The sequence below is a fragment of the Paenibacillus sp. FSL P4-0113 genome (genome assembly GCF_038009305.1).
GTDB lineage: Bacteria > Bacillota > Bacilli > Paenibacillales > Paenibacillaceae > Paenibacillus > Paenibacillus polymyxa_D.
This window is the reverse complement of record NZ_JBBPAZ010000001.1, coordinates 57,672-288,357: the sequence shown is the minus strand read 5'-3', so window position 1 is coordinate 288,357 and position 230,686 is coordinate 57,672. Positions and strand designations below refer to the sequence as shown.

General features: G+C 45.9%; 199 protein-coding genes, 3 rRNA genes, 7 pseudogenes and 3 CRISPR repeat arrays (2 of these 212 only partly in view). Of the genes and pseudogenes, 39 read left to right on the top strand and 170 right to left on the bottom strand.

Translation table 11 applies throughout. The annotated features are described in order from the left end of the window. The 13 genes from MKX46_RS01300 to MKX46_RS01240 all read right to left on the bottom strand — a co-directional run. Positions 1–505, bottom strand: the 5' portion of a protein-coding gene (locus MKX46_RS01300) for an ABC transporter ATP-binding protein (protein ID WP_341070788.1). 1,361 nt of this gene lie to the left of the window's left edge; the window shows 505 of its 1,866 coding nt (coding positions 1–505); its start codon is at positions 503–505; the stop codon falls past the left edge of the window. Beyond that, entirely contained in the window at positions 480–2,375 is a 1,896-nt protein-coding gene (locus tag MKX46_RS01295; RefSeq protein ID WP_081317618.1) for an ABC transporter ATP-binding protein, read from the bottom strand. Before MKX46_RS01295 ends, MKX46_RS01300 begins: the two co-directional genes overlap by 26 nt. 215 nt (positions 2,376–2,590) lie before the next feature. Beyond that, a complete protein-coding gene (locus MKX46_RS01290) occupies positions 2,591–3,415 on the bottom strand; it encodes a thioesterase II family protein (protein ID WP_341070786.1) in 825 nt (274 codons plus the stop codon). Positions 3,416–4,378: 963 nt separating this feature from the next. Then, a 5S ribosomal RNA gene (rrf, locus tag MKX46_RS01285) occupies positions 4,379–4,495 on the bottom strand. A gap of 149 nt (positions 4,496–4,644) precedes the next feature. Continuing rightward, positions 4,645–7,593: ribosomal RNA gene (locus tag MKX46_RS01280) — 23S ribosomal RNA — on the bottom strand. A 395-nt stretch (positions 7,594–7,988) separates the two neighbouring features. Next, positions 7,989–9,544 (bottom strand): 16S ribosomal RNA (locus MKX46_RS01275). The 16S, 23S and 5S rRNA genes sit together here, the layout of an rRNA operon. Before the next feature lie 923 nt (positions 9,545–10,467). Next, on the bottom strand, positions 10,468–11,445 hold the full coding sequence (gene glpX, locus MKX46_RS01270; RefSeq protein WP_029518434.1) for a class II fructose-bisphosphatase: 978 nt from the start codon (positions 11,443–11,445) through the stop codon (positions 10,468–10,470). Positions 11,446–11,592: 147 nt separating this feature from the next. Further along, complete coding sequence (locus MKX46_RS01265; RefSeq protein WP_029518435.1) at positions 11,593–12,396, bottom strand: pyruvate, water dikinase regulatory protein; 804 nt, start codon at positions 12,394–12,396, stop codon at positions 11,593–11,595. A 13-nt stretch (positions 12,397–12,409) separates the two neighbouring features. Next, positions 12,410–13,024 carry a helix-turn-helix transcriptional regulator gene (locus MKX46_RS01260; protein WP_223822107.1) on the bottom strand — a complete coding sequence of 205 codons (615 nt, stop codon included), beginning with the start codon at positions 13,022–13,024 and terminating at the stop codon, positions 12,410–12,412. 239 nt (positions 13,025–13,263) lie between these two features. Then, a complete protein-coding gene (locus MKX46_RS01255) occupies positions 13,264–14,475 on the bottom strand; it encodes an ABC transporter permease (RefSeq protein WP_029518436.1) in 1,212 nt (403 codons plus the stop codon). Continuing rightward, positions 14,472–15,191 carry an ABC transporter ATP-binding protein gene (locus MKX46_RS01250; RefSeq protein ID WP_029518437.1) on the bottom strand — a complete coding sequence of 240 codons (720 nt, stop codon included), beginning with the start codon at positions 15,189–15,191 and terminating at the stop codon, positions 14,472–14,474. The genes MKX46_RS01255 and MKX46_RS01250 overlap by 4 nt, the downstream gene beginning before the upstream one ends. Positions 15,192–15,197: 6 nt before the next feature. Next, on the bottom strand, positions 15,198–16,658 hold the full coding sequence (locus MKX46_RS01245; RefSeq protein WP_341070785.1) for an efflux RND transporter periplasmic adaptor subunit: 1,461 nt from the start codon (positions 16,656–16,658) through the stop codon (positions 15,198–15,200). Between the two features lie 13 nt (positions 16,659–16,671). Beyond that, a complete protein-coding gene (locus tag MKX46_RS01240) occupies positions 16,672–17,835 on the bottom strand; it encodes a TolC family protein (protein ID WP_341070784.1) in 1,164 nt (387 codons plus the stop codon). 318 nt (positions 17,836–18,153) lie between these two features. Here MKX46_RS01240 and MKX46_RS01235 point away from each other — a divergent pair, with 318 nt between their 5' ends. Next, positions 18,154–18,342, top strand: a complete 189-nt coding sequence (locus MKX46_RS01235) for a hypothetical protein (RefSeq protein WP_019687137.1) — start codon at positions 18,154–18,156, stop codon at positions 18,340–18,342. 155 nt (positions 18,343–18,497) lie between these two features. On the opposite strand, the gene MKX46_RS01230 is transcribed toward MKX46_RS01235, so the two are convergent. From MKX46_RS01230 to MKX46_RS01220, 3 genes are all read right to left on the bottom strand, one after another. Further along, entirely contained in the window at positions 18,498–18,821 is a 324-nt protein-coding gene (locus MKX46_RS01230; RefSeq protein ID WP_029518440.1) for an MGMT family protein, read from the bottom strand. 115 nt (positions 18,822–18,936) lie between these two features. Further along, entirely contained in the window at positions 18,937–20,097 is a 1,161-nt protein-coding gene (locus MKX46_RS01225; RefSeq protein ID WP_029518441.1) for a rhamnogalacturonan acetylesterase, read from the bottom strand. Positions 20,098–20,324: 227 nt separating this feature from the next. Further along, positions 20,325–20,747: a hypothetical protein gene (locus MKX46_RS01220; RefSeq protein ID WP_029518442.1), complete on the bottom strand. Its 423-nt coding sequence runs from the start codon at positions 20,745–20,747 to the stop codon at positions 20,325–20,327. Positions 20,748–20,915: 168 nt separating this feature from the next. Here MKX46_RS01220 and MKX46_RS01215 point away from each other — a divergent pair, with 168 nt between their 5' ends. The 4 genes from MKX46_RS01215 to MKX46_RS01200 all read left to right on the top strand — a co-directional run bounded on the left by MKX46_RS01215 (position 20,916) and on the right by MKX46_RS01200 (position 24,689). After that, positions 20,916–21,341, top strand: a complete 426-nt coding sequence (locus MKX46_RS01215; RefSeq protein ID WP_023988435.1) for a CHRD domain-containing protein — start codon at positions 20,916–20,918, stop codon at positions 21,339–21,341. Between the two features lie 223 nt (positions 21,342–21,564). After that, positions 21,565–22,755, top strand: coding sequence for an acyltransferase (locus MKX46_RS01210; protein ID WP_029518443.1), 1,191 nt, complete (start codon positions 21,565–21,567; stop codon positions 22,753–22,755). 110 nt (positions 22,756–22,865) lie between these two features. Beyond that, on the top strand, positions 22,866–23,567 hold the full coding sequence (locus MKX46_RS01205) for a response regulator transcription factor (protein ID WP_029518444.1): 702 nt from the start codon (positions 22,866–22,868) through the stop codon (positions 23,565–23,567). 15 nt (positions 23,568–23,582) lie between these two features. After that, positions 23,583–24,689, top strand: a complete 1,107-nt coding sequence (locus MKX46_RS01200) for a HAMP domain-containing sensor histidine kinase (RefSeq protein WP_029518445.1) — start codon at positions 23,583–23,585, stop codon at positions 24,687–24,689. Between the two features lie 12 nt (positions 24,690–24,701). Here the strand turns inward: MKX46_RS01200 and MKX46_RS01195 are convergent, their stop codons facing one another. The 10 genes from MKX46_RS01195 to MKX46_RS01150 all read right to left on the bottom strand — a co-directional run bounded on the left by MKX46_RS01195 (position 24,702) and on the right by MKX46_RS01150 (position 36,698). After that, positions 24,702–25,457 (bottom strand): LutC/YkgG family protein, encoded by a 756-nt coding sequence (locus MKX46_RS01195; protein ID WP_029518446.1) that lies wholly within the window; start codon positions 25,455–25,457, stop codon positions 24,702–24,704. Further along, positions 25,450–26,970 carry a LutB/LldF family L-lactate oxidation iron-sulfur protein gene (locus MKX46_RS01190; protein WP_029518447.1) on the bottom strand — a complete coding sequence of 507 codons (1,521 nt, stop codon included), beginning with the start codon at positions 26,968–26,970 and terminating at the stop codon, positions 25,450–25,452. The genes MKX46_RS01195 and MKX46_RS01190 overlap by 8 nt, the downstream gene beginning before the upstream one ends. Continuing rightward, positions 26,967–27,695 carry a (Fe-S)-binding protein gene (locus tag MKX46_RS01185; RefSeq protein WP_029518448.1) on the bottom strand — a complete coding sequence of 243 codons (729 nt, stop codon included), beginning with the start codon at positions 27,693–27,695 and terminating at the stop codon, positions 26,967–26,969. The genes MKX46_RS01190 and MKX46_RS01185 overlap by 4 nt, the downstream gene beginning before the upstream one ends. Before the next feature lie 252 nt (positions 27,696–27,947). Beyond that, positions 27,948–28,706 carry a DeoR/GlpR family DNA-binding transcription regulator gene (locus MKX46_RS01180; RefSeq protein WP_029518449.1) on the bottom strand — a complete coding sequence of 253 codons (759 nt, stop codon included), beginning with the start codon at positions 28,704–28,706 and terminating at the stop codon, positions 27,948–27,950. A gap of 20 nt (positions 28,707–28,726) precedes the next feature. After that, positions 28,727–30,202, bottom strand: a complete 1,476-nt coding sequence (gene rhaB / locus MKX46_RS01175) for a rhamnulokinase (RefSeq protein WP_029518450.1) — start codon at positions 30,200–30,202, stop codon at positions 28,727–28,729. After that, entirely contained in the window at positions 30,199–31,419 is a 1,221-nt protein-coding gene (gene rhaI / locus MKX46_RS01170; protein WP_069012377.1) for an L-rhamnose isomerase, read from the bottom strand. Before rhaI ends, rhaB begins: the two co-directional genes overlap by 4 nt. A gap of 242 nt (positions 31,420–31,661) precedes the next feature. Further along, a complete protein-coding gene (locus MKX46_RS01165; RefSeq protein WP_341070783.1) occupies positions 31,662–33,731 on the bottom strand; it encodes a bifunctional aldolase/short-chain dehydrogenase in 2,070 nt (689 codons plus the stop codon). Between the two features lie 288 nt (positions 33,732–34,019). After that, complete coding sequence (locus tag MKX46_RS01160) at positions 34,020–34,661, bottom strand: acetyltransferase (RefSeq protein ID WP_039275128.1); 642 nt, start codon at positions 34,659–34,661, stop codon at positions 34,020–34,022. Further along, entirely contained in the window at positions 34,658–35,797 is a 1,140-nt protein-coding gene (locus MKX46_RS01155) for a DegT/DnrJ/EryC1/StrS family aminotransferase (protein ID WP_029518454.1), read from the bottom strand. The genes MKX46_RS01160 and MKX46_RS01155 overlap by 4 nt, the downstream gene beginning before the upstream one ends. A gap of 34 nt (positions 35,798–35,831) precedes the next feature. Beyond that, a complete protein-coding gene (locus tag MKX46_RS01150; protein ID WP_029518455.1) occupies positions 35,832–36,698 on the bottom strand; it encodes a glycosyltransferase family 2 protein in 867 nt (288 codons plus the stop codon). A 236-nt stretch (positions 36,699–36,934) separates the two neighbouring features. On the opposite strand from MKX46_RS01150, the gene MKX46_RS01145 reads away from it, so the two are divergent. Next, positions 36,935–38,464, top strand: a complete 1,530-nt coding sequence (locus MKX46_RS01145) for a glycosyltransferase (RefSeq protein WP_069012380.1) — start codon at positions 36,935–36,937, stop codon at positions 38,462–38,464. A gap of 130 nt (positions 38,465–38,594) precedes the next feature. Here the strand turns inward: MKX46_RS01145 and MKX46_RS01140 are convergent, their stop codons facing one another. From MKX46_RS01140 to MKX46_RS01125, 4 genes are all read right to left on the bottom strand, one after another. Beyond that, positions 38,595–41,441: a hypothetical protein gene (locus MKX46_RS01140; RefSeq protein WP_341070782.1), complete on the bottom strand. Its 2,847-nt coding sequence runs from the start codon at positions 41,439–41,441 to the stop codon at positions 38,595–38,597. A 513-nt stretch (positions 41,442–41,954) separates the two neighbouring features. Then, complete coding sequence (locus MKX46_RS01135) at positions 41,955–42,308, bottom strand: hypothetical protein (protein ID WP_341070781.1); 354 nt, start codon at positions 42,306–42,308, stop codon at positions 41,955–41,957. Between the two features lie 517 nt (positions 42,309–42,825). Then, on the bottom strand, positions 42,826–43,902 hold the full coding sequence (locus MKX46_RS01130) for a glycosyltransferase (protein WP_080658678.1): 1,077 nt from the start codon (positions 43,900–43,902) through the stop codon (positions 42,826–42,828). A gap of 1,000 nt (positions 43,903–44,902) precedes the next feature. Beyond that, complete coding sequence (locus MKX46_RS01125) at positions 44,903–45,916, bottom strand: LLM class flavin-dependent oxidoreductase (protein WP_069010185.1); 1,014 nt, start codon at positions 45,914–45,916, stop codon at positions 44,903–44,905. A 244-nt stretch (positions 45,917–46,160) separates the two neighbouring features. Between MKX46_RS01125 and MKX46_RS01120 the strand changes: the two genes are divergently transcribed. The 5 genes from MKX46_RS01120 to MKX46_RS01100 all read left to right on the top strand — a co-directional run bounded on the left by MKX46_RS01120 (position 46,161) and on the right by MKX46_RS01100 (position 50,159). Further along, positions 46,161–46,637, top strand: a complete 477-nt coding sequence (locus MKX46_RS01120) for an Rrf2 family transcriptional regulator (RefSeq protein ID WP_080658677.1) — start codon at positions 46,161–46,163, stop codon at positions 46,635–46,637. Positions 46,638–46,668: 31 nt separating this feature from the next. Beyond that, a complete protein-coding gene (gene hslO, locus MKX46_RS01115; RefSeq protein ID WP_341070780.1) occupies positions 46,669–47,550 on the top strand; it encodes an Hsp33 family molecular chaperone HslO in 882 nt (293 codons plus the stop codon). 156 nt (positions 47,551–47,706) lie between these two features. Beyond that, the gene (locus MKX46_RS01110) at positions 47,707–48,540 is read left to right on the top strand and encodes a class I SAM-dependent methyltransferase (RefSeq protein ID WP_069010187.1); all 834 of its coding nucleotides are present in this window, start codon (positions 47,707–47,709) and stop codon (positions 48,538–48,540) included. A 37-nt stretch (positions 48,541–48,577) separates the two neighbouring features. Further along, entirely contained in the window at positions 48,578–49,027 is a 450-nt protein-coding gene (locus MKX46_RS01105; protein WP_069010188.1) for a DUF5301 domain-containing protein, read from the top strand. Between the two features lie 262 nt (positions 49,028–49,289). After that, complete coding sequence (locus MKX46_RS01100; RefSeq protein ID WP_069010189.1) at positions 49,290–50,159, top strand: aminoglycoside 6-adenylyltransferase; 870 nt, start codon at positions 49,290–49,292, stop codon at positions 50,157–50,159. Positions 50,160–50,220: 61 nt separating this feature from the next. Here the strand turns inward: MKX46_RS01100 and MKX46_RS01095 are convergent, their stop codons facing one another. The 12 genes from MKX46_RS01095 to MKX46_RS01040 form a co-directional block, all read right to left on the bottom strand. Further along, positions 50,221–50,562, bottom strand: a complete 342-nt coding sequence (locus tag MKX46_RS01095) for a cupin domain-containing protein (protein WP_069010190.1) — start codon at positions 50,560–50,562, stop codon at positions 50,221–50,223. Between the two features lie 121 nt (positions 50,563–50,683). Next, positions 50,684–51,019 carry a YolD-like family protein gene (locus tag MKX46_RS01090; RefSeq protein WP_029519167.1) on the bottom strand — a complete coding sequence of 112 codons (336 nt, stop codon included), beginning with the start codon at positions 51,017–51,019 and terminating at the stop codon, positions 50,684–50,686. Between the two features lie 12 nt (positions 51,020–51,031). Beyond that, positions 51,032–51,226 (bottom strand): hypothetical protein, encoded by a 195-nt coding sequence (locus MKX46_RS01085; RefSeq protein WP_318626562.1) that lies wholly within the window; start codon positions 51,224–51,226, stop codon positions 51,032–51,034. Between the two features lie 104 nt (positions 51,227–51,330). After that, positions 51,331–51,819 carry a hypothetical protein gene (locus MKX46_RS01080; RefSeq protein ID WP_029519166.1) on the bottom strand — a complete coding sequence of 163 codons (489 nt, stop codon included), beginning with the start codon at positions 51,817–51,819 and terminating at the stop codon, positions 51,331–51,333. 85 nt (positions 51,820–51,904) lie between these two features. Then, positions 51,905–52,267, bottom strand: coding sequence for a response regulator (locus tag MKX46_RS01075; RefSeq protein ID WP_029519165.1), 363 nt, complete (start codon positions 52,265–52,267; stop codon positions 51,905–51,907). 333 nt (positions 52,268–52,600) lie between these two features. Then, positions 52,601–53,590 (bottom strand): metal ABC transporter substrate-binding protein, encoded by a 990-nt coding sequence (locus tag MKX46_RS01070; RefSeq protein WP_029519164.1) that lies wholly within the window; start codon positions 53,588–53,590, stop codon positions 52,601–52,603. A gap of 54 nt (positions 53,591–53,644) precedes the next feature. After that, positions 53,645–54,493, bottom strand: coding sequence for a metal ABC transporter permease (locus MKX46_RS01065; protein WP_029519163.1), 849 nt, complete (start codon positions 54,491–54,493; stop codon positions 53,645–53,647). Next, complete coding sequence (locus MKX46_RS01060) at positions 54,439–55,146, bottom strand: metal ABC transporter ATP-binding protein (protein ID WP_039273487.1); 708 nt, start codon at positions 55,144–55,146, stop codon at positions 54,439–54,441. The genes MKX46_RS01065 and MKX46_RS01060 overlap by 55 nt, the downstream gene beginning before the upstream one ends. 217 nt (positions 55,147–55,363) lie before the next feature. After that, positions 55,364–56,386, bottom strand: a complete 1,023-nt coding sequence (locus tag MKX46_RS01055; protein WP_341070779.1) for an ABC transporter substrate-binding protein — start codon at positions 56,384–56,386, stop codon at positions 55,364–55,366. Positions 56,387–56,450: 64 nt separating this feature from the next. Further along, positions 56,451–57,239: an ABC transporter ATP-binding protein gene (locus MKX46_RS01050; protein ID WP_029519160.1), complete on the bottom strand. Its 789-nt coding sequence runs from the start codon at positions 57,237–57,239 to the stop codon at positions 56,451–56,453. Further along, positions 57,236–58,360, bottom strand: a complete 1,125-nt coding sequence (locus MKX46_RS01045; protein ID WP_341070778.1) for a FecCD family ABC transporter permease — start codon at positions 58,358–58,360, stop codon at positions 57,236–57,238. Before MKX46_RS01045 ends, MKX46_RS01050 begins: the two co-directional genes overlap by 4 nt. After that, positions 58,357–59,433, bottom strand: a complete 1,077-nt coding sequence (locus tag MKX46_RS01040) for a CobW family GTP-binding protein (RefSeq protein WP_341070777.1) — start codon at positions 59,431–59,433, stop codon at positions 58,357–58,359. The genes MKX46_RS01045 and MKX46_RS01040 overlap by 4 nt, the downstream gene beginning before the upstream one ends. A gap of 235 nt (positions 59,434–59,668) precedes the next feature. On the opposite strand from MKX46_RS01040, the gene MKX46_RS01035 reads away from it, so the two are divergent. Genes MKX46_RS01035 through MKX46_RS01025 form a run of 3 tightly spaced genes read left to right on the top strand, consistent with a single transcriptional unit; the run spans position 59,669 to position 62,784 of the window. Continuing rightward, positions 59,669–60,670 carry a permease gene (locus MKX46_RS01035; RefSeq protein WP_029519157.1) on the top strand — a complete coding sequence of 334 codons (1,002 nt, stop codon included), beginning with the start codon at positions 59,669–59,671 and terminating at the stop codon, positions 60,668–60,670. 8 nt (positions 60,671–60,678) lie between these two features. Further along, positions 60,679–61,656: a TIGR03943 family putative permease subunit gene (locus tag MKX46_RS01030; protein ID WP_029519156.1), complete on the top strand. Its 978-nt coding sequence runs from the start codon at positions 60,679–60,681 to the stop codon at positions 61,654–61,656. Between the two features lie 18 nt (positions 61,657–61,674). Continuing rightward, positions 61,675–62,784 carry a CobW family GTP-binding protein gene (locus MKX46_RS01025; RefSeq protein ID WP_049817075.1) on the top strand — a complete coding sequence of 370 codons (1,110 nt, stop codon included), beginning with the start codon at positions 61,675–61,677 and terminating at the stop codon, positions 62,782–62,784. A gap of 111 nt (positions 62,785–62,895) precedes the next feature. Here MKX46_RS01025 and MKX46_RS01020 read toward each other — a convergent pair whose 3' ends face one another. From MKX46_RS01020 to MKX46_RS00965, 12 genes are all read right to left on the bottom strand, one after another. After that, on the bottom strand, positions 62,896–63,141 hold the full coding sequence (locus tag MKX46_RS01020) for a type B 50S ribosomal protein L31 (protein WP_013310118.1): 246 nt from the start codon (positions 63,139–63,141) through the stop codon (positions 62,896–62,898). 510 nt (positions 63,142–63,651) lie between these two features. Further along, positions 63,652–63,801, bottom strand: a complete 150-nt coding sequence (gene rpmG / locus MKX46_RS01015; protein WP_013310116.1) for a 50S ribosomal protein L33 — start codon at positions 63,799–63,801, stop codon at positions 63,652–63,654. A gap of 68 nt (positions 63,802–63,869) precedes the next feature. Beyond that, entirely contained in the window at positions 63,870–64,439 is a 570-nt protein-coding gene (locus MKX46_RS01010; RefSeq protein WP_029519154.1) for a hypothetical protein, read from the bottom strand. Between the two features lie 80 nt (positions 64,440–64,519). Continuing rightward, on the bottom strand, positions 64,520–65,902 hold the full coding sequence (locus MKX46_RS01005) for an MFS transporter (RefSeq protein WP_069010194.1): 1,383 nt from the start codon (positions 65,900–65,902) through the stop codon (positions 64,520–64,522). A gap of 93 nt (positions 65,903–65,995) precedes the next feature. Further along, positions 65,996–66,463: a MarR family winged helix-turn-helix transcriptional regulator gene (locus MKX46_RS01000; RefSeq protein WP_341070776.1), complete on the bottom strand. Its 468-nt coding sequence runs from the start codon at positions 66,461–66,463 to the stop codon at positions 65,996–65,998. A 209-nt stretch (positions 66,464–66,672) separates the two neighbouring features. Continuing rightward, positions 66,673–69,711 (bottom strand): GAP1-N2 domain-containing protein, encoded by a 3,039-nt coding sequence (locus tag MKX46_RS00995; RefSeq protein ID WP_341070775.1) that lies wholly within the window; start codon positions 69,709–69,711, stop codon positions 66,673–66,675. Then, complete coding sequence (locus MKX46_RS00990) at positions 69,708–70,973, bottom strand: TRAFAC clade GTPase domain-containing protein (RefSeq protein WP_023988391.1); 1,266 nt, start codon at positions 70,971–70,973, stop codon at positions 69,708–69,710. The genes MKX46_RS00995 and MKX46_RS00990 overlap by 4 nt, the downstream gene beginning before the upstream one ends. Before the next feature lie 16 nt (positions 70,974–70,989). Then, a complete protein-coding gene (locus tag MKX46_RS00985; RefSeq protein WP_071558813.1) occupies positions 70,990–71,643 on the bottom strand; it encodes a beta-mannanase in 654 nt (217 codons plus the stop codon). Between the two features lie 18 nt (positions 71,644–71,661). Next, positions 71,662–72,951: a vWA domain-containing protein gene (locus MKX46_RS00980; RefSeq protein WP_328802537.1), complete on the bottom strand. Its 1,290-nt coding sequence runs from the start codon at positions 72,949–72,951 to the stop codon at positions 71,662–71,664. Between the two features lie 46 nt (positions 72,952–72,997). Then, on the bottom strand, positions 72,998–75,364 hold the full coding sequence (locus MKX46_RS00975; protein WP_341070774.1) for a transcription initiation factor TFIID: 2,367 nt from the start codon (positions 75,362–75,364) through the stop codon (positions 72,998–73,000). Between the two features lie 3 nt (positions 75,365–75,367). Further along, the gene (locus MKX46_RS00970; protein WP_341070773.1) at positions 75,368–78,757 is read right to left on the bottom strand and encodes a tubulin-like doman-containing protein; all 3,390 of its coding nucleotides are present in this window, start codon (positions 78,755–78,757) and stop codon (positions 75,368–75,370) included. A 24-nt stretch (positions 78,758–78,781) separates the two neighbouring features. Then, entirely contained in the window at positions 78,782–80,584 is a 1,803-nt protein-coding gene (locus MKX46_RS00965; RefSeq protein WP_341070772.1) for a vWA domain-containing protein, read from the bottom strand. A gap of 300 nt (positions 80,585–80,884) precedes the next feature. Between MKX46_RS00965 and MKX46_RS00960 the strand changes: the two genes are divergently transcribed. Beyond that, a complete protein-coding gene (locus MKX46_RS00960; RefSeq protein ID WP_023988385.1) occupies positions 80,885–81,037 on the top strand; it encodes a hypothetical protein in 153 nt (50 codons plus the stop codon). Beyond that, positions 81,030–81,947 (top strand): hypothetical protein, encoded by a 918-nt coding sequence (locus MKX46_RS00955; protein ID WP_341070771.1) that lies wholly within the window; start codon positions 81,030–81,032, stop codon positions 81,945–81,947. Before MKX46_RS00960 ends, MKX46_RS00955 begins: the two co-directional genes overlap by 8 nt. A 138-nt stretch (positions 81,948–82,085) precedes the next feature. On the opposite strand, the gene MKX46_RS00950 is transcribed toward MKX46_RS00955, so the two are convergent. From MKX46_RS00950 to MKX46_RS00940, 3 genes are all read right to left on the bottom strand, one after another. After that, a complete protein-coding gene (locus tag MKX46_RS00950) occupies positions 82,086–84,842 on the bottom strand; it encodes a PHB depolymerase family esterase (protein ID WP_341070770.1) in 2,757 nt (918 codons plus the stop codon). 195 nt (positions 84,843–85,037) lie between these two features. Next, positions 85,038–86,168, bottom strand: coding sequence for a bifunctional cystathionine gamma-lyase/homocysteine desulfhydrase (locus MKX46_RS00945; protein ID WP_029519142.1), 1,131 nt, complete (start codon positions 86,166–86,168; stop codon positions 85,038–85,040). 1 nt (position 86,169) lies between these two features. Further along, positions 86,170–87,093, bottom strand: coding sequence for a PLP-dependent cysteine synthase family protein (locus MKX46_RS00940; RefSeq protein WP_029519141.1), 924 nt, complete (start codon positions 87,091–87,093; stop codon positions 86,170–86,172). Positions 87,094–87,349: 256 nt separating this feature from the next. Here MKX46_RS00940 and MKX46_RS00935 point away from each other — a divergent pair, with 256 nt between their 5' ends. Further along, positions 87,350–87,712, top strand: coding sequence for a hypothetical protein (locus tag MKX46_RS00935; protein ID WP_029519140.1), 363 nt, complete (start codon positions 87,350–87,352; stop codon positions 87,710–87,712). Positions 87,713–87,830: 118 nt separating this feature from the next. Here MKX46_RS00935 and MKX46_RS00930 read toward each other — a convergent pair whose 3' ends face one another. The 27 genes and pseudogenes from MKX46_RS00930 to MKX46_RS00805 form a co-directional block, all read right to left on the bottom strand. Continuing rightward, on the bottom strand, positions 87,831–88,130 hold the full coding sequence (locus MKX46_RS00930) for a DUF6509 family protein (protein WP_029519139.1): 300 nt from the start codon (positions 88,128–88,130) through the stop codon (positions 87,831–87,833). Next, positions 88,124–90,091 carry an ATP-dependent DNA helicase gene (locus MKX46_RS00925; protein WP_029519138.1) on the bottom strand — a complete coding sequence of 656 codons (1,968 nt, stop codon included), beginning with the start codon at positions 90,089–90,091 and terminating at the stop codon, positions 88,124–88,126. Before MKX46_RS00925 ends, MKX46_RS00930 begins: the two co-directional genes overlap by 7 nt. Before the next feature lie 358 nt (positions 90,092–90,449). After that, entirely contained in the window at positions 90,450–91,169 is a 720-nt protein-coding gene (locus MKX46_RS00920) for a hypothetical protein (protein ID WP_029519137.1), read from the bottom strand. Positions 91,170–91,245: 76 nt separating this feature from the next. Beyond that, positions 91,246–91,740, bottom strand: a complete 495-nt coding sequence (locus MKX46_RS00915; protein WP_029519136.1) for an RDD family protein — start codon at positions 91,738–91,740, stop codon at positions 91,246–91,248. A 415-nt stretch (positions 91,741–92,155) separates the two neighbouring features. Further along, positions 92,156–93,292 (bottom strand): glycosyl hydrolase, encoded by a 1,137-nt coding sequence (locus MKX46_RS00910; protein WP_341070769.1) that lies wholly within the window; start codon positions 93,290–93,292, stop codon positions 92,156–92,158. 56 nt (positions 93,293–93,348) lie between these two features. Next, a complete protein-coding gene (locus tag MKX46_RS00905; protein ID WP_069010206.1) occupies positions 93,349–95,259 on the bottom strand; it encodes a glycosyl hydrolase in 1,911 nt (636 codons plus the stop codon). Between the two features lie 28 nt (positions 95,260–95,287). Then, positions 95,288–97,192: a heparinase II/III domain-containing protein gene (locus MKX46_RS00900; RefSeq protein WP_341070768.1), complete on the bottom strand. Its 1,905-nt coding sequence runs from the start codon at positions 97,190–97,192 to the stop codon at positions 95,288–95,290. A 208-nt stretch (positions 97,193–97,400) separates the two neighbouring features. Beyond that, positions 97,401–98,393 carry a cation diffusion facilitator family transporter gene (locus MKX46_RS00895; protein ID WP_029519132.1) on the bottom strand — a complete coding sequence of 331 codons (993 nt, stop codon included), beginning with the start codon at positions 98,391–98,393 and terminating at the stop codon, positions 97,401–97,403. Between the two features lie 249 nt (positions 98,394–98,642). Then, positions 98,643–98,912 carry a 30S ribosomal protein S14 gene (rpsN, locus tag MKX46_RS00890; protein WP_029519131.1) on the bottom strand — a complete coding sequence of 90 codons (270 nt, stop codon included), beginning with the start codon at positions 98,910–98,912 and terminating at the stop codon, positions 98,643–98,645. A 266-nt stretch (positions 98,913–99,178) separates the two neighbouring features. After that, positions 99,179–100,147, bottom strand: a complete 969-nt coding sequence (locus tag MKX46_RS00885; RefSeq protein ID WP_069010207.1) for an ABC transporter ATP-binding protein — start codon at positions 100,145–100,147, stop codon at positions 99,179–99,181. Next, positions 100,140–101,123 carry an ABC transporter ATP-binding protein gene (locus tag MKX46_RS00880; protein ID WP_340932056.1) on the bottom strand — a complete coding sequence of 328 codons (984 nt, stop codon included), beginning with the start codon at positions 101,121–101,123 and terminating at the stop codon, positions 100,140–100,142. The genes MKX46_RS00885 and MKX46_RS00880 overlap by 8 nt, the downstream gene beginning before the upstream one ends. A gap of 13 nt (positions 101,124–101,136) precedes the next feature. Further along, positions 101,137–102,063, bottom strand: a complete 927-nt coding sequence (gene opp4C / locus MKX46_RS00875; protein WP_029519128.1) for an oligopeptide ABC transporter permease — start codon at positions 102,061–102,063, stop codon at positions 101,137–101,139. A 15-nt stretch (positions 102,064–102,078) separates the two neighbouring features. Continuing rightward, complete coding sequence (locus tag MKX46_RS00870) at positions 102,079–103,032, bottom strand: ABC transporter permease (protein ID WP_165147273.1); 954 nt, start codon at positions 103,030–103,032, stop codon at positions 102,079–102,081. 107 nt (positions 103,033–103,139) lie between these two features. Next, on the bottom strand, positions 103,140–104,864 hold the full coding sequence (locus tag MKX46_RS00865; RefSeq protein WP_341070767.1) for an ABC transporter substrate-binding protein: 1,725 nt from the start codon (positions 104,862–104,864) through the stop codon (positions 103,140–103,142). A 198-nt stretch (positions 104,865–105,062) separates the two neighbouring features. Further along, complete coding sequence (locus MKX46_RS00860; RefSeq protein ID WP_029519125.1) at positions 105,063–105,998, bottom strand: ArsR family transcriptional regulator; 936 nt, start codon at positions 105,996–105,998, stop codon at positions 105,063–105,065. Between the two features lie 250 nt (positions 105,999–106,248). Then, a complete protein-coding gene (locus MKX46_RS00855) occupies positions 106,249–107,658 on the bottom strand; it encodes a discoidin domain-containing protein (protein WP_318626582.1) in 1,410 nt (469 codons plus the stop codon). 370 nt (positions 107,659–108,028) lie between these two features. After that, positions 108,029–108,163: pseudogene (locus MKX46_RS25535) on the bottom strand (dockerin); the annotation flags it as partial. Positions 108,164–108,172: 9 nt separating this feature from the next. Then, the gene (locus MKX46_RS00850; RefSeq protein ID WP_340885203.1) at positions 108,173–109,330 is read right to left on the bottom strand and encodes an amidohydrolase; all 1,158 of its coding nucleotides are present in this window, start codon (positions 109,328–109,330) and stop codon (positions 108,173–108,175) included. 56 nt (positions 109,331–109,386) lie between these two features. Then, the gene (locus MKX46_RS00845; RefSeq protein ID WP_165147282.1) at positions 109,387–110,403 is read right to left on the bottom strand and encodes an LLM class flavin-dependent oxidoreductase; all 1,017 of its coding nucleotides are present in this window, start codon (positions 110,401–110,403) and stop codon (positions 109,387–109,389) included. A 15-nt stretch (positions 110,404–110,418) separates the two neighbouring features. Beyond that, positions 110,419–111,171 (bottom strand): amino acid ABC transporter ATP-binding protein, encoded by a 753-nt coding sequence (locus MKX46_RS00840; protein WP_029519121.1) that lies wholly within the window; start codon positions 111,169–111,171, stop codon positions 110,419–110,421. After that, the gene (locus MKX46_RS00835) at positions 111,168–111,878 is read right to left on the bottom strand and encodes an amino acid ABC transporter permease (protein WP_029519120.1); all 711 of its coding nucleotides are present in this window, start codon (positions 111,876–111,878) and stop codon (positions 111,168–111,170) included. The genes MKX46_RS00840 and MKX46_RS00835 overlap by 4 nt, the downstream gene beginning before the upstream one ends. Next, complete coding sequence (locus MKX46_RS00830; protein WP_029519119.1) at positions 111,875–112,654, bottom strand: amino acid ABC transporter permease; 780 nt, start codon at positions 112,652–112,654, stop codon at positions 111,875–111,877. Before MKX46_RS00830 ends, MKX46_RS00835 begins: the two co-directional genes overlap by 4 nt. A gap of 76 nt (positions 112,655–112,730) precedes the next feature. Further along, on the bottom strand, positions 112,731–113,582 hold the full coding sequence (locus MKX46_RS00825) for a transporter substrate-binding domain-containing protein (RefSeq protein WP_029519118.1): 852 nt from the start codon (positions 113,580–113,582) through the stop codon (positions 112,731–112,733). A gap of 160 nt (positions 113,583–113,742) precedes the next feature. After that, positions 113,743–114,633: a LysR family transcriptional regulator gene (locus MKX46_RS00820; protein WP_029519117.1), complete on the bottom strand. Its 891-nt coding sequence runs from the start codon at positions 114,631–114,633 to the stop codon at positions 113,743–113,745. Positions 114,634–114,740: 107 nt separating this feature from the next. Beyond that, positions 114,741–115,271 (bottom strand): NADPH-dependent FMN reductase, encoded by a 531-nt coding sequence (ssuE, locus tag MKX46_RS00815; protein WP_029519116.1) that lies wholly within the window; start codon positions 115,269–115,271, stop codon positions 114,741–114,743. A gap of 17 nt (positions 115,272–115,288) precedes the next feature. Then, a complete protein-coding gene (locus MKX46_RS00810; RefSeq protein ID WP_029519115.1) occupies positions 115,289–116,629 on the bottom strand; it encodes an LLM class flavin-dependent oxidoreductase in 1,341 nt (446 codons plus the stop codon). Positions 116,630–116,658: 29 nt separating this feature from the next. Next, entirely contained in the window at positions 116,659–116,928 is a 270-nt protein-coding gene (locus MKX46_RS00805) for a glutaredoxin family protein (protein ID WP_029519113.1), read from the bottom strand. Positions 116,929–117,200: 272 nt separating this feature from the next. Here MKX46_RS00805 and MKX46_RS00800 point away from each other — a divergent pair, with 272 nt between their 5' ends. After that, on the top strand, positions 117,201–118,070 hold the full coding sequence (locus tag MKX46_RS00800) for a DUF421 domain-containing protein (protein WP_069010217.1): 870 nt from the start codon (positions 117,201–117,203) through the stop codon (positions 118,068–118,070). A gap of 87 nt (positions 118,071–118,157) precedes the next feature. Here the strand turns inward: MKX46_RS00800 and MKX46_RS00795 are convergent, their stop codons facing one another. The 5 genes from MKX46_RS00795 to MKX46_RS00775 all read right to left on the bottom strand — a co-directional run bounded on the left by MKX46_RS00795 (position 118,158) and on the right by MKX46_RS00775 (position 122,253). Further along, positions 118,158–119,282: a sensor histidine kinase gene (locus MKX46_RS00795; RefSeq protein ID WP_165147288.1), complete on the bottom strand. Its 1,125-nt coding sequence runs from the start codon at positions 119,280–119,282 to the stop codon at positions 118,158–118,160. Beyond that, positions 119,279–119,953 carry a response regulator transcription factor gene (locus MKX46_RS00790; RefSeq protein ID WP_165147291.1) on the bottom strand — a complete coding sequence of 225 codons (675 nt, stop codon included), beginning with the start codon at positions 119,951–119,953 and terminating at the stop codon, positions 119,279–119,281. Before MKX46_RS00790 ends, MKX46_RS00795 begins: the two co-directional genes overlap by 4 nt. A 60-nt stretch (positions 119,954–120,013) precedes the next feature. Further along, positions 120,014–120,829, bottom strand: coding sequence for an ABC transporter permease (locus MKX46_RS00785; protein ID WP_029519108.1), 816 nt, complete (start codon positions 120,827–120,829; stop codon positions 120,014–120,016). Beyond that, positions 120,826–121,845 (bottom strand): ATP-binding cassette domain-containing protein, encoded by a 1,020-nt coding sequence (locus tag MKX46_RS00780; protein WP_165147309.1) that lies wholly within the window; start codon positions 121,843–121,845, stop codon positions 120,826–120,828. The genes MKX46_RS00785 and MKX46_RS00780 overlap by 4 nt, the downstream gene beginning before the upstream one ends. A gap of 78 nt (positions 121,846–121,923) precedes the next feature. After that, positions 121,924–122,253 (bottom strand): antibiotic biosynthesis monooxygenase family protein, encoded by a 330-nt coding sequence (locus tag MKX46_RS00775; protein ID WP_013310063.1) that lies wholly within the window; start codon positions 122,251–122,253, stop codon positions 121,924–121,926. A gap of 134 nt (positions 122,254–122,387) precedes the next feature. Between MKX46_RS00775 and MKX46_RS00770 the strand changes: the two genes are divergently transcribed. Next, complete coding sequence (locus MKX46_RS00770) at positions 122,388–123,248, top strand: LysR family transcriptional regulator (protein WP_341070766.1); 861 nt, start codon at positions 122,388–122,390, stop codon at positions 123,246–123,248. A gap of 5 nt (positions 123,249–123,253) precedes the next feature. On the opposite strand, the gene MKX46_RS00765 is transcribed toward MKX46_RS00770, so the two are convergent. Beyond that, a complete protein-coding gene (locus tag MKX46_RS00765; protein WP_029519104.1) occupies positions 123,254–124,441 on the bottom strand; it encodes a GTP-binding protein in 1,188 nt (395 codons plus the stop codon). Positions 124,442–124,625: 184 nt separating this feature from the next. Between MKX46_RS00765 and MKX46_RS00760 the strand changes: the two are divergent. Continuing rightward, positions 124,626–124,742, top strand: a pseudogene (locus MKX46_RS00760) (multidrug resistance efflux transporter family protein); the annotation flags it as partial. A 150-nt stretch (positions 124,743–124,892) separates the two neighbouring features. Here the strand turns inward: MKX46_RS00760 and MKX46_RS00755 are convergent. From MKX46_RS00755 to MKX46_RS00730, 6 genes are all read right to left on the bottom strand, one after another. After that, a complete protein-coding gene (locus MKX46_RS00755; RefSeq protein WP_029519103.1) occupies positions 124,893–125,867 on the bottom strand; it encodes an aldo/keto reductase in 975 nt (324 codons plus the stop codon). Between the two features lie 403 nt (positions 125,868–126,270). Then, positions 126,271–128,946, bottom strand: a complete 2,676-nt coding sequence (locus MKX46_RS00750) for a YhgE/Pip domain-containing protein (RefSeq protein ID WP_341070765.1) — start codon at positions 128,944–128,946, stop codon at positions 126,271–126,273. A 210-nt stretch (positions 128,947–129,156) separates the two neighbouring features. Continuing rightward, positions 129,157–129,708, bottom strand: coding sequence for a DUF2062 domain-containing protein (locus tag MKX46_RS00745; protein ID WP_049817076.1), 552 nt, complete (start codon positions 129,706–129,708; stop codon positions 129,157–129,159). Positions 129,709–129,898: 190 nt separating this feature from the next. Then, on the bottom strand, positions 129,899–132,352 hold the full coding sequence (locus MKX46_RS00740) for a glycogen/starch/alpha-glucan phosphorylase (protein ID WP_341070764.1): 2,454 nt from the start codon (positions 132,350–132,352) through the stop codon (positions 129,899–129,901). 45 nt (positions 132,353–132,397) lie between these two features. Then, a complete protein-coding gene (gene glgD / locus MKX46_RS00735) occupies positions 132,398–133,501 on the bottom strand; it encodes a glucose-1-phosphate adenylyltransferase subunit GlgD (protein ID WP_029519097.1) in 1,104 nt (367 codons plus the stop codon). A 23-nt stretch (positions 133,502–133,524) separates the two neighbouring features. Continuing rightward, positions 133,525–134,670 carry a glucose-1-phosphate adenylyltransferase gene (locus tag MKX46_RS00730; protein WP_029519096.1) on the bottom strand — a complete coding sequence of 382 codons (1,146 nt, stop codon included), beginning with the start codon at positions 134,668–134,670 and terminating at the stop codon, positions 133,525–133,527. A 255-nt stretch (positions 134,671–134,925) separates the two neighbouring features. On the opposite strand from MKX46_RS00730, the gene MKX46_RS00725 reads away from it, so the two are divergent. Continuing rightward, positions 134,926–135,063: a hypothetical protein gene (locus MKX46_RS00725; protein ID WP_023988334.1), complete on the top strand. Its 138-nt coding sequence runs from the start codon at positions 134,926–134,928 to the stop codon at positions 135,061–135,063. A 104-nt stretch (positions 135,064–135,167) separates the two neighbouring features. On the opposite strand, the gene MKX46_RS00720 is transcribed toward MKX46_RS00725, so the two are convergent. From MKX46_RS00720 to MKX46_RS00695, 6 genes are all read right to left on the bottom strand, one after another. Beyond that, positions 135,168–135,980 carry a DUF3891 family protein gene (locus tag MKX46_RS00720; RefSeq protein WP_069010222.1) on the bottom strand — a complete coding sequence of 271 codons (813 nt, stop codon included), beginning with the start codon at positions 135,978–135,980 and terminating at the stop codon, positions 135,168–135,170. 131 nt (positions 135,981–136,111) lie between these two features. Then, positions 136,112–136,900, bottom strand: coding sequence for a response regulator transcription factor (locus tag MKX46_RS00715; RefSeq protein ID WP_341070763.1), 789 nt, complete (start codon positions 136,898–136,900; stop codon positions 136,112–136,114). Continuing rightward, positions 136,872–138,833, bottom strand: a complete 1,962-nt coding sequence (locus MKX46_RS00710) for a sensor histidine kinase (protein WP_341070762.1) — start codon at positions 138,831–138,833, stop codon at positions 136,872–136,874. The genes MKX46_RS00715 and MKX46_RS00710 overlap by 29 nt, the downstream gene beginning before the upstream one ends. Before the next feature lie 46 nt (positions 138,834–138,879). Continuing rightward, positions 138,880–140,526 (bottom strand): extracellular solute-binding protein, encoded by a 1,647-nt coding sequence (locus MKX46_RS00705; protein WP_029519090.1) that lies wholly within the window; start codon positions 140,524–140,526, stop codon positions 138,880–138,882. Positions 140,527–140,552: 26 nt separating this feature from the next. Then, positions 140,553–141,440 carry a carbohydrate ABC transporter permease gene (locus MKX46_RS00700; protein WP_029519089.1) on the bottom strand — a complete coding sequence of 296 codons (888 nt, stop codon included), beginning with the start codon at positions 141,438–141,440 and terminating at the stop codon, positions 140,553–140,555. Between the two features lie 14 nt (positions 141,441–141,454). Beyond that, the gene (locus tag MKX46_RS00695) at positions 141,455–142,417 is read right to left on the bottom strand and encodes an ABC transporter permease (protein ID WP_029519088.1); all 963 of its coding nucleotides are present in this window, start codon (positions 142,415–142,417) and stop codon (positions 141,455–141,457) included. A 253-nt stretch (positions 142,418–142,670) separates the two neighbouring features. Here MKX46_RS00695 and MKX46_RS00690 point away from each other — a divergent pair, with 253 nt between their 5' ends. Further along, positions 142,671–143,561, top strand: coding sequence for a hypothetical protein (locus MKX46_RS00690; RefSeq protein ID WP_029519087.1), 891 nt, complete (start codon positions 142,671–142,673; stop codon positions 143,559–143,561). A gap of 245 nt (positions 143,562–143,806) precedes the next feature. Here MKX46_RS00690 and MKX46_RS00685 read toward each other — a convergent pair whose 3' ends face one another. From MKX46_RS00685 to MKX46_RS00670, 4 genes are all read right to left on the bottom strand, one after another. After that, positions 143,807–144,664, bottom strand: coding sequence for a hypothetical protein (locus MKX46_RS00685; protein WP_029519086.1), 858 nt, complete (start codon positions 144,662–144,664; stop codon positions 143,807–143,809). 181 nt (positions 144,665–144,845) lie between these two features. Continuing rightward, positions 144,846–145,292 carry an acetyltransferase gene (locus MKX46_RS00680; RefSeq protein ID WP_029519084.1) on the bottom strand — a complete coding sequence of 149 codons (447 nt, stop codon included), beginning with the start codon at positions 145,290–145,292 and terminating at the stop codon, positions 144,846–144,848. Positions 145,293–145,417: 125 nt separating this feature from the next. After that, entirely contained in the window at positions 145,418–146,917 is a 1,500-nt protein-coding gene (locus MKX46_RS00675; protein WP_341070761.1) for a UxaA family hydrolase, read from the bottom strand. A gap of 17 nt (positions 146,918–146,934) precedes the next feature. After that, entirely contained in the window at positions 146,935–148,428 is a 1,494-nt protein-coding gene (locus MKX46_RS00670) for a tagaturonate reductase (protein ID WP_029519081.1), read from the bottom strand. A gap of 314 nt (positions 148,429–148,742) precedes the next feature. Here MKX46_RS00670 and poxB point away from each other — a divergent pair, with 314 nt between their 5' ends. Continuing rightward, entirely contained in the window at positions 148,743–150,467 is a 1,725-nt protein-coding gene (poxB, locus tag MKX46_RS00665; RefSeq protein ID WP_029519080.1) for a ubiquinone-dependent pyruvate dehydrogenase, read from the top strand. Between the two features lie 99 nt (positions 150,468–150,566). On the opposite strand, the gene MKX46_RS00660 is transcribed toward poxB, so the two are convergent. The 3 genes from MKX46_RS00660 to uxaC all read right to left on the bottom strand — a co-directional run bounded on the left by MKX46_RS00660 (position 150,567) and on the right by uxaC (position 154,659). Beyond that, positions 150,567–151,571 carry a LacI family DNA-binding transcriptional regulator gene (locus MKX46_RS00660; RefSeq protein WP_029519078.1) on the bottom strand — a complete coding sequence of 335 codons (1,005 nt, stop codon included), beginning with the start codon at positions 151,569–151,571 and terminating at the stop codon, positions 150,567–150,569. Between the two features lie 87 nt (positions 151,572–151,658). Next, positions 151,659–153,059, bottom strand: a complete 1,401-nt coding sequence (locus tag MKX46_RS00655) for an MFS transporter (protein WP_029519077.1) — start codon at positions 153,057–153,059, stop codon at positions 151,659–151,661. 175 nt (positions 153,060–153,234) lie between these two features. Continuing rightward, positions 153,235–154,659, bottom strand: a complete 1,425-nt coding sequence (uxaC, locus tag MKX46_RS00650) for a glucuronate isomerase (protein WP_029519075.1) — start codon at positions 154,657–154,659, stop codon at positions 153,235–153,237. A 518-nt stretch (positions 154,660–155,177) separates the two neighbouring features. Here uxaC and alsS point away from each other — a divergent pair. Both alsS and budA read left to right on the top strand, forming a co-directional pair. Beyond that, a complete protein-coding gene (alsS, locus tag MKX46_RS00645) occupies positions 155,178–156,887 on the top strand; it encodes an acetolactate synthase AlsS (RefSeq protein ID WP_029519073.1) in 1,710 nt (569 codons plus the stop codon). A gap of 163 nt (positions 156,888–157,050) precedes the next feature. Beyond that, on the top strand, positions 157,051–157,797 hold the full coding sequence (budA, locus tag MKX46_RS00640; protein ID WP_029519072.1) for an acetolactate decarboxylase: 747 nt from the start codon (positions 157,051–157,053) through the stop codon (positions 157,795–157,797). A gap of 156 nt (positions 157,798–157,953) precedes the next feature. On the opposite strand, the gene MKX46_RS00635 is transcribed toward budA, so the two are convergent. The 6 genes and pseudogenes from MKX46_RS00635 to MKX46_RS00610 all read right to left on the bottom strand — a co-directional run bounded on the left by MKX46_RS00635 (position 157,954) and on the right by MKX46_RS00610 (position 163,065). Further along, the gene (locus tag MKX46_RS00635) at positions 157,954–158,103 is read right to left on the bottom strand and encodes a hypothetical protein (protein WP_239645263.1); all 150 of its coding nucleotides are present in this window, start codon (positions 158,101–158,103) and stop codon (positions 157,954–157,956) included. Then, positions 158,100–158,282 carry a tetratricopeptide repeat protein gene (locus tag MKX46_RS00630; protein ID WP_029519070.1) on the bottom strand — a complete coding sequence of 61 codons (183 nt, stop codon included), beginning with the start codon at positions 158,280–158,282 and terminating at the stop codon, positions 158,100–158,102. Before MKX46_RS00630 ends, MKX46_RS00635 begins: the two co-directional genes overlap by 4 nt. Before the next feature lie 149 nt (positions 158,283–158,431). Further along, positions 158,432–159,412 carry a S8 family peptidase gene (locus tag MKX46_RS00625; protein ID WP_029519069.1) on the bottom strand — a complete coding sequence of 327 codons (981 nt, stop codon included), beginning with the start codon at positions 159,410–159,412 and terminating at the stop codon, positions 158,432–158,434. Between the two features lie 201 nt (positions 159,413–159,613). After that, entirely contained in the window at positions 159,614–161,008 is a 1,395-nt protein-coding gene (locus MKX46_RS00620; RefSeq protein ID WP_029519068.1) for an MATE family efflux transporter, read from the bottom strand. Positions 161,009–161,085: 77 nt separating this feature from the next. Next, a pseudogene (locus tag MKX46_RS00615) lies at positions 161,086–161,244 on the bottom strand (metallothiol transferase FosB); the annotation flags it as partial. A 432-nt stretch (positions 161,245–161,676) separates the two neighbouring features. After that, entirely contained in the window at positions 161,677–163,065 is a 1,389-nt protein-coding gene (locus tag MKX46_RS00610; protein WP_039273459.1) for an MFS transporter, read from the bottom strand. A 306-nt stretch (positions 163,066–163,371) separates the two neighbouring features. On the opposite strand from MKX46_RS00610, the gene MKX46_RS00605 reads away from it, so the two are divergent. Both MKX46_RS00605 and MKX46_RS00600 read left to right on the top strand, forming a co-directional pair. Further along, positions 163,372–164,385, top strand: a complete 1,014-nt coding sequence (locus MKX46_RS00605) for a LacI family DNA-binding transcriptional regulator (RefSeq protein WP_165147398.1) — start codon at positions 163,372–163,374, stop codon at positions 164,383–164,385. A 112-nt stretch (positions 164,386–164,497) separates the two neighbouring features. After that, positions 164,498–164,775, top strand: a pseudogene (locus tag MKX46_RS00600) (MFS transporter); the annotation flags it as partial. A 37-nt stretch (positions 164,776–164,812) separates the two neighbouring features. On the opposite strand, the gene MKX46_RS00595 reads toward MKX46_RS00600, so the two are convergent. Both MKX46_RS00595 and murI read right to left on the bottom strand, forming a co-directional pair. Then, positions 164,813–165,676: an aminoglycoside phosphotransferase family protein gene (locus MKX46_RS00595; RefSeq protein WP_341070759.1), complete on the bottom strand. Its 864-nt coding sequence runs from the start codon at positions 165,674–165,676 to the stop codon at positions 164,813–164,815. A 98-nt stretch (positions 165,677–165,774) separates the two neighbouring features. Beyond that, the gene (gene murI / locus MKX46_RS00590) at positions 165,775–166,578 is read right to left on the bottom strand and encodes a glutamate racemase (RefSeq protein WP_029519057.1); all 804 of its coding nucleotides are present in this window, start codon (positions 166,576–166,578) and stop codon (positions 165,775–165,777) included. Positions 166,579–166,869: 291 nt separating this feature from the next. On the opposite strand from murI, the gene MKX46_RS00585 reads away from it, so the two are divergent. Next, entirely contained in the window at positions 166,870–167,496 is a 627-nt protein-coding gene (locus MKX46_RS00585; RefSeq protein WP_029519056.1) for an FMN-dependent NADH-azoreductase, read from the top strand. 147 nt (positions 167,497–167,643) lie between these two features. Here MKX46_RS00585 and MKX46_RS00580 read toward each other — a convergent pair whose 3' ends face one another. The 8 genes from MKX46_RS00580 to zwf form a co-directional block, all read right to left on the bottom strand. Beyond that, complete coding sequence (locus MKX46_RS00580; RefSeq protein WP_029519055.1) at positions 167,644–168,153, bottom strand: hypothetical protein; 510 nt, start codon at positions 168,151–168,153, stop codon at positions 167,644–167,646. A 173-nt stretch (positions 168,154–168,326) separates the two neighbouring features. Further along, positions 168,327–168,482, bottom strand: a complete 156-nt coding sequence (locus tag MKX46_RS00575) for a hypothetical protein (RefSeq protein WP_023988309.1) — start codon at positions 168,480–168,482, stop codon at positions 168,327–168,329. 489 nt (positions 168,483–168,971) lie between these two features. Continuing rightward, on the bottom strand, positions 168,972–170,057 hold the full coding sequence (locus tag MKX46_RS00570) for a lactonase family protein (RefSeq protein WP_029519053.1): 1,086 nt from the start codon (positions 170,055–170,057) through the stop codon (positions 168,972–168,974). Positions 170,058–170,126: 69 nt separating this feature from the next. Further along, a complete protein-coding gene (locus tag MKX46_RS00565; RefSeq protein WP_028542408.1) occupies positions 170,127–170,573 on the bottom strand; it encodes an OsmC family protein in 447 nt (148 codons plus the stop codon). 55 nt (positions 170,574–170,628) lie between these two features. Continuing rightward, positions 170,629–171,837, bottom strand: coding sequence for an MFS transporter (locus MKX46_RS00560; protein WP_029519051.1), 1,209 nt, complete (start codon positions 171,835–171,837; stop codon positions 170,629–170,631). Between the two features lie 380 nt (positions 171,838–172,217). Next, positions 172,218–172,892, bottom strand: a complete 675-nt coding sequence (locus MKX46_RS00555) for an SOS response-associated peptidase (protein WP_029519050.1) — start codon at positions 172,890–172,892, stop codon at positions 172,218–172,220. Between the two features lie 156 nt (positions 172,893–173,048). Further along, the gene (gnd, locus tag MKX46_RS00550) at positions 173,049–173,942 is read right to left on the bottom strand and encodes a phosphogluconate dehydrogenase (NAD(+)-dependent, decarboxylating) (RefSeq protein ID WP_029519049.1); all 894 of its coding nucleotides are present in this window, start codon (positions 173,940–173,942) and stop codon (positions 173,049–173,051) included. Between the two features lie 54 nt (positions 173,943–173,996). Beyond that, complete coding sequence (zwf, locus tag MKX46_RS00545; RefSeq protein ID WP_341070758.1) at positions 173,997–175,499, bottom strand: glucose-6-phosphate dehydrogenase; 1,503 nt, start codon at positions 175,497–175,499, stop codon at positions 173,997–173,999. Positions 175,500–175,789: 290 nt separating this feature from the next. Here zwf and MKX46_RS00540 point away from each other — a divergent pair, with 290 nt between their 5' ends. Together MKX46_RS00540 and MKX46_RS00535 are read left to right on the top strand one after the other, a co-directional pair. Next, positions 175,790–176,110: a winged helix-turn-helix transcriptional regulator gene (locus tag MKX46_RS00540; RefSeq protein ID WP_007430161.1), complete on the top strand. Its 321-nt coding sequence runs from the start codon at positions 175,790–175,792 to the stop codon at positions 176,108–176,110. A 142-nt stretch (positions 176,111–176,252) separates the two neighbouring features. Next, the gene (locus MKX46_RS00535) at positions 176,253–176,582 is read left to right on the top strand and encodes a hypothetical protein (RefSeq protein WP_341070756.1); all 330 of its coding nucleotides are present in this window, start codon (positions 176,253–176,255) and stop codon (positions 176,580–176,582) included. A 10-nt stretch (positions 176,583–176,592) separates the two neighbouring features. Here the strand turns inward: MKX46_RS00535 and MKX46_RS00530 are convergent, their stop codons facing one another. From MKX46_RS00530 to MKX46_RS00500, 7 genes are all read right to left on the bottom strand, one after another. After that, positions 176,593–177,516: an NAD(P)/FAD-dependent oxidoreductase gene (locus tag MKX46_RS00530; RefSeq protein WP_341070755.1), complete on the bottom strand. Its 924-nt coding sequence runs from the start codon at positions 177,514–177,516 to the stop codon at positions 176,593–176,595. A gap of 235 nt (positions 177,517–177,751) precedes the next feature. Then, positions 177,752–178,354: a nitroreductase family protein gene (locus MKX46_RS00525; protein WP_104495394.1), complete on the bottom strand. Its 603-nt coding sequence runs from the start codon at positions 178,352–178,354 to the stop codon at positions 177,752–177,754. Positions 178,355–178,460: 106 nt separating this feature from the next. Then, positions 178,461–178,739 carry a hypothetical protein gene (locus MKX46_RS00520; RefSeq protein WP_165147420.1) on the bottom strand — a complete coding sequence of 93 codons (279 nt, stop codon included), beginning with the start codon at positions 178,737–178,739 and terminating at the stop codon, positions 178,461–178,463. A 130-nt stretch (positions 178,740–178,869) separates the two neighbouring features. Beyond that, positions 178,870–179,196, bottom strand: a complete 327-nt coding sequence (locus tag MKX46_RS00515; RefSeq protein ID WP_061830316.1) for a (2Fe-2S) ferredoxin domain-containing protein — start codon at positions 179,194–179,196, stop codon at positions 178,870–178,872. Between the two features lie 35 nt (positions 179,197–179,231). Continuing rightward, positions 179,232–179,732, bottom strand: a complete 501-nt coding sequence (locus MKX46_RS00510) for a metallophosphoesterase family protein (protein ID WP_103047811.1) — start codon at positions 179,730–179,732, stop codon at positions 179,232–179,234. A gap of 24 nt (positions 179,733–179,756) precedes the next feature. Further along, positions 179,757–180,191, bottom strand: a complete 435-nt coding sequence (locus MKX46_RS00505) for an Rrf2 family transcriptional regulator (RefSeq protein ID WP_029519039.1) — start codon at positions 180,189–180,191, stop codon at positions 179,757–179,759. A 97-nt stretch (positions 180,192–180,288) separates the two neighbouring features. Continuing rightward, positions 180,289–180,666 (bottom strand): DivIVA domain-containing protein, encoded by a 378-nt coding sequence (locus MKX46_RS00500; protein ID WP_023988297.1) that lies wholly within the window; start codon positions 180,664–180,666, stop codon positions 180,289–180,291. 144 nt (positions 180,667–180,810) lie between these two features. Here MKX46_RS00500 and MKX46_RS00495 point away from each other — a divergent pair, with 144 nt between their 5' ends. Next, entirely contained in the window at positions 180,811–181,380 is a 570-nt protein-coding gene (locus tag MKX46_RS00495; RefSeq protein WP_029519038.1) for a TraR/DksA C4-type zinc finger protein, read from the top strand. Positions 181,381–181,494: 114 nt separating this feature from the next. Here MKX46_RS00495 and MKX46_RS00490 read toward each other — a convergent pair whose 3' ends face one another. The 5 genes from MKX46_RS00490 to hrpB form a co-directional block, all read right to left on the bottom strand. Continuing rightward, on the bottom strand, positions 181,495–182,499 hold the full coding sequence (locus MKX46_RS00490) for a Gfo/Idh/MocA family protein (RefSeq protein WP_029519037.1): 1,005 nt from the start codon (positions 182,497–182,499) through the stop codon (positions 181,495–181,497). Between the two features lie 19 nt (positions 182,500–182,518). Next, on the bottom strand, positions 182,519–182,881 hold the full coding sequence (locus MKX46_RS00485; RefSeq protein WP_013310011.1) for a helix-turn-helix transcriptional regulator: 363 nt from the start codon (positions 182,879–182,881) through the stop codon (positions 182,519–182,521). Between the two features lie 315 nt (positions 182,882–183,196). Further along, the gene (locus MKX46_RS00480; protein WP_029519036.1) at positions 183,197–184,369 is read right to left on the bottom strand and encodes an acyltransferase; all 1,173 of its coding nucleotides are present in this window, start codon (positions 184,367–184,369) and stop codon (positions 183,197–183,199) included. A 270-nt stretch (positions 184,370–184,639) separates the two neighbouring features. Continuing rightward, positions 184,640–185,227, bottom strand: a complete 588-nt coding sequence (locus tag MKX46_RS00475; protein WP_341070754.1) for a general stress protein — start codon at positions 185,225–185,227, stop codon at positions 184,640–184,642. Between the two features lie 118 nt (positions 185,228–185,345). After that, positions 185,346–187,874, bottom strand: a complete 2,529-nt coding sequence (gene hrpB / locus MKX46_RS00470; protein ID WP_341070753.1) for an ATP-dependent helicase HrpB — start codon at positions 187,872–187,874, stop codon at positions 185,346–185,348. 314 nt (positions 187,875–188,188) lie between these two features. Between hrpB and gluQRS the strand changes: the two genes are divergently transcribed. After that, positions 188,189–189,184 carry a tRNA glutamyl-Q(34) synthetase GluQRS gene (gene gluQRS, locus MKX46_RS00465; RefSeq protein ID WP_029517083.1) on the top strand — a complete coding sequence of 332 codons (996 nt, stop codon included), beginning with the start codon at positions 188,189–188,191 and terminating at the stop codon, positions 189,182–189,184. 64 nt (positions 189,185–189,248) lie between these two features. Here the strand turns inward: gluQRS and MKX46_RS00460 are convergent, their stop codons facing one another. The 8 genes and pseudogenes from MKX46_RS00460 to MKX46_RS00425 all read right to left on the bottom strand — a co-directional run bounded on the left by MKX46_RS00460 (position 189,249) and on the right by MKX46_RS00425 (position 197,161). Beyond that, positions 189,249–189,623 (bottom strand): DnaJ family domain-containing protein, encoded by a 375-nt coding sequence (locus MKX46_RS00460; protein WP_029517082.1) that lies wholly within the window; start codon positions 189,621–189,623, stop codon positions 189,249–189,251. Between the two features lie 115 nt (positions 189,624–189,738). Next, entirely contained in the window at positions 189,739–189,933 is a 195-nt protein-coding gene (locus MKX46_RS00455) for an XRE family transcriptional regulator (RefSeq protein WP_322252094.1), read from the bottom strand. A gap of 103 nt (positions 189,934–190,036) precedes the next feature. After that, positions 190,037–190,204: an aspartyl-phosphate phosphatase Spo0E family protein gene (locus MKX46_RS00450; RefSeq protein ID WP_165147432.1), complete on the bottom strand. Its 168-nt coding sequence runs from the start codon at positions 190,202–190,204 to the stop codon at positions 190,037–190,039. A gap of 219 nt (positions 190,205–190,423) precedes the next feature. Further along, positions 190,424–191,814 (bottom strand): annotated as a pseudogene (locus MKX46_RS00445) (helix-turn-helix domain-containing protein). A gap of 707 nt (positions 191,815–192,521) precedes the next feature. Beyond that, positions 192,522–192,820, bottom strand: a pseudogene (cas1, locus tag MKX46_RS00440) (CRISPR-associated endonuclease Cas1); the annotation flags it as partial. Positions 192,821–193,451: 631 nt separating this feature from the next. Then, entirely contained in the window at positions 193,452–194,636 is a 1,185-nt protein-coding gene (locus MKX46_RS00435; RefSeq protein WP_340885133.1) for an aminotransferase class I/II-fold pyridoxal phosphate-dependent enzyme, read from the bottom strand. A gap of 1 nt (position 194,637) precedes the next feature. Then, positions 194,638–195,567 carry a D-alanine--D-alanine ligase gene (locus MKX46_RS00430; protein WP_340887084.1) on the bottom strand — a complete coding sequence of 310 codons (930 nt, stop codon included), beginning with the start codon at positions 195,565–195,567 and terminating at the stop codon, positions 194,638–194,640. A gap of 109 nt (positions 195,568–195,676) precedes the next feature. After that, a complete protein-coding gene (locus tag MKX46_RS00425) occupies positions 195,677–197,161 on the bottom strand; it encodes an aminotransferase-like domain-containing protein (protein WP_340885130.1) in 1,485 nt (494 codons plus the stop codon). Positions 197,162–197,373: 212 nt separating this feature from the next. Between MKX46_RS00425 and MKX46_RS00420 the strand changes: the two genes are divergently transcribed. Further along, positions 197,374–197,526, top strand: coding sequence for a hypothetical protein (locus MKX46_RS00420; protein ID WP_238437776.1), 153 nt, complete (start codon positions 197,374–197,376; stop codon positions 197,524–197,526). Between the two features lie 647 nt (positions 197,527–198,173). On the opposite strand, the gene MKX46_RS00415 is transcribed toward MKX46_RS00420, so the two are convergent. Next, complete coding sequence (locus tag MKX46_RS00415) at positions 198,174–199,025, bottom strand: hypothetical protein (protein ID WP_340885128.1); 852 nt, start codon at positions 199,023–199,025, stop codon at positions 198,174–198,176. Positions 199,026–199,056: 31 nt separating this feature from the next. Continuing rightward, a complete protein-coding gene (locus MKX46_RS00410; protein WP_165147449.1) occupies positions 199,057–199,665 on the bottom strand; it encodes a hypothetical protein in 609 nt (202 codons plus the stop codon). Between the two features lie 219 nt (positions 199,666–199,884). Here MKX46_RS00410 and MKX46_RS00405 point away from each other — a divergent pair, with 219 nt between their 5' ends. Continuing rightward, a complete protein-coding gene (locus MKX46_RS00405) occupies positions 199,885–200,136 on the top strand; it encodes a hypothetical protein (RefSeq protein ID WP_165147452.1) in 252 nt (83 codons plus the stop codon). Between the two features lie 239 nt (positions 200,137–200,375). Then, a CRISPR array of direct repeats spans positions 200,376–200,815; the repeat unit is 32 nt; unit sequence ATTTCAATCCACGCACTCACATGGAGTGCGAC. A gap of 180 nt (positions 200,816–200,995) precedes the next feature. Here MKX46_RS00405 and cas2 read toward each other — a convergent pair. From cas2 to MKX46_RS00315, 19 genes and pseudogenes are all read right to left on the bottom strand, one after another. Further along, positions 200,996–201,286 (bottom strand): CRISPR-associated endonuclease Cas2, encoded by a 291-nt coding sequence (gene cas2 / locus MKX46_RS00400; RefSeq protein ID WP_023988276.1) that lies wholly within the window; start codon positions 201,284–201,286, stop codon positions 200,996–200,998. A 10-nt stretch (positions 201,287–201,296) separates the two neighbouring features. Then, positions 201,297–202,328 carry a type I-C CRISPR-associated endonuclease Cas1c gene (cas1c, locus tag MKX46_RS00395; protein ID WP_076294870.1) on the bottom strand — a complete coding sequence of 344 codons (1,032 nt, stop codon included), beginning with the start codon at positions 202,326–202,328 and terminating at the stop codon, positions 201,297–201,299. After that, positions 202,325–202,984: a CRISPR-associated protein Cas4 gene (gene cas4 / locus MKX46_RS00390; protein ID WP_341070752.1), complete on the bottom strand. Its 660-nt coding sequence runs from the start codon at positions 202,982–202,984 to the stop codon at positions 202,325–202,327. Before cas4 ends, cas1c begins: the two co-directional genes overlap by 4 nt. Then, the gene (cas7c, locus tag MKX46_RS00385; RefSeq protein WP_340932008.1) at positions 202,971–203,846 is read right to left on the bottom strand and encodes a type I-C CRISPR-associated protein Cas7/Csd2; all 876 of its coding nucleotides are present in this window, start codon (positions 203,844–203,846) and stop codon (positions 202,971–202,973) included. Before cas7c ends, cas4 begins: the two co-directional genes overlap by 14 nt. A 43-nt stretch (positions 203,847–203,889) precedes the next feature. Continuing rightward, positions 203,890–205,836, bottom strand: coding sequence for a type I-C CRISPR-associated protein Cas8c/Csd1 (gene cas8c / locus MKX46_RS00380; RefSeq protein WP_341070751.1), 1,947 nt, complete (start codon positions 205,834–205,836; stop codon positions 203,890–203,892). Then, positions 205,837–206,553, bottom strand: a complete 717-nt coding sequence (gene cas5c / locus MKX46_RS00375) for a type I-C CRISPR-associated protein Cas5c (protein ID WP_165147464.1) — start codon at positions 206,551–206,553, stop codon at positions 205,837–205,839. A 113-nt stretch (positions 206,554–206,666) separates the two neighbouring features. After that, positions 206,667–209,150: a CRISPR-associated helicase Cas3' gene (cas3, locus tag MKX46_RS00370; RefSeq protein WP_340932005.1), complete on the bottom strand. Its 2,484-nt coding sequence runs from the start codon at positions 209,148–209,150 to the stop codon at positions 206,667–206,669. Between the two features lie 3 nt (positions 209,151–209,153). Continuing rightward, positions 209,154–209,468 carry a hypothetical protein gene (locus tag MKX46_RS00365; protein WP_165147470.1) on the bottom strand — a complete coding sequence of 105 codons (315 nt, stop codon included), beginning with the start codon at positions 209,466–209,468 and terminating at the stop codon, positions 209,154–209,156. A 532-nt stretch (positions 209,469–210,000) separates the two neighbouring features. Next, a CRISPR array of direct repeats spans positions 210,001–210,366; the repeat unit is 32 nt; unit sequence ATTTCAATCCACGCACTCACATGGAGTGCGAC. 215 nt (positions 210,367–210,581) lie between these two features. Next, a pseudogene (gene cas1, locus MKX46_RS25530) lies at positions 210,582–211,049 on the bottom strand (CRISPR-associated endonuclease Cas1); the annotation flags it as partial. Beyond that, positions 211,050–211,181, bottom strand: coding sequence for a hypothetical protein (locus MKX46_RS25525; RefSeq protein WP_425312600.1), 132 nt, complete (start codon positions 211,179–211,181; stop codon positions 211,050–211,052). Between the two features lie 18 nt (positions 211,182–211,199). Then, positions 211,200–211,914: direct repeats of the CRISPR family, unit length 32 nt. Between the two features lie 245 nt (positions 211,915–212,159). Further along, on the bottom strand, positions 212,160–212,969 hold the full coding sequence (locus MKX46_RS00355; RefSeq protein WP_023988269.1) for an SDR family oxidoreductase: 810 nt from the start codon (positions 212,967–212,969) through the stop codon (positions 212,160–212,162). Positions 212,970–213,234: 265 nt separating this feature from the next. Further along, on the bottom strand, positions 213,235–214,071 hold the full coding sequence (locus tag MKX46_RS00350; protein ID WP_165147473.1) for a hypothetical protein: 837 nt from the start codon (positions 214,069–214,071) through the stop codon (positions 213,235–213,237). 12 nt (positions 214,072–214,083) lie between these two features. Continuing rightward, positions 214,084–214,836, bottom strand: coding sequence for a vWA domain-containing protein (locus MKX46_RS00345; protein WP_013309992.1), 753 nt, complete (start codon positions 214,834–214,836; stop codon positions 214,084–214,086). 84 nt (positions 214,837–214,920) lie between these two features. After that, positions 214,921–216,966: a hypothetical protein gene (locus tag MKX46_RS00340; RefSeq protein WP_165147476.1), complete on the bottom strand. Its 2,046-nt coding sequence runs from the start codon at positions 216,964–216,966 to the stop codon at positions 214,921–214,923. 201 nt (positions 216,967–217,167) lie between these two features. After that, positions 217,168–217,443, bottom strand: a complete 276-nt coding sequence (locus MKX46_RS00335; RefSeq protein ID WP_013309990.1) for a WXG100 family type VII secretion target — start codon at positions 217,441–217,443, stop codon at positions 217,168–217,170. Positions 217,444–217,691: 248 nt separating this feature from the next. Then, complete coding sequence (locus MKX46_RS00330; RefSeq protein ID WP_029517064.1) at positions 217,692–218,228, bottom strand: WXG100 family type VII secretion target; 537 nt, start codon at positions 218,226–218,228, stop codon at positions 217,692–217,694. Between the two features lie 5 nt (positions 218,229–218,233). Further along, positions 218,234–219,076, bottom strand: a complete 843-nt coding sequence (locus MKX46_RS00325; protein ID WP_029517063.1) for a hypothetical protein — start codon at positions 219,074–219,076, stop codon at positions 218,234–218,236. 16 nt (positions 219,077–219,092) lie between these two features. After that, positions 219,093–223,088: a type VII secretion protein EssC gene (essC, locus tag MKX46_RS00320; RefSeq protein WP_341070749.1), complete on the bottom strand. Its 3,996-nt coding sequence runs from the start codon at positions 223,086–223,088 to the stop codon at positions 219,093–219,095. A gap of 67 nt (positions 223,089–223,155) precedes the next feature. Further along, positions 223,156–223,476 carry a hypothetical protein gene (locus tag MKX46_RS00315; protein ID WP_029517061.1) on the bottom strand — a complete coding sequence of 107 codons (321 nt, stop codon included), beginning with the start codon at positions 223,474–223,476 and terminating at the stop codon, positions 223,156–223,158. 389 nt (positions 223,477–223,865) lie between these two features. Between MKX46_RS00315 and MKX46_RS00310 the strand changes: the two genes are divergently transcribed. Beyond that, positions 223,866–224,105 (top strand): hypothetical protein, encoded by a 240-nt coding sequence (locus MKX46_RS00310; protein WP_013370782.1) that lies wholly within the window; start codon positions 223,866–223,868, stop codon positions 224,103–224,105. 129 nt (positions 224,106–224,234) lie between these two features. Here MKX46_RS00310 and MKX46_RS00305 read toward each other — a convergent pair whose 3' ends face one another. Continuing rightward, on the bottom strand, positions 224,235–224,384 hold the full coding sequence (locus tag MKX46_RS00305) for a hypothetical protein (RefSeq protein ID WP_023988262.1): 150 nt from the start codon (positions 224,382–224,384) through the stop codon (positions 224,235–224,237). 216 nt (positions 224,385–224,600) lie between these two features. On the opposite strand from MKX46_RS00305, the gene MKX46_RS00300 reads away from it, so the two are divergent. Then, positions 224,601–225,620, top strand: a complete 1,020-nt coding sequence (locus MKX46_RS00300) for a flagellar motor protein MotB (RefSeq protein WP_318626633.1) — start codon at positions 224,601–224,603, stop codon at positions 225,618–225,620. 118 nt (positions 225,621–225,738) lie between these two features. Here MKX46_RS00300 and MKX46_RS00295 read toward each other — a convergent pair whose 3' ends face one another. The 3 genes from MKX46_RS00295 to MKX46_RS00285 all read right to left on the bottom strand — a co-directional run bounded on the left by MKX46_RS00295 (position 225,739) and on the right by MKX46_RS00285 (position 228,331). After that, the gene (locus MKX46_RS00295) at positions 225,739–226,077 is read right to left on the bottom strand and encodes a L,D-transpeptidase (protein WP_318626635.1); all 339 of its coding nucleotides are present in this window, start codon (positions 226,075–226,077) and stop codon (positions 225,739–225,741) included. Positions 226,078–226,159: 82 nt separating this feature from the next. Further along, positions 226,160–227,257, bottom strand: coding sequence for a ribosome small subunit-dependent GTPase A (rsgA, locus tag MKX46_RS00290; protein ID WP_029517058.1), 1,098 nt, complete (start codon positions 227,255–227,257; stop codon positions 226,160–226,162). Between the two features lie 477 nt (positions 227,258–227,734). After that, a complete protein-coding gene (locus MKX46_RS00285) occupies positions 227,735–228,331 on the bottom strand; it encodes a DUF2087 domain-containing protein (protein ID WP_029517057.1) in 597 nt (198 codons plus the stop codon). Between the two features lie 294 nt (positions 228,332–228,625). Here MKX46_RS00285 and MKX46_RS00280 point away from each other — a divergent pair, with 294 nt between their 5' ends. From MKX46_RS00280 to MKX46_RS00270, 3 genes are all read left to right on the top strand, one after another. Further along, on the top strand, positions 228,626–229,597 hold the full coding sequence (locus MKX46_RS00280; protein WP_029517056.1) for a YpdA family putative bacillithiol disulfide reductase: 972 nt from the start codon (positions 228,626–228,628) through the stop codon (positions 229,595–229,597). A 22-nt stretch (positions 229,598–229,619) separates the two neighbouring features. Then, positions 229,620–230,063: a DUF441 domain-containing protein gene (locus MKX46_RS00275; protein ID WP_039273550.1), complete on the top strand. Its 444-nt coding sequence runs from the start codon at positions 229,620–229,622 to the stop codon at positions 230,061–230,063. 115 nt (positions 230,064–230,178) lie between these two features. Continuing rightward, positions 230,179–230,686 carry the 5' portion of a hypothetical protein gene (locus MKX46_RS00270; RefSeq protein ID WP_039273552.1) on the top strand. The gene runs 5 nt beyond the window's last position, so 508 of the gene's 513 nt are visible here — the first part of the coding sequence; its start codon is at positions 230,179–230,181; the stop codon falls past the right edge of the window.

Here is a 230,686-nt window from a genome sequence, read left to right as displayed (position 1 = left end):
CCGCCATAATCCCAAATCGCCAATCCAAAGCCATCAAAATGACCAACGAGCCCAAGAAAAGCGAAATTTCCAGTATAATCGAGCGAATATGAACGGTGTAAGCCTGCTCTAGCGCCTGTACATCGTTCGTCATACGGGATACAAGATCACCCGAATGGTGTTTTTCGGCTTTTTCGTACGATAGCTTGACAATGTGGCCAAATAGTTTCATTCGTACATCAGCAATCGCCAGCTTTACACACCGTTTATACATATAGCTGCACAGGGGGGAGATAAGACTTAATGCCAAAAATGTACCACTGACCAAATAGACCGCTCGGTATAGCTCCTGTACATTGCCATTAACCGCGAAATTCAGCAAATAATGCACCACAAAAGAAAGTAAAATCGTGATGCTGGCATTGGTCAGACTATTGCCAACCAGCCCGGTAAAATACCATTTTCGGTGCGGCTTCATCAGGGACATCAACTGCTTAAATTCATAAAACCCCTGCTTGAAGGTCACGACGCTCACCCCTTTCCTCAGGCAACGAATTACCGTTTTCCGCCGTATGCTGTTCTTCTTCAAAATTTTTCAAATACAGCTTTCGGTACACACCATCACGACCCAGTAATTCCTCATGAGAACCCGATTCCACAATGCTCCCCTGATCGAGTACAATAATGCGGTTCGCCTGACGTACGGTTGACAGTCGATGAGCAATGACCAGTACCGTCCGGTTTTGCATTACCGCATTCATCGCATTCTGCACCTGAGCCTCCGACTGACTATCGAGTGCTGAAGTCGGCTCGTCCAATAGAAGTAGCGGAGCATTTTTCAATAATGCTCTTGCTATGGAAATACGCTGTTTTTGACCGCCAGACAATCCGCCTCCCCGCTCGCTCAACAGGGTTTCATAGCCCTCGGGAAGTTGAACAATAAAATCATGCGCATGTGCCGCTTTCGCCGCCTCGACAATTTCTTCTCGAGTCGCCTCCAAACGTCCATATCCGATATTTTCTGCAATGGTGGCCGGAAAAAGCGACGGCTCCTGAGATACCATCGAAATATGACTGCGCAGGCTTGTTAAATTCCAATCTGTCAAACTCTTTCCAAATAGTTGAATGGTTCCAGCATGCTCTCCAGGTTCATTAAATCCGCAAAGCAGCTTGAAAATCGTGCTTTTACCCCCACCGCTGGCACCGACAATCGCGACCATATCCCCTTGCCCTGCCTGGAAGCTGATATCCTTCAGCACTGTGTTCCCTTCATCGTAGCCAAAGGTCAAATGCTCAAAGCTGACTACAGCAACACTATCAACGTCATCATCACTTTCTGCTCCGCCTTCACTCATTCGGTTGGCTTCCCCATCTGCATCGTCTTTCAAATGAGGCGCCCTATTCTCTCGCTTCTGATCTACCAAGGTCATTTCGCCGTCCTGACGTTCATTCTGCCAATCCAGCACCTCAAACAAATGCTTTGCGGCTCCACCCGCTTCCTTCATTTGCGAAATGATCGTCGGCAGCATGGCAATCGGCTGCAATATGAACGAAATCAGGTATAAAAAAAGTACAATGCCTCCAGCATTCAACTCTCCATGTTGTATCAGGTATCCTCCGTATACAATGACCAAAATAATCGGTGTTGCTAGCATCATCACACCTACCGGAGTAATGGCTGCATAGCGCTTTTCTAGCCGTAAGCCGCGCTTGACGACCTCCTCCATAATCACCATATACTTCTTCAACAGCACAGCTTGCATATTGAATGCCTTGACGATAGGGATTCCTCCGATTGCATCTTGCCCCACAGCGTTCAAATGAGCAATTTTCTCCTGAAGATCCGCGGAGTATTTTTCAATTGGCTTGCTCATTAGTGATGTTATGATCATTCCTATTGGCATGAGCGCAAGACTTGCCAATATCAGTTTCCAGCTTGTCAGTAAAAGCAATATGAGTGATGCCGTAAACACGAGCGGTAAATAGAACAGATTGGCAAACTGCTGGATAAAAAAGTTCTGTAATACTGCCGTATTATTGGTTAGACGGGATACCAAATCTCCGGTAAATTTCCTTTCCACGCTGGAAACCGGTAAATCGCAAAACTTATGTACGAGATCGCCTCTCAAGTCGCGCAGAGCACTAACACTAAATCGCGCTGAAGCGTACCTCATCACAAACTTACAGGGCATTCCAATTAGCGTCATACCAACAACCAGATAGATCATGTTCTGGGTAGAGGAGAATGTCCCCTGTGCCATTTGCTCAATGGCCTTACCCAAAATAATGTCAATAGCTGCCAAACACAAGGAGGTGATCACCGTTATGAAAACCCATAGATTATACGGCCTTACATAACGTGCGAGTCTCCGAAAAGCAGAATTTAATCGAAACAAGGGCATCCCTCTTTTCGCTGCCCACACTTTTTCAGTGCGAACTTTTTATATTGGCTGTGGACGTCGTTGAGATAAACTCTGGGTTTGGATGCATGAGTATCCGTACAGAATAAAATGCGATTTTGAACTATGCTGGAATTTGCATCTTGGTGTGGGTTGGTTGTTGATTGTTGCTGAGATGGTAATAACGAAGTGTATCGTGATGTGTGGGACATTTAACTCTGTCTGAATCGTGGTTGTAGGGTGCTTGTGTTGTAAGCTGTATGAGCTCCCGCCGCGTGGGCCATCGGCGAGGATGTAGAAAGAATGTTCTCGACTGTGCTCATAACCTCTTGTTCTTGTTCATGGATGAAAAAGTGATTACCTTCGAACATTCGAACATCCATAGGTGATGTCGTATGCTGTTGCCAGGCATGCAGTGAATCTGTGCTAACCTCAAAATCCTTCATTCCGCCTAAAACAGTCATCGGACATATCAATGGATTTCCCGGCTGATAAACATAAGTTTCACATACCTTAAAATCTGCACGCAGACGAGGCATAATAATTTGCATCAATTCTGCATTTTGCAGCACCTCTTCAGGTGTTCCCTGCATCAAACGAAGCTCTTCGGTGAAAGAATCGTCTGCTAAATCATGGAGTCGTTTTTTGGAATATGGAATATGTGGTGCGGATTTACCGGATATGATGATATGCTCAGGTAGCTTTCCAGTTTTGCTGTACAATTGCCGTGCTGTTTCAAATGCAATCAGTGCCCCCATACTGTGTCCAAAAAAAGCGAACGGCTTATGTATGTATGGAGCCATAGCTGGAACCAACGATTGAACGATGTCTTGAAGAGTATCCATTGGAGCTTCTGTTGAGCGGCTTTCACGTCCTGGAAGTTGTATAGGCAACACGGTAATGTCAGGCGCAAACCTGGACTTCCAAGAGTTAAATATATAAGCACCACCACCGGCGTAGGGAAAGCAAAATAGTTGGAGCTTCATAGTCGGTTGGACCTCTGTTTTCGCGAACCAAGATTGTGATCGAGTTGTCATAAGAATTCCTCCATCCTCTATGCAGTTCATAATTTTACAGTAAATCCTTATATCTCTTTTTTTCTTCCAACACTTTCTAACTGTTTTTAAATATACAAACTTTAAAACCACTTGGCATGGGACAAAAGGGCTAAATTGATAGAGCTCATAAAAATAAAACAAAATCCATATTATGTTATTTGTTTCCAAACTTCAAAAGCAACAATTTCACTTTTTGTATGAGTTATCTGTCAATCATGATCTGTTAATTTAGTTTAAAACAAGATTTCAGGTTTTCACGAATTTTGTAAAACTGAACTCATTTTGATTTACATTGAGGTCCCAACCCCTTATCCTACAACAATTTTATCTTTACTTGCCATTAACATAAATGTAACAAATTCAACCTGATATCATCCGACAAATTCCGACTTTTTCCGCAGCTCTCTTCAATCACCTAAATATTGGATTGGATTTGTATCAAGCTCACATAAGACAAAATTAATAACTCTTTATTTTTGTAATAAATATTGTTATTCCATAGTCATAAAGAACCATTTTTTTTATATTTTTTTCTGACTCTTCGTCTAAAAAATCCAGTTCGAATTGAATTTTTCTCTCCTAAATCTATGAATTTTCTTTTCAAACTCTAATAAAAACGTTTCTATCTCGCTTCAAAAGTACCTGTTCTCTAGAAATTTATAGCCTTACTTTTAATCTTTCACCCTCTCAAAAAACAGTAACGGCAAACAGCAAGGCTCCCCGTTGTTGGAGACTTGCTGCTTTATAAATTTCATTATGTTTGACTTCACTATCGGTCGATATGCAGAGTGTTGTAAGCTTTATTGTAGTTATCCCCCAATCTTATTAATTTAGTGGAATGGAGTATAAGTATGGGTTCATGTATATATAATTTCCAAAATGCGAAAGCCTTATGGTATACAAAAAGAGCACAGCCCATTAAGGCTGTGCTCTTTTTATCGTGCTTGGCGACGTCCTACTCTCCCAGGACCCTGCGGTCCAAGTACCATCGGCGCTGGAGGGCTTAACGGTCGTGTTCGGGATGGGTACGTGTGGAACCCCTCCGCTATCGCCACCAAACATGAATTTGCTATGCAAATTCTACCGTATTGAAACTCGGTTCATCACAGCTGTGTGAATGAATTTCAATGCGTATTTCGTATGTATTTCTACATACCTTCAAGGTTACACCCTGAAAACTGGATCCGAAACTCATTTGCGTCTTATCTTAGGATAAGCCCTCGACCGATTAGTATTGGTCAGCTCCATGCATTACTGCACTTCCACCCCCAACCTATCTACCTCGTCGTCTTCAAGGGGTCTTACTAATTGGGAAATCTCATCTTGAGGGGGGCTTCACGCTTAGATGCTTTCAGCGCTTATCCCTTCCGTACATAGCTACCCAGCGGTGCTCCTGGCGGAACAACTGGTACACCAGCGGTACGTCCATCCCGGTCCTCTCGTACTAAGGACAGCTCCTCTCAAATTTCCTACGCCCACGACAGATAGGGACCGAACTGTCTCACGACGTTCTGAACCCAGCTCGCGTACCGCTTTAATGGGCGAACAGCCCAACCCTTGGGACCTACTTCAGCCCCAGGATGCGATGAGCCGACATCGAGGTGCCAAACCTCCCCGTCGATGTGGACTCTTGGGGGAGATAAGCCTGTTATCCCCAGGGTAGCTTTTATCCGTTGAGCGATGGCCCTTCCATGCGGTACCACCGGATCACTAAGCCCGACTTTCGTCCCTGCTCGACTTGTAGGTCTCGCAGTCAAGCTCCCTTCTGCCTTTGCACTCTTCGAATGATTTCCAACCATTCTGAGGGAACCTTGGGGCGCCTCCGTTACTCTTTAGGAGGCGACCGCCCCAGTCAAACTGCCCACCTGACACTGTCCTCGCACCGGTTCACGGTACCAAGTTAGAACCTAGATACGATCAGGGTGGTATCCCAAGGATGCCTCCCTTCAAGCTGGCGCTCAAAGTTCGACGGCTCCCACCTATCCTGTACAGATCGTACCCAAATTCAATATCAAGCTGCAGTAAAGCTCCATGGGGTCTTTCCGTCTTGTCGCGGGTAACCTGCATCTTCACAGGTATTAAAATTTCACCGGATCTCTCGTTGAGACAGCGCCCAAGTCGTTACGCCATTCGTGCGGGTCAGAATTTACCTGACAAGGAATTTCGCTACCTTAGGACCGTTATAGTTACGGCCGCCGTTTACTGGGGCTTCGGTTCATAGCTTCGCCCCGAAGGGCTTACCACTCCCCTTAACCTTCCAGCACCGGGCAGGCGTCAGCCCGTATACTTCGCCTTGCGGCTTCGCACAGACCTGTGTTTTTGCTAAACAGTCGCTTGGGCCTTTTCACTGCGGCCCCCTCGGGCTATTCACCCTACCGAGGCACCCCTTCTCCCGAAGTTACGGGGTCATTTTGCCGAGTTCCTTAACGAGAGTTCTTCCGCGCGCCTTAGAATTCTCTTCTCGCCTACCTGTGTCGGTTTGCGGTACGGGCACCTTCTCCTGGCTAGAGGCTTTTCTTGGCAGTCTGAGATCATGACCTTCGCTACTACAATTTTCGCTCCCCATCACAGCCCAGCCTTAACGATGTGCGGATTTGCCTACACACCAGCCTCACTGCTTAGACGGACATCCATCCGTCCGCGTCACTACCCTACTGCGTCACCCCATCGCTCATAACGGATTACGGTGGTACAGGAATTTCGACCTGTTGTCCTTCGACTACGCCTATCGGCCTCGCCTTAGGTCCCGACTTACCCTGAGCGGACGAACCTTCCTCAGGAACCCTTAGGCTTTCGGCGGATCTGATTCTCACAGATCTTTTCGTTACTCATACCGGCATTCTCACTTGAATGCAGTCCAGCGCTCCTTACGGTACACCTTCAACCCGCATTCAACGCTCCCCTACCCCTGATGCAAGCATCAAGCCATAGCTTCGGTGGTGTGTTTAGCCCCGTTACATTTTCGGCGCAGAGTCACTCGACCAGTGAGCTATTACGCACTCTTTCAATGGTGGCTGCTTCTAAGCCAACATCCTGGTTGTCTGTGCAACTCCACATCCTTTCCCACTTAACACACACTTGGGGACCTTAGCTGATGGTCTGGGCTGTTTCCCTTTCGACAATGGATCTTAGCACTCACTGTCTGACTCCCGGAACTAAATCTATGGCATTCGGAGTTTGACTGAGCTTGGTAACCCTTGCGGGCCCCGCACCCAATCAGTGCTCTACCTCCACGATTCTTCTTTCCGAGGCTAGCCCTAAAGCTATTTCGGGGAGAACCAGCTATCTCCGGGTTCGATTGGAATTTCTCCGCTACCCCCACCTCATCCCCGCATTTTTCAACATGCGTGGGTTCGGGCCTCCAGTGCGTGTTACCGCACCTTCACCCTGGACAGGGGTAGATCACCCGGTTTCGGGTCTACGTCCACGTACTCAATTCGCCCTATTCAGACTCGCTTTCGCTGCGGCTTCAGCTCTTCACCTTAACCTTGCACGGGAACGTAACTCGCCGGTTCATTCTACAAAAGGCACGCCATCACCCGTGATTTTTCCAAAGGAAAATATCATAGGGCTCTGACTTCTTGTAAGCACACGGTTTCAGGATCTATTTCACTCCCCTTCCGGGGTGCTTTTCACCTTTCCCTCACGGTACTGCTTCACTATCGGTCGCCAGGGAGTATTTAGCCTTGGCAGATGGTCCTGCCGGATTCATACGGGGTTTCACGTGCCCCGCACTACTCGGGATCCGTCTCGGAGAGAACAAGTTTTGAACTACAGGGCTTTTACCTTCTCTGGCGGGCCTTTCCAGACCTCTTCATCTAACCGGTTCCTTTGTAACTCCATGTGAGACGTCCCACAACCCCAAGGAGCCAGCTCCATGGTTTGGGCTAATCCGCGTTCGCTCGCCGCTACTGACGGAATCACTATTGTTTTCTCTTCCTCAGGGTACTTAGATGTTTCAGTTCCCCTGGTCTGCCTCTATTCTGCCTATGTATTCAGCAGAAAGTGACTGTCGATGAAGACAGCCGGGTTTCCCCATTCGGACATCCCCGGATCAAAGCTTGCTTACAGCTCCCCGAGGCCTTATCGTTGTTCGCCACGTCCTTCGTCGGCTCCTGGCGCCTAGGCATCCTCCGTGTGCTCTTTGTAGCTTAACCTAGTATTTACATCGTAAATACGATTTGCTTTGAATTTCGGTTCAACACTTACGTGTGAATGAAATTCAAGGCAGCTACCTTTATTTCACTTGTTTACACAAGATCAGCTTAAAGGAATATTCTAAAACGCAATTTCGTTTCGGTATCCAGTTTTCAAGGTGCAATTCGCTTCATCGAAGCGAAACCCGATGAATATTTCGGTTCCACACGAACGTGTGAATGAAGTATTCGTCGAAGCTTGAGAGTTTGAGCTCTCAAAACTGAGCAACGAGTGAGTAAGTTCAGGATATTCATTTCATTCACATGAATGTGATGAACCGAATTGAATATCCGGTCGCAGGTACGTTATACCTGCTAATTTGAATGTTTCCATCGCAGGAAACGATTCTCCATAGAAAGGAGGTGATCCAGCCGCACCTTCCGATACGGCTACCTTGTTACGACTTCACCCCAATCATCTACCCCACCTTCGGCGGCTGGCTCCCTTGCGGGTTACCCCACCGACTTCGGGTGTTGTAAACTCTCGTGGTGTGACGGGCGGTGTGTACAAGACCCGGGAACGTATTCACCGCGGCATGCTGATCCGCGATTACTAGCAATTCCGACTTCATGTAGGCGAGTTGCAGCCTACAATCCGAACTGAGACCGGCTTTTCTAGGATTGGCTCCACCTCGCGGCTTCGCTTCCCGTTGTACCGGCCATTGTAGTACGTGTGTAGCCCAGGTCATAAGGGGCATGATGATTTGACGTCATCCCCACCTTCCTCCGGTTTGTCACCGGCAGTCTGCTTAGAGTGCCCAGCTTGACCTGCTGGCAACTAAGCATAAGGGTTGCGCTCGTTGCGGGACTTAACCCAACATCTCACGACACGAGCTGACGACAACCATGCACCACCTGTCTCCTCTGTCCCGAAGGAAAGATCTATCTCTAGACCGGTCAGAGGGATGTCAAGACCTGGTAAGGTTCTTCGCGTTGCTTCGAATTAAACCACATACTCCACTGCTTGTGCGGGTCCCCGTCAATTCCTTTGAGTTTCAGTCTTGCGACCGTACTCCCCAGGCGGAATGCTTAATGTGTTAACTTCGGCACCAAGGGTATCGAAACCCCTAACACCTAGCATTCATCGTTTACGGCGTGGACTACCAGGGTATCTAATCCTGTTTGCTCCCCACGCTTTCGCGCCTCAGCGTCAGTTACAGCCCAGAGAGTCGCCTTCGCCACTGGTGTTCCTCCACATCTCTACGCATTTCACCGCTACACGTGGAATTCCACTCTCCTCTTCTGCACTCAAGCTCCCCAGTTTCCAGTGCGACCCGAAGTTGAGCCTCGGGATTAAACACCAGACTTAAAGAGCCGCCTGCGCGCGCTTTACGCCCAATAATTCCGGACAACGCTTGCCCCCTACGTATTACCGCGGCTGCTGGCACGTAGTTAGCCGGGGCTTTCTTCTCAGGTACCGTCACTCTTGTAGCAGTTACTCTACAAGACGTTCTTCCCTGGCAACAGAGCTTTACGATCCGAAAACCTTCATCACTCACGCGGCGTTGCTCCGTCAGGCTTTCGCCCATTGCGGAAGATTCCCTACTGCTGCCTCCCGTAGGAGTCTGGGCCGTGTCTCAGTCCCAGTGTGGCCGATCACCCTCTCAGGTCGGCTACGCATCGTCGCCTTGGTAGGCCTTTACCCCACCAACTAGCTAATGCGCCGCAGGCCCATCCACAAGTGACAGATTGCTCCGTCTTTCCTCCCTCTCCCATGCAGGAAAAGGATGTATCGGGTATTAGCTACCGTTTCCGGTAGTTATCCCTGTCTTGTGGGCAGGTTGCCTACGTGTTACTCACCCGTCCGCCGCTAGGTTATTTAGAAGCAAGCTTCTAAATAACCCCGCTCGACTTGCATGTATTAGGCACGCCGCCAGCGTTCGTCCTGAGCCAGGATCAAACTCTCCATTAAAGACCAACCGAAGTTGGTTTATAGAAAGAGCGATAAGCTCATTTTGAAACTGACGAGATAAAAATATCTCTTGTTTGCTTCCATCTTATACAGCCTGGATGGCATGTACCAAAATTTCAGCGTTGGATTTTGCAAGCAAAATCCGTACTCACTCGTTGTTCAGTTTTCAAAGATCAAATTATCATTCGGCTTCGTTTGAGCCAGAACAAAAATATAACATTTTCAACTAATTCAATCAACCTGTAAATAATTCCAGGCGAGTCATCCACCCCATATTATTGAATAATCATTTTCGGGCTAGACTAACAATATATCAATTTAAAGCAATTAAGTCTATCTGTAAAAGTTCCCAGCTTGTTCAAACTTATTAAAAATCTTTGATCTTGTTTTATTGGCTGGACTAGTAATTTAACACGTATACCAAATTAATTCTACTTGCAATTAATTCCTTTTGATAGATAACTATAGATATTAGACCAAAGTAATTCATAATCCCAATAGACAGAAGTATTACTTAAATGTGTTATTCTAATTTTACATAAGGATTTGCTTTTCCAAATTAGTTCTCGGATGATTTCGAAGGTTGATCTATTCTAGCAGAGGAATTTATCAAACTTTTAGGGCCAAGGTACTTCATACCTTAAACAATAATCAGATAGACGTATATTGTTGGATATACATTTAGTAGATCATTTAGAGGGTTAAGAAATTACGAAGTAGACTAAAGAGAGATGCATGACAAAGATAATTATGTTTACGTCACTCAATAAAAGTGAGGTATACTCGATTCTTATTCCATGGAGTTGATAACTTCATCTGTTCTATGACAGTTAGATTGACCCTAAAATATGAAAAACAGCGGTATCCTTGGATAAGTCCTAGATACCGCTGTTTTATTGAACTATAAGCCATGACTTCAATGTTCAAGAAGATGCCGCTACCGCAAGCGTACCGGAAGAATCAGCTGTATGATGGATACTCCGCACGAAGCGAATCGTTTTTGTATCCGAGTGCATTACGACTGAATGAGTTTCCGCTCTGTGGCCGGGAAGAGAACGAACCCCCTGCAACCACTCTCCAGGTGTTACACCTGTAGCCACAAACATCACGCCTTGCCGTCCGACCATATCATCCATAGATAGCAACGCGCCAGGATCAGTAATGCCCATACGTTTGCAACGCTCAATCTCTTCTTCACCATGAGGCAACAAACGGCCCTGTATTTCTCCGCCCATGCATTTCAGCGCTGCAGCGGCCAATACACCCTCAGGAGCGCCACCAGAACCGATATGCAAGTCTACACCGCTATCCAGGCATGTTTCAATCGCGCCCATCACATCCCCATGGCCTAGCAATTTGATACGAACTCCGCTTTCCCGCAGAAGCTTGATAATCCCGGCGTGCCGTGTACGATCCAGAATGGACACGGTAAGATCAGGCAAGGATTTACCGAGTGCTCGTGCAGCTTTTGACAATGTGGTCGGGATTGGGTCCTCAAGTGACAGCTTTCCAGCCAGCGCCGGGCCAACGGCCATTTTTTGCATGTACATATCCGGAGCGTGGAGTAGACTACCACGAGGTGCAGCAGCAATGACCGACAGAGCGTTATTCAAACCATTTGCCACCGTTTCGGTTCCTTCCAGTGGATCGACAGCGATGTCCATAGCCGGTCCTCTGCGATTGCCTACTCTTTCCCCGATATACAGCATGGGAGCCTCATCCATTTCGCCTTCGCCAATGACGACCGTGCCGTCCATGGATACCGCATTAAAATGAGTGCGGATGGCTACCGTAGCCGCCTCGTCTGCGCTATTCTTATCTCCACGCCCTGTCCATTGTGCTGATTGCAGTGCCGCTGCCTCTGTTACCCGAACGAATTCCAATGCCATTTGACTCTCCATACCTATCCCTCCACCTCTCCTAAAATAATTATTACCCTTAAGCAAATGAATATATTTAGGGCAGCTTTGCTGCAATCTTTCTATTTATCTATTAAACTCCTGTATCCTACGTTTTTAATTTTTAGTTATATGAGCAGCTACTAGGCTCTATAACATTCTGATAATTAAACCTGCCGTCTCTTCAATCGCCTTATCTGTAACATCAATAACCGGACAATTCAGCTCTTTAAACAAAGACTGCGCATACGCTATTTCCTCTTCCACTCTCGTCGCTGTAGCATACTGCACATTATTAGGTAGCCCCATAACCTTTAGTCGCTCACTGCGTATTTTCAACAGTAACTCTGGCTCGATCGTTAATCCGAACACTCGACCACGCTGAACATCCTTCAACTGAACAGGCGGTGTCAGCTCCGGCACAACCGGTATGTTGACCGTTTTATAACCTTTATGCGCGAGAAACATGGATAAAGGAGTTTTGGAAATACGGGATACTCCAAGCAATACAATATCCGCTTTGAGAATGGCGCTCACATCTTTGCCATCATCGTATTGAACCGCAAAATCCAAGGCCTCTACACGCCGAAAATAGTTGTCGTCCAGTCGATGCAGCAGACCAGGCTTCTCTTTGGGATCGTTATGGAACGTATCGGCAAACGCCTGCATCATTGGTCCCATAATGTCGACAGCCCGCACATTCAGCCGGACAGCCTCTTCTTTCATCGCCTCTCTCAATTCCGGCTGTACCAGCGTATAAGCTACAAAGCCTCTACGCTCGGCAACTTCCTCCATCACCCGGCTCAGTTCGTCTTCATCCCTCACGTTCATAAATCTTTTGATCTCTGTGTCCGGTAACTCAAACTGGCGCATGGTCGCCTGTACGACAGCTTCTGCCGTCTCGCCAATCGAGTCTGAACAGATCGCTATAAAATGACTGCTCGCCTGAACCATTCGATTCCTCCCATTAATCCTCTGCTACCATATCGAGCAACATTTTAATAATATTTGTTTTTGTAATACGTCCCACGACTTTCCAGTGCTCTCCTGGCTTGTCGGAGTCGGAAGGGACGACGACAGGCAGACTGTCGATTTGACGGGCAATAATTTTGCGCGCTGCCTCTAATACCGTATCCTCTGGGGAAACGGTGACAACATTCGCCTGTCGGGTCATCACTAGGCTGACAGGAATGGTTGCTGCATTGGGATTCCCTAACGTTACCTTAAGTAAATCCTTGCGGGAAGCTACCCCTGCCAAATCTCCGTCTTCATCGGTAACGATCAAATTGCTCACATTTTCCAAAAAGAGAGCTACAACAGCTTCCTGAATCGTTGTTGTTTCACGTACGATGACTGGAACCCCGTGAAGATCGCCCACCTTCATTTGCAATAGCCGGAATTTTTCCTCCCGGTTCGGCGTGCCCCGCTTTCCAACAAAATATCCGACCTTGGGCTTTGCATCTATGTAATTCAGAATACCCAATTTGGATAGGTCGGTCCGAATGGTCGCCTTACTGAGATTAAGCATTTCCGCAATCTGATCCCCGGTAATTGGGGCATGCTTTTGTACGATGTTTAAAATTTCTACTTGTCTTGCCGTAAGGTCGATGATGAACGTCCCTCCTTTTTTTCTTGCGATCTAATATTGAATATAATACGTCATATATAACAATAAATCAACCTTAAAAAGCATATAAAACATCACATATATAAAATTAAAGTGGTTATTCATGTCTTTTTATCATTTAAAACACTTATTCAACACAAAAAAACGGGCACTTTACACCCTGCTCTTTCGAGTAAGGCGAAGTACCCGCTCTCTTATTCGTATCTTAAAGCATCAATTGGACGCAGCTTAGACGCCTTCCGCGCCGGATATACTCCGAACAACACTCCGACTGCCATACAGCACAGAAAAGAGTAAAGCACGGGCTCTATCGAATACACAATCGGCATTTGGACGAATTTCTCAAGCAGTTTTGCACCTCCGAGACCCACCATTACGCCAACTAGTCCACCCATCAGACTGAGAAAAACAGCCTCAGCCACAAACTGCAGCATAATATCACTACGTTGCGCACCAATCGCTTTACGAATCCCGATCTCCCTCGTACGTTCCGTGACGGACACCAGCATAATATTCATAATGCCGACACCTCCAACGCCAAGCGCAATTGCAGCTACACCGGCCAGCAGCATATTCATAATCCGATCAACCCCGGACACTGTTTTTAAGATTTCCGTCTGGGTCATGATCTGAAAGTCATCGCCCTCTGATGGCTTTAGCTCATGTCTGACACGAAGCACCTGCCGAATTTCTGCACTTGCCTGATCAATCTTCTCCTCTGATGTTGCAGAGGCGTTCACCTGCTGAATACTCATATTGCCTAGCCGTTCCATCCCCGTTGTAATCGGTACATATACCTGCTGACCGCTGTTACTCATATTGGAATTGGAATTTGCCAGCACACCGACCACCTTAAAAGGAAGCTGTTTGATCATGATCGTCTCACCGACCGCTCTGGAGGCATCCGGACCAAAAATATTACGGGCCGCATCACTCCCAAGCACGGCCACATTCATTTGTTTATCCACTTCATAGTGGGTAAACGACCTGCCTTGAGCTAGTGACAGCTTTCTCACATGAACGAATGCCAGTGAAGTCCCCTCAATTTGTCCGCTGACCTTATTGCGACTCCACGTAATATCTGCATTGGTCATAGCACTTGGTGCTACCTCTGCTACTGCTTTTTGCTGCTCTAGCGCATCGATATCTTTTAGAGATATTCCTTTCGTCTGATTGAACGACATGGAACTAGAGCCATCATATGGAGCATAAGGATAGATCATCAGCAGATTATTTCCCATACTGTTGATCTGAGATGTAATCGTAGCCGTTGATCCTTTACCGATGGCTACAATCATAATCACAGCGGCCACTCCGATAATAATGCCCACCATGGTCAGCAAAGATCGCAGCATATTGGTTCGCAAACTGTTGAGTGATACACGGATAATTTCCTTAAACTTCATGCCTTCACTTCCTCTGCCGCCATTCTTCGTTTCCCAACAGGCTGATCCTCTTCAATCCGCCCATCTCGAAAATGAATCAGACGCTTGGCGTATTCCGCAACCTCTTGATCATGAGTAACCAATACAACCGTTTTCCCCTGATCATTCAGACGCTGAAAAATCCCCATTATTTCAACACTTGTTTTGGAGTCCAATGCGCCTGTAGGTTCATCCGCCAAGAGAATGACCGGATTGTTCACAAGTGCGCGGGCAATGGATACCCGCTGCTGCTGACCGCCTGACAATTCGTTCGGCCTATTGTTCATCCGATCGCCTAGACCTACGCTAGTGAGGGCTTCCATTGCCCGCAAACGACGCTCCTTGACAGGAATACCTGCATAAATCATAGGCAGTTCCACATTCTCCAGAGCCGTTGATCGCGGGAGCAAATGAAATTTTTGAAATACAAATCCGATTTTCTGATTACGTATAATAGCCAGTTCATCCTCACGGGCATCTAAGATCGAATAGCCGTCCAAATAAAATTGTCCTGACGTAGGTAAATCCAGACAGCCGATAACATTCATCATCGTGGACTTGCCTGATCCAGACGGTCCCATAATCGCAACAAAATCACCGTCAGCAATATCAAGTTGAACCTCACGCAGAGCATGAATTTCCTGATCTCCGACATGGTACACTTTTTTCAAATCCTCAATCTGAATGACGTATCTCATACCCGTTTAAAAGCCTCCCTGCATGCCGCCCATAGCGGAAGGGTCCGGCGGAGGTTCAGGAGCAGGCACAATAAGCGTGTCACCCTCCTTTACACCTGACTTGAGTTCGACTCGATCTGGCGTATAAAATCCGAGTTCTACGGGCTTGAAAGTGCGCGCCCCTGGATTTGCAGCATTATTAGCGGAAACATACACGCCATCCTGTCCCCCTTCGGATCTCAGCGCAGTCGCAGGTACGAACAGTACATTTTTGTGTACTCCCAAAATAACGGCCACATTCATAATCATGCCCGTTTTGAGCTTGCCTTTCGGGTCATGAACAGACAGTTCCATCAGATACGTCGTCATCCCTTCATCCGTAGAGGCTTCCGGTGACACGAATTGCACCTTCCCTGGAAATGATTCACCCGGATAGGCATTGGTAGTCAACACGGCTGAAAGACCCTTCTTTACTTTGACAATGTCGGTCTGACTTACCTTCACAACCACCTTAAGGTCGTTGGAATCCGAGTTATTCATGACAATGAATGGAGCTGTCGGACTGGTCCCTACATCCCCGTTCACCTTCAAGATTACCCCGTCCCAAGGTGCTGTAACCTGAAGCTTGTTCAATTCATTTTTCTTCTGCTCCAGTTCCGTCGCCTGTCTTCGAACCTCTATCCGTGAGGCTTGAATATTGGATGCATCAGCCGGAACCTGAATTTTGCGAAGCTCTGCCATTGCCGTACGATATCCGATTTCAGCCTCTGAAATGGTGCGACGTTTTTGTGACATGATTTTGCGGAACTGCAGATCCAGACCATCATAGTCCGTCTGTGCTTTATCCAGTGCTTGCTCTGCCTGCTCTAATTCACTGTTGGACACCGCCCCGGCATCATGTAAAAACTTTTGGTCTTCAAATGCCTTTCGCGCCTGTTCCAACTGCTTTTGGGAAGTTTTCTTCTGACTTTCGGCTTCTTCCAGCTCAAATGATTCTTGCGCTGTATCGATAGCCATTTTGGCCCGAAGTACATTTGTTTTCTGAATTTCAATGTCCTCTGCCTTCGGACCTTTCTCCAATTCAGCCAGCTTGGCTTTGGATATTTCCAAAGTATCAGACGCACTCTGAATTTGCATTTTAATTTCAGAACTGTCCAGAAGAGCCAGGACTTGTCCTTTCTTTACTTTGTCTCCGGCCTTCACGTTCACCGCTGCCAGCTTATTTTCGCCTGCGCTTGTAAAATTCAACTTCACTTCCTTGGAAGCCTGTACGGTACCGGACGTATCCAGCTTCTCGCTCACATCGCCGCGTTCTACTTTAAGCTTCTCATCCTGAACCAACGGTGCCGCCTGTTCTTTGGGCAAATTTAGGTATACTGCTGCTCCGCCTCCACCGACAACCAGTAGAACAATTGCAGTCCAGATCCACTTTTTTCTCCGTTTTCTCCGTAACTTGATTAAAGCGTCATTTAAAACCGTTTCTGCCAATGCCGTTTCCTCCCTATGTGCTCCATGGCTTGTTCAACGTATACTCATTTTGATCCAACTCGATCGCAAGCTCTTCCATTTGCCGTTCAATCTGGTTCACTTTCAACTGATTATTTTTCAATTCCATCTCAATAATTAGACCTCTGGCCCACTTTTTGCGTGATAATTCCAAGGCCTCTTTTGCTGTACGCAAGCTTTCTTCCAGTTGTACGTATTTCTTTTGATTTTCCTTAACTGTGGCATACAAATTACGGAGAGATTCGGCAAAATCCTTTTGACCTTTGTCGAGTTCCTCCTTAGCCGTATCGACATCCATTTTAGCTAGATCATAAGTACCTGCACCATTGTTAAAATCGAAATATCTCACATTAAGCTCCGAAGTTTTGATGCTATCCTCCAGCTTCCATAAATTTGGATTCATGTCTGTCAGCTGTTGTATATGTAATTCGATATCCAGCTTCTTCGGTTCCTTGTACACGGGTCGATCGACCAATTCATAAGCTGTTCCATTAGGCTGTCCCATGAGGAAGTTCAGGGCATCCCTGGATTTTTGCAACGCAATTTTCCCCTGCTCTACGGTTTGCTGAGCTTGGCTTCTGGCCTGTGTACTCTCGTTTTTCGCATGCTCAGACAGCTTTCCGCGCGCAAATTTGGCAAGTGCAATCTTTTCCTCCGCTTGGGCGATTTCAAGCGCTTCTAGATCATTTTTCACCTGATTCTCTGCCACGAACACACTTTGATAGCTTTTCATCACATTAAAATAAATCTGGTCTTTGGCGAACTGCGCCTGCTTTTTGCTGGCTAAATAAGATAGCGTCGAGGAACTGTAATTTCTCCATGACGTTTCATCATCAACATACTCATTGTCTATAAAATCGACAGGTGAATTGCCCAGGTCCTTTTCTGCATTTTTCAGTTCCATTCTGCGGCGCTCTACGTCCCGTTCGGCGGTACGTGTATTGTAACTGTTCGTCTGTGCCCATTCCGCGGCCTGCTTGAGTGTCAATGTAGGTAAAGCCTGACCCGTTATGGATGATGTCTTCGATGGAGCCGCAGCAGAAGGTTTAACTGACGTACTTGATGCTACATTTCCTGATAAACTCTCAGCCTGTACAGTGGAGGCCAAGCCTGATGATAATGACAATACAAGCAGCACGGCAGCCGCTTTTTGCTTCATAGATGAATCTCTCCCCTTTCGGTGCATTCTTCGAATCTTTTCCGTTTTTTTCGACATAAATTTCCACAAACTCTTGCATTCTAATTGTACTTTCAGGTTTGTGTTGGTACAAGGTGTCAATACAATACATTTTTGTAACCTTTACTTCCAGATTACTCGCTTTATACTACTTTTCGTCCAATCAGATATGGATTCAACCTATTTTTACCTTAACTTTACCTAATTTTCAGCTAATTTTAAGGAAACCAACAGCATCTATTAAGGTTTGGAACATATACTAGAGAAAGAATAACAGCCGCTCACTGGGAGGGTTAATAGATGATAAAAGAATCTCGTATGACAACCACTAACGAACCGTCTGATTTGTGGATGACCCGCTTTTTACGTGAATCAGATCAAAAAAAGAAACAACTCATCCGGGAAGCCCGGAAAAATAACGATATACCACTGATGAACAGCATTTCTTTTCACCTTGCCCAACGGGATCAGCAGCATCTTATCGGATAAAATGACAAATGAATCTTATGCTATAAATAACAGATTACCTCTAGTTATCTGCTTCGTATGCTAGATGAAAAAGACCGGGACAAATCGTTAATTGAGTTGTCCCGGTTCTTTATGACGATCAAATTTAATATAAAACCGCATAGCTTGTTCCGCGCCTATTCTTCCATCTCTGCCTGCGGATCATAGAGATATTGATCCAGTGGAATGCGCCCGTTTTCATTAAACCGTATGCCTTCCTCCTCCAAATACAGACGCTGCAGGGATGCGGACTCATCCTCCTGCAAAGCAATCTCCCCCAAACGGTTGACTACTCTATGCCAAGGAAGCCGGTGTTTTTGGCTCAATGTATGCAAAATCCGCACCACCTGTCTGGCACCTCTTGGGCTTCCGGCCTCTGCCGCAATTTGACCGTAAGTCATTACTTTTCCCTCAGGGATCAACAGTATAATTTGAAGCACACGGGCAGTGAAAGGCTGCATGTTCTAATTCCTCCGTATTACTATTGCTTTTTCAATAATTATAGCACCCTGAACAGATGCTAAAAACCCCTGCTCCTACAAATGTAAGAAACAGGGGAAAACCCATCGTTAAAATTTAGAATCCGCTCAGACCCTGCCTTTTTAAATCCTGTGCTACCAATCGTGCCAGTTCCCTTGCACCTTCATAGTTTGGATGGAGTGTATCACCGTTCATGTACAAAGCCAGTGTAGCGACTTTACCAATAGAAGTAAAATAAGCGGAGCTAAGAACATTCAGGTCGACTAAAGGCGTTTGTTCCTCTTGAGCCAGCGCCAAAATAGCACTTCTATACCATCTATTTTCTGCGTTGTGTACATTGTTAGCATTAAAGTCAGTGGCTCGTCCTTGCGGAGTTGACAGGATTACCGTCGCCCCCTTAGCCTTCGCCTGCCGGATCATATCCCGCATCCAGTCCTTAAACTCTGCTTCGCTTTCGTTATGCTTTGGATTGGTGTCATTAATGCCCAATTGGAGAATAAAATAATCCCCCGGCTTAATATATTGGACGATGGCCTCCAACTGACCGTCCTGATGGAAGCCTCTAGCAATTTGGCCTCCTGACGCCATATTGCGAATTTGAAAAGTATTCGTGTTCACAAACTCTGGCAGCAGTTGACCCCATCCCGCCTGCACGCTGCTATCCAGCGGATAATAGTTACATACCGTAGAATCCCCACCGATATAAATTGTTCGATTCGTAACCGGATTGCTAGATAATTGCCTGATTTCCATTGCACTGAGTGTGAAGACCGCCCCCTCTTTGCCTTCAGTAACCAGCAGATTTAGTTGTCCGTCTGTTACTGGAATTTGAAAGCGATCCTTGGCCCCATTCCCTGTCATATTTATGACCTGATACACCCCTTCAGCTGCAATACTCGAACGAGAGGTATCTCCTAAAGTAACCGACACCTCATACAAACCAGGAGGAAGATCAACATCAAAAGTATTCTCGCTTTTCGTACCTGTAACCAGGAAACGTACCGCATCACTTGCCACTCCAGTCCCCGAAGCACTGACATTACGCATATTCTCAGGGGTACGAAAGCCATAGCCACGTGCTAAGTCATAAGACAGCGAAGCGCTCACTCCGGTATAACCCGTTTCGACCGTACCTCCGCCAAAATCAAACTTGTACTCGCCAGCGGATGCCTGGGCCGGGAGAGCTATGCCCACACCTGTTGCACCACATAAAAAAGCTGCTAAAAGCATATGAGTCAATCCTTTTTTCCACACCATTCTTCATTCCTCCTCCAGATTTTTAATTGTACGAAGCAATGGATATTTACTGTAAGCGCATACATAAAATTCTACCCATTGTTGCAGGGTTATGCCTGTGTAATTCTTATGCAAAAGAAAAGTAGTTTAATCGTTAAGCTTGAAACTTGTCTTGTACACAAAAAAGCTTCGCAGTTACATCTGCGAAGCCTCATGAAGCGATATTTCGTCATATCAAAATTACTACATTAATCCGCAACCAAAATTCCGTCAAAGCTCTCTGGACCTACACGTATTGTACCCAGCAGGTTAGCTGAAACAAAAGCAGTGTACACCAATTGTTCCGTAATCGGCGGGTTAAAGTCATCGGCTGAGAATGCAATAACCTGTGGAGCCAACAAACTCAAACTAAAAGTTGACGTGGCCGAATAAACAACAGGGTCAGTAACCAGGGTACCTCTTACAATAGTGATCGTTATTCCGACTAAAGCAAGCGGAAGTTGAAGCGATATAGTTCCTTTAAGCAAAACCCGTGGCGTACCTGTAGCTCCCAGTGTGTTTAACCCGATCTGCCCGAACAATTGAGGCGTATTTATAAGAGTGATCGGAATGGCAATAGAGTTGGCTGTCGAAGCATTTTGGGATGTTCTCCCATCAATAAATGTTCCCATGGTTTCTCCTCCTCTCTCTATCAGATACTCATAGACTATGAAAAAGTTTGTTTTGTGCTTGGACTGAATAACTTGTAAAACACACAACTTCTGATGAATAGGCTAATGTGCAGCCCCTTCTCTAGCCCTGTGAATACACTAAACCAACACTGAGAAAGGAGGGATGTCATGTCTAATAAGTTTAGAGCCACCTTAAGGGGGGCTAATGAAGTGCCTCCTGTCAGAACAAATGCGACAGGAACAGCCGAATTTCGTTACCGTCCAACGAGCCAACAATTAAGCTTTGAACTGACTGTACGCAATATCTCACGGGTAACCGAAGCGCATATTCATCTGGGACGAAGAGGTGAAAATGGCCCTGTTGTTGCTACACTGTTTGGTCCTTCGAAGTTTGGAATAACCGTTAGAAGAGGCGTCGTTAGCGGCGTGCTCCGTGCATGTGATCTTACCGGTCCACTCAGAGGCAGAACCATTTATGATTTGGTGTGCCAAATTAGAGAGGGTAATGCCTACGTCAATGTCCACACGATCCGTCATCCGAATGGTGCTATTCGTGGACAAATTAGACGCGCACCTATCAAACGTTGCAAATAACGAATAATCATGAGTATAAAAAAGAACTTCCATACCACTCATTTTGAGGCTATGGAAGTTCTTTTCTTAATTCAGGATTTTTGCAAAATCCTCAATTCTTAACAAAAGTTAAGAAGTTCATAAGCGTTTCTTAAGCCGTTCCCTTTAGGGTTGTTAAGAACTTTATCTTTTAATAGAAAGAGTTCAACAAGATACAGTTCACTCCTGAAAGGAAATGAAGCTTATGAAGCCTACGACCAAAGAAAAAATTCCCGAATTGCAGTTGGTCAGAGCCATGGCGATTTTAGCCGTCTTGATGGTACATGCCACTTCTTATGCAACGGTTCAGCTTACAAATTCCAGCCTATATGTTGTATACAATGCGCTCAATGTGTTGATGAAGTATGGAACCCCCGTATTTATCGCGCTTAGCAGCATGGTACTGTTCTACAACTACAAGGATCGTCCAATGGGACGACAGTTCTTAAGTCGCTTTTATAAGCAGAGATTGCTGTATATTCTCTTACCTTACGTCATGTTCTCCCTATTTTATTTCTTCCTGTCTCTTATGGCTAGCAGCTCCGAACCATGGAATATAGCCACACTTGCGAAAAGCTTTGCTCTGAAGCTGGCGACAGGCAAAGCGTATACCCATTTATATTATATTTTTATCATGATACAATTCTATCTTGCATTTCCATTCGTACTGTGGCTGTTCCAGCGATATCGGCAACTTCCACAATGGTCTATTGTCCTTGGGCTGTTGCTACAGTGGTCATTTGTAATTGGCAATAAATTTCTATTTCAGGTGCAAAATAAGGGCAGTTGGGCACTGTCTTATGTAGCCTGTTACATGCTGGGTGCTGCTCTAGGTTATTACTACCCACAGCTGAAAACGTGGTTTCTGATGCGTAAGGGGCAACGAAGTGTTGCCGGAGTGCTGACATGGATCACAATTTGGGCTTTATGGCTGATTTCAGCCACCATGCATGTCTATATGTGGTGCGAAAATAGAATGTACGGAATCTCGTATAATTCGCTAGTTTTCGAACTTATGTATAATATGTACAGCCTGTCTAGCACGCTGGTAATACTACAGATTTCCTTTTTAATGTATAGACGACAACATTCCTTTGTCACTCGCAAGCTGGAACGTCTGGGCACACTGTCTTTTGGTGTGTATCTGATTCATCCGTTTTTCCTGCTTCTGTATCGGCAGTTTTCACCACATATCGGTTCTCCGCAGCTTATTCATGTGTGGTACGCTGGAGGTTTTTTCTTTGCACTTCTTTGCTCTTGGCTCGTCGTGTCTACCATCTCCCGTTTCCTACCATTTGCTTGGATCCTGTTCGGTCAACTACCGGGAATAGAAAAAAGACAATTCAAGCAAGAAAACCGTATTTCTTCAACTGAAACAGCACTATCCAAAGGCTGACGTCCCCAAGCAAGCGAACTGAGAAGAGTGTCCATAGCCTCCATCTTTAAAAAAGTATATAATACGCCATATTGTATACTGCTGGAAAGAACAGAAAGGGTGCACGGGCCATGCATAACGGAACCATTTTATTAGTAGACGATGAGCCTGAAATTATTAAGCTGATGCAAATTTATTTGGAAAATGAAGGATATCGACTGCTTATGGCACGAGACGGACTGGAAGCTCTGGAGCAAATCAGTCGGGAATCGATAGATGTGATGGTGCTTGATGTGATGATGCCCAATATGGACGGGGTTGAAGCTTGCATGAAGATCAGGGAAACCGAGCATTTTCCGATTATTATGTTGTCTGCGAAGGGACAAGATATGGACAAAATCACAGGACTCAGCGTTGGGGCCGATGATTACGTCACTAAGCCGTTCAGCCCGTTGGAACTGGTGGCACGCATTAAATCCCAGCTGCGTAGAGTACGGAAATATACCCATTCCTCCCCTGTATCGGAGCATGAAATGATACTGGATGAACTCTCCATTAATTCTGCTACGCATGAGGTCACTCTCGCCGGAGAATCCATTAAGCTGACCCCACGAGAATTTGCCATTGTCGAGCTGTTGGCCCGTAATCGTGGTCAAGTGCTGAGCATGGAGCAGATCTATGAAAAAGTGTGGAAGGAGCAATATCTGGAATCCAACAACACGCTGATGGTTCATGTGCGTAAAATTCGCGAGAAAATTGAGGCTGATCCGAGAAAACCCAAATATCTAAAAACGGTGTGGGGCATCGGCTACAAAATGGAAAAATTCGATTAATGGAGGATTCACGTCTTGAAGGCAAAACGATATGATACGTTGGGATGGAAGCTGGCAGCCCTTAGCCTTGCCGCTTTCGCTCTAACCGGACTGATTTTGATGGTGTCTTATTATGGAGCATCTTTGCTACTATGGCTGAATCCTTCCCGTTCATTTTTTGGCACCCGTCTGGTTCGCTGGACCGTAAATCACATTGGGTCCCCACTGATCATGCTGGTAGGCGGGCTACCTACATATATTTATTTCTTTTTCCTTTTTACCAAAAATACGATTGGTTACCTTCGCGAAATTACGACGGGGATGCAAGAGTTTGCTGACGGAGAGCTGTCCTATACGATTCCTGTTTCTTCAGCGGACGAGCTGGGTACCTTGGCGAAAAATATGAACACCATGGCGGACAAGCTCCGTCTCTTGCTGGAAGAAGAACGGGCTTCTGCCAAGGCCAAAAACGACCTGATCACTGGCGTATCCCATGATCTTCGTACCCCGCTAACATCCGTGATCGGTTTTTTGGAATATATTGAAACCGACCGCTATCGGGATGAAATTGAGCTGCGCTATTATGTGAACATTGCTTATGAAAAGTCATTGACGCTTAAGAAGCTGATCGACGAGCTGTTTGAATACACGCGTGTGAGCGGTGGCAGCCTGCCACTGGAGCTGGAGCCTGTAGATCTCGGCAAATTGCTCACTCAGCTTGCTGAGGAATTTGTACCCTCTCTGGAACAGGCAGACATGTCCTACCGTGTCCGAATCGTCGAGCCTGTTCGGATTCTAGCCGATACCGACGAGATGGTACGCCTGTATGAAAATTTGTTTTCCAACGCTATTCGATACGGAAAAGACGGCAAACGCCTTGATATCACCATAGGACGCGAAGACGACGAGGCGGTGGTAATCTGCACCAACTACGGCACCCCAATTCCTGCGGAAGATGTCCCGTACTTGTTTGAACGGTTTTACCGGGTGGACAAATCACGTTCCAAGGAAACTGGAGGCACCGGGCTGGGCCTTGCGATTACAAAAAGTATTACCGAGCTGCACAATGGCCGCATTTCGGTTAGGAGTAATCGCAGACAAACAGATTTTGAAACCCGTTTTCCCCTCTATCATGCTCGTTAGGCGGTCTACACGCTAGCCCACTAACAACGTATAGACGATACCTGGCCCGTGTACACCGATCGTCAAATCATTTTCAATATCCGACGAGCGGCTTGGTCCAGTAATAAAATGAATGCCTGCAGGCAGTTGCTCACGCCCGACTTCGTCAAAGCGGCTTAGAATCTCGCCCAGTCGTGTTCGTAAGCGCTCTACTGGCAGAAGAATGATCAGTGCGGTTGGCAAAAGGCTGACCGCACGGCCTTTCTCCGGCGAGGATAGCACCGCTACCGAGCCGGTGTAAGCAGCCGCTTCGTCGGCGATGACGATGCCGATATCCGCCTCAGCGGCGCGGGCCTTCCAATCCTCGACTGGATCGGTGTTCCACACCGATAAACGGACTTGCGGCAGTGCCGATTCCAGCTGGAGCGCATCCAGGTCCGGCTCATTCTGCCGGACGATATAGGCCGCTCCCAGCTCTCGCGCTTTGCACGCGATCCAGTCTGCGGTCTGCTCCAAATTCGGCAGACGCACGACATGCCCGCCAACACTTGTAAAGTTAGCAGTGAACTCCTCGATGCGCCGCTCCGCGCTCCAATCGAATTCGTACCAAAATGCAGGTGCCCCGCGAAACGGCTGAACTGGCGGCTCCGTCTGTCGTGGACGCTTGAGCCGCGTCGCGATGCCGTCCATAAAGCGTACCTGCTTGGCACGGGATTCTTCTTCCATTTGATGAAGCCACGCTTCATGGGCCGCTTTTGCTTGCGCAGAAGGATTACTATGCTCACTCATGCTGCGTCCCTCCTTTACTTCTATCTGCCAAAATCTTCTCCATTCGGCTGAGAACATCCGGCTGCATCACGTTGCGTTCCTGCTCCAGCTTATGCTCCAGCGTGTTCCATTGCTGACGGAAGGATTTTTTCGCCAGAGAGGGAGCCACACGGTACGTATTCCAGCCTTTTAACGGGCCCAGCTTCAAGGTAATTTCACCTTTACGGACGATCGCTTTCTGGGCGATCTGCCCTAGCCGAATCGCCACTGCGAATCGCTTCGAGTTGGAAACTACGGTCGCAAAACCTTTCATCCCTGCCGTTTCCAGCTTATCTCCTTGTCCCGCCTCCACCTTGCGTCTGCGCAAATATACCAGCATATCATGCAGCGGTATTTTGACCGGACAGGCTTCATAGCACGCACCACACAGACTGGACGCACTCGCAATATCGTTCCACTCTTCGATGTTGCTATGAAGGGCAGGCGTAAGCACCGCACCGATAGGGCCACTATATGTCCCGCCATACGCGTGCCCGCCAATGTGTCGGTACACCGGACAGGCATTCAGGCAAGCACCACAGCGAATGCAATTCAGCAACTCTTGAAACTCGGGATTGCCCAGCTGTAGTGAACGTCCGTTATCTACGATGATGATGTGCATTTCGTCAGGCCCATCGGCATCTTGGCTGCGCCGAGGGCCTGAAATACCAGACATATACATGGTCAGCTTCTGCCCCGTAGCGGATCGTGGCAATAATGTAGCCATCACCTCCAAATCCGTCCAGGATGGAATAATCCGCTCCATGCCCATCAGCGTAATTTGGGTTTTGGGCAGAGTGGATACCATCCGTGCGTTCCCTTCATTTTCAAACAGGACCATGGAGCCTGTCTCGGCGATGGCGAAATTACAGCCCGTCATGCCAATATCCGCTTCTAGAAACTTCTCACGCAGCTTTTTGCGGACAAAGCCCGCCAAAATCGTCGTATCCGCGGACAGTTTCTCACCTGCTTCTTGGGATAACAGTTCGGCAATCTGAAAGCGGTTTTTGTGAATCGCCGGAATGACGATATGAGACGGGGGCTCTCCTGCCAGTTGAATAATATATTCACCGAGGTCACTTTCAATCGTCTCGATATCCGCACCCTCCAGCGCCTGATTCAAATGTAACTCCTCCGACACCATCGACTTGGATTTGACGACGGAACGGGCTTGGCTATGTGCAGCAATATCCAGGGTAATACGTACGGCATCGGCTGCTGTATCGGCAAAATGGATATGCACCCCGTTGGCACGGGCATTTTCTACAAATAGATTTAAGTAATAGTCCAGATGGGCAATGGTATGCAGACGAATTTGACGGCCCCGTTCACGCCATTCTTCCCAATTTCCGTGTTGCTCTGAAGCCACCTGCTTTCCGTTACGCAAACGCTCTGTAGTGAAACGAACTGCATTCCGCAGAAAATCATCATTTAGGGCCAGCTCTGCACGTTTTTTGACCTTTTGGTTCATGGAATGTGTGTGTACGACGGTCATGCGTGCTTCACCCCTTCGTACAGCAGCTCAGCCAGATGCATGACCCGAACTGGCTCCTCCCGATACCGAAGATTTCCGGCAATGTTCATCAAGCAGGCCATATCTAGTCCGACCAGTACCTCGGCTTCGGTCTCCCTGATATGGTCCACTTTTTCAGTCACCATCGCTCCCGAAATATCTGGCATTTTCACCGCGAAAGTCCCGCCAAAGCCACAGCAGTCCTCAGCAAAGGGAAGTGGTACTAATTGCAGCCCCTTTACACTGCCAAGCATCTTCATCGGTTCCTCCTTCACGCCGAGCAAACGTGTGCCATGGCAAGACGGATGATAGGTTACTGTATGCGGAAAAGACGCGCCCACATCGGTCACGCCAAGCACCTGTACCATAAATTGCGTAAACTCATACGTCTTTTGTTCCAGCCTCCGTGCTGAATCGAGCCATTCGGGCTCATCCTTAAACAACTCCGGGTAATGATGAATCATATATGTACAGGAACCGGAAGGAGATACGACAAAATCGCTGTCGTTAAACGCTTTCAGAATTGTTTTGGCAGCAACCCTCGTTTCATCCCAATAGCCGCTGTTATAGGACGGCTGTCCGCAGCATGTCTGTACCTTCGGAAAATCCAGCTGAACACCATATCTGGAAAGCAAGCATGCCATCGCTTCCCCCACCTTGGGATAAATCGCATCACTCAGGCAAGTAATAAATAAAGATACCTTCATACGGAACACCCCTTACGTCTATGGAATAGCTATTACTTTATAGAGGATACCAGCGGATCGGTTCATTTGAATCTGGAGAAGCGTCAGCGTTTGCCTAAAAGCTTTCCAAAGGAAAGCTCTCTACGTAAGCATAAGCTTGCAGTGGGATTCTCACCTAAACGTGTTTTACATCATCAAAGAATCCCACTGCAACAGCGAGCGTAAGAGCAAATGAAACGCGGAGCGACACTCTCCACCTCGACATTTTTAAATTCACACAACCGTAACTGGAATAGCCTGCTCCGCAAGTTGACTGCGAATCGGATCCGACAACCTCGAATCCGTAATAATCTCGGATACCTGCGACAGGTTCACGACATGCGTAAACGCCTGTTGCCCAAATTTGCTCGCATCGGCCAGTAAAATCACACGGTCTGCAATGCTGACCATTTTCTGCTTCAAACGAGCTTGCAGTTCATTCGATTCACTAATACCGCGATCCAGATGAACCCCCTGGCTGGAGAAAAACAATTTATCCACATAATAGGTTTCCAGGGAACGCTCTGCGAGCGGGCCTACAAATGACAGCGAGCGTTGAAGCAACTGCCCCCCCGTCGAAATGACCTCGATTTTTTCCTTACCCGCCAGCTCTGTAGCTACCCGAATCGAATTCGTTAATATCGTCAAAGGAATATCCGGTAAACTTGAGGCCATATACCAGGCGGTTGTGCTGGCATCCAGCAAAATACGATCATTCGGCTGAATCTGCTTAACCGCTTCTTCGGCAATTCTGCGCTTTTCCTCTGCGTTCATAATTTCCCGTACCGCATAGGGCGTTTCAGGCTGCTCGTTTTTGACACTTACCGCTCCCCCATGCGAACGGCGCAGTCGTCCCGCCTGCTCCAGACGGTCCAGATCACGACGAATCGTTTCCTCCGTTACTTTGCACAACTCACTCAATTCGGACACTCGTATGCTTCCTTTTTCATTCACGAGCTGCACAATCATCTCATATCTTTCTGCGACCAGCATGGCAATCTCACTCCACATCTTTAATGTACAAAAAGTCCCGCTACCCGCCGGAATTGCCCATAGGCATCCTCCCACGCTTCTGATTCGGCAGGCTCATATTCCTCCACGGAAATAGAATTCGCGATGACCCAGCGGGCTTCCCATATATCGGCGAACTTTCCCTGTGTCATCCATTGTACCGCAAGATTGCCGATTGCGCTCGCTTCTGCAGGTCCCGCCCACACTGGTTTTTGAATCGAATTGGCCGTCCATTGGCACAACAAGCGATTTTGAATCCCTCCTCCGACCATATGTAAACCATTAAACCGTTGTCCTGACACCTGTTCTGTAAGCTCCAAAATGTAACGGTACTTTAACGCCAGACTCTCCAAAATACAACGCGTGATTTCTCCCGGCGTCTCGGGCAATGGCTGTCGGGTATTGCGGCAATATTGGCGAATTCGTGTTCTCATATCCCCGGCGTGCAGAAATAGTTCATCGTCCGGATCAATCAAAGAAGTGAATGCTGGAGCCTGTTCTGCCATATGAACCAGTTCAGGGAAGGAATAGGAGTACCCCTGCCGTTCCCACTCCCTACGCGCCTCCTGTAAAATCCATAAGCCCATGATGTTTTTAAGCAGCCTGTAAGTTCGACTGACCCCACCTTCGTTCGTAAAATTAAAACGAAGCGTATCGTCATTGATTACAGGCTGTGCCGTTTCCGTTCCCATCAGGGACCATGTTCCACAGCTCAAGTACGCAAACGAGCGCTCCAGCGCAGGCACGGCAGCCACAGCAGATCCCGTATCGTGCTCTGCTACTGCAATCACAGGAATCGCTCCAATGCCCAAATCGTTCATAACCGACGAGCGGATCGTTCCTGCAACATTTCCTGGCTCCAGCACCTCACCAAACCAGGAATGAGGAATGTTGATTCCAGACAAAAGCTCATCATCCCATTTTTGCTGCAACGGATTATATAATTGCGTGCTGGTCACATTGGAAAACTCATTGTACATTTCACCTGTCAGAAAATACCGTAGCAGATCTGGAATCATCAAGAAATGCTTTGCCTGCTCCAGCAACGGTGAACTCGCATTTCGCATAGCAGCCAGCTGATAAATGGTATTAAACGTCAAAAACTGAATGCCTGTGCGCTGGAAAATAAACTCTTTTCCCAGCCGTTCCTGTACTTCTTCCATTACCCCATGGGTGTGCCAATCCCGATAATGATAAGGGTTGCCCAGCAATTCTCCAGTTTCTCCGATCAGTCCAAAATCGACCGCCCAGGAGTCAATCGCAAGACTGGATGGATTCACTCCCCTATGCTTGGCTTTGATCAATCCTTGCTGAACCTCGTGATACAGACGCAACAGATCCCAGTGCAGATGTTCCCCAACCTTGACCGGATCATTCGAAAAGCGATGGATTTCCTCCACCACTATACGTGAATCCGTCAATTCTCCGAGTAGAACCCTGCCACTGCTTGCCCCCAAATCATAAGCGAGGATACTCACCAGCTTGCACCACCCTTGCCTCTTTGCAAAATCTGCGTGCCATACTCAGACGCTAAGTAAGCTTTCATCGGGTCTGCTGGTAAGCCTTGCTCTTCACGGATCGCTCTGAGCAATGGTGCCACATCAAACTCAAACGCTTGTCGCACAGCATCCTCCGCACCCAGCACATTCTGGCGGCTCGATGCTTCCTCCACTTCTGCATGATTAATTAGGAGCGCTTTCGCATATTGAGTCTGCACATTCAGCACCGAACGAATCATCGCCGGAATTTTTTGCTCAATATTGTGCGACTGATCGATCAAATAAGCAATTTTGTCCACCGTATGCCGAATATCTTTATCCACATCCTGAGCCGCATTTAAAATTTGATAAAAAATCAAGAACAGTTCATACGGATTCGCGGAGCCCACGATCAGATCATCATCCGCATATTTGTAGCTATTAAAATGAAAACCACCTAATCGCTTCTCATCAATTAGAAACGCCACAATATGCTCCACGTTGGCTCCCGGCAGATGATGCCCAGTATCCACCAGCACCTGTGCCTGCGGCCCCAGCTTGGTTGCGTAATTATACGCCATGCCCCAATCGGCAATATCCGTATGATAAAAGGCTGGCTCGAACGCCTTGTATTCAATCAGCATGCGCATGTCAGATGTGAGTGCCTTATACATTTCACTGAGCGCTTCCAGCATCCAATTTTTCCGTTTGCGAATGTCCCCCTGACCGGGATAATTCGTTCCGTCTGCGAACCATAAGCTAAAATCGTTCGAGCCCGTTTCCTTCGCAATATCTACGCATTCTAGCAAATGGTTGATGGCCTTGCGGCGGATGGACGGGTCTACATTGGTGACACTGCCGAGCATGTAGTCCTCGTCTTGAAACAGATTAGGATTCACGGCCCCAATCCGCAGACCGAGGCTTTCCGCATGACTGCGAAGCTTGCCGTAGTTGTCTACTTTATCCCACGGAATGTGAATAGCAACGGATGGACATAAGCCCGTCACGGCATGAACCTGCGCGGCATCCTCCAACTTTTCGAACGGATCACGCGGCACGCCCGTTTTCTGAAAGACTTTAAATCGTGTACCTGAGTCGCCATATCCCCAGGATGGTGTTTCTATGCTAAGCGCTTTCAGCTTTGCCTTTACTCGCTCCAGGTCAATGCCTCGTTGTTGCTGTTGTTCCTCGAATAAGGCGTACGCTTTGTCACTCATCATGGTTCCTCCTTGGAAAAATGAAGTGAGTTATGGGAGATCGCTTCGCGTGCGGATTGTTCTTCCGATCGCTCCGCTGCTGACCACCCATAAAGTCACTTCTATTTTTAAAGTGTTAGTGTGTGTATAACATGTGGCTTGGATTAGTGAAATAGATTAGTACATTAAATTAGTTCGTTATAATCCTAAGTGTTGAGCCGTTGAAATGAGTCTATCGCTTACCCAGGTTCATTTTAATTCGGCTAGCGTGTAAAGGCAGCGGGGACGCCGCCGTCGATGGTCAGCATACAACCTGTCGTTTTCTCTGCCTTGGATGAGGCGAAAAAGGCAATGCCCTCGGCGATATCCTGCGGGTAAATGTTGACCAGCAGCGTCGTCCGTTTGCGGTAATGCTCCTCCAGCTGGTCTGGCTCAATGCCGTAGGCAGTGGCGCGTTCATTACGCCAGTTGGAGTTCCAGATTGCCGAGCCTTGCAGAATGGCATCCGGCAAAATGGTGTTCACACGGATACCATATTCACCACCTTCTGCGGCAATACATCGGGCTAAATGCGCTTCCAGCGCCTTGACCGAGCTGTAGGCCGTTACATTTTTACCTGCGTAGACCGAGTTTTTGGAGCCGACGAACACCATACTGCCGCCAAGTGTCTGCTCCTTCATGAGCTTGAACGCTTCTCGTGCAACCAGAAAATAACCCGTTCCCAGCACATTCACATTTAAATTCCATTCCTTTAACGATGTTTCATCGAACGGACTGGATGTAGCAAGGCCTGCATTGTTGACGATGATATCTACACCGCCATAGGTCAATGCCGTTTCTGCATAGGCAGCCTGAATTTGCTCCTCCTGCGTCACATCCATTTTTACGGCAATGGCACAGTTTTCTCCGTAGCTACTATTGATCTCTGCGGCTACCTTTTGCGCGCCTTCCAGATTCAGGTCTGCCAGTACGACATGTGCGCCTTCATCCACCAAACGACGTGCGGTTGCACTGCCAATTCCGCCTGCACCACCTGTAATGAACGCAATTTTACGGGAAAATTCAACTTCTGCTGGCGCGAGTGACAGCTTATAAAGCTCCAGCGGCCAATATTCCACGTTATATGACTCGTTCTCACTGAGTGAAACAAACTCTCCTAACGTCGTTGCCCCTTGCATGACAGCGATAGCCCGATGGTACAGAGCACCGCTTACCTGCGCATTGCTCCAGCTTTTACCTGTGTTGATCATACCAACACCCGGAACCAAAATTACACGTGGCGCAGCCTCAAACATAACATCCCCTTCAAGCCGATTGCGCTCGAAATAAGCTTGATACTGCTCCTTATAAGCTGCTATACCCTCGGCAAGCTTAACTTTCAAGCCCTCTACATCCTCCACATCCGGTGTCCAATCTACATAGAGTGGCTTCATCTTGGTATGGACCAGATGATCCGGGCACGCAGCCCCGACCTGGGATAAAGCAGCAGAATCCCGGCCGTTCACAAACTCCAACACATCTTCCGCATCATCAAAGGTTAAAATCATCTTTTTCTCATCACTGACCGCTCCCCGAATCGACGGCATAACTTGAGATGCAATGCTACGGCGTCCTTCATAAGTAAGCGCTTTATATTTTGTTCCTCCAAACGCCTGCTTTTCCTCTTGACGAGCTTTAATATAGCTTTCTGCTTCTTGGATGATATCGATCGTTTTGGCATAAGCCGCTTCGGATGTGTCTCCCCACGTAACCAGACCATGCTTTTCCATCAATACCAATTCAGCTTGTGGATGATCGAGTACACCTTGGGCAATCATTTTCGACAGCTTAAATCCAGGACGGATATAAGGCACCCATACAAAACGGTCACCGAAAATTTCCTTAGCGATTTCCTTACCGTTGTGCGCACAGCACAAGCTAATAATCGCGTCCGGGTGCGTATGATCGACATGTCTAAAAGGCAGAAAAGCATGTAATAGCGTCTCAATTGAAGCCCGTGGATGCTTGGCATCTATCATACAGTTCGCCAAATATGCGACCATATCCTCGTCAGACATATCTTCTCTTTCAAATAAAGGACGAATATCCTCCATACGAAGTCCTGTGAAGTTATGCGTTTTCATTGTTGCGAGATCGGAACCGCTGCCCTTGACGTACATCACTTCTACTTCACGCCCGCGAAAATCTGGTATCGTCGTTTTGGCCGAAGTATTACCGCCTCCCCAATTGCACACACTCCTCTCTGTACCAATCAGGTTAGAACGGTATACGAGCTGTTCCAGCATGCTTTTCTGCTCAGACGCTTGTGAAGAAATCCACAGACTTTGTACCATAGGAAAAAGACCTCCAAGTTTAGTTTTAGTTTTGAAAGGCTTTATTACAGTGGTTATTCTTTGTTTATGGAGACTATAACACCTTTGTTTTAATTTGAAAATAAGTAATACAAAAATAATCAAAAATAAATTTTAATTTTCATCCATCTGTAATCTGTGTACATTAATCAAAAGCCGCGCCGGGATCAGGTTATGAGAACCTTTTCCGGCACGGCCTTTTGGTAGGTAAATCACTTCATTCAAGCATATTACTACAAATCGAATACGCTCCGTCCAAAGAAAGACTACTCAGGGAATATCAAGTCGTTTTTTAACGACTGCTGGTACCCCTGCAGCCATGGTAAAGCTGGGTATATCATCTTTAACAAAGGCACCTCCACCTATCATAGACCAACAACCAATGTGACATCTCTCCCGTACCGAGACACCGACGCCGATATAGGCCCCCTCATCTATGGTTACGTTACCTGCCAGATTCACGCCAGGGGCTATGGTTATATAATCGCCAATAACCGCATCATGACTCACGTTAACACTCCGATTGATAATCACATGCTGTCCGATCTTAATATTGTCCGACAGGACAGCCCCTTCAAAGATCATACTTCCCTCTCCAATGGTGTTTCTTCGAGACAAACGAACACGCGGATGTATTAGCGGGGCTGCGATACGAAATCCCGATTGAATTGTATGATAAGCGAATCGTTTCTTTAATGCTGGGTCACCCACTCCCGCACATATCAGTTCCACCTCATATTTTAACGCTTTAATGTCGGTCAACGTCCCCAGTACAGGAACCCCATTTACGATCTGCCCTTTCGTCTCAGGCCGTTCGTCTAAGAATCCTATCACTCGAACTCCTAACTCTTCACATAACCAGTTAATTTCCCTGGCATGTCCGCCCGATCCCCAAATCACGAGTTTCCTCATCTGGCTGTCTCTCTTCCCAAGCTTCTTAGAACATTTACAATTCTTCGAACGATAATCTCATCCAGTTCCTCCCACAAGGGCAGGCTGACAATATGTTTGGTAATATGCTCGGTAACATGAAGAGTAGACCGGGGATAACTTTGGAACTGCTTCTGCTGATGGCACGCCGGAGAAAAATAGGTTCTGGCTTCTATTGAATTAGAGGCTAATAACTTAACGACCTCTTGATTCGTGTGTGAATCCGGACTAAGAATAGGGATAAATTGATGGACAACCGATCCTTGTGTTTTTTGTACAGACCATCCTCGTTCTAATAAGTCTGCTTGGAGCAGTTCTTGAAGATAATATTCGTAGATCGTCCTTCTATTCTCCCGTACAGTTTTGAAGTGATCGAGAGTAGCTAAAGCGATAGCAGCGGTATACTCGGATATCTTACTGTTAAGACCTTGGGTGACAGACTCCCTGCTGCTGGAGAAACCGAAATTCCCCGCCTGACGAATTCGCTTAATGAGATCCTGGTCCAAACTGTATACCAATCCACCCTCTCCGATACCAAAAGATTTGGTGGCATGAAAGCTGAATACTACGGCCCCTCCAAAGCCTTTACCAAAATGGGTGGCTTCCTCGGGAGATATAGTCCCAAAACTGGCAGCAGCATCAATGACTACCGGAATTCCTTGCTCCTGCAGCTTATTGTATACAGACAAATCAATGGCTGTACCGAAAGTGGCATAAGGAACGATTACCGCAATCTCATCTCCCAGCAGCTTGACTGCCTGCTCTAACTGCTCCCTATTCATTTGCCAATTCTCCGGTTCAATGTCAAGGAAATAGGGTTCTAACCCGCACCACTCAGCAGCAAGTGGGGTGGCAGCAAAAGTAAAACTTGGCATAACTGCATATTTGCCCTGTGGTCGCTTGCTGTGAGCGATAGCCAAAATCAAGCCGATGGTAGCGTTACTAACAGTCACAGCCGAACCGATTCCATTAAACACTTGCGCAATGACCCGCTCTTCAAACAGGTTATTTAAGGGGCCATAATTGGAGTAAATTCGCGTCTCTTCTATTTTCTCAAAATTAGCAATAAATCGTTCCTTTTTTACTAAACTAGGTCGTAAGAAGGGAATTTCAAACATAAGCCAAGCCTCCTTTGCACATGGGATGAGCAAGTTAGGATTCCAATGTTTTTAATATCATTTCAATTCGCTTGATATCTGCAACAAATTGTGGACGGCCTTTTATACGTTCATGATAAGAATGAAGTGCAGTTTTAAACAAATCGTTGGTATCAAGAAATCCATCATCTCTCGAGGCAATCATAATATCTAACCATTCCGTGAACGCATTTTGACCAAGCGTTTGATTATTTTGATTGGGATGTATTCGAAAATAGCTTAGCGCTTCAGGAATATAAACTGCTTTTCCTTTGGATAGTAAGTTCAACCAGGAAGCTAAATCATTAAGAAGAGAATACTGTTTCCCTTTATAAACTCCAAACCGTTCGATAAGATCTGTTTTTTTGAAAAACACTGTTGTAGGTTCACCAATCACATTTAAACAACGAGTTAATGCAACGTTTGCCAACATTCTTCCGTCCATTATCCTTGTTTCTTCGTATAACTTTTCCGTTGCATAGAGCGGTGGGAGAATAGCCCCTAATTCATTCATGGTTTGCCGATACGAGGTAACCAGTGTGATGTTTTCAAAATTTTCAAAAAAATAGAGCATCCTTGCTATTTTTTCTTTATGAAACATATCGTCATCCATCAAGTAATTGATATATTCACCTGATGCCAAATCAAAACATTTATGCCAATTTCCAAGAAAAAGATTTTTATCATTTTTATAATATTTAACTTGGGGAAAAGAATCTAAATAAGAATCAATCATTTCTTGTACTTCATTCGTTGTACTGTCATCACAGATAATAATTTCGATGTTCGGGTAAGTTTGTTCCAATACACTGTCGATGGCGATTTTTAGTGTATGCGGCCGGTTATATGCAGGTATAACTACACTTACTAATGGGCATTCCACACTTACTCCACCTTTCTTTAATGCTTCGGTGTTTACGACGGAGGTTTCAAACGGTTTATTCGCTATGTTCATATGGGCTGGCATTTTTCTCACATCCCCGAACACATACACATACATATATACTACTGGGAAATAAAATGATGCCAGGAAAATGGTTGTTTCAATAAAAACAATAGCTTACGTCTGAACGGCACCTCCCTCTCGTTGATGTTCGAAACTGGTAAAGGGGAATGATCATGTCATTGAATTTCACTCCGCTACTGACAACTCATTTATTTGTATCGAAGAAGGTTTTAAAGGATCATGTAAAAGAATTGATAGATAGATTGGAAGAAAATAACATTACAATAAACTTGTATGAGGCTGATCAGCCACTTATAGACAATAGCCTCCAAAAACCTCGGGTTTACGTCTCGATCGGAGAAGAGTGGGGAGAATTTTCAGCACTAAAAGCATTGCCTGGTCACGAAAAAAAACGCTGGTTACACTTCCAATCACCTGACGAAATTCAACCTATGCATTTATTTTTCTGCTGGCTTAAGGCAACAGATCCTCTTCCGGAGAATAGAACGATTCCTCCTACACATTTTTCTTCAAACACACCTTTAATATCCGTCTTTACTGCCAGCTACAGATCAAAGGAAAAAATTCAACGACCTTATCAATCTTTATTGAAGCAGACCTACAAGAACTGGGAATGGGTAATCGTGGATGATTCCGGTGATGAAGATGAAACGTACAAGGAGTATTTACTCCCTTTAGAGGATCACCGTGTGCGGAGATATCGCCAGGATTCCCGCAATGGTTATATAGGGGCTATCAAAAGGTTTGCAGCAGGTCTATGTACAGGGGAAATTTTGGTAGAAGTCGATCATGATGATGAGCTAACTCCTGACTGCCTGGAGAAAATCGTCAAAGCATTTCAACAAAACCCTGACTGTGGCTTTGTTTATGGGGATTGTGCTGAAGTGTATGCAGGGAGCAATCATGCACATTGGTATGGCTGGGATTGTGGCTTTGGCTACAGTGTTCATTATCGAGTCTGGCTGCATGAAATGAACAGATGGCAAAATGTACAAAAACATACGACCATTAATGGCAAAACCATTCGACATTTGGTCGGTTTACCCAATCATCCCCGTGCGTGGACAAGGGACTGTTATCATCTGATCGGGGGACATCGCAATGAACTACTGGTTGCAGATGATTACGATATGCTGGTCCGGACGTTTCTTTGCACTAAATTTGCAAACATCCCCGATTTGATATATATCCAATATCGTAACGAACATGGGAATAACACTACATTCCTAAGAAATAAGCAGATTCAGGTTCTTGTAGGGGAACTAAATAGATGCTATTTTCAAAGGATACAAATGAGACTGAAAGAACTCGATTTACCACAGCAATTGCCTTATCGTCGTATATGGGAGACTTCTACGGATGATCCTGCCCGGAAATCTGCTCACGTTATTCAAGAAGATACTTCTAAATTCTCGATATTGTTCCCTATCCCCCATTCCTGTCCTGAAATAGAGCACACCCAATTAATTAAAACGCTCCAAAAGGGCATTGAAAACAACTTTAGGGAGATCGAAATTGTGGTTGTAGGTCGAATTCCATCAGAAATCGAAACCTATGCCTCCAAAGCTCCCAGGGGAGCCATACGATGGTGGCCTATGGAGCCAAATGATTCATTAGAAACTTGTATTCAATATGGAAAATTTATTGCGTCCTGCAAAGAGAAAGTGGTTGTGTTGCCGTAAATTACAACAAGGCTGATTAGAATATTAGCCAACAATTATTTTCCAATACCTTTGTCGAAGTCTCTCTGAATCATTTCCATGAGACTTCGACAAAGGTTTTTTTTGTTACAGCAGGACTGCAAACATGAACTTAAGACAAAAAAAGAACCCAAAAGTTATAAATAACTTTTGAGTCCTCTAAATATACCTTGACCTTAAGCTGGTCCTTGGTCACCTTGCGGTCCTTGAACACCCTGAGGGCCTTGATCGCCTTGGACTCCTTGAGGTCCTTGGTCTCCTTGTACGCCTTGAACTCCCTGAGGGCCTTGATCGCCTTGGACTCCTTGAGGTCCCTGATCGCCTTGGACTCCTTGAGGGCCTTGGTCTCCTTGTACGCCCTGAACACCCTGAGGTCCTTGGTCTCCTTGAACTCCTTGAGGTCCTTGGTCACCTTGGACTCCTTGAGGTCCTTGATCACCTTGAACTCCCTGTGGTCCTTGGTCACCTTGAACTCCCTGAGGTCCTTGGTCGCCTTGCACGCCTTGAACTCCTTGAGGTCCTTGGTCGCCTTGTACGCCCTGAACACCCTGAGGTCCTTGGTCACCTTGAACGCCCTGAACACCCTGAGGTCCTTGGTCGCCTTGCACGCCTTGAACTCCTTGAGGTCCTTGGTCTCCTTGGGCTCCCTGAACACCCTGAGGTCCTTGGTCGCCCTGAACACCCTGAGGTCCTTGGTCGCCTTGTACGCCTTGAACTCCCTGAGGTCCTTGGTCACCTTGTACGCCCTGAACACCCTGAGGTCCTTGGTCGCCTTGTACGCCTTGAACTCCCTGAGGTCCTTGGTCACCTTGTACGCCCTGAACACCCTGAGGTCCTTGGTCACCTTGTACGCCCTGAGGTCCTTGGTCGCCTTGAACTCCTTGAACACCCTGTGGTCCTTGGTCGCCTTGAACACCTTGAACTCCTTGAGGTCCTTGATCGCCTTGGACTCCTTGAGGTCCTTGGTCGCCTTGCACGCCTTGAACTCCTTGAGGTCCTTGATCGCCTTGGACTCCTTGAGGTCCTTGGTCACCTTGGACGCCTTGAACTCCTTGAGGTCCTTGGTCGCCTTGTACGCCCTGAACACCCTGAGGTCCTTGGTCGCCTTGCACGCCTTGAACTCCTTGAGGTCCTTGGTCGCCTTGGGTTCCCTGAACACCCTGAGGTCCTTGGTCGCCTTGGGCTCCTTGAACACCCTGAGGTCCTTGGTCGCCTTGGACGCCCTGAACACCCTGAGGTCCTTGGTCACCTTGTACGCCTTGAACTCCTTGAGGTCCTTGGTCACCTTGCACGCCTTGAACTCCTTGAGGTCCTTGGTCACCTTGTGGTCCTTGAGGTCCTTGGTCGCCTTGCACGCCTTGAACACCCTGAGGTCCTTGGTCGCCTTGGGCTCCTTGAACACCCTGAGGTCCTTGGTCACCTTGGACGCCTTGAACACCTTGAGGTCCTTGGTCGCCTTGCACGCCTTGAACGCCTTGAGGTCCTTGGTCACCTTGCACGCCTTGAACTCCCTGAGGTCCTTGGTCGCCTTGTACGCCCTGAACACCCTGAGGTCCTTGATCGCCTTGGACTCCTTGAGGTCCTTGAACTCCTTGAGGTCCTTGTTCGCCTTGGACGCCTTGAACTCCCTGAGGTCCTTGGTCACCTTGTACGCCCTGAGGTCCTTGGTCGCCTTGAACTCCTTGAGGTCCTTGAACTCCTTGAGGTCCTTGTTCGCCTTGGACGCCTTGAACTCCCTGAGGTCCTTGGTCACCTTGTACGCCCTGAGGTCCTTGGTCGCCTTGAACTCCTTGAACACCCTGTGGTCCTTGGTCGCCTTGAACACCTTGAACTCCTTGAGGTCCTTGATCGCCTTGGACTCCTTGAGGTCCTTGGTCGCCTTGCACGCCTTGAACTCCTTGAGGTCCTTGTTCGCCTTGGACGCCTTGAACTCCCTGAGGTCCTTGGTCACCTTGTACGCCCTGAGGTCCTTGGTCGCCTTGAACTCCTTGAACACCCTGTGGTCCTTGGTCGCCTTGAACTCCTTGAACACCCTGAGGTCCTTGGTCGCCTTGAACGCCCTGTGGTCCTTGGTCGCCTTGGACGCCCTGAGGTCCTTGATCACCTTGTACGCCTTGAACTCCCTGTGGTCCTTGGTCACCTTGTACGCCCTGAGGTCCTTGGTCGCCTTGAACGCCCTGAGGTCCTTGATCGCCTTGGACTCCCTGAGGTCCTTGGTCACCTTGGTCGCCTTGAACACCCTGTGGTCCTTGGTCACCTTGGTCGCCTTGAACACCCTGTGGTCCTTGGTCGCCTTGGACGCCTTGAGGTCCTTGATCACCTTGGGCTCCTTGAACTCCTTGAGGTCCTTGATCGCCTTGGGCTCCTTGAACTCCTTGAGGTCCTTGGTCGCCTTGGACTCCTTGAACTCCCTGTGGTCCTTGGTCGCCTTGAACTCCTTGAGGTCCTTGGTCGCCTTGAACTCCTTGAGGTCCTTGATCGCCTTGGGCTCCTTGAGGTCCTTGGTCGCCTTGCACGCCTTGAACTCCTTGAGGTCCTTGGTCACCTTGCACGCCTTGAACTCCTTGAGGTCCTTGGTCGCCTTGCACGCCTTGAACACCCTGAGGTCCTTGGTCGCCTTGGACTCCTTGAGGTCCTTGATCACCTTGGGCTCCTTGAACTCCTTGAGGTCCTTGATCGCCTTGGGCTCCTTGAACTCCTTGAGGTCCTTGGTCGCCTTGGACTCCTTGAACTCCCTGTGGTCCTTGGTCGCCTTGAACGCCCTGAGGTCCTTGGTCGCCTTGGACGCCCTGAGGTCCTTGATCACCTTGTACGCCTTGAACTCCCTGTGGTCCTTGGTCACCTTGTACGCCCTGAGGTCCTTGGTCGCCTTGGGCTCCCTGAACACCCTGAGGTCCTTGGTCGCCTTGGGCTCCCTGAACACCCTGAGGTCCTTGGTCGCCTTGGGCTCCCTGAACACCCTGAGGTCCTTGGACGCCTTGATCGGTTCCTAAAAGTTCATCAGATACTAACCGATGCGCAGGTACTAATTGCCCCAATGCATCTTTACCCCAAACAGAAATTTGAGTTTCATTCACTGCTGGTCCGCTTGTGGTAAACACGAATTCAAATGCGTCTAAATTTGCAAAGAAATTCCTAGTTATAACCGCATTTGGTCCCACTACAACTAGTTGTTGTACATATACTGTTCTACTGCCGTTTAAAACAAAACCCTCGATCAAAACAGTAGAAGAATTTACAGAATCTCGGTTATCTATTTTTACTGTGACCAGTTGGGTGGGTCTGACTCCTAGAACAGGATCGTTTGCAATGGGTCCAGTAGATAATACTGCCATTTAGATATTCCCTCCTTTCTAGTAAAAGCAAGCTTTTCTTGTAAACAATGAGGTCTTTCTCAAGATCATGTTCCCTCTATTTTATTTCTAAAACATGTGATATGATTGTGGCTTTACCTCTGTACATTTGTTGAGTTTTAAGACTCTAACTGCTCATCCGCAACAATACGCCGAGCACCAATGATTGTACCACTCCCGTTTTTTCCCCAAACAGAAATATCAGTACTTTCTTCTGCCAAACCGCTTGTGGTAAAAACGAATTCATATGCGTCGAAGTTCGCTAGATAATTTCTCGTAACAACTGCATTGGGGGCTAAAGCTATTTGTTCTAGTACATGTAATGTTCGTAAACCATTTAAAATGAATTCCTGAATTAATATTGTTGAAGAATTGACTAAGTCACGGTTTACCATTTTAACAGTGACCTGTTGGATCGGCCTGACCCCACCAACAGGACTGTTCTCAATAGGACCAGTTGTTAATATTGCCATTAAGTTAACGCCTCCTTTACTGGTTATTAACAATAACTCCATGCAATCAAGTAAAATACTAGGACGAAAATAGAAAAGGAACCTGGAGTTCCCATGTATTATATTAATAATTTGTTAGATATGATTGTTTGTTTACCCATTAAAAAATAAGATATTATTTATTCTGTCATTCGGTCCGATCGAGCCTCAATCTACTCGTTGTTCTCAAGTTTTGGAAATCTCCTAATTCTCTCTCAAGGAAAGGAAATGAAAGATTTGCCCCTTCCTATATCATTCCAAACCATAAAAAAAGCACCCTAAGAGAAAGGGGTGCCCTCATCCTTGTTACAAATACCACTTGCGTCATGCTACAACACTCTTACAGATTTGTTTTTTAAATCCTCAAATTGTTCCTGCTTTTGTTTCTCATTCCATAAATAATGAAACCCCCATCGATTTGCGGTATCCCCTTCTCGCAGCTCTTGCTTCAAAGCTGAAAACCGTGAGTTAATATAGTCAAAACCCAAATATTTATAAATTACTTAAATATGTTAGCAAGCTTTGATTTCACTATTTGACTAGCATTAAATTTACTTTTTATCTTATTAGAACCATTTTTTCCAACAATCAACGCTTCTTCAAAGTGATCCTGGATCCAAAACAACCTCTCAGAAATTGCGTACCCGTTAGGTTCAACTTCAAAATAATCCTTTCCTTCCTCAAGAATAAATCTATCATTTCGGGGGTTTGTCGTAACAAGTACACATCCTGTCGATATCGCATCAACGGCAGCCGTAGTTGGAAAACCATCTAAAGCAAATCGATCCGGAACACTGCAATTTAGAAATATATGAGTTCTTTCGTACACTGACTTTAACTCTTCAGGGGAAAGTAGGCCATAGAATGTATAATTCTTATTTTTCAATAGAAGTAATTGATCTTCCCAATCACCAATTAGATTAAGATGAAAATCATCCGTAAGTCGATTAAATGCATCTGCCATAATGGGGAAACCTTTTCTAATGGCATTAAAAGCACAGAATGTTAACTGTATAGGCATTTCAACTTTCTTCTGTTTGAATGTATATAAGTCGGTATTAATCACAACGGGATAATAAATACTTCCAACAATCGATTCCATAACTTCATTGATGTTTGTAAATACGGTCGAACAATGCTGTCCTGCAATGGAAAGAAACTCTTTTTTTGTCCATGGATCCAGTCCGCCACCAGGGTACAAGGTAGCATGAAGATTAATATTTCGGTCATCTAAGAATGGCTTAATATTTAGATTAGGATTTGCTCCTGGCAAATAACTTCCATCCGGAAGAAAGCCATGCCCAAGCAAACTAAGTGTTAAATTTAAGAAAACACAATATACATCTGTAACCCCCTCAGACACTGCAACTTTCATAAAATCAGAAAAAGGATAAACTTTAGAAGGAAAATAATCATCATTAGGTTCAGTTGCAAAGAACAAAGTATCAGGCCTTTGCTCGAATATATTAAAGTTCTCCCAATATCGAAAACCACTTAGCTTCCATGGAAACTTCGTATCAATTACTGCAAGACGCCGGTTAGTATGCGATTGAATTTGCTGACTAAATATTTCCATACTTTCACCCTTTCTTAAGTTGCTGCTCCCTAAAGCTGTACACCACAGGCGTTTCCCGTATACATATGTGGCTACAATGGCCGATGTTCTAGTACAGGATAGCTGAATCATTCCTACGGTTAGAAAAGCTTCTTAAATTTGTAAGGCTTCCGCTGGTTCGCAAGCAGGTGATCCTGTGGCAGGAACGGCGGGTTCGTCAGGCTGGGAGTGTTTGGACTTCCGGCCGCCACTCTCACCATTCATCATATAATTCTTTAGCTCAATTCATCCCACCAATCTTTTGAACAATAATTTTTTGTGATGAACAACGGCTGCGAATACACGAATTCCAAGCACCGTCATATCCGCTGATTAGGTTGAGGTTTGATCGGACCGATTGACTGAATAAATGTCTAAATTTTGTGGGTAAACAAACAATCATATCTAACAAATTATTAACTCAACTTTCGCACCTAGAAAATCAGCCTAACCCCTTGAGTGAGTAAGGAAAAATCGAATAAATTTTTCCGTATTGACAAAAAACACCTTACTTGTTTGGTATCATGGAAGTGTCAAATCAACCATGCCAACAAGAAAGGTGCGTAACTTTATGTTACAACAACATTCCATGTCTGAATAGACTCGCTTTTCCAACATTTTCGCAACCCTCCAAATGGAGAAATTCTTACAAATTGTGGGGATTTCTAAGTCTTTTAGCTTACCTAGTCCCGCAGTTTTCCAAATCGTCTTCTCACTGGTTTTTGAAGGGTGGCTTTATAACATCCCTGCAGGTAAAGCAGTATGCCTCCCATCAGAATGGAGCGGACACGTTCTGAGAGTTGTACGATCCCCATAACAAAGCCTTTTCACCCTACGGCAGCTATCTAATCAACAGCTACTGTCACGCGTGGAGCTGGACCCCAACCTATTTGATTCGTAAATATAAGCTTTAAAATATAATAAGGCCATGCCAGATCAGGTTATGAGAACCTTTTTCAGCACGGCCTTATGGTTTGACCAACTAATCGTCTGTTCGCATTACTTTGGCTAGCAGCTCATACGAGCGCAGGCGCGCTTGATGGTCATATACCTGAGAGGTTGTAATCAGCTCATTGGCTCTAGTCTGGTCTATAATCCAATCTATCTTTTGCTTGACGGTGTCAGGACTGCCAATGGCTGAATACCCCAGCATATTACCACGAACCGCCTCCTTTTCCTGCTCACTCCAGAGTTTCTCCATGTCATCAACTGGTGGCTTCAGTCCTCCGCTGTGCCCGCGCAGCACATTTAGAAACTGTTGTTCTTGTGATGTAAAGAGCCTTTTCGCTTCCTCATCAGAATCTGCAACAAGCACATTAACACCGACCATCACATAGGGCTTATCCAGTGCTTTAGATGGTCGAAAATTGCGATGATACAACTCTAAAGCCTGTAGCAAATGAGCCGGGGCAAAGTGGCTGGCGAACGCGAACGGCAACCCAAGCTGACCTGCCAGCTGTGCGCTGAATCCGCTTGATCCCAGTAACCAGATGGGAATGTCCAGCCCTTCTCCAGGAACCGCTCTTACTCCCGGAACTGCTCCGCTTAGCGCTGGATTCAGGTAAGAACGCAGCTCATTCAATTGCTCGGGGAAATCTTCCCCAGTACTATGAAGCCTTCGCCGCAGTGCCCTCATCGCGGGTTGATCCGTGCCTGGAGCACGGCCAAGTCCCAGATCAATTCGTCCCGGATAGAGCGACTCTAATGTTCCAAACTGCTCCGCAATCATGAGGGGAGCATGGTTCGCCAGCATAATACCGCCTGAACCGACCCGAATCTTGTTTGTATGTGCAGCTACATGCCCGATGATCACGGACGTAGCTGCACTAGCAACTGCCTGCATGTTATGATGCTCCGTTAGCCAGTACCGATGGTACCCCCATTGTTCTGCATGCTGGGCAAGATCCACCGTGTCGCGGAAGGAATCGGCAGGAGTGCCGCCTTCAATGACAGGTGCAAGATCTAATATAGATAGTGCAACGTTCCGCGTAGTCATTATATATAAACCCCCTGTCAATATATTATTATACGTATTTCCCTCAACGCCTTAATTCTTTGACCTATCAATTGATACGTCAATTATAATAATGTGTCCCGTTATGAATTGCAAATGATTTAAATTTTTAGTTTTTATCAAAAATCAGTTTACTTTTATGATAAGCTCATCTATTATGCAAATATGTGGATAATGGTTATCCACATTAGCCTGGTTATAAATATTGAGGTGATTGCTAGTGCATATGAAAACAGGTGTCGAACAATCTGTCTACGCTCTTCTTCTACTCACGATGCTGCCGGACAAAGCTGTTTTACCTGGGGAGGCCATTAGCCAGCAGTTAGGTGCTTCACCTACTTATTTTCATAAACTGTTACGAAAATTGGTTAGCTCCGATTTGATTACTTCTGTACCTGGTGTCAAGGGCGGGTTCAAATTAAAGAAAAAACCTGAGGATATACGGGTATTTGATATTTACCTAGCGATTGAGGGACAACAAACCCTTTATTCTTCCAGTGGTATATACAACGAAATGCTTGAATTAAAGAAAGACGATCAGTGTTGTTTACTGACAAATTTGATGGAAGAAGCGGAAGCCTCCTGGAAGGCCGTTCTGAAAAGGGAAACCATCGCGTCACTATCCGCTGACTTTTTTAAAGAAGGATATGATGCCAAAATTACTTCTTTGGAAAACTGGATTCAGGAAAAAATGGTCTTGTAAAGAACACTAATTATCAGAGAGGAACATGAACATGAACGATTACTTAGTAAAAGCTCTTGCCTACAATAATCAGGTACGGGCTTATGCCGTGAGAACAACGGAAACGGTAAGTGAAGCCCAACGGCGTCATTATACCTGGCCCACAGCATCGGCTGCATTAGGACGTTCTATGACGGTCGGCGTCATGCTGGGAGCCATGCTTAAAGATGAGGATAAACTGACGATCAGAATCAACGGTGGCGGACCTATCGGCACTATTCTTGTCGATACCAACTCCAAAGGTGAAGTTAGGGGTTATGTAAAAAATCCACAAACCCATTTCGAGCTTAATCAGATAGGGAAATTAGATGTCGCCAGAGCTGTAGGAACAGATGGAGCGCTCATTGTATCCAAAGATATCGGCTTAAAACACCCGTTTGTTGGACAAATCCCTCTCATATCGGGTGAGTTGGGCGAGGATTTCACATCTTATCTCGTCCAATCCGAACAAATCCCCTCTTCTGTAGGAGCGGGAGTTATTGTTAACCCGGATAACTCTATTCAGGCGGCTGGAGGTTTCATTATTCAGCTGATGCCAGATACGCAGGAAGAGGTTATCAGTTTTATCGAGCGACGCATTAAGAGCATTCCAAGCATCTCCGCAATGGTTATGGAAGGTCTTACACCAGAGCAGATTCTGGGTCAGACTTTGGGAGAAGGCAACCTGAATATACTGGAAACCATGCCTGTACAATTTCATTGTCCCTGCTCAGAAGAGCGCGTTACCAATGCCATTATCAGCTTAGGAAATAAAGAAATAGAAGATATGATCCATACCGATGGACAGGCTGAAGCTCATTGCCACTTTTGTAACGCACACTACCATCTCACCAAAGAAGATCTCGAAGGCATGCTGGAAACAAACACCATTTAAATAAGAGCTGTTCCCAAAAAAGTAGGTTTAGCTACTGGGAGCAGCTTTTTTCTTTTCCAATACTTCCGAGGGTTTCTTTATCCTAAACACGGTAGACTTGTTCATGATGTAAGTGATAATGTTATATTATTCCAATCAGTTGAGATGAGGTGCACTATGCTCGAGAAAGATACACATGAAATTTGGGCTTATTATGATGGCGGTGCAGAAATAGGCAGGTTAGAGCGAGGTATCGGAAAAATAGAGCTAGAAAGATCAAAGGAAATCATTTCACGTTATCTCAGAGAGTCTACTCATGTTATTTACGATATCGGCGGCGGTGTAGGGGTCTACTCCTCGTGGCTGGCGGAGCTGGGATACGAAGTTCATCTATTTGATCTATCTTCCCAAGCCATTGAATTCGCTCGTCAGCAGCAACTGAATAAACCCATCATCAGCAAGCTGGAAACTACGGATGCCAGAAATCTCGATCGTAAAGATGAAAGCGCGGACATCGTGCTATTGATGGGACCTTTATATCATTTAACGGAACAGAAGGAACGAGTAAAAGCACTCCAAGAAGCGGCACGCGTCTTAAAAAAAGGGGGAACGCTAATTACTTCAGCTATTTCCAGGTTTGGCTCGCTACTGTGGGGACTATCCGTGTACGGTGAGTGCAACACCATTGTGGAGGAAGATGCGTTCATGGATATGGTCAGACAGGAGCTAACAGATGGTCAGCATGTGCGCCCTGTTGCTTACCCCTCTTTTATCGCGCGCTCCTACTTTCATACACCGGATACCTTGCGTGCAGATTGGCAGGCGGCTGGATTGCCGAAGCCTCGTGTACTGGGCGTGGAAGGTCCAGTCTGGATTGCACCCGGATTTGAGGAAAAGTGGGCGTTTCCTTCCCATCGCAGCCGTTTGCTGGATATAGCACGGCAGGTTGAAGAGCAGGAATCTGTGATCGGTATGAGCCCGCATATGCTTGCAGTCGGTACCAAGTCTTGAAGCTCATCACCTCTACAACTAAGGAGAGATGTAGCCTATGAGAAGACGTAAACGTTACATCGTTAAGTCTGCAATCATTCTGATTGCAGCTATAATCGGAATGATTTATATCGTAAATCTGGATACCTCTTTTAGAAAAGTCGTTTTGGATCGCATGGATACAGCCAAGATTAATACTATTCTCATTAGTAAATCGCCAGACTATACAGACCAATTGGTAAAAGACAAAAATGAAATTCAAAGTATTCTTAATGCTCTTGCTGAAATGAAATTAAGAAAATCCAGTGTATTAGATAAAGGTCTTAATTCTGCATACATGCTCAGTATTTTCGTAGATCACGAAAACGAAAGGGACTTATTTGGAATCACCCTGTATGACCAAAACTATATAGAAATATATGATGAAACCAAAACGAAAAATAAAGTCACTTCCTATAAAATTACGAGTGATTATGATATAGAGTCCATTCGTAAACTATTCAAATAGGCCACCAGATATGTAGGTCATAGAATTTCTTGAAGCAATATGTTGATTTCTTTAAAGAAGGCTTTATTATCCGGACTTCCTCTCATAAGCTTTTGAAATGGCTTCTGTGTATAGACTATTGTAAGGATAGGAGACTTTTCCCAGATAAAATAACTTACAGGAGGTTGTTTTTCTTGATGATCCTTGAACTGGTAGCCTTTATTTCTACTGCTGTCTTGTCTACGTTTTTTTCCTTTCGATACCGCTTGTGGAGACAGCTGTAATGAGAAGTGAACATGAAATGCTTCATACTATTCTTCAATTCGCTCAAGCGGACGAACGGGTGCGTGCCGTGATTCTGAATGGTTCACGCGCCAATCCACATGCTCCACGGGACATTTTTCAGGATTATGATATCGTCTTTCTCGTATCTTCCATGGACAGCTTTATTCAGGAACGTCACTGGATCAACCACTTTGGTGAATTGATCATTATGCAGACGCCCGATGAGCATATGGAACCTACTTCGACGCCCCATGATCGCTTTGTTTTTCTCATGTTATTTACGGACGGCAATCGCATAGATCTTACACTCTACCCTGCGAATAACATCGTCAATTGGACCCGAGACAGCTTAAGTGTACTGCTGCTGGATAAAGATGGACTGGTGGAGCCTTTCCCACCGCCAAGTCTTCAAGATTATAAGACGATACCTCCAACTGCCCAAGTCTATGCGAATTCCTGCAAAGAGTTCTGGTGGGTCAGTACTTATGTAGCTAAAGGATTATGGCGACAGGAGCTGCCCTATGCCAAATTTATGCTAGATCGGCCTGTAAGGGATGCGCTTCACTTGATGCTGGAATGGCATATTGGTATACGAACCGACTTCGCGGCAGATCCGGGAAAGCAGGGAAAATATTTCGAGAACCATCTTGAGCCTCGACTTTGGACGCTCTACATTCAAACGTTTGCGGATGCAGATTATGAACATATGTGGCAGTCTCTTTTGATCATGGGAAATTTATTTAGAGAAGTTGCCTTGGAAGTAGCGAACCATTATGGTTACGAATATCCGACTCTGGACGATCAACGTGTTACGAACTATCTCCATCGCGTAAAAGCTCTCCCAGCAGATGCTAAGGACATTTATTGATAAAAAACCAGTCGGCACTTGATTTATATGTGCTAGGCTGGTTTTATTTTTATACTCTAAGTTATTCGGTCAGAACCCGATCGCCTCTGCTCGCAGGCTGAGAGATAACCAAAAATTCAACATCCTCATTCGTTTCATTAAACATTTGATGAGGTACCATAGGAGGAACCTCACACCCTTCCTGAGATCCTAATTGGATTTGTTCACCATCCACTTCAAGTACCGCTGTACCTGATAAAATAAAGAAAAATTGGCGTGCATGATGATGATAATGTCTGACCTCATGAGTATTTCCGGGCATCCGCTCATGAATAATACTCAAATCCTTATTTTTCACTAAGCGCCAACCATCACATTGATCTCCCCATATATAATGTTCAGCATTATTTTTACTTATTTTCATATTGAACTCCTCCTTTTTGCAATTACAGTTTCATTTTAAATATGGATTCATAGAGCTACAATCTTATTTTAAAAAACGGCGGGACAAATGTAAAAAACACTCCGACTTAGTCAGACTGTTTTTATATATCCGCCTCGATAATTTCCTCCAACTTAATCCAGCTAAAATCCTCTTCCCCACGGGACAGCTTCACTTCTCGCCGACTTGTATTAATCACCGTGACCAGTCCACGCAGCTCCTCATCATCAAATGGATTGAACACTTTTAGCGTAATAGGCTTACGTTCGTTATAGGATACGATGATGGCCTGTTCAATCTGCTGCATTTCCTGATCGTCCAGTGTCGGCTTGCCGCGCCTTCCTTGCTCCTTCATCAGTCTTAAATATGCCTCCCGATGCTCAGGCAAAATCATGCGCGAGCTTTCCCATATGCCATTTCCTTCAAGCTTTTTCCCCATTGCAAGACCCTCCTAAGCTGTTCTAATTACCGGATGCCATGCTAATACATGATCTAATCGAAAAACACGTGGCTGGCCTGTCTGTAAACAGGTGGCTCGTATCAAGCCATTCTGCACACGATGCACCTCAATACGCCGATGAGACAGTTTGCCCTTCCGATCCAAATACACGATTTCCACGATCTGCCCCACGTATTTTTCCAACATGATCCTTCACTCCTTATCAGAACGTTTGTTTGTATTATATGCGAACATGTGTTTGATTATCAATGTAAAAAAATCCCCTGAGGGATTTGACTCTCTCAAGGGAATTAAAATTCATAAGTGGATAGCTTAATATCTTCTTTATTCAAATCTTTCAGAGGATGGACAGGGCCATTCCAATAAGTGAGAATATCAAGCGGCTCATTAGTACCATGTTCTTTTAAAGAAAGAGATAATTCAAGTAATAAATGGGGAAGTTGATAAGAGCTTGTTAAAAACTGATATTCCTCTGGGCTTTCACAGTCTTCTGCTCGATAGAACACAAAGTATCCCTCGGTATGATCCCCAATGAGTACAATATAGCGAGCAAGAAACATAATTTCGCCATTGGCAAAAGGAATGGAATATGTCGAAGCAGAGATCAAATCTGTCTCTAAGCCCTCAATTCGAAGGGTGAGTTCATTGTTAAGAGCATCCATTCTTTCTCTTTGTTCGCTGACGAGTTGTTCATAATTTACAGGGACAAGCCCTCCTTTTTTGATCGTAGCGATCAGTTCGTCTATAAATACTTTTTGAGACAACACTCGATTGCTCATCCTATTCATCTCCATATTCGTGAAAATAAGCATGGAATTCCTGCTTCTACATGTTCAATAATTATGTATTAAAAATCTTGATTCATTAACTATCAAGCAATTTTGTGACTGCATTCACGACCCTTTCCATCTCAAATGGCTTAACAATAAAGTCTTTTGCACCTGCCTGAAATGCTTTTATAATCGCTTCCTGCTGCCCCAAAGCAGAACACATCAAAATGTTGGCTTGGGGATCAAGTTCTATGATCTTTTTAACAGCCTCAAGCCCGTCCATCTTAGGCATATTAATATCCATGGTGATTAAATCGGGACGAAAGTGTGCGTATTTCAAAACAGCATCATACCCGTTTTCTGCTTCCGCAATAACAGCGTGACCTAAATCCAAAAGAATATCTTTAAGCACAGAACGCATAAACAAAGAATCATCCACTACTATAACTGCTGCCAAATTAATCTCTCCAATCCGTTGTCAAATGATATGCACGCCCAAACTTCAATATCGGTGAATAAACTGGTAATATTAATAGAAAGAATCTGTAAAAATAAAAACGCTACCAATGAATTATAAAAGAAATTTGAAACTAGCTACTACAGAATTAGTTTTCAAAAAAACGTTTCACAATGACGTAAATCATTTCTGAAAAGCAAATTACAAAGGACTATATATCTACTGTATCTTGAGCACTAGCCATAAAAGCACAATCTTCTTGGATAGTTATAAAAAAAACTGAGGTCGGTATCATTCCGACCTCAGTTTATAAACTTATTCGTTTAGCATTTCTTATTCATTCAGAGCTTTTTTCAAAGCCTCCAGATTGTTTTTCATCACACCAAGGTAATCCAGGTTCTTCTGTTTGTCTTCATCCGTCAATCCTTCGAGCGGATTCAGTACATCGGTTTTTGAACCGATTTCAGTAGCTACGGTCTCAGCGACCTTCGGATCAACAAGAGTTTCGAAGAAAATCGTTTTAACATTATTTTCTTTAGCGAATTTGATAATACCCGCCAGCTTGTCCGGTGTAGGCTCTTGCTCTGGAGATAATCCGGCAATGGGTACTTGGGTCAGACCATATTGCTTAGCTAAATAACCAAAAGCAGCATGCTGCGTAATAAAGTCTTTACGTTTTACATCTTTCAGACCTGTTTTGAACTCGGTATCCAGCTCTTTCAGCTTGGCGATATAAGCATCAGCGTTTTTCTCATAATCAGCTTTGTTTGCTGGATCGGCTGCTACAAGCCCTGCTTCAATGGACTCCACTTCTTTTTGGGCCAAGACTGGATTAAGCCATACATGAGGGTCCATCACATGATCGTGATCATGGCCTTCCTCTGCATGTGCTTCTTCTCCTTCTTCCTCCTCAGCGGTGCCTTCCATCAGGTTTAACCCTTTGCTCGCTTCAACTACAACACGCTTATCGTTGGACGCGCTACTCAAAGCCTGTTCTGCCCAGCCTTCGACGATACCGTTATAAACAAACACGTCAGCATCCTTTACCTGTGCCATATCTTTGGCGCTCGGTTCCCAGTCATGCGGCTCGGCACCAGCTGGAATCAACGCGGTTACGTTAGCATGGTCTCCAGCAACTTGCTTGGTAAATTCATACATTGGATAAAAAGTGGTGACCACATTCAGCTTGTCTGCTGTTTGTGCCGCATTCGGCTCGGTTTGGGAAGCGTTTGTAGCTGTATTATCAGATTTGGCTCCGCAGCCAGACAAAATAAGTGCTAGTCCCGCAGACAATACAAATGATTTTTTGAACCATGTATTCATATTCATTACTCCTTTATCCATTAGATTTTTTAGTTATTCTCACTGTAATTACACTCACTGACCTGCCGCATTCTGCCGTCGCGAAGCCTGTTGCTTGCCCAGCTTGCGGACCAGCTTTTGTATACCAGCTCCTACAATCAGGAATAATAACAGCACCATGGCAATTGTCCCCCCTGGGGGTGTACTAAGTTCATACGATGCCGTTAAACCCATAAATACGCCGATCAATGCAGTGACCATAGATATCCAGATGGCTGCCGCGAAGCTCGGTGCAATTCGAATCGCCAGCGCTGCAGGGAGCACGATGAGTGAGGAGACAAGCAGCACACCGACAATCGGCATTGCAGCAGCTACAATCATCCCTGTTAAAATACTAAATGCAAATGAGATGGACTTGACAGGAAGACCGTTGGTCTTCGCCGTTTCTTCATCAAAAGTAATCTGATACAAAGGGCGCCGAAACACGAAAAAGAAAATACCTCCGATGACAGCCACAACGATCATCAACATCAGCTCTGTCTGATTGACAGCTACTACCGAACCAAATAAATAAGCGGAAAATCCTTTGTTGATGCTCTGATTCAGATTCATTAAAATAACGGCCGTCGAGAGGCCACCTACCATAATAATAGCCACAGATATCTCACTATATGTTTTATAAGACCTGCGGACGTACTCAACGATAATCGCGCCGATTACGGCAACAATAAATCCGGTTATCGTCGGGTTAATACCTAAATAGGCACCTGCTGCCACCCCTGCCAGCGATACATGCGATAGCATGTCCGCCATGAGAGCCTGACGCCGTAGCATCAGGTATACTCCAAGCACCGAGGCCAGCAGTGCAATTACCCCACCGGCACAAAATGCCCGCTGCATGAAGTCGTAGTGCAGCATTTCCATCCGCCATCTTCCTTCCTCTCAAGCTCAATAATTCGATCCAGATAATGTTGCACTTCCGATAGTCCATGGGTCACCATGACCACGGTTCTTCCATATTCCTTAACCTGTTGATTCATCAGATCGTAGAAGTGGTAGCGGCTTTCCTGATCCATTCCGGTCGTAGGCTCATCCAAAATGAGCAAATCCGATTCCTGAGCGAGCGCTCTTGCCACACAAATACGCTGCTTCTGTCCACCGGACAATTCGCCGATTTTACGGTGACGCAAATCCCACATGCCTACCTGACGCAGCGCCTGCTCCGTCAGATCATGATCCTCAGACCGCATACGGCGTAACCAAGAGCCATGAGTATATCTTCCTGAACGGACAAATTCCAAAATCGTACTTGGAAATCCGCCATTGAAGGCGGCAATTTGTTGGGATACAAATCCAACAACGAGCTTTTTGCCTTCACCTGTACGATTAGACATGAACACCTTGCCCTTCCAAGGCTGAAGCAAGCCGAGCAACAGTTTGAGCATGGTTGACTTGGAAGCACCATTCGGTCCGGTAATGGCTACAAATTCTCCCGAAAAAATTTCAACATTGGCATCCACCAAGTTAGGAACATCTCCGTAGCCAAATGTGACCTGTTCCAATGAGGCCAATAACATGACGCAAATCTCCTTTTCCTTTAAAAAGCCTGGAGCCATCTGAGCAATCATCCTTTGCGCAGATTCTCCAGGTCGTTTATGATCATTAAACCATCTATCGTAATTATTACGATTTGGTAATAAAAAAATAGGCGTTTGATAAACGTAACCTTTACGCATTAGCAAGTTTAACAGTTTAGGCAAGGTTCGTCAATGTTTTGGCAACTCTTTTGTTTGTTTACTTCACTTTGTCCGGGTACAAGCCTGCAGCCAAGGTTTTCAACGCGATCGGAGCGCGCACGCCTTCAGCCGCTGCGGATAATGGCAGGACTATAAACCGTTTGTTTTTGATCGCTTCCACACCAGCCAGCGCAGGCTTGTTCAGAAGCAGTTTCTCTTTATCCGCCAGTGAAGTATCTCCATAGTCGAGAATGACAATGACGTCAGGATTACGGTTCACAACCTCTTCCCAGCTTACCTCAGTAAAACTTTTGTCGATATCATCAAAAATATTTTTCGCCTTCACACTTTCAATCAAAGACGTTAGATAATTGTTGGCAGCCGTAAAGGGCTTGTCTTCTCCGCTGTCATAAACAAACACCTTGGGTGCCTGTTCAACAACACCAATTTGAGTCTGAATGGACTGCACTTGTTCACGCATTTCATTTACCAGCTTTTCTGCACGCTCCTCAACCCTAAAAATACGCCCAATATTTAGTATATCCTGATATACACCTTCTAATGTGGGGCCCGGCTTATTTGAGGACTCCTGTACATAGGTCAGCACCCCTTGTTTGGCTAGCTCCTCACGGGAACCCAGATTTTTATCATTAAAAGCACTCTTCCAGCCCGCATAGGCAAAATCCGGTGCAGCGGCCATAAACACCTCTTTGGACGGATATTGTTCGGCCAGTACCGGGATTTTGTCATATTGAGCCTTATATTTTGGCAAAATCTGATCATCCAAATACGCAGTTCCTACCATAGAGGATTCCAGTCCAAGAGCCAGCATAACCTCAGTCGCGTGCTGGTTCAGTGTAACCGCGCGTTTAGGCGCCTCGGGAAATGCCATTTTAACGCCCATGTTTTCAAGCTCTACCGACGTCTCCTTGGTTGCTGATTGGGATGCGGCAGGTTGCTGCCCGTTTGCGGATGGATCGCTTGTTTGGGCCGTGTTTCCTGCTGCACAGGCTGATAACAACAGCATCATCGCCAAAGCGAGCATAACCAGCGGTAACGCGGGCCTGCTATATTTTTTCATATGTACCGTCTCCTCTTTTATTTGTAGTTATTCTTACCTCATCGTATCGCCTTTTCTGTTAACATCATGGATGGCCTCCTCTCCTGAGAGAATCCGGTAAGAAGGTAATATTCGGCTTTCCGGTTTTTGGATGAATGCAGATTTCTGTCTCGACCCCGAATACACTCCACAGCAGGTCTGGCTGAAGCACATCCTCTGTTATGCCGGAGGCTACCACTTTGCCTTCTTTTAATACATACATTCGATCACAATAAAATGCCGCTAAATTCAAATCATGCAGTGCAGCTAGCGTAGTTATCCGAAGTGTTTTGACCAAATCCAGAATTTGCAGCTGATACCGGATGTCCAGATGATTCGTCGGCTCATCCAAAACAAGAAATTTCGCCTGCCCGGCCAAAGCTCTGGCGATCAATACCCGTTGCTTTTCGCCGCCAGACAAGGTGGCAAAGCCCTGATCTGCCTGAGCATTCATGCCTACCCGCTCCAGCGCCTGCTCGACCAGTTCATGATCGACGACAGTATCTGCTTCCAACAGTTTCTTATGCGGATGGCGACCCATCAGGACGATGTCCCGTACTGAGAAATCAAACGTTTGCGGCGCATCCTGACTCACCACTGCCATTTGTCGGGCTGTCTCTTTATACTTCATCCGTAGCATATCCTGGCCATCCAACGTAACCACACCACTGTCAGGCTTTAGCACACGATACATATTTTTGAGCAACGTCGACTTCCCGCTGCCATTCGGACCGATCAATCCGACTAGCTCCCCTGCTTTTACCTGGAGACAGATGCCGTCGATCAGCCGTTTGTCGTGAATACTGAAGGTCACGCATTCGACTTCTATATTCATTTTTCGCCTCCAAACGAGTAGGAACTACGACGCAGCAGCCACACAAAAAAAGGTCCTCCGCACACAGCCGTCACAATACCAATCGGTAGCTCCTGTGGAGCCAGCACAAGCCGGGCACATACATCAGCCCACACGACAAAAATAGCTCCCGCCAACAGGCTGACGGGCAGTACACCCCGATGATCTGATCCCACTACCAGCCTAACGATGTGCGGAATCATTAGTCCGACAAAGCCAATCGAGCCACTAACGGATACGACTGCCCCGGTTAAAAGAGACGCCACCACAACCAGTAATACGCGGAACGCCTGTACGTTCACACCAAGCGTTACTGCGGTCTCTTCACCCGTTAGCAAAGCATTCAGCGACCGGTATCGGGTCAGAAGCACAGCCGTTCCAACGACTACAATAAGGCTTGGAATGAAAAGCGTGTCCCATTGAGCACCTGCCAGACTTCCCATTATCCAATACATCGCGTCACGAATGCCTTTTTCATTCGGGGCCGTCGTCACGATAAAGCTAGTCACAGCCGACAGCATCATAGACACCGCCACCCCTGCCAGCAATAAGCGGGTCGTCGATATGCTCCCAGCTACACGGGCTAACGCGAACACCATAAGCATTGCAGCTAACGATCCTATAAAAGCAGATAAAGGCAGCGCAAGTCGTCCTAAAAACCCGAAAGCTCCGAACACAATTACCAATGTGGCTGTCACCGAAGCCCCAGACGAGACACCTAAAATATAGGGATCCGCTAACGAATTACGAATTAATGCCTGTATAGTCGCCCCTGTAACAGCTAGTCCTGCTCCTACGATGACACCTAACAACACGCGTGGAAAGCGGATTTCCCAAACGATATATTGCTCAGGCTTGGTCCATGTCACGGGTATCCACTGGTCCAGCCAGGGAAGATGGGACAGTGCAATTCGCCATATCGTCCCCGGTGCGACAGCTACAGGGCCCAGCATGACCGCGAGTGTGACCGAAAGCAACAGCCCAGCAGTCAGCAGCAGAATTGTTGTAAATCCCCAAGTAGGCTTGCCCGCTAGGTGTGCACGAGAATGATGTTGTGATGGATTAGGTCTTGATGGATTAAGGTGACTCGTTCTCGAAGTCATGAATTACTCAATGGCTTTTCGGCCGCTTCCAGCTTTCTCAATTGTTCCTCGATCTCGGAAGCAGAGAAATTCTCACCCATGACAACCGCTACATCGTTCACTGGCTTTTGCGGGCGGATCGGAATGATTTCCAGCTCCCGATAGGCAAATTGAAACATCATCTGACCCTCTGATTCCAGAAACCGCACAATTCCTTTGGCCCGATAAATTTCAGCTGGCAAACTGCGGAACAACTGTTCAAACTCGTAGCGTGGCACAGGTTGTCCAAAAAAATGCGTGTGAACAACTACATGGTCGTAGGAATGATAATGCTCCCCATGTTCGTGTTCGTGGTCATGGTCATGGTCATGAGACTGATGATCTGTATGGTCATCATGGTCATACGTGTGCAGATGATTTTCCAAATGAGGATGTTCACTCTCAATATCAACTGCGGATTCCTTATGTCGCGAAACATCCATACGCTCCTCTCCTTGAGTGGAGAAAAAAATTCCAGCGTCCACGTCACTTCGTTGCGTGCTCACAGTCAAAACATATGGATTTAACTCTTTTACGAGGGCCTGTACTTTCTGTAACTCGCCCGCAGCCAATAAATCGGTCTTGTTAATAATCAGTTTGGAAGCGCATCGAAGCTGATCCTGCATCAAACGAAGCGATTTGCTTCTCTCGTTCCCCGAGGCAAAATCCAAAAATTGACGCGCGTCTATGACCGTGATAACGGATTGTAATATCATAGTAGAATAAATTGAGGCGTCTGTCACTGCATCTACAATCTCCATCGGGTTAGCCACTCCGGTACATTCTACAATAATCACGTCCGGCTTATATTCCTCAGCAAGATTCATGAGCTCGACGCCCAAGTCCCCGCGAATGGTACAGCATATACAGCCACTGAGCATTTCCTTCATGGGTGCTTGTCCATTCACCAAACTACCGTCCAGATTAACATCACCCAACTCATTCATCAAAATGGCTGGCTTGAGACCCTTTTCCTTGTAGTAAGCCAGCGCATGCTGAAGAAGAGTGGTTTTACCGCTACCCAAAAAACCGGATAAAACAACAATCGGTATCATATAACCCCTCCTTGTCTTTGCAACATTTAATATGGATCGTACCTTAAAAATTTCCTTCTTGCAATCATTTATCGGATTTTAATCGTAATAATTACTATTAATGAGTATAAATATATATGAGCATGCTCAGATTTGTCAATATAGGGAGGTGATTCACACACAATCCGGCGGGCATGATTGTCCCCTTACAGGCATAGGCTGTAGATAAGAACCCTTATTCCCAAGGAGACGTGGAATGAAAAACAGTACGCTGTTGAAGATGCTGCCTTTTATGATTCCGTTTGCCTTTCTCATCCCTGTGCTTGTCACGCTATCTCCCCAGTGGCTTCGTTTGTTAGATGTGGGGCAGCTGCAGCCATTAAAAACGGTATTTATGGGTATTTTTCTGGAAGCTGTTCCGTTTCTCCTTATCGGTGTGCTCGTCTCATCCCTTTTGCAGTGGCTTGTACCGGAGACATGGATTCGCAAAATAGCGCCTGCACATCCTGTACCGGGTGTCCTGCTGGCCTCCTTACTAGGTATACTGTTTCCCATCTGTGAATGCGGCATGATCCCTGTCGTTCGCCAATTAATGCTCAAGGGAATGCCTGCCTATATGGGTATCACTTTTATTTTAAGCGGGCCCATTATCAATCCCGTGGTACTGGCTGCGACGATGATGGCTTTCCCTTCCCATCCCGAGGTCACTGCCGTTCGAACGGGTTTGGCTTTTACCGTTTCCGCGATCATCGGACTGATCGTGTATGCCTTTGTGCGAGTACATCCGCTCAAACGGTCGTTACTCTCTTTTAACCAGCAAAAGCAGAACAATCAGACTCATCGGCATAATCGCACATGGCGGGGATTTTTTGTACATGCTGGGGACGAGTTTTTGGACATGAGTAAATATCTCATTATCGGCGCATTATTGACAGCCTGCATCCAAACCTTCATCCCACGTAATGAGATGCTTTCGTTAAGTGAAGGAACGGTCGGATCGTACGCCTTTATGATGGGTTTTGCCTACATACTGTCGCTGTGTTCCACCTCTGATGCCTTTGTAGCCACTGCTTTTTCACATACCTTTACACTGGGTCCACTGGCGGCCTTTCTTGTACTTGGTCCGATGCTAGATTTCAAAGGCACGCTCATGCTACTAAGCACCTTCCGCACCAAATTTGTCGCCATCCTGGCCTTGCTCATTGTTTCACTTGTTCTAGTGGGTTCTATAGCTGCTGAATGGTTATTGGGGAGGTGAATACAAACGTGAATTCAACCTTTAGCATCCGCTGGCAATATGGCATTCGCTCCTTGCTTATGATCGGATTGGCTGTATACATCATCTCATTAAGCCGCACGAATGCACTTCATTACTACCTAGCTCCCCATATGCAAAAGCTACTCCTACTCTGTCCTGTACCCCTCTTGTTCATCGCATTGGCGATGGCATGGCACGGAATCGTTGGGGGGCGGGACGGTGAGGATGTATGTGATTGTGAGCACCCGTTGCCGCAAAGCTGGTTCAAAAAAACACTCGTATATGGAATGCTGCTCATTCCGCTCCTATTCGGTTCTTTGCTGCCCAATCAGGCACTTGGTAGTGATATGGCCGCCAAAAAAGGCATGTCCTTCACGTATCCCAACCCGGACATCCGACGGAAAACAGATACACAGACCACGAAAGCATCCACCTCCTCCCTTTTATCAACTGCATCTTCTGTCCCCACTTCGCCCCCTCCAGAGGGGAAATGGAGTCAGGAAACGCTGGATAAGCTGTTCGTTCCGCCTGATAAGTACAATGTGGAATTCGCCGAACTGGCGAAACGCCTGTATCAGCAACCTATCATACAGATCAAGCCAGAGATTTTTTCCGAAACTATTGGAGCCATTGAATTATATAAACAAGCTTTTGAAGGAAAAAAAGTACAGGTGACTGGCTTTGTGTATAAAGACGACAATCTGCCGGGTAAAGGGCTTTTTGCAGTAGGAAGATTCCTCGTCATGTGCTGTACTGCCGATGCCATGCCCTTCGGGATCATCGTCCAATCCCAGAAAGCCCCGTCCTTTGACAAGGATACCTGGGTGACCATTGAAGGAACACTGCATACCGCACAAAAGGGAAACGCTCCCGTACTTGAAATTCGATCCGAAAAAATAACCGCTGTCGAGCAGCCAGAATCCCCTTATGTCTATACCCAAGCAGACTCGGTAGCTACCTTTGATCGCTTGAACACAACACACTAACCCCGCCAAGGAGGAAAAATGATGAACAAAGTTCCTGTTATTTTAATCAGTGGTTTTCTTGGAAGCGGCAAAACAACACTGCTTTTGCGCCTGTTAGCCCATACCCGCCAAATTCCCCTTCGTGCTGTTGTTTTAATGAACGAAATGGGTGAATATAATGTAGACAGCGCTATAATTTCAGAGGAAATGCCTGACGTAACAGTAGAAGGATTGCTAGAAGGCTGCATTTGTTGCAGCAAAAGAAATGAACTGGCAGGGGCTTTGCATACCCTGCTCAGCCAGGAGCCAGATCTGATCTTCATGGAGACCACCGGGGTAGCCAACCCCGAACAAGTACTGGAGGAGCTTCGCTCCCCTCTACTGGCAGATCAGCTTTATCTGGTTCACAGCATCAGTGTTGTGGATGCTGAGCTGTTCCATGAATACAATAGCCGTTTTACGGCTGATAAAGAACTGGTTCGCACCCTGCACGGACAACTGCGCACCGCAGACTTCATTGTGGTGAACAAGACGGATGCAGCAAGCAGCCGTGAAGTGACGAAGGTCGTCAAAAGCATCCGCAAGCTCAACGATACGGCCAAGCTGCAAACTACTGAATATAGCCGGGTTGACCTTGAACCACTGCTAGAGCCTGTTCTGGCCTCCACATCCGTTGCCGCGAAACCTGTACAGACACCTCAACCAGCACCTGCACAGGTCCAGCCCACTGATGCAGATGCACTGTCTGTCCCCATTCCCGTCAAAAGTTCCGGACGACCCAGTATTACCTCTATAAGTACGCCGTTCAAAGTTATTTCTGCACACAGTCATAGCCACAGCCACGATCCCAACCAGACCCACTCGTTTTCCCATTTGGAGAGCTTAACGCTGCATCAATATTCTCCTCAGCCACTCGAAAAACAACGATTGGAGCGCTTTCTGACAGGGCTAGGCTCCTCTCTGCTTCGAGCGAAAGGTTATTGCGTGCTTCCTCAGGAAGGGACAATGCTTTTGCAATTTTCAGGAAATCACTTGGAGTGGCAGCCTACTGCACTTCCCGTGAGTCAGGGATATGTCACGCTCATTGGGGAGCAGCTCGACAAAGCATCCATTACCGACCAATGGGAACAGTGCTTCATTTCGCTATAAATAACAGGTCTAAATTAAGACAAAAAAACCTCCTGCAGATGCAGGAGGTTTTTTAAAAAGCGATGTTCACAGATTATAAGCATAATCCATGAACACAACGCTCGACTGTTCTTACTTAAGGTTATATTTTTTGTTAAAGCGATCCACACGGCCACCGATATCCACGTTTCTTTGTTTACCAGTGAAGAACGGGTGGGAAGCGGAGCTAGTATCTACACGGATAACTGGGTATGTGTTACCATCTTCCCATTCCATCGTTTCTTGCGAATATTTAGTGGAAGCACTCAGGAAAGTAAATCCACAGCTAGGGTCCAAAAAGATAACTTTGTTCAATGTTGGATGAATATCTTTTTTCATTAGTTTCACCTAATCTTTCATGTAGTTTTAGTTTCAACCTCAAACGTACTGGCGCAATACTCCATCAGTTGGCAAAAGGAACGGTTATGTCCCAGAAAAAAAGACGACAGACCTTAACGGTTGGCGCTCAAGCTCGTAAACGACAAGCAAACGATGCCGCATATATCGCATCGCCCATTGCACGAACGCTCCGGATCTTTCGTCAGCCTTCATCGTTATATAAGCATATAGTGAATGGTCCTCCGGCTCGTCCCAAATGCTGACACCAGCACAGGAGAAGTCGGTAGCCACGTGCTTTCGATTCAAAAGGCAAAGCGTGCCATGTAGCTCAGCATCTATCATACAGCCGTGAAAAAAAGCCGTTCTCTTAGATGCAAGCTTTAACTTTAGACGCTCTGTCCACTGGACTAATTCAAGTTTTCGCCGGTTCCATAACGCAGGCTTTTGCAAACTTAACAGGCTTCGCTCAGGAAGCAGGATAATTCAGGTTGCTATACAGCAGGCCTCAAATTATCTAGTTTCACGATGGATCGTGTACTTTTTCAGACGCGGAGAGTATTTTTTCATTTCAAGACGGTCCGGATGATTTCTTTTGTTCTTAGTTGTTGTATAGTTGCGGTCACCGGATTCGGTGCATGCCAAGGTAACAATTACGCGCATTTCTCTTCCTCCTTAATTGGAATACATGGTATACAATTACAATAGTAATTTTTACGATTAGTTTTATTCTATAATTCATGCTCCGCTTTGTCAACCTTAGAGTCACGGTTTATCGCTTCTTCTACCGTGTTCCAGCGATTACGGTACTGTGCAAGCTTCGGATGAAGTTGTAGTGGTTCGCTCGAAAGCACCAATCTGACATTTCTAATCCATTCTCCAAACGATGCATAGGAAGCGCACAAATTTGCCATTTCAGGACTCATGTACAAAAAAAGTGGGGTCGTATACTTTTCCGCCAAAAAACGAATAGCTGCTTCAATCGGCGTATACTTTTTACGCTTACCTTCCCAGCTCTCAATGACAACAGCACTCAAAGCCTGCTCCCGCTGCCACTCTCCCAGCTCGTCCACCCGCTTGTAATACGAACGTACCGGCTGCTTCCACATTCTTCTGACGGTTTCTTCATGCAGCGGATACAGCACCAGCTTTGTAAAAGATAATGCAGCCCCCGTTTCGGCAAAAAGCTCCAGCTCTCTGGCTGTAATCTGCTCGAACGTATCATAGTAGACCATGGTCCCTTTATGCGTCTCGATCGGAGGCTCATAACCATAGGGTACATATTGAAGGTTTCTTGTCATGCCGGACACTCCGTCCTTCCATAGATGAACTTTTCCTTCTATATTATACCCTTGTTTTGGCATGAGGTTACATCAAATGTTTATCCTTGTTCAACAGCAGGCGTATTACCGCGTGGACCCCTTCGGAATTGCAACGCATAAAGTCCCATCGTCACAAGCGCAATCAGTGCAAGCACCGTAAAAATATTGCTAAAGTTGAACACCTGCACATTAGATACGACAGGATTCAGATGAAAGGACGACGAACTATCTAGCGTTTTGCCCAAGATACTTGTCGTAATCGCTCCGGCAATGAAATTCAGCAGAGATAGCAGCCCCATTCCAACACCAATCTGGTCTTTCGACAAGGTACGAGAAATCGTGTTGGACATGGCAATTTGCATGAAGGTCTGACCTACGTTTCCGAAAATAAGCAAAAACAAAATCAGATACGGAGACGCACCCACAAACGTAGACAAGCTGATAAAACAAATAAACAAAAGCGATACAGCTGTATAGACGAGAAACGAATTTCCTTTGCTATCCGCCAAACGCCCCCCTCTTTTACCCAATAGAGCCGAAGCAATAGCAGCCGGAAACATAACCAGTCCAATTATTGCGGGCGTAAGCTGATTGAGACTGTTCAGAAACTGCGGTGCCAAGTACGGCAATCCAAAGCTAATCCCCGTCCCTAAAAAAGCGATAAGGAGCCCGTATGAATATTGTTTGTTACGGAACAGCTTCGGCTGGATGAATGGGTCATGTGCAGTGTTAATGCGCCATATAAACAGTGCAAACAGCACCATACCGACCAGAAAAAACATCATATTGGTTTGCGAAATCGAAAGTAATAAGAAGGCTACTGTTCCACCCAGCAATAATCCACCAAGAAAATCGAACTTCTGATCCTCTCCACGCTGATCGTCCAAATATTTACGAAAGAACGGCAATGCGATCAGTGGCAGCATGGAAATGACGAACAAAAAACGCCAGCTTGCAAAGCCTGTGATCAAACCGGAAATAATCGGAGCCAGTGCAGTACCTAACGCCAAGCCGATTGCTGTGACGCCCAAAGCACGTCCTCTTTTTTCAGCCGAGAAATAACGGACTGGGACGATCATAGCAGTGGCCGGAATAACAGCAGCCCCTGCAGCCTGAAGCAAACGAGCTACAATGAGCATCCAAAATTGATTGGCCAACAGTCCAATAAGCGAACCCAGTGCAAAAAAGATAATCCCAAACGTCAGCAAATCCTTAAGACGATATTTATCTGCCAATTTGCCGTAGGTCACCGAGCCAACCGCATACACGATCATATAGCCAGTCAGCAACCAACTTACATCGGAAGCACTAATATGAAACTCCTCTCGAATCACAGGCATAACGACATTAAACATAAAAGCGTTCATCACTGAAAAAACAAGTGTGAAAGCTAGCACACGCATAAGCTTATCCGCATTCGGATAAGTTTGTTCATTTATCATTTGGTTGTCTCCCTCTCCTGTAAACCTCTTATCTAAGATCGTAATTCACTGCTTTTGAATACCCCTATCCGGGTAAAATCTCTATATATTCGCTCATGCACGGGCGTCCGCAGGGTGGTAGTCGCGGAGAATTTTTTTAAGCAGGCCGCGCAGCGTCTCCGATTCTCCGACAGATAACGTTTCCCCTACCGAGCTTTTAATTGCCTCAATAGTACGTTCAGCTACCTTGTGAATCTTCAAGCCTTCCTCAGTCAAATAGATTTGCTTCATGCGTGCATCTTCCGGGTGACTTTTGCGTACTGCCCAGTTTTTCTTAACGATCCCGTTAACCAGGCTAGTAACGCTTGATTTATCAATAAGCAATAGCTTTTCCAAATCCGTATTGGTGACTCCAGGCGACATCGCCAGTATATAGAGCGTCTGCGATTGTGGGGAGGTGAGCCCCAAAGGGCGCAGTGCTATTTCAATTTCGCGCCGGGCGGTAGTGAAAATCCATTTAATTAAATACATCGTGCTCTCTTCCTCCCAAGGAAGACAAACGGGATACACCTCGCTTCCCATCTCACTACGAACCTCCATATCTATCTAATTTTAATAGTTTGAATTCCAACTAATTTTAATCAGCTGTCTACTTAGTGTCAATACTTTCGTAACATGATGCTTTATTAGATAGGGTTAATTTTGAATTACAAATTCATCCTTTATGGAAATATAGGCACAATAAAAGACGAGTCCTTTGAAGGAAACCCGTCTTTTACTTCATTCATCATTCATTTCTGTTTTATAGTTGCTTGGTCCGCAGTTTTCACTTGAACTAGCGGATATTCTTCTCCATCAACGGTAACCGTGCTAGCATCATTCAGTTCCAACCGCTGCCAAAGGGTCAATAGCGTACGATAAGGATACTTCTTCAGATCATACTCCGATGGTGTGTCAGTGTCTGTGTCTGTATTTGCTCCATTGCCACTACCCTCAGTAGTAATCTCCGAAGTCAAGCCTCCGTCCGTGTTGCCAGTCACTGCTCCAGATTGATCACCACTTTTTCCACTGGATGTACCCCCACGAGCTGTGGAACCATTGTCCGTGGATTGTCCATCTGCTGTCGTGCTTTTTGTAGTGGCGCTCCCAGTGTTTACATCACCGGATGGATCATTGTTCGCCTTACTGGCTGCTTCCTTGTCGTTCTGTTCAGCAAGTGTAAAATTTTCGTATAAGTGCTCCTGCTGATCCGCACCGACAATGACGAGCTTCTTCGGCTTAAATTCTGCCTGCTCTGTCGATGTCTGAAACGCAAACAACAGCTTGACCATTTTCGTAGTGGACTTGGTATTAGGCACATGTGTCACTATCGCCGTAGGCTCCTTTTTTACGGGCACTGTAGGCTCTACAGGCTGTTGTTGTACAGGCTTCGGAGTGGCAACAGGCGCAGGTGTGTCAGCAGATCCGATCACCCCGGTTGCTTTCAGGCCGCCTAGCGTACCTGCAATGACAATCAGCACGATCCCGGAAATCACCCCACCTTTACGGAAACGACGAAGTGTTTTGACCAAAGGCGTGTCCGTCTCCCGCTTTGCTGCCAAATAGAAATTTTTAAAGGCAGGCTTCGCAGGTTCAAAATATTGACGCCACAGCGTTTTTTTATGCAGTCCCTCTCGTCCTTCCTTTTGGAAGAATAGAAGTAGCGCACGTCGATATGCCGGTTCGAAACCGCCACGTGGAGTAGCAAACTCGGGATGTTCTTCCGACCATCGGATAAAGCGGTACATCGTGTCATTATCCTTCGCCCATTTGCGGATCGAACTGACCAGGCGAGCGAAGTCCAATATTCCTTCTCCCGGCCCGTCAGAACGATAGAATGCAGGCAACAGACGGGCAAAATGGCCTTCCGCAAGCTGCTGGGGCAGCCAGCCATAAGCCCAATCCTGTACCTTTTCTACTTCGCCGGGCTCCAGGCCATCCAGCACCGACGGTTCCGGTTCCTCCGTATTAAACCAATCGTAAGCCGCAATCAATCGCACTGCTTGTCCCTTGAGAGGAGCAGGCAGCTTTCCAACCCACTGCACCAAATCGGGCCGTGTAAAAAATGGAATCTGTACGACCTGATCGGGTGATATTTCTTTTAGCTCTACTTCGGTAAGTAAATACCGATCCGATGCTTCCTGCAAGCGTTCTGTCAATCCAGATTGCTCCAGCGGGGACAGTTTGCCTACGGCAGAGCTGCTGTCCCATTGACGCAAGCGTTGGTGAATGGCCGCCACAGCCTCTACTGGTTTTCTTTCGGCACGCAGTCTGCCCATTAGTGCAGATTCTGCTAAAAGCTGAAAATCGGCATTCGCCGACACTTCGATATACCTACTGCCCCATTCGTGCACAACAGCCAGCAGCCCCTTGGCATCCGGTGTTCTTTTCATCTGACTGTCCATGTAGGGAATGAACAGCATTTTTGTCAGTGCCGGATTACCCAACACTTTCGTAAAATATGCCTTGCCTAAGGATGGATTTTCTTCAATTGTATGATAAATATACGTGACTGCTTCCGTATTTCTGGCAGTATAAGCATTGTTTAGCGAACGGATTAAATATTCCACCAACCGATTTTCGCTGCTGCGTGCATGAACTTTATAATAGTCCTTGAAACTATCGACTAGACCTACATCTGGAATATATCCATCCTTCACCCGATCAAATTCATGATCAAAAAACGATAGAAACAGATCATTCAGCCTCATTTTACGTGGCAGCGCATCGGGTGGCGATAAATAATCAGTCAAGCTTCGTAGCACAGCGATTCGCTTTTCGTTGTATAATGCCCGCTCTCCCTGCTCAATTCTGTACAACGTAATGAGCTCATGATAGCTGGATGGCGTCAAATCACGCCCTGCCTCCATACCTGTCAGCATTTGCTCGGCAAATTTGAAGAAATCATCTGGCGTCTCACCATTCAGCAACGTACGGACAATCCAGTCAAAATACGGCTGTCTCACCTGCTCTGCATCCACATTAAGTATTCGACTATGGTTAGACAGGTCAAATACAAAGTCCTTTTCCACATTCCGATCACCGGGACGCAAACTAAAAGGCTCAACAAACATCAAGTGAATGCCTTTTCTGCTGTTTGGTTCCTGTGCATATGTAAGAAATCCGAGTCTGTTGCGAAATGCATAAGGCAGTGCTGCATATAACACACCAAGCAGTTGCTTGGCTGAAGATCCGACCGCTTCTACAGGAACATTCAGCGCTACATATACCTTTTTGCGACCCGCTGCGGACATCATGACTGCGTATAAAAGCTGTTTGAATACTTCTTCGCTCAGCTGCAATTGAGCCAGCACTGTAGACGGGTCAACAGCCGGAAATACACTTCCACCCGGTAGACGCTCCAATTCCGGTAAATCCGTTCCCTGCTCAATATCATAGGTATCAACAAATGATGTGTTCAGCCACTGCTTATAGTCAGACGGAGATTCACCATGTCCGGCTGGAATCACATAGTTGTGCGTGAAAAAGGCGCTCCGCAGCCCAGTAAAATCCGCGGCCTTATAAATACTGCGGCCAAGCACTACATCCCCGGACTCCGTCCGTACCAGATGTATAGCTTCCGGATAGACGCTTTCCTGCTTCTCGCCACGCGCCGTCAAAGCAGCAGGCGCATCATATACACATAAGGGATGCAGCGCCTTTTTAATAAAAGAAGCATCCAATCCTTTGGAATTAGCCACAGTATCGAAGCCTTCCGTAGAACGAAAAATTCCACGCCGTTCCCGAGTGTACATCTGCTGTTGTATCAAATGAGAGGTAGAATAACTCACTGTGATTCTCTCCCCTCAATGTACTTCAACTTATAAAGCAGCCAAATGAATGGCTCATCCACACGGATCGGACTAACCAACCCTTGCAGCTTTTGCTCCACAGGATTACTGCCCAGCGCGGAAACCGCGAAATAGGCCGTATCCGTAAAATATACATCCATCGTGCCCTTGAACGGCTTATCCACTTTTTCGATGAAGCGTCGAACTTCGCCATCAATGTTAGCAAACTCATCCAAATCCATATATTTGCGATGCTCCATCGGATTAAAAATATTGCTGTTCGTCTTAATGTATGTGCCTTCTTCATCTGCCAACGCAGTAAGCATATCACTTTTGGTCAGGACGACAGCGGTCGGAATGTCCGTTTTCCCCTTTTCCTGATAGGCGATAAAATCACCGAACATCGTAAGTACGACGTCACGCGGTTCATCATATTGTGAGACCCATTCACCCGGCTTATCGCCCAGGTTAATCTTAATGCGCTCCCGAATAGAGCGGATTTGCAGTGGATCGACCATAAAGAGAATACCTGCAGAATTCTTAATATGCTGTCCATGCAGTCCCAGATAGTCCTGATCTACCATTCCCTCACCGGCAACATCAAAAAACACCAGCGTCAGTGGCGGCTTTTCCTCATCCTTAAACACAAACTGGAATATAAAAGGCTCCTGCATCTTTTCTTTTTGTGTCGATGTAAGCAGATCGCCTCTTTCAAATAAGGGTTCCTCATACATGGTGCGGAACTTTCGGCTGATCTCTGCATTGAGTGGCATGCAAGCCGCGTCAAAATGATCGGCCGTAACATGCTGCAGCGTGTGAATCAGGGAGGTCATATAAACAGATTTCCCCGCCTGCGAAGCTCCAATAATCGAAATGATATTGCTAGGCACCTTACCCGCAGTCACGGGCAGCTCGTTATGGCAGTGCGGGCACAGTCGGTGACGCGTCAGCTCGCCATAACGGTCTGTCAGTCCTGTCAGTACATGATCAGAATACAATCGATGTTCCTCAGGAACATCATGGGGATGCAAAATCGCCTCCATATCATGCACACTGTCCAAGCCAAAACGCTCCCGATATTTGTTCAACAGCTCATCTTCACCCAAAGCGTAGTCCTCGTCATCTTCACGGTGATGAGAAGCACGGAATACCACTTCCTCCGGGGAGAATTTACTAAAACAATAAGGGCACACAATATCATAAAATAACGGCCTTGGCGCTGCCTGTGGCTTTCTTCTGAATAAATTGCTAAGAAAACTCATCGGTTGCGGCCTCCTTTCATTCAGGGACTAATTCATATACCGTGCCATATTTCTGGCCATCCGTAAAAAACAGCCGCACATATTCATCTCCCCCCACTTCAACAGCGGGTAAAACATTCCGTCCCGCGGCAAAAGGTGCCGTGAACGGGTACAAGGTTCCATCGTCCCGGTCTGCCGGATAGCCTCCACGCTTCTTCACGTAGCAAAGTGCCTCCTGCGGGACAGGAACTTCGGCTGTCACCTGAATCTGGACGGTTTTGCGGCTGCGAAACCAGCTTTTTTTATGGTGAACCGCATATCTGATTTTAGCCCTCCCGGTGCTCAACTCCAGTTGGTTAGCTCCGTCCTGCTGACGGATCACGTAAGTGTCTCCATCCTCCCGAACAGCCGGATATACGATATACCGCACGCGTCCAATGCCTTCAATTCGGTCACGATAGCTGCCAGCAGCTTTATACTCCTCGCGTGTAAAAAGTTTCAGGCTAGAAAAAGGCGGTAAAACTTCACCTTCATTTTGCCCATTCACACCTGCATCAGCTGATTGTTTCGCAATATATACCACGGCTGCGCCCTCAGGCCACTGCCAGCGTAACACAACCCGGTTGTCGTCAATTTTGTGGCTCAGCTCCGAAATAATAGGATCACCGGGCTGTGCTTCCCTATACTGCATAAGTTCCAGCCTCCCGTTCTAAAATCCACTGCTGCGTCGATTGCGCGTCGGGGCTTCCGGTGCCCCTCTCCGGCGTCCTGACGGCGCACCCTGACTTCCTCCACCGGAAGATCGGCGAGTATTTTCCGCAATCGGCAGAACAAGCGAAAAGACAGCAATAAGGGCTGCCAGTACGAGCGCTGCCACCAAGCGAATCATCAAGTCGCCTATAGGCGAGCCAGATAATCCCTTTTCCAAAATAAAGCCAGCGAGCAAGCCTGCCGGGACTCCTCCAATCGCAAAGTTCCGTGCGAGAAAACGGTTATCGAACATCAGCCCAAGAGCTAATCCCAATAGAGCGCCGATAATGACTAGAGCCGTTACGCGATAAATGGCAAAATACAGACTGTCGGCATACTCACCTGTCCGCTCCGTTACCAGTGTGCGATCACCGATTTTGTTGTATATTTTACCAAACGCCTGCGTAAGTCCTTGGGCATTGGCTACATTAGAATAAGTTCCGCCTGTCAGGTCAGCAATATTTTGCAATAAGGCTATACCATCCGACTCTGCCAGCTTCAGCCCAATCGTATTGATCGGAATCTGGCGGGCGATATAAGGAGCCAATGCCGTCTGGGTATCCAGCTCACTAAAGCCGTCAGAGAGCATAATAACGAGAGAACCTTTTTCTGCATTGCCTTGGGTTTCAATCTCCTTGATCGTCTCGTCCAAAGCAAGCCCGATCTCTGTACCGCCTGACATGATAGTCTGCATACTATCAATTTTGGAATTAACCGCTTGCTTCTCTGCATCTGTGCGAATTGGAGTAAACGGCTGAACCAACTGCGCAGTAGAATCAAATGAAACAATGGCTACCCGCTTGTCTCCATCCATTTGGCCGATTAGACTCTTGGCAGCCGTTAGGCGTTCATTATCAGGATCTGTTTGCTGCATACTCCCGGAATTGTCAATCACAAGCACGAGGTCCTGTACGCTCTTGCGCCCTTCAGGATTAACCTGATAGCCCAGCTCCAATAGCAGGCCTGCCACGAACAACATCACCAGCGTAGCAGGCACCAATAACTTCCAGGATAACCCGGAGTAGCGCTGCCGCCATGAATGTCCATTTAACTGTGGCGAAATCAGTTCGCCAATCAGACAGCCTAGGCCAATGCACAGTGCCATGATGCCAAAATACAGCCCGATTACGACGATATGCGGCCAGTGCCCTATCAATTTGTGAAGAATAAGCTCTCCCAAGATGAAGCCTACTACAGCGCCCAGCAAGCCGAACAGCAATAGGAGAACGTTAAATTTTCGCTGCTTCATAAGAATCATTGCTTCCTTCCATCATTAAAGTAGGATGAATATGTGGCTACCGCAATTCCGGCAACCGGTCCACGTCGATTCCGTGAAACACGAAACCATTCGCAGTATATGTCTCATAATACGTTTTGCCGTTGCGGTAAACCATCAGATCCTCCAGATGGAAGCCGCCCATCAAATGCAGCTTTTCCACCCCGCTGCTGCGACGCTCATGTACAAAACCCAGCTTGTAAATACGCGAAGTAATGTCCACATCCATAGCGTAAGGAAGAAATTCACCTTCGTAGTCACCAAAGAAGTACTTTTCTTCATACCGATGCTCATGGGTATAGTCGAGCAAACGTACGTTAATTCCGCCATGTTCCTCCAACGTTTGATACAGTTTTTTAAACAACTCATCCTTCGGAACGACCAGCCGATTTTCATATGCAGCAGCTACATTGGCACGCCGCAATAATTCTTCTTCGAAGGTCTGATTAAACGGCTGTGAACTGAGAATCAAGGTTCGACAGGTCTGCGTAAGTCGATCCACCAATGCGGACAGGCCCTCGTCCAGCAATCCGGATACAGGCCCCATATGCCGGGTGTCAAAGAATATAGATTTGCCCCGCTTGCTTTCCAGCTCACGCATGACATCCTCTGTCACACGCTCGTAATACTCGAACAGGTTTTGACCTGTGTAACTATCGGCCTGCCGAATACTGTCCGTTGCAGCTTGATGCAGTTCACGCTCCAGGCTGGAAAGCTGTACTGTAATATGCTTCGCCTGTGCATGCCATTTTTCTAGTGCCAGTTCATAGCGGCGAAGCAGCTCCAAATCGGCTTGAATTCGCAGCATGTGCAGCTTGTGCCCGTAAACCGTCTCGGTCAGGTAACGAATCAAGCTGCGCACATTATGCTTATCCATGAGTGGCAGTCGTTGAAAAGGCTGGTCCTCCACCCGCCCGCTATACAGGGTGTCTAGTTCAGCGGTACTAATCTGCAAGTCATTGGACGTATCCCGAATCAGCCCCCGAATAGCCGTAAGCACATTCCCAGTTTTATTTTCATCCGTCCAGTCTGTCAACTCGAATAAGCCGATTTCAGGATATTCCTTAGCAGCTGCATTCACAGCCGACTGCAGACCTGATTCCGCCTGAAAATCTCCCAACCGTTTGTGCACAATCCGTTCACAATTATCACGAAAAAAGGCTTCGCAGCCCTGACCAAACAAGGCTTCCTCCGCCTCACGTAATGTCATTCGCTTCAACGAGCCGTAGCTGACTCCGCTGGTCATCAGTGCGCTCATGTCCGTGATCGCTTCATTACCAGGAACTAGATCATTTCGCGTGCGACCGCGCTCAGCAGCATCTAAACCAAAATAATTCAGCTTATCGCGTATGTCCCACTCCTGCTCAGTTCTCATTCGCTCTAACAGCTTCACATAAAAGTGATACAGCACCGTAAGTGCGATTGAGTGGTTAGGGCGGTTGACTCGGGAAAATCCAGCCGACACATAACCCTGCCGCCCGGATTCCGTCATGATGTTGTTTTTAAACGATGTATTGTTGTATCCCCCATCCTGTGACCGATAGGAATCTCCTGCCTGATAGCGGTTTTTAAGAAGCTGAATGTGGCAAATGATGTCACAGCTTTCTCGCAGGCTATTCGGCACCGTTACCCCGCGTTCGTTCTTGTCGGACAGCACATAGACGAGATCGAACAACGGTGATGGAGCATGGGATACTGGAATGGTCAATTTGTCCTCGGTCATATGAAGCGGTGCCGTAAACGTATACTCCGGACTCTGGATATAGTCCAGCTCTCGCATGAAAGCAACGGACGTTGCACTACTGTAGCCAAATTGGACAGCCTGATCGCTTTCATTCACCAACACATACAGATCCATTTGTACCGATTTAAAAGACTGCGCAAAAATATACTCCGCCAACAGCGTAACTTCAGGGATTAATACGTTCATGGGGTCATCCGCTATCGTCAAGATCGACAAATGAACACGCTCGAACGAAGAATACAACCGACCGTAATCTGCCAGATGTCCACTAGCCCGGCGCAACGCGGTGTTTAGCTCAATTAGCTGCGATTCATGTGTATAAAAAGCCTGGTGCAAGTCACGGCGTATCGTTTGGTGGCTACTTTCCTCCGGTACCGCTATCGTATGAACAATAGCATCCACCGAACGATCTACAGCCGCATGTTCTTCCTGCGAGCGGATCTGAATATACGTTACTCCCGTGCTGTTATCCCACTTGGTCTGGTTGATATCTGCAATGGTGTTCATCACTGAGTTCATATGATCACCGATAAAAAGAAACACGGACGGGAAATGGATGCTGCTGCGCCCATCCCCGCTCCCGATTAATTGGTCCTCTGCGGCTGCATAGTCAGCCGCATAACGTAACAGCTGCTCTCTCATACTTTATTTCAACTTTCTGCGGATGTCGTTTAATTTTCCAGCCATTTGAGCATAGAATGCATAAAGTTCCGCTCCATTAGCCAGCTCCACCTTTTCATATTCCAATTGATTACGGGCCTCTGTATAAGTCGCAGCCAGTTCATCCAGCTTTGTCAGCAATGGTGTAATATCCTCAGATGAAGTCAATACAGCATCACGGCGATCCGCCTTGCGCATTAGAGCTGCAAATTTCTTTTCTTCCAAACCACGGAAGTTTGTAAACACTTCAAACTCCACATAATTGCGGCTCTTCATGACATTGGCAAACGGCTCCCAAGCCTCTTCCTCTTCGTCACGATCATAGACGTACAAAGCACCCTTTTTCGTAATCGTGTCTGTATAGAGTGCCTGAATGAACTGATCCAGCCATTTTTCTTCATCCTGATATTTGCCCAGCAAAGCTTCCAGTTCAGCGGCTTTCGCTTCAATTTGTGTATATTTCACCAGTTCTTCACGAACCACCTGTGTTAACTCTGGTGAACGAATCAGGTTTTCCTTCGCCATCTCTTCATTGATGCTGCCAAAGATGTCCTTGCTTCCGGCCTGCTCCAGCCCTTCAGCCAGTAGACGTTTCAACTCAGACCATGCTCTTTTCACCTCACCCAAATTCGGCTTGGATTCCTGCAAGCGCATATCGTAGCCTGCTAGCATCGCATTCAGATCTAGCGCATGTGAACGGATTACAGTGAAGCGGCTGCTCGTATTCTGATCGACATCCTTTTCCCGAATCACGCCAAGTGACTTGGCACGGTCAAAATCATTACGAATGCGAGCATTGTAAGCTTGCACACGCGAATTGACGTAAGTTTCGCCCCATGACTTTTCAGGAATCGGCGACGGCAGATTAGTCCAGTTGTTCTGACCTGTTTGCACCAGATGGCGGCCAATACCTTCGCGGTCAAGAATCGTTTTTTCATAGCTTTCTTCATACACTTTGAGCGGCGTATATACAAACAAAGGAACACCATTACGCGTATTGAGCCAGAAAATCCGGTTACGAACTTCACTCTCTTTAATAGTAAAGTGTGATTTGCCAATTGCATTATTTTGATAATTGCGAACGCCTTTCAGGATATTAGGCGACTGTACAGGTACTGAAACGAATCCCCATGACGGGAAGTACAAGTTGCCAGAGCTATTGCTCAGATGGAATACAGGTACAGCTTCCTCATCCAGTTTGCTCGCAATGTAGCGCTCCACAAATTTTTCAATGGCTTCATCTTGCCCGTATTTCATGACGAGGAAATCCTCCATGGAACGGGTAATGAGATCACCGAACTTATCAGTCAAGAAATTGGAGATTGAGCTAATGATGTCCATATCCTGATCCTTCACCCATTGATCTGAATTTTCCAGCAATTCTTGGGCAAAATCACGAATCAAATCATCACCGTTGCGGTTATCCAGCAGCTTGGTCACAACTTCAGAAATATCCGGTACACTTACCAAATTCCAATAGTACGTTTTGTTACCTTTGTGATCGGACTGTTCCTCGCCGTTAATCAGTAGATCGCCGTTCTTCTCGAAAATTGCGCTCAATGCGTTCAAAATTTCAGTAAATACATTATAAATGCGACTATTTTCCTTGTTCAACAGGTCATACAGGTCTTCATAAAATTCAATGAGCTGCTCTGTACGTTCCACATCAGCACGCAGCCAATATTCATTAATTTTCGCTTCAATGTACGCATTTTTCTTTTTATCCTTGGACACAAACGCGCTCTTGGCATCGCCCAGCTTTTCGTTCGCCTGCTCACGTGCCCATTCAATGTCCGTTGGAATACGGTGCAATGATTCACGCAACGTCTCAACATATGAAAGCAGCATTTTCAGCAAGCTAAATCCTTTTTCAGTATAAATCATGCGGGATACATAAAACGGCCCTTGCTCAGGATGCAAAAACATCCGGCGGATTTGGTCCGTAAACTGTCCTGTAATTTCGCCAGGAAGCTGTTTTTTCGCTTTGATATACTCTTCGCGGGCACGCGTCAGGAACGTTTGCTCCAGCTCGGTGTCCATATTGACAACTTGCATTTTAACGACATTGCTATAACTTAACCGTTCACTGTTTTCAAAGCCCGGAAGTGGCTCAGGTACACGGGATTCAAAGTTTTTGATCATGCTATCCATATCCACGCCCAGCTTGCGGGCAAACTTCTCAACATCCTCTTGATTTGGCGATTGCTCGAACATTTTGGACATTTTGCCAAACATTCGATAGGCCAGATATGTCGTCATTTCCTCCATTGGCAGCACCGCAGAGGAGGCCCCGATAATATTGTAATCGTAGTTTGCCGGATACGCCTTATTCATTTGTGCGATGTTGGTACGGATATTGCTGATATAGTCATGAATGGCGAACTCTTCGCCCGACTGTTTTTCCTCACTCGCCATAAAGTTAGTGATGTTCTCAGCGGTGACATTCATGCAGTAATCATAAGCATTTTCCAACAGCTTGCCTTCCGTATTCGTGGCCGAAATGAGGTGGCACAGATTAAACGGCGGAAGTGGCGAGTTCACGGTCAAAATGTTGCCGTACTGCTGCTTAAAACGTTCACCACGGCTGTCTACATTCATCCAGTAGTCCAGCTCTTTCAGTGCAGCATAGCCGTTCTTTTTAATATATTCACGGGTATGCTCGCTCAGGCTTTTGTTCGCCAAATTAATATCTGGTGTAAACAGATAACCTAATGTATTTACACGGTCTACACCTGCAGAGCCATAGTCACGCTCAATAATTCCTCGGACGATATATGAGATATCGAGGAAGGTACCGCTTCCTGTACCGCCGGACAAACCGGACAGCAGGAACACCATAAGCTTCTTATTGGTGCCTTCAGACAAGGTTTTGATTTTTTTGTCAATGCTTTGTACGACCTGATTGATTTTGGTGAACAGCAGCAATCGTCCTGCCTGCCGCACCCCTGCCGCACCGTTCATACCATCGGTAATGCTTAGCTCGGGAGACAGCCAATCGGTAATGTACGGCTCTAGAATGCTGCGGTTTTGCAGCAATCCGCCGATCTCCGCATTGGATAGCAGTACAAACTCATTGATGGGGTCCAAACCAATCCCCTTGTATTTTTTGTTGCGGTCTTGTTCATTCGTTTCAAAAGCGAGAAATTCCACATTGTCCGGTTTATCGCTCTTTTTCTTGGAGATCGGATCTGCTGGAAGCTTGAATCTGCGGTTAATTTGATATTTCAAGCGGAGAAGGGCATCAATTCCCGTGCCTCCGAGTCCGATAATTAAAATAGGATTATCAATAGTATCAACTCTGATCTTATCGCTTACGATCCCTCCGCCGAGTGATACGTCTAATTGTTGGATATGCTCTCTAACTACTGGTTTCATAGATATGACCTCCTAAGGGTTCGTTTAGCTGTTTACTGAAATAAACTCCAGTAAAATGGTTTTGTCCACACTGGCTAACGGGATGGTCAGACGATCACCGTTTTTGAGTTCAAGACCGTTGCCTGTGTCTACAGCCCGCCCGGATTTTTCAATCGTAATCTCGGGGGTACTGCGCACAATGATACGATCCTGATTGGCTGGTGTGAACACGACCTTGTCGGTTCCAGCAAATTCCGGTGCCAGTTGCAGCAACTGGTGAAGATTAAATTTGCCCCGGAAGGTGTTCAGCTTCTTGTATTGCGGATACGTTTTTTCGCCAGTGTTCTCATCCCGGATTTCCAGTACGATTTGACCGACAAAGCCGCGGTTGGCCTTTTTGACAGCCTTCCAGATGAAATATGCGGCAACCAGCAGAACGAGCAGTCCCAGCCCTAAAAGAATGAGTGGCATTAGCCTGGACTTTTCAGCAGGTGTTGTTGGCTGCGTCGTGCCCGTATTTGTACTGCTCGTCGCCCCTGCCTTAGCACTGATGGTTACAGGCTGTGTTTCACGGTAGAAGCTCTTCTCCTCTGCTCTAACGGTTAGTTCGTAGTCATGCTCATCTGGAATCGTATAGGAACCGGTAAAAGAATCCCCTGCATTGGTTAGCGGAACCTCATTCGTTGTACCAGAATCCAGATCCTTGACCTTCAGAACAGCATTCATATTCGCATACAATTCCTGATCCTGAAGCTGCTGGCTATTGCTCGTCAGGTAGGAACGAATTTGAACAGCATCGCCTTTTTTGTATGATTTGGCTGACGGTGCGTCCATTTTCAGCTCCAGATCATAGTTAAACACCAGATTAATATCAATCTGATCCTGCTGGACTCCCTTGACTTGGAGCTTCCAGTCACCAGCCACAGGCTTGAGCAGTTTAATCAGCGAGTAGCTTTTGGACTTGGACAGCAGCACATCGCTCGAAGGAATCGGCTTGGCGTTGCCCGACGGGTCTATCAGTCTCGCGTCCACCGGTTTTGAGGACATGATCGAAATGTTAGCCTCCAGCACACTATCGTTCGGTACGGTTACCGTAACATCCTGATAGTCGCCGTTTGCCGTAATGGACTGCAAAGGCACCACTTTCAACTTCAAATTGCTGGCGAAAATTTCACTCAAAATGTTCGGCAGGTCATCCGCTGAGCTTGTAATAAAGGATTTGCCGCCCGTTTGCTGCGCTATGTCGGCGAGCTTGTTTTTATTCAGCTTCCCATCTGCATTCAAGCCGATGGTGTAGATCGGAACGCCGCTATTTTTAGCCTCGGCTACAGCCTGTGCCATATCCTGATCGGATTGGCTTTCGGTTCTGCCTGTCGTCTTATTAAAATCGTTGTTACCGTCGGCCAGCATGACGATCATAGGCGCATGTCCAGCTGTTTTACCATCTTGCAAAATGCGGATCGCTTCCTTGACACCTACGGAGGTGTCAGTATACGCCCCCCGGTTCAGTCCGTCAATAAACGTCTTCAGTTCTTGCTTATCCGCTTCGGATGTAATATTAAGCAAGGCTTTCTCGCGCTGTACGACATCCGTATACGCTACAATCCCGACCTTGTCATTTTGCGTCGACAGCATATCAATGAACATTTTCATGGCTTCATTGCCAATTTTCCCAGGATCACTGGTGTTCATTGAATTACTTACATCGACGACCAGCACCGCATCTACCTTAGAAGCAGAGGGTGAAGCGGCATTCGCCGTCTGTGGCTGCCATGCCAAAATCGAGGTCATGATCATTGTACATATGATTCCGATGACCATAAACCATTTTCTGTCTCTACTAAACATCGCTTGTACCCCTTTGCCGGTTAATTCTCATTCTAAATTACAGTTGTACTCCCCTACTATTAAATTATAATGAGTTTTACATGAGCGCCAGCTGAAAATACTGCCCGAATGGTCTGAATCCAACCCAAAAGCCTGTTGTACCGCGAGATTTTACCAATATCCAGCAGTAATGATATAATTATACCCCAACAAGGGCAATCGGGCACCAGCCTTCTCCTTTATACGACAAAAATGACAGTAGCGAAACCCGCCCATGTAAAATATTGAAGTAAAAATCCAAGTAGAAAGAGGAAGTACACTATGATCTCATACGGATGTCTGGCGATTATGTTTCTTTTTGTCGCCATCAAATCACTAATTTACTATATACATAAAAAACGCGCCCCGTCGATTACACAAATCGACACCGAGCTACTGGCACTGCTGAACCGGAGAAGTGAGCGCAATGAATAGTTCCAAACAAGCTGTACAATTTCGCCCATTTACCCGCACAGAGCACGCCTTCCAAAAGCTAAGAGTCTGCAAGCGTTGTGGGCAATTTACCGCCCTTTGGGAAGAAAAGTGCACATCATGTGGTCGGGATACTCTAGTTCCTGTAGAGCAATATGCCAGACTCAGAGCCAAACGTTATTTTCGTAAAGACCTTACCGTCAGTGTCATATTGCTGGCCGCTACTGTCTTTTTCGGCCACTCGCCGCAACAAATGCTTTTGTGCGGTATCGTCGGTGCGCTTCTTCTGCTGCCCTTGGTTCTTCTACAGCAGAGTATTTATCCTTATGAACAGCGTAGGCAGCTTATACGTCTGTTCAGAGGTCGTATAGGACAGATCCAGGAAGGACTAAACGTTAATCATAAAAACGCGGTTGCCCTGCGGCAGCTCAGTGAGCGTGTCTCCTATGAAATGCTGCGTGAGATGGCTGTACTCATTCACAATGATCGGATAAGGCTCCAGCAGGTCGCCCTGCTGCAATCTTTTGTTCTCCGTAAAGACATGGAATTAACGCTTGATCCTCTCCTGATCAAGAGCTTCGAGCCGCTTATGGTCAGATATATCGGAGAGATTGCCAGACTCAATCGTGAGCTGATCAAGGACCGGACATTCCGATACGTAGTCTTTTATGAGCGCCGTATTCTGGAATTGGCAGGAGGCGAAGATATTCTCGTCCGCGTAGCCAGTGCAGCTGTCCGTAAAAAACGCTACGTAGTTACCCATGCTGCTTTCATTTCCAGATATGTACGCAAACTGCCAAAGGAACGAGTCCAGCGTTTATATCATATCATTCAAGAGAATCCGTTAGAACCCTTTGGAGATTTGGCCGATGAAGTAAAGATCATGTACCTGATGGAGCAGTATAAAAACTGATCTGTCCTAACGCCTTCTATATATGACGTCATTACCATGACAAACCACTGCAATAAAGCAGCAAAAAACCGTCAGGATCGCCAACGTGCCTCCAGACGGTTTTTTTAATTATGGATTATTATAATATTGTTATCTTTTTTATTGGCCTTGCAGTTTTTGCTGCGCATGTCTAATGGAAGTAAAGTTAAAAGCACGCACTCCCTTGCTATCATACACAATAATCTCTTTATTCAAATATGGGTGTAGACCATTAAAATATCCAGGCATAATCAGTCTGCGCATAAATAGATTTTTACCCAGCATCCGTGGTGAATTGGTCGCTACGACAAGCATTTGCTGGGTTGCAGACCATGGGCTAGGTTGAATATATGACAGACAATACTCGCCTGGCGTAAAATCGTCGCCCAATGTATACCCTTCCTCCGTACATGTAATTTGCAGCTCGGCTTGATGCTTCTGAAGCAGCTCATGTCTGGACAAGCCCGAAGTGATACAAATCACGTTGCTATCAGCCAGTGCTTCCTCCGTAATGTCATTGGAAGACACCACCGGATAATGAACACCAATATACGGATTCCAAGTTGCTGTTCGGGGGCTAGCCAAGGCGTTCGCTGTCCGTTTCACCGCCTGCTCTTCCTCCGATGTAGCATAGCTGGATGGAAGGACAATGTGAAGACGATCCATATACACGTCAAGCACACCCATTCCATGGCTCAAACCGTTTCTTCCCACGCTTTTCGAATCCACAATTTTCTTTGTGGCATCCGATTCTTTTGTAAAGCATCCACTGCTTTCTTCCTCCCGTTCAGCGATCAAACGGTATTCAGGTGAGGGACGTTTATGTGACTGTGTTTTAACAAAGCGAAAGCGGCTGTATTCCCGCAAATCCAACACGAAAATACGGGCTCCAATACGAACCTGGGCCAACTCCAAGGGCATGACCTCTTGCGAAAGATGAATGATAAATTCTTCGGCGTGAACTGCCTCGATATCCAACTCACCTGTGGCACTCATTTCACCGTACAACTCGGCATATTCCTCATTTTCTTCCATTCGCGTCAGTTCCAGCCAGTAAGCCCGGTTATGTCGGCCCCGTTCCGTCCGATAGGCAATACGCTGAGGTACGGCATCTCTTTTCCATTGCATAAGCCAACCCAGCACGCCGTCCAGAAGTCTCAGCTCATGCGTATCCCAGTGATTAGAATGCCGTTCTACAACCCCTTTAAAATGATCTGAGGGAAGCTCTGTTACAGGGGCTGTGTATGCTTGTTCAAATAAGTAATCCTGATCTCCGCATACATTCAATATTGGCATATTCAACAGATTTATCAGATGCTTGGGATGTGGCGCTCCAGAGATAACCGCAATTGCCGCAAACCGAGAAGGATAAGCCTGTGCCATTGCCCAGGCAGCATATGCTCCGTTCGAATAACCCGTAAGATAGACCCGCTCTTCGTCCACTCGGTATGCTTGCAGTATGACATCCAGCGCCTCCAAAAAAGCAGCTTCTCCAATATAACTACCCAACGTTACACCACGGCACGAAAAAGTAACAAATATAGCTTCCTCTTCCCAGCCTTGCCCAAAACCTCGATTCTGAAAATCCGGCAAGCCCAGCTCATATCGCTTGCCTGGCATCAGGACGATCAGAGGATACTGTCGGTCAGTCGAGTAGCTTCTGGGAAGCTGAATGGTATAGCGTTGCAAACTATTGTCCAAACGGGAGACAAAGAATCCTTCCCCTATTCCGTCATTAGATAAAAAGATGTGTTCCTCTTGAAGTAAAGATGGGGAGTGTGGCTGTTCGGTATGTCCACACGTGAAGATTTGTTTTAATAGCTTGATATATTCACGTACAACCCGGTAATCCCAGATTTCAAAAGGATCTTCCGGCAAATCCGTTAACCTTTTTAATTCTTCAAGCAGGCCCTCTATTTGTATTTTCTGCGCAGAATGAAGAATATCTATAGCGCGGGCTTGAATGTATTGGTCATACTCTTTCTGCAAGCCCTCCACGACGACTGACAAAGGCCGCACAAGTACCGAATACACAAAATGATGCTCCACAGCCTCATGATCCCGATATGTAACAGTGAAGTGCAGCATTCCCGTATTCCTGGCCTTTTCCTCATCCCAGTCATAGCTTTGCTCCTGCTCCCAATGTGCTGGAAAGCGATCCAGCTTCATGCCCTCATCATCCGTTACCTCGACCCATAACGTTTGATCTAAGGGAAGATCTATCCGATCCTTACGCAGTAAATAAAATAAGATCGGGCTGTCTTCGCCCTCCCTGCCAGCACTTTCTTCAACCTCTAGCCATGCCATATGAAAACGTATATTACGCTCTACAAATTCTCGATGCAATTCTGTCACATCTGATTCGTCGCATACCTGATTTCCACTGATACGAATAGAGCGGGCCTCCTCGGGAATAAACGCAGCAATGATAACTACCGTGTGATCGCCTTCCTCCAGATACAAGCGAAAAGGACCGGATTCCGCATATACAAGTGTGCCATCTATCCATATTTGTCCCGTTCCTTCAAAGGGTCTGAAAATCACTTCCTGTGCAGCCATACAACGAAGATTTGAAACCAGCAAAAGCCTTTCTTGTTCGGCCAAAGGCGGAAAAACACCTAGATTCAGTTCCGCAGTCCGAGGGTCCAGCTCGGTCAATAATCGGCACGCTGCCTTTCCTCCGGCTGAAAGCTCTACTCCTTCTTCACCACAAGCCTTTTCCAAATTCCAATCCTCATGGGCAAAATAACTTGACCATTCCCTGCCCACACCGCAATTTTCCGGAAGCTCGACTGGACCGACTGCATAAGCAGACGCCAGACGTACCGGATGATCCGACAGCACAGTAGTTGCTTTTTCCAGATGTGTGAACCTCATAACATTCCCCCTCCAGGTTTTTGTTTCCTCAGAGACGTAGTCGCGGTTATATTCCGTTTAACATTCAATTGAACTATATAAAACTATTCGTTATTACCTCTACGTACTCCTCTGTGCTTTTCAAAAAAGAAGCTATTCTCACAACAAAAAAAGAGGCAGCTTCTGCCACCTCTCTTGAACATTACACTTATTTTCTTACAATGCTGCCTGCAAGTCTTCAATCAAATCTTCCAGATCTTCAATCCCAACCGAAATCCTCACCAAACCTTCGGTAATGCCTAACTCTGCACGACGTTCTACCGGAATAGAGGCGTGCGTCATACGTGCAGGAACGCTAATCAAACTTTCAACCGCTCCCAAGCTTTCAGCCAGTGTAAAATATTTCACCTTTTTCAGAAGTGCAACCGCGTTAGCGTCGCTACCTACATCAAAGGAAATGATGCCGCCAAAGCCTTGAGCCTGGATTTTGGACAGTTCGTGCTGCGCATGGCTTTCCAGTCCAGGATAATACACTTTTCTAACCTTCGGATGTTTTTCCAAAAAGGCTGCAATTTCCTTCGCATTTTGCTCAATCGCTTCCATACGCAGACCCAATGTTTTAATACCGCGGATCAATAACCAAGAATCCTGCGGGCCGAGAATAGCACCAATGGCGTTTTGCAGAAAATGGAGTTGTTCTCCCAGCTCGTCGCTGTTCACAACAGCCAGACCAGCTACAACATCGCTGTGGCCGCCCAAATATTTGGTAGCAGAGTGAATGACAATATCAGCCCCGAGTGTAATTGGCGTCTGCCAATAAGGGGTAGCAAATGTGTTGTCGACGATCAGTAAAAGATCATGTTTTTTTACAAGCTCCGAAACAGCGCGGATATCAGTAACTTTCAAAAGCGGGTTCGTTGGCGTTTCGACATACAATGCCTTCGTATTCGGACGAATTGCTTTGGAGATAGCTTCCAGGTCAGTCGTATCCACAAATGTGGACTCAATTCCGATACGGCTGAGCACTTTGCTTACAATGCGATAGGTGCCTCCGTATACATCATCGGTCAGCAAAATATGATCCCCTGCATTAAACAGTGAAAATACCGCATGAATTGCAGCCATACCCGAACCGAAAGCAAAACCACGCTTTCCTTCCTCCAGATCCTTGATCAGCTCCTCCAAAGCAAACCGGGTCGGATTGCCTGTACGCGAATACTCGTATCCCTTATGGACGCCAATTTCCTCTTGCTCATAAGTGCTTACCTGATAAATAGGAACGTTAACCGCGCCTGTATGGGGATCGGTAGGAAGCCCGCCGTGAATCAGTTTTGTTTTGCGTTTCATTTTATATCCCGCCTTCATATATTTTTTTACTCAGATAACGTTCGCTGCTATCCGGGAAAATGGTAACAATATGTGCACCATCCGGTGCATTTTCTGCTTCCAGTAAAGCGGCATGTAAAGCAGACCCTGAAGAACTGCCAACGAGAAGACCCTCACGTGCAGCCAGTTCCTTGACACGGCCAAAAGCATCGACATCACTAATGGTGTGGATGGCATTAAAATATCCTTTATCCACAAATTCGGGAATTAATTCCATGCCAATTCCTTCCGTTTTATGTGGACCTGACTCGCCGCCATTCAAAATGGACCCTTCCGGCTCCACGATGACTGTTTTAAGGGCTGCATTTTGTTCCTTAAGATAACGCGAGGTTCCCATAAACGTTCCCCCCGAGCCTGCACCTGCCACAAATACGTCCACTTTGCCGTCCAGATCGTTCCATATTTCAGGTCCCATTGTCGTATAGTATGCCTCGGGATTATCCGGATTACTGAATTGCCGCGGCAAGTATGCATCTTTTATTTCAGCAGCCAATTCTTTTGTTTTTTCGATAGCTCCTTTCATCCCCTTACTCGTCGGGGTATGAACGATGCGTGCTCCCAATGCCTTCATCAGGTCCTGTTTCTCTTGGCTGAACTTCTCAGGCACAGCAAAAATAACCGAGATATTATAATGAAGTGCTGCCATCGCAAGACCAATACCTGCGTTGCCTGCTGTTGCTTCAATTAATGTCCCACCTGGCTTCAGCTGACCTGTTTTTAATGCTTTTTCAATAAGAGCCTTACCCACCCGATCCTTTACGCTGCCGCCGGGATTCATAAACTCCAGCTTCGCAAACAGGCGAATTCCTCTCGGTAGAGAATAGCTGTTCAGCTCCACTAATGGCGTACGTCCGATGAGTTCAAGGGTATTTTGATATACATTCATAATTTCAAGCTCCTTTTAATGGCGAATCCAAAATAAACCAATGGTCAAAAATTAACGCCTACTGTCGGAGAAGTTCGCTATCATCTCCAAGAAAACATAGTAATGCGGTAAGTATTGATGCAATAAGATTTTATGTGTATTTGAAGCTTTTGTCAAATGGACCAGTCACAATACCCACACCCCCTGCCTGCTTGCTCGATAGGATAGAGAAGATGTCACAAAATATTCCCCGTGCAACATAAGGAGGAGTTCATATATGGGAAAGCAATTTCTAAAGATAGCTGCCGTATATTTTGCCCTCAGTGTGCTGCTTAGTGCCATTATTGGCGTGTCGGGTGATTACAGTCTGTCCAACATTCAGTCTCATATCCATTTATTGGGTTGGACAACGCTTGGAATCATAGGTCTGATCTATGTGGCCTTTCCCGCACTTTCAGTTACTATTCTGGCACATACCCATTTTTGGATGCATAATATCGGTCTGCCCGTGTTGATATTGGCGCTTACAGGTCAAAATTACAAGGTTCCAGAGACTGAAGTTTGGATCGTCACAGGGTGGGTGTTACTCGCAGGGGGGACTATGCTGTTTATGGTGAATGTGTGGGACAGACTGCGCTAGAGCAGATAAGTTCTCTTCATTTGACCATAAAAAAAAGGAGCCTGATCATGTCAGGACTCCTTGATATCTTCATCATATGTTAGCTATATACCAGCTGTACTAGCTAAGTGTCTTACTGTTACTTCACTATTTCATCCTGTACATGTTCTTTACAGAAGTTCTCAACAGCTTGCAGCTCATCCTCTTCAAGTTCAAGATCAATGTAATGATTCGTTACTTTTTCAATTAATTCATACTTCAGCAGTCCTGTCTTTTCTTCGTCTACTAAATAAAGACAACGGATATACAGTCCGTTTTCAGTGTATAGCTCGTCGTCCTCCTCTACCTCTACATCAATGATAAATTCATAACGCTGTCCAGTCAAAATACCAAAAGCATCTTTAATCTGATCTACGGTGTACGCTGTAAAGTTCAACATGTTTTTATTCCCTCCGGGTTTCCTTCAATTACGGTGCATTCTACGCCTGCAGGCAGTAGTTGTTCAACTTGTATACGTACTTCTTGACGACTCAAATCCTGGCCCATGATGGATATCCAGCCCCGATCATTGCGCGAACGAATTAAACGCCCTATGCCTTGTCTGAGTCTAAGTGCCATGTGAGGCATATCTATCTGAATAAACGGATCTGCTGCATCCTTGCGCAGAGCCGTAAAAACCGGATCATTCGGAGGAAATGGCAGTGACCAGATAATAACGTGCGACAGAGAAGGTCCAGGAATATCCAATCCTTCCCATAATGTGACAGCGCACAACACACTTTCCTCATCATTCTGAAAAGCTGAGATCAGATGGCTGATTTCAGCCGAACCTTCGTACAGAAAACGATAGGCAGACGCCTCCGGGTAAGCAACGAGACCCGTCTGGAATGCAGCCAATTCCTCCTGTGAAGGAAACAGGATAAGCGCTCTTCCCTGCGATTTCTCCAGCAGTGCCAGCGCTCTCTGGATTGGATCATCCCCCGCTTGCAACGGGTACAGTGCAGCTTGCATCTGATCGCTGTAGTCATAAGGTGAAGCAACAGAGAACGTTAGCGGATTTTCAATACCGAGACTCTGCGCCATATAGTCAAAAGAGCTTTCTACGGAAAGCGTAGCTGAAGAGAATACGATCGGTATATGCTGCGCAAATACTCGCTCTTTGAGAATCTCTTTTACCATCTTCGGCATAACCACAAGCGTTAATCCATCCTGATCCTCCATCACCCACGAAATGAGAAGTTCAGGACGCTTAAACAAAGCCAACGCGGTTTGAATCATTTCCAAATGTTCTTCCACAATTTTGACTTGATACTCATCCAAAGAGAATAGTCCGCTTTCAAATACAAGCTCTTCCTCGATCATGCCGATCAGTTCTCCAAAGCGGTTTACCTCTCGAGTCAGTGACTCATTCAGGATGAACTCCTTGCGATTAGAACCCTGGACAGGCTGACTGTTCTTATCTAGTGCAGCGAACAAAGCCTCACTTTGGGAGATTGCATCTTCAATCGTCATTGCCAGAGATTCTCGCACTTCTCCCTCCAGCAGTCGGGTAATTATAGACTCAAACTGAGCGTGCTTAAGCTTGTAAGTAAGCGCATTTTGTGCCGCTGTCTCCAGTAAATGCCCTTCGTCAAAAACAACAGAGCTGTGCTCCGGCAGCAACGGCAACTGACCCTCGCGCTTTCTCGCTTCGTAGGTCCATACATGCTCCATATAAAAATCATGAGAGCAGATGACCAGATCTGCCGCTTTGCGATAATGATCACGAGACAACGTCTGACCACAACGATGCCGCTGATGGCAAACGAGACAGTCTTGAAATACATCCCATCCGAGTCTGCTCCATTGTCCATCTGTTAGCTCAGGATATTCCTTTCGGTTCCCGTAAGGAGTGAAGGACTGTAACGTATCTGGAAAATGAACAAAATCCGGTAGATCCTGATAGATATCACGGAAAACATCTGCGTCCTCATCCAGTCCGCTTCGCACCTCATCCAGCTTATTCAGGCAAATATACTGATCTGGCGACTTCCCCAATCTGGCATCAATCGTCAGACTCAAATGCTGTGCCAGCTTGGCGATATCCCCTTCCGGCTTTACCAATTGTTCAATTAACGATTCATCTGCACAGGCGATAATCGCCGGTTTTCTCATGTATCGGGCATATGCAATAGCGTACAGCAGGTATACCAGCGTTTTACCAGTACCCACACCTGCTTCTGCAAAAATGGTCTTTTTTTCCTTATAGGCACGTTCTAGCTGGAATGCCATATAAATTTGTTCATCCCGAACCTCAAAGCCGACTTCAGGCAAAACTTCATAAAATACATCCGCAATCCAGTCACTTGCCTGCTCAATAAACGGCTTGGACGGATCAAAGGCAAAAGGGTAAGTAGTCAATCGGGCTGTGCCTCCAATTCGTTCATAATGTGCATCCTTTCATTATAACGCAAAACAAGCTAAAAAGAACATGAAAACTGTAAGAGCAGCTTATATTTTTTTTATGTCGGTATAAGATTCCCTTTAAAATAAAGGGGCATACTTTCGTCTCGGTGAGATGCTACGTTATATTAATATTTCATAAAGAAAGCTACATAGACATCTACGATGGAAATTTTTTGAGAAATGTCTGTTTTTTCCGTAATAGTAAATGAAGAAAATTATCATGACAAAATAAAAGAAACCAGCTAATGTATTACAAGCATTAGCTGGTTTCTTGTTGATTGATGAATATGCATTAAGCAGAAGCTCGTTCTCCTTAACTCATGTTTAAGATTCGCCAATTAGATCCAATTTTCCCCACGCTTATTAATACATGGTTTTGTTCTTCTCCATCTATATAAAGCTTAACTTCAAGCACCCTTATTTCTTGTATATTCATAGTCTGCTCTATAACATTTTTGTTCTTTTCACTATGACTCGATATTATTTGAGGCTTAGAGTACGTGCTACTCACCTTCATTTCCTTGATTTTCTTTAGGTCCATAGCAGCATTCGCTTCTCCCATAACGATACGTTTGCCCACCATATCCGGATTTGAGTTTAGGAACAGTAACATATAAAATTTCTCCCAATACTGTTCATATTCGATAAAGCTTTTTAAAAAGTTATGGCTTTCAAAGGAAGGAATGGGAGCACCTGCTTGAAGCTCATAGGTATGGAGCAAATTGAAATGATTATCTACTGTATTCGCACGATACTTTTCCACAATAGGAAAACATTTTAACGCACTGTCGAAGTTATGATCATTTACAGCTTCAAAAAAGGCTTCTACCACCAATTCGGGCGTGGAAAATTGCGCCTCAGTGGGTTGTGGCAGATCTGCCTGCAAGTTCTCCAAATAAGTGCTTCCAGGCTGCTCTTTTCTAGCATCTTCAGAGCTGATCTCTCCAGAATGTCCTTTATTCGTACAACCCGCAACCACTACGAACAGCAGCAGGACTACAACTGAACAAAATATCCATTTTCGTTGTCGCATGAATTCATGTTCCCCCATTATTTTGAAAATCAAAGACTACTAAGCTTTCCTTAATAATCGGTGATCTCCTCCGTACTTACAGAAAAGACGATTGCTGATTGTATCGCTGCAACTCTTTTTTATGTACAACAAAGGTATTGGTACAAAGATCGTGGACTCCCTGTTTCTTCGCAGTAAAAGCGACCACAATATATATAAGACGTAAAATCACAAAAGAAACGGCTTTAATCCAATAACGTCCTGAGGCATGCAAGAATCCAAGACGCTTTCCTTCCTTGTCTACAACAATTAAAGAGAACACAAGCTTACCCGGTGTTGCTCTTACCTTCGATGATTCCCATAACACACAGTAAAGCCATGGTACTACGAGCCATAAGATCAGCGGCCAAACCATAAGCAGCACTTGTATGAAACCCGTCTCCTTTATACCCAGAAGATCTGGGATAATGTTAATTGCTCCCCCTACTAAAAGGACTATGCCAGTAAGGATGATCAAATCAATCAAAAACGCGGCTGTTCTTATCCAGAATCCTCCGTACATCCGTCTTTCAGTATCACTTGTTCCTGTCATGATATGTATAACTCCTTTTGAAATGATATTTAAAATCCAGTTTATTCCTTTACACAAGATGATATCATACGGTTACCTACCTATATTGTCAATTTACGAATAAATACTCTTAAACAAGTAAAAGGACCTATTTCCATGCATCAAAATGAAAATTTTATAGGAATTAAGAGCTTTATATACAATGATTTTTCTTTGATTGGGTACAAAATAAGCGCAGCTACAATCTCTTCCCCCTCTATAAGTAGTACTTTGGCATCGAATTAAATAAAGTCTTTTTTTGTGCATAAAAAAACAGCGTATATGTAAATGAGATTACATACACGCTGCCTCACTATTACTCTGTGGATTTGACAAGCAACAGCTCAGCTCGAATGAGCTTGTTCCGGATCATCTTACTCACTATACATCTTACTCACTATATTTTTTTGCATTCAACACTAAACAAACCTTCTTCACCGCGCAGCTTTGCCAATGCCTCGACAAAGAAATAATCGCCATAGATAATGGGAACGTTGATGTATTTTTGCTCAGGATAATGTACGGTCCCGTTCATCAGCAATCCCTCATGCTCCTCACCCCACGCCGTACACGTATGATGCAAGCCCTTGAGAATAGATTCTGCAGCTTCTGTAAAATGCTCCGCACGTGTCGAATATTTTGCCAGCTCTAGCAAACCACTGGCTGCAATCGCCGCAGCCGATGAATCCCATGCCCCTCGGTGCTCTTCTTCTGCTCTAAAATCCCACACAGGCAGGCAAGCATCGCCCAGTTGGGACAGGAAAAAATCAGCCGTGTTCTCGGCCACCTTCAAATAACGCGAATCGCGCGTGTACCCATACGAAAGCGTAAAACCATACAATGCCCAAGCCGTGCCACGTGCCCAAGCAGAACCGGGAGCAAATCCCTGTCCACCATGCTCGGCGACCTTTTTTCCAATCTCCGGATCGAATTCGACCACATGTGCGATAGAACCGTCCGAGCGGACAAATTCACGTGCTACGGTATCTGCATGCTGCACAGCGAGAGCGGCAAAACGCGGATCTCTGCTTACCTCCGAAGCCCAATAAAGCAAGGGCAGATTCATCATACTATCTATAATCGCAACGCCCCGTGTATCCATGTCCTTCGAGGAGAAGTTCCATGCGCGAATAAAACGGCCATTCACGTTAAAACGGGCAACCAGCAGATTGGCAGCCAACAACCCTCGCCTTCTGGACTCTGAATCTCCGGTCAGCCGATGGGCGGCTACACCGCTGAGCAGCCAAATAAAGCCAAGATCATGGTCTACAGCTTCGCTATTATAGAGTATTTTTTCCAAACGACCCTCGCACCGCTGTGCAATCCCGGCAGCCACACTGTCAGGACGCGCCCGATTGGTCAGCCACAGTAGCCCCGGATAAAAGCCTGCTGTCCACCACGCTTCTTCACGATTATCATAACGTCCACCCTCAGCAACATGTGGAAAAGCGTCCCCCAGTCTTGCCGCTAAGGCAAGGGTCTTATCCAAAGCCAGATCCCACGATTGCTCCAGCCACGCTTCTGCTTTCGTCATTTCTTTTCCCTCTCCTTTTTCCACATGTTAAACCATATTCATGGCTCCAGCTCTAACTATTCAGGTAACCGAATGATAAAGGAAATGCGGTTGCCTTCATATTCCAGACGCGCTCCCTTAAGTAAACCATTCCGACAGGCTACTGAAGCTAATTCTTCCGGCCATACCACGTTCGTTCCTTCCGTCGTCGGGATAACTTCGAGGCTTGCGCCTGCGTATTCTACTCGAATGCTTTCCGTTTCTTTCCCGGCTGACATGACATGATGAATTACGCTGCGCTCCCGACCGTCATATGCCATTAAGGGAATAAGTGCCCCTACATTCTGAATATTGCCTTGAATCTCATACGCCACTTCAATTTTGCCAGGTACCTGACGATAATGCGTTCGGATTTCCCTCACTCCCGGGAATGGACCTTCCCACAAGAGAGTGAAATCCGTTGCTCCGTCAGACGCTGAGCTTTGTTCCAGCTGTACGGTTCCTCCGCCATCCTGCGGGTCAATCCCTCCATCCCGGTCGAACTCCAACGTACCGGGAATGCCTTCCGACAAGCTGTGCCACTTTCCGTCCTCCGTTTGCCAGGCCGGGGTATAGCTCAGCGGGAAAATATCTCCCTCCGCGAAGCCTGTAAAGCCGCGGTCTGCATGACCTGCTGAGGACGGACCGATCAGCGACGGCAGCGCAGACTGCTGAATACGCACGATGCCCGGAACATTATACGGGTCGTTGACCGATGTTTGCACAAGCATTTGCTGCCCCTCTACGGCTGCAATGACAGTCTGGAACCAGCCATCCGTTGCCAACACCCGGCTGCCGATTTCCGCCGGGATGAAGGTTGGAGAAATGCGATCCATCTCCTCCCCATATAGAAGGGTGTGGGCCAGCACAGCCGCCGTCCACAGACTGTAGCAGGTATGATTTGAATACACCTCAAAGCCATGCCGTGCCTCGGACGAATAATGGTTGCGGACGATATGCAGCTTGCCGTCATCGGTCTGCCAACGGCTAATTGCTTGCCAGCATAGATCTGCTGCCCGTCGGAACGCACCTGCAAGCCCATGCTCTCCTGCCGTAATAGCCTGCTGAGCATGTGTTGTAAAGACAAAGGCAGCAGCCGCTTCGTTCCACTGATGCTGCGCGCTTCTTCCACGCGGCGGAATTTCCCCGTGCGGGGATAGCGCCAGTAATGTGCTGAGCGCCCCCCTGCGAAGGTGGTCACGCAGTTCGAGTGCGCAGCTGCCATCATATCCATTCTCCAGCATCACGCCCAGATGGAAGCGTGTAACGATATCGTAGGCAAATGGGCTATTGGGCCGATCCAGCGGTCCATCCTGATACAGGCCCAAACCGGTAAAACGAGGCAAATGGTAGCTTCGGATATACTTCTCCATCCATTCCGAATCGGCTGCAATTCCTTCCGCTGCACGCAAAAACTCGCCGGAAATCATAATTGCATTCCAGTTGATCATCCGGTTCGGGTTTTTCATTTTGCTCATCGTAAAAATGTAGGTCTGCTCCGGCTGAATTCTGCTCAGTTGTTGCTTCCATGCCGTGGCTTGTTCTGGCAGCAAATTTTTAAGGAGCCGATACGCTCCCATCATCATAATTGGAAAAAAGTCTGGGTGGTGATCGGGCGCTTTTTCCTCCACTACACAAGCTATGCTATGCGTCAAGGCCGCAGCAGCAGATTCCAGTAAATCATGCCGGCCTTCTTTGACCAATACCGCCGCAGCGAACGCATAGGACGGGGTGGAGTAGTACCGTTCACTTTCAGAATGGAGGTCAATGATAGCTCCAGATTCATCCTGATGCAGGGCATATGCGCGAACCAGCTTTTCCAGCACGGCCAGCTTATGTTGGTGAGTCCATCCGTCATTCACTTGGTTCGGTGCGCTTTCCACCTGTTCTATAAATCTCTCCAGTTCCGTCTGCCAAGGGTACGCGCTGCCTGTCTGCAGCTTATTCATCCTGTCTGCCTCCCATTCAAAATGAAAATTAATGTATGGTAAAAAACAGATTGCAATCTACGCTTGCAGAACCGTTCCAGTGATTGGAGCCCAGCTGCAGCGATGTTTTATAAAACACAAAGGGAACTCCGTCATGATCTATGTGCTTCACAGCCTCCACCCCCGCCCGCAGCACGCTGGCATCATAATCTAGCCTGACGACCGCGCTCGTTCCCTTCCATTCCACGAAGTTTGCTCCCAGATTAGGCTGAATGCGGCTGATGAAAAGCTCCTCCACATCCCATGACTTCATGCTAACGCCAGACGTTTCAAACTCAAAATGATCTGTGACGGTAAGCCTTGCTCCCTTGCTTCCCTCCAGCACAGTCCATGTGAAGGAGCGGGTGAAGACTGCCAATTCTTCTACGGGATAAGCAGATGTCAAATCAAGCTTAAGTCTTGTGCCTGGCTGTACCTCCTCCTGCTCATCCAAAGCAATATCCAGTACAACCGCCTTTGCCTTTGCGTCCGATTGCTGCATAGTCCCATTGATGACAGGCACGGAGTGACCTCCGGAGGAGATATTGATAATCGACTCTCTTCCCGGTGAAAAATAGGCCTTCGTGTATAAGCCTGCTCCCAGATCACACAATAGATTTTCGCCACCACCATGAAGGATGAAGTGTCCAAGATCGTTATGATTGTGCGGTTCATTGTTATGCCCAGCCTTCGCTGAAAATGCAAGCATGATACCTGATTCACCCTTTTGGCTTCCATATCCACTATGGCTGGAACTGCGGCTGCGGCACATCAGCCAACCAAGTTGCGGCAAATAATTGGCAACGGTCTCACCGCTCCCAAATGCCAAAGGATTCGTCCAGACCAGATTACGCAATACATGAGCCCAGCGGCGACAGGGGTCTTCCAACAGACCAGGTACGCAGAAAGGGAGTGTAGATGGTCGTTCTTGCAATGAATTCAAATGAGAGATGAGTCCGGAAGGCAAACGTTCCGTTTCACTACTGTCCGAATAATTAGCAAAAATGCCATCCGACAGATGAACCCGCTCTGCAAAGGCTGCGATTTGCCTAATCTTTTCCGAGTTCAGAATATCCACTGCTCCTTCGGTAAACTCACGCAGCATATCGGCAAAATAAATGAAATAACCAAAGCCGTACACCCAGTATCCTACGCCTTCGGGGCATCCCCCGTCCTCACTGTAGCCTGCCAAAAAACAATCCAGTGCGCCCAGCATGCTCTCGATGGCTACCGCTCTGGAAAAGTCATCTTCTACCAGCAGCAATGCTGCAATTCCACAACCCGAAGCACATACTGCCGACCAGTTATGATCTGCGGTTTCCCATCCAAAATGACGAGGCTGCCAAAAAACGGGTTCCAGTACACGACGTTCGATCTCTTCGTGCACCTGAGCGACCACATGGCTAGCCAGTTGTTCTCCTAGCAGCAATAAAATTTCAACCAGCATTTGTGCTGTTTCGGACGTGAATAAATCCACCTGCTGCCAAGGCGGTGTTACTGTGTCCTCTTCATTGACATGTGCAGGAAGCGCCCAGGTGTACTCGCTGCATATGTCCAGCAGACCGCTTTCCACCGCTTTTATCTTTCGAGGCTCCGGCTTGACAACCGCTTCCAGCACTATAGCAACCAGTCGTCCACGCCGTCCAAAGTACACATCCTCATACGGTTTGCGCTCCCCTGTATTAGCAAATTCCCGAAACAGAGACAACGGCAGTTCAGGCCATGATGTTTCCCGATTATCTTTACAGGCACGCTCAATATCCTTCCAAAACTCGGCGTATATCGGCTCAGAGACAGTCGTCCGCAGCCTTTTTGTCCAATTACTCCTTAACCGTTGCCTTGCTGAATCCTGCATACTACCAGCCAGCGCCTTAACGAGCCGCGAAGCAGGCCAAGCCTCCCTCAGAAGACTCATTTGCCTTTCCTCCCCATGAGAAGCATTCGTTTCACCCTCTTTTTTGTTAACGCTTTCATTGTATCTAACAATCATCCTAAATTCAAAGGGGTAGAAAAACAATACCGCAAAACACAAAAGAACCTCCACGCCACGTTGCTGTAGTCATGGAAGTTCTTGTTCTACTCTTTTGCCAGACTGAGTCCAGATTGGCCTGGATTTATCGTTTCTAGACCTTTGGCTTTTCTGGTTTCCAGTTTTTAATTCCGTCATCCTCCAGAATACCCAGTGCTGCATCTGAGATATTAGGATCACGTAGCAAAGCGTCCTCGACTCTAAATTTAATATCGTCAGCATCTGCCAGCGTCATGCCCGGTGTAAGCTCAATCAACCCTTCCACGTGATAGTAGCGTCCTTCCTGCAAAATACGCATTTGATAAATATCCGTAACATGTGTGTCTGCTAGAATAATGGAAGCCACACGTTCTTCGATATCAGGAGGAGCAGATACACCGATCAAACCTACCATGTTGTCGTAACCGACCCGGAAAGCAACACCGACCATCAGACAACCGATGAGAATACTTGAAATACCGTCCAACAGTTTAAAATCGGTCAGCGATGTGACCACCACTGCTAGCAGGGCGAGTACTCCCCCCGTTGTTGCTACCAAATCTTCATAAAATACCAGACGGGTTGGCGGTGCAGCACGCCCCACGTGGCGGAACGCAGTGGTGAAAATGCTTAGCCCCTTCGCTTCTACTCTGGATTCATGCAGCACTTCTTTCATCGCTTTGCTCCATACAAATCCGTCCACCACTAGTGACAAAATCAGCACTACTACATTAATCCAAAATCCATGTGTAGATTCAGCCGGATGCTGAAGCAAATGAATGCCTTCCAATGCGGTTTCATAGGCCATGATCGTTACGACAATAACAGCAACCATACAGAACAGGTTAATCACCCGTCCAAAGCCGGTAGGAAAGCGTTTTGTCGGTTTTTTCTCTGCTAGTACACTGCCCGCGAACACAAACATTTGATTCACTGCATCCGCAATGGAATGCATCATCGTAGCAAACATAGAACCACTACCTGTCAAGGCAAAAGCAATCCCCTTAATCAAGGCAATGCCAGTATTACCTAACGCCGCCGAGCCCGAAGATTTGTTTCCTTTTTTGACCATACTCCAAAAGGAGTCCTCTTTCTGTTTCACTTCCATCTTGTAGCTCCTCCTGAGGTATACATAATCTGTTATATCATCGTTTGTTATGTATTATTTTTAACCCGTCCATATTCTACCTAACCAGCTGAGGAGAATCAATACAAACGATAATATTTTCCATGGAAAAGGAATGCCCCATGTCACCCTACGACATGAAGCATTCCCGTTACAGCCTTCTATCAGACATACCCTCAAGTTAACAACACAGATAATCTACATGCGCTGGCGATCAACATAAGTGCCTGTTTACCAGCTTGATTTCGTAATGCCTGGAATTTGGCCTTGATGTGCCAACTCGCGGAACGCTATACGAGACAGCTTGAATTTGCGCAAGTATCCTCTGGGTCTTCCTGTCAGCTCACAACGGCTTTTCAGGCGTGTTGGAGATGAGTCACGCGGAAGCTTTTGCAAAGCTTCGTAGTCCCCTTTTGCTTTCAATTCACGTCTCAGGTCCGCATATTTAGCTACAATTTCCTGGCGTTTCTTCTCTTTTACGACTTTTGACTTCTTGGCCATGTAAAGCTCCTCCTTGTGTTATATGCCAATCATGAAGGTTCACCATCACTACCACGAGATTGATGAACACGGATATGAACATGATTTCACACCATAAATAGTAATAATTACGATTACTATTTAATATAACGCTGCTCCAAGCGTGTTGTCAACCCAAGCGGTTTGAATCACAACAACATTAAAAAGCCGTTGAAACAGTAGACCCCTTTCACTCTTGTGATCGGTCTGCCGTTTCAACGGCTTTAAAATTTGTTGACTAGCTCTGTTCATTCAGCCAAATGGCAAGCTACCCAGTGATCTGGACGTGCCTCACGATAGAGTGGAATCTCTTTAGAACAACGCCCGATGGCAAAGGGGCAGCGAGTATGGAATTTGCAGCCCGAAGGCGGATTAACCGGACTAGGAATATCCCCCTTGAGCAAAATTCGTTCTCTTTTCAACTTCGGCACCGGAATAGGCACAGCCGACAGCAACGCCTTCGTATACGGATGCAGCGGATTGCCGAATAACTCGTCACGCGAAGCTGTTTCGACCATAGAGCCTAGATACATCACGCCAATACGGGAACACAAATGTTCCACCACGCTCAAATCATGCGAGATGAACAAATATGTCAAACCCCGTTCGGCCTGCAATTTGGCGAATAGGTTAATAATCTGCGCCTGTATGGACACATCCAGCGCTGATACCGGCTCATCAGCGATAATTAGATCCGGCTGAAGCGCCAACGCTCGGGCAATGCCGATCCGTTGACGTTGACCTCCCGAAAATTCATGGGGGAAACGGTCGATATGATATTCGGACAATCCACATAGCTTGAGCACGTCCAGCACAATCTGCCGGACCTCCTCTTTGGTAGCTATACCGTGATCCAGTAGCGCCTCACCAATGGCATCACCAATCCGTACACGGGGATTCAGCGAGCTATACGGGTCTTGAAAGATCAGCTGAATTTTAGGACGAAGCTCCTGCATCGCTTTGGCAGACAAGCTGTGCAGATCCACCCCTTTGTATTTTACGGTACCGTCCGTTTTATCCGTCAATCTAACAATCGTGCGGCCCACCGTGCTTTTACCGCTCCCCGATTCCCCTACCAACCCGAAGGTTTCACCCTGACGGATTGTAAAGCTGATATCGTCTACCGCCCGCACATGTCCTGAAGTACGGTTCATAAACCCGGACTTCACGGGAAAGTATGTTTTTAAGCGGTCTATTTCCAACAATGGCTCAGCCATGAACAACCGCCTCCTCATATAGCCAGCAGGATGCTTTCTGCTGAGCTGAAACTTCTTTTAATGTAGGCTCTTTTATACGGCAAATGTCCATGCAATACCCACAGCGGTCGTGAAAATAACAGGAAGTCGTCAGCTCCAGCGGATTAGGTACCTGCCCGGGGATGGAATACAGTTCCTCTTGGCGCTGATTAAGCACCGGTTTGGACTTTAGTAACCCCTGTGTATAAGGATGCTTGGGATGATTGAACAGCTGTACCACCTCGCCTTCCTCGACGATCTTGCCTGCATACATCACTATGACGTAATCAGCCATTTCGGCGACAACACCCAGATCATGAGTGATTAGCATGAGCGACATATTGGATTGGGCTTTAAATTCACGCAGCATATCGAGAATCTGCGCCTGAATCGTTACATCCAGCGCCGTGGTTGGCTCATCCGCGATAAGCAGCTTGGGACTGCAAGAAACAGCAATGGCAATCATAATGCGCTGCAGCATTCCTCCGCTCAGTTCATGCGGATAGCTTTTTAATATCTGCTCCGGTCGGGATATACCGACCTGTTCGATCAGCTCCAGTGCTCGCTTACGAGCTTCCTTACGGCCTATTTTCAAATGCTCAATCAGTGGTTCGGATAGCTGTTCACCAATGGTCATGACTGGATTCAATGAAGACATCGGCTCCTGAAAGATCATGGATATTTCATGCCCGCGAATCGTGCGCATCTCATTTCTGCTAAGCTCTAGCAGATCGGTTTCCTCAAAACGGATGTTGCCGCCTGCTACTTTACCACCAGGACTCTGGATAAGACCCATGATCGACATCGCAGTAATACTTTTACCGCAGCCCGATTCACCGACAATGCATACCGTTTCTCCCGGCTTCACACGGAAGCTGATATCATCCACCGCTTTAACCGTTCCTTCTTCTGTATAAAAATGAGTGCTTAAATGTTCAATGGAAAGTAAATTGTCCATGGTGTATGATCACCTACCTCTTATGTTTCGGGTCAAGTACATCCCGCAGTCCGTCACCAAAAATATTAATAGCGATGACTGTAGCAAAAATAGACAGTCCTGGCGGTATCCACAACCACGGTCGTTGCTGAAAATCCAGCACATTGTTAGCGGCATCAATCATATTGCCCCAAGTTGGTGTCGTGGGTAGCACGCCAAGACCAAAGAAGCTGAGTACAGATTCACTCAAGATAGCTCCGCCAATATTCAATGTAGCGATAACGATCAACAACGGTAAAATATTCGGCAACAGATGCTTGAACAGCTTTCGACGATTCGAGAGTCCCAGTACCGTCGCGGCTTGCATAAATTCACGTTCCCGCAAACTAAGCATCTGGCCCCTCACCATCCGTGCAATCCCCGGCCAGTTGACCAGACTAAGCATCAGCATGACAATATACATCCGTTGATCGGGTGGAACCTTCCAGTCAGATAGCAGCGCGCCCATAATAAATAGCAGGGGCAAACTGGGAATTGTCAGCAGCAAATCAGCAACGCGCATAATAATCTGATCTGCAATCCCGCGAAAATATGCGGATATGACCCCCAGCGTAGCCCCCAAAAAGACTGACAATACCATGGAAGCCAAACCCACGGTAAGAGAAATTTGACCTGCCTGCATCACACGTGTCAGCACATCCCGTCCCAGCTTGTCTGTTCCTAACCAGTGATGGATATTTGGCGCCTTGTTCATCATTAATATATTTGTTTTATTATCGGAATAAGGAGAAAATAACGGGCCGATAAAACAGAGCAAAAACATAAATACCACGACGAGCAGACCAGCCATAGCAAGCTTGTTTCTGAACAGCTGCCGGAGCGCTTGCTGCCACATTGAAGATTTAACAGTTGCTTGCAGTCTGCCGTTGCTCTTGCTCAAATTACTGCTCACGGATGACATTCCTTAGCCCCCTTCTTACACTTTCACACGCGGGTCCGCGATGCGATACAAAATATCGGACAACAGTGTCCCGATCACGCTCAATATGGCAATTAGCATCGTAAAGCCCATAAGTAGCGGATAATCCCGGAGCGAAAAGGATTGCATGTACAACTGACCGATTCCCGGCCAATTAAAAATCTTTTCAATAATCAGGGACCCGCCAAACAGCGCAGGTAATTCGAAGCCAACGAGCGTAATGGCAGGCAGTAATGCATTTCTCAATGCGTGCGTAAAAAGTACCTTTCTTTCCTTTAAGCCCTTTGCACGGGCTGTGCGTATATAATCCTGCTGGATCACGTCGATCATATTGCTACGGAAGTAGCGGGTCAACGACCCCAGTCCCAGCAGCGTCATAACGATCACTGGCAAGGTCATATGCTGGAGAACCTCCTTCACATACTCCATACCTGTAGCGTTACTGCCCGTATTGAGCATGCCACCGGGTGGCAACCACTTCAGGTCAACCGCTGCGATTTTAATCAGATACAGCCCGATAAAAAAAGAGGGCACAGACATGGCAGCGAAAATCACTATCATTACCAAAGTATCAAACCATGAATACTGCTTATAAGCAGCAACCACACCAATAATGACCGCGATAAACCAGGTCAGGAAGGTCGATATAACGGCCAGCAAAAACGAGTTCCAGATATATTCATTAAATAAGGTCAGCACCGGCTTCTGCTGGGCAAGCGAATAGCCAAAATTGCCATGCAGCGCATTGCCTAGCCAATTTCCATAGCGTTCAAGAATAGGCTTATTGAGGCCGTAAATTTCCCTCAGCTCCGCCTTTCTCTCTGGCGACAGCTTCAGATTGCCGCTAATGAAATCTCCCGGTGTCATGGCATACAGGAAAAAAATCATCATCGATGCGGCCAACAAAATAATAACCATATACGTCAGTCTTTTCGTTAAAAACGAGCTCATGACAGACTCCTTTCAATTCAAGGTCAGGCTACTCATTACGTTTCCCCCATTTGGGAGGCCCCTTGATCCGAACCTGATGTTCTTCACAAGGGGCCCGCAAATGTGGCTTATTTAAGGGACCATTCGAACAAATTACCAGACAAGCCAATGAACGGACTGACCTTTACATGTTCCATCCGACCATTGTAGGCATACACCGTCTTCTTATAGTTGGTAAAAATAACGGGCAGTTCATCGTTTAGCAGCACATATAATTCTTTATATATTTTCTTGCGTTCTTCCATATTCGTCGTAGACAAGCCTTTTTCATATAGCTCTTTTACCTTTGGATTGTTATATCCCTTGACTTCTCCATTGACGAATTGCTCGATTCCATCCGATGGATCTGTCAGCATGCCTGTCGAGAAGGCGGCGAGATCATAATCTTTACCTTCTACTTTGGCTACCATTGCATTAAAGTCTGCAAAGATTTCCGGCTGAAGGTCAACACCAATCGCTTTGTAATTTTCAGCCGCAAGCGCAATAAAGGTGTCTGTTTCTGGACGTTTAGAGGTCAGCAGGTGAATGGTCAGCTTCTGACCGTTTTTCTCACGGATACCGTCACTACCTTCCACCCAACCCGCTTCATCCAGCAGCTTTTTCGCTTGCTCCGGGTCGTAGTTGTATGGATTGATTCCATCGGTCGTGTAAGACCAGAATATTGGGGAAGCTGGAATGTTTGCGACCGCCCCTGCTCCCTGAGCTGCGTCGACATAAATACTTTTCCGATCTAGTCCATAGGTCAATGCTTGACGAACCTTTTTATCCTTAAGCTTTTCATTTTCTAGATTTACTTGCAAATATCCGTAAGTGCTAGGGGTATACGGCAAAATGTTTAAAAAGCCAAGCCTTTTCAGTTTGTCAATATTTTCCTGAGTTGCGGTGAAGGATGCAAAGTCGGTATCGCCCGTTTCAATAAACTGCCAAGCATCGCCTTCTGCTGTTTTGTAAATGAAATGCTGTGTTTTCGGCTTGCCTTTGAAAAAGTGATCATTCGCCTCCAGACGAACTTCTTGCCCCGAAATAAATTTTTCCAGCTTATAAGCCCCATTCCCCAGAGGACTACTATGTAGATTCTTAAAATAATCCAGCTGTCCAAACTTATAATCCTTGCCGTAGTAGGCTTTGGACAGTACATATTCACCCAGAATCGGCAGAGCCAACGCGTTAGGTTTTTCCAACGTCGCAGAAATGGTCTGCGCATCAATTACCTTGATTCCTGCAATTTGTTTTGCCTTGCCTTCCGTATAGGCGTTGCCGCCTTTAATGTTCAGCTTTCGGATTTGACTGTCGCCAGGATAGGCTTTGTCAAAGATCAACGTCCAAGTAAAAGCGACATCTTCTGCTGTCAAAGGGGAGCCATCACTGAATTTAGTACCGGGAACCAGATGAAATGTATACGTTAGATTATCTTTAGAAATATCCCAGCTCTTAGCCAGATTGGGCAGCGGAAGCCCCTTCTCGTCTACTGTGACCAGCGGAGTCCACAATTGCGAAATCACGTTGCCGTCATAGCCGCTTTGGTTAAAATACGGAGTAAACACCCCGGCTGGGTCAGTCAGACCCACAATAATCGTGTCGCTTCTCTTTTTGGACACTTCCGGCAATTTGGACATATCAGAAGCCTTTACCAAACTTGTTAATGGCTGCGTTGTAGTAGCTGTCTGTGTGTCCCCATTATTTTGGGCAGTAGCATTGTTGGAGCTGTCCGGTCCACCGTTAGAGCAAGCCGCCAGCAAAATAGAGCTCGCCAGAAGTAGACTGCTAAGTAAAATAATACTCTTTTTCAACATAATCCCCCCGAGTTAAATTATTAAATTCCGATAGAACAAGTTGTGATTAAGAAGATAAACCTCATTATAGGAATTTATTGGGGTTCTGTAAAGGGAGAACTACATTTTTTATGTAAAAAAAAGACGTCAACTCATCTGGATTCCAAATGATCGACGTCTATTTGTTTAAAGTGTTAAAGTCTGACGGGTGCGTGCAGCCTAATTTCGCTCCATATAGCCAAAAATGCTCCGATGCATTTCATCCACAGCCGAAAGCCGTGCGCTATATCCGAGTAATGTTTCTCCATCAAAATGTGCATGAATGAAGCCGGAGGCCCGGAGCTTAAAAATATGGTCGTGCGTGATTCCCTTGGACAGCTTGAGATGACGGACAATCTCAATAAAGGTTCGTGGAGACTGGCTTTGATACAAATATTTTAAAATCCTAAGCCTGCTCTTCTCCCCCAAGCTTCGGATCATTCGATATTCCTGTGGGGATAAAAAATCTTCCTCCTGAACATAAATTCCTGCCGAGTAATGGCATAACAGGAGCGACCCAAATCGATAAATAATATTTATCGGCTGAAAATGGTATTGAGGCACCAGCAACACGCGCGTCAGTCCCTCGGAAGGCTCGAACCGGAAGCCATTAGTGGTACGATCCACCCACTCCATAGAGCTATAAACGCCCTTCTCCTTATTTCTTCGTTCAGCTTCCTGTTCCAGACCGCTTAGAATACTTATATCCACATGGCGAAAATACTCTTCGTCCCAGCCAGATAGCAGTTGCAAAGCAAGTTTGCGAAGCTTCTCCATGTCGTCAGGCAGCGGAATCCCATAGGCTGATGCCTGTTGTTTTAATTCCTGTAAAGTCTGGCTTTCCAAACGGTCTACGACCTCTTCAACGCCCCCCTGATCAGAAAGCATATAGACAAGTCCATAAATAACCTTCCAATCTGCATTGATTTCCATGGACTCCAGCAATTCGGACAAACCTGGAGACAGCGTTCCACTCACTTGCTCCGCCCATCCGGCTGATAAGTCGGTCTTCTTGTAAGCCTTGCGGCAAATAAAGGTGTGTAAGCTGCTGAGCAGCTCAAACACCGGTCCATATGCTACATGTACATCGTAAGGAGCATTCACGTCGTGACTCATCGCTTTCTGTCCTCTTTTCTATCATATCTGATGTCCATTATACATACTATCGTACACCCATTCATTCTTAGTGAGCCATTCGTACGAGAATTTAGCAAAACACAGACACAAATATGAAGGAAACAAGCGCTATAATCAAAGCGCAAAAAAAGCCTGATCTCACCAGACTTTAACTGTTCAGCTATGAATTCAAAAAGGTTGTCTCCCACAAATATCGCAGGAGACAACCTTGGGTCAAATAGTATAATGTTTAAAGTTTGTTAGCTGCTACTTTCCACTCTAAAATTCCTGTGGATGCTGAACCTTTGGATACCATTTCAATTCTTAATTTCGTTGTTTTTACAGGCGTAAAAGTAGTTGTATTATACTGGTCTGCCGAAGCACCCAATCCATTAGCCTGCTTGACATTGGACCAGCTGCGACCATTCCAATACTTAATCTTGTAAGACTTAGGAACATCAATGCCACCGCCATCTTTAAACCAATAGACATCCGTTTGGGATACCGTATATTCTTGATCAAAATCATATTGGACCCATTGTGTACCTGTCTCAGGCCAATTGCCGTACACGGCATGACTTCGATCATTAGAATTAGCAGGTTCAAATCCATCGTTTAGCGCGCTTACATTTTCCCAAGTTGAAGTATAGGAACTGCTAGCCGTTGCCGCAGGCGCAATGTTTACGCTTTCATCAGGATCTATTTCAATTGGGCCATCGTCGTCTTTAGTCGTGATTGGGAAACGAGCCGTATCCTTTTTGATTTGACTCCAGGTATACCGCAGCATCCAAACATCCCAGTCGGTGATATGATCGGAGTTGCCAGCCCACATAATCGTGTTCGTTGGAAATCCACCTGGTGGACGCTCATGTTCTTCATAAAAATCGTTTAATCCAAATCCATGCCCAATTTCATGTTCAGTAATCTCAATCTCATCAGAATTCACCGTACTCAGAACGTATTCATCATTCATGCGTTGTCCCCAGTCGCCGCCGGCTCCCCCGCCAAAATTTTCTGTGGCCCAGAGATACATATCAAAGCGTTTATCCAATCCACCCGGATATGAATAGTTCGGGTCCGAAAAATGCTCAAATCGGGATATTTCATTAGGCGCAACTGGAAGTGCAGCAGGAATTTCCGGTTTTTCAGAAGCTAGTGTATCTAGAATGGTATCCGTATAAATGACCTCGTCAGGCTGCTTGTCTAGGAGCAGTGAAGGATCGGCAACAGCCCAGCCTACCACTTTTACTTTAATATTCTTATAGGGCCAGCCGTCATATCCTTGAAGATGATCTGTCCAATGGTTCATCTGCCGATCTATCATTTTAGCAATATCCTGGCGTTGCTTCAGTGTAACAGGCTTAGAGGATTGCCAGCGTATAACATAATTAAGAGTCCCTTTACCCGCAAAAATTTGATCAAAAATCGTATTTTTACGAGCCGTTGAGCCTTCGGTCAACATTCTATTCTTCCAAACCCATTCCACCGATGATTTGAGATAAGGTGGCATATCAGCCAATGTCGAATCACTCGTTGCTGCAACCACAGAATTCCGGTTTAGATGAGAATCCGCTGATATAAAACTAGCATTTCCCATCAGTAATGAACTAGCAATGACTACTGAAAAAGAAGCCATCATCATTCCTTTTCTGTTCAACATGTATGTACCTCCATATCCATTTGTATTATTGCAGTAGTTTTCCTGAAACGATGATCTCTATCAGCTCTCTTTTCGTGTTTGCGAACTAATCTAGGAGATCAAGAGTACACTATCAATCCTCCTTGTCGTTTTTTGTAAATAATCACAAATCATATTATCACTGGATTATTACATCGTCAATATTTTCCTTAATGATTTAAATTAGGATTTTTAATCGTATTTTGGGACATATACTTACTCTTTGCATGCACAAAACTGGTATTTTATAAAATTAAAAAACCGTTTATTCACTGAATCAATTCCATCGCAGAATTTGATTTTGGAATAAACGGCTCTATTTATAAGCTTTTTCACACTACTCTAGCATTTTTTAGCGGGTAGGAAAACGAGTAGTATCCTTCTTGACTTGGCTCCAGGTATACCGCAACATCCAGGTATCCCACTCTGTTATTTTGGGAGAATTGCCGGCCCACATAATAGTTGGCACAGGAAAACCACCGCTAGGCTCACGCTCCTAGTCTATGGATATCAATGCCGACTCGGCCAGTGAAGCCAGTAGCTTCGCTGTTCCGGGCAACGCACGTTCGTCCAGATCAAAGGCAGGATGATGCCATTCCTGGCTTCCCGCAGTGCCGACAAAGACAAATACACCTGGGATGTTCTTCTGATAAAACCCAAAATCCTCGCTCGCCGAGGACGGTACGGGGCGAACGACTTCCAGACCGACCGCTTCGGCCACCTCTTCCGCGATAGCGGTCAACTTACCGTCATTCAGAACAGGTGGCGGACCCTCGATCCAGCGGATGGTTGCTTTCGTGCTGAAAGCATCGGCAACACCTTTTACGACCTGCTCGAAGCGTTCAGTCACCTGAGCGCGAACATTCTCGTCAAATGTGCGGATTGTTCCGTCCAAATGGGCGCGGTCAGGAATGATGTTCCAGGCGTTGCCACTGTGCAGCTTCGTGACGCTAATGACCGCGCTATCCAGCGGATTAACGCTCCGACTCACAATGGATTGCAGCGCCGTAATGATATGTGACGATACCACGATGGGGTCAATCCCTGCATGCGGCACTGCCGCATGTGTGCTCAGACCCTCCACCTCGATGTAAAAACCATCCGCCGCTGCCATTAGAGGACCTTCTTTGATGCCGACCGTGCCTACGGGCAGGTCTGGCTTGTTATGCAGGCCAAATATGGCCTGCACCCCTGCCAACGCACCGCTGTCCAGCACTTGGGCAGCGCCTTTGGCCTTTTCCTCAGCTGGCTGGAACACCAGCCGAACTGTGCCTTTCAGCTCCTGCTCCCGCTGCTTCAGGAGTATGGCTGCTCCTAACAAGGACGCGGTATGAAAATCATGCCCACAAGCATGCATCTTGCCCGGATGCACCGAAGCATAAGGCAATCCCGTCTCCTCCTGAATAGGCAACGCATCAATGTCTGCACGAAGCGCGACAGTTGGTCCCTCCTGCCGTCCGCCAATTTCCGCTACTAATCCGGTACGCAGCGGCACATCCAGAATCGTTATGTTCTGTTCTTCCAACAGACGTCGGATAAAGGCGGTAGTTTCAAACTCCTCGTTAGATAGCTCGGGATTTCGATGCAGATGGCGGCGAATATCCACCAGTTGCTGCTCCAAAACCTGCTCCTTCGTTCCGGTTGATCCACTCATCCCTATTCCTCCTTCGTGAACCCAAAATAGTTACAATTCTCTCAGACCAACAATTTCTAGGACTGCACAGGCAATCCGGCAAAAGCTTCATGCAACAACTCGAACGAGCGCACGCGCTTGTGTATATCTCTTATTCCTGTCGTAACGATCAGCTCATCGACCTGATACTTCGCTTGAATTTCCGTCAGGACAGCATAAATTTCGTCTTTATTCCCTTTGTTAATTTGCGCTTGTGTAGCTTCAATTGTATATTCTTCACCCGATTGCTTGCCAAACTTTTCTGCACTTTCCAACGTGCCCACCGTAGCCGTCTTGCCACTGGCCAGATGAATTTTGTACAGCTTGTGCTCCCCTGCTAACTCTGCAGCTTCCTCGGAAGTGTCCGCTACGATGACTGAAAGCGCAAAAAGAGCTTTCGGCTCACGTCCATAACTATAATCGAAAGACGCCCGATACGTACGGAATGAGTCCAATGCAACCTGCTCATTACTATTGATAAATTGCGAGAAAACGTAGGGCAACCCCAAACGCGCAGCAATTCCAGCACTGTCTGTACTTGTACCCAAAACGTAAATATCTGCCGGTGTTTCTGGAATCGGATTCGCCTGTAACCCGGCTAACGGTCCTTCTTCAGACGGAATATTATGAATATAGCGACTTACTTCATCAATTTTTTCTTCGAGAGAAGGCGCATCATGAACGTTTCGTTGTAACGCCTGTGTGGATTTCGGCAACCCGCCCGGTGCGCGTCCGATTCCCAAATCTACGCGACCCGGTGCAAGAGAGGACAGCACATTAAAGTTTTCGGCTACTTTATAAGGGCTGTAATGCTGAAGCATCACTCCACCAGAACCGACTTTAATACGCTCAGTGCGTGCCAGCAAGTGGGAAATGAGTACCTCTGGCGAAGAGCCCGCAACCTGCTCGGAATCGTGATGCTCTGATACCCAGAAGCGCGTAAAACCCAATTCCTCTACACGCTGTGCTAGCTTAATCGTATTACGAAGGGCCTGCGCTGCCGTTTCCCCCTCGTGTATAGGGCTTTGATCCAATACTCCGATTTTAATACTCATGTCTCCCTCTCCCGTCTAAATTGAATAGTTATATTCCGGTGTAATCCGTTTCAGGAATTGTTGGGTACGTTCCTCTTTGGGGTGGTTAAAAATGTCGTCCGGTGTGCCTTCCTCGATAATATGACCGCCATCCATAAATACCACATGATTTGAAACATCGCGCGCAAAGCCCATTTCATGTGTAACGACAATCATCGTAATGCCTTCCTTCGCAATCTTGCGGATCACCGACAACACCTCACCCACCAGTTCAGGGTCCAGCGCCGAAGTCGGCTCATCGAACAAAATCACTTCCGGGTTCAGCGCCAAAGCACGCGCTATGCCGACACGCTGCTGCTGCCCGCCGGATAGCTGGCTTGGATAATGATTTAGCTTTTCACCCAGACCGACCTTTTCCAGCACTTCAATGCTAATTTTTTTCGCTTCCTCCTGCTTGACCTTGCGGACAACGACAAGTCCTTCCATGACATTTTCCAGTGCTGTTTTATGCTTGAACAAATTGTATTGCTGGAAAACCATAGCCGTCTTTTGGCGTAGAGCCAAAACATCCTTCTTCGCAGGTCGCTTGCAGTTCACTGTAAAATCTCCAATGCTGACTTCCCCATCATTCGGCTTTTCCAGATAATTAATGCAGCGTAGCAGAGTCGTTTTTCCTGAACCGCTCGGGCCTAAAATAACGACGACCTCGCCTTTGTTCACGGTCAAATCAATGCCTTTAAGCACTTCATGTTTGCCGAACGACTTCGTAATATTTTGCAGACGGATCATGATGCTCGACCTCCATTAAACACATTGATTTTTTTCTCCACCAACCCAGATATTCGCTCGATCAATACCGTCAAGCCCCAAAATAGCAGTGCAGCTGCGATATATACCTCCAAATATTTCCAGTTGGTAGATGCCAGAATTTCAGCCTGTGCCTGGATTTCTGTGACAGAAACCGTGAAAGCCAAGGTAGAGCCATGAAGCATCCCAATAACGGAATTCGTCAGATTTGGCAAACTCACCACGAATGCCTGCGGAAATACAATCCGTCTCAGCACTTGCCACGTCGTCATCCCGACAGCATAAGCCGCCTCGATCTGCCCCTTGTTGACCGATTGAATTCCAGAACGGACGACCTCAGACATATACGCGCCACTGGTAATGGAAAACGAAATGAGTGCAAATACCATATAAGGAACATCTTTGGATTGCAGCGGCCAGCCGAAATGCTTCGCTCCCGCATCAATTAACAAAGGCAAACTGAAATAAATAAGCAGCAAATGCATCAGCATCGGTGTGCCACGGATAAAGGTAACGTAACCGTGGGAAACCTGGGACAACACAGGAACCTTATAGATTCGCGCCAGCGCCGTTATCATACCGATGACCAACCCTGCCAGTACAGAAACCACCGTAATCATTAAGGTGTTGGGCAACGCGGAGAACAACCCTAAAAAGGCAGTATATATAAATCCAAAATCCAGACTCATATGCCTTTACCTCCTTTACTCAGACGAGGACTTCTCAGGTAGCGCACCACAAAACTTTTTCGTTTTTCGGGTTCTTTCTGCACTTCATCCCGATGCTCATGCCGGAGAAGCGTATTTTCCAGCACCCTGAACAATTTTTGTAAAATCAGACTGATGACCAGATAAATAAGGGATAACGCGATGTAGGTTTCAACAAAATGCTGGGTAGCCGACCCTAATGTCTGTGATTTCCCTGTCATCTCCATCGCTCCGATTGTAAATGCCAGCGAGGTATCCTTCAGATTGCCAATCACCAGATTGGAAAATATCGGAATCACCACAGCCAGCGCTTGCGGCATTATGATACGTGTAAAGGTCTGATAGCCTGACATGCCGACGGACTGTGCAGCCTCGATTTGTCCTCGGTCTACTGCCTCTACTCCTGACCTGATAATTTCGGAAATAAAGGCTCCACTATTGAGTGCGTAGGTCGCTACAGCAAACCACAGCACATCCCATCTGGAGGAATTGATATCTACCAGCTTTAGTAGCTCTGGCAGGCCGTAATACACCAGAAACAATTGGATTAGAATAGGTGTTCCGCGAAAAAAGGAAACATACACCTGAGAAACACGTTTGAGAAATGGAATGTTATACATGCGAGGCAGCGCAACCAACAGACCAATGATAAGCCCCAATACAAGCGAGCTTGCTACAATAAACAAGGTGATGTGTAAGTAAGACAGCATTTTCGGGATAAAGCTAAAAACATAGTCAATATTGAACTCTCTGCTCATATGCCTGCCTCCTTTCTATACATCAGCGGTCAGAATACATAGAGTACCCTGACCGCTGAAATGTCCAAGTCTATCCTTACTTTTTACTGCTGTTACCTTCCTTTTTCACATCTTCCAGAGACTTCGTGAAATCCTCTCCAAGCCATTTAATGCTCAGCTTCGACAGCGTACCGTCGTCCTTCACTTCCTGAATGGCTTTGTCCAGGTCATCCGCCAATCCTTGCTCATTTTTATTCAGTACATACAGTACATCCGATTGAGTCAAAGGATCACCAACGGTTTTCAGAGCTACTTCTCCTTTTTCATCGGTGTTAAAACGGTTCGCAAAGTCTGTCGTAACGGTAGCATCTATACGGCCACTCGTAATTTGTTGCACCGTATCATTGGCCGCACCACTCGTATAAACGATATTCAGGGCATCTCCATGGTTTTTGTTATATTCTTTTAGCACATACGCCGCATTACTGGTTGGGCTGGTAAGTACCTTTTTCCCTTTCAAATCATCAATGGAATGAATGGTATTGTTATCCTTCGCTACAGCGACTCTGTTCAGAAAAATGCTATATGGATTTTTGTTGAACAGATACTTGGCTTCACGCTCCGGGTTTTTTTCCATTTGATGCGATACCAGATCAATCTTGCCGGCATCGAGACTTAGCAGCAAATTTCCAAAGTCCATCGTTTTGAATTCAAATTCGTATTGAGGTAGGCGCTTGTCCAGCTCCTTGATCAGTTCCACATCAAAACCTGTTAAATTTCCGTTTTCGTCAATAAAGCATACATTTTTGAATTGAGTACCTGTGCCTACGATAATTTTTTTCACGTCTCCGCTTGAACCTGACGCACTGGACGCGTTATCTGAGGAACCGCAGCCTGCCAACACCAGGATGATTGCCATAACAGACAATATTGCAAACCACTTTTTCATATGAATCCCCCTCATCTCTTTGTATATCAGCAGTTTGCGACATACATGGTAGCTATAACATTCTATCATACATAATTCCTATAAGTTTAATCGGTTTTAGGATGTGATTAATTTAACACCTGGATACCTATACGTCAATCCACCAAGCTATAGAACTTTTCTATAACAAAACAGCACTCCGGAAACCTTCTGTCAGTGCATCTGCAAAATCTGAGGTTACTGCACAGTCTTCTTTGGTCGCAATTATGCTAATCTGCATCGACACCCTAGCTATCTCTGGAACATGGATACGGAACAGTTTCTGATCTTTTACTTCACGGTTCACACAGACATCTGGCAAGAAGGCAATACCCGCTTCTTCCAATACCAGCTTTTTGGCCGTGACCACATTGTCTACCTGAAAAGCAATGTCTGGTGGCTGCTCCAGTGATTCAAAAGCGCGATGAATTCTCATCCAATCTAGTGATCCGCATTCAAAAAACACCAGTGTTTCACGTTGAATATCCTGTATGCTGGCCTTTCCTGTCTTCATAAACGGATGGCCGTCGTATACATACAGGGAAATCGGATCTTCATAAAAAGCAAGCGTACGGATAGCCGGATGCATCACTTTACGGACAAAACTAATGTCTACCTCACGGTTCAACAGTTTATGTACCAGTTGATCCGTCGTTGCCGTCACAATTTTGTAGTTAACCTCTGGATAACGGGCACGAAGCTGCTTTAATATCTCTGGAATAATGTAGTTCGACACCGATATCGTGCAGCCAATTCGAATTTGTTGAGGGGCTTTCTTACGCTGTTGGAGCTTTTGCTTCCCTTTTTGCAGCACCTGAAGCATCTGCTCCGCATAAGGAAGAAACTTTCGTCCATACTCCGTCAGAACCGTTTGCTTGCTTTGACGGTCGAACAGCTTACATTCTAGCTCGCGCTCTAGCGTCTGAATCCGGGCTGTAACAGAGGGCTGGGACAAGAACAAGGCTTCTGCCGCCTTATTAAAGCTCCCATAATGATTCACGTATACAAAGGCTTCCATATTCTCGATATTCATACGCAAGTCCCCCAGTAAGTTTTATATACATTTATCCAATAAGTTAACTTGGTTTTTTGTATCATAAAACTCACTGAACGACCTGTCAATGGAAATATTGAAAATATCTATAATTTTAATAGCTCATTTAGTTCTTTAACAGAACGTTCCAACCGTGCAACCAATTCTTCGGACAACCCGTATGCTCCATCTGGCAGACGCTCGACCCACTGATCCACTGCATACACCCCGCCAAGAATATGTCTTCCGCCCAGTGCATTAATAACCGGCTTCAACGCATAGTCAATGACCAGCAGGTGAGCCAGTGTACCTCCGATAAATAAAGGCAAGACAGGTTTCCCTCTTAGCCCCTCCTGCGGAACCAAATCCAGGAATATTTTCAATAGTCCTGAATAGGACGCCTTATAGACTGGAGAAGCCACAATAACGGCATCCGCTGCTGCAATCAATGCAAGTGATGCTGTGACGTCGGGGCTGTTAAAGTTAGCTGTGACCAGATCCTCCGCTGGCAAGTCGACCACATTCAGTAATGTGACCTCCGCTCCAGCCTGCTGCAACTGCTCCGTTGTATAGTTAATCAAGCCGTATAAACGGGATTGTGTAGACGGACTGCCTGATAGGATGACAACCTTGGACATATTTTTTCCTCCTTCTGTTATGCGTCAACCTTCACTTTGGATCTGGCTGCTGTATAGCGGTTCTCAGGAATAGGCACTCCCAGATTTTCGCGCAGTGTACTAAATTCATATTCCTGACGGTAAATACCGCGTTCCTGCAAAATAGGCACAACCAAATTTACAAAGTCATGCAGACCCGATGGTACATCAGAACCAATAATGAATCCGTCTGCTCCTTTTCTATCAAACCACTCCTGCACTCGATCCGCCACCTGCTCAGCGGTTCCGATAAAAGAGGTTCTCGGTGTAGCTGAACGCAACGCAACCTCGCGTAAGGTCAAGTTTTGTTCCTTGGCTACTCGTTTGATTTTATCTGTACCGCTGCGGAACGCATTGCTGCCAATACCATCAAGCTCAGGGAATGGCTCATCCAGCGGATATTGTGAGAAATCATGATGATCGAAGAAACGTCCCAAATATTTTAGCGCAGCCTCAATCGTCACCAGATTAGTGATCTCTTCATACTTACGTTCCGCTTCCTCCGTTGTATTGCCAATAATCGGCGATATGCCCGGCAAAATGACAATATCCTCTTCGGATCTACCATAGCGTACCGCACGTTCTTTCACATCACGATAAAACTGCTGCGCTTCCTCTAACGTTTCATGTCCTGTAAATACAGCATCCGCTTCCTTAGCGGCCAGGTTTTTGCCATCCTCGGAGGAACCTGCCTGGAAAATAACCGGCTGTCCCTGCTTGGATCGTCCAATGTTCAGCGGACCCTGCACAGAGAAAAACTCACCTTTATGGTTCAATGTATGCAGCTTTTCAGGATCAAAAAATACTCCAGCTTCCTTATCACGAACGAACGCATCCGCTTCCCACGAGTCCCACAGTCCTTTGGTAACCTGTAAATATTCCTCTGCAATTTTATAGCGCTGCGGATGCGACGGGTGCTCGCCTTTGCTAAAGTTAAGGGCAGAGCCTTCCAGCGGGGAAGTCACCACATTCCAGCCTGCACGACCTCCGCTAATATGATCAATGGAAGAAAACTGGCGTGCTACCGTGAACGGTTCGCTATAGGAAGTCGACAATGTGCCGACCAGTCCGATATGCTTCGTCACCCCAGCCAAAGCGGACAAAATCGTAATTGGTTCAAAACGGTTTAGAAAGTGGGGAATGGATTTTTCGTTAATGAACAGGCCATCTGCGATAAATACGAGGTCAAACTTTCCTTCCTCTGCCTTTTGTGCCTGCGTTTTATAAAATTCAAAGTTAACACTCGCGTCCGCAGGTACTTCAGGGTGACGCCAAGTCGTCATGCTTCCCCCAACGCCGTGAATAATCGCACCAAATTTAATTTGTTTATTCTTAGCCATAACTCTTCCACCTCTCTTGAACATGATTGTTATACCACTTGATTGTAACTTTCCAGCACTTTACCCAACTCTTCCAGATCCGGGTTGAGCAGGGCTTCATATTTGTTATCCCCGCCTACTTCGACGACAGGAACATAACGAACACCATATTTGGTTTCCAGCACGTCACGCAGCGCATCATTTCCGTCCACTTGGATATTTTCATACGGCTGATTTTGGGATTCCAGGTACGATTTGATCTCTCCACAAAAATGACAGCCGGTTTTGCTCCACAATACAACTTTAGGTTTGGACGACATATACATACCTCCGTGAGCTTAATGTTTATAATTCCGATGAATTAAATAAGGATTATATTTATAATGTATCCTGCCGACCCTTTTCCGTCAATCGCTTGTGTAATAGACATTGCTAATTCAACGATAGAAAATTTTAATCTTATATCGTATTTAATCGGTTTATTGGTAGCTCAGTTATTTAAATTTAGGGGAATTGGAGTTTAAATGTGCCTTGACGCGGATATCCTTGGAATAGTAGCGCCCTTGTGGCGAAATGAAATGGGGTTGAGTAAATGCAGGATTGGGCCGAGGTTGCTATACGCACATTAATGGCTGTCGCTATATTATTTTTAATCACCAAAATTCTTGGAAAACGTCAGGTATCCCAGCTTTCCTTGTTCGAATATATAACAGGAATCACGATAGGTAACCTGGCTGCTACCATTCCTATGGAGCGTGAATCCACCTGGTATCTAGGCCTCATAGCCTTGTCAGTATGGGTACTGACAACACTTGGCATTGAATATTTGCAAATTAAAAGCAAGAAAATCAGAGATATAACAGATGGAAGGACAACAATCCTGATCAAAGACGGCAAAATTTTAGAGGATAATCTGAGAAAGGAACGGCTCACCCTGGATGAACTCATGGAGCAGCTACGAAGCAAGAATGTATTCAAAGTATCTGATGTAGAATTTGCTCTCATGGAAACCAGTGGCGAAGTCAATGTGCTGTTAACCAAAGACAAGCAGCCTGTGACGCTTAAAGATTTGAATATGTTTCAGCTACCGGAGAAGGAACCCACAGCAGTCATTATGGATGGACAACTTATGGAGCAACAAATGGCATATATGGGGATTACTCAACAATGGCTGGATGCCAAGCTAAAGGAAAAGAGCCTGACGGTCAAAGATGTGTTTTTCGCGCAGGTGGACACGCAAGGGGAGCTATATATTGACCCATACAGTGATAATGTACAGATGTCCAAGGCACAGGATTCGAATCAAGCTGTACTGACGCTGCTGCAGCAATGTACAACCGAGCTGCAAAAACTGGCTACGAATTCCAGCGAACAGCAAAGGAAACAGTTGTATGAGCTATGCTCACACAACTTGAAGGAAGCTATCCAGGAAATGCAGCCGGTAAATTCATCTAAGTCCTGAGCACATACGCATATGCCATAAGAGTATAAGTATGGGAGTTAAAAAGGAGCGTCCTTCAGCCGCTTATGGCTTTGAAGACGCTCCTTTTTATATTACTGTGCCGGTGTACATTTCACAGTTGTTGCTGCCTTTCATTCCTTGCCGGCGCAGCGGCAGCATAACCGTAAATACCGTTCCTTCTCCCACCTTGCTGGATACAGAGATAGAGCCGGTATGCATCTCTGTTATTTTATAAGCAATGGACAGTCCCAAGCCGCTGCCTCCTGCAGTTCGGGCCCGTGACTGGTCTGCTTTATAAAACCGTTCAAAAATGCGTTGCTGATCCTGTTCGTTGATGCCCTGTCCCGTGTCCGCAATGCGGATAACCGCCTGTTCACCGTTACTTGAAAGAGAAACAGATATGCTTCCACCCTGTGGTGTAAATTTAATGGCGTTGTGAAGGAGATTTACCCAAACCTGGCCCATCAGATCCTCGTCCGCGTTGATCTCAACGATATCCACCTCAACAGTCATCTCGATTTTTTTAGCCTCCCATTGCGGTTCGCAGGCGAGAATAAGCGAAATTAGCTGCTTGTCCAGCCGATAAAGGGACGGACGAAACAGATGCCGCTCCGAATCCAGAATCGCCAGCTTCATGAGATTATCGCTTAGCTTGGATAGACGAATACACTCCGTCTCGATGATCGTCAAATACCGGTCTCGCTGTTCACGATCCAGATTCTCGTCCTTGAGCGCCTTGGCGAATCCGATTATCGAGGTCAGCGGTGAGCCGATTTCATGGGATACGTTTGAAATAAACTCCTCCCGCAGCTTTTCCATAGCCTTCAGATTTGCAGCCATATCATTGATACTGTCCACCAACTGTACATAAGGATGCGGCCTCCGATGTTTTCCGTTCCTCCCGCCGAGATCCCAATCCAGATTAATGTGAAAGTCTCCTTGCGAAATACGTTTTAAAGCATCGATCATTTCGGTAAAAGCGTGCTGTTCTCTAGGCTGGAAGAAGCGCCTTACCGTCATACTGATAATACCGAAGAAGAAAAAGCCTAGCGTCGTATTCATAAGAAAGACGAACAAACCATGGGGAGCCCATGACATGTGCGAATAGATCGCCTCCATAATAAAGAACGCGGCAGTCCAGCTGAGATACAGCACCAATAACACCAGCATGAGTCTCGCAAGGATATGGAGGAATCCCGGTTCTCGTTTCATTGCCTTACCTCCAGCCGATAACCCAATCCTCGGATCGTACTGATCCGGAAGGAGTGGCTTGCCTCCGGAAACCGTTCCCGAAGGCGTTTGATATGGACATCAACCGTTCTTTCGTCTCCCTCATAATCATAACCCCAGATCTGTTCGATCAACTGGTCGCGGGTAAAGGTTTTGCCAGGATAGCTGGCCAGCTTGAAGAGCAGCTCAAATTCTTTGCGCGGCAGGGTAAACTCCTTCTTTTCAGCCCGGCATTCAAATGTATCACTCCGCAGGACAAGATCTCCGACAGTCACTGATTTGGAAGCCATGATACGATAACGTTTTAATAAAGCCTTCACGCGTGCAACAAGCACCATGGGGTCGAATGGCTTGACAAGATAGTCGTCCGTTCCGAGCGCGAAACCTTTCACGATCTGTGTCGTCTCGCCTTTAGCTGTAAGCATAAGCAGCGGCAGGTCGGTTTGCTCTCTCAGCTTACGACACAACCCCCAACCATCCATTCCCGGCATCATGATATCAAGAACAAGTAAATCGACCTTGATTTGATCAAAAATGCGCATCGCGTCCAATCCATCCACCGCCTCGACTACCTCCAGACCTTCCATCCTCAAAAAGTGTCCGACCAGTTCGCGAATATGCGGATCATCATCAACGACCAATACACGCGCCATTTCAATCCCCCTAACTAGTTCTGCCTTAAATCTCTCATCCTCGTCAAGAAGACTGCCATCTTATGCTTTACGCATATATGCACGCACCGTAAGCGGCGCGAAAATCGCCACAATGACTGTAGCGCCAAGCAGGGAGATCGCCAGTTCCCCGCCAATCGTTCCCGTATTCGCAAGCTCCCTGACTGCGTTCACAAGATGTGAAATCGGGTTGACGTTCACAAACCACTGTAGCCAACCAGGCATTGTGTCCACAGGCACAAATGCGTTGGAAACAAAAGTGAGCGGAAACAGAACAATCATGGAGATGCCCTGTACACTGGAAGCAGTGCGGGCAATCACGCCAAAGAAGGCGAAAATCCAGCTGACTGCCCAGGAACACACGATGACCAAAAGCGCGGCGATAGCAACACTCAGCAGCCCTCCCTCTGGCCGATACCCCAAAATATACCCCATGGCGAAGGTAAGTACAGTCGCAATAGTATACCGGATACTGTCAGCCAGCAGAGCTCCAGCCAAAGGCGCAATACGTGCGATTGGGAGTGACTTGAACCTGTCGAACACTCCTTTGTCCATATCCTCACGTAGTTGGACGCCGGTAACGACGGAGGTCGAGATCACAGTCTGCACGAGGATGCCTGGAATAATAACCGGCAAATAATGCTGCACGTCTCCTGAGATGGCGCCACCAAAGATATAGGTAAACATAAGTGTGAAAATGATCGGCTGGAGCGTGACATCAAACAATTGCTCGGGAGTATGCCGGATCTTCAGAATGCCCCGGTAGGCCATCGTCATGGAATTGAAGAACGCCTGTCTGAAACTCACAGACTTCTTCAAAGTGCGATCAAAACCTGTCATAACCGTAGTGCTCTTCATGCTCTCGCCCCCTCCCCAGCATGCGCTCCTTGGGACGTCTGCTGCTCGTTTACTTGTGCCCCATGACCAGTGATGGACAAAAACACCTCGTCAAGCGTCGGCTTTTGCACACTCATTTCTGCTAGACGAATCTCTCCAGTACGGAGGGCAATCAGCAGGTCCGTTACCCGATCTGCATTGGCCATCGGAGAAATAATCTTTCCAACTTCCACTGACACGCTGGACTTGACTGAAAGCACCTGTTCAACGATCTGAACAGCTCTCTCAATGTCCTGTTGATTTTGCACTTTGAGTTGCAGAGTCGACGCCCCCACTGCCGCTTTCAGTTCATCCACCGTACCCTCAGCGACTACCCGGCCATGATCGATCACCGCGATTCGGTCAGCAAGTTGATCCGCCTCGTCGAGGTACTGGGTAGTGAGCAGTACGGTGGAACCGGTCTTGACCAGACGCCGGATCGTGTCCCACATCTTGACACGCGTGCGCGGGTCTAGTCCGGTAGTCGGCTCATCCAGGAAGATCAGCGGCGGCTTAGCGATGAGACTGGCGGCCAAGTCCAGTCGGCGGCGCATGCCTCCCGAAAAATTTTTTAACGGTCGCTTGGCTGCTTCGGCCAAGCCAAATTCCTCCAACAGCTCCGCTGCCTTATGACGCGCCTCGGCACGTCCCAGTCCAAGCAGTCTAGAGAAGATGATCAAGTTCTCAGTAGCGCTAAGCGACTCATCGACCGATGCGTATTGGCCTGTTACCCCGATCAATTGACGCACAACCTGCGGCTCCTTTACTACATCGTGCCCGAAGATACGCGCTGATCCACCATCAGGTCGCAATAACGTTGACAGCATTCGGATGGTAGTCGTCTTACCTGCTCCATTAGGGCCGAGCACACCGTAGATCGTGCCAGCATGGACATTCAAATCGACACCGTCAACCGCATGCTTATCACCAAAAGTTTTAACGAGTCCCCTTGCTTCAATGGCCAAGGTCTCTTTTTTGTCTGTATAATCCACATTCATATCCTCCCTATACGGTTTCTATAGCGAGGATAACCCACGTTTATGAACTGAATATGAATAGAAAGATATTGAACCTATTTACACTGTAAAAAAATAATCTCGTTCTACCTTGCTCACTCTTAAACCAAATGTTTTATACCACTCGGATTTCCCTTTTTCCTGCGCTACCTTGTGCAGCTCGTTATGTTTCCAATTTTTTATAGCGTCTAGAGACTCCCAATAGGAAACTGTGATGCCTACTCCATTGTGATCACGAACACTTTCCACACCTAGAAAACCAGGCTGCTCGGCAGCCAGTTCCACCATTTTGTCTCCCATCACTCCGTATCCGCCATCTCCTTCCGTACGTTCAGAAGTAAAGATAGCCGCATAATAGGGTGGCCGAGGAGTTTTAGCAATTGAGTTCATATGTTCCTCCTAAAACAAAAATATATAACCTTTCTTTCATTTGATTATAATCATAAATATTAAATAAAAAAAATGAATATATCTGATATGATACATGAATATATTTCATTAAAAAAATAGGAGTGAACAGGAATTTGTTTAAATATAAGATTTTTCTTTGCGTAGTTGAAATGGGAAGTTTCACAAAGGCCGGGGAAGTTTTAAATCTTACACAATCGGCAATCAGCCATGCGATCTCTGGATTGGAACATGAATTAGGGTTGACTCTTCTGATCCGAGGTCGTTCAGGCATCAGATTGACCAATAACGGAGAAAGATTGATGAAGCAATTTAGAGAGATCGTACAAATGGACGAAAAGCTCTACCAAGAGGTAGCTCTAATTAAAGGATTGGAAATCGGAACCGTAAAGATCGGCACATTTTCAAGCGTCTCTATTCATTGGCTGCCCCGTATTCTAAAAAAATTCAATGAGCAGTTTCCTCTTATTGAAATAAAACTGCTCGATGGGAACTACCATGAAATTGAGAGCTGGATAATCAGTGGGGAGGCTGATTTCGGCTTTGTGAACCTCCCCACGCTAGACACATTAGAGGCGTTGCCCTTAAAAGAAGAAAGCATGCTTTGTCTACTTCCTTCCGATCATATTCTGGGAAAGCAAGCCTCCATTCGAGTAGAACAGCTCAGAGATGAGCCTTTTATTATGCCTGTTGCAGGCTGTGACACCGATGTAAGGAATATTTTTTCACAGCATAATATGTCACCTAAAATCAAATATGAATTAGAAGATGACCATGCGATTATGGCTATGGTGCAGAATGGACTAGGCGTGAGTATTCTTCCTGAAATGATCCCGTCTCACATTCCTTACGACATCTCTATTCGTCCATTGGATGAGAGGCATTCCCGTACTATCGGTATCGCTACCGCTTCCTTAAAAAATGTTTCTCCAGCAGCTAAAAAATGTATGGACTTTATTAATGAATGGATCAACTAGCTTCATCATGTCGGCCAAGGAAGCGGATTTTCAAAACTGGACCAGTCCATATCCATTTCATTATCGTTCAGCAGACATTCATCTAGCTCTTCTTCCAAGTCCGGTCGATTCATTCCGATACCGATCATGACGATTTCGTTCATGCGATCGCCCCATTGTTCATCCCATTGGTCCAGAGCCTCAGGGTCAGCTGCAACGATCTCCTGCCGTTCTTCTTCGGATAATGCAGCAAGCCAGCTTCCCGCAGGGCCAAATTGAATAGATGGTCCTGCCTGACTAATACTCGCTGCCCAATCCTGCGGGGTTGCAATCCAGGCCAAACCTTTGGCGCGAACGATCTCCTCCGGCCAATAGTTCATAAATTCAGCCAATCTTGCAGGATGAAATGGTCTTCTACGACGATATACAAAGGAATTTATCCCATATTCGTCCGTTTCCGGTGTATGGCTTTCAAGCTCCAGCTCCCGAATCCATCCAGCGGATTGACTAGCCTTGTCAAAATTGAACAGCCCTGTATTCAAAATGTCCGAAGGAGCGACCTTTCCCTTGGAAGTACGAATGATTCGGGCTTCAGGCTGTAATCTCCGCAGCACACCCTCCAGCTTATCCAGCTCAGCAGACTGAACCAGATCGCACTTATTCAGAATCAATACATCACAGGTTTCAATCTGGTCTATGAGCAAGTCCGAGATATCACGCGTGTCGTCTTCACCAGTAGCCTGCCTGCGATCCAGTAACGTTTCTCCTGATTCAAAATCATGCCAGAAACGGTTCGCATCGACTACGGTCACCATGCAATCCAGTTTTGCCAGCGATGCCAAATCAATGCCAGTTCCTTCATCGGCGTACGTAAAGGTTTGAGCGATTGGCACAGGTTCACTGATGCCTGTAGATTCGATTAAAATATAATCAAACTCGCCTTGTTCCGTCAGTTTCTTGACCTCCACCAATAAATCTTCACGCAATGTACAGCAAATACAACCATTAGACAACTGGACCAGTTTTTCTTCTGTTCTGGACAAGCCGCCCTCTTTTTTAACCAGCTCAGCATCTATATTCACTTCACTCATGTCATTGACGATGACTGCCACTTTCATTCCGTCCCGATTGTTTAATACATGATTCAAAATCGTTGTTTTTCCTGCACCCAAATATCCGCTCAACACTGTTACTGGTATTGCTTTCTTATTCATCGCTGGTACGCTCCCTTGAATATCGGCTTTTCATTTTCATTTTCATTTTTTAAATCGTAATAATTACTATTAACACCAACTTTCAGTAATATACAGCATCCCTTTTGCCTTGTCAACCGTAAAAAAACTCTTGAAATGAATGACCTAAGTTATTATTAATATGAGAAATAACGATATTTAAAGAGTTTTATTTTTTAAAGCTATAGATCAGGTTCGTGGAAATATGCAAAAACTGGCGACCGTAGAAGCAACACAATCTCTGGAAGTTCTTTTTGCATTAATGGGAGAATTAATCTTTTTGTTTTAGCGCATATATATTTTTTCCATGGTCGTTCAAATGTGGATCAGGCACCAGAAAAAAGCAGCAGATCAAAGAGAGGCTCCTGATCTGCTGCTTTTTGCCGATGATTTCTAACAAAGAATGATGCTTTATGACGAGTACAAAGTATTATTACCAAGCGTAGGCTTCTGGCGCAGGTTTTCCTGGACCTGGAAAAATCTCATTCAGCTTGGCAAGCACTTCCTCGCTCAATTTGACCTCAGGTACCCGTAGAGCATCCTCTAACTGTTCTAAGGTCCGTGGTCCGATAATTGGAGCCGTTACAGCCGGATGGGAAAGTACCCAAGCCAGTGCAATCACGTCTTCCTTTTCACCCAGCTCGCGGGACAATGCTGCAAATTGCTCCAGCTTCATACGATTCTGCTCCACCTTTTCCTTGGCGCGTGCGCTGCGGGAACCTGTACCAGCTAACGCATTCCGTCCCAGCAGTCCGCCCGCCAACGGGCTCCATGGGATCACACCCAGCCCCAGCTCCTGAGCTGCCGGTAATACTTCAAGCTCGGCGGAACGTTCGTTCAAGTTGTACAAATGCTGCTCGGATACAAGCCCCAAAAAACGCCGTGCCTTCGCTTCGGCCTGCGCCACCGCAATGTGCCAGCCCGCAAAATTACTGGAACCGATATAACCAACTTGTCCCCGATCCACCACGGACTCGAATACGCCCCACAGCTCATCCCATGACACGTTTCGGTCAATGTGATGCATTTGGTATAGCTCTACATGGTCGGTCTGCAGACGTTTCAGAGACGCATCCAAATGGCGGCGAATTTTGTAAGCAGACAAGCCTGATCCTGCATTGGGTCCGTCATGTTCATTTTTCATATCTCCGTATACCTTCGTTGCCAACACGACCTTCTCGCGTCTTCCGCCGCCCTGCTGGAACCAACGTCCGATAATTTCCTCTGTCCAACCTTTACGGTCATGGCCATATACATTAGCCGTATCAAAAAAGTTAATGCCCGCATCCAGTGCGGCATCCATAATTTTAAACGCATCCTTTTCTTCGGTTTCTGGTCCGAAATTCATCGTCCCCAGACATAACCGACTCACCTTTAAGCCTGACTTTCCTAAGTATGAATACTCCATACTACCTCCCGCCTTTGCTTAAGGATTTTAAAATTCCGCAAAATTACATGCCAAAAAAGACCATACTCCGTTTATTCACCAGAACAAACCGCATTGAAACACCCCCAAATGCAATTTAAAGTTTGGAGAGCGCATGCAAAAAGGCCTCCGCACCATGCCGAAGCATAACATGCGGAGGCCACCTCCCCGTACTACCCGCCGAATATTAAAAGAAGGTGACTTTACGGCGGATGCCAGCAGAGCGGAGGATTTGAATCTGGAGAAGCGGCGCGTTCGCCTTTGCCACGGGATTCTTACCTTTTCATGTCTATCTAATCCAAAGAATCCCGTGGCAACAGCGATCGTAAGATCAAATCCTTCGCGGAGCGCGTTTATCCACCGTAACTCACTCTCTATTTAACAATCAAGGAATTAATTTCGTTTCTTTCGCTCGCTCAGCCATTTTTTTCGTATGCTTGCTGAGCGGCTTCTTCAACACCAATCCAAACAGGAAGCAAACACCGATAAATACAAACAGCATCACCACATCCCGTATCACCGTTGAAGCCAACATCCCTCCTACTGTCTCTCGTAACAGACTAACCGCATAGGTAAATGGTACAAATGGATTCAGCGCCTGAAAGAATGGTGTACTCGTCGCAATCGGAAACGTCCCTCCTGAACTGGAGAATTGAAGCACCAGCAGGATGACCGCCAGTCCCTTGCCGATATTGCCGAACACAGAAACTAGTGTATAGGTCATCGCCGTAAACACCAGACTGATCAGCATAGAGGATAGTACAAAGGCTACTTTGGCATCCACATACGCCCCGAGCAGGAACAAGTCACCGAGAGATACGCTCAGCGCCTGAAAAATACCAATTGTGGAGAATGTCATCAGCCGTCCGAAATACACTTGGTAGCTTTTAAATTGTCCTTCCGGGTCATCCACATCTACCCTGAACATTGATACCAGTAGCATCGCACCTACCCAAATCGACAATGTAGTGTAAAAAGGTGACATCGCAGAACCATAGTTAGGGATTGGATATATCCGTTCCTGCTTCAACGATACCGGACTGCCGAGAAACTCACTTTCCTTTTTCACATCCCCCTTGAGCAATGCAATAGCGCGTCCGAGTGCATTTTCGCCCTTAAGCTTGCGAATGGTATCTGCAGCCTGACGTATGGAATCCTCGGCAGCTGGAAGATCGGTCCTTACAAAATTGGCTACTTGGTGCACCGCTTTTTCCGCTTCAGGAAATTTATTTTCAATTAAGTCAGCCATTTTGACAAACTGTTGTTCCGCTTTGGGCAAATCATTACGCACAAAATCTGCCGCCTGATGAATTTTACTTTTAACCATCGGCAAATCGTTATTTACGAAGTCTGCTGCTTTGTTCACAGCATTCGTAAACTCGCCCATACGTCCCTGAATCGTTGTCGCCGCTTCATGCAGTTTCTGACGGTATTGTGGCAGATCCTGCTGGAGACGTGTTAGCTCTTGCTGGCCGAATTCTGCTGCACCCTGTGCGTCATTTAATAGCTTTTCAATATTCGGTAGCTGCTCTTGAGCTGTAGTCAGCACATTGGCAGAATTGCGGGCAACGGATTTGATCTGATCTAGCGCCTTTTGAATGGCGGGTGCATACTCCGTATCATAATTGCCCAAAATGTTGTCAATTCCGCTACTGATTTCTCCAGCAAGGCGATCAGTGTCATCCAGCAGATTTTGCGCAGGCTTTTCACCGCGCTGGATGGCATTCCCGATACTAGTTACTGTGCTATTCAGACGGCGGAAACGATCCTCCACCCCGCCCACACGGGAAATAAGTGAATCCAGAGGTTGACTTGGCAAGTATCCGTTCACACGGTTCAGCAATTGAGAAATATGATCCAGCACCCCCACGGCAGTTGTCAGCCTACCGCTGACACGATTCACCGCAGCTTGTGCTGCTTTAGGATCAAAATCCACACCACGAATGATGTCTGTAATCTGAGAAACCTCATTCGCAATTTGTTGTACCAGTTGTAAATCTTCTTTAACTACTGTACCTATCGAATCAAGCGCACCCTCATTTTTGTCCAGAAATTCAAGTAAACCGGTTGTAAAGTCCTTGCCTGTGTCCGCTATCTGCTGTACTTCTGGCAGTGCCCTCTGGGCAGCATTAATAACTTTAAGAGCCGTTTGCGTATCCTCCAGGGCGGTGGTCAGTGCGCTTTCTACCTTGCTAAAATTTTGATCCAGTTCAACAATTCGATCACCAGCCTTTTGAATATCAGGTAGTCTTTTTTGGATATCTAAAATAATAGCGGCTACCTTGTCCAGCTCAGGCATGTTTTTGTCAATTTTGAGCACCAGGTCACCGGCGCGGTTAATTTCAGGAATTTTCTCCTTCAATGCGATAATCTTTTGTCCCTGCGCCTTAATTTTCGGCAAATTTCGCTCCAGCTCCAAGGCCTGTTTGCCCAACCTATCGATATCCGGTAGTCGATTATTTAGCTCCAACACCCGGTTTTCAATGTTACGAATTGTCGGGAGTTCCTCCTCCAACTTTACTCCAGCATCCTTCAACTTCGTCAATACCGCCTGGCTGGCAGTTTCAATAAAGTTTTGGCTAATCTGGTTCGTCAGAGAGGTTGCCCCCGAAGATGTAATTTTCGGAGCTACTGCATTAATTTTTTCATTTACGGCGTAATCAATTTCCGGCTTTTGCGGATTTTCCGTCAGCACACTCGTAATTTTCTCTGAAAAGTCTTTCGGGATCAGCAGGCTGGCATAATAATCACCATCCAACACACCTTTCCGTGCTTCCGCTTCATTGACAAAAGTCCAACCCAGCTTCTTGTTATTTTGAAGGTTATGCGAAACCTCATCGCCGATATTAATCTTTTTACCATTCACTTCTGCACCCTGATCTTGGCTGGTAACTGCAATTTTAATTCCAGATGTATTCGCATATGGATCCCACATCGCTTTCAAATTCACCCATGCATAGACGGAAGGCAAAAGAATGATGCCAATGACTAATAAAGTCCCGGTCGATACTTTGAATACATTTCTCCAGTCTGTTAAGTAGATTTGCCATATCTTCCGCAACTTCATCACTCCTTGTATGTACATTAACCTGTCGTCCAGTGTTGTATGCACACGTATTGTAAACGATTCGAGCAAATGAAGCCAATCCTGTTACAATATATGCCAAAAGCGTATGGGTCTTATAGAGATCATAGGCTTTTTCTTGCCCCAACTCAAAGAAGCCCTTCAGACCTAATGAATAGGCTCGAAGAGCTTCTTTCTTATACATAGTTATCCATTCTTCAGCAGTCTGGCCGCCGAAAATGCTGCGCCATGACGCAACTTCCGCTTCTCCAACCGTTTGTGCAGCGAACGATTATACAGAACCTGAATGACAAAATACGAGATAATGCCCAGCACCACACCGAAAATCGACATGCCGATCAGGATGTGCAAGCCTCCGTGCAACAAGTCTCTGAATACAGACCAGTTGCCGTGAAACAGCTCCATAAAAGAATGCTCGTGAAGTCGTCCGCCCCTGACATGTACCGGATAATGAGATGGATAAATCCAAGCCCCCACTTGCTTGGCGAATGGCATTAGTACAATTGGCAAAAAGGTCAGCTTACCTACAACGTTACCCACAATGGCCGCAGGCAGCGAGCCGCCAGAGAGACGAACAATCGGATAAAAAACAAGGTATACCAGAGAAGCCGTGGAAATCACAATCATCTCCAGCGCAAAGCCAATGGCGAAGCCCAAGGAGATCTTTTTAACTCCTCCAGGGGCGCGCAACAGCTTGATGAAATTCAGCCGAATCGCACGCCCTATATTTTGAAACATATTATAGTTCTTCTTCGATTTATGAGGTTTGAGCCTTTTCGGATTGAGCTTTATCAATAGGAGGACTCCTTCAACAGTACAATTCAATTTCAGGAATGAGTATTTACAGCTCCCATCCTTACTTATGTCTATACTGTCATTATAACCCTCAGCGTTCGAAAAGCAATGCTATTCCGCCTGTTTCGCCGTTTTAGGACAGAATTCGCTTGTAGACATCGTTCTGGAGAGGTACAATGTCCCAAATCTCAGCCGCGTATTGCTGAATCGTACAATCACTAGAAAATTTACCGGAGTGTGCCATATTGACAATAGCACGCCGAGTCCACTCCGAGGGATTCCGATACACCTGTTCAATATGAACCTGCGTATCCACATAGGCTGCGAAGTCCTTGAGCACAAAGTATTCATCATTATGATCAATCAGGGATTGATAAATGGCCTCAAATTCCCGTTCATGCCGCGTAAAAGGAGCATCGTTCACAAGTTGATCCAGCACTTCACGCAGTCTTTCGTCACTGTTGGCTGTTTTGCGCGCCGAATACTGGCCGTCCCGGTAATATGCCTCGATCTGATCCACCTTCAATCCAAAAATGAACATGTTGGCATCGCCTACCATTTCATGCATTTCAACATTGGCTCCGTCCAATGTACCTATTGTGAGCGCACCGTTCATCATAAATTTCATATTGCCTGTGCCTGAAGCTTCTTTGCCTGCCGTGGAAATCTGCTCACTGACATCCGCCGCAGGAATAATCAGCTCCGCCAGTGAGACCGAATAATTTTCAAGGAAAACGACTTTCAGCTTGTCCTTGACTTCCACATCTCGATTGATCGTGTCCGCCACGTTATTAATGAGCTTGATCGTCTGTTTGGCGAGAAAATAACCGGGGGCGGCTTTGGCTCCAAAAATAAATGTGCGTGGCGTCACATCCAGGCCCGGATTACTTTTAAGCTGGCTGTATAGATGCATCACATGCAAAATATTGAGCAGTTGTCGCTTATAACCATGCAACCGTTTGACCTGTACATCAAAAATGGAGAACGTATCCAATCGCACGCCCTGTTTTGCAAAAACATACTCAGCAAGCCTGACTTTATTATTTCGCTTAATCGCCTGTATCCGTTCTTTGAACGTCTCGTCCCCACTGTAACGAAGCAGGTCGATGAGCTCCCTTGGACGGGTCCTCCAGCGTGTGCCGATCGTCTCATCGTACAAGCTTGCCAGCTCCGGGTTGGCGTGCATCAGCCAGCGGCGATGGGCAATCCCGTTTGTTTTATTGTTAAAACGGTCAGGGTACAGCTCGTGAAACGACTTCATCTCTCGTTCCTTTAATATTTGCGTATGCAGCGCAGCCACCCCATTAACGCTGTAGCTGCCGACGATTGCCAAGTGGGCCATACGGATTTGTTCACCGTGAATAATCGCCATTTCACCAATTTTGATGTCCTGGCCTGGGTAACGCTCCAGTAGTATAGCGCAATAACGTTTGTTAATTTCTTCAATGATTAAAGAAATACGAGGAAGCAGCTCCCGTACCATATTAACAGGCCATTGTTCCAACGCCTCACTTAATATCGTATGATTCGTATATGAAACGGTTCGCGTCGTAATATCCCATGCTTCGTCCCAGCCCAAGCCCTTCACGTCCATCAGAATACGCATCAGTTCCGGAATAACTAGGGTCGGATGTGTATCGTTAATGTGCAGTGCTATTTTATCGGGCAAATGGCTATAAGGTAAACGAAGCTTCTCAAACGTACGCAAAATACTTTGTAATCCGGCCGAGCACAGGAAATACTGCTGCTTCAAGCGAAGCAGCTTTCCCTCATAATTGGAGTCGTCCGGATATAGAAATGCGGAGATAGATTCCACCGATCGATTGTAGTCGAGAAAGCGGTAATAACCGCCTTCGCCTCGAATCGGTCCTCGAACGGGATCAAGCGCTGATTCCGCACTCCAAATCCGCAGCGTATTCACCTGTGTATGACCATAGCCTACCAGCGGAATATCGTAAGGGACAGCCCAGACCGTTTCAGCATCCTTTGTCTCGAATACAAGATGTCCCTCCTGTTCATGGGTTTCCACTCTTCCCCAAAAATGAACCTCGACCTTTTTATCAGGACGACGTTCCTCCCAGACATTCCCTTTCTGTAGCCAGTAATCCGGCAGTTCAACCTGATTGCCGTCCACAATACGCTGTTCAAACAGACCATATTTATACCGGATGCCGCACCCATGTCCTGCATAGCTAAGGGATGCCAGCGAGTCCATGAAGCAAGCCGCCAGACGGCCGAGACCCCCATTGCCTAGCCCCGCGTCCGCCTCCTGTTCTTCAATTTCCTCCAGATCCCAGCCCAGTTCACCCAATGCCTGCCGAACCATATCCAGGACGCCCAAATTCAGCAGATTACTGCCCAGTAGACGACCTATCAAAAATTCCAGGGAAAAATAATAAATCTGCTTCTCTTGTCCTTCTTTATAGGCTTGGTTCGTTTCTGCCCAATTCTTGCCGACTTGTTCACGAATCATGCCACCCAAAACCTTATATACGTCTTCCGACTGAGCCTCCTGCATCGGTTTGCCCAGCCTTCCGACCAGTTGCTCTCGAAAAGCCTGCTTAAATGCTTCTTTATTGCTGAACAAAGTTGTACCTCCTGTTATTTCCGTTTTAATGGCTAAGTATATCCTTTAAATTACGCTATTCTTGGCAATGACATAGGGAACTCTAATGTCTCCAATCAGAGTTCGATCTGGTGAAAGCTGTACATCTTTATCTAAAACCACATTCTCCACAACTGCCCCTTTACGGATGACACATTTTTGCATAATAATCGAGTTGCTTACCCGCGCACCCTCCTCCACCCGCACTCCACGGAAAAGAATACTATTCTCGACCTTGCCTCCAATGGTGCAGCCATTGGCAACAAGTGAATGATCCACCTCGGCGCTGTGCGTATAGCGGGTCGGGGCTTCATACTTGATTTTGGTGTGCACCGGCTGATTCTGAAACAGGGCTTGATACTGCTGCTGATCCAACAGCTTCATGCTGTTTTTATAGTAGCTCTCAATAGAATTAATAACCGCATGATAACCTTCATAACGATACGCATAAATACGCAGTCCACTTGGGTTTTTCTGGATGGCATCACGAAAGAAATGATTATCCTGATGGGCAATGCAATGCTTCACCTGATCCAGATACAAGTCTTTGTCCATCACAAACATCTCCAGATAAATGTTATGATGATCCTGCTCCTGATGAATACCCGTCACTCGTCCGTTCTCATCAATCTCCAGTCGTGCACAAGGATCATGCTCAGATTCTAGCTGGTCTATGGGTTTATATACAAGGGTAACATCTGCATTTTTCTCCTGATGATAACGATATACATCCTCGATATCCACCTTATTGACATGCTGAGTTCCTGCGTGAATAATGGTTTGCCCCGATGAGCGATGGAAAAAGTCCAGATTGTTGTGCACATGCTGCAAATCTCCACGCGATGCATCCGTCGGATCATTCCAGTCCGGTGGCAAAATAAACAACCCGCCCCGTCTGCGGTCTAAATCCCAAGGCCGACCTTCGCCCAGATGATCCAGCAGCGAACGGTATTTGCGGCGGATAAACAATGCAATATCATGCACCCCTGCATGCATCATATTGGATAAGGTAAAATCAATGAGCCGATATCGACTAGCAAAGGGGACTGCGGCCCCGCACCGGAAATAGGTCAACTCCTTCAACTGATCCAGTTCGTGATCCAGGTTGATAACTCCAATGAGTCGACTCATAGCAGACACCGTCCTTATCCAGGTTAAATTCGTGCATGAAGCTGGCTTTCCTGATCGAACAAAATAATCTCATCAGAACTATCTTCAGGTCCAATAAACGCGTTGTCTTCAATAACGATGTTCTCATTCACGATAGCCCGGTGAATACGTACATTGCGCCCAATTTTTACGTTCGGCATGATGACAGAATCGGTAATGACGCTCCCTTCACCTACTTCGACCCCATAAAATAGTACAGAATGCCTTACTTCTCCATCCACCATGCAACCTTCATTTACAATGCTGTTTTTGAGGATCGCCCGTTGGGTTATATACTGGGCCGGTTGATTGGGGCTGCGAGTATAGATGCGCCAGAAAGGATCGTTCAGATCCAAAGGCGGATCCTGAACCAGAAGATCCATGTTGGACTCCCACAAGCTCTGAATGGTACCTACATCCTTCCAGTACCCAGCAAACGGGTACGCATACAGCGACCGGCCATGCTGAAGCAACAATGGAATGATATCCTTGCCAAAATCATGTGAGGATTCAGAATCGCTTGCGCTTTCCAGTAAATAGCGACGCAACACCTCCCATTTGAACAAATAAATACCCATGGAGGCCAATGTACTTTTCGGCTGTTCAGGCTTCTCCTCAAAGTCATATATTTTCAGATCATCGTCAGCGTTCAGGATTCCAAATCGTTTAGCTTCCTGAATCGTGACATTGATAACAGAAATGGTGCAGTCTGCTTCCTTCTCCTTGTGATAGTGGAGCATTCGACTGTAGTCCATTTTATAAATGTGATCCCCTGACAGAATGAGTACATGCTCCGGGTCATACTGATCCAAGAAATGCAGGTTTCGATAAATTGCATCCGCCGTGCCCCTGTACCAGTTGTTTCCATCTTCTTTCTCGTGCGGAGGTAAAACGAACACTCCTCCATCCAGACGATCCAAATCCCAGTCGCTGCCTACGCCGATATAGGAATGAAGCACCAACGGCTCGTATTGGGTCAATACGCCTACGGTGTCTATACCAGAATGAGTGCAATTGCTGAGAGGGAAATCAATAATGCGGTAAGTTCCCCCAAAAAATACTGCCGGTTTGGCTAGTGTACGGGTAAGTCCTTTGAGTCTTTTGCCTTGTCCGCCGGCGAGCAGCATGGCAACCACTTCCTTCTTTCTCATAACAAAGACCTCCCTGTCATGTGCGTCTGAAGCCATTGTGGCGGGATATTTGATAATATCCATTAAACATGAAAAGACAGTCGTAATCGTTTCATTGGCGAAGGAACGGGTAAGATGTGATGGAGAAGGGTAAATCATAGTTATGCGGAACGAGTGCAAGGAATCACTAAATCGTAAAATCCCGTTCATCTTTTCACATTTTGGATGCTTTTAAGCATTTGGGTATGACAACATGATCATAAGGAGGCGTACTTTATGAAGAATAAGAAATGGGTGGTAGCAGCATTGGGAATGGGTGTGACGTATCTGATGAAAAATAAAGGGGCACGCGATAAGGTATTGAATAAGGTACAGACTATTGTCAATCGTGCGAAAACCTCTGCAAAATCGTAAAATGTTAAAGCTAGAAAAAAGCGAGCCTCTCTGAATCATGGTTCAGGGAGGCTTTTCTCTGCGTCTACAAACAAATTATTGTTCGAGGCTGTATCCGTAGACGGTCAGGCATTCTCCTTATGTTCTTCTACTTCCATGATATGTTCAACGGTAAAGGTTCGATGCGTCCATTCGGAAGAACGGTAAGCCTCTAGGAGACCGAAGGTACGAATTTTCTCCTTGTCCACCTTTTTAAAGGTATGAGTAATCCCTACCTTGCCCTTGAAAGGAAAAAAGGAGAGACCTACAGTCTGATCCGATAGCCACTCGGCCCAAACTCGCCCGCTTTCATGACGAACAGCCGGGAAGCTCAAACCTTCAGCAAACCATTCATATTCTACTGTAGGCGTACCCGGCTCTCGACTGCACAAAAACAGACTCAATTCGTCGCAAAACAACATTCTCCGTACATCCGTCCGCACTTGATGGTCGAAGGTTACGCCACATGCCAGCTCCTGTTTGAGCCTCAGACGACGCTGTTCCTCCGCTTCCTGATAAGCATGCGTAATCTGCTTGTCCTGAGCATTTTGATGCTCGGTCCGCCCGACTAGCTCCTTGTACATCAAGCTACACAGCAACGCAGCATACGTGTTTCCTTGTTCGACTTCATCAATCCCAAGACGATAGAAAACAAAACGTGGACTGAGTGGAAAATCAATAAATGTATAAGGTGCTGACATATGATCATTCCAGAAAGGAGCAGCGTCTAACTGTATCCAACCCCGATCATGCTCCCTTGCTGCATATACAAAATCCTGCTTATGACGTCTATTCTTGAAGGCACTCTCTTCCCATTGTAAAGCCAACTCACCTGAAATATGGGCATGGTCATGCTGCGTCGTCATGATATAAGCTTGGTCCGTTTCATAAATAACCATATGCTCTCCCCTTCCGTTCGGCGATTCGTGTGATTGTGTACAAACTCTCTGATTGAAGGTCATGGTTATGCATACGTTTATTATATCAGGATAAGGGTAAAAAGGCAGTGGAGTTTTCCCCCTCTTTATATCTAATTACCCCTTTGATTCTGCACTCGAAACTGCTGCGGGCTCATCCCCTCCAGCTCACGAAACACTTTGTTAAAGTGCTTTGCATTGTCAAAGCCCACGTTAGCCGCAATTTCATAGATCCTGCCCCCTTGACACTCCAGCAGCTTTTTGGCTTCTGTAATGCGCAGCCTTTTTACATATTGAACAAAGCTGAGGCCTGTATAAGCTTTGAACGCCTGACTAAAATACGTATAATTCAAGGATACTGAGTTGGATACTACTGCCATATTCAAATCCTCGCTGTAATGAGCGTGGATATATTGGATAGCACGTGTCATACTACCACTTCTATCGACGTTGGCACTCGCGCCAGCTAGTCTATCTTTCTCTACGCCGACAACACTATCGTATGTGAGGGGGTTCCTCTCCTTCAATTCCTCATTCAAAACTGCCAGCGCACCGAACAGTTCCTCCCTTACGATCGGCTTGAGTAAATACTCCCGTGCCCCACAGCGAATCGCTTCGCGCGCATACTGAAACTCGTCATATCCACTGAGAATGATCACCAACGGCCTGCGTTCCGGCTCCAGCTCACGAATATGCTGCATCAGCATAATGCCATCCATAATAGGCATACGGATATCCGTTATCACCAACTCGGGCAAAAACTGCTTCACATGCTGCCAGGCTTCCCTTCCGTCCTTGACCAGTACACATTCATAGAGACCGGAAAATTCCCGTTCGATCATAGCTTGAAGTCCCATTCGAATATTTTTCTCGTCATCCGCAATCAACAGCTTGGTCGTCATGGTCCGTCCCCCTCATCATGTAACGTCTAGGCAAAATCAGGGTCACTGTCGTCGATTGTCCGTGGATGCTGTCCAGTCTTATGCCATACTCTGCGCCATACTGCATACTTAAACGGCGATGCACATTATACAAACCGATTCCCCCATTCATCCCGGGCTCGAGGGAATCCATATCCGTTCGCGCTAGACCAGCCATGATGGCGTTTCTTCTTTCTTCAGAGATCCCCACTCCGTTATCCTGTATACGCAATTCTATGATATCCTGCTTAGAGCAGGCTTCAATCGTGATGCTGAATGGGCTTTGCAATGTACTCCACCCGTGCTTGATAGCATTTTCGACTACAGGCTGCAGCGACATTTTCAGCATCTCCAGTTCCATAAACGCCGACGATAGATGAATTTCCAATCCAATTTGGTTATCGTGGCGAATGTTCATGATGGCCACGTAATGCTGGATATGTCGGATTTCATCCCGCAACGTAACACACGACCCGGACCATTGGAGATTATAACGCATCATCGAGCCAAGGGAGGTAAGGGCATCCGACAGCGGGTACTGCCGTTCTATCTCCGCCATCATTTTTAAATTTTCCAATGTATTATAGAGAAAGTGGGAATCAATCTGATGCTTGAGCGCTAGCAGTTCAGCTTCTTGAGCAGTGGCCTGCTTGTGTACTGCCTCGGCAATGAGCCCGTTAATTCGACTCAGCAGACTGCGAAAATATAAAGCCAGCTCAGCCACTTCTCCCCGTCCATATACTGGAATCTTAAGCTGAAAGTCACCCTCCTGCTCTACTTTTTTCATGGATTCACGCAGGGTATGTAGCTGCTTGAGAATGAAGGCATGCAAGGTATAGGAAATGACGGACATAAACAAAATCAGCATACTAATAATGAGCAGCATAGCATTGCGTTTCTGACGGAGATCACCCAGCGGACCGTCCAGCGCCACCACATTTAGCAGGTAGGCGTCCAACCCTTCTATATAACGATACAAACCAAGATAAGGCTTATTCCCATAGGTAAAGTCAAAAACACCACCCTGTCCCTGAACGCGGGACTGTAACAGATGGTGCACATGGGACAGAGGGATCGGAATGGGATCAGGTTGAAAGGAAGCTGTAGCTATATCGGTAGAAGACACTAATTTTCCACCGTTTGAGATGGAATCCCCGCCGTTCAGAATGAACATTTGCCATGCGCGATTACGTTGCGGGATTCCAAATACCCTAGGTGAAAATAGCTCCAGCCTCATATTTGTTTCTACCAACCCCGCGTGTCTTCCTCCAGTAGACTGAATTTCACGCAGCAGTGCCATATACTGCACTGTCTCACTTTCCTGGCGGGATTGTCCCCCAAGTAAGCTTTTCGGCCCCTTGTACATATCCCACCATATTTTCCCTTGTCGGAGTTGAGCCGCTTTCAGCCAGGAAGCCTTAGGCAATCGTGATTCTTTGAAAATCATCGGCCATATTTCATGCGTCTGGGGATTATTGGTATACAGTCGAATGTTCTCTACATTGGGATTACTGTACAGCAAGTGCTGTAAATTTGGAAACACATTCAAGTTGAATTGGACTAGCTCATCGCTGCTTATTTCACGTTCCTCGGTTAGATAATGAAGCACGTTGCGATCTGAGACCGCAAGCTGTGCGGTTCGCTCCATAATTTCCATATTGCTATGAATATGGGCCAGCTCTGTATCCAACACATACTGATTTTGTACGGTAATGTCTTTCATTGTATTCTCGTACAGTTGGTGAAAGGTATATAGCGAGAACAATACCACCGGGATTAAAATGACGCCGATATACGCGACAATGAGCTTAACTTGAAGGGAACAACCGCCAAGCCGATCGGTCGTTCCCGTCATCCACTGCCATATCGTGCGGCGCAGCAGGCTCTTCATCTGTGAACGTGCACGGCCTGGCATGTAATCACATCCTTAGGGGTTCAATAGATTAAGTTATTGAATTAAATCATTTGGTGAACTGTTCAATTTTCTTAAGGTTTTCCTCATAGGCTTTTTGCTGATAAGCCAATACCTTGTCATAGCCTGCTTTTCTGCGGTCTTCCAAAAAGCGGGCAAACAGCCGATCGAACTCCTCATCCGAGGAAGCCAGCAACAGTTTCGGTAATGCCTTGCCCCAAATTTTGTCTATCTGGCCTGACGCAATGCCTTCTGCCGAGGTTCCGGTCGGTTTGATATTCTCATATTGAGAGAAACTGTGGGTCTTGCCTTTCGTCCAATCTTCAGGCTGCTTATACGGCTCGACACTGGGCGGCGCCCACTGCAAATTCATATTTGTATCCATCAGCATCCAGAAAGTGAAGGAGGCGCCATACTTTTTGTCAAATGCAGACCGATCCTTGTTCAGCAGCTCCAGTACCTCCGGCTTGAAGGCTGGCTTACCGTTAACTGTGTCCCACAGCTTTCCCTGCTCCCCTAGATACAGATCACGATTCCCTTCCTCGCTAATCAGATAAGTCAGAAATTCAATAGCCCGCTCCTTGTCTTTGACATCCTTCGAAATAAGCGTCACCGTCCACCCGGAAATGCCCGGCCCGGCCAGCGTCGGCGGGTCCAGCTTACTGTTGGAAGGTCCATCCACCGCAATGTAGACGGAGTTGGGATCTTTCGCATGCAACGTCACCTGTTGTGTAGCAAAATCAGAGCGCTGATATAGCATGGCAAAATACCGTCCCTGTGCCACCTTCTCCTCCATTTGCGGACGTTTGTCGATAAATACGTCCTTGGCGATCAGACCCTGCTCATTGGCTTGACGGAATGTTTTGAGCCAGCGAATGTACTCTTCGTCCGATCGACGGTCGTACAGCTTTCCGTCCTTCTCATGTGGAACGGCTAAAAAATTAAGTAAATAGTCTTCAAAAGAATAATTTCCGTTATCCGTAAATTCGTGGAACCCTATCGGGATCAGCGGTTGACCGTTTATCTCCGGGAATTTCTCCTTTGCTTTTTGAAGCGCTTTCAGGAATCCCTCTGGTGTTCTCATATCCGGCTTGCCAATCGCCTCGTACATATCCTTCCGAACCATAAACGTTTGATTGGAGACAAAATTTTGGCCGTATTTTTGGTAATCCTGTGGTGAAGAGGACGCGTTAGGATACCCATATACATTCCCGTCCGTTTGACGATACCATGACATTTTAGCTGGGTCTGCCACTTTAATCAGATATGGATCATATTTCTCAGCCAACTTGTTAAGTGGGAGCACCATCTTGCCCTCGATCATTTTTTTGATCGCATCTTCCCCCCAACTGAGCGTGACAAAATCAGGCAGTTTGCCCGAGGCGAGCATGGTATTCAGTTTTTCATTTTCATTCCCTGCGGGTACGATAAAATTAACGCTGACCCCAGTCTTTTGCGTCACATACTTCGAGGTCATATCCGTTCCCCACTTGTTCGGGAACCAGGAAAAATTCAAATACCAGTCAAACGTAATCGGCTCTGTATCCGCCTTCCAGCCTGGCGTATCTGCCGAAGCCTTAGTTTTCTCGTCCTTCAATTCCGTGACAGCGCCACTTCCACCGGACGTACACCCCGCGAGCGGTCCTATCAGCAGCACGACGGCCAACAGCCCTTTCTGCCATTTGCGAATGTTCATCATAAATCTCCCCCTTGGATGATGTGCTAACCCTTGATCGATCCGATCATCAGACCCTTGACGAAATACTTCTGCAGAAAAGGATATACCAGTACAATGGGCAGTGTCGTCACGACCATCGTCGCCAGCTTGATCGATTGCGAAGTGACGGACTGGGCAACGCCCCCCGGTGCAGCAGCCATCATTTGATTAGAGCTGGATTGGGCAACAACCCGGTACAAATACGTCTGAATCGGCTGAAGATCCGTATTATTAATATAGATCATTCCGGTAAAATAATCGTTCCACTGGTATACCCCATGAAACAACGCAATCGTCGCTACTACCGGCATGGATACAGGGAGCACGATTCGGCAGAAGATACCGAAATCATTCGCACCGTCTATTTTCGCCGCCTCTTCCAGTGCATCCGGCAGTTCTCGGAAAAAAGCCATAAAAATAATAAGATCAAAAAAGCTGAACATCGCAGGAATGATGTACACCCAAAAGCTGTCCAGCAGTCCGAGATCACGAATCAGCAAATACGTTGGAATCAATCCCCCACCGAAAAACAGGGTAATGGTACCAATCAGCATATACAGCTTGCGCCCGATCAGCTCCTTACGGGAATATGCATATGCAATCATAGCGGTAAAAAACACATGAACAATCGTGCCGATAAGCGTCTTGGCAATAGTCACTCCCATCGCAGTCATAATACCGTTGTTAGCAAATACGGCCTGATAGCTGCCCAGACTGAAGACTCTCGGCCACCAGTAAATGCCACCCCGCATAGCGTCTGCTCCTTCGTTAAAGGAGTTCACCAGCACATACCACACGGGATACAATGTCACAAAACAAATGATCAGCATGAAGACGTTGTTCATGAAATCGAATATCGCTTCGCCTGCTGTTCTACGTTGCAATAGCTGCATGCACCCGTCCTCCTTCAAAATAGGGATGTATTATTCACCCGTTTGGTCACCGAATTGGCAATTAGCAGCAAAATGAGAGCAAGAACCGATTTCAGCAAACCCACCGCGGTAGAATACGAGAAACGGCCCTGCTGAATGCCCACCTGATATACATAAATATCAACTACATTACTTGCACTTTCATTCAGCGAGTTACGCAGGACGAGAATTTGATCGAAGTTGGAGTTCAATATGCCGCTGACCGCCAAAATAAACAAAATGGATATGGTCCCCTTGATAGCGGGAAGTGTGACGTACCACATTTTCTGAAACCGTCCGGCCCCGTCAATGGTGGCCGCTTCGTACATGTCCGTAGATACCCCCGCCATGGCTGCCAAATAGATAATAGCTGACCATCCAAGCTCTTTCCAGATATCCGAGCTAACGACGATAGCCCAAAAATAGCTCGGCTCTGCCAAATAACTGATCGGCTGGTCAATCCACCCCCAGGCTAGCAACAGTTGATTGATCATCCCGGTATCTGCCAGCCACGTCGTTAAGATCCCGCCAAGAATGACCCAAGATAAAAAGTGCGGAAGGTACGAAATGGTCTGAATAGATTTTTTGAACCGTGTAGACCGAATCTCATTCAGAAACAGAGCAAATACAATAGGTAACGGAAACCCGATCGCCAGCTTGAGCAGGCTAATGCCCAGTGTGTTTTTGACAATGTACCAAAAGTTATCATCCTCCAAAAAGGCCCGAAAATGCTCTAACCCTGCCCAAGGTGCGCTTGATATGGTTCCAATGATGTCAAAATGTTTGAACGCAATTAAAATACCGTACATCGGAATGTAATGGAAAATAATCATCCATACCACCCCAAGCAGCGCCATAGTCTGCAAATGTCTTTGTTGAACCCATTTGCGCGCTAGTGATGCTCCTCTTCCCGATCGAACCGGCGGCTGTGGCTGCGGATTTTTCCCTCCTGTACTCATACGAAGACCTCCTTTCTTTGTAATGTAAGCACTTACATTTATTATTTTAAAGGCTTCTGCTTCGTATGAGTAGTACTGGATTTTTTGATTTTGGTATCTAAAGTTCAGGTGGGGATCTGACTATAGGCGAGAATTTTCTTCCATACTTTGGATTTTTACATCTATTAATTTACGAAAAAGACTATCAGATGGTACGATAAGACTATATGTGATTCCAATCATTACCTATATACCTAGATCAGGAGGATTAAGAATGGAAGAATTGGTTCGTTCGATTCAGAAACAGGTTCGAATTAAAAAGTTTGCTTGCTGGGCGGGGCTCATCATGTTTGGTCTGTGTACTTTAGTTGGCATTGCAGCTCAGGAATGGCTTATGACGCTCCTGTCACTCGGGATGACAGTCTTATCAATCTATGGGTTAACCATGATGCGTGGTATGACGAAGTTTACTAAAGAGTATCAACCGGGAAAGGGCTACGGTTATTATCGCCGTACGGTACAACAAAAGCTGCGCTATCTAACTTGGGGACAGTGGTTAGTAGGCGGCCTTATTGTCCTGATGTTCTTTATATTTAACGTCCGACTTAGTGCTTTTCTCATTGCTATCTTGGGTATCCTGACTATTCAGTTCAGTATCAAAAAACGAATTAAAAATCATCAGGAACCCGATGTCACTGAGCTGGAGGAGTTTGTACGGATGGGGATTGTTTCTCCGCATGAGCAGACTATTGGTGTATATAAAGATTTTCTACACCTGAGTCATACATTTCGGGGTAACCAAATTGTTATCGTTACAGACAAACGCCTGATTTCTGTATTTGTGGAGGAACAGGGGCGTGCGGTGAAGACGGAAATGTTACTCTCGGGTATAAACAAAATACGCGCCATCGGTACGGGTTTTCAAGGTCAAGGTATATTGCTGTCCGTAAGCAACCGTGACCATAACGAGCTTCACATTCATATGGTCGGAAAAAGCATTTTCTTTTCTCCAGAGCAATTTATAGGTTCCTTGCTACGGGCACTGGATGCAGCGTTAAAAAGCAGATCATACAGTACGGAAGAACCATTCCCGGTTTACCAACAGACAAGGATTTCATTGCATCCGTCAGAACAGGGTTTGCTGCATAAACCTACGACAGCTTAAATATTGTTGGGACATGTACCGCGTTATATATACGGTATGATCGGTCTTCATCATACGCCAAATAGCAAGTAAGCCCTGACCTAAATGAGCCTACTTGCTATTGGGTGTACTTCCACATCATATTTTCCAATCAACTGCCTACCTGCTAAAACAACTAATTTTCTACTGTACTTCTGCCTTCTTAATGATTGGCTCCATGATAAAACACCGTGATGAGATCATGACTTGTAACAAACACTAGCAAACTAAACAGACTGAGCGACAGAGAGCGTGAAATCAATTTTTTCATCCTTTAACACTCCTTTTAAAATAGTTATATATTGGTCTTGCTGTGTTGCTGTAGCTTGGGATCTGAAAATTTCAAATACAGCGGTACATTTCCTAAACTCATGTTCATGTTCCATACCCAGGGTATCGGACAGCATGAGAGATTGCAGGATATAGCCCAACGCAACCGTAAACTGTTGTTGCTTGATATAGTAAAGAGCCAGTTGATAGCAGAAGCGAAAATAATAAGATACATTCACAGGCTCTTCAAAATATTTAAAACCTTCAATTTGTTCGGCAAATGATTCCAGCACAGCCTCTAAAGAATAGTCGTATCTCGACGCTCCCTCAACGATGGAAAGAAGCCCCGGTAACAGCTCTTCCGGATTGTTACGAAGAAATTGGATATATTCCTGCAACACTTCGGCATGGCCTGACAAAATATCAAGGGCATACAAATTAGCTCTGGCAGCATAGCGGTAATATTCCACCTCTGCTTCCCCATATTGATCAAGACCATTAAACCAGCCCAATTCTGCATATTTTTCGATGCAATCGCGAGCGGCCTCATACTTGCCCTGTTTTTGGAAAGCCATGCCTTTCATGAGATGACTGTAGCCGTAGTAGTAGACTAGCGGCCGTTTGGTATGTATGGGTTGTATAGGTTTCTTGCGCGCTTTGTAGAGCTGCAATTCCTGATACTTTTGGTTGACATGGCTATACAGCCGGTCGCATAAAGCAATCATATTGGCACCGTCCGCAAATGAAAAAGACAGCTTAATCATGTTGACAAGTGTGTCTAGATCTGTGATGTCGGAGTGAACAAGATCATCCACTATTCCCGCCTCCTTGTCTGACTTTTTATATTCACCAAACAAAAGCAAGCTCTAAACCCTAACTAAAAATAACTTAATTACGTATTTATTACGTAATTAAGTTATACCATGAATTCAAACATATGACAAGTGCATTATGATAATATATTCCATTTTTAAAATACCAACGAAAGTAGATCGTTCACTTGTTCAATTCCATGTGAAGCAAAGGAAATGCCCTACCTGATCCATCCAGTGCAGAACGCGCCGTTTGTACAAAGCCGTAATGTCTGTAGAAGGCATACGCTTTCTCGTTCTGCTCATTCACGTCCACTTTGAGGTGTTTCCCTTTTATTTTTTCAGCATGCTGGATGAGTCGGCTGCCTATGCCCTGCCCATGGTGTTCAGGGTCCACAAACAGCATCTCTATTTTTAATCCGTCCAGCCCGATAAAACCTGTTGGTTCTTGACTTGTATTCCATTCCATCCAAACTTCAAGTTCTCTTAAAACACCATTGCGTACGATATGATGATAAAATTGAATGTCCTCTTCCGCCAAAAATGTGTGCGTCCGGCGTACAGCCCGCTGCCAAATATCAACGAGTTGATCATGATTTTCTTCCCGATAAGCAACAATTTCATTTTGCACGGTACTTCCCCCTTATTTAAATATCGATATTGCATGTTTTGCAGTAAGTCTAACATGCCTATTTAGAAGCATACAAACACAAAAAAGGAAGCGGAGTAATTCCGCCTCCCTTAGACTACAGCCTTTTACAACGTAACACCGTTTTTAAAAATAGCGAGCTCCCTGAAATTGTTTTTCTCATTGTTCACCCATGTTCCGCTGGCTACATCGACGATGTAATCGACAAAGTTGCGGAGCGCATCTTCCATACTGACATCCTCCACCAATGAACCGGCGTTATAGTCGATCCAATGAGGTTTAGCCTTATATAACGGCGAGTTGGTTGATACCTTCATCGTCGGAACAAAGGAGCCAAACGGCGTACCGCGTCCAGTTGTGAAAATGACGAGTTGGCAGCCCGCTGCGGCGAGAGCTGAAGATGCCACTAGATCGTTGCCCGGCGCGCTGAGCAGGTTGAGTCCCTTGGTCTTGAGACGTTCCCCGTACTGAATGACATCAGTGACCGTGGAAGACCCGGATTTTTGCGTACAGCCCAGTGATTTATCCTCCAGCGTCGTAATGCCCCCTGCTTTATTGCCCGGTGACGGATTTTCGTATACTGGCTGCTTGTAATCCAGAAAATATTGTTTGAAATCGTTAATCAGATGTACGATCTTACCAAATACTTGCTCATCGGCAGCGCGCTCCATTAAAATCGTTTCCGCGCCGAACATTTCAGGTACTTCTGTCAATACCGTTGTTCCACCTTGCGCTGCCATATAATCCGACAATCGTCCGAGTAGTGGGTTGGCAGTAATACCCGATAAGCCATCAGATCCACCGCATTTCAAGCCGATGTTCAGCTCAGACAATGGTACAGGTTCCCGCCGATCTTCTTGCACGGCCGCAAAAATTTCATGAAGCAACCTTACCCCTTCCTCTACTTCATCCGACACATCTTGGGAAAGCAAAAACTTTACCCGCTCCGAATCATATTCCCCGATGGCTTCCTTAAATTCTTTCATTTCATTGTTTTCACAGCCCAAACCCAGTACAAGTACGCCACCTGCGTTCGCATGTTTCACGGCATCGATCAAAATCGTGCGCGTATGTGCATAATCGTCACCCAACTGAGAACAACCATAGTTATGCTTGAGCACAAGTGCATTTTCAAAAGGTGAAATATCTCCCACTTCCTGCTTGAAACGGTTTAAAATAAGTTCAGCGATCCCGTTCACACAGCCGACCGTCGGCACAATCCACAACTCATTGCGAATCCCCACACGACCGTCCTTTCGCCGAAACCCTTGAAACGTACGACTCTCCTGTTCATATATATGAGGAGCTGGCTTAGGCTTATAAGTGTACTCTTCTACGCCTGTCAGGTTCGTCTTCGTATTATGCGTATGCACATGCTGACCTGCCTGAATGGGCTGAATGGCATGACCGATGGGATATCCGTATTTCAGAACATGCCCACCTACAGGTATATCCTGCAAGGCGATTTTATGCCCACGTGCTACATCCTCGGCTAGCTCCACCCGTTGTTCTTCTTGTGCTCCCCATGCCAGTGTTTCTCCCTGCTTGTAATCACGCAAGGCGACAGCCACGTTATCTTGATTATGAATTTGAATGAATTCCAGCATTCCGGTTTCCTCCTTGCTTATGCTCTGGGCACGCTGTTCCCGGTTAGAGAATCGAGCGTCTCCTTCATTCCTCTGCTTGTAATTTCATACACGTGCTGTGCCGTTTGTTCAGCCAGCCCTTCGATCTGGTTCAAATCTTGTCCCCACCATGTTTGCTTGCCGAGTACCCGCTCAGTCAATTGCTTCGCCCCGGCGAGAGTACCGTCATATTTACTCCACAGTTCACCAAACGTGCTCAACACTTCAGCTTCGTCTGCCAACGCAATCGACTCGCCATTTCTATCACCCCGGTAAAATACGAGTAAGGACGCCAGTGAAAACACGATTTTGGCAGGCAGCTCCTTACGTTGTTCTACATACTGGAGCAAGGATGGCAAGTTCCGTGTCTTGAACTTTGACACCGAATTCAACGCAATACTCATAACATAATGACTTACATATGGATTACGGAACCGCTCAATAACATCGTCGGCATATACATTCAATTCCGCTTCTGGTGAGTCCAGCGTCGGAATAATTTCTTCTCGAATCAGCGACTGGATAAAACTGCCCATAATATCATGCTCAACCGCCTGCCCCACTGTGTCCAGGCCATATAAATAAGCTACAGGTGTAAGCGCCGTATGTGCTCCATTCAAAATACGCACTTTCCGTGTACGATATGGCGCCATATCGTCGACAATCAGGACATTCAATCCGGCCAAATGAGCAGGTAATTCCTCTTTAAGCCACTGTGGCCCTTCAATAACCCATAAATGATACTGTTCGCCCACAACAACCAAATCGTCCTTGTAACCCAATTCCGCTTGGATTTCATGAATTCGGTCTTTGGGATAACCAGGTACAATTCGATCCACCAAACTGTTGCAGAACGTATTTGCTTCCTCTATCCATGCAATAAACTCAGCTCCAAGCTTCCATTGGTCCGCATATTTCAGTACGATTTCCTTGAGAGCGTCTCCATTACGGTCGATGAGCTCGCATGGAATGATGACCAATCCCTTGCTCTGATCGCCCCCAAAAAATTGAAAGCGCTTATACAGAAAGGCAGCCAGTTTGCCCGGGAAGCTCTTTTGCGGACGATCTTCTAGCTGATCGTCTGGGGCATAAGCGATCCCCGCTTCCGTCGTATTCGACACAACAAAACGCAGCTCCGGCTTTTGGGATAGTGCTTCATACTCCAAAAAGTCCGAGCCGTACGGATTAATCCCACGAGAGACGCACTCCACAACGGTATGCTCCTTCATGGCCTTCCCATCCTTAATCCCTTCAAGAATAACCGTATACAGGTCATCCTGCTCGTTAAGCTTCTCCACGAGGCCTCCTGGCTGCGGTTGTACAATCACAACTCCCGTATTCCATTCTGCCAGCTTATTCATTTTGTCAAATTGCCAGTCTACAAAAGCACGCAGAAAGTTCCCTTCCCCGAATTGCATCACCCTCACAGGATGCGGGTCTGTAACGATAAAGCTTTTTCTGTTTAATTGATCTAATGCATCTACTTTTTTCATCCGGAGTATCCTCCCACTATTACCATAATGATTTCAACGTTATTTTAGCATAATGCACACGTTAACAAAATAGTTTTCTCAACATTTTTACTTTATAAAAATAATAATGACAATAATATGAACACGTTAACATAAGAGTTTTGCATAACAACCAGCAAGTATATGGACCTCTTTCTGTTGTTTCGCTGCTGAGCCAAGACGGTTAAGGCTAACTATCACCCTATCCGAGACCTTGTCCTTATATACTTTTCAGGAGAATAGACGCAAGAAAGCACGGGCAGGATAACACTACTTACTAGGCAGGAGGAACATCTATGAAGACAATTGCAGATACTATTGTACAAGTTTTGGTCAATGCAGGGGTCAAGCGGATTTATGGCATTGTTGGAGATTCTCTAAATAATATGGTGGATTCCATTCGCAGCAATGGTCAAATCGAATGGATTCATGTAAGGCACGAAGAAGTGGCTGCCTTTGCAGCCGGAGCGGATGCTGACCTTAGTGGCAGCATTGCTGTATGTGCCGGAAGCAGTGGTCCCGGAAATTTGCATCTGATTAATGGTTTATATGATTGTCACCGCAATCGTGTGCCTGTACTGGCTATTGCCGCTCACATTCCAAGCGACGAAATCGGAAGCGAATATTTTCAAGCGACGCATCCTGAACATCTTTTCGGAGAATGCAGTCACTTCTGTGAAGTTATTACGACACCGCGTCAAATTCCCAGAACGGTGACCATGGCCATTCAACAGGCAGTTTCACGTTCAGGTGTCTCCGTCATTGTTCTTCCCGGTGATGTAGCAGCATTGGGGGCGGAAAAGGTACCCGTCCCTGAACATGTCTACCATCCCACTACACCTGTAGTGCATCCGTCAGCTTCCGAAATTTCCCGACTGGCCGAATATTTGAATCAAGGCAAACGAATTACGCTACTATGCGGCGCCGGCTGTTCACAATCTCATGAATTGCTCATGCAGCTATGTGACAAGTTAAAATCCCCCATGGTATCCGCTCTGCGAGGCAAGGAATATCTGGAGTATGACAACCCTTATTATGCTGGATTAACGGGACTGATCGGGTATTCTTCCGGGTACCATGCGATGATGGATTGTGACGTCCTACTTATGCTCGGAACAGACTTCCCTTACAGACAATTTTACCCTGAAGATGCGATTGTCCTACAGGTAGATATAGAGCCAGCCCATCTTGGCAGACGTACTCCGTTAACGTATGGTTTATGTGGGGATGTAAAAGCCACGTTGGAAATGCTGCTACCGCATTTAACATCAGAGCATGATTCCAAGCATCTAGAGAAAACCGTCTCCCACTATACCAAGGTACGCCAGGAGTTGGATGACCTTGCTGTCGGTAAACCAGGTCATACGCCGATCCATCCGCAATATCTCGCCAAGGTCATCAGTGACGCCGCGCAGGAAAATGCTATTTTCACCTGTGATGTCGGTACTCCCACTGTATGGGCGGCGCGTTATTTGCAGATGAACGGTCAGCGCCGGCTTCTCGGATCGTTCAACCATGGTACGATGGCAAATGCGTTACCACAAGCGATTGGAGCACAGGCCACTGAGCCTGACCGACAAGTGATTGCCCTCTCAGGCGATGGCGGACTCACGATGCTGATGGGCGACCTGCTCACCCTGAAGCAGCATCATCTGCCTATCAAAGTCATTGTTTTCAATAATGGCGCTCTCGGTTTTGTCGAGCTGGAAATGAAAGCGGCCGGATTTCTGGAAAACGGTACTGAACTGGTGAATCCTGATTTTGGTGCTGTAGCGCAAGCCATGGGACTCAAGGGCATCCGGGTTGAAGATCCGACCATGCTGGAAGATGCCATTCAGCAAGCATTGGCTCATGATGGCCCTGTTGTGGTAGACGTGGTGGTGAACCGCCAGGAGCTATCCATGCCACCCAAAATTAATCTTAAACAAGCAGAAGGATTTACACTGTGGATGATGAAAGCGATGCTAAACGGACGTGGTGACGAGATTGTAGAACTGGCTAAAACCAATCTCTTTCGTTAAATATAGACGAAGCAGAACGCATTTCAGCCTAAAAGGGGCAGAAACCATAAGTCTCGCATGGTTTCTGCCCCTTTGGCCTGCCTGTTAATCAAACGAAACTTAGTGTGGTCTGCCTGCCGTTGATTTCCGCTTCATGAGCGCGGTCTCCATAAATATAAGCTCGCCCTCATTGGACGGTGACTGAATTCGTTCCAGAATGCAGGCGGCTCCGCGCTCGCTAATCTGTTCAATCGGTCTTTTGACTGTTGTTAACGGTGGAGTCGTATACATTGAGAACCCGATATCGTCAAAACCAATGACAGAGATATCCTCTGGTACCTTCAAGCCGTTTTCGAATACCGCATTCATTGCCCCAATAGCCATATCATCGTTAGAGCAAAATACCGCTGTCGGCGGCTCCTGCAAGGAAAGCAATTGCTTCATTGCCTGGCTACCACTTTCAGTATCATAATGACCTTGCACGATATATTCATGTCGAATGGGCTTACCACTATCAATCAACGCATTCATAAAACCCTCGCGGCGTTGCTGGGTAGACTTGAAGCCTTCTACCCCTTCGATGATCGCAATGCGTTCATGCCCACTTTCAACGAGAAAGGAGACCGCTTCATAGGACCCTTCTTTATCATTAGAAATCACGTTTACAATCCCCGCCCCGGACACCTGCCGATTCAGAACAACAAGCGGAATGCCTTGACCGAGCACATGATAAATAAAAGGGTTGTCCGCCTCGCTCTGGCTCATCAGAATGATACCATCAAAACGCTTGCGGTGTATGGCCGAAAAATCAGCGTAATCGTCAATTCCTCGCACAAACAGATTGTAATCTACCCCAATGACATGATTAACACCGCGGATGGTATCGGCAAAAAAACTGGAGCTGGTGCCTTCTGAAATACTGGTGAAAAACAGGCCAATCGTATGCGAGCGCTGGAGAACTAGGCTTTTGGCATTAAAATTTGGAATGTAATTGAGTTGCTCTGCCAACTCCATAATTTTGCGTTTCGTATCTTCTTTAATCAGCGGGCTGTTATTGAGCGCCCGGGAGACGGTTGTATGGGAAACATTAGCCAATTTGGCAATGTCTTTAATGGTAGCTGCCATATACGTATCCTTTCCTTAGTGAGGCTCTAAAAAAATTATATACCCACCATACCACAGGAGCCGCCCGGAAAAGAAGACTTTCACAAATTATACGCGGTTGTCCGCATGTCGACGCTGTAATTCTTGAACCATTTCTGCATGTCTGCTGTCCGTCAGCTTGTACATTTTACCGATGACCAGCATGGCCAAAGCCAGGGCAACAGCCGGATAGAGACAAAGTAATGCTTTGATCCCAAGCAGGGTTCCAGAGGACTGAACCACATTCGGAACATACCCGATGAGCGCTAGTCCAATACCCGATAGAAAGCCAGACAAGGATTGAGCCAACTTACGTGAAAAGTTAAATAACGAGTAAGTAATCCCTTCCTTACGCTCCCCGGATGACCATTCGCCATAATCAATAATATCGGACACGAATGCCCAGGTCACCCCATTAGGAATACTAATACCAATGAACGAAATACTGGCCAGGATTGTGAAAATGTATACATTTGAAGGCATAAAAAAGTTAATGGAGTCGGCAATGACACTAACCAGCATCCCCAGTATGGCTGTTTTTCGTTTACCGAAACGCCGTACCAGCTTGGGCAGGAACAATACACCCAGTAGCGACGAACCGATAATAATAAAATTCATATAAGCCATTAACTCTACATGCCCCAAGTTATATTCGGCAAAATAGATCAGCAGAGCGGACTTAATATTGTACGCGGATATAGTGAAAATCGTCATCAAAACGAGCACCAGCAAAGGCTTGTTATTCGTAAAAGTATGCACAATAACGCCTATAGATAGCTTCTCTTTTGGCCCGGACTGGCTAATAATACGTTCTTTCGTTCCTCGGTAACATATGATGAAAGCGATCACACCAATGAGTGACATAATCCCCATCACAACCGGATAGCCAACATGGTGGTTAGGAAATAGTAAAATAAGCGGCATGACAACGACACTGGTGACGAATAATGCGCCCAGCGATCCCGCCTGACGGAAAGATGACAATGAAGCACGCTGATGAGTATCCTGTGTAATAGCGGCACCTAGCGAGCCGTATGGAATATTTACAATAGAGTAGCCGATCCCCCAGATCATATAGGACGCATAGGCGTAAATGAGTTTTCCTGTGGGTGAAATATTCGGCGATATAAAGGTTAGAACCGTAAGAATTGCAAGGATAACGCTTCCAACAATAAGAAAAGGTCTAAATTTTCCACGTGTACCGATATGTTTGCGATAATCAACAAAGGACCCGACAATGGGATCACAGACGGCGGCAAATAGCTTGCTGACCAAGAAAATGCCTGCGGCGGCTCCTGCAGAAACCCCTGCTACATCTGTAAAAAATTTCAGCAAATACAACTGCCCCAAATCAAACATGAATCCGTTTCCAAAGTCACCCATACCATACGAAATCTTTTCTTTCAGGCTAATATGCTCGCCTGTCTTGTTGTCAGTTTGGACGTTCTCCTGCACGATAGGCACTCCCATACCTACACACTCCTCTTTGTTTGTAATTAATTTCACAAAATTAGTTCTGGATTTTGCAAAATCCTCAGTTGATAACTATTTTATTTTTAATTGCTCTTACCGGGAGTTTTGAAACAAGCTCCCGGTAAGAGCCCTTTCTTATGAAGTTAGTGAGTCCTCGCCTTAGGGCGTAGTTTCACTTACTATGAACAACCGTTGGGAAATTAAAATATTGCTCGGCGTTGTTGTAGCAAATGTTTTGTACCATGGCTCCGAGCAGCTCCAGATCCTCAGGCGCCTTACCCTCCTGAACCCACGTTCCAATTAAGTCACAGAGTATACGGCGGAAATATTCATGGCGTGTGTAGGAGAGGAAGCTGCGGGAATCCGTCAGCATACCAATAAAGCGGGACAGCACCCCGTAGTTAGCCAGCAACTTCATCTGCTCCTGCATACCTTCGATATGGTCGTTATACCACCATGCCGTGCCAAACTGGATTTTCCCCACATTTCCACCGGATTGGAAACAACCCGCGAGACTTGCCAGTACTGGATAATCAACCGAATTAAGCGAATACAAAATGGTTCTCGGTAATCCTCCTGCCAGCTCCTGTGCGTCCAGCAATGCCGCCAATGGACGAGCGATAGAGCCATCATTTACGGCATCGTAGCCTGTATCCGGTCCCAATTGACGGAACATAGTAGTGTTGTTATTACGCAGTGCGTGGATATGGTATTGCATAGCCCAGCCATGTTCTGCATACTGTTTGCCAAGGAAAACCAGAACGTACGATTTATATTTCGCCTCCTCTAAAGGAGTCACATGGCCTTCCTCCAGCGCCTTATTGAATATGGCTGCAGCTTCCTCCCGTGTCGTTTCTTCATAGACTACAGTATCCAGCGCATGATCAGATACTCGGCCTCCGGCAGCATGGAAATGGCGCACCCGGCTCGCCAGCGCATTCAAAAATCCTTCCAGGCCAGAAACATCCAGTCCGCTGACTTCACCCAACCGAGCCACCCAAGGCCGGAAAGTTTCGCGATTTATCTCCAAAGCCTTGTCGGGACGAAAGCTTGGCAACACTGCGACTGGGAAATCGGTCAGCTTGCTGATTTGTTTGTGGTATTCGAGATGGTCTGTCGGATCATCCGTGGTGCACACCACAGTTACCTTCGAGTTCACAATCAGATCACGTGCGCCAAAGCCTTTTCCCTGCAGCTTTTGGTTTACCTTTTCCCAGATCACTGGTGCGTTCTGTTCATTCAGCAGCTCAAAGACACCAAAAAAGCGTTGAAGCTCCAAATGCGTCCAATGGTACAGCGGATTGCCGATTAGTGTAGGTACGGTTTTGGCCCAAGCCATAAACTTGTCATAATCTTCGCCATCCCCCGTAATCAGGCGTTCCTCAACCCCATTGGCCCGCATAAGTCTCCACTTGTAATGGTCTCCGTACAACCAAGCTTCCGTAATATTCTTGAACGCTTTATTTTCATAAATTTCTTGTGGACTTAAATGACAATGATAGTCAATAATCGGCATATCCTTGGCGTACTGATGATACAAGATTTCAGCCGTTGGATTGCTCAACAAAAAGTTTTCGTCTAAAAACGCTTTAGTCATTACTTTCTCATCCCTTCTATAATCGTGTTTCTCAACAAATTGTTAACGTTAACAAAAATGCTTGTACTGTACTCGTTTTCAATAATAGCATTCTCCACCACATAGCAGATCTCGTGATTAGGCAAGATGATATAGCTGTAATACGATACCTGCACATCATTTCAAGCCGGATTACTTCACTTTAAATTTAATGTTTACGTTAACAACAATTACATTGTAACCGCTATCCTTTGTAGACGAAAGTGATTTTTATCATGTGAGCGAATAAAAAAAATGGCCTACTGCCATTTGGAGCAGATCTGTTCTATATTTTCCCGATAGCTGATACCAAAAGAAAATTCTACAATTTTTAATTTTCCCCGATAAATCAAACTTTGAAAACGTTTTATGTGTTTTTCTCTTTTTTTCAGAAAATTTCTTTCTTGAAAATACCAGTTATTGCATTATAATTGTAATATACATCCATTGTTTTACATTGAAAGTATTTCATTGGTTTATTTCAAAGATGAAAAGAAGAGGTGGTAGCATTGAGTACCAAAGTTCAAGCTGTTCAAACTAAAACTAAAACCAAATCCGATACAAAAGGAGCCGACCTTGTTGTCGATTGTTTGATCAAGCAAGGGGTTACGCATATTTTTGGCATTCCAGGTGCCAAGATCGATTCTGTTTTTGATGTTCTTCAAGATCGGGGTCCAGAATTGATCATATGCCGTCATGAACAAAATGCCGCCTTTATGGCAGCAGCGGTCGGTCGTTTAACAGGTAAACCGGGCGTATGCATTGTTACTTCCGGTCCAGGCGCGTCTAACTTGGCGACAGGACTTGTCACCGCTAATGCAGAGAGTGATCCTGTCGTCGCCATTGCTGGTGCAGTCCCAAGATCAGAACGCCTGAAACGCACGCATCAATCTATGGATAACGCCGGACTTTTCGAACCCATCACCAAGTACAGTGTAGAAGTAGAACATCCTGATAGTGTACCGGAAGCAATTACTAATGCATTTCGGATTGCGACCTCAGCCCAGCCTGGAGCCACATTTGTCAGTCTGCCGCAGGACGTGTTGACTTCGTCATCCGAAGTAACCGCCATTGAGAAGGTTTCCCTTCCCCAGCTTGGAACCGCACCCGCCGAGCTCATCAAACAAGTTGCAGGCCAAATCAAAAAAGCCAAGCTGCCCGTACTCCTTCTCGGTATGAAAGCCAGCACACCCGAAGCTACAGCAGCCATCCGTGCACTGATTCGAAACACGGATTTGCCTGTGGTTGAAACCTTTCAGGCCGCTGGAGCCATTTCCCGGGAGCTGGAAAGCCACTATTTTGGGAGAGTCGGTCTGTTCCATAATCAGCCGGGTGACATGCTTCTTGGAGCGGCAGATCTGGTACTGACGATTGGCTATGATCCTATTGAATATGATCCAAAAAACTGGAATATTCCTGCGAACCGAACCCTTATTCATCTGGATGATCATCAAGCAGATATTGATCATGATTATCAACCTGATCACGAGCTTATCGGGAATATAGCCCTAATTGTGAGTGGCCTTGCAGAAGAATTGCCTACCTTAAAGCTACCTAAAGCCTCCTGCGACCAATTAAATCGTCTTCGTCATGATCTAAACGAGCAAGAAGCTGTTCCTGTACACAGTCACGATTATCTGATTCATCCATTACAATTTATTCGTACACTGCGCAGCCTGATCGACGATAATGTCACTGTCACCTGTGATGTTGGTTCACACTACATTTGGATGGCACGATATTTCCGTTCGTATGAACCGCGGCGCCTTCTATTCAGCAACGGAATGCAGACGTTGGGCGTAGCACTGCCTTGGGGGATTGCTGCCACACTCGTCAACCCCGGTCAAAAAGTCGTTTCTATTTCTGGAGACGGAGGATTTCTGTTTTCATCCATGGAGCTCGAAACCGCTGTACGTCTTAACTCTCCGCTAGTGCATATCGTATGGAGAGATGGTACCTATGACATGGTCGCATTTCAACAACAGATTAAATATGGCAGAACTTCCGGTGTAAAATTTGGAGATGTTGATGTAGTGAAATATGCTGAAAGCTTCGGGGCCACCGGATTACGCGTGCACTCTCCTGAAGAACTGGAAAGTGTATTGCAGCAGGCACTTCATACGGATGGTCCTGTGGTTGTTGATATCCCGATTAATTATCAAGATAATATCCAGTTGGGACGTAAACTGCTGCCAAATCAATTAAACTAACCTTTACCAAGACTTACTCGTGACGTTTTCGTGACAATTATGGAGCAAAACGTTATTTTTTATGATTTTTTTGAGTTATTCTCGTTATTTACTGAAAATTTACGTTTATTATTGAAAAAGAAAGAAAATAAATGCATACAATTACAAAAGGAAGTGTATTACCATGACCGTTGCAGGACTGGAAACCAAGCAAGAAACTGACCATGATATTTACCAAACGTCCACTATGCTCGCTCTATTAGATGGTCTTTATGACGGAGTTGTTGCCTTTGAGGAGTTGCAAAAGCACGGGGATTTTGGGATTGGTACCTTTGATCAACTGAATGGCGAGATGATCGCGTTCGATGGTGAATTCTATCACTTGCTTCCAGACGGTACGGCCCATCGCGTAAAACCGGAAGAAACCACACCTTTTTCCACCGTCACCTTTTTCCATGAAGATTTCACATATACTATTGACCGCCCCATGCATCGTGAAGAGCTGGAAGCTCTGCTGTTAAAGTTGTTTCCAAGCCGTAATCTGTTCTATGCCTTCCGTATGGATGGCACTTTTCGTGAAGTAAAGACACGTACCGTCCCTCACCAGGTGAAGCCTTACAAACCTTTTATCGAAGCGACCAAATCTCAGCCTACGTTCTCTTTTAACGACGCTTCTGGGGTGATTACAGGTTTTTGGACACCTGCCTATGCTCAAGGTATTGGGGTAGCCGGATTTCATCTGCATTTTATTAACGATGAACGCACTGGGGGTGGGCATGTCTTTGATTTTATCGTCGAAAAGTGCACCATCCGCATTTGTCAAAAATCCAATCTGCACCTGGTCCTGCCCGATACCCCGGATTACTTGAAGGCCAACCTGTCCAGAGAAAACCTGGAGAAGGAAATCGCCGTTACTGAAGGTGCGCAGTAATCGCAGCTATTTAACTCATCAATTTACAGACCCTATAGCCAAACAATAAACAGCAAAAGATCACAGTCAGGAAAGAGAATTACTGCTCTCTGACTGTGATCTTTTTATGTACGAGCGTATATATACGTTACTGCTTATGCTCTCACTCCGGTCCACCTATGTCTCGATCTGATCCAGTTTATCTGCATAATATTGAATGGCACGTGAGTACTCTTGTGTAGATAAATCCGAGGTCGTCTCAGCCACCTCCATTAGCAGCTCCTGCATGGCTTTCCCGAATTCCCCCAGATTATATAATACCATCACGTAAAATACCCGAAACGGTCTGTAATCCGGAAATTCGTCCATTCCTGTGTCCAAGCGGTCTGATACCACAATTCTGCATCATTTTGCTGCTGTTCTAATGCCTTCAAAAGAAGCTTTCGTGCTTCCTCTGCTTGCCCTGTTCGTCTAAGCTCGCCAGCTTGCGCCATGATATCGTTCATATTAATCCTCCACTTCTGACTCATGCCTATCTTTGAGATATATGTTACCCGACATTTGAATGCAATGTAAATGGAGTTTTTCCTAAGATTTAAAATCCAAAAAAACGACTCTCCTTACAGGAGAGCCGCTATATATCCGAAGTTACGGTTTATTTAACCTTCAATGATCCTGCAGTTAGTATTCCTGCTACACGCTGTGCGTCGAAAATACGCGAGAGCTCCTCTACTGCCGTCAAGTACAATAGACCGTTGCCTTCCAGCTTAGGAGAATTGCCAAGTGGAATCGTGCGTTTGATGAGTTGTGCATATAATTCCGGTTCGGTGAGATCACGCTCAAAGCTCGCACTTACCAGCTGCTTAATCAACGCCAATGCACCTGCTACGTGCGGAGTAGCCATCGAAGTTCCGCTAAAAGTCGCATATTTGCCGCCCGGAACGGTGGACAAAATATCTTCTCCGGGTGCAACCAAATCCACCTCATTATTAGAATTACTGAATTCTGAGGCGTGCCTGTCAAAATTGATAGCGCCTACGCTAATCACTTCATTATAGCAGCCGGGGTAGCCGAGCTCGTCCGTTCTGTCGTCACCGTCTCCCTCATTTCCAGCTGCACAGATGACCAAGATTTGGCTAGCTACAGCCTTTTTTACTGCTTCATGCAGCTCTGGCACATCTTCAGGACCGCCAAGTGACATCGATATGATATCTGCCTTTTGCTCAATCGCATAATAGATGCCTTGAATAATCCAGTCATATTGACCGGAGCCCTGCTTGTTTAGCACTTTGATGATGAGCAGGTCTGCCTCTGGAGCAACACCCACGACACCATCCGCATTTTCTGCTGCCGCAATGGTTCCTGCCACATGCGTGCCATGACCGTTATAATCCTTGAAAATTTCCGGATCACCTTGATCATCATCCGTGAAATTCCGTCCGCCAATAATGCGCGCCTTCAAATCAGGATGGTCCGAATCACAGCCCGTGTCCAGCACCGCCACCTTCACGCCTTGGCCTCGAGTCTGGTTCCATACCGCAGGAGCCTGAATCAGCTCTACACCTCGCGGTATTTCATTCACTTGTTGCTCCTGCTTGATCACTTGGTAAGGAATGATATGCACTTTACGTTCCATCCTATTCCCTCCTTCATGGATTCAATCGGAAACCACCCGTCTTTGAAACTATGAAACTTTGAAAACCTCTACTACATTCGAGGTTACTATATTCTAGCAATTTTTGAAAACTTTGAACATCCCCATTTTGCTTATTTTTGTAAAAAAACAGACATCCCCCAATTCACTTGGAGAATGTCTGTTGTAGGTTCTCTATCAGCCTTAGACGGATTCCGCCTGAAGTTCAGCCTTGGATAACAGCGATTTGTGCTGCCATTTCCGGCCCTTCCAGCGTAAATAGTGGAAAATGCCTCGTACCCACTCATCGCAGGCATGTGCAATCCACACACCCAGCACTCCATATCCCATATGAATGCCCAGCACATATGCTAACGGGATTTTAATCCCCCACATTGAAATTATGGCCATCATTAACGGGAACTGAACATCTCCTGCTGCTCGCAAGGAGTTAATGACAACATGATTAAACACTCGGCCCGGCTCCAGCAATATACAGAAAAGCAAAATCGCTGCCCCTAATTGAATGATCGCCGGCTCATCTGTAAAGATCGCCATCACTTCATATCGGAAAAAGGATACTACCACGATTACAGCAATCGTAATGATCAAAGACCATTTCAGGCTCCGTAAAAGTTGATGATAGGCCTTTTCCTTGTCTCCTGCTCCAATCAGGCGGGCAACAATAATTTCCGTCCCCTCCCCTACAGCCATTCCAAATACCATAAAAAAGTACACAATTGTATTCGAATAAAAATGGGTTGCGATTGCCGTTGTACCCATAAAGCTGACAAACCGGGTCACCATCATTTGGCTAAGCTGATAAGACAACCATTCCAGCCCGGCAGGAATACCAATCTTCAGAATGGCTACCAGCTTACTCCATTGTAGCTGTACATAATACCGGATGCGAATCGGCGCACTTACACGCTTGTACAGCAGTAGAAAAATCCAGACACATGCTACAACACGGCTAATAACCGTTGAAATCGCTGCTCCCGCCACTCCCATCTGCGGCAGACCAAACCAGCCATAAATGAGCAATGCATTTCCTGCAATATGTAAAATATTCATACCAATGCCCACGATCATCGTATCTTTAGTAAAACCATGCGATCGAATAACCGGACCTGCGGTTAGCATGAGCGCTTCCAGAAACAGCGAACCCCCTGCCAGCATCATATAAATCTCTGCATTTTCCTTAATCGTCGGAGTAATATGGTAAAAGGATAGCAAAAAATCCCGACTGACAATAAACATCAAGCTCAATGCCAGACCAAACACCAGATTAAAGGTTAGTGCCGAAGCCGTAACACGGCTTGCATCCACATGCTTTTGCGCCCCCAATAGCTGAGCAATGATCACACCTACACCAAGACCAAGCAGATTGAAAAGTATAATCGTAAATTCAATCAACTGTCTGGACACACCCACAGCCGATACAACCTCATCAGAAACATGGCTTAGCATGAACGTATCCACGCTACCCATCAAAATGTGAAACAACATCTCTATAAAGATCGGCCAAGTGATTGCAAAAACCGTCATCGTTTTAATGACTTGCGCTTGCTTGGAAGCGTTTTCCTGAGACAGTGACATCCTTTCGTATTCCTCCTAAATGCGAACCCAATCATTACTTACTTATTACTTATATCATTTATATCGATAACAATTACTCATTCAAAAAAAGTCATATGCTTTTTCATTTTATAATATTCCAGGCGGTCCCGCAATTGTCCTGTGTGGAATTCATACTTATGTCCGTCTGGATCTGTAAAATAGACTGGCCTTTTGTCCTGTTCATTCCGTTCTCGTCCGGACAAAATGATGACATTAAAAGTTCTCAGCTTGATAAGCGTGGTATTCAACATGATTCGATTGTCCATTGCAGAACGTCCTTCTTGTGGTTTTCGTTCAGGTAGACCTCGTTAAAATAATAATTTCTTATCAAAAAAAGACTATAACATCATCAAGATTGATGTTATAGTCCTTTTTTTAAAACTGGTCAAGAAAAAAACATCTTGGTTTTCATAGTTAAATTCTAGACTACCGCTCTTTAATTCAGCTAACGTTTCCTAAGCCTAAAGTATGGGCTTCTCAGACAATGAGCTTCATAAACTTAGTTGACCTACCTTGTAGTTCTGATAAATATGAGATTCAAAGAATAGAAACTGAAAAGGAAGCAAAGAATTCAGGAAAAATTTTAGTGGATAATGGTTTGAATACGGCTTCTTTCCACCATTTCTTCTCCATTTGCTTTCCTCTCCTTATTTAGCGTTTTTTAAGAATTCAAGCTCTTTGACAATACCGGGAAATAATTTATCTAGGTTGTAAAATGCCAGCAATACAATTTGCAGGGCAGCCAAGATAATTGGAACGTAGATAAACATGAAATGAATAGACGCTAGCGCTGTGGCACTGATTGTAGCTTGTCCACCAGCATATCCTCCCAATGCCAGTCCCCAACCGATGAGTGCCGCTCCGAAACCGCCTCCCGCTTTTGTGCCGAAACTACCCGCACTGTACACCAGTCCTTCGGTGCGCATCCCTGTCTTCCATTCGCCATACTCAATGGTATCTGACAACATGGCAAAGAAGGTTCCGAGAATAGCGGCATGTCCAAGCGCTTTAATAACGAGTCCCAGGCAGACCGCCATAAGACTTGCGGGACTGACGGCAATAACAAGCGATCCCACAATCAGGAGGATACTTCCGATAATGGATGAATTTCGTTTCCCGATCCGCTTGACGACGGGTGGCAATAACAGATAACCAAGCAGGGAAGGAAGGAGTAAGGATATGCCGAGCACCCCAATCAGATTGGCGTCTTTTAACACATAACGTGCGTAGTAAATATTCATACCTGTGCCCAGTGAGTTATTTATGAAATAGACCACAGCAAACCCAAGAATCAATTTCCAATACTTATTACGCATCAGCGCTCCAAAAGCACGTCCAAACGGAATTGGCTTCTGTACAACAGATGGAGTAACCCTTTCTTTGGTACTGAAGAAGGTAACGAGAAATAAGAAGGTTCCGAGCAAACCAAACAGAATAAAGGTGAAAATCCACCCCTTTTGACCGCCGCCGAACGACTTCACTAACGGAAGGGTGAAATAATTAATTAACAAGGCACCAATATTCGCCAGAGACATACGAAAAATATTAAGAAGAGAGCGCTGGTAAGAATCCTGCGTTATCATGGAATTAAGCACACCATAAGGGACATTAATGCTGGAATAGATAATGTTCATCAGCAGATAGGTAACGTAAATGTATAGAATAGTGATCGTCATATTTCCACTTGGAACCGTGAACAAGAGAATTCCAGACAACGCAAATGGCCCGGACATCCACAGTAACCAAGGACGGGCTTTCCCGTGTCTGCTCTTCGTTTTATCGATCAAAGCCCCAATCGCGACATCAATAAACGCATCCAGTACACGCGCAACTAGCATTAAAGTACCAATGACCCCGGCGCTGATCCCGATTACATCTGTGTAAAAGTAGGACAGAAAAGTCATTGCGGCGGCAAACAGCAACTGGCTGGCAAAATCACCGAATCCATAACCCATCTTTTCTTTCAGCGTAATATTTGAATCGGTTTGCTTTGAAGCCTCATTTCCCATTACAACAATATCGCTCGAACTTCTCATGCTCATGCTCCTTTTCCCTTGTTATTCTCTACAATCCCAAGCCATAAGGAAAACGTTTTCTTGATAATCAAAAAAACAAGCCGAAATACCTTGAATTCAGCTAGTTATTTGGTAAAAACAATCATTTATCTCCAGAAAATACTAGAAAACGTTTTCCGGAGTTGATTATACTCCCCCTATAAACCAAGGTCAAGCGCTTTCTTTGCTCTGGAATCTTTGTTAAACTCAATAAACTGATATAATAAATTCAATTGACTTTGAGAACCTTTTTCTAAATAAATACTTGCTTGAAAGTCGGTGTGTACAATGAAAATGACTATAAAAGATGTGGCTCGAATGGCCAACGTCTCCATTTCAACGGTTTCCAGAGTGATCAATAACAGCCAGACGGTGAACAGTGAAATACGCAAACGAGTTCTAGATGTCCTTGAAGCCACTCAATTCCGTCCAAATGCCATAGCGCGGACACTGGTAAAGAATAATACATCTCTGATTGGAGTACTTCTGCCCGAGATTAAAAACAATGTCTTTGATAACATGGTTGAAGGCATCAATCAAGTAGCGCATCTATACGGCTTCGATGTCATAATCGCCTTGTCAGGGGGGGACGCGGACTCTGAAATACACTATTACAATATGTTCCGTGAAATGCAGGCGAGCGGAATTATCATATCGGTAGACGGAATCCGGGATGCGCTATACGCGCTCATTGAAGCGGCGGGAATTCCCTGCATCCTTGTCGGACGGGATTTTCGAGACAAATCCATTCCTTCCGTACATGTTGACAACATAACGGCTGCTTTTGAAGCGGTAACTTATCTAATTCAGCAGGGACATCAGGATATCGCGATGCTGCGGGGAGCTGCGGGAGATATTTCAGTGGGCAGTCAGCGTTTTTTGGGCTATGAACAGGCATTGAAGGCCGCTCACCTGCCAGTACGTCCTGAACGTGTGTTGGAAAGCGGCTTTTCAGTTGAAGACGGCGTAACCTCTATGAGAAAACTTTATCATTCAGGCCCATTGCCCAGTGCGGTGTTCTGCGCGACGGACCGAATTGCCATAGGCGCTATGAACTTTCTGACCGAGAATGGGGTGAAAATACCTGAACAGGTCTCTTTCTTGGGATTTGACGACATTGATATGGCTACAATAATCCGGCCTAAATTGTCAACTGTCCGATATTCAGCATCCGAACTGGGCATGGTCGCCGCCCGCAATCTCATTAAGCTTATTAAAGGAGAGGAATTGGCGGCTGTCCACTGGTCCATATCGCATCAGTTAGAAATTCGGGACAGCAGTGTAAAACATGGGGTATCCTAATCTTTGCATGTTCCTACGCGGTTGCTGGAAGTGCTTCACCGGCTAGGATGGATTTTGTCAGCTCCGACGCTGAATAATGGAAACGTTCTCTTGCAAAGTTTTTCCCAAAAGAGCTTACTACATTCCCATGATTATAATAATAATTATATGGGGGGCTTTTTTTACCGGCGGCCTGATTGTAAGTCAAACTTGGTTAACTTCGGAGGCCTCAGAAGCACCTGAATTTGCTAATAGCTTGTTTGTCTCCTTTGCAAATTTAGGTGTCACGATTGGCACCACCTTAGGCGGATGGTTTCTATCACAGATGGGAACACACCTGATTACCTGGAGTGGAGTATTATTTCTGTGCTTGCATCTATCTGCATTGGGTTAAAAATCAAGTTTTTTGATGTACCGAAAAGAAAATATGATCCTTCCTTGTATGCTTTTATCCCTCTTCCTTACAGCGAATCCTGTTCAGCCAATAGGCCCACGCTTCTGTATATTGATCGAGATCTTCCGGATGATGACGAATGCAGGTGGCTATACGAAAATATAGTCCCAGTAACACTTCCCTGTTTAGCTCGTATTCCCCTGTCATCTCCGGCTCAAGCTTCTCTAAGGAAGGCAAAATGGTATCTATGGTCAGCCTATCCGGTGAAGAACAAAAGGCGTATATCAGATCATATAGGGGTTCTCCCACCACGGGATCAGGATCAATAATACCCGTCAATGTGCCATTTTCGTTAAACACAAAATTATGTACTCCACAGTCGCCATGAAGCAAATATTTAATATTCCGTTGCGGCGATCCAGCCACAAGGGTATGAACGAAACGATGATCCTCACGGGGTAAAATGTCTTGTATGATCTTTCCAGATTCCTTCGTTCTGTGCAGCAGAAAATCTTTCCATTCCACAAACGGGTGGTCCGGATAACCATAACGACGTTCCTCACCAAAAGGCTTATAGTGCGAGATCACCTCCGTCGCCAGATGAAGCAACAAATTGCTTTTGTTTCGTCCATGATACTGTGTGAGCCCTGACCTGAACGTGTATACCAAATAACGGTGCAACGGATCTACATAAACCAAACGCGATAGTTTCTCAATCTGTACATAGGTATGTAAAAACTCCGCCTCGGCTTTTACAATCGCATGATCATTTTGCTTAATCACATATCGAGGCCTGGTACCATCCATGACAACAACCACTTCGCTCGAAGTACCGCCGGTCAGCGGTTTGAGATTTTGCATATGGCCTTCAAGCACGCCTGCTGCATAAAGCTCATTCAGGATTAGTTGAACGTCCATTTCACGCCTCCCTCCGTGCGTCTGATCCACAATGCGGCTGGCGATTTTTTGGATAATTTCATTAAGATAATCCCACACGTTCGCCAGCCGCTCTTCTTTTAAAAATAAATCTTTTCATGCTCCGTATAGATTTCAAGCGCCCGCTCCATCTTACGCACATAGGCCTCATCCTGACTAGAACATAGAAATGTAATGTGTCCCGCCTGCGATGGACTGGATTTTGGCGAAGGTTCCAGCAAATTACGCTCAGACAACACCTGTTTCAACCGTCTAACTGTTCCCTGGCTCCCGTCAATTAACTGAATATGAGAAGGCAGTAGTTCCCTTAGAATTTCCTTATAAAAAGGATAATGAGTACATCCCAATACCACCGTACCATATATGTCGAGATTGAACGAAGACAACTCACGGTTAAAATATGCGGACATTTCTGCCCGGTCAAAATTCAACTGTTCGCAATAATGTACTAGCTCCGGCAGAGGTAGTGAGTCCACGCTCCCATGATCGTCAACTCTGGATACGAGTGCTGCATAACAAGATTGTTTCAACGTCAATGGTGTGGCTAACACCAGAACTCTTTTACCATTAGCCCGGTTCATCTCGACCGCTGGCTTCACAGCTGGCTCCATACCAATAATCGGAATAGGATATTCCTTCCTTAGCTCCGCAACCGCGATACTTGTAGCCGTATTGCAGGCAATCACCAGTGCCTTAACATCTTCTTTTAGAATCGTTTGCACTGAAGCCTTGACATAACCAAGCACCTCTTGGGGAGTTTTCGTCCCGTAAGGCACATGAAGGGTATCCGCCATGTATACAAAATTTTCGTTTGGCAAACGTCTTAGTGCCTCGGACAATACTGTAATTCCACCCAATCCTGAATCAAAAAAACCTATCTTCAAGCTACTCACCTTTTTTCATTCAACTATGGTGCCAAATATTGCTGGCACCATGTTCATTTCCTTCTTCGCCTACTTAAACTATTCTCTTCATTAGACTTTACATTTAAATTTTACCGCAAAACTGATATTTTGCAAAAGAAACACTTGAATTTTACAGTGTAAAAAATAAAGTAGCTTTTCAAAGTAAATTTAATATAAAAGCGTTGACAGATATTATCTTTATATTGTAATATTACATGGTAACTTACTAACTTAACTTACTTATTCAACTTACTTAGGGGGAAATAAATTATGTCTAAAGTATTATTTGTCAAAGCTAATGATCGTACAGCTGAAGAATCTGCAACAGTTAAATTGTATAACGCATTCGTGGAAAGCTACAAATCTTCCCACCCATCTGATGAAATCACTGAGCTGGACCTGTTCTCCGTCGAGCTTCCTTATTTGAACGCTAACATGATCAACGGCACGTTCAAATCCGCTAGAGGCATGGAGCTGAACGCAGAAGAAGCTCGCCTGGCAAACATCGCTAATGGCTACCTGGATCAATTCCTGGCAGCAGACAAAGTCGTATTTGCTTTCCCGCTCTGGAACATGACGATTCCAGCTGTACTGCATACGTACATTGACTACCTGAACCAAGCTGGTAAAACATTCAAATACACTGCTGAGGGTCCTGTGGGTCTTGTAACTGAAACTAAAGTAGCCCTGTTGAATGCAAGAGGCGGCGTTTATTCCGAAGGACCAGCTGCTGCAGCTGAAATGTCCTTGAACTTCATGAGTAACATTTTAACCTTCTTCGGCGTGAAAGACATCGTGAAGGTTGTACTGGAAGGACATAACCAAGCTCCAGATCAAGCACAAGAAATCGTTGCTTCTGCTGTACAACGTGCAGTAGACACAGCAAAATCGTTCTAATCATATATTATGAAGGGAAGAGGATATCCGCGCCCTATATGGGCTGGATATCCTCTTTTTTGTTATAAAATATAAAAACACGTGCTCCCCTGATCTGTAATCAAGTGAAGCACGTGTTTGTGATATGAGATTACGATTACTTCTATTTTAAGGAATGAATTGCTGCACGATTTTTACAACTTTACCGTCACGAAGCGTAACATGGTATGGAAATTGACTGAGGTCCAGAACGTCCTTTTTTGCAAAATCCTTCTCAAACTGTGTCAGCGGAATCGATTCGTTCCATTGTACGTCTGTATCTTCTATGTTACCCGTGTGATCATAAATCTGCACCTCTACCGAAGCATCTGGTGCAACCTGATACACGTCATTTTGCACGGAATTGTTTACGATGTAGTAGCCATCCGGCGCTCCATCCAATCCTGTATTTCCTTCATGCTCCACAAATGCTTTGTCTGCCGCCGCGCCTTCATACCATTCAATCGGGTCTGCCGACAAATAAATTTGTCCGTCACGAATCTCCATTTGGTTTATATATACGGTCTCCTGATTTTCAGCAGCTGCGACAGGCGTGTAGCCTTGCGCTGTTGCTCCTGCCGTCGTAATCAGCATCATCATTAAAGCCAATACGGTCCATTTCGAAGCTAGTTTCATCATGTCTGATCTCTCCTTGCCGTTTGGGTATGTACACGGTGTCTGTAAGCTTCATTACCCTTGTGTACTTATCATAAACGTTGCACGGTTAAAAAGTGTATCAGATACATAAAAAAGAAGTTACGATTTTTTAAGACTTGGTCTTAAAACTTGATAACATGTCCTATTTATCTTTGCTATCTTAATAACCCGACCTGACGTGCCTGTTCTTCGGTGAGAATAAACTCCTCATTTTGCCATACTTCGTCCTCTTTGGTTACAGCAAACATCCCCATGATCTCTGTCCATATTCCTTTGTCGACGGCTTCCTTTTGTGTAATGATAATTTTCATGAGAATTCCTCCTCCTGTAGAAATACATGCAATCCAACGCTGTCGATTTGTGTGGCCCACTACGCGAACAGATGGTAGGTCAAATATAATACTTTTATTTAAAGCCTCTACCTCTTATATGGAACTCACAATGCTTGTCCTAGATTTACATTATCGGAGTGCTTGAGGGCTTCTTGTCCCGCTTATAACATATGTACCCTTTTCCTACCGATATTATTCGTATCTTATTTGTAACCTTAAAATTTTAGTTTATTTTCGTAGTTAGTGACTTCTTTAGAAATGACTAAGCCCTAAAATAAAAACGGCTGTAGGTTATCCTACGAGCCGTTTTCACTAACAATTTTTCTATGCTTGGTTAATCTATTAGTACCATCAACATATACATATTCAATGGCTGTCAAAGCATTAAAGCAGCGGAGCGTTCGCCTTTGCCCCTGGATTTCTACCCTTGAACATACAAACAAGAAATCTGGGGGCATTTCCTAATTTTTATACAGAAAAGTAAAAAGGCTGTACGCATACTGGCTTGGACACGGTTACTTGTTGCCCGGTGTAGGTCAAGCGTCCACTTGCCTTGTCCACTTTGAACGTAACGATGTTATTGGTGTCGCGGTTGGCCACGAGCATATGGTTACCATTTGGAGTCAATGCAAAATGGCGTGGATGCTCTCCTTCGGCAGATACATGCTCCACCAATCTCAGCTTGCCAGTTGCTCCGTCTACAGCGTATACCACAATGCTGTCATGCCCACGGTTGGAACCGTACAGATAAGCTCCATCCTCCGAAATTGCAACTTCAGCAGTTGTGTTTTCACCTGTAAAGTCAGACGGCAATGTCGGTACGCTCTCAAGCTCAGTGAGCTTACCAGCCTCTGCATCATATGCAAAAGAAGTAATGGAAGAATCCACTTCGTTAATGACAAAAGCAAATTTACCATTTGGGTGGAACGTCAAATGACGTGGACCTGCACCTGCATGGGTTTTCGTTTCACCATGAAGCACCAGTTGTCCTTTGCTGTCATCAATGGTATAAACACGGATCAGATCCAGACCGAGATCTTGTACGAACAGGAAGCGACCATCTGGACTAAAGAAACTGGAATGTGGATGTGGACGATCCTGACGTTCAGGGTGCGCTCCTTTGCCCTCGTGCTGTTTAACATCCAGCAACTCACCAATACGTCCGTCCTCAGTCAGAGACACCAGTCCCACCATACCTCCGTGGTAGCTGACTACAATAAGGTAACGATCAGATGGATCACGCTGAATGTGGCAAGTTGTTGCACCCACGTTTTCCGCACGATTCAGCAATGTAAATGTTCCTTTAACTGGATCAATTTCGAAAGCAGAAGCTTCGCCTACTTTTGCTCCTGCAGCAGAAGTCGTCTCCCCAATGGAATACAGCTTCCGATTTTTGACGTCCACATTCAGGAATGTAGGATTTTTCAAGCCGGAGAACTCATCCTGTAGTGTAAGTGCTCCTGTCTGTTCATTAAAAGTATACGAATAAACTCCGTTACCTTCCAATTCGGCGTAAGAGCCTGCGAATACGAGCAATTTTTGTTGCGCTGTCATGGTTGTGTCCTCCTTGGATTAAAAAAATGATGGGCAATTAGAATGATTGCTCCTGTTACAGATATCGCTTTAAGAGGCGCGCTCCACCACGGGCTCTGTGGACAACGTCACATTTCCCGCTACAGCACGCGAGATCATGCATGAGGTTTCTGCCTGCTCTGCCAGTCGCAATGCTTGTTCGATCTGTGATTCTGTCGCATCGGCGGCCAATTGAACCTGCGGACGATGCACAATTCGGCGATATGTAAAAATATTGTTCGTTACATCGACAATCCCTTCGGATTCCAGCGCCAGTGACGCCACCGGGAGACTCGCGCGCTCCATCATCGCCGCCAAAGTAATCAAATAGCAGGTAGCGGCGGCACCGAGCAGCATTTCATCTGGATTGGTGCCCACACCAGGGCCTCCCATCTCGGCCGGGATCGAAATTGCAGTCCGCAACTGTCCAGCCTCAATACGACCGTCACTGTTGCGCCCCCCGTTCCAGTCTGCCTTGAGCAGAAAGGTATGCTCCATTTCAGGTCACTCCTCTCTCTTATATTATGAATCTTCACACAGGTGAATGTAAAGGTTAGTCAATCTCCTGATTTTTGGTTTCCGTACCCAGCAACCATACAGCCGCTGCTCCGATCAAGATAGCTACGAAGAAAATCACAAAGATAGATGGTAACACTACGCCCTGTCCTACGAGTATACCGACTGCAAAAGGCCCGATAACGCCTCCAATACGACCAAACGCAGCCGCCATACCCACACCGGTTGAACGGACGGCTGTCGGGTACAATTCTGGTGTATAGGCGTACATGGCTCCCCATGCACCGAGATTAAAAAAGGACAAGCAGATACCAGCAGCTAGCAGCATTCCCGCCGTTTCCGAGGTGCCAAACCAAATGGCAGACACGGCTGTGAGCAGCAAGTAGATGATCAGTACGAATTTGCGGCCCAGCTTTTCAATTAGATAGGCGGCGGTAAAGTAACCTGGGAGTTGGGCAAGCGTCATGATCAGCACATACTCAAAGCTTTTAACCAGTTCGAAGCCTTTCATAAACATAATGCTAGGTAGCCACAGGAACATGCCGTAGTATGAAAATACAACTGTGAACCATAAAATCCACAGCATCAGCGTAGACTTGCGATTAGGTCCCGACCAAATCGAAGCCAATCGTGCACGCAGCGGAAGTTTAACGCTTTGCAGCTTGTAACGCGGTGAATCATCAATAGCTCTACGCAGATAAAGAGCGTACAGCGCAGGTACTGCGCCGAGAATAAATGCCATTTGCCAACCATACTTTGGAATAACAAAATAAGCAATAAGAGCCGAAAGGATCCAGCCTGCCGCCCAGAAGCTTTCCAGCAGCACAACCGCTCTCCCTCGTTCTTTCACAGGCACTGATTCTGACACCAGCGTCGAAGCAACCGGCAATTCCCCGCCCAAGCCTGCACCAGCAATAAAACGCAGCACCAGCAGCATTCCGAGGCCTGTCGCCAAAGCTGATAAGCCGCTGGCAATAGAAAAGATCAACAATGTCCACACTAAAATGGCGCGTCTGCCGTAACGATCAGCCAAAATCCCCGCCATAGCGGCTCCGAACACCATTCCTATCGAATTCATTGCAGTCAGCAGTCCAATTTGCTCAGATCCCAGATGCCACTCCTTTGCCAACGCTGCGACTATAAATGAAAGCAGCCCTACATCCATAGCATCAAACAGCCAGCTAAGCCCTGCACTGAACAGCAATTTTCTTTTTTTGGCTGGTGGTAATGAAGTTAAGTCACTCATGATTCGCTCTCCCTTAAAAATATATCGTATGTAGACGTATATTCAGGTGTCTTGTCACCTGTATCCTAGCATCTATTGTACCGTAAGCTTCCTTAATCTGCGAGCTTTTTAACACAGAAAAAAACGGAAGATTGCCTACGGCAATTCTCCCGCCTTCTGGAACCTGCCACTTACCGGTTTTGGACCAGACCGATGATCGTCACCATGAGCACCAGCAGCTGGATGAGTGTATCGTTACTCATTCCAATCGCCTCCATCCCATATGAGATACTCCTTCGGCCGTTTCCCCTCTCCCCGGATCATGACGCTTGTTCCCCAATACATACCTATGCAGGTGGCGGGAAGCTTATGATCAATAATGGATGAAAATCTCCATACATTTAAGGTTTAATCCAGGACCACTGCAAATCCATTTCCTGAATACATTCACGGTTATCATGTTCATCATTGGCCACCAGCGGGGTCACTGGATAGATGTTCATGTCGCCTTGCTCATACGTGCGCAATAGAGGCAGCAGCTCATCTATGTTCTGGACAGACGGATCCAGCCATGAATCTATATGATCAGCTTCCAAAATAGCTGGCATGCGGGTATCGAATTCACGTATATCCGTATTAGCATGAACTGTCATCATCGTACAGGTGCGTAAAGGCTCCTTACGACTATCATGCCATACTTCATATAGCCCCGCGACCGCAAACATCTTCTGTTCCGGCAGTACCACCCTTACAGCACACATGCGTTTGCCTAATTTTCGCCAATAATAAAATCCATTGCATGGAATGATACAGCGTCGGGTTTCCGCCATCTTGCGATAACTCGGATTTACCCGAACCGTATTTAAGTCTGCATTGACACAATCCTTGCCCCAGTAGGGAATAAATCCCCAACGAAATTCATCAAGTACCCGCTCTCCATCCTGATGCAGCACAATTGGAACATGCTGAGTAGGACTCATGTTATAGCGTGTTTTGTAATAATACATCACCCGTTGTATACCAAAGTGATCCCTCACCTCATCTAAATCAGCCGATAACGAAAACCTTTTGCACATATGCTATTCACCCTTCCGCCTTTTTCACCTATTGTGCGGATATACAAGGAAAAATATGCATATGCAGGTTATGCAAAAATCCAATAAACGCCAAAACATATAGCAATATCCCCGCAGTTGTGAAGCTACGGGGATAGATACTAACTTATATTGTTATTACTTCTTTTCTACCGCGTGACCGCCAAATTCATTACGCAGTGCAGCAACCACTTTCCCGTTGAACGTGTCCGCATCAAGAGACCGGTAGCGCATCAGCAGGGACAAGGCAATAACTGGTGTAGCAGCCTGAATGTCCAACGCTTCTTCAACCGTCCATTTTCCTTCACCAGAAGAGTGCATAACCCCACGGATTTCGTCCAGGTTTGCATCTTTGGAGAATGCACGTTCAGTTAAGCCCATCAACCAAGAGCGGATAACAGAACCGTTGTTCCACACACGCGCTACTTGTTCATAATCAAAGTCAAAGTTGCTTTTTTCCAGCACTTCAAATCCTTCACCGATGGAAGCCATCATGCCGTATTCCACACCGTTATGAACCATTTTCAGAAAATGTCCGCTTCCGGATTTACCTGCGTACAAATATCCATTTTCCACTGCTGTGTCGCGGAAAACAGGCTCAACAACCGCCCAAGCTTCCGGATCGCCACCGATCATATAACAAGCGCCATTGCGTGCGCCTTCCATCCCGCCTGAAGTTCCAGCATCCATGAAGCTGATACCATGTTCTTTTAAGCGGGCATGACGAGCAATAGACTCTTTGTAATGAGAATTACCACCTTCAATAATGATGTCCCCTTTGGACAACATCGGTTGAAGCTGATCCAGCACAGAATCAACAATTTGGTGAGGAACCATGATCCATAATACTCTAGGGGATTGAGTTGCCTGTACAAGCTCTTCCAATGTAGAAGCACCTTTAGCTCCATAATCCTTCATTTCTTGGATTGCGGCTGCATTGACGTCGTAAGCGACAAGTTCATGCTTATGATCAATCAAATTTTTCCCGAGATTCAAACCCATTTTTCCCAAACCAATTAATCCTACTTGCATAGTAATGGCCTCCTGCCGTAGCAAACATATTTTGGATATACTTTCTTGTTACTGTTAAGAACGAACGACTGCTTTCTCAGAGCTTTCGGACTTTTCGTCCAGCCACCATGTAAAGCCTTGCTCCTCTAACATTTGATCTGAAGCTTCTGGACCGTAAGAGCCTGCTGCATACGTGTGTAGTGGAACCTCACCACGAGCAAAAGCTTCCAGTACAGGTTGAACCCACACCCATGAAAGCTCAACTTCGTTCCAATGAGCAAAAAAGGTGGAATCTCCGCGCAGTGCATCAAAGATGAGGCGTTCATAGGCTTCTGGTACATCCTTGGCCTCGGAATGATAATTCATCAGAACCGTTTCCAGTTGACCAGCGTTTAGCGGGTCTCTACTATTCAGACGCAGCGTTACCTTTTCATCCGGGTTAACATGGATGATCAGCAAGTTCGGGTCAGTCGGTTGCCCTTGAGCGGCATAAGGATCTGTGCTATCCTTTTTGAATTCCACGACGATACGAGTAGATTTTTCTTTCATGCGTTTCCCGGTACGAATATAGAACGGCACACCCGACCATTGTTCGTTGTCAATCCATAGGCGAGCTGAAATAAAAGTATCATTTTGCGAATCAGGTCCGATATCCGGCTCTTCTTTATAGGAAGGAACTGCTTTTCCGTTGATCTCACCGTTGGTATATTGGCCTCTAACCACGCTGGAAGCAATATCAGAAGGATCAAGTGCACGAAGCGCGTCCATAACCTTGCTTTTTTCGTCACGCACCTGGTCAGCCGTGACATGTCCCGGCTTGTTCATAGCCGCCATCATCAATACCTGCAGCATGTGATTTTGTACCATATCACGAATAGCGCCAGAGTGATCATAGTATCCTGCTCGCTCCTCTACTCCTACAGTCTCAGAAGCGGTAATTTGCACATTGGCGATGTACTGATTGTTCCATATCCCTTGAAGCAACGGATTAGCGAATTTTAAGGCTTCAAGGTTTTGAACCATAGGCTTGCCTAAGTAATGGTCAATACGATAAATCTCATCCTCAGCAAAGGTTCTACTCAGGCGATCATTCAACTCACGTGCGGATTCCAGATCGTGCCCAAATGGTTTTTCGATAATGAGCCGTTTCCAACCCTTTGTTTCAGCTAAACCACTCTCCCGAATATTGAGGGCAATCACATCAAAAAATTCCGGTGCCACCGATAAGTAAAACATGCGGTTCCCCGGAATTCCCAAGTCATTTTCACGTTGCTCAGCAAGCTGTAGCAGCTTTTTATAATCTTCCGGGTGGTTGACGTTCAATGCGCTGTAACGGAAAGCACTTAAGAACTGATCCATCTGTGCACGGTCTTCATTCACGTGTCTGGAAAAATCCTTAATGGATTGCTCTACATTACTTTGAAATTGCTCGTCTGCCACTTCACGACGCCCCATCCCAATTACAGAAAAGGAAGCCGGAATTTTACCTTCTACAAACAAATTATACAAGGCAGGGTAAATTTTACGTTTAGCCAAATCCCCTGTCGCTCCAAATAAGACAAATGTCATTGAATCCATGAATTATTCCTTCTTCCCATTATAAAGATGAGGTTATTAAAAGTTACCTGAGGAATTAACGTAACCCATAATACACCCAAAATAAGGGGCAAGTCAATCAAATTTTAGCAAAATCGTGAACATTCGATATATCCTGTAATGATAACGTTTTCTGTGGTATGATTGACGAAAGGAAAGAGAAAAAAATGTTAAATATGTCACAGTTGACACAAAGCGTTATAGTTACTATTGGTATACAGAGTTACTTTTAGTATACTGTTTAAAACAACAATGAAATTGAGGGGATTCAGATGAGCGACGACAGGCAGCCTAAGCTTTTGTGCGGTAAGGTGGAACAGTCCTTTCAGATCATCAGCAAAAAATGGACCGCTCTCATCATTCATACTTTGATGGAACATCCCAAACGATTTAGTGAAATTCACGTCTCCATACCCGATCTTAGCAAACGCATGCTGAACGAACGCATCAAGGAACTAGAGCTTTCCGGCCTGATCCTTCGCAATGTCATCACAGAGCGGCCTGTGCGTACCGAGTATTCGCTGACACGCAAGGGTAAAGAGCTAGGTGATGCATTGAATGGTGTGGAGAGCTGGGCCGAGAGATGGCTTTAACTTCTAACAGGAGATCGTCACACATGGTCTCCTGTTATTGTGTTACCCCATGTGGATCATAATACAGACTACAGTACGAAAATAATGGAACAACCACGCAGCAGCTCATGATTTCAGTCTGAGCCAAGGAAGGAAGAGAACGATGGCATTTGGCATTACCCGGCAGGAGCTTATGGCCTGGAAAAGAGAGGTCAGTCGTGGTGAAATTGCTTTTCTGACACATTACTGGCTGGATGATCGCTTTCCAGGCATTACAACCGTCACCAAGGTGGGATGTTCTGATTTGGACAAGCTGCGCTTATGGTGCAACCATAACGGATTGGACCCCCAATATATTCATCAACGTCAGGCCTATCCGCATTTTGATCTTATCGGCAACAAACAGACAGAAATTTTACGTAAGTACGGCATGAGCGATCAATTAAAACGCTTTGAACTTCATCTCCCAACGAGTATACGCCCATCGTTCTAAACCGCAGCTCTCAGAGCTGCGGTACTTTTGTTTTCATACCCGTTAATACCTTGTGTATCCAAATCGCTGACATAGCTCCTTCTCCCATCGCCACAGTCGCTTGCTCGGCATGAACTCCTAAGTCCCCGGCTACCCACACATTTTCCACATTTGTCATTTTGCTGCGAGGATGAGTTTCAATGTGCTTATTATGCAGCAGATGTACACCCAGTTGCTCTGCCAGCTCTGAATGAACATGATTGCTGCCAAAAGCTAAAAAGCCCCGCTCTGCTCGAACTACTTGTCCATCAGCCAGTCGCACTCCTTCAAAACAGCCCGGTTCTCCGGTTATAATCTCAGAAATAGCGGCTTCCTTATAGCCAATCCCTTTTTCCCACAGCTTTTCGCTCAGCTCGTCCGGCACCTCTGAACGCTCATGATTGACATATACAAGTTGATCGGTGCGCTCTGATAAAATCAGAGCCATGGAAGCTCCTGCTTTGCCAGCCCCCATGACGACCGTACTGCAATCCTGAACCTCATAACCGTCACAATCCGGGCACACATATACACTGTTGCCCAAGCAAGCTTGTAACCCATCCAGTTTTGGAAAACGATCCGTTAGCCCTGTCGCCAACAGCAGCGTCTTTGACGAATACATGGAGCCTTCCTCCACTTGAATGTCAAAAAGCTCATCCCTTTTGACGGCTTTGACCGCCTTTTCTTCAACAAACTCAGTTCCTAGTTTCGTAGCCTCGCTACGTCCACGCCGTCGCAGCTCTTCACCAGAAATTCCCTCAGGAAATCCCAAAATATTATGATATTGATGACACAGCGTAGACCGACCATAGCCGGAATCTATTACCAGCACCCGATGACTGCTGTATCTTCCCAATTGAATGGCTGCTTGCAAACCGGCAATTCCCCCGCCAACAATAATGCAATCATAGTTCATCACTTTTCCTCCTTTGAATGCGCGTTATCCTAGACAGCTGTATAAAACCGCAATCACATCTATGTAAACTTCTCATCCAATTTTAAACATAATATCACCCACTAACGGATGAATTAACCGCTGTGTCTGTATATATCAAAGCTTACATATCTTAAAAATGGAATGGCAAAGAGCACTGTAGATACCCACAGTGCTCTAATCAGGCTGAACCTGAAACGTCATTTTATCGTGAAAATTATTTAAATGTTTTTACACGTTCTTCAATAGGCTGGAATTCTTTTTCACCTGGTTGGAATGTCGGTTTACCAAATGGCATTTCAGCAATCAGTTTCCAATGCTCAGGAATGTTCCATTCGTTTTTCACTTTTTCATCAATCAAAGGGTTGTAATGCTGAAGGGATGCCCCCAGTCCTTCTTGCTCCAGAGCCGTCCATACTACCAATTGCAACATACCATTAGATTGGTTGGACCAGATTGGGAAATTGTCCGCATAGGCTTCAAATTGTTGTTGCAGACCAGCCACCACGTTATTGTCTTCAAAGAACAAGACTGTTCCGTATCCGCTGCGGAAACCGTTCATTTTCTCGGCAGTAGACTTGAATTGCTCCTCATTGCCTACAACCTCACGTAAAATATCTTCTGTAATATTCCACAGTTTATCATGATGCTCTCCGAGCAACACTACAGCACGTGAAGTTTGGGAGTTGAACGAGGTAGGTGTGTACTTAACAGCTTCCTCTACAATCTCTTGAATCCGTTGGTCAGAAATGACCTGTTCTTTGCTAATACCATAATAGGAGCGTCTGTCTTTCAGAGCTGTGAAGAAGTCTTTAGCCATTTTGTTACCTCCTGAGAAAAATTAATTACTTTTCGTAACTTAATATACATTACATATATCTTAAAGTCAAGAGTTTTCTTTTTAAATATTACCAGTTAGTTGATAATTATACGCCACTATTATATTTTTTCTCACTGGAAGAGGTGTGCTTGGTTGCATCCTTGTCTCTCTCCTCCTGTCTTTCCATCTTCAAATCCTCTACAGGAATGGCGTCTACCGTCTGCTCGATCTCAAAACGGTCGAACAAGCTTTCCTGCTCTGTCGGATACTGCTCTGCATGATCTCGATTGATCGACTGTTTCTGATGTTTAGACTCCGTTGTTCCTTTCCCCGTCTGTCCTTTCTGCTGATTCTGATCGTACAGGTTATCTTCAAATGGGGCCATTTTACTTCCCTCCCTATCGGATTGGTGTCCACAGTATACTTTTACCTTTCACATCGGGGATTAAACGCAAAAAAGAGAAAATCTCTGCAAAGATTTTCTCTACTCATGTACTTATAGATGGTTGATTGAATTATTCCGAACTGGATTGACCTGTACACTCATGAAAAAGATGAGGTTCCAGCTTCTCTCCCGTTACGAGCTTCTGCACCAGTTGAGTCCCCGAGTCGGGGGTCATTTGACCATACCAGTCCCCTTGAGGATATACGATCACAACCGCAGCATCATGACAACGCCCATTACAGCGAGTTCTGGTCGTGTGAATATATGCTTCTGCATTTTGTTTACGAATTTCATCCCGAATTGCCTGTGTAACTTCTTCACCCTCATGTCGCATACATGTGCCTCCATTGCAGATCAACACATGATGCTTCATTGGTTCTAATTCAAAAATAGCCATAGCTTCCCCTTTAATCAACAGTTGTTGGTTTTAAATCAATGTTTATCTGGATAAAGAACAAGCTGTGCTTCCATCTGATCAGCTTCAATCGTCAGCACGATAAATGAATATTCGTCTTCGCCACGTTTGTCCGTCGGAGACCCCGGATTAAGGACAAGCTGACCGTCAATCGTTTTGACCACCGGAATATGCGAATGTCCATAAATCAGACAATCCAGCGTTTCTCCCTTAAACGTATTCAATGCGATATTTTCTGTCGTTCCTCGCCAGCCGTGACCGTGAACCATACCGATCCGCTTGCCTTGGGCTTCAACGATTCGCTGATAGCCTAAACGCTCCACGATGTCCATTCCATCATTGTTTCCGGCAATGCCTTGCACAGGCGCAAACTCAGCTAGACGTTCATATACGAACCAATCCGTCCAGTCTCCGGCATGGAGAATAAGGTCACTACCTTTTAACTCCTGTACAAGCCGACTAGGCAACGTTTTGCTTCTATGCGGCATATGAGTGTCTGAAAGTACGATGATTTTCATATTAATTGCTCCTTACCAGCGTCTTTACACAGATGAACTTTGTTGCCCCACGCGCTGCTGAAGTGCCTGCTCCAAATCTCGCAGCGTAACGGTCTCGAAAAACGTCTGTATTTTCTGCTCTGCCACGGTATATAAACCATCCAACAATGCGTCTATGTTCCTGCCTACCTCACAATTAAGATTGCTATCGGTGTGGATGGCGAACAACGGACCTTCATCCTTAGTCGCTTCATAGATCATTTTCAGATTGATGTTTGAACTGGACATGCTTAGACGAAAGCCGCGTGCTCCAGGCGATGAATCAACCAAACCCGCTTGCTTGAGGCGGCTCATAATCCTTCTCACAACTACCGGGTTTGTATTGATGCTGGAAGCTATAAGTGACGATGTCATTCGCTCCGGTGCCCCTTCAGCCAGAAGAAGCAGACAATGGATACTAACGGAAAAATGGGTACTCATGTTAACCACCTTTATGTGTGTGCCTCATTAAATGTTTGATAAAATACTTGTTTCCATCATACCACAATAGAGGCACCAACACAGTGCTAACTGCACCTTACTCCGGAAAATAGTCATTTTCAGGACGTACTCGCACCTTTAATTGGCGCACACTATATTCCAACTGTTTTACGATATCCTCCAGTTGACGACGGTCAAGTCCATTAAGGTCGGCCGCTGGCTTGGGTGCATTTTTCAAATCACGTATGGTTGCCTGCTGCTCCTGCCACTTGTCCATCAGGTCGGCTATATTCGCATAAAAGCGTTCATAATCCTTGATCACTTCATCCAGAAAGGCATCTACCTCGTCCGGATCATAGCCGCGCATTTTATTCTTAAACTGTTTCTCATGAATGGAGAGCGCGTCCAGCTGAATGCCCAGTTGTTTAAACAACTGCTTTTGCTTATCCAGACGACGCTTCATATGTTCATCCATCGGTTATTCCCTCCTTAACACACTATTCTTTTTATATCACATTCTAGGCTGGGAATAAAAGTCTCTGCTGATTGCCCGGCCCTATGAACGGGTATAAAAGAGCATACGTGTCACTTATACAGACCACGAAGGGGAGAGATGATCATGAATCATTTGAACGATTCGCAGCTTGCAGAGCTGAAACATATGTTGTTGGAGCAGAAAAAGGATTTAGAAAAGCATTTTGAACAAAACGGTCAGGCAAACGCTCAATTGGGAGAAACACTGACAGATTCCACAGGTGAGCTCTCGTCCTATGACAATCACCCCGCTGATATAGGGACAGAAACCTTTGAACGGTCCCGTGATATGGCGATTAATGATTCGCTGCAAGACGAGCTGGAGCAAGTCAATGCAGCCCTTCAGCGGATAAAGGATGGGACATACGGAATTTGTGTGGAGAGCGGGGAAGAAATTCCTTTTGAACGGTTACAAGCCATTCCATATACAGCCTATACCGTCGAGCACACGCCAACTCGAGAATTATCGAATGACCGTCCGGTAGAGGAACAGGTCATGACTCCGCCGCCCAAGGGTGCAGGTGAGGTTCGCCAACGGAATGCAGGACGATTTGATGATGCGGGCGCATGGGACGCCGTGGAAAAATACGGTACATCGAACTCACCTGCAACTGCCGCCAAGCGTGATGTCACAGATTATGATGAAAATATGTGATGCTCGAATGCCCAAAGACTTATTGAAAATACCTATGTATTTGTCATCTAAAAAAGCAGCTTGTCCTTTTGACAAGGCTGCTTTTTTAGATCTTCTAGGAATACGGTACACCGCTTATCCAATTTCTATCCGTTTCCGACTGCGAGCTGACTCAATACAAGCATCGATCACCTTCATATTGCTCACCGCATCTTCTGGCTCATACGGCAACGGGACACCGTCAAGCACTGCTTTAGCAAAAGCATCCGCTTGCAGTTCAAAAGAATTAAAACCTTTCAGACGTTCCTCACGCGTAACCGAACCGACGTGGACGAAAATTTGCGGTACCACAGACGTTCTTTCCCAGCCGAACATTTTGGGCATCGCAATCGTACCCTTGCTACCGAGAATTTCCATGTTGGAACGATTGGCTGCCCACATGCCACAATCGAAAGTAAGATTGATTCCACCCGGAAATTCCAGCAAGCCGGAAGCCATCATATCGACGTTGTCATGCTCCGGGGAAAATAAGGCATGTACCGTCACTGCCTCCGGCTCCCGATCCAAATACATACGAGCGGCTGATATCGGATAGACACCCACATCATATAGCGAGCCGCCGCCCATGTTTTTATTAAAGCGCACATTATCTGCCTGATCGGTATTGTTAAACGTAAACGTGCAATGGATGCCGCGAATGTCACCAATTTCCCCACTATTGATAATTTCCTTAATTCTTCGATGTTTGGGATGATAACGATACATAAAAGCCTCTGCAAAGATCACTCCTGCACGTTGACATGCTTCAATCATGCGGCTTGTACCGGCCGAGCTAAGAGAAGATGGTTTTTCACACAAAACGTGCTTCCCAGCCTCCGCCGCCCGAATGGTCCACTCTTCATGCAGATGGTTTGGCAACGGAATGTACACCGCTCCGATTTCGGGATCAGCCAACAGTTCATCATAGCTTCCATAACTTTTTGGAATATCGAACTCCCGGGCGGCCTCAGCGGCTTTATCCGCATTACGACTAGCAATCCCAAGCACTTCTCCGCGTTCGGATTGCTGAATCGCAGGAATTACAGCGATTTGGGCGATCTCCGCAGTGCCTAAAATTCCCCATTTCAGCTTTCTACCCATCATTCTCATCCTTTCGTGGTTAGGAATAGTTGTCTTGTTCCGCTTTATGCAGCATACCTAAGCAACGGTCCAAATCAGCTTTGACCTGCTTCTTGTACAGTCGGGCTTTCTCCTCCCCATCATCTGTAAAGTGATAGAGTACAATCTCCTGAAAATCCACGCGCGGGTCTGTTCCTTTCAATCGCTTGGTACGGTAAAAAACGCCTTCCTGTACCAGCTCATGCAGCGCCCGATAAACCTCGCTCTGAGGCGGAACATATCCAAACCCACTAAACTCATCCTTCATCGATTCGAGCATCTGATATCCATAACCGCGATGCCTCTCCACCATTGTGATCAGATAAATTTTGATAAAAGCCCGCTGGGATATCATAAACGCCATTTTACAGCCTCCTCCACACCTTATTCGTGCACCTTACCTTCCATTATAAACCACTCTGCGTCCATACACTATTTCCTTTGATGAGATAAGAGTTTATGAGAACTCTCCATCCCTTGTGACCTGTTTTAAGATGATGAGAGACATAGAATGAGGCGATATAGAGTAGTGTGCGAAGCGCTGAGAAATGAGTTTATGGTTTACTATTATGAACTTTTCATATGTTGAAATAATATAATATCAGTTAAAAAAGTATCCCTTGGCCTTATTTCTTGGCTTTGGGATACTCTTGTGAACATATGTGATTGGATTATCAAATCAAGCTTGCTTTTGTACGGCTGGCGGACTCCCAGTCGGGCGAGGACGAACCCGAAGCCCCACGATCCATTTGCCCAGAGGCAAACGTGCCAGCAGCCATGTTCCGGCAACGGAAAAGATCATACAGAGAACGAATGAAGCCAGCATACGAAGAACGTGGCTCCAGTCTGCAAACAACGTCTCGTCAAAATAATAGGTCACACGCAGCATAAAGGCATGCATGAGATACGCTCCATAGGACAACGTTCCGATGGCCGTCAGCATACTCGCCGCACGTCCCCCCTTATGAGCAATCCACGTCGCTACCCGATAAGCTACAAAAATAGACGCGACGCAATATACAGCCATGACCGGACGCAGCAGAGACAAATAGTTAAAGGAAAGAACTGTACCTTGCGGTGTCTGGAACTGACCGATCATCTCATACAGCAAGTAGCCAGTAATTACGATAAACAACGGCCAGTATATCATTTGTGCTTTGGTTACCCATGCATTCCAACGCTTGACGTTCATCCCGGCTGCCGCTCCCAGCACAAAATAAAAGAAAAAGTAGATCACATTCCGGTCAGCATACAGGGTAAACCAAGAGGTAATGACCGGAAGCTGGAGCTTATCCATCGCTTGGTATACGGGTCCAACGGCGAACATGAGCAAAATATATAGCACGCCGAATACAGCCAATGCAGCGGGTCGCCATGTTGATGGCAGTAGCGCAGACAAACGACGGACAGCATAACGAAACACAGGAAATAACACATAACATTGAATAATCATTACGATGTACCACAGATGATAGCTACTTTTCCCGTTCAACAGCTTCTGGAAAAAATCCAGCGGGTGAATATATCCTCCACTTTGAGCAAGCTGATTTCCCAATTCGTATAAAAGAGACCATATGATATAAGGAACGATGATGTCCAGGAATCTTTTACGTAAAAACGTTCCGTACTTTAAGGCTCCATCATAATTGTAAAATAGCACCATTCCAGTGATAAATACAAACACAGGAACTGCAAATTTGGAACACAGCAGTAAAAGTGTCATCAATACCCCGTCCTGGACGCGCGCCCCCTGCGCAACCGCATAGTGTGCGACGGAATGCTGAAGAACAACGGCCGCAAAAGCCAGCCCTCTCAGCAAAGCGACTTCGGAAATTCTCTCTTTTTGACTCATGCCACTCTCCTGTTACATCTAGCAATTTATAAATCCAGGATTTTGCTAAATCCTCAAATCTATTATAACGACAATTCTGTAAAAATATATAGAAGGTTAAACGTGCCAACGGCAAGCTTAGCATCATTTATCTCAGATTTATTCTATGATCCACAAATATGTAAAAGCAGCAGTCCTCCCTCTCGGGGAGACTGCTGCTGTAGAAACAACTCATATACAAAGGAGATAGGAAAGCCTGTTAAATCACGTTCTCAACTAGCCGTTAGGTGTTTACAGGTTCCTTCTCGTATCTGTGTATGCATCTGTACACGGCGTGTCTGCCATCGTATCATCATACGTTCTGTAACGATCCGCATTCAGCGAACGGTTGGTGCGGAAAATATCATAAACATCCCTGTTATGGTCAGCGGAGTCCACCAGCACTAAAATCTTGCCCTGATCGACGTAAGTCTCGTATTGACGTGCATCATCTTCCGGAATACCCAGCCCGACCAGTCCACCGACCAAGCCACCTGCTCCCGCTCCGACAGCTGCTCCGGTAAGGGTAGCCGCGATAGGTCCAGCAGCGAGGATTGGTCCGATACCTGGAATAGCCAAGGCCCCGATGCCCGCCAGCAACCCAGCAACGCCGCCTACAACGCCGCCGGTAGCCGCACCGGTCGCTACACCCTCCGGTGCTTTGGTGCCTGTCTCTTCACTAATCGTCCTCAACTCGTCACGGTCACGGGTGATCACAGAAATTTCACTGCTTGGGATTCCTTTGCTCTGCAATTGTCCTATCGCACGAGATGCTTCCTGCTCTGTATCAAAAACACCAACAATCTTCTTTTCATTATAATCGTTTAAGTTATTAGCCATGATAGTTGCCTCCCAATATTTTAGTGTTGAGTGGTTCGTTTTTCATTACCCCGCTATTATGACGTTTAAACGATTTTACAAAAATTCAAAAAGTCGATTAGCATAAAACAGCTTCTATTTAACGCTTTGGCTTTGCTCTGTTGGTCGCCACAGCTTCCAGTGGATCATCCGGCCAATAATGCTTGGGATATCTGCCTTTCAGGTCCTTTTTGACTTCAAAATAAGCCTCGCTCCAGAAGCTAGACAAGTCGGATGTCACTTGGACAGGTCGCTGGGCAGGTGACAGTAAATGCAATACAATGGGCACACGTCCGCGTCCAATACGAGGCGTATCCCTCATACCGAACAATTCTTGTAGTCGTACGGCCAGCGCTGGTGCCTCAGGATTCGAATAATCGACAGGAATGCGGGAACCGCTGGGTACACGGATATGCGTCGGCGCTTCCTGATCAAGCTGCTGCCGCTGTTCCCAGTCCAGCCTGCCAAGCAGCAATGCAGCACTGTCCAGCCGTTGCAGATCGGATACGTTTTTGGCTCCTAGAGCAAAAGGCAACAGCCACGATTCCAGTGAATCCAGCAATGCCAATTCCGTGCAGTCCGGCCAGTCTTCAGGCGCTGAGAAGTGCATAAAAATCAAACGAGCCTGCAACTGGAGGGTTTGCCGATTCCATGACAACAGCTTCAGACCGCGTTCACGGACACCCTGCATCAAGGCGGCAGCAACTTCCTCTGCCGGAGGTCGCTCATAGGACGTTTCCTTTAAGACGAGTGAGCCCAGTCGCAGTACCTTGCGGGCTCTCACTGCTGAGGCGGAGCTATCCCAGTATACGCTGGCTTGTTCCAGCAACAAATCGCTGCAATGCTGGGTCAGCTCTTGCAGTTCAACCGGTGCCGCCAACTGAATGGCACCATCTGCTCCCTCGTCGTCCACTTCGGCGGCGACGAGATAGGATGAACGCGACATCCACTCCACTTGTCGGAGTCGCGCGCCCCGGCCGCCGCTAAGCAAAAAGCGGCCGTCCCCTCGGCCCTGCGCGATCCGATCCGGATACGCAAAGGCCAATAGCAGCCCGCAAGCCGCGGAGCCGTCAGGCTCGTCCTGCGCTGCGACTACTGTCGGCAGCGAGGCTAGCAACTGCCGGCTCTCTTGCACGATACGGCGAATCACCGTATCGTCTGCCGTCCGCAGCAGGCTGTGCGTGCTGCGGGCATGGGTCGCCTCGCGCAGGGCATCCAGCCGCGGGCGCAAATCCGTTCCGCCATGGGCGCGGAACGGGTCCCGCTCTTGCAGCAGCGCAGCCAGACGGCTGGCAATCAGGGCCAGGCCAAGGGCTGCTGCACGCAACAGCATGTGCCCGAGGCGTGGGTGCGTGCTCAGGGCGGACACCTCGCGCCCATGCGCGGTGATGACGCCTGTAGTGCCATCGGCTGCTTCATCCAGACAGCCGAGCTGGTGCAGCAGACCTGTGGCCTGGCCGTACGCGGCCTCAGGCGGGGCATCCAGCCAGGCCAGCTCGGCGGGCTCGCGCACGCCCCAGGCCGCCAGCTCCAGCGCGAGCGGGGCCAGATCCGCCGCCGCGATCTCCGGGCGGCTGGCTTCGGGGAGCGCTGCATGCTCCTGCGCGCTCCACATCCGGTAGCATACGCCCGGCTGGAGACGCCCCGCCCGTCCGCGCCGCTGGTCGGCGGAGGCCTTGGACACCTTAACGGTGGTCAAACGGCTCATACCGGTCCGCGCGGAAAATACCGACTCCCGCGACAGTCCGCTATCGATCACCACCGATATCCCCGCTATGGTCAAGCTAGACTCGGCAATCGAGGTGGCCAATACCACTTTTCGACTGCCCGAAGCCGACGGGCGTATTGCCTCATCCTGCTGCTCCAGCTTCATGCTCCCATACAGCGGAATGACCTTGACATGTGCTGGTAAATGCTTTGAAGCCAATTCTCGTTCCGTTCTGTGAATTTCTCTAGCCCCTGGTAAAAACACCAGCAGATCACCTTCATGAGTATGAAGTGCCTTTTCTACCGTCTCAGCCGTAAAGGACTCTAATGAAGTTGACGAAGGTTTGGACATATGAAAGGTTTCTACCGGAAATACAGTGCCTGGACATTCCAGCAATGGCGCATCCCCTAATAGTCTGCATACAGGCTCTGCCTCCAGGGTGGCAGACATGATCAATATCTTCAAATCCGGTCGCAGCAACGCCTGGCTTTGTAGAGCAAGTGCCAATCCCAAGTCTGCATGCAGGCTGCGTTCATGAAACTCATCAAAAATAATCAGCCCGACTCCCTCCAACGCCTGATCATGTTGCAACATCCGGGTGAGTACGCCTTCCGTAACCACCTCAATCCGCGTGTTTGGCCCTACTTTTGTATCCATGCGAACCCGGTAGCCCACCGTCTTTCCGGTGGGCTCTCCCAGCGTTTTTGCCATTTGTGCTGCTGCTGCACGTGCTGCCAAACGCCTCGGCTCCAGCATAATTATCTTTTGCCCTACCAGCCACGGCTCATGCAGTAGCTCCAGCGGTGTTACCGTCGTTTTCCCCGCTCCCGGCTGTGCAATCAGTACCGCCGCCGAATGAGATTGCAGTGTATGTTTAAGCTCGGGGATCACTTGCATAATAGGCAGTTGTTTATCTGTCAATGAAATCTCTCCAATGATACGCTTGATGCGTAGAATCTAAGTTTTAGTTCTTTTATTATTGTGAATTTTTCATTACCTGTAATTATTGAATAGAAAAGGTTAAGCTGCCCTCTGGAACTTCTCCTCGGTCTGTCATACATAATTCTTCTAAATCTATTATACAGATATTTAAATTTCCCGTCTGATCATCGCGGCTATGTATGCTTCGTCTTTAGCTTCTATACCTATCGGGATGCACTCACGGCAAGATCGTTTTATAATATATTTGATATGGATTGCTGAAGGACGGAACACAGAATCGAGGTCACTTTCGTATGGAATTACAGGCCCAACCCATCAGAGGGCGATTTGCCCCAACACCATCGGGATGGATACACTTAGGAAATGCTCGTACCGCCTTATTATCCTGGCTGCACGTTCGTTCCCTGGGCGGAACCTATATTTTGCGCATGGAAGATATTGATATGACGCGAGCTCGCAGCCAGTTGGCGCAAGGGAGTATGGAAGATTTGCGCTGGATTGGTCTGGACTGGGACGAAGGACCCGACGTAGGCGGTCCCTACGGCCCCTACACTCAAAGCCAGCGGCTGGAACGCTACCAGTCTGCATTGGAGAAACTACAGAGGCAAGATTTACTGTATCCTTGTTTTTGCAGTCGAGCTGACATTCTGGCTGCCGCTCATGCTCCGCATGGACTGTCTGGTGAAGGGCCTGCGTATTCGGGGGCATGTCGTAGCCTTAGCTCTCAAGATGCCGTAGCCAAAGCACAATATAAACTCCCTTCACTTCGCTTTAAAGTACCGCAATATCCAGATGCCGTTATTTCGTTTCATGATCAGGTAGCAGGTCATGTGGCCTTCGGTGCGGCAGAGGGGGGCGATTTTATCGTCAAACGAGCGGACGGCATGTTTTCCTATCAGCTGGCTGTCGTTGTCGATGATGCGGATATGCATATGACCGACGTACTCCGCGGGTATGATCTTCTCGATTCAACGCCCCGTCAGCTATTGCTGTACCAAGCTTTGGGGTTGCAGCCGCCACGTTTCGCACACGTTCCCCTTGTCCTAGGCCCTGATGGACGAAGGCTGGCCAAACGACATGGTGGTGTAGCACTCCGAGCTATGCGCCGACAAGGGGTCACACCGGAAGCAGTCATTGGCTGGCTCGCCTATTTTTCCGGGCTGCTGGATTCACCGGTGCCTGTGAAGGCAGTAGATTTAATCGATGACTTTCATTTAGACAAACTGCCCAAAGAATCCGTCATCCTGACGAAGCAATGCCTCACGAGATTATCTGCACTGCAACAGTAATGAGGTAAAGCGTAGAAATTAAAGTGTACGGGCAAGGGCCTTCCGCCCTTCGCTCCTCTCGCTTCTATTCCTCCAGTCGCTTACGCATAGCGGACTCATATTCATAAAATACAGACGACGTATCCAGCCCTCTTTCCTCCAGCAGCATACGGAGACGAAGTGATTTTTCAGTCAGCCTGCGACTGATCCGCTCTTGCTCTCCCGCCTCATGACAAGCGTGAAGCAAATCACGTAACTGGACACATTCCTTTTGCAGCTGAAGCTCTTTCGGTAAAATGCCTGCATTCTTCAACAGCTTGTACGACATCCGCAGCTCCTCTGGAACATGTGACAAATCCTCGATGACCAGTGGCTTGCCCGCTCCCGGTAGATGATCAAACTCACCTTTGGCCATCGCCTCGGCAATCTTCTGCTCTGCCATTCTGGAGAACATTTCCATCCACTCCTTGTATTAAGCATCCTATGTATAATCTATATTAAATAAACCCGGAGTTCTTTGCCACTGTAGCTTACATATCATTAGGATGTCTTGTATTCCTGTAGGAGAGAGCTGGTCATTCTTCGATCCCAAGCAATTGGCATACTTGTTCTCTATACTTTTTTGCCTTGCGTGTTCCATGAATGAGATTGGACAAGCGGCTAGCAGGAATACGATAGGTGTCACAAAAAGTTCTCTGATCCATTTGAATTTCAACTAGCTTTTGTTTGATTTTCCAGCCGAAAGGGGTTACAGGATTTCGTTTGTTCAGCAACGTTATCACCTCTTCATAGTATAGGATTTAGAATTTTATCGGGGTTTGGAGATTGGAGTTCGTCTTCTTGCTTTAAAAGCGCGTCAAGCATACATATTAGCTAAGATTTCATTTTACAGGTTAGGTATTGATTCAATAGTTTATCCAGTTTCATGGATTGTTCAATCACTTTGGGATGCGTTAAAAATCCGTACTTCTTCTGGACTTGGTACAGTCTTTTTCTGGTCCGTTCGACACGAAGTAAAGTCACACCTGGATTCATCAGCATGATTCCCCCTTCTGTGTCATATGCTAATACAAAACGTAAACTTTTGGATTTTTTGATAATTTACTCGACAAAAAAAGTGCTTCTGGAGCATTCCAGAGGCACTTTTTGACGTTTTATGTTTATTTAAAATCCCAACAGACTCCCACAAGCTGAACTTAAAATCCAAATATATTTTATTTATTCAGCTTGGGATCAACACTGAGAAATGATTGATTACTTCTAATAATAAAATAATCTTTCTTTTCGCCCTTCTCTAACTAAACTCTCATACTTTGTACACAGTCTAAAGTCTGCAAATTGTTTGAACTGCTCAAATAATTTTATGCAGCTAATGAAAAAGGCTTCTTTGTTAATGACTAATGATTTAGATAAAACGTCTAGTAAGTATTTAAATCCATATGAGTAATTACCTTTATTTAAGTAGTGTTTAGCCAGTTCATATTTAAAACGTGTTGATTGTTCTGGAACCACTTGATGAGTGTACATATCAGCAGATAATTGCTGTTGGGTGATCGAATCAATCTCCGTTTCGAACTGTTGAAGTATGTCATCCACATCAACTTGAAATCGGTTAGCCGCCATCATAATATTCAATAATTGAGTAACCATTTCTTTAGTGGTATTTGATGATACACTAATATATTCAACGTAATCCGGAAGCACACTTATATCTCCGGATAATAATTTATTAACGTAAGTATTACATAGCGCCCAATTTTGAAATAGTTTAATCCAATGCAGAGTATCCTCGTCCGTCTCTTTGACCCACTCTAAATTAACGTAGGCGTATGTATATTGTAGAGCTTGTTGGTAATTACTTTGGGCTTCACAGACGCTTGCACACAATAAATCAGCATAGGTGATATACACAAACAAAGGACGACTTAGCTTCTTTTCAAGTGCAGGCTTTCGTTTTTTCTGCTGATGCTCTAGCGCATATTGGATTTCCGCTTTACCTCTCATTTTGCGTGCTGTCACATCAAGCCGATCCCATAAGCGCAAAGAACGATACACATTCGCCAAATCCTTTAAGGCATCAAGCTGATCTATTTCATCCAGACGTTCCACAAAGGGTTCAAACAGTGTGGCTGCCTTGAGATTAAGGCTCTGATCATCTCCAACTTGAATCGTGAATATACGATATTGACAGATGGCCAAGCGTTCAGAATGCTGATATTTCTCCACTTCTGCGACATTCTCATAGAGAGGAAGCGCAGCAGCATGTTGTCCCTGTTCAAATAATGCTTCTGCAACATCGAATAGCCTAGTCGCATACAGCGGATTATCCATGATATCTCCAACCATTCGTCGGATTGCATCCAGCTTGTCCAGCTCCGCACAACGATACAATAATGGCTCGATTCGCCTAAAATTCGGTGAAAGTTCAATGATGTAATTTTCTATGTATAGATCGTAAAAATAGCCTTCTGGCAAATCCATAGCCACAGTAATTTGGTCCAGCTGCTGTACGGAAACAGGACGATGCTGAGTAATCCAATGACTAAGCGTTCTTTGATGAACCCTGAATATTCGGCAAATTGACTCAACGTCATATCATTTTGTTTTAGATAATCCTCAAACTCCGCTGAAATCGTAGGTGTATGCTTCAAGTCTTAACCACCCTTCACATAAAATTCCATTATTTTAAAAATCACGGAAGATTGTGAAAACGAATAGCAAAAGTGAAATTGGATTGCCAAAATAAAAGGTTTCACAGAGTTGACATGACTATTTCATTTCTCCATATTCTTTACTATTAGTAAATGATATAGAGTTCCCAGGTAATAACTCTGTTGAACCTCTTAATCAAATGAAAAATCCCCTGATTTTGATGTAATCAAGGGATACATAGGTTCATTTCTCTCGCATTGATAATGCTAAGTTGATTATTTCTCCAGTCACAATTCCTGTCAGAATTGCATAGATTCCCATAGCGCTCATCTGATATCCCAAAGCGTAAAATGCCCCTATCACTATTGCGTAGTTCAATAGAATCGTTGCATAACGTTTTAGAACCTTACTCATGGAAACCCTCATAAGCAACTCCCACCTTAATTTATACTTCAACCATTGTAAATGTTAAGTAATTGTTTCATAAAAGTAAGAGGAAATTTGTCGAATGAGAAATCCGTTAAAAAGAGATTTGCAACTATTCACTGCTGGGTAGGCCACGAAACAAGCCTTCTTTTTCATACCACCCACGCACTCACATGGAGTGCGAGCTTTAAGGGGGATACACCCCCTACTACCTATAAAATTTCAATCCACGCACTCCATACAGAGTGCGACAGCGAAAATGTAGTAATTCATACTCTAATTCCATCACATCCAATGCCAAGGAGGCTCGCCCTGGACGATCTCTAAGCAGAAAACCTACATAAGCATCGAGACCGACAGCTTCCAGTGCGGATTTCATATCGTTGGACAGCAGTGTATAGACAAAAGATAATAGGGTATTCACGTTATCTAACGGCGGGCGTTTATGGCGTCCATGGAAGTAAAAATCATCTTTTTGCTGCAAGATCAGATCATCCCACACGGAATTGTACTGAACCACCGTCGTCCCCTCCAAACCGCTAATATGTCCAGTTCCTCCACTTCTCGGATTTGCTTCATGATCCGGTCACCACTTTATGTGACCAGGTGACGAGGCTACTACGTCATTATCCACGCACTCATATAGAGTGCGACTTGTCAGCATCTTGCGGATTAGCTTGGATGTGTTGAAGCAATTTCAATCCACGCACTCATATAGAGTGCGACAGCGAAAATGGGTCAAATGCCCCCTATTTAAATAACATTCTAGCGTTATTTTGGCAAAAACGCATCTAATATTACCTCATCCTCTTGCGATCGTTTAAAACTTGTTCACATTCGATATAATTCGACAAAATCTGAGGTGCGAATCTCTCGGAGAATTCATGTGAGCTTCACATTCGCACCTGAACAGACTCGCTTTTTGGCTTAGCAACAAATACCTGCCTGGACTTATTTCACCTCTGCCAGTTCTGCCACCTGTGAAGGAGGAAGCGCACATTCGAATATATTTAATTCATCGATAGCGCATTTAAAAGCAGGGTTCCACCAGTTAACTCCAAAGCTGAACGTTCGGGCTTTGGGTAAATACATCCGAAAATATCCACTACATTGATCAGAAAAATACCTTTATGTTTTCGAAAATCATAAAGGTATTTGTAAAATATTTTATGAAAACGTTCAGCAAAAGTTGAGTTATTAACCCTGTTCATCATACCGGCTGCATTACCCTCATAAACCTTCCCATCCGTTCCAGTGCCTTCTCCAAATCGACGAGCGAGGCTGCATATGAGCAGCGAATAAAGCCCTCTCCGCCTGATCCGAATACATGTCCCGGTACGACCGCCACCTTCGCTTCCTTCAGCATACGAAGTGCAAACTGCTCAGATGACATGCCAGTAGAAGTAATTGAAGGAAAGGCATAGAAAGCCCCTTCAGGCTCATGACAAGCAAGCCCGATTGCATTCAAGCCGGCCACAAACAGCTTGCGACGTTCGTTGTAGCTCGCCATCATCTCATCCTTGGCAGCCAAGCCATGACGCAATGATTCCAGCGCGGCTATCTGTGCAATGGTGGGCGCACACATGGCTGTGTACTGGTGGATTTTCAGCATGCTGGCGATCAGCTCACGCGGACCGCACGCATAGCCTACCCGCCAGCCTGTCATCGCAAATGCTTTGGAAAAACCGCTGATAACAATCGTACGCTCCTTCATGCCCGGCAAAGAGGCGATACTGACATGCTTTCTCCCGTAAGTCAGTTCGGCATACACTTCATCCGAAACGACGACCAGATTATGTTTGATAATGAGCTCTGTAATCGGTAGCCAATCCTGCTCCGTCATAACTGTTCCTGTCGGATTACAGGGGTAATTGATCATTAAAACCTTTGAATAAGGTGTAATTGCCACTTGCAGCGCTTGCGGGGTCAGCTTGAATTGCTCCTCTGCCGTAGCCACTACCTCTATAATTTTACCACCATGCAGATGGGTAATGGGTTCATAGGCAATATAGCTTGGGGCTGGAATCAGCACCTCGTCACCCGGATCGATCACTGCTCGTAGCGCCAGGTCGACGGCTTCACTGCTCCCCACCGTCACGATCATTTCGTGCTCAGGATCATAGGAAAGCGCGAAGCTGCCGGAAAAATAAGCAGAGATCTCCTCCCGCAGCTCCATCAAGCCGGCATTCGAAGTATATTTCGTCTGTCCTTCACGCAATGCCTGAATGCAAGCTTCACGCACCTTTTCCGGTGTAACGAAATCAGGCTCTCCGACCCCAAGGGCGATTGTATCTCCTCCTGCTGCATTCAGATCAAAAAAAGCGCGAATTCCCGATGGCCGAATATCCCGTACACGCGAGGATAGAAACCGCCCTGCACCCTTTTCAATAAACATATTACGCCACCCCCCATTCCTGTTTCCGCTCATGGAGCGAACTGGCAATAATATGGTCCAGCAGCTGTGTAAAAGTTATACCCGCAGCTGCCGCACTTTTCGGAAGCAGGCTATTGGCGGTCATTCCCGGTAATGTGTTCACTTCCAGCACGTAAGGCCTATCCTGACACAAAATCATATCGACCCTTGCATAGACCTTGCATTGCAGCAGTCGGTAGCTGGCCAGTGCCGCCTCGCGCACACGATGCTCAATAACGGGAGGAAGCTCGATCACCTCCTCCTTAGCACCACCGACCTCATATTTAGCTTTGTAGTCGAACCACTTCGAACGAGCGGAGCTAATACCAATAATCGGCAATACCTCGCCGTCCACGATCGAGCAGGTAATCTCGGTCCCTTTATAATAGGGCTCAATCAAAATCGCTTGATCCAAGCTGCAAGCCTCCTGAACAGCCGGTAGCAGCTCCTTCTCATTCTGTACAAGCTGGATGCCGATGCTTGATCCCCCCGTATTCGGCTTCACAATAACCGGGTAGCCCAGACGCTCCACTACCTGCGGATCATAATCGTCCATCCCCTGCCAGTAAAGGCCTGAAGGCGTATGCACACCCGCTGCCTTCAACAGCATCTTGGACAACTGCTTATTCATGCATAAGCTGCTTGCCAGGACACCACTGCCTGTGTAGGGAATGCCCAGCGTCTCCAGCGCTCCCTGCACCGTGCCGTCCTCGCCATACTGACCATGCAGTGCCAGCAGCGCGATATCGATGCCGGCCTGCTGAACCTGCGTGATTAAATCCGCTCGCTGCTCGATCACCATTGGAACCACTTCATAACGGCTGCGATCCAAATGATTGATCATCTCTTGACCTGTCTGCAGAGAAATCTCACGCTCAGAGGAAATACCGCCCATAATAACGCCAATTTTCATCATGACACCTCATTTTTCTTCAAAATTATTATGTGGCTACGGATTGTTCTTCCGATCGCTGGTGCTTCTCCAGAACAATATTTCATCTCTATAGCTCTTTTCTTAATCCTTATGCCTTAGGAAAGTTACGCGCCTGTTTGCCGATTATTTGAATACCCCGTTCGATATTTTCATCCGTTACTCGTGAAAACCCAAGCCGCAATGTATTCATCCCTTCGCCTTCTTGAATAAAAAACCTGTCTCCCGGTGTAAAAATGACGCCCTGTTCTGTGCAAGCTTCTAGCAGCTGGCGTGTATTCACACCTGCCGGGAAGGTAAGGAACAAATGCAAGCCCCCGTCACCAGAAACCTGCGCCTCAGGAAGATGTGCTTCACAGCATGCCTTTGTCAGCTCATATTTGCGCTTATACTCTGTCCGTGCTTTCTTTACATGTTTATCGAAATTTCCGTTAAGCATATATTGGTATAAAATCGATTGATCGATTGTTGAGGTATGAATGGTGCGCGCACGCTTAATGCTTTCCAGAGTGTCAATCAGTGCTCGGTCTCCAAGCACCCAGCCTACTCGCAAGCCAGGGAACAGCACTTTGGAGAAGCTACCAATATAGATTACTCCGTTCCCTTGCCCTGCTGTCGCTATTAAGGGCGCAACATGCGCTCCCGAGTAGCGCAGCTCCTCATTGAATCCATCCTCGATCACCGGAATCTGATAGCGCATCATTAATTTCATAACAGCGCTGCGCTTTGCTGGCGACATGACGATGCCTGTCGGATTATGATAGGAAGGAGTCAAATAGGCCAAATCGAAGCTATTGGTCTGCAGTACCTCCTCTAGCCGCTCCACATCAATACCGTCACGCTCCATCGGAATGCCAGTAATCTCAAATCCTTGCAACTTCAAATTTTTGATCGCTGTGTGATGGGTCGGATTTTCACAAATTGCTGCTCCGCGGCGTGCAGAAGGGCGTAAAGCCGACAGCACAATGTCAAAGCCTTCTGTAAACCCGCCTGTAATCAGCATATCCTTTCCAATTATATCGACGCCCTTGTTCTCCATATAATGCATAAGGTAAACAATCAGAGGCTTGTAGCCCTTGGCATAGCCGTAGTTGAGCAGCACCTGTCCTTCGATTGCCATCCGATCCATAAAAGCTCGCCTTACATCCCCCAGATCAAACAGCTGCTCATCCGGAGCGATGCTTGTGAACGAGATAGTTCCCTTTTGGGCACGAATGCCCTGCTTCATCATATCCAGATCAACAGCCGATACAGCATACTCGTTCATTCTTGCCTTCCAGTCGATCTCCCAGGTGGCAGAGCTGTCAGACCCTCCGTTATCTACATTCGACCGGCCCACCATGGCGGCCACATAACTACCCTTTCCGGGAATCGCATACGTAAACCCGTCATCCTCCAAGCCTTCATATGCTGCAATGACTGTATTGCGGCTCACCTTAAGCAGAACGCTCATTTCTCGTGTGGAAGGCAGCTTCTGATTTGCCTGAAGCGCCCCTTTTATAATTAAACGATTGACGTATTCTTTTACTTGTATCGAGACCGGGCGGTCACTGACGAGCTTGAAATCCTGGAACATCCTTCATCGCCTCCCCCTATAATGATGACATACAAGACGAGTGAAAAAAAAGAACCACCGCACTGGATTTTTCATCCTTCGGTGGTTCTTCCGCATTTTATCCCCTGTACGCCCTCATATTGTTGCCTCATTCCCCTGCATTCCTTGGCCGGGCCCGCGAGGGTCAGTAGTTTCAAACCTTCACCAAATTATAACACGGTGAGGGGATTGCATTGGGGAAAAGAAGAAAAAACAACTTACAATTAACGTTCAATATTCTGCCGGTCGACGAAAAAGCCACCCGCCTTGCGGTGGAGGAATATTTGGAGACAGTTCGGCAGTATCGTCAGATCGGTTCTGTTCGTCGGGAAGCAGCAACCACTTAGGCGTATTCATATAGAGAACATCAATCTACAAATGCTATCAGCAAGCAGACGGAGGAAATCGCCACATACAACGTGGACAAGGAGGCAGAACTGGAGGCGAAGGATAAGCTGCTGGAGCGGCAATGAGTAGATTGTCTAGTGTGCAGCGTGAGGTTATTATGCGGAGTTACTTGGATGATGAAGGTGAGTTTGATTTCATAGTTTGTGGAGATTTAGGCTTGGGCGACAGGACATTCCGCCGTATAAAGTCGGAAGCCCTTAATATTCTTGCCGCTGCCTTGAGAGTCGAAGTATATGAGGTGGGGTATGTAGAGAGGTTATATAGCTGAATTTATTGGTGTACGACTACTTATCTTTTTTTGGTTTCAGAATTGTGAAGAAGGATTCCGATTATGAGAACCAGTAAAATATAGGTAGTCTCATCACCTTTAATCACATGGATAGTAAACAGAGAGAGAATGAAAACCACGACATAAAACACTATGAGACTGATAAACATGTATAAATAGACCATGTTTATTACCTCCAACTTATTTAAAGGTACTGGGTGGAAATTATCCAGCACCTTATTCTTTTGTGAATTATTTTAGTAAGAAAGGCGTTCCCCGTTTTAATGAGAAACACCTTTTCAAAATACTTTATAATCTTTATTTTTTAATTTGGGGCTCTTCTAAACCGTTATTGTCTACTCCGGGTGGTTCAGCAGTAATCCCTTTTTCAAGTGTCGCCTCTACTTTGTCTTTACTGTTAGCAGCCTTCTCACTTTCAGGTCCAGAGTTCGTCCAAGTTTCACCGCCTAAAGCATCTGATTGCCACCAATAAAAATCACGATATACTAAATCTGCTGTCAAATAGAATAATACTTCATTATCTTTACCATTGATAGTCAGATCGTATTGAGAAATACCATTGCTGTCTTTAGCATCATTTAACGCCATTATCCACTGTTCAATTTTAGGAACCAGACTATTGATCTCGGAGACATCCGCTTTAATCACAATCTTTGCCAGCTTTCCACCAATAACGCTATCTGTAATATCTACCGATTTTACATCCATACCGTTTCCTTGAAGTTCACCATATACAGCTTCCAGGACCTTTGTCGACTCCAGGGAACCTTGGATTTTTTTCGAAAAGTCTGGGATATGAGTAACATCATTAGAAACTTCATCATAAATCGTTTTTCCATTTGCACCTTTAATAGCTAAATCAATATTTTTGATTTCATTGGTTCCGTTGACTCCACTCCGTACTTCATTTCGAACCGCGCGAATCGCTTTAATGTCATCAATTGTAGCTTTTCCAGAACTAGAAACTGATTTTGTTTCTACTTTTAAGTCCTCCTGTTGAGCACTAATGCTTGAAATGGATACTCCTTGCTGAGAAAGCTTGGTTTGGATAAGCTCAGTAGGACTCTCGGCAGAAATGGAATTTATATAAAAAGCCCCACTAAAAATGCCCAGTGCAGCCCCAACGATCAGCAACTTTTTATGTTTCATTATTACTTTCGACCTCCTTTAAAATTATTGGTTAATAGACTTTGTAATTTGAATTATCCGTTTTGCTGACATGATATGGACTATCGGCACGTGGGGCCGTATCATTTGCTTTCCACACACCATTTGTATTTTTGTATTGCACACCTGTAAATTGGAATGGTCCCATTTGGGTATTTGTAGAATGGGTTTCTGCATTCGCTTGTACATTATTATTTGTTCCTAAGCTCCAGCTCCCCTTATCATAACCTCCAATATATGCATGCCATTTACTGTCAGAACCATATTGAACCATATATTTTACAGATGAAGATAAAAGGTGAGTCCCTATTTCCTGCATGCCATAAGCTCCATTAACAGTATGTTCAACGTAAGTTGCAAATCCCGGATATCCTGAATAAAATCGGATACCTGTTTGAATCCAATCTCGACTTGGAGTGACATTTGTTACCCAAGCTGACTCACCGCTAGTACCAAGTGTAGGCAATTTACTCGGAGTTGTAATGGTAGCAGTCATACCCAAATACTGACTTCCGGGCTTCGTGACTCCAGCGTAATAACTCTCTGCATAAGTTGAACTAGAGCCAAAAAGGAAGAAAACTGTGCAAATAACAGAAAATAAAGATACCCACTTTTTCGTCATAATCTTTCCCTCATCCTCTCATGATATAGCGATAGGCTTCCCCTCATCTACATACAGGAGTTTGAATAAATTTGCACTTCCTTTCAATCTTAATTATATTTGGAAAAAAAGCCTTCTTAGATAATAGACTGATCATAGATGGAAAAAGTTGCGGAGAAAAAACACTTTTCACAGAAAATTTTTTTCGTGTCCTATATTTGTCCTTAAAGTGGCCTCTAAGTGGCCCGTCCCTGGACTTTTCATGTGGTAAATTTGTATCACGGAAAATCAAATGAGGAGCATGCCGCACAACATGGCAATCACGTGCAAACATCTTTAACTGATGATGAGAGCGGCTACCCGGTCGTTGAGGGCCAAGGCGATGTATATTATGCCTACGAGGATAAAACCTACATCAAGGGCAACAAAGGTGACGGCCAACTCATCCCAACACCGCCAGTGCTCAAACAGATCGCAGCAGAGCTCCTGTAATTCAGCAATATCCAGAGTCACTTCCCGAGTTATTCCGGGGCTTTAAGGCACGTTCAGGCGGCAAGGAACCAGTTAACCAGCGGAAACAATAACAGCCTGGTCAGAACCCTTGCGCAGTTCAATTCCGCAACGTGTCTTCTATTCATTTCGATGGGAGCTGTACTTGTGAAATTTCAATCCACGCACTCACTCACATAGAGTGCGACTGAAACAATACTTATAGACCACCAGTTAGGCATATTTCAATCCACGCACTCACATGGAGTGCGACCAATTTCCTAATTACATCACACTTCAACTTGAAATAAATTTCAATCCACGCACTCACATGGAGTGCGACTATGTAAGAAATGATTTAGATACTGATTCCAAAAGATTTCAATCCACGCACTCACATGGAGTGCGACGACGGAAAACCTATGTTTATGTCAGATCGTGAAAAAATTTCAATCCACGCACTCACATGGAGTGCGACTTAGAAGCCTATAAATCCATCGGGCTCGGCGGTAAAATTTCAATCCACGCACTCACATGGAGTGCGACTAGCCCGGCCTGAAACGTTCCTCCGCACGATTGAAATTTCAATCCACGCACTCACATGGAGTGCGACTTGGAAAAACGATATGATAGATGGGAGGGGATAGCTTATTTCAATCCACGCACTCACATGGAGTGCGACAGCGAAAATGCAGTAATTGATACCCTAATGATATCAATTCTACACATTGTCGCAAAAACTGATGCCAAAAAGGCTTTAATCAACCATTGACTTTTACTGATGGCAACTGATTCAATTGATTTTCGACAAATTCGAGGTGCGAAGGACCCGGGATTTTTATGTGAGCTTCACATTCGCACCTTACAAAATGAGTGGGCTTTCCATATCATAAGCTTCCTTTGCCCCTATATGCTCTACTTTCTTTTTGTAGTTATCTCCTAAGTTGTAGAAGCGCAAGCTGTCTTCTTTTGGGTCTATTAATTCTTCAAGTTCATACTTTAAGCTGCGGAACTGGGTCGAGTCCAAAATACATTCAAACACAGAATTTTGCACCCTTTGTCCGTGATCTACGCACTTTTTCGCAACCTTTGCCAGTCTTTTTCTACCTTCTCTGTCTACTGTGCTTACATCATACGTGATCAAAATGAGCAAATGTTCACACCTACTTCCACAAAAATGGAGGGTACTCGTCCAGATCTCCCCGAATATATCTAGCCAAGAGCAAAGCCTGTGAATAGGGCACCAGTCCCCAAGACATTTTCTCATTCAAATAAGGATGAATCATTTTTTCCTGTTTCCGTTCTTGCCATGCCTTCAGTACGATTTTCCTCGTATCATCGTCCATCATCACAGCCCCGTTTTCTTTTTTGTAAAATCCTTTCCCATGAATCAATTTTTTGTTAATCAATGTAAGGACAAAACGGTCGGCATATACTCCTCGAAGCTCTTCCATCACATCCAGTGCCAAGGAGGCTCGCCCTGGACGATCTCGATGCAGAAAACCTACATAAGCATCCAGACCGACAGCTTCCAGTGCAGATTTCATATCGTTGGATAACAATGTATAGGCAAAAGATAATAGGGCATTCACATTATCTAGCGGCGGGCGCTTATGGCGCCCATGGAAGTAAAAGTCATCTTTTTGCTGCAAGATCAGATCATCCCACACGGAATTGTACTGAACTGCCGCCGTCCCCTCCAAACCGCGTAAAATGTCCAGTTCCTCCACTTCTCGGACTTGCTTCATGATCTCTGTCAAAGAAGCGGTCACCTTCTTCATGCGTTCCGTATCAATACGAAGTGGATAATCCCTCGTTGCCCGTTCCAAAATCCATTTATGGTTATATATTTTGCCTATAATCATATTTCTGGCTACAAGAGCACTTCTTCTATCATCATCGGAAATCCGGTACTGTTCTTTTCTCAGTACCACATTTCCCCGGCTTTCCCCGGTAACTCTCGCCAAGAAGCGTCCGCTTCGTGTCATAAAGGTTAGGTCTATATTGCGTGTTGCACAAGCTCCCATGAGGCCTGGACTGGCCCCTGAATAGCCAAAAGTGCAAACCGCCTCCAAATTGTGCAAAGGATACCGTGCAAGAATGGACTCTTCTTGTTTGATCACGATATTTTCCCCATCTAGTGACAAGTACGTATCTGGCATGGTCACAAATAATGTGTTTAGTAATTTTTTCATTCAGCTATCCTGCTTTCAATAAAGCTTGAAACTGATTTTTTATTCAGTATTTCGGGAACACATATGTTATGTAGTGAGCAGCTCAGGCAGTGTGGTCCCGCTTTGGCTTTAGGTGTATGATTTCGCTCAAAATAATGCCGCATTTCCTGCAAGCTTGTACGCACACGCTCTCGGTCAGCCGCCGTGATGATAACCTCTACACGGTGTTTGATCTCATCGTAATAAAAGTAGCCTTTTGAAATCTCACTCACGAGCATTTCTTCAAGACACATCACTTGTGCGACCAATTGTGCATGATCCGAGTCATTTCGTTTCGGTTTGCCACGCTTGTACTCAACAGGAAAAGGAAGGTAGGTACCTTCCTCCCCTGCAAGCGGAACACCAAGGGGATCACATATGAACTCTACCACGTCACAGATTCCTGTAATTCCAAGCTCTCTGGAATGTACAGGTAACGCGCGTACGATGAGCTTATCCCCTCTTTTTTCACGAATCATGGGCTGATCGGCTTTCCTGTGCAAATGATTGCCCTCAATCGTCCGCACGTTTTCCTCCCATTGCTGCTCAATATGAATAAGCGCCCACTGTCTTCTACAAAAATTAAAATGCTGTAAACCGGATAGCAGCAAATAATCTTCTTCGTTATAGCCCTGCATACTCTTGAACCTCTAAGCCTTCGAGCGGTGTTAATATACATTCATAATGTGTATCAAAAGATTTGTCGATTGCACTTACATTTTCTTTCGGTTTCACTTCCAAAGATCGGTGTACTTTAGCAGATGAGTATTTTCCAAGTTTGGACTTGTGCTCCCACCAATAGACTTTATGAACCTCCATACTACCGTCAGGACGGGCGGATGAAACATCATTTTCAAACAACGAAATCAGCGCATCCTTGATCTTTCCAGCATCTTCGTTGGTAAATCCTGTTTTTTCAGCTAGTTGTGTATTGATGCTTCCTTTGAAAAGGTACACGCCGAAATCCACCCGATGCTTCATCCCCATCGTATCGGAACCTCTTTCTTTCCCTGGTTCGGAGTTTACACTTTTTGTAATTTGCATACTTGTAATATCAATAGGATCTAAACTGGTTGCCGTATGTATAGATACAGGACCTCTTACTCCAACGGACACTCCTGCTCCCTTACTCGCCGCCTTGAACGCAAATACTTGACCGAAGCTACGAACATCTATCCATTCCTGACAGGCAATTTTAGCAAATTCATCACTTGAACCTTCCTTGCCCTTGAAGAATTTTTCCAATTCAGGATTGGCATCTGCACGTTCTCTTAAACTATTAAAAGCATCCGATTTCCGATCATTCGATTGAACAAAAATAGACTCTCCTATATCTTGCAGACGATTTCTCAATTTCCGTTTCAGAGCCACATCTGAAATCTCACCATAACCATCGTAATTTTGCCGCGGACGATTGCCATTCAGGGGATCGCCATTGGGATTTGCTCTAGTAACCGACAAAACAACTGCAAAATCAATTTTGTGATCCAACACGGACATATGATTACTCTCCTTTAATGTACCTACATATTTTTAAAGTTACTTAGGATTCCTGCTGTTCATTCATGTCTAAGGTGTTGTTCTCTTTGTTGTCGTTATTGCTCTCAAGATCTTTTTTATGATTATTATGGTAGATTTCATAGCGTTGGCTACTGAGTCCTAACAAGTATTTTCCGGTCAATGGTTTATTGTTGAATTCGTTGAAGGGGATTTTGTGAAGCACTTCATCAATCATATTGGAATAATAGCTTAAGCGTTTACCAAGTCTGGCCTGATGTGGCTGCAAGGCATTCTGAATGGTCCTCCAGGTTCTTTCTGGATGTTGTGAGAATGCATTCATATATCGGATTGCATTTGTAGATCGTTTCTCATCCTTGTCTAATGCGCTTCGTTCCATCACATCTGCTATCGCCAACAGTCTGCCAAATAAATAACTGCGATCCATATTTTCTTTATCTAATGCCACATTGTATCCCTCCCGTTGGTTAACCAAAGCACATGTCACGCTCAGTGTTTTCTCCCATTCCCACTTGTCCATGGATACCGGGTTAGAGGCGCGGTTAATAGCACTCCTCACAATATCCTGAGGAATGTTTTGACCATCTACTATACAGGGGAGCATTCGTTCCATCAAACCCTTAACGAGTTTATCATTAGCCTTTGAACCGTATGCTGCAAAAGCAATATCTTTCGTTGCTGGAGCACCCCAAAATTGTAAATATTCACCCTGCTCATCCTTCTGATAGCGATGAAGCCATACACAGGTGGAATGCCAGTGAATAAGCTTTTCAAAATACAATTTTTTATCCAAATTACGATAATAGATCACAGCCATCCGCCCTGTTGTTGTTGAGTCAAGTACAAGAATATTGACTTTTGCTTTGGAATTAGATTTGACAGCTAGTGTATTGGCATAACCCGTTAACGCTTTGGCTAATTCAAAAGCAAACTCTTCGTTTGTATGACTTTTTATTTCTTTAGCCTTGGATGGCAAGCCCATTGCAAAGATATTATCATTTTCGGTAAAATTCAGAATACTCGGTTCATCATTTCCCCACACTAGGAAAACACGTTGCTCCATGACTTTACCTTGACGATTAATGAGCCATTTTAAGGCATTATGAGCCTTTTGAGATACTTCATAACTGATACTTGCAGCTTCATGACTGTGGGCAAATCGTCCTCTGAACGTGAATCCACTCGTATCATTGGCGGAAATCAACTTCGCCTTATCCCCGGAATTTCTGATTTTATTGGCATGCTTGTCTGTGCTAGGGAGCTGCTTTCCAGTAACATAGCAAATGTCTTCTTCTCCCAGCAACTGGCTATAGTAACCAACAAATGAATCATACATTTCTTTATCTTCCCAAACTTTAGCTAAAACTTTATCTGGAGAGTACACATTAAAACGAATGAATACGCTCTCTTGTTCACCAGGAACCGCTGTAAATATAGGTGGTTTTTCCCCATGTATAGGTTCGTACTTCTTGTCCCATGTACTTATTAATTTCTGATCCGCATCAAGATATAAAATTGACTCGTCTACTAAGTCTTTAATCAGGCGGCGCTTGCTTAAGTAACGATATATGCTTTTCACCTTTGAAGTGGCATAATCTGAAGTAGCCCAGCCTTCTAACTGCTGAATATAAGCAGAAAATGGTTCTTCTTTTTTTATTTTTCCACCATATGCTACAAAATCTCCGGCAACATAGCTTAATTTATCATGCAGCGGATAAGGTGATATGACAGAGCCGGCTCTACTGGCGGATTTTTCAGTAGAAGGAATCAATGTACTAAACTCATTTTTATCCAGTATCCTGGCTGAATGAAAATCACCTTGTTCTGTAACTTCGACTTCGATCTGCGCATTTTGGGTCGTGTGGGAAATAGGCAACAATGTATATTCACGATCATTATATTTCTTCTCAATCACACCCACACGGTCAAGATTAGATTCATACGTTTCATATAAATTTAGCAACCAGCTCATTTAATTCACCCACCCTTCCCATTGCGCAAGCAACTCATCAGCGGATTGAACGTTATTTTCATCAAACCGTTTAGGTTGCATATTCGCTATTGTGCGAACTTGTGTGCATTCCTCCGGTCGAATAAAATCAATGACTCCGTCCTTCATTACTGGATTCCACAAACGGACTTCCATTTGATCCCTGCCTGTCTCATCTGGATAGTTAATTCCATGTACCATATTGCCTAAATGAATGTCACCATAGTTATCGTAAAAACCTGCTTCTATACCAAATTCACAAGGCTCTACATAAGCTTGGCATTCTCGTGTACCTAGGAAAATATCTCTACGCCCACCAGCAAGTAATGATCGCTTGAGAATGTTATGATGCTTATTCTCATTACGGTCATATTCCATCTCGGGGCGATGCGGATTAAATTCAAAATGAGCCTGAACCTCATAACAGGGATCTTTCAAGTAAGTATAATTAGCAAGGGTATTACCACCGCCATATTCGATGGGGCGAACGCCTTTGGATTCCATCCGAATAGCATGAAGAACACGAACTTTGTCTACTACCATCATAATCGTAGGCTTCCAATAAATACTTTCGACAATACCTTTTAACGCCTGATATGTTGGAACACTATAAGTTAATTTCTCACCACCAAGTTTGGTTAGTGGATCTGTGAACAGTGCATAATCTCCATAAACTTTAAATTCGATCGCATTTCTCAACTAGCATTTACCTCCTTTCTATGACTATTTTTTCTAAACACAGTACCAGAATATTACTTTTGGCAGGGTCAGTCAATGTAGAATATAAGTCCCTAGTCCCAATCAAAGAGTTTTTAAAGGATAAATCCACTAAGCAGACTGTCATTTTCAAGATTGAGGCCATAACAGTCATCGTAAGCTCCATCGGTTAGTGCATATATTTTTCCATCCAAAAAAGAAACTAACCCCTTATTTTGATCTAATCGGTCTTTCTCATAGTTAAATATATTAATAGTGAATTGTTGTGCCCTGCGTAACAAATCGGTAAGGTCTGCTATGCTTTGCTGTCCATTTAGGTCCGCGATGATCTCCTTTCCTTCTTTTTCTCCATCCCCATAAGGAACAATTACCGCGGTAGTATGATCCTTAATGACTTGAAAATGGTCCGCTGCCGTCCTATAGCTATTCGCTAAGAATAAGGGAAGAATCGTCTCATTTTCTTTGCAATAAGATTGAAAATAAGTATTTTCTATACGATTGCCATATAATAGCTCAGTCATATTTTTTCTCAATTTAGGAATAAAATAATTTAAGTCGGTCTTTACCTCGGAATAATATTTTTGAAAATATATTTCCATGGACTGAGCTGATAATACGTTTCCGCCTAAGCAAGTTTTGTTACATTTTAAGTCAATAAACATTTTTCTAGAAATCTCTTTACCTATTCTGATTTCTTTTAATCGCTTGAGATCTTCTTCTTCATGATCAATGACATATACTTGCTTCATTCTTTCTTCTCCGTGGCGATTACATCTGCCCGCCGCCTGAGCAATGGAATCCAAACCAGCCAAGGACCGAATGACACACTTAAAACTGATATCCACTCCCGCTTCAATTAATTGTGTACTGATGCAAACGACAGGCTCTTTATGTTGCAGGTGATTTTTAACTTCCTCCAATATGGAATTGCGATGAGCTGGACACATGGATGTACTTAAATGGTAGATCGGGGCTGTACCACTTCCTTCTTTTAATCTGTGATATAGGTTTTTCACCACCGTTTTTGTATTTAAAATAACGAGCACGCTTTGTTCATCAGCAAGTCTTTCCTCAACAAAGTCGGTAAGTTTCTCCGTATTAAATTTCATATCCGTTGCTTTATCCACAATTTCAACCCGCTTAAACGCTTCTATAACATGGTTCAGGTCATGCACCATTTCTGCATCTGGTTCAATTTCTAGCTTGTTATGTACAAAATCTAATTCGGGTTGTGTAGCCGTGCAGAGAACAATACTTGAATGAGCATATGTTTTCAAAAAATTTACTGCTTGATTAAATAATGAAATACAGTGAGTAGGGACTTTTTGTACTTCGTCGAAAATAATGACAGACTCGCTTAAATTGTGAAGTCTACGAATATTTCTACTGCCGCCAGCATAAAAAACATTTAAAAATTGCACCATTGTGGTGAAAATGATCGGCGAATCCCAATTATCCTTAGCCAGCTTTAATTTTTGACGCATACTCACAACTACATCTTCAAGCTCATTATCCTCTCCCTCTTCTACATCGTCCATGGCTACATTAGAGTGATGTTCCAGAATATTCGCATCGTCCACTATTATTTTGCGAACCTCTCGGGCATTTTGTTCAATAATGGTCGTAAATGGAACGACATAAATAATATGTTTCTTCTTATATGTTACAGCATGTTTTAAGGCATAACGAAAGCTGGCGAGCGTCTTTCCACCGCCTGTGGGGATCGAGAGCGTATGTATTCCAGAGGGCCTTTCTGCAAACTGTTCGCATTGTTCGGACATTTCTTTTCGAAGTAGATTAATAGGTGTATTGGCATCCTTGGCTGCTTGTAGGGATTTGATGTGCATCATTAATTTTTCGTAATACCCATGAAACAACTTTTGATGATTCATGGCTTCAACTGCGATCTTATCGCCTGTGTTCTTATTTTCTTCAAAGCAGCGAGTATTGGTTCGATCTGCATCTATCAAAGCGCTAAACACAAACTTGGATAAATACATCAATTTGAGTTCAAAATCTGCCCCATCATCTCGGTTCATATATTGATCCAACTCAGCCTTTGCTTGATTCACATAATCAAAAAATGTAGATTTCTCCATGACCTGCTTATAGAAAAGCGCTACTGCATCTTCAAACCCCTCTATCTCTAGGTCACGCACCCGATACAAAAATCTTGATTCCAGCTGTGGGTTTAAAAAATCCTGCAAATAAGAATGGTGCGAAATAATAGCGTTTGCTACAACTTCGGTCAATACATATTTGATAAATAAATCCTGCTTATCGAATGTGCCTTGAGGTTGAGTGTGAAAAAGATTAAATAATAACTTTCCACCCGCACTAGAATGATCTACACTTCCTCGTTTCGGTGGTTTGTCAGGATTTTGTACCGCCAAACGTATGTAATTCTGAAACTTTTCCGTGTACTTCCCCAAGTCATGAAGCATGCCAGCGAGTCCGGTGATATGTCGAATACCTATTTTGTCTCCATAGGTTTCTGCTAATTGTCGGGTTTCCAATAGATGTTCGGCAACCGTTTGAATCTCTTGGTCGCTTTCCCGTATGTGGGCGATATATTGCATTTTTTAATCTCCTTTAATTTTCTTCGTGAATAACCTCTTCCAAGTAATGACTAACCACATCGGAAGCCAAAAAAGCATAAATAAAATATAGATCGCAGCAATAACACCTTTCTGACCTATTAAATGATAAAGATCATGTAGGGATTGATAAAGACCCTCTCTAGCTGTTGACAGTTCCTCATCGTTTTCCTCTGGGTTCTCTTGCTGCATTTCCTGTGCACGTTCAGTTAATTCCTTAGATACAAACCAATATCCCACGATAAGGCCTATACCTAGATAGATATAAAAATATAGACCAGGAATAGATAATAAATTCAACTATTTTCCCCCTTTGAGCAAATACTTAAAATGTGTAATCGTGTCATAAGGTACAATATCGATAGCCTCTACAGTCCCCACTTGGACATTCCTCGTTGTTAAGTGAATCCATAGATAATGATAATATAATTGTCCTAGCGTTGTAATTTCTCTTCCTTTCCTCTCTTATCTACTTAATTTAAGGATTTCGGTTTCACACCCATAGCGCAATATTCATTTTATGACTTTTGGGTGTTTATTGTGAAGAGACTTGTATTTCGCTTAAAAATACTAGACTCTCTTCCACTTACTAATCATATTAGATCTATTCTCGTTATGTAAACAAATATTATTTATAGTCATGTGGAAATAGTATTTTAGAGAGAACTAAACTAATAATCTTAAAGTTCATAAAACAAATTATATATTGACTCCAATCATGTAAAGCCTCCTGGGAGTTATTATGCAAGGTTACGAACACTATAGATACTTCAACCACATACTCGTATAGAGTACGACCAATGACCGCCTGCGGCACTGTTGGACATTTGTGATTTCAATCCACGCACTCACATGGAGTGCGACCATCCAACGTTGTATATACCGAGATTGCAAAGTGATTTCAATCCACGCACTCACATGGAGTGCGACTGTTTTCAGCCAACGGCTTTTTACGCTCGAAAATTATTTCAATCCACGCACTCACATGGAGTGCGACAGGATGGCGATCTTGAGTATCAGGACAAATTTCAAATTTCAATCCACGCACTCACATGGAGTGCGACTTCACCATCCAGTAAGATGCAGCTTCGAATTTATATTTCAATCCACGCACTCACATGGAGTGCGACACCGACCAAATATTTCCATAATCCAAACTTGGAACAATTTCAATCCACGCACTCACATGGAGTGCGACGCGAAAATGCAGTAATTCATACCCTAATGATATCAATTCCACGCATTGTCGCAAAAACTGATGCCAAAAAGGCTTGTATCAACCATTGACTTTTACTGAAGGTAACTCATTCAATTACTTTTCGACAAATTTCGAGGTGCGAAGGACCCTGGTTTTTTATGTGAGCTTCACATTCGCACCTTACAAAATCAGTGGGCTTTCCATATCGTATACTTCTGGGAATAGGACACCAGCCCCCAAGACATTTTCTCATTCAAATAAGAATAAATAATTTTTTCCTGTTTCCGTTCCTGCCATGCCTTCAATACGATTTTCCTCGTATCATCGTCCATCATGACGGCCCCGTTTTCTTTTTTTAAATCCTTTGCCATTAATCAATTTTTTGTTAATCAATGTAAGGACAAAACGAAACGGTCGACATATACTCCTCGAAGCTCTTCCATCGCATCCAGTGCTAATGAGGCTCGTCCTAGACGATCTCTATGCAGAAAACCTACATAAGCATCCAAGCCCACAGCTTCCAGTGCCGATTTCATATCGTTGGACAGCAGTCTATAGGCAAAAGATAATAGGGCACTCACATTATCTAACGGAGGGCGTTTATGGCGTCCATGCTGCAAGATCAGCTCATCGAGAACGGAATTGTACTGAACTGCCACCGTCCCTTCCAAGCCACGTAAAATCTACAGTTCCTCTACTTCACGGACCTCTTCATGTTTTCGGATAAAGAGGCGCTCTCCACTTATACGACCAAGTGGCGACTGCTCCGTCATGATCCACGTACTCACATAGAGTGCGACTAGTGGCATAGGCACTAATGGCAACTCCCAATATATTTCAATCCACGCACTCACATAGAGTGCGACGTTTCGTAGCGGCAAAAGATATAATAACATCCGCAAGATTTCAATCTACGCACTCACATAGAGTGCGACTTGGCCTTAACTTGTTTTGCCGCCATCTCTTTCAAGTTATTTCAATCCACGCACTCACATAGAGTGCGACGAATCATTGGAGCTTATTTTCACTCTGGCGAAAGAGATTTCAATCCACGCACTCACATAGAGTGCGACTTCAGGCCACATCACCGCTGATTACTGGCAGGCGTGGCTTATTTCAATCCACGCACTCACATAGAGTGCGACAAAATATATAAATCATTAAAGTCACACCAGTCAATTTCAATCCACGCACTCACATAGAGTGCGACTAATATGATCTTATTGTAATAAAAATTAAAAACATGATTTCAATCCACGCACTCACATAGAGTGCGACTCGGCTTTTTATTTGCACTATTTCACCGAAAGGAGGTATTTCAATCCACGCACTCACATAGAGTGCGACTACGGATGTGAGTTTGATGGAGTACACTTTGTCAGATTTCAATCCACGCACTCACATAGAGTGCGACAGCAGACTCTTTAGAGGACTGATCCGACGATGTAATTTCAATCCACGCACTCACATAGAGTGCGACTGGGACAGGCTTATGGGACAGCTCACCGGAGCCATTATTTCAATCCACGCACTCACATAGAGTGCGACAGCGAAAATGAAGGAATTAATACCCTAATGATATCAATTCCATGCATTTTCGAAAAAAACGATGCCAAACAAGCTTGAATCCACTATTGACTTCTATCAAAAAAAATAATTCGAATCCATTTCGACAAATTTCGAGGTGCGAAGGATCCAGTTTTTTTATGTGAGCTTCACATTCGCACCGTAACCAAGACAATACACTCAGGATACCACAAAACATTTCTCTGTCCCAGAGAATGCTCTATTTTCTAAAATAATAACGACTCTGCCCCATCAATTACAATTTGTGCGCCAGTAATGTGACGCGAATGATCTGAGGCCAAAAATGTTACCAAATCAGCTACCTGCTCGGGTTGACCCGGTCCATCTGCCAACGGTTGCCCTCCTTCGGGAAACTTGACGGGGATGGTAATTTGCTTTAACCCTTCCGATTTCTCCGTGGTTTCATCAATATTGGTCGAAATGGCCCCAGGATAGATGACATTGACACGAATACGGAACTTAGCCAGCTCCAGCGCAGCCATTTTAGCAAAACCAGTTTGACCTGCCTTCGATGTGCTGTAGGCTGACATCCCAAAGCTGGTAAAGCGCTGATTTCCATTAATGGAACTGGTAATAATAATGCTGCCGCCACCGTTCTTTTTCAAATGTGGAATTGTATACTTCACCGTCAGGAAGGTACCGTCCAGATTCGTGGACAATGTTTGCCGCCAATCCTCAATGCTCAGATCCTCGATCGGTCCGACGACCCCGTTAATCCCCGCATTAGCAAAAATGATATGCAGACCGCCAAATAATTCAACCGCTTCCAGAACTGCTTTTTCCACACGCACCGGATCGGCAATGTCCACGTCAAATGCCCGCGCTGACCCTTCACGTATAGCATTAATTTCTCTTTCTGTTTCCAAAATACGCTCATTACTTACGTCAAAAAGAGCGACATTTGCTCCTTCTCTAGCCATTTGAATGGCCGTTGCCTTGCCAATGCCAGAACCAGCCCCCGTGATCAGAGCCGTTTTGCCTTCAAAGCGTGCGCCTCCTGCATATGTGTAGCTCATATGTATCGCTCCCTTTCAGTAATCTGTATAATCACAAGATTACCCAAAAGGATATACTTTATAATCACCATTTTTGCGCATTTTTTGCTATTCTTTTGCGATATTTAAGAAAAGTACGAATATTACGCGCATTAGCGCGTCTTTCCTTCTCCTCCTCGTTACATTCTATAAATATCTTAACGAATCGTAATGTTCTATGTATTCATCAAAAAAAGGACGTATACATCCATATCCATGGTTGTATAACGTCCTTTTGCTTATTCATTTACCACTGCAGCTCAATAAATGCAGCATCATCATCAAGTCCCCCGGTGTGGGATGCATCCAGCAATACCTGTATCTGCTCATCAGGGACAGGCTCGCGAATGGGGTCCAAATCGGATAAACCGTCCGTATATACCTGTAATCTCATCGGCATATCTGCGGATATGCTTCTTTCGTACCAATGAGGCTTCCCTCCAATCGGCCCACGGCTTGTAGACCAGCGCTCCGCTGTAGAGAAGGTATGATCGAATAGCTCGCTGATTTCCTCGGCACCATTCCATAGTCGCAAACGTGAGTCCCCTTGCCAGGCAAGTCGGAGACGACCACGGCTACCACGCTTCGGCAGTTCGATTTTACCACAAATATACATGGACTGGCTACCTTGACGACGTTTATCTTCCAATACCGAACGCATTAAGCCTGATTCGTGATCCAAAGGTTGCCGATCCAGTTCCTCTGCCGCTGTACCTGCCAAACGTTCAAGGTACACTCTCAATTGATCAGCAGACAGATCTTGTCCCCGTTCCATCCAATCCAGTAAAGAAGAACCCAGATAGCGGGCCGCAAAATCTCCTCGGTAACTGAGCCCGACACCATCACACAAGACAAAACAACAGACGGATTTATGAATACGTACTGCGGCGAAATCCTGTCCGCTTTCTCCCATACTGGCAGATTCGGCAGACCTTCCATAGCCATAACGACACATAAAACGACTGTGATGAGATGATAAAGGCTGATCGCCTGTCTGAGAGCTTATGTAAGCAAATTGCTGAGTCAGCCTTGCATTCATTCCCTTTTTTTTGCTCACGAGGAGCAGGGACAGCAGTGGATTCATGCTTTTACCTCCTTACCGTACAGGCGTTGCGGCCGACATTTGGAACCCAATGGACACCAGTTCCGCACAGGTTCCGGGTAGCATCATAATGGCTCCTTCACCTAACTGATAATCTGCCTCAAATAGCATTTCCCGATAGCTTTCAGGCAGCACAGAAGACATATCACGCAATTTCACAGCATGTTCATCCTGCAACGGCGTATTATGTGTTAGACCTTTCCAGCGACGGGGGTCCTGAATAGGCGTTTCCAGCAACCTGTCGGATAAAAATATATTTTCCACCAGTACATTACCGTCCGGTACGCTCATGCTCATAATACGCTTCGCAATCGGTTCCGGATCATCACCTGTGGAAACTCCATCTGTCATATGACAGACCAAAGGTGCAGGACAGTCCTGCATCCCTGGTAATTCCGCTTGCAAAATACGCTCAGCTTGCAAGAAGGCCTTTGCTGAATCTGAAAACCGTTTGGGTGTCAAATCGGGCAACGAACCAATGGCCGCGATTTCATCAATTCCCTTGACACCATTCAGCAGGTCATACACATCGTCACTATAAGCCAAAATCGCAATCCGATAGCGCGCTGTCAGCCGATTTCCTTTGGTTGACCGAAAAACCATCTGCCGGATCGCCAACGATATAGCTTCATATACAACGTCAATACGCCGCCGCCCCTCCATCAGCATGTTCATCGACGCGCTGATGTCAATCAGGTAAATGATCAGGGCGGGAGTGCGTTGTGAAGCCTGTATTGTATAATTCATGATTTGTACATGCTCCCCTCAGTTACCTTCTATCTCCATCTGTTTCGTATCTATCATTCCGTCCATATATAGACATATGAAATATTAAATTTTAGGCAGTCTAAAATTCGTGTCTCCTAAAAAGTTATAAATAGAGGAGGCCCGATATCCCACTTCACCTACCGAACGATAATAAGAAGGATTACTATCATATAGTGTTCTAAAACGCTTCGCAAAGCTCTTTGCCTTCGCAGCGCTGCCACCTTCCTGAGAGGCATACGCCTTGTTGTACAGGGAAATAAGCTGAAGAACGTTCTCCTTGTTTCGTGCATGCATGGACTCTTTTTGCTTTTGTTCCGCCTCGGCTGCTGCCTTACGAGCTGCCTCTTCCTGGGCGGCGCGGGCTTCCTGCTCTTTTTTCAAAGCCAAGTATTTTTCATACTTTGCCTGTTGATCATACGCTTTTTGCTTCGCCAACTTGGCAGCCGCCTGCTTATTTTGTTCCTTTTGAGCGAGATAAGCTTCATATTTAACCTGTTGAGCGATAAGGGCTTGCTGTTTCTTCTGCTCTTCCTGTTGCTTTTGAACAGCAAGTGCCTGTTGTTTGGCCTGCTGTTCCGCTTCCTGGCTTTGTTTCTCCGTCAGCAATTTTTGAGCAGCTTCCTGCTCGGCTGCCAGCTTTTCCTCGGCCGCCTTTGCAGCCTTCGCTGCCTCTTCCTGCTTGGCTGCCTCGATTTGCCGCTGATTGGACTGATCTGCAAGAATATTCACGGCTGGGATTCCAGCTGCCAATAGAACGACTGCGGCCGCAGTTGTCACGATAAACGCTTTGGAGCGATACCAGGCCTTTGTTTTTTCAGGTTGCTCTGGCGTCATGGGATTCAACTGCTCCTCTAGTCCTGTGATCGCAGCTGACACCTCCACATGCAAAGGACTGCCGTCTTCTACAAAATGATACAACGACCGGTATACTTCCAGCGCTGCAGCAGGTTTGTTTTGCTGCTCCAAATCACGTGCCTGTCGGAACAGCTTGTCCGTTACCCCACGCTCTCCTTGCTCCAGGGCGACCTGATTTAGCAGTGCAGCCTGTTCAGTCTTGAGCGGTGCAGGCGCTGACAAAGAGGATGCAGCTTCACTGGAAAGGCCACCCACCGCTGCCGATTCTATTGTTTCTGTCGCAGCAGGTTCCGGTTCTATAGCCTCAACTGAAATTTCCTGCTCAGTAACCGCATTAAGTACAACCAGCCATTCGCCAAAAGTAGGGCAACTGCTTAAATCCTGACTATCCCAAGCACGGCTGAACAATTCTACCACCTTGCTGCCCCAACGAGATTCCAGCGATTTTCGTAAAATAAAATAACGTTCGCAAGGCGTCTGCATTTCATGCTGATCAAAATAACTTTCGCCCCACGCTTTGTCGACTACTACACGGTCAGACCAGCCTAACATTTCTCCTATAATAATTGCCCCTGCAAAACGGTCTGCATACGCACTCCATAACCCGCTGTGGACGGTACGATGGGCGGCATACCCTGGCGAACCTGCCAATAGAGCGTCTGGACGATCCATTTTAGTACTATACATTTGTTCCACGTCCACCAATTCCACAGCTGACGTGCCTTCAGGCAGTTCCACTTCAGAAAAAAACGGAAGCATCACATTCGGCGCCGATAAATCACAGTGCGCCAATCCTTTTTGCTCCATAGCTGAACCGATCCCTGCCAATGCTCTGGCTAAAGCCAGACTATCGGAAGCCTCAAGCTGACGCTGATCTGTGAGACAATCGAACCATGTCATACCGTGAACCCATGGCATCAGTACCGCATACAGCAAATCAGGCTGCTCGGCAATCAGACTTCCGTTTCTTTCTGGAGTGAGCACATCACGCTTGCATACCTGCAAACCGGGAATATCCCCGTATGCTTCCATATGCTCAGATTGATAAACCATAGCCGGGATGCGGAACTTCGGAAAAAACACCTTAAGGGCTTTTGCCTCATGTGGTGCTCCGTTTTTGGCATTTAGCTGGTATACAATTCCCTGACGCCCTGCTTGAGCATAGGCTAAACCAGGTGCAGCGGGATGTCGTCCAACCACATAAGCTGTGCCGTTTATGATCAATTCGTCTCCCGGATTCGGTTGAAAAGACATGAAACATCCCTCTCCTTACATCATTCAGTATGCTAGTTTTCCTCACCTTATTATATACATCTATGGATGGCAAGAAAACCGGGTATCCGAAGATCGCCCGGTTTTTCCTGAACATCCTGTGCCAAACCGTGAGGAATGGCTCACATATTGCTTCTTAATAGAGTGGTATATGATAAGTTAATGCCTATCAGGCAAGACAACTTACTTCGTTTGGTCAACCGTGCGGAATTTGTTAGCGATAGCTGTCAATTCTTGACTGATGCTGTTCAAAGTCGTTACGAAAGCTTGCATTTGTTTGCTAGCTTCCTGAAACTCTTGGAAGAAGCGTTGTTTAGTCATACCTTCCCATTGACCTTCCATACCTGAGATGGACTGTGTCAAACTGGAAACGATCTGCTGGCTTTGCTCACCACTTTGTTTAAATTGGTTAGCCACCTGATCAACCTGTTCTGGGGTAATTAAAATGCGTCCTGCCATTTTTTGAGTCCTCCTTGATGATAAATAATGTTTTTGTTTATCTGGTTCAAATTGTACTATGGCTATTTAATTCCCTACAAAAGGCAAAGGACCTAATTGTAACAATCCCACTTTTTAACTATAAAACAGCACCTAACAGTATAATATTAACAAAAAAGACACCTAATAAGTCCCATAAAGCCGGGAATTGTGGAACGAACTCAAGTAATTTTGCAATCGATCCAGATTGTCCCGGAACGCGATCCCAACTAAGCGACAGGCTGATCTCTTACTGTAGACGGATCAGTAAAATACCAATCCTGCGGACTGCTAGAAGACGCCTGCATCAGAATATCCTGATGCAACGTTTCTACATCCGAAGACTGTACACCAGAAATGGCATGTACGACAGACTGCGGGTTAGAAATCAGGCTGCTTCCTTCCGAAGCTTGCCCAGGCAGAATAGACGGTGATTGCTGATTCGACCAATCGAGCATCGTGACGGGTCGTCCCAATGGTTGGCTGGCAAATGACAGTATCGTTTGATAGTTGTGGTCAACAGACTGAAACTGCTCTGCCTTTCGGTTCAGTTGTGTACCTGATGTATGGAGGTAAGCATGGATCTGTTCTGACATCCGCTTGGCCTGCATCCAATGATTCAAGATCGCCTCGCGTGCAGATACATCCCAATCCAGCGATTGTAACGCCTGCTCCAAACCTGCTGTTAACTGTTGAATTTGCTCCGCCGCATGCTGTAGCTGCCCGCTAAGCCCCCGAAGCACATCCGGTTCAACTCGAATGCGCATATCCATCACCCTTCTTCTGTCACTTCTTCATTCACTGCCGACTGTTTCAACCAATTTAATAATAAATCCACAAACTGATCTCTTGAAGCCATAGCTGCAATCAGCCAGTCCCCGTTACCACTAGAGCTCATCCGAAATATCCAGTTCATTGCAGGACACAGGACAAAGGCTGCCCGTTGTGATTCCCACTCCCTGCCGTTCCAAACCAGCAATTGCAGTTCTCCCTCAGCTACACGGGAACTCAAAGACTGAGCCAGTCTTGCAGACCCCTCTGCATCTCCGCTAGCCTCGGTCAGTTTACTGCTGATCAAAGACACACTTTCTCCTGCCGATTGCTCGTAAATTTTATTAAACGCCTGCTTGGAGAACATTAGTGCGGGGGATTCAGGCACAAGTCGATCTACCCAACCCATTTTATCAATCAATGTCTCGCAAGCCTTTTCCACATTACCCAGATCGTACAATCGATACTCATCGGGTTCATCAGCGGATTTCACGAGTTCCACTACACGCTCGTTCGTGCAATGGAGATAGCCTTCAAATTGCTTACCTCCCCGCACATAGCGTATACGGCAAGCCCTATTGGATAATCCCGCGATAGCGACTCTTGAAAAAACAGTAGGAGGCATTGCTAGCTCTTTGCCCTTATCTACCCGCTTTAGATAACCCTTTTCCAAAAGAGTAGCTTTTACTTGCTCCCACTCTTCCGCCAACTCCTCTGCTAGATAGCCCTTAAACGGATCTTCCACCCCAAGCAGTCTGTCAGAACCCAATACGCCTGCCAGAAAAAACAGTTCCTTCGCCTTGAGGGTTATTAACTTCTGCTTGGAAGCTTGAAACGTTAACATTATGAGCCACCTCCCTTCAAACTACAACATGCCATCGGTCACGAATTTTCGTTATCCAATCCTCACAGCTCACTTGCTCTGAGAAGGGAATTGCCGCTTTTATCCTGGTAAATTTGCGCCGTACGTAGTACCCCTGCCCAGGTGGCAGGACTTTTAGTCCACCAGTAGCGGCGTTCGCCTCCGAATAAGGGATACGAAAGAACGATAGATCATTCGAATCTAGTGTTCCAAATAGCATACCGCTTTGGCTTGCCTTGACATCATTAAACCAGTCCACACCAAAGGTAGGGAAATCAGATGGCACACCCGAGAGCACGACATGCACATTGCGATCACGTCCCAACCGTACAATGGCGGAGAGCTGATCCTTTATCATAAAATCGTTCAGTTGCTTGCTTAACATATCCGCATCATCAATGACCAGGAGCAATTCGGGATCATTCCCCTCCTTGTTCCGTTGTTGAACAATATCATACACTTGCTGTACCAGAGGTCCCATTTCTTCCTCACTTTCGGCAGCAGCCTTAACATGAGGAAGATGTCGTAATCTAGATAGTCCCCCGCCTCCATAGCGTGTATCGATCGTATAGACTTCCAATTGATCGGGTGATGTATAATAAGCCAGCGATATAATCCAGCTCATTAGAAAGGAGGTTTTTCCACCCTCCATTGGACTACCCACAATAAAATTGGGCCCTTCTTTCAGATTCAGGAGAAAAGGCTCAAGATCGTCACTCTGTAGGCCTACAGGTACTTCGTAAGGTAGTGCGCCCGATGGTCCACTCGTCCGATCCCACTGCTGAAGCAGTTCCGATAGTGGAATCCGCTCAGGTAATGGTAGGATAGCTGGTGCGTGCTTGCCTTTCCATTCCTGCACAATGCCAGCAATATTGCGGCGTAGCCGTGCTGATCGCTCCGCCTCATCTTCTCCTGGTGAAGGCAGTGCCGTCTGGAACTCCAGCGGAGGAACATGCCCTTTAACCAGAGCGCGACCTGGAATTAACGGTCCTGGCGTTTTGGCTGGTCGCCCTACCGCATAGTAATAGTCACTCGGGTCGGACATTTCAAAAGAAACAGCATTCGGTATGTTACTGCGGAATTTCTCAAACACATCGGTAATCCGGTTCGCTGTAATGATAAACGTGATGCCTAGACTACCCCCTTCTCGCAAAAGAGATTCCAGCAGTTCATTTTCATCTGGATAAGCATTACGGAAATTAAGATATCCATCAATAACTACGACAATTTGCGGAATATCCTCGACAGCAGAACGTCGATAAGAGCTTATTGTTTTGACTCCAGCCTCGGAAAGCATTTCCTTGCGTACGGCCACCATCTTGAACAGATAACGGAACAATCGCTTGATCCGGTCATCCTCCTCAGCCATCATAACAGCCCCGATTTGGGGAAGTTCCCCAAAGTCGCGCATCGTTCGACCCATGTCAATGATATAACCGTTCCAATGATTCGCAGCAAATCGCTGAGCCGTGGACATCAGCAACGTATGCAAAAAGGTTGTTTTCCCCATGCCGGGCATGCCATACACAGCCCAATGACCATGATCTAGCGATGCATAAATTGGCTCCTGTCGCTGATTCGGCAAATCATCCACTAGACCAATAAGAGCCTTCAGCTCCAAAGGTGATGATGTACTATCTATTTCGGTGCATACCGGCAAATTTGTTAAATCCAGCAATTCAGGCAGCGGCGGAAGCCACGGTCCCTGAAGCCGTTCGATCCCTGCCTTAGCAGCCTCATTCGCAATATAATCAATAAATACTTGAAGCTGTTTAGGGGCTTCTTCTCCTTTTAAGCCTGAGCTTGCCCGTTCGCCGCCCGTCAGTAGCGCTTCACGTTTTCCGTTCAGTCTCACTTCATGTACAGGTAGTGCAGAAGAAATATCGCTGTTGCCTATATACGGCGCACCGCTCCAAGCAAACTGCATCTCTTCAAATACTTCGTCACTACCCACTTGGAAATATCCTCGTCCCGGCTTCGTAATCCACGCGGCATTCGGTATTTTCAACATGTCACGGCTATCGCCTTCGCTTTGCACCCGTAAGCAGATGCGGAATCTGGAGTTACTCCAAATCTTGTCATCCACGACACCTGCGGGCTTTTGCGTCGCCAAAATCAAATGGACACCTAGTGTCCGCCCAATCGCAGCAATACTGATTAGCTCGTCCATAAACTCTGGCTGATCCCGCTTTAATTGTGCAAATTCATCAATAATAATAACCAGATGAGGCAGCGGTTGTTCCTGCCGCTGCCGGAGTAGTCTGTAATATTCATCAATATGCTGTAAATTGCCTGCATCGTTCAATATCTTCTGCCGACGAACCAGTTCTGCTTTAAGAGATATTTTGGCACGTTCAATCAAATTATTGTCCAAGTTCGTGATCGTACCCACAACATGCGGCAAGTTAACGAACGTGTTGGACATGCCTCCACCCTTGTAATCGATCAGCATAAAAGCAAGATCATGCGGATGAAACTCGGCAGCAAGCGAGGCTACAATGGACTGGATAACCTCACTCTTTCCTGAACCCGTTGTACCGGCGATCAAGCCATGGGGACCATGCCCTTGACGCTCTATCTTATCATGCAGGTTAATCATAATCTTCTTGCCGCCTGCTCGCACGCCCATTGGCACAGGTAAGGTATCAGGATGGCGGTTACGTCGCCACCGATCTGCCACATCCAGTTCTTCCACACTTGCTACGCTCATCATATCAAACAGAGGCAGCACAGCGGGAATATCAGAAGCAGAGGAACGCTTCAAGCGAATAGGAGCCATGTACCGCGCTAATGCATCGGCTTCCTCTTTTGACAAACGATCCGGTTTAAAACTTTGCTGTTCAACCTCCGCCGACTCTGATTTACGGGCATATACGCCCTGCTCTTTGGAAGCCTCCACAATCAGCTGACACTGCATCGGCAAAGCCTCTTTACGAGAAGCCAGCACAATCGTACACGCATCAATGGTTCGGCCGTCTTCCAATAACAACGGCAGCAACGGTTCTTCCTCAATCAGCTGGGTGTCAGATAAAACAACGACATAACAAGGGACTTCCATCCCTTTGCCTTGACGCTCATTACGATTATTTTTACGGCGGTTCAGTCTGGCAAACAGAAAATCTGCTAATTGATGTGCACTACTACTGCGGTCTGACATCATTCTCTGGATTCGGTCATCATCCCACACATGTGGAAGCCAGCGCATCCAGGTCCATTCACTTTCCTCTCGCTCGTCATAGAAGGAAGCAATTTTCACTTCATCTGGCGAGTGACGAACCGTCACTTGTGCCAAAATGACTCTTAACGCAGCAAGGGTATGTTCCCGATCGCCGACCAATCCAACCACTTTGGATTGAAACAGCGGTAATGCAATGGAAGCAGCGTCTACCAGACGAAATTCTTCTTCCAGTTCATCCGCAGCTCCCAACAAAGGATCTCGGTCATAACCGTCTGGGCGTGGAATTTGCAATTTTATATGAAAGGGAACTTGTCCAGTTCCAATACGCACCTGCAAAAAGTCCTCATCCTCCGGTGATCGTTCCCAAAGTGAACTGTTGCGGTTTTTGACAATTTGAGTGCATATTTGCGGGTCACCGTGAATTTCATATAGTGTGCGAATTTGCTCCTCGCGTTTCATTTCAAGTTCTTCACGATGCTTTTGGAGCTGCTCTCGGTACATCCGGTCCCGTTCCTCTAGCTTACGCTTGTATTCCTTCTTATTATTTAGATAGACAAAAAAAGGAATCGTATAAGATGTAAGCATCATGACCACAGTGACCATTTGGAACATCAAATAGTTACTGTTGCCCATCTTGCCTGTTTTGCTCATATATACGTAAAAGCCTATAGTCACCAACGTCATCATTAACGGAATAAGTATAGATATAATAGAAAAAGACGGCTTGCTCGGCTCAGCCGGAGGCCGTAAAATCTCCAGCTTCTCCTCTCGGAGCGCCGGCCTTAATCTCGGGGATCGCTGGTATAATGCATTCAAGACAAAAGTCCCCCTTTTCGCTTACTATTTCATTTTACCAAGGTTTCATATAATTTCATGTGTGTATTTACCCATTTTTTTCATTTTGAAACAGAGAACGCCTTCCATACACAGGCGCTTCGTCCTGAGTTGTCGAAAAAGCGCGCTGAATACGCACAGTACAGCCTTCCCGCAAGCCGGATCCTGTAAGTAGCTGGTTATCTCCCACCCTGAACCAGAGCCCTTCCGGGAACTTTGCTTCCATAATATATTGCATGCCTTCCGCCGGAGGCTCGCCGAAAATGCGCACACCCAGCATCAGCTTTAAATGTTCCACCGAGTATTCATCAGCTACCTCGATGTCAAACCACTCTGTTTCCTGTCGTCCTGAAAGCACGGTCAGGATCATCTGTCATCCCTCCCGATCCTTAATATATAGCAAAGTTCACGCAAAAAGCCTATTTCCACGGAAATATGGCTATCGTAACTGTAGCATCCGACTATTAGACTGTCAATTTGTTACAAAATACCCACTCCAAAAATAAAATAGTGACTTTGGTCATATTTTCTCATATTAGTAGAGTCATTGGTATCAATAATATGTATTGGATCGGTTCTAATATGGGTATATACGTCATTTTGTCGATTAGTTAGAACTAAATTCGATTGTTACCTAGATTGTTGTGAACACTTTGTAAATTTTTCAGACCTTTATGTTTTTATAAGGTGTTTTTAAGGTAATTTTAAGAAACGGGCACTACAATTAAGCCATGAAATAACTCAGGCGAGGTGATTTTTGTGAGAACATTAATTACATTTCAAAACAAACGTATTCCCGTATACTTCAATCAAGAAAATAAGCAACCAGTACAAAAAACATTAAAACTTCTAAGTAACACTTTGGAGAATAAAATCTCCAGCGGCAAGCGTGCCCTTCAAAAATGCCTTAACTCTTTGATCAGTATAGAGATTGTCGGTTGTGAAGCCATCCTGCATAGTGTTAGTGAAAATGATTCATTGGCATTGTCCCTCTATTAAGAGGGACTTTTTTTTGTCCACTTTAGACACACAAAAAAGAGAGGGACATTTCAGCACCCTCTCCATATCAGCAGCTTTAAAACATGATACATGTGACTTACCGCAGCTTATGGATTGATCAGACTTTATTTAAAGTATTCTGCGATAACCTTTTTTACCGCCTCGTTCCTTATTCTGCGCCTTCTCAATCCGTATTCTAAACAGTTCTAGTAAATTAGCGCGTGTATGCTCTTCCCGGCAGTTGTCCAGCTTTTTTAAGATAAAACGGTCAATGGACATATGACTCAGGCTCCTTTACAGCAAGCTGCCCCTGCTTTTCAAGGGGATGATCAGGCTATCCATTTTTAACCATTCCGCCTGTTGTTTAAACAGGTACGTTCCTTATAGGATAAAGCAGGCGGGATTACATACCCTTTAATAAGGGTAAATACATAAAGTTTCGATAATTTTATCACGTTAAGCCTGGAAGCTATGGACAAGGAGCGAACAAAAACCATGAGTAAACACATGATTACCAAAATAGTCTGCAACCTTTTATTCGCATTCTTAATTCTAACGATGCTGGCTGCATGCAGCAGGGAAAAAGCTTCAACCCGGAGTATAGCCCAACATGAAGCTGAAGCACGTGCCTACACCGTAACGGGTAATCCCAACCAAGGTGCATCATCCCTTGATGAACGAGCTGCAAATCATACACCTGTCCATCGGCAAGGCAGCAGCTATGTCGAAATATCAGGTGGCGTCAGCATTGATAAAAATACCGTGAAGGTTACAGGACATTCCAACCTCCCGGCCGGAGCACGGATCAAAGGGAATCTTGCGGTCAAAAACTCCCTGTTAACTGGGTACACGGATGAGACAACCGTTCAAAAGGACGGAAGTTTTGTACTCCAGGTACAACGCCCCGGAATACAGGGCAGTATGGATCTGACTGTTCTGTTCCGTCCAGATGACCAAAACAATGAAATACGAAATCTGTATGGCAGCGGTGGCAACAAATTGGAAGGTCCTTATGTATATCAATACGAAGAAAACAAACAGCTTCTGCATGAAGTTCGGATCGGGGCTGAATTTGATCCTGAGCAAGAACGCAATACCCCTTTAGTTAAACCCGTCTGGAACAAACCTAAGGACTACGGTAGCCCTCAAGTGTGGATTAAGCCTGACGTGAAGCAAGAAGGTAACTATTATCATGTATATGCGCGCAGCAATTTGCTGGAAGGGTCGGACGTCAAACTCAAGATTGATTTTCCGGGACGATGGCAGTTTGGCTACGATGATCAGACCAAAGTTATGCCTGACGGCTCCTTCAGCATGAGGGTTAAAAAGCCGAGCCTTGCCAACCGCTACACCATAGTCATAAGTTTCGAACCAAACGAAGATATGTGGACTGACGCCAAACAGGCGTACGGTACACAAGGAGAACGCCTTTCGGGACCGTTAATCAAGTCCGCAGACGAAAAAGAGGGCTCCAAACAGATTGAAGCCCGTATCCCTATCCAACCCAAATCGTAACTAAACGCAGCATCTAACTTAAAGTTACGGCCGTTCGCCATGAAATACGCTTCACAGATACAGTCTATGACGCGGTTTCCACGTATGAGTAGATACAGAGTCTCATGTCGTCTAACCGCTACGGCTGTATCGTGACTGGCGTGCCTATACTTACCTTCTCCTGAAGCTCAAGCACATCTTTATTCTGCATTCGAATGCAGCCATGTGACACCATCTTGCCGATGGACCATGGCTCATTGGTGCCGTGAATGCCATAATGCGGCTTGGACAGCCCCATCCAGAATGCTCCGAAAGGGCCGCCGGGATTAGGCTGCTTGTTAATAATCGTAAATTGCCCATGCGGTGTCTGTGTAGCCAGCTTGCCAATACCGACTGGATAACTAAGAACAACCTGATCTCTATCTTTCAAATATAAACGACGATCCGATAAATCCACCACAATGCTGTAGTTCGGCATATATTCACCCCTTTATACCATATGCCGACTACAACATAGATTTTCGTATATTTTTACATTTGATACTTCACTGCAGTTCGGCTCACCACTCCACATCACGTCGCCAGCCACTTCGCTGATCCCTACGCCCCGGGGTTGTGCTTGAACGGCTATCTTTCCTGCGCCGGTCTGCTTCCTTACGCGCCTGGTATTCCAGTTCCCGCTGCATTTTGCGATAATTGTTCACTCTGGATTCCGACAATTCCCCTCTCTCTATAGCTTCCTCCACTGCACATCCAGCTTCGCCCTTATGCTTGCAATCTGCAAAACGGCACTGCTGCGCCGTTTCCATAATATCCGTGAAGGTATGAGCGACACCCATGGAATCATCCCATAGATTAAGCTCGCGCATACCAGGTGTATCCAGCAAAACGGCTTGCTTTGCGATAGGAAAAAGCTGTCGGTGAGTGGTTGTGTGCCTGCCCCGACTGTCTTCCTCCCTCACATCCTGTGTCAGTTGAACCTCAGACTCGGAGAGCCAGTTTACTATCGTGGATTTGCCACTACCGGAAGAGCCTGTCAAAGCAACTGTAGAGCCAGGCTGAAGAAACGTCTCCAGTTGCTCTCTGCCTTCATTCTGCAAAGCAGAAATAACGATAACAGGTACACCAGGGGCAACTCCCTCCGCTTCAGCAACCCGTTGTTCGACATCTTCACAAAGGTCACTCTTACTCAAAACGACAACCGGGTTTACCCCGCTGTTCCAAGCCATAATTAAATACCGTTCCAGTCTGCGCATATTAAAATCATGATTCAGCGCATTAACAAGGAACAGCGTATCCACATTGGTAGCGATCAGCTGCTCCCTCGTCTCAAAGCCCGCTGCCTGTCTAGATATTCGACTTTTCCGCGGCAAGACGGCATGAATTACTGCATCCGACACTTCATCTGGCGTAGTGATTGCTAGCCAGTCCCCTACAGCAGGCATTTCCGCCGGATCGACAACAGCATGTCGTAGCTTACCTGAAGACACTCCCCAGCGTTCTCCATCCATTGTGATAAGCTTCACCTTTTGTCCATAATCGGCAATCAAGCGAGCAGGACGTACCTGTGTATTTCCTGTGCGTTCCTCAAAGCCTTGCTTCCATTGGTCCCAAAAAACGTTCCAGTAATCAGACCAACCGTATTCATGTATACTCATTGTTTTCCTCCTGAATTCATTGTTCATTTTTGATCGTAATGTTATTTGATAGGTGTACATTTTCTCCCCGCATGCGAACAACGCGAAAAATCCGCAGGGGTTTCCCTGCGGAGGGTATACGATTCAGGTCGATGCCATCCGTTCGTTCACTTAAGCAAGCAGTCTCACAGACCACTCCCCAGAACCAACAACTGGATAACAAGACGCCTAACCATAAAAAATCCGCAGGGAATCACTCCCTGCGGATTTCGTTGGTTCTACTGTCCAACCAACTGCTAAGCCAAGACCATAGATCTATACAGTCTTTAACCGTGCATTGTCCGTGCGGGAGACAAGTCATTCTGCTGCTGAACCCATCCATTCATGTTCGTACGCATATAACATCGCCTCCTCCTAAAATTTCCTTTATCATACAAGTCCATCAATTGTCTGTCAAGGCGGCTACGAAACTTTTTTGAAATCTTGGTCAAGTTTCGTTTAGCGTACCTGATCCCAGCGCGTCCACATCTCACGCGGGTTCAATTCGTACATTTCCCGTTCCCTGTACATAAACTGATGCATAATCAGCTCACGCCGAATCGTTGCAAAATCCTCATGGTATTGCTTGATCCACTCGTTTAATTCACGTTCAGGATACATGCGGCCTGGCTCCAGCTTTTCTGCCAGCATCTGAAGTACGATCAATTTTTTCTTATACTGCGCAGGGATTTGGCGCAACTTGCCGTCCTTGGAAAAAAAATTGCGTAAGACCGATGCCTCCAGCGTTTCATTCAACTCTGACATCTCTTCCTCCCCCTCTCCTTTTTCGAAAATAAATCGCACCGTCGCCTCGGCATGCTGCCGGATCAATTCTGGATTCAGTGTAAAATACACCGTGTTTTTATCACGTCGTTCCTTAATCAACCCAGTCTCACGAAGTTTGGAAGCATGATGCGTAACAGTCGGTTGGGACAAATTCAGCTTTTTCGCCAAAGCTTGGCCATGCATCTCCCCACAGGACAAAAGAAGTAGTATCCGCATTCGCGTTGGATCAGCAAGTGCTTTATGATAATTGACCATTTTATCCAGTTGCATCGTTATTGCACCTCTTTTCACTAGTACATACTTGCTATGCAAACGAATTCAATCACATAAATTAGATATATATCTAATTATATGTTCACTAAATGTGGCTGTCAATCTTCACCGTCTGTCATCTTTTCTGAAAACGGCTGGATATTGTGTTCGCATTGCGGTAGGATTATTATTTGAAAACTTCTCACATACTGAGCGATTTGCTTCAATCCTGAGATCCGTTTTTAATCGTCAAAATAATGTTAACCCTACAAAACTGGCGTAATAAACCAATACAACTGGAGGTTCAACCAAATGCACGACGTAATCATTATCGGTGGCGGACCCTGCGGACTATCTGCTGCAATCGAATGCAGCCGCAGAGGTTTGCAAACTGTCATTATTGAAAAAAGCAACATCGTTCACTCCATTTTTCTGTATCCGACGAACATGCAGTTTTTTAGCACCGCTGAACTACTTGAAATCGGTGATATTCCATTCAGTACCCCTAATGACAAACCTTTTCGTCATGAAGCACTGGCGTACTATCGTAAGGTAGCCACTCATTATAACTTGAACATTCAGCATTATGAGGAGGCCCAGTCCATTCATCGCCAGGACGACGGTACATTTACGGTACACACCCTGAGCAAAGGAGAAATAACCAAAACGTATTCGTCACGCTATGTCGTTGTGGCTACAGGATATTTTGATCATCCGAACTATTTGGGCATTCCCGGGGAACAATTGGATAAAGTCACTCACTATTTCAGCGAAGCCCATCCCTACACAGGAACCCGGGTTGCAGTTATCGGTGGCAGTAACTCTGCGGTAGATGCTGCGATGGAATTAGTGCGGGTCGGAGCTACGATTGATATGGTATATCGTCGAAGCGAGTTGTCCCAATACATCAAGCCGTGGGTTCGTCCACTGTTTGACAGTATGGTACAAAAAGGGAAGATCACGCTGCATTTAGGCGCACGCATTACCGAAATTCATCCAGACCATGTCGTAGTCACTCCGCTGGACACTGAAGCATTCCGACTCGAAAATGATTTTGTACTGGCACTGACTGGATTTCACCCGGAACGAAAACTACTGGAGTCTGTCGGCGTTCATATGGCTGAAGATCTGGACAAACCAGAATTTAATCCTGCCACGATGGAAACGAACATCCCAGGTATATATGTCGCGGGGGTCATCGCTTCAGGCAGCAATGCCAATGAAGTGTTTATTGAAACAGGCCGCTGGCACGGGCGTCAAATCGCGGAGCATATCCAAAGCTAAATAAACGAAGGAGAACATCTGTATGGATTACAGCTCACTTATCTTACTGGTATTGGCTGGTCTTGGGATTGTTAGTGGCAACTCTACCGTGACTATTGCCATGGTTGTATTACTGCTGCTGCGGGTAACCAGCTTTCATTCTGCTTTCCCCTGGCTCGAAAAGTATGGCCTGACGATCGGAATTATTATTTTGACGATTGGGGTCATGACCCCGCTAGCCAGCGGTAAAATCAGCATCAATCAGGTGATGGAGTCCTTCCTGCACTGGAAATCACTGCTCGCGATTGGTATCGGAATTCTGGTAGCCTACCTTGGCGGCCGCGGAGTAACTTTGATGTCTGGACAGCCCATTATTGTGACAGGTCTACTGATTGGGACCGTCATTGGCGTTGCCTTCTTTAAAGGAGTTCCTGTTGGACCTCTAATTGCTGCCGGATTGCTTTCCTTGTTAATTGGCCGCAGCTAAATTCGTACAACAAATATAGGAATAAATGATAGCAATCTGCATGTCGGGCTGAATTCAGTCCCGCTTTGTGGTATACTCATATCGCATAATTTGGTAAATGCAGGAGGCTTGACCGATGTCTCGACAATTTGTAACGGAAGCTGTAATGGTGGCTATATACGGCCAACTTCTTACATCTCCCGCCCCTGTGGAATATATGGTGCCTTACACATCACTGCTAGAGCTATACGAATTCCAGGATAGCACAGAGCCGCTCATGGATAATCCTATGGACGATCAACATGTGAAGCGGAAGGTAAGCGAGTTGATCAGTTATTTTGAGGAACCGTTGAATCAGAAAAAAATTCGGCGTGCGCTTCAGATGCCTTGGGCCAAGAGCTTGCCTATTCTATTCGATGCCAATACATCACTCATTATCATTAATGCTGTTGATACAGCACATTACGGAGAATATTTTGATCCAATTGAGACTGAACTGGTGTTAACAGCTCAGCGTGAATCATTACCCATTCTGACGGATCAATTGGACTGGATCCACCGCATTATCGAAGCTTCCGTACCTGTACATGTGTACGACATTGATGATTTTGATTTTGCACTCGATGGCCCGATACTTAACAACC

Coding starts and splice junctions, on each gene's coding strand:
- rhaI (WP_069012377.1), bottom strand. CDS start 31,419: ATGAGTGACAAAGCGTACGCCTTATTCGAGGAACAACAGCAACAACGA.
- MKX46_RS00800 (WP_069010217.1), top strand. CDS start 117,201: ATGCAGGATTGGGCCGAGGTTGCTATACGCACATTAATGGCTGTCGCT.
- cas8c (WP_341070751.1), bottom strand. CDS start 205,836: ATGAGCTGGTTGCTAAATTTATATGAAACGTATGAATCTAATCTTGAC.
- MKX46_RS00515 (WP_061830316.1), bottom strand. CDS start 179,196: ATGGCTATTTTTGAATTAGAACCAATGAAGCATCATGTGTTGATCTGC.
- MKX46_RS00835 (WP_029519120.1), bottom strand. CDS start 111,878: ATGAGTCTGGATTTTGGATTTATATATACTGCCTTTTTAGGGTTGTTC.
- MKX46_RS00435 (WP_340885133.1), bottom strand. CDS start 194,636: ATGTTTATTGAAAAGGGTGCAGGGCGGTTTCTATCCTCGCGTGTACGG.
- MKX46_RS00780 (WP_165147309.1), bottom strand. CDS start 121,845: ATGAATGTGGATTATACAGACAAAAAAGAGACCTTGGCCATTGAAGCA.
- MKX46_RS00485 (WP_013310011.1), bottom strand. CDS start 182,881: ATGGCGTTTATGATATCCCAGCGGGCTTTTATCAAAATTTATCTGATC.
- MKX46_RS00850 (WP_340885203.1), bottom strand. CDS start 109,330: ATGAGTGGATCAACCGGAACGAAGGAGCAGGTTTTGGAGCAGCAACTG.
- MKX46_RS01090 (WP_029519167.1), bottom strand. CDS start 51,019: ATGGGGAAAAAGCTTGAAGGAAATGGCATATGGGAAAGCTCGCGCATG.
- MKX46_RS00775 (WP_013310063.1), bottom strand. CDS start 122,253: ATGAACTCAATTGCTAAAACTCCTCGGCCACCCTATTATGCGGCTATC.
- MKX46_RS00500 (WP_023988297.1), bottom strand. CDS start 180,666: ATGGATGAACATATGAAGCGTCGTCTGGATAAGCAAAAGCAGTTGTTT.
- MKX46_RS01125 (WP_069010185.1), bottom strand. CDS start 45,916: ATGACTACGCGGAACGTTGCACTATCTATATTAGATCTTGCACCTGTC.
- MKX46_RS01255 (WP_029518436.1), bottom strand. CDS start 14,475: ATGAAGTTTAAGGAAATTATCCGTGTATCACTCAACAGTTTGCGAACC.
- MKX46_RS00605 (WP_165147398.1), top strand. CDS start 163,372: ATGAAAATGACTATAAAAGATGTGGCTCGAATGGCCAACGTCTCCATT.
- rpmG (WP_013310116.1), bottom strand. CDS start 63,801: ATGCGCGTAATTGTTACCTTGGCATGCACCGAATCCGGTGACCGCAAC.
- MKX46_RS01155 (WP_029518454.1), bottom strand. CDS start 35,797: ATGTTTGAAATTCCCTTCTTACGACCTAGTTTAGTAAAAAAGGAACGA.
- MKX46_RS00450 (WP_165147432.1), bottom strand. CDS start 190,204: ATGCTGATGAATCCAGGTGTGACTTTACTTCGTGTCGAACGGACCAGA.
- MKX46_RS01180 (WP_029518449.1), bottom strand. CDS start 28,706: ATGCTGGTCGCAGAAAGATATGAGATGATTGTGCAGCTCGTGAATGAA.
- MKX46_RS01240 (WP_341070784.1), bottom strand. CDS start 17,835: ATGAAGCAAAAAGCGGCTGCCGTGCTGCTTGTATTGTCATTATCATCA.
- MKX46_RS01160 (WP_039275128.1), bottom strand. CDS start 34,661: ATGAGGAAACTCGTGATTTGGGGATCGGGCGGACATGCCAGGGAAATT.
- MKX46_RS00480 (WP_029519036.1), bottom strand. CDS start 184,369: ATGAGTCAAAAAGAGAGAATTTCCGAAGTCGCTTTGCTGAGAGGGCTG.
- MKX46_RS00730 (WP_029519096.1), bottom strand. CDS start 134,670: ATGAGAAAGAAGGAAGTGGTTGCCATGCTGCTCGCCGGCGGACAAGGC.
- MKX46_RS01145 (WP_069012380.1), top strand. CDS start 36,935: ATGTCATTGAATTTCACTCCGCTACTGACAACTCATTTATTTGTATCG.
- MKX46_RS01205 (WP_029518444.1), top strand. CDS start 22,866: ATGCATAACGGAACCATTTTATTAGTAGACGATGAGCCTGAAATTATT.
- MKX46_RS00830 (WP_029519119.1), bottom strand. CDS start 112,654: ATGAGCAGAGAGTTCAATATTGACTATGTTTTTAGCTTTATCCCGAAA.
- MKX46_RS00700 (WP_029519089.1), bottom strand. CDS start 141,440: ATGCAGCTATTGCAACGTAGAACAGCAGGCGAAGCGATATTCGATTTC.
- MKX46_RS00695 (WP_029519088.1), bottom strand. CDS start 142,417: ATGAGTACAGGAGGGAAAAATCCGCAGCCACAGCCGCCGGTTCGATCG.
- MKX46_RS00675 (WP_341070761.1), bottom strand. CDS start 146,917: ATGCTGGAATTCATTCAAATTCATAATCAAGATAACGTGGCTGTCGCC.
- MKX46_RS01060 (WP_039273487.1), bottom strand. CDS start 55,146: ATGTTATTGGCCTCATTGGAACAGGTCACATTTGGCTACGGAGATGTT.
- MKX46_RS00820 (WP_029519117.1), bottom strand. CDS start 114,633: ATGAATATCGAGAATATGGAAGCCTTTGTATACGTGAATCATTATGGG.
- MKX46_RS01230 (WP_029518440.1), bottom strand. CDS start 18,821: ATGCAGCCTTTCACTGCCCGTGTGCTTCAAATTATACTGTTGATCCCT.
- MKX46_RS01225 (WP_029518441.1), bottom strand. CDS start 20,097: ATGGTGTGGAAAAAAGGATTGACTCATATGCTTTTAGCAGCTTTTTTA.
- rpsN (WP_029519131.1), bottom strand. CDS start 98,912: ATGGCCAAGAAGTCAAAAGTCGTAAAAGAGAAGAAACGCCAGGAAATT.
- MKX46_RS00900 (WP_341070768.1), bottom strand. CDS start 97,192: ATGAGTCTTCTGAGGGAGGCTTGGCCTGCTTCGCGGCTCGTTAAGGCG.
- opp4C (WP_029519128.1), bottom strand. CDS start 102,063: ATGTCATCCGTGAGCAGTAATTTGAGCAAGAGCAACGGCAGACTGCAA.
- MKX46_RS00535 (WP_341070756.1), top strand. CDS start 176,253: ATGGCATTTGGCATTACCCGGCAGGAGCTTATGGCCTGGAAAAGAGAG.
- cas1c (WP_076294870.1), bottom strand. CDS start 202,328: ATGAAAAAATTACTAAACACATTATTTGTGACCATGCCAGATACGTAC.
- MKX46_RS00945 (WP_029519142.1), bottom strand. CDS start 86,168: ATGAAACGCAAAACAAAACTGATTCACGGCGGGCTTCCTACCGATCCC.
- MKX46_RS01250 (WP_029518437.1), bottom strand. CDS start 15,191: ATGAGATACGTCATTCAGATTGAGGATTTGAAAAAAGTGTACCATGTC.
- MKX46_RS00570 (WP_029519053.1), bottom strand. CDS start 170,057: ATGACAGCGCAACAAAAATTGCTCGTATTCGCAGGCTCTTACGCCGAA.
- MKX46_RS00560 (WP_029519051.1), bottom strand. CDS start 171,837: ATGAGTGACTTAACTTCATTACCACCAGCCAAAAAAAGAAAATTGCTG.
- MKX46_RS01135 (WP_341070781.1), bottom strand. CDS start 42,308: ATGGCAATATTAACAACTGGTCCTATTGAGAACAGTCCTGTTGGTGGG.
- MKX46_RS00855 (WP_318626582.1), bottom strand. CDS start 107,658: ATGTTGAACAGAAAAGGAATGATGATGGCTTCTTTTTCAGTAGTCATT.
- MKX46_RS00825 (WP_029519118.1), bottom strand. CDS start 113,582: ATGAAAAAGTGGTTTGCAATATTGTCTGTTATGGCAATCATCCTGGTG.
- MKX46_RS01080 (WP_029519166.1), bottom strand. CDS start 51,819: ATGAGCAATCGAGTGTTGTCTCAAAAAGTATTTATAGACGAACTGATC.
- MKX46_RS00610 (WP_039273459.1), bottom strand. CDS start 163,065: ATGAGAAGTTCGAGCGATATTGTTGTAATGGGAAATGAGGCTTCAAAG.
- MKX46_RS00285 (WP_029517057.1), bottom strand. CDS start 228,331: ATGCAACTGGATAAAATGGTCAATTATCATAAAGCACTTGCTGATCCA.
- MKX46_RS00505 (WP_029519039.1), bottom strand. CDS start 180,191: ATGAGTACCCATTTTTCCGTTAGTATCCATTGTCTGCTTCTTCTGGCT.
- MKX46_RS00510 (WP_103047811.1), bottom strand. CDS start 179,732: ATGAAAATCATCGTACTTTCAGACACTCATATGCCGCATAGAAGCAAA.
- MKX46_RS01235 (WP_019687137.1), top strand. CDS start 18,154: ATGATAAAAGAATCTCGTATGACAACCACTAACGAACCGTCTGATTTG.
- MKX46_RS00865 (WP_341070767.1), bottom strand. CDS start 104,864: ATGTTGAAAAAGAGTATTATTTTACTTAGCAGTCTACTTCTGGCGAGC.
- MKX46_RS00690 (WP_029519087.1), top strand. CDS start 142,671: ATGGAAGAATTGGTTCGTTCGATTCAGAAACAGGTTCGAATTAAAAAG.
- MKX46_RS00490 (WP_029519037.1), bottom strand. CDS start 182,499: ATGGGTAGAAAGCTGAAATGGGGAATTTTAGGCACTGCGGAGATCGCC.
- MKX46_RS00595 (WP_341070759.1), bottom strand. CDS start 165,676: ATGGACGTTCAACTAATCCTGAATGAGCTTTATGCAGCAGGCGTGCTT.
- MKX46_RS01105 (WP_069010188.1), top strand. CDS start 48,578: ATGAGAAGACGTAAACGTTACATCGTTAAGTCTGCAATCATTCTGATT.
- MKX46_RS01040 (WP_341070777.1), bottom strand. CDS start 59,433: ATGATACCGATTGTTGTTTTATCCGGTTTTTTGGGTAGCGGTAAAACC.
- MKX46_RS00895 (WP_029519132.1), bottom strand. CDS start 98,393: ATGGAAGTGAAACAGAAAGAGGACTCCTTTTGGAGTATGGTCAAAAAA.
- MKX46_RS00350 (WP_165147473.1), bottom strand. CDS start 214,071: ATGAATCCACTGCTGTCCCTGCTCCTCGTGAGCAAAAAAAAGGGAATG.
- MKX46_RS01265 (WP_029518435.1), bottom strand. CDS start 12,396: ATGGTTCAGGCGAGCAGTCATTTTATAGCGATCTGTTCAGACTCGATT.
- MKX46_RS00305 (WP_023988262.1), bottom strand. CDS start 224,384: ATGTCCATTGACCGTTTTATCTTAAAAAAGCTGGACAACTGCCGGGAA.
- MKX46_RS00970 (WP_341070773.1), bottom strand. CDS start 78,757: ATGAAACCAGTAGTTAGAGAGCATATCCAACAATTAGACGTATCACTC.
- MKX46_RS01095 (WP_069010190.1), bottom strand. CDS start 50,562: ATGAAAATAAGTAAAAATAATGCTGAACATTATATATGGGGAGATCAA.
- MKX46_RS00710 (WP_341070762.1), bottom strand. CDS start 138,833: ATGCCAGGCCGTGCACGTTCACAGATGAAGAGCCTGCTGCGCCGCACG.
- glgD (WP_029519097.1), bottom strand. CDS start 133,501: ATGAGTCGACTCATTGGAGTTATCAACCTGGATCACGAACTGGATCAG.
- MKX46_RS00425 (WP_340885130.1), bottom strand. CDS start 197,161: ATGTTCCAGGATTTCAAGCTCGTCAGTGACCGCCCGGTCTCGATACAA.
- MKX46_RS01065 (WP_029519163.1), bottom strand. CDS start 54,493: ATGGAAATGCTGCACTACGACTTCATGCAGCGGGCATTTTGTGCCGGT.
- cas3 (WP_340932005.1), bottom strand. CDS start 209,150: ATGCAATATATCGCCCACATACGGGAAAGCGACCAAGAGATTCAAACG.
- MKX46_RS00880 (WP_340932056.1), bottom strand. CDS start 101,123: ATGGACAATTTACTTTCCATTGAACATTTAAGCACTCATTTTTATACA.
- MKX46_RS00975 (WP_341070774.1), bottom strand. CDS start 75,364: ATGAGAGAGCAGCTGTTACGTTATGCGGCTGACTATGCAGCCGCAGAG.
- MKX46_RS00670 (WP_029519081.1), bottom strand. CDS start 148,428: ATGAAAAAAGTAGATGCATTAGATCAATTAAACAGAAAAAGCTTTATC.
- MKX46_RS00460 (WP_029517082.1), bottom strand. CDS start 189,623: ATGGAAATGTTCTCCAGAATGGCAGAGCAGAAGATTGCCGAGGCGATG.
- MKX46_RS00810 (WP_029519115.1), bottom strand. CDS start 116,629: ATGGCTAAGAATAAACAAATTAAATTTGGTGCGATTATTCACGGCGTT.
- MKX46_RS00920 (WP_029519137.1), bottom strand. CDS start 91,169: ATGCGACAACGAAAATGGATATTTTGTTCAGTTGTAGTCCTGCTGCTG.
- MKX46_RS00630 (WP_029519070.1), bottom strand. CDS start 158,282: ATGAACGATATCATGGCGCAAGCTGGCGAGCTTAGACGAACAGGGCAA.
- MKX46_RS01120 (WP_080658677.1), top strand. CDS start 46,161: ATGAAAACAGGTGTCGAACAATCTGTCTACGCTCTTCTTCTACTCACG.
- MKX46_RS01195 (WP_029518446.1), bottom strand. CDS start 25,457: ATGAGTGAGCATAGTAATCCTTCTGCGCAAGCAAAAGCGGCCCATGAA.
- MKX46_RS00585 (WP_029519056.1), top strand. CDS start 166,870: ATGTCTAAAGTATTATTTGTCAAAGCTAATGATCGTACAGCTGAAGAA.
- cas7c (WP_340932008.1), bottom strand. CDS start 203,846: ATGTCCGTGTTGGATCACAAAATTGATTTTGCAGTTGTTTTGTCGGTT.
- MKX46_RS01035 (WP_029519157.1), top strand. CDS start 59,669: ATGAAAAACAGTACGCTGTTGAAGATGCTGCCTTTTATGATTCCGTTT.
- MKX46_RS00655 (WP_029519077.1), bottom strand. CDS start 153,059: ATGGGAGTGCCTATCGTGCAGGAGAACGTCCAAACTGACAACAAGACA.
- MKX46_RS00805 (WP_029519113.1), bottom strand. CDS start 116,928: ATGTCGTCCAAACCTAAAGTTGTATTGTGGAGCAAAACCGGCTGTCAT.
- MKX46_RS01130 (WP_080658678.1), bottom strand. CDS start 43,902: ATGGAAATATTTAGTCAGCAAATTCAATCGCATACTAACCGGCGTCTT.
- MKX46_RS00355 (WP_023988269.1), bottom strand. CDS start 212,969: ATGAGCTACACATATGCAGGAGGCGCACGCTTTGAAGGCAAAACGGCT.
- MKX46_RS00475 (WP_341070754.1), bottom strand. CDS start 185,227: ATGGCTAATAACTTAAACGATTATAATGAAAAGAAGATTGTTGGTGTT.
- MKX46_RS01110 (WP_069010187.1), top strand. CDS start 47,707: ATGCTCGAGAAAGATACACATGAAATTTGGGCTTATTATGATGGCGGT.
- MKX46_RS00315 (WP_029517061.1), bottom strand. CDS start 223,476: ATGATCCTGACCGTGCTTTCAGGACGACAGGAAACAGAGTGGTTTGAC.
- MKX46_RS00980 (WP_328802537.1), bottom strand. CDS start 72,951: ATGAAGCAGCGAAAATTTAACGTTCTCCTATTGCTGTTCGGCTTGCTG.
- MKX46_RS00765 (WP_029519104.1), bottom strand. CDS start 124,441: ATGAATAAGAAAGCAATACCAGTAACAGTGTTGAGCGGATATTTGGGT.
- MKX46_RS01050 (WP_029519160.1), bottom strand. CDS start 57,239: ATGAATATAGAAGTCGAATGCGTGACCTTCAGTATTCACGACAAACGG.
- MKX46_RS00960 (WP_023988385.1), top strand. CDS start 80,885: ATGATCTCATACGGATGTCTGGCGATTATGTTTCTTTTTGTCGCCATC.
- MKX46_RS00555 (WP_029519050.1), bottom strand. CDS start 172,892: ATGTGCAAAAGGTTTTCGTTATCGGCTGATTTAGATGAGGTGAGGGAT.
- hslO (WP_341070780.1), top strand. CDS start 46,669: ATGAACGATTACTTAGTAAAAGCTCTTGCCTACAATAATCAGGTACGG.
- MKX46_RS00935 (WP_029519140.1), top strand. CDS start 87,350: ATGGGAAAGCAATTTCTAAAGATAGCTGCCGTATATTTTGCCCTCAGT.
- MKX46_RS01000 (WP_341070776.1), bottom strand. CDS start 66,463: ATGGGAAGCGAGGTGTATCCCGTTTGTCTTCCTTGGGAGGAAGAGAGC.
- MKX46_RS00495 (WP_029519038.1), top strand. CDS start 180,811: ATGAATCATTTGAACGATTCGCAGCTTGCAGAGCTGAAACATATGTTG.
- MKX46_RS01100 (WP_069010189.1), top strand. CDS start 49,290: ATGAGAAGTGAACATGAAATGCTTCATACTATTCTTCAATTCGCTCAA.
- MKX46_RS00275 (WP_039273550.1), top strand. CDS start 229,620: ATGGATTACAGCTCACTTATCTTACTGGTATTGGCTGGTCTTGGGATT.
- MKX46_RS00870 (WP_165147273.1), bottom strand. CDS start 103,032: ATGAGCTCGTTTTTAACGAAAAGACTGACGTATATGGTTATTATTTTG.
- MKX46_RS00955 (WP_341070771.1), top strand. CDS start 81,030: ATGAATAGTTCCAAACAAGCTGTACAATTTCGCCCATTTACCCGCACA.
- MKX46_RS01025 (WP_049817075.1), top strand. CDS start 61,675: ATGATGAACAAAGTTCCTGTTATTTTAATCAGTGGTTTTCTTGGAAGC.
- MKX46_RS00410 (WP_165147449.1), bottom strand. CDS start 199,665: ATGACGAAAAAGTGGGTATCTTTATTTTCTGTTATTTGCACAGTTTTC.
- MKX46_RS00625 (WP_029519069.1), bottom strand. CDS start 159,412: ATGGAACGTAAAGTGCATATCATTCCTTACCAAGTGATCAAGCAGGAG.
- MKX46_RS01045 (WP_341070778.1), bottom strand. CDS start 58,360: ATGACTTCGAGAACGAGTCACCTTAATCCATCAAGACCTAATCCATCA.
- MKX46_RS01215 (WP_023988435.1), top strand. CDS start 20,916: ATGTCTAATAAGTTTAGAGCCACCTTAAGGGGGGCTAATGAAGTGCCT.
- MKX46_RS00340 (WP_165147476.1), bottom strand. CDS start 216,966: ATGTCTTTTCAACCGAATCCGGGAGACGAATTGATCATAAACGGCACA.
- MKX46_RS00580 (WP_029519055.1), bottom strand. CDS start 168,153: ATGATGAAACTAGCTTCGAAATGGACCGTATTGGCTTTAATGATGATG.
- MKX46_RS00430 (WP_340887084.1), bottom strand. CDS start 195,567: ATGAAAATTGGCGTTATTATGGGCGGTATTTCCTCTGAGCGTGAGATT.
- MKX46_RS01190 (WP_029518447.1), bottom strand. CDS start 26,970: ATGACCGTCGTACACACACATTCCATGAACCAAAAGGTCAAAAAACGT.
- MKX46_RS00540 (WP_007430161.1), top strand. CDS start 175,790: ATGAGCGACGACAGGCAGCCTAAGCTTTTGTGCGGTAAGGTGGAACAG.
- cas4 (WP_341070752.1), bottom strand. CDS start 202,984: ATGCAGGGCTATAACGAAGAAGATTATTTGCTGCTATCCGGTTTACAG.
- MKX46_RS01085 (WP_318626562.1), bottom strand. CDS start 51,226: ATGTTGGAAAAATACGTGGGGCAGATCGTGGAAATCGTGTATTTGGAT.
- MKX46_RS00345 (WP_013309992.1), bottom strand. CDS start 214,836: ATGAATTATACAATACAGGCTTCACAACGCACTCCCGCCCTGATCATT.
- MKX46_RS00520 (WP_165147420.1), bottom strand. CDS start 178,739: ATGGCCCCATTTGAAGATAACCTGTACGATCAGAATCAGCAGAAAGGA.
- MKX46_RS00745 (WP_049817076.1), bottom strand. CDS start 129,708: ATGTTTCAAAATATAGGGCGTGCGATTCGGCTGAATTTCATCAAGCTG.
- MKX46_RS00525 (WP_104495394.1), bottom strand. CDS start 178,354: ATGGCTAAAGACTTCTTCACAGCTCTGAAAGACAGACGCTCCTATTAT.
- MKX46_RS01070 (WP_029519164.1), bottom strand. CDS start 53,590: ATGAATACATGGTTCAAAAAATCATTTGTATTGTCTGCGGGACTAGCA.
- MKX46_RS00755 (WP_029519103.1), bottom strand. CDS start 125,867: ATGGAGTATTCATACTTAGGAAAGTCAGGCTTAAAGGTGAGTCGGTTA.
- MKX46_RS01010 (WP_029519154.1), bottom strand. CDS start 64,439: ATGACAAGAAACCTTCAATATGTACCCTATGGTTATGAGCCTCCGATC.
- MKX46_RS00325 (WP_029517063.1), bottom strand. CDS start 219,076: ATGTTAACGTTTCAAGCTTCCAAGCAGAAGTTAATAACCCTCAAGGCG.
- MKX46_RS00795 (WP_165147288.1), bottom strand. CDS start 119,282: ATGAAACGAGAACCGGGATTCCTCCATATCCTTGCGAGACTCATGCTG.
- MKX46_RS00575 (WP_023988309.1), bottom strand. CDS start 168,482: ATGAAAATTATCATTACACAAAAGGAAGCCGTCGACAAAGGAATATGG.
- MKX46_RS00965 (WP_341070772.1), bottom strand. CDS start 80,584: ATGTTTAGTAGAGACAGAAAATGGTTTATGGTCATCGGAATCATATGT.
- MKX46_RS01055 (WP_341070779.1), bottom strand. CDS start 56,386: ATGAAAAAATATAGCAGGCCCGCGTTACCGCTGGTTATGCTCGCTTTG.
- rsgA (WP_029517058.1), bottom strand. CDS start 227,257: ATGAGTATACATGAATACGGTTGGTCTGATTACTGGAACGTTTTTTGG.
- MKX46_RS01210 (WP_029518443.1), top strand. CDS start 21,565: ATGAAGCCTACGACCAAAGAAAAAATTCCCGAATTGCAGTTGGTCAGA.
- uxaC (WP_029519075.1), bottom strand. CDS start 154,659: ATGACTAAAGCGTTTTTAGACGAAAACTTTTTGTTGAGCAATCCAACG.
- zwf (WP_341070758.1), bottom strand. CDS start 175,499: ATGGATTCAATGACATTTGTCTTATTTGGAGCGACAGGGGATTTGGCT.
- glpX (WP_029518434.1), bottom strand. CDS start 11,445: ATGGAGAGTCAAATGGCATTGGAATTCGTTCGGGTAACAGAGGCAGCG.
- ssuE (WP_029519116.1), bottom strand. CDS start 115,271: ATGTCCAAGGTTGTCATCCTATCAGGCAGTCCGTCTACACAATCCCGT.
- MKX46_RS00280 (WP_029517056.1), top strand. CDS start 228,626: ATGCACGACGTAATCATTATCGGTGGCGGACCCTGCGGACTATCTGCT.
- MKX46_RS01290 (WP_341070786.1), bottom strand. CDS start 3,415: ATGACAACTCGATCACAATCTTGGTTCGCGAAAACAGAGGTCCAACCG.
- MKX46_RS00930 (WP_029519139.1), bottom strand. CDS start 88,130: ATGTTGAACTTTACAGCGTACACCGTAGATCAGATTAAAGATGCTTTT.
- budA (WP_029519072.1), top strand. CDS start 157,051: ATGACCGTTGCAGGACTGGAAACCAAGCAAGAAACTGACCATGATATT.
- MKX46_RS00845 (WP_165147282.1), bottom strand. CDS start 110,403: ATGAGTATTAAAATCGGAGTATTGGATCAAAGCCCTATACACGAGGGG.
- MKX46_RS00905 (WP_069010206.1), bottom strand. CDS start 95,259: ATGAATAAGCTGCAGACAGGCAGCGCGTACCCTTGGCAGACGGAACTG.
- MKX46_RS00950 (WP_341070770.1), bottom strand. CDS start 84,842: ATGAGGTTCACACATCTGGAAAAAGCAACTACTGTGCTGTCGGATCAT.
- MKX46_RS00300 (WP_318626633.1), top strand. CDS start 224,601: ATGAGTAAACACATGATTACCAAAATAGTCTGCAACCTTTTATTCGCA.
- MKX46_RS00335 (WP_013309990.1), bottom strand. CDS start 217,443: ATGGCAGGACGCATTTTAATTACCCCAGAACAGGTTGATCAGGTGGCT.
- gnd (WP_029519049.1), bottom strand. CDS start 173,942: ATGCAAGTAGGATTAATTGGTTTGGGAAAAATGGGTTTGAATCTCGGG.
- MKX46_RS00790 (WP_165147291.1), bottom strand. CDS start 119,953: ATGGCGCGTGTATTGGTCGTTGATGATGATCCGCATATTCGCGAACTG.
- MKX46_RS01005 (WP_069010194.1), bottom strand. CDS start 65,902: ATGATAAATGAACAAACTTATCCGAATGCGGATAAGCTTATGCGTGTG.
- MKX46_RS01165 (WP_341070783.1), bottom strand. CDS start 33,731: ATGGTACAAAGTCTGTGGATTTCTTCACAAGCGTCTGAGCAGAAAAGC.
- MKX46_RS00660 (WP_029519078.1), bottom strand. CDS start 151,571: ATGGCAGCTACCATTAAAGACATTGCCAAATTGGCTAATGTTTCCCAT.
- MKX46_RS00715 (WP_341070763.1), bottom strand. CDS start 136,900: ATGACGACCAAGCTGTTGATTGCGGATGACGAGAAAAATATTCGAATG.
- MKX46_RS01185 (WP_029518448.1), bottom strand. CDS start 27,695: ATGAAGGTATCTTTATTTATTACTTGCCTGAGTGATGCGATTTATCCC.
- MKX46_RS00860 (WP_029519125.1), bottom strand. CDS start 105,998: ATGAGTCACGACGTGAATGCTCCTTACGATGTACATGTAGCATATGGA.
- MKX46_RS00915 (WP_029519136.1), bottom strand. CDS start 91,740: ATGACAGGAACAAGTGATACTGAAAGACGGATGTACGGAGGATTCTGG.
- MKX46_RS01220 (WP_029518442.1), bottom strand. CDS start 20,747: ATGGGAACATTTATTGATGGGAGAACATCCCAAAATGCTTCGACAGCC.
- gluQRS (WP_029517083.1), top strand. CDS start 188,189: ATGGAATTACAGGCCCAACCCATCAGAGGGCGATTTGCCCCAACACCA.
- MKX46_RS00990 (WP_023988391.1), bottom strand. CDS start 70,973: ATGAGTTTTCTTAGCAATTTATTCAGAAGAAAGCCACAGGCAGCGCCA.
- MKX46_RS00530 (WP_341070755.1), bottom strand. CDS start 177,516: ATGAACTATGATTGCATTATTGTTGGCGGGGGAATTGCCGGTTTGCAA.
- MKX46_RS00705 (WP_029519090.1), bottom strand. CDS start 140,526: ATGAACATTCGCAAATGGCAGAAAGGGCTGTTGGCCGTCGTGCTGCTG.
- poxB (WP_029519080.1), top strand. CDS start 148,743: ATGAAGACAATTGCAGATACTATTGTACAAGTTTTGGTCAATGCAGGG.
- MKX46_RS00785 (WP_029519108.1), bottom strand. CDS start 120,829: ATGAAGAGCACTACGGTTATGACAGGTTTTGATCGCACTTTGAAGAAG.
- MKX46_RS00985 (WP_071558813.1), bottom strand. CDS start 71,643: ATGCAGTATAGGGAAGCACAGCCCGGTGATCCTATTATTTCGGAGCTG.
- MKX46_RS01020 (WP_013310118.1), bottom strand. CDS start 63,141: ATGAAAAAAGATATTCATCCAACATTGAACAAAGTTATCTTTTTGGAC.
- MKX46_RS00720 (WP_069010222.1), bottom strand. CDS start 135,980: ATGGTTATTTATGAAACGGACCAAGCTTATATCATGACGACGCAGCAT.
- MKX46_RS00940 (WP_029519141.1), bottom strand. CDS start 87,093: ATGAATGTATATCAAAATACCCTTGAACTCATCGGACGTACGCCATTA.
- MKX46_RS00620 (WP_029519068.1), bottom strand. CDS start 161,008: ATGTCACTGTCTCAGGAAAACGCTTCCAAGCAAGCGCAAGTCATTAAA.
- MKX46_RS00725 (WP_023988334.1), top strand. CDS start 134,926: ATGAAGAATAAGAAATGGGTGGTAGCAGCATTGGGAATGGGTGTGACG.
- MKX46_RS00295 (WP_318626635.1), bottom strand. CDS start 226,077: ATGCCGAACTACAGCATTGTGGTGGATTTATCGGATCGTCGTTTATAT.
- MKX46_RS00330 (WP_029517064.1), bottom strand. CDS start 218,228: ATGCGCATTCGAGTTGAACCGGATGTGCTTCGGGGGCTTAGCGGGCAG.
- MKX46_RS00415 (WP_340885128.1), bottom strand. CDS start 199,025: ATGAAACATAAAAAGTTGCTGATCGTTGGGGCTGCACTGGGCATTTTT.
- MKX46_RS00885 (WP_069010207.1), bottom strand. CDS start 100,147: ATGGCTGAGCCATTGTTGGAAATAGACCGCTTAAAAACATACTTTCCC.
- MKX46_RS00910 (WP_341070769.1), bottom strand. CDS start 93,292: ATGACGAAAGCAGAAGCGTGGCTGGAGCAATCGTGGGATCTGGCTTTG.
- MKX46_RS00565 (WP_028542408.1), bottom strand. CDS start 170,573: ATGGAGCATACCTTTCTGCTCAAGGCAGACTGGAACGGGGGGCGCAAC.
- MKX46_RS00840 (WP_029519121.1), bottom strand. CDS start 111,171: ATGATCCGTCTGCAAAATATTACGAAGTCGTTCGGCAAACATGAAGTG.